Consider the following 230686-nt stretch of genomic DNA (forward strand, 5'->3'; position numbering starts at 1 on the left):
GCACTTGAGAACGAGCCAGCGATTCCGGCGCAGGCCAGACAGGAAGAGTTGCCGATGACGGGCTGAACAGAGCCCAGAAAAGGCGAAACCCCCCTTCGCTCGCCAGCTCCGGGGGTTCCGCTCGTCGTACAAACCGCCACGCAATGGAGGAGGTCTGCCTTCTATGAGTATAGAACGCGCGATTCGTCGTGCGCACGCGACACGACGTGATATTGGTGTTCGTGACGTCTCATCTCAGCGTCGACGTGGGAATTCCGTGGACGCAGACACTTTGCCGCCGGCTCTTCCGGCGATCATGCACGCCGTGAGGGGGTGCCTCTTCCACTAGCGAAAACGTCGGTGGGTCCCACCCTGTCCGGATGAGACCCACCGCTCATATTTGGCCGTTCCAACACGACCGCTCCTGTGATTGGCAGTCCCGCGAGCAGTCGTGTCGATACCGTGCGCTCTTGCCAGGGTAAGCCATGTCCCGCTGCTGATGCCAGCGACTCACGGCAACAACCTGGTTAAGGGTGCGTGAAAGGCGCGTCATGCACCCCAATTCTGCGACCTCTGCGGTCGCAATTTCCGTCAACTCTGTTCGGATTGCCCCTGTCAGTGAGTCACCCTCGCCCATTGACATCGAATGGAACGCACTCGTCTCCGCCGCTGTCGAACGGGTTAATCAAGTCGAGCGGCTTAACGCGGAAAGCCAGCAGCGGGGCCGCTCCTGGTCACTGCCCGTTGACCCTGGCCGCCAGGCATCGACGCCGGCGTGGACCGGGCGTGCGGCCTGGCAGCACCAGGTCCGCGAGATGCTGAACTCCTCGACCGGGCGTGAGGTTTGCCGCCGATTCAGGGTCAGCACAGAGTTCGTGTTTGCCGTGGCTGTGACGATGGCCTCGTTCGCAGAGCGGTCGACGGGCCGTCGGGTATGCGCCTCGAGGGACAAGATCGCCCACCGCAGCGGAGTCAGCGTGTCGGTAGTGAAACGCGCCCGAAGGGCACTCCAAACATTCTCCGTCGCCCGCGAGATGGTGCGAGGAAGGTATTTGACGGCTGACGAATCGCACGCTGCTGAATCACACCATGGGCGAATTCAACGTCGCGCGGCCTCTGTTTGGGCACTGACGTCGCCGAAGTCGCTGGTCATCGCTGCTAGGCGCGCGGTGAAGTCGCTGTCCAAGACGGTCCGGCGGTCGAAGGAGGCTGCTCGCTCGCGTTATCCACAGCTGGGCGTTCGTGGCCCCCTATCCCCTTCCAGGGGATTTAAGTTCTTATCTCTTGTTAGAGAGTTATCACCAAAACGCGCGCAGACGCGCGCGGGCAAGCATTCAAGAAATCCGAAGACCCTGGCGCAGCAGCCGCGACCGATCGACTTGCAGCGCACCGCCGCTGAGCTGGTCTCTTATGCGCCAGCGTTCGAATCGGCTGGACACATCGGTGCGATTTGCGATGTTCTTGCGAGTGTTGGCGTCGATGTGAATCGGTGGCGTGGGCGGGACATCGCCGCCGAACTCACGCGTGACACCCAGCAACGAGGCTGGATCTGGCCCGAACGCATCGAGCGGCCCGTTGGCTACCTCCGTTGGCGATTGACTCAGATCGATTGGAACCGGCCCTCACCATCTGAGATGGCCCAAAAAGCCGCCCAGGAGGCCCGTCAGCGCATTGCTGACCGCGATGCACGCCTCAGCCGCGGCGACCGTCCGATTGCAGCCCCAGATCATCGTCAGCGGTGTCGGGAGGCGTTCGCGTCGGGGCTTCTCAAGCGACGGAAGGCCGATACGGGAATCTGAATGTGTTGCCGATATGCCTGCTGAAGTCTTATCCCCACCCATTACTCGCATGGTGATGGAGAGGGAGAGTGACGACGCGGCGCGAGTCCTCAGGGAGTGGCGAGCCGCGGCATCGCTGTCACCCGAACCCCCTCTTCAGATGATGCGTCGGGGTCGATTCCGGGCGCGGACAGGCGAGGCGTGAGAGCACATTGACCCGCGGCCTATGGCGCGCCTCTCAGTGTGGCGAGTGTTAGACCGGCCCTGGAAGTCTTGAGCGGGTGCCCGAGCGGGCGAACCGATCGCATTGCGCGTGGCGGGGCCCCGTCAGTTGGCAGGATCGAACTGGAAAGCGCGCACCTCCTGCGGGACCGGCAGGGGACGCAAATCTTCGCAGCCCGTTCCCGTGCGGCCTCGAAGGACGGCGACGCTGGTCCGTGTGGCCACCTTCGAGCGGTTTCCTCTGCGAGTAAGGGCCCTCTTTGGCACCGTCTCATCCTCATCAACCAGGACAGGGGGAACACTCTCGTCTATTCCACCGCCGAACACCCAGACGCCGGCGGCCTTCGCCTCCCACACCACCGCATCCGATGCATCCGAGACTGCGAGAGACTTTGTTCGGGAACGCGATTAAGAACTTCAACGGCGCCCCGACTCCTCCCCCGTTTGTGAGATCGGACCGTGCTCGCCGATACGGGCGCGGTCCAGACAAGGCTCGCTCGCCCAACGAGCGGAACTAGCCCTCTCAAGGCGTCCACCGCGTACACGGCACCGTGGCGGTCTGGCACGTGATCCACGCACCCTTGCTGTGTCTTGTCTGCCGTCCCTATTCGTTTCCCCGCTCTAGATTGTGCCCACTCCCCCAGCGGAACATTCAGTTGTTGCCTGTTGCGACGGACGCCTTCGTGTCGAGCCATGCGTGTGGACATGCGGCCTCTCGCGGAGGATTGCGCACTGAGAAGAGTGCCTGACAACGGAGAGCCACGGCGATTGAACGGTTCCAGCGGTTTAGTGGAACGCGCGTGCCCGACGCTCCCGCCGAGTCGTAGGTGCGACTTTCGAATCCCACCGTGGTCGTCCGAGGTGCTCGCACTGCCCCCTACCCGCCACCGAAATGTGGCTCCTGCGCCTGATCCGGCGGCATCATCGAATTAGAACGGGGCACTCTTGAGCGAGTCTTCCGACCGGTGGGTGAACGATGAGCTTGTCGGGAGCGGCGGATGACCTCAATGGAAGCGGATTCGTCACGCTCGACTCGACCGGAAACACTGATGGCGGCCGCCAATTCCCGGACGGTGTTGTATTTGTACCGCGTCGGACCGACCGCGATCTTGAGCCTTCGTCTCAGTCGGCGGGGCCGACGCACTCGGTGACGCACCGTGCATCACCCAGGATCCGGTCGGGCAGTGCCTCGACGAGGCGAGCAACCACGGCCAGATGCAGGGGCTCTACTTTGCCGATCGGTACGGACGTCGAATCCGACGCTCGTTTCGAGGCGAAAGGCTCCGCATGCCGCATGCAGGGTGGCCGTACCGGATCCCGTCGGCAGGAGGTGCGTCGCCTTCCGGCGACAGCCCAGGTGATACACGGTGCATCACCGGGAGGTGCACTCGAGTGGATCGCAGAAACCGGACCGCTCAGAGAAGCAGAGTTTCGGTCCGGCGGACACGACGACCTTCAGACCGGGTAGTGCTAGCCCATCGGTGATGCAGCGTGCATCACCGATGCGCTCACAGAGCGTGCAGGGATGCAATCCCTGACGCGTTCGCCGGGGTGCCGGGAATCGGATCGAACTCGCTTGCGTGTCGAGTATTCGAGCGAGACAGCCCGGGTGATGCACGGTGCATCACCAAAGCTGCCGTACGGCGGAGGACCTAGCCGGAAAGCGTCAGCAACGGTGCCTTTAGCCCATGTGGTGAAATCGGCAATCTCCTTGGCCTGTCCGCGAACAGACGGATCTGGTGCGTCAGTCCGTCCGACCCGGTGGACTGGGAAGTGTCTCGGAAGCCGATGCCGGGCGGGCAGCCGGTGAGTCGATCGCGGGAATCGGCCCACTCGGAGAAGCAGCATTTCGGCCCGGCGGCACGCGACCTTCAGGCCGGATGCCGCAATCTCATCGGTGATGCACGGTGCATCACCTCCGATCCCAATTCGGCCTTTTACTCTCGGCGTGACTACATTCCCGAGGAATCGCGTCCGGTGATGCATCGTGCATCACCGAAGTGCGACCGGGTGGTGGCATCGACGAGATGAACTCCAACGGCCAGATCGAGGAGCTCAACTTGCACCGATCGGGATGGATGTCGAATCTGAAGAGGACGGACATAGCGCCTACCGGCCCCGATCGCCGCGCCGCAAGACCACACATGCCGCATGCAGGGTGGCCGACCGGATCCCGCCGGCAGAAGGTGCCTCGCCTTCCGGGGACAGGCCGGGTGATGCACGCTGCATCACCCTGGGGCTGTCGGCTCGGACTTGCTAGACGTGGGTGGTGGACCATGTCGAGTGCATCGCGGAGACCGGGTCGCTCGGAGAGGCAGAGCTTCGGTCCGGCGGATACCATCGCCTTCAGACCGGGCGGTGCTAGTTCATCGGTGATGCAGCGTGCATCACCGATGCGCTCACGGAAGGTGCGAGTCCCGCTCGATAGGGCGCGTAGCTCGACTTGACCGCCCGCACCGCGGTGATGCACGGTGCATCACCGCAGCTTCCAGCGCGGACTTTTACGTTCGGTGTCACTACACGTGCGAGGAATCGCTTCTGGTGATGCACGGTGCATCACCCAGAGTGCGACACGCCGCCGGAGGTCTCAGGCGAAGGCGCCCCCGCCCATTACGCTCCTTCTAAATACATGCAAAGCATGCGTACAGAATGGAGGGCGATGAACGCCGGAGTGACATCCGAAATGGTGGCCACCACTCAGTCGACAGGTCCGGCCTCGACCAAGCCGAAGCCTACCGCGCGTAAACCGGCAGGCAGGAAGACCGCGAGTCGATTCCGCAAGTTCGCTGGTGGCGAAGATAGCGAGGAACTGGCGGCCGCAGCGTCCTCTGATGTAACTACGCCAGTGAATGGTGATGCAAATTCTGGCGGCATTACCGCCGCGCTCGCCGGATTGGCGGCGGCTGATGGTCAAACCGTGGTGCAAGTTCCGGTGCACCAGACCGTTCCTCATCCGTTCAATGACCCAGGCAGGTCCGAGCCTCAGGTCGGCGATCCGAAGTGGGACGAGCTGGTCAATGGGGCTAGGGCCAACGGCATTAAGGTCCCCGGACTCCTAGTGACTCGCAAGGGGTTCCTTGCGAAACGGCCTGACCTCGCTAACGCTATCGGTGACGACGCCGAGTATGTCGTCATCTACGGGCACCGTCGCCGTGCGGCCGCTATTGCGGCCGGCTTGGCAACGATTCCTGCGGTGATCGATGACGCCGTGATGGATGATCATGGCGACCTTGATGCCATGACGCTCGAGAATCTTGGACGCCAGGATCTTTCCGAGATCGCGGAAGCCCAGATGTTCGCTCGGTATTCCGAGTTGGGGTTGTCGCAGCGCGCCATCGCCGAGAAGCTCGGTGTCGACCAGGCAACGGTATCGCGGCGGCTTTCGCTGCTGCTGCTCGTCCCCGAGGTTCAAGCAGCGATTGCAGAGGACGTCATTCCTAGCGCCGAAGGTGCCGCTCTGGCGGGGGCGCTGCCCTACGGGCCGGTGCGGAGTTGGCAGAAGAAGGCCGATCCGGCTCAGGGCACGGATGCTCGTCGGGCCGAGCAACTTGCGGCGTTCGCGCTGATGTCTGATCGGGAAATGAGTCCGACTCGTGCCGCTGAACGTGTGTTGACCGAGAGGAAGTCTCGGGAGCAGGCATTGGCCGCGGGCCTCGAGATCGTGGATCCACGCGAGCGATTTGGCGACAGCTTTCATGAGCATCGATTGTTTGAAGTCTCCGATCTCGATCTCGCGAGCGCGAACGTTGTCGGCGCGATCGATTCCAGCCAGGGAACGCTGGTGTTCTATGCAGTTGACAAGCCGATTGGCGAGACTGAGGATGCTAGCGAATCGGCTGCGACGTTAGCGGCGGAAGCTCGGGCGGCAGCTCAGAAGGCGCGTCGAGAAGCGGGCAAGAAGCTCGTGGCTTCCGTTCCTTCGCGGGAGAAGCTGGTGACCCATTTCATCGACCAGTACGCCTACGGTGTCTCCGCTCTGGCTACGAGTGCGGAGGGGTGGCGACTGGCACAGGAGTATCTGAGACTCGAAGGTCTCGACGCGACCGAATTCAGAATGAGCGCCCGGAACGGTGACGAGAAGCGTCGCATTGAGATCGCTTGGGCCTGTGCGGTCGCGGGATATGAACTTGCGGCGTCCAACGGCTCGGAGGAGTGGGGACCGTCGGACCTGACGTACTTGGATCTGCTGGCCGAGCGCGCCGGCTACAGACCGACAGCGTGGGAGGAAGCTCGCATCGATGCTGCACGCCGGGCATTGCGTGTCGCCGATTGATCGGGGTGATGCACGGTGCATCACCGATTCGTATTGCCTCACCCGGGTGATGCACGGTGCATCACCCGGGAGTGGACTCAGCCAAATCACGATACTTAACTTCAAGGAGTTCCCGTGGCTACCTATGCAGTAGCAACACTGTCAGGCAGTGCTGGCAAAACGACCACGGTCACCTCGACCGCCACTCTGCTTGCTCAAGACGGATACCGCGTGCGAGTCATCGACATGGACAGTCAGGCAAACGCGAGTACGTGGCTCGGATATCCAGAGGCCTCCGGTAAGACCGCCGCCGACGTCCTGCGGCGCCAAGCCTCCATCAAGGAAGTTGAGCGCCCGGCACGGGTGCTGCGGGGGTACGACGAAAGCGACCGGCCCGTCTACGAGGAGATCCCGAACCTCACAATCGTGCCCGCCGCACGCGACACACTCGACAAGCTGATCGTGGAGTTGCCTGCCGTGACGGGTGGTGTGCTTCATCTGCGTGACGCTCTGGAGGAAGCGGATCCAGTCGACGTCACCTTGATTGACTCCCCCGGTTCTCTGAACGTTTTGGTGATTGCTGGGATTCTCGCCACGATGGTCGATGAGGAAAGTCCGTACGGTTCGTGGGGTCTGATCACGTGCACGAAGCCTTCCGGTAAGGAGAACGAGGGCATCCCGGCGTTGGAGCAGGAACTGCGGAAGATCAAGCGGACGTACCGAGTGGACGTGCCGCTGCTGTCTATCGTTCCCTGCGCAGTCCCGCCGATCGGCGATGTCTACCGTGAGCAGATGGAGGATCTGCTCAGCGAATATGGGGACAGGGTGACGCCCCCGATCCGTCGTGCGAGCATCGTGGACGAGGCCTACACGAATTATGTTCCTGTGCCGATCTACGGTTACCGGGCGAAGACGGTTACCGCCGACTATCGAGCCGCGCTGACTCATATGCAGAAGCTGGGGCTGTTCGGACAACGGGCGGCAGTCGCGTAGGGGCTGGGACCACCCGTGGTGAACGATGTTGGGCGGCATATGCGGCCTTCGCGTGGGACCAGCACAGTCAATGTGCCCCATGATCTGCACGCGCTCGTTCGGGCTGCTGTGCGGCTCGTGCGGCGTAAGACTGGGCGGTCGTACTCGTTGATGCAGTTCACGCAGGAGGCGTTCGCGGCGCAGCTGAGAGTGATTGCGGAGACCTACAACGATGGTCGCGCGATCGAGCCTGACGCCGAGCCTCTGGAGCCTGGCAAGGCTGTGTGAGGCAGCGTGGGCTGTGATGCGGTCCAGGAGTGGTGACGAACATTTGAAGACTGTGCGTCGTCGTACGGAGGTAGATCCGCTTCTGGCTGTGTTGCCTGCATAGGGATTTTCGCCGCGCTGAAGCAAGTCTCGATGTCTGTCCTGGGCATGCCGGTCGTTGGAGGTCAGTGGGAGCGCTACGCGACACACGGTGGGGTGAGGCGTTGAAAATTCGCCGAGTCTGTGCCGAGCACGCTGACCTGGCAGCACAGAGGGACTGGGCCCCATCGAGGCCCGGGTACTAGTCCGTCCCGGTATCGGCAGGGGTCGCCGTCGGTATCGACGATGGCGGGGACAGCAGCGACCGTTCTGGCCTTTCGAGGGCGCAGTTGGTGTTCTTAGTCCGCTCGGACGTCGAGATACAGCCGCAACGCTTGCTCGACCAGTGCGCTGCGGCTACCTGCAGACCATTCCTCGGCGAGCGCATCGAGCGTGGCGGTATCTGATGCGATGATTCCGGCGAGCGGTACGCGTGCCTGTATCTCGCTGTGCCGGCGCCGCCGAGGCTGGGTGCCGACGTCGCGCCTCTTGAAGAGGCCCCCGCCGGTCTGTACAGGCTCGGTAGTCCAATGACGTTGAAGTTCATGGGCGTGCTTTTCGACCGCGTCCAGAACGACCTGGCCGTAGGCGCGCGCGGTCGCCCGGTCGCGTTGGCGCTCGTTCAGGGTCAGTTCGCGCAGTGCCGTGTACACGGTCGGGGGTAGATACACCTCGGGTGGAGCGACCCGTGTCGGTGCGGTGTCGCTGCGGGGTTTGGCTTTTCGGCGGGGTGGAGCGACCAGTGTTGCCGCCTCCGGTTGAGGCAGGGCGGGTTCTGGCTCGACTCTTTCTGTGTCAGGCGACTCTTCGTCGGGGACTGGTGCCGGTTGCGGCGCCTCAGCGGTGGGTTCCGCATCGACCTGGATCGGGCCGTCTTCTCTGCTGTTTTGCGGGGTCGCTGGTTGCGGGTCTGGTGAGTCCGCTGGTGTTTCGGTGACGATGCTCAGCGAGGGAAGTAAGTCATCGAGATCGCCGAGAGCACCGGGATCGAATGCGGCCTTTCTGCGTCGTGCACTCATGCCACTCCCCCGGAGACTTCGTCCTTCTCCGCAGCAGAGAGCCGACTGAGGACCTCTCGGGTGAGAGATTGGTAGTCCTTGGCGAGTCCGGAAGGGTCGCGGGACCACAAACGTTCCGCGATGTTCTTCTTTTCGCGTAGCCGTTGAATCCGGTTCTTCAGTGGATCCTCTGCGACTGCAACCAGCTCCGAGGGCGTGATGTGCCGGATCCGGAGATCGACCGCGGCTGCGCGATCAGACCGAATGAATGTTTCGAACGGGGCGGCGCCGCTCCCTTCGAGTAGCTCCTCTACCTGTTCGAATACCTCGCGGTTGCGGGCGGTCGCGCGGGGATTCGCGTCAAACAGCACAACACCGAGAAGTTTGATGAGTGAACCGCTCTTGCGGGCCCGGAGGTAGCGGGCTGCGAGGAGTTCCACACCGGACAAGCTGGCGTCGTCATCTTTGGTCGGCACGAGCAGGTATCGAGCGGTCCCCAGCAGGGCATCGAGGAGGGGGGCGTCTCCTGGCCCGGAGTCGATGAGGATCAGGTCGTACTGCTCGGCTGCCTGCAAGTCGATGAGGGTGGAGACGAGATTGCCCCTCAGGTCCATCCCTGATTGAGCGGCTGTGGCGGCGATGGCACCGATGACTGCGAGCGCCGGCCCACCGGGAATGAGGTCGAGGTTCGGGCGGACGTCTCGCGTCGGTTCGAGCGGGTGCGCGTATTGAAGGGCCATGCTGAGCCCCTTCCCTCGATCCCCCTCGACACCGAGATCTGAGGACGTGACGTTCGCTTGCTGGTCGGCGTCGACGACGAGCACCCGCCGGCCGGCAGCAGACACCATGCCTGCGACGGCTGAGACGATGGAACTCTTACCGACACCGCCTTTTTGATTTGCGACAAGCACACTGCGCGGGGGCTGCGTTGGCGACATGCCTAGCAGGCTACGGCGATGCGGCCGGGTGGACGGCCACCGACACACCCCATTGGTAAGGCGTTCTCACAACCCATGATAAGGACCTGGATCATGGCCATGAAGCAGCAGCTATCAAAAGGTCTTCGTCTAGGTATTACACCCGGTCAGCATTCAGGTCAAATCCATGGCCTCTGAAAAGGCCGTGTACAAGATCGTGCGGCAGCTCGTCGACATGGTCGTAGATAGGACGATGTCAAAGGTCTTGAGGAAGGCCGAGTGTTTGGTCGCTGACATGGCCGTTGCGGCAGGTCATCAGTAAGGGGAGTAGTAGGACCGCGTACACGGTGCGAGTTACGGGCGTCGCGCAGGTGTTACACACGGACGCAGTTAAGGCCATACGTAAGGCCGCAAGGATAACTACATGTCAGAGCCATTTTCTGCAGTGCTGGAACAAGAGACTGGACCGCTTTTGCGGGAGATTATGACGCTGACTCCGCCTCGCGCGCTAGATGAATGCACGAGCAGCGCAGTCGAAAACGGGGTAGATCGTCATACGAGTCGGCACTCCCGGAACATGACGAAAAGGGCCAACACTCCCGGTGCCCCAGAGGCCTCAGTGGAGGAGGGGTGTCCAAGGAGTGCTGAATCCCCTACGCAGAGGCGGAAAACCACGAAATCCGGCATTCTCCACGGAATGGGGGAGGGGCCACATCGGCGCGTATGGGCAGATGGTGCGAGCACTTACGACGACGGGGGATCGGCGTGCGAGCGCGCGGCCTCTTTCGCTAGCCGAATTCTAGACGCATGGCCAGATGAACGGTGGCATGTAAGGCCATACCTAAGGCCATACATGAGGCCGTACGTGACCCTGAGTAGGCGTGGCGTTCATTTGCGCCGATACCCCTTCAAGGCGCGCCTAGCCCCCGGACCTCTCTGCGTCGCTGGACCTTAACATCGCCCACCGATCAGTGGTCGCAGCCAATCAAAGTACCCACAGGCGATTTCGTCACTTGACGAAATGTCGAAAAGCTTGTTCTTCTCGCCAGTGGTGCCAGATTGGGTGTCAGCGCGGCAGGCTCGAGCGCATTACCAATCGAACGCGCGATGCGTCGCCATTGCTGCGCGGTGATGCGGGTGATGCACGGTGCATCACGCGGGCACCCAGCTTGGACGTTGGCGTTCGGTGCGAATACTTTGCGGGAGGACGCCCTGCGGTGATGCACGCTGCATCACCGTGACCAAGCCGCTATTGCAATACCGCCGTAAAGCGCCGCCGCTTCGGCGGACACCCTTCAGGTCTGAGATGCACCCGCTGATGATGTCCGTTTGAGCGATCGCGATGCGCCGACGCTTCGGAACGGAGGCCTGTGGCGACAGCGCCACCTCTCGAGTGGGGGCGGTCGCGGTGTCGGCCGAAATTGATATACGAGCCAACGCGAGACTCGGGGAACTGAGGTTCCGCGAGCACCAGCCGGATCGCCGCGGGAATGAGTGAGAGGCGCAATGGCTGCGTGCCACAACGCTCAGGGCGGAATGTCCATCCACATACCGTCTTGGATTCCGAGTGCGAGGTTACGGGGGAGGGCCGAAGCAGGCAGTCGAGACGTCGTCCGGCCGGACTCTGGGCTGATGGATAGCCTCGATCGACTATTGACACTGTCTATCCGGAGTGCGACTGCCCGGCAATGCGGCACGCTCGGGTGAACGCGTGTCACGTACGCAGGGGGACAGGGGCCCCAGCGAACGGGGCGCATCCGCTTCGTGTTGGCGACCCCCGAGGTGAGTCGTCGGGACGCGACTACCTGGGTCAAGCCCGCGGAGAACGTCGTGTTCTCGCGCTGTTCAGGCTGTTCTGTGGCACCATTCGGGGATCGGAGCTGGTTACGCCTCCAGTTGCCAACGTGGCTCAGTGCCGAGACGGCCATCTGCGTGTTCGTGGCGGCGTGGTGTGAGTTCAGATTGGTGACGCCATGGTCAAGCATGTTCACGCATCGGGGGACCACTCGATTTGCGCGCCCGTATGCGGGCCCTGGCGTTGACTCGACGTCGTCTACCGTTGGCGAGTTCGGTCGTCCAGGTGTGTGGGCCCGGCCGCCGCCGCCAGTTCATTGCGGGGCGAATTCATCTGCCAGGTCTTCCTTCGCAGCAGTGCAGTTCTTGCGGAACCGGTACGCTCCCGGCGTACCGCGTCACTCGAAGGGACGGCAACGTCGGTCCTCCGGTTCTGCGCTATACGCCGCAGTATGGGGCGTGCCGGCGCTAGCATGGGCCTTGAAGTGTCTTCTCGTTTGATACGACTGGGTGCGTGTGTGAGGTCGTGGAATGACTTCGACGGAGTTCGAGTTCCAGATGCGGTCGGACGTCCCAGAGTGTTCCATGAGGGCGCCGCTGCTGCGCAATACGGTTGTATGTTTCGAATACTCGTGAGTGTCGCCTCCCCGGTGCCGATGGCGCTATCTCGTCTGACCCGGACTCTCGAAGTCCGCGTGTCTGGTCCTCGTGTGAAGGTTGCCCGGACACAGTGAGATAGTTCCGTTCGGAAGATGAGCCAACATTGAGTGGCTGGGATTATCGTCGTTGATGTCTCCACGTTCTCTGTGGATCGGCGGTCTCCTTGGTGAATCGGGTGGTGTTACGCCGCGGTCCTTGGTCCTTGGTCCACGGGGGCGCGGGCCGGGGGAGACTCCAAGTGCTGCGAGTGGGCCGCGCTCCTCGTCGGGCAGTTGGTCCGCTCGCCACTTCTTCACCGCCCGGTAGAGCCACTGACCTACCTGTTCCCCGTCGTCGTTCACATAGTTCGCGGGAACGAGTGCATCGCCGTGTTGCTCGCGGTAGGCGGCAATCTCCGCGAGCATGCGACGCCGCTTGCTGTCGGTACGAGTCACGGCGGGTAGAGGGGCGTCGTCTTCGCTCCACAGGAATCCGATCGCATCGAGCTCGCGGATCCGCTGGGCAGGCAGTGTCCCGAGCATCCGAGCGACGCGCTGACGGTACTGCCAACGACCGAGCCTGAATCCACACTCCGTGACGTAGTCTTCGGGTATCGCGGTTCCGGGGTGTTGTTGCCGGAAGGCCGAGTACAGCTCCACTGCTGAGGTTGCGGACCGCTGAGTTCGCATCGAGATCAGTCCTTCTGTGAAAACCCGACATGTCAAGTAGTTAGTCTCTGCTTCGATTATGTCAATCGCTTTGAGCGCGTGTCATGCATGACCCGGCAATCTGGTCGAGGGATTCGGCGTAGCGAGCGGCATTCGGCTCGTCGGCAGTTGCAAGATCGCCACAAATCGTAGTGAAAGATGCCTGTAGACATGGACGGCTTCAGCACTTACCGGATGCGGGGTTGCGGTGGGGGCATAGCTGGTTTCGGCCGGCTACCGGCAGTTGATAGATGACCTGGGGTGAGCGTCGGCAGAGGTTCTTTCGTTGGGCTGCTCGGTGGATTTGAGCCCGAAGGGGTGCTGACGTGGCCGCGTGTCTCGGTTGGATGCGCGCAAATACCGCAGCGAAAACGTACTCGCTGCAATGCCGACCCGATCGCCTTGTCGGATTCGCAGGTACGCCTTACTTCGCAGTAGTGTTCGCCGGGAATCGACGATGAAGGAGTGGAACTGTGGCGCGCAAAATTGTTGTCGAACGCCTCGACGACATCGACGGGACACCGATCAAGAATGGCAAGGGTGAAACCATTGCGTTTTCCGTTAACGGTGTCGACTACGAAACTGATCTGAAGACCAAGAACGCCAAGGAGTTCCACAGCACTCTCAACTACTACATCGAGCATGCAACTCGCGTTGGTGGGCGGAAGCGTCGGTCGACTGCGGCAGTGGCTCCATCGAATGGGCGAAAGCGGGCAAAGGACATTCGGGAATGGGCAACGGCCCAGGGGTATGAAGTGTCCTCGCGGGGACGCATCCCTGCCCAGCTCGAGGATGCGTACAACGCAGCGCACTGATACTTGTGCGTGTACTCGGCCACAGCCTCCAGCCAGGGTATTCGGATTTGGCTGGAGGCTGCGGTCCGATCAGGAAGCTGTGGAAGCTTCGATGAGTGCTTGGCGCTGGTTCGCTCCGAGTCCGCCGATCCGGCGGGTCTCGGCGATCGACAGTTCCTCGAGGAGTTTCGCGGCTTTCACTGATCCGACACCGGGAAGTGCCTTCAGCAATGCCGATACCTTCGTCTTCTTCACGATTTCGTCTGTTTCGGCCTTGGCGAGTACCGCGGCCACGGTGAGCTTTCCAGCCTTCACGGCTGAGAGGAGTTCGCTACGCGCTTTGCGGGCTTCGGTTGCCTTCGCCAGCGCGTCGGCGCGTTGTTCTGCAGTTAATACAGGTAATGCCATGTGGTGCTCCTTGCTGCATCGCTCAGCCAGTTCGTCTGGCTGCTGTTCGCCATAGTGCCAGGTGGCCCGGACATGCGTGGGTAGTGATCGGCTTGAGTCCTACAGTTTTGGTGGTCGATTCGGGGGTCGGAGGGTATTGCCGGATCGGGGGAGTCAATGGCCCTGAAGCAATTTCGCTTCCGAGTGGGAGTGAGATGCGCAGGAAGTCATCACGCACTGTGGTCGGGATCAAGTTGGTTGAAAAGCGTTGCGCCGTTGACTGTGTACTTGTTCGCGCGGACGTGAACCGGGCGGGCGTCGAACAGCTTGGTGTCGACTGATTGGGGCTTCGTGGCCGAGACAGTGTAAAACGGCGGGCACCTCCTATCTGGGTGCTATCGAGACGCTGACGCCAGGTATCTCTGCTCGTTGGTCAGCTGGCGAGTCGACGCTGCACTCACTCACCTCCTGCCGGAAGAGCTCGGAGGGACACTTCGTGGGTACGTTGGCGCGGCCGTGTGGTTTTCGTTGAGGCGATTCGTGGTGGCCGCGGTCGAGCGGCTTCCTGTGCGATGCGGCGGTCGGATGCGCCCGACGTGGATACCCGACGGTGCCGGGGTGGTGTGTACATGGTGGGTACGGCATGATTCGCGATGTCAGGTGTCGGTGCGGGTGATCAGGTGGCGTCGGTGGAGGTGAGTGATGGACCCATTCGAGTTCGTTGTTCACATTCCGTGCCCGCATTGTCGTGTGGGCGTTGGGGAGCGCTGTGTCACGAAAGACGGCTATGAACGGAAGATCCCGTGTCTGTATCGTGTGAAGCTCGCGAAATGGCCTGACGCAGAGCAACGACCGGATGCTCCGCCGGATTCGTAGTCAGACCGATTCACTTAATGTCGGCGACTGTGTGCTTGATTTGTGGGGTGTGCCGGCCGCTGTCGGCGGCGAAGCGCGCGTTGGACTGTCCGGCTGGGTTGAGCACTTTTCATGCGGGCGTTGGGTGGATGCGTCTCTTCGCTGCATCGCGTCCCCGGCGCCGACCAACCCATCCGGTCATATCGCTGCTGAGTGGTGGCGGAGCGACTGTGCGATCTGGTGCGGAGTGCTGGATTCATCTGTGCCGGTCCGGCTCCCGGGGTGTGATTGCCGTTGCGGGGCACCATTGCGTGACCTTCAAAGAGCCGAGTTTGTTGCCGGTAGGAATCGTAAATGTGCAGGCACCTAGCCAGGCTCCGCGGGATGTACGCGCCCAGGCGTGCAGCACGCCGGGAACCTGGACGTCAAGATTGAGCCCGTCGGCGCGGACTCGCAACGGGAGGTCGTGAGCGAGGCGTCCGCCGCCGTGCGCGATCGCGGTAGCCAGGTCGACAGTGACCGGCCGGGGTGGTTCTACGGTGCGCCATGGCTTTGGGTCGTGCACTGCCTGCCAGCTCTCGAACATATGTTCCATTATCCGCCACCGTGGCGCTTCTCCACCAGCCGGGAGCCGATTTCTGTGTCCGAGGTCAGAAGCATGTTGAAGAAGCGGGCGGACAGGCGATGCCGGTGTGAGTCGATTGGGAAGGCTGGCGTGGCGGGTGGCGAACTGCGTTGTTCGGTTGGCGCAAGGTGGGCGGATATCTGGTTCGGCGATTGTGGTCGGGAGCTTGCTGGCCAATTGGTCTCAGTGGTGACGTTTCGGGTGACGTGGGCATTCCGTCGGACAGGCGACAAGGGCTGTCGGTGGAGCACGTCATACTTGTGTGCCACTTCAGTCCCACAGGTAACAGGAGAACTGCCACATGCGTCGTCGTCCCCGGTCCGCTCTGCTCGCCCTCGGTGCGGTCACCGCGCTCGGCTTGACCGGGTGCTCGGCCCTTGCTGATGCGAACCCGGGAACCGGCTCCCTCGGGGACGCGCCGGCCGTCCCGTCGGTGGGGTTTGATGCGGCACCGGCGTTGGCGAAGCTCGACACCCTGGCGGTCAAGGGCCGCGCCCCGAAGACCGGGTACACCCGTGAGCAGTTCGGCCCCTCGTGGTCCGACGACAACGGCGTCGAGGGCGGCCACAACGGGTGCGACACCCGCAACGACATCCTGCGCCGCGACCTGGTCGACCTGACCTACAAAACCAGCACCCGGGACTGCGTGGTGGCGACCGGCACCCTGCACGACCCCTACACCGGCACCACCATCGCCTTTGTCCGCGGCCAGGACACCTCCACCGCGGTGCAGATCGATCACGTCGTCGCCCTGTCCGATGCGTGGCAGAAGGGCGCCCAGCAGCTCAGCCCGGAGCAGCGCCGCGACCTGGCCAACGACCCACGGAACCTGCAGGCGGTCGACGGCCCCACCAATTCGAAGAAGTCCGACTCCGACACCGCATCCTGGTTGCCGCCGAACAAGAGCTACCGATGCACCTACGTCTCGCGCCAGATCGACGTCAAGGCCCTGTACCGGTTGTGGGTGACGCAGGCAGAGAAGGACGCGATGAGCCAGGTCCTGCACTCCTGCTGAGAACGAAGGTCATCGCGCCGAGGGGGATGCATTTACGGCAACTCCGCTATGGTCACCCATTCGGGTCGACGCGGCGCGGAGGCTTTTCCGCGCCGGATGTCGACGAAGCCGCCACTGGAGGGTGGATTCGCGTTACTCGACGGTGCTCACACAGCGGATTCACGTCCTGCGCAATTTGCAACTAGCCTCACACCGGGTTGACCGCCCCTGATCGACAATCCGCGGTGCATCGGCAGATCGAAGGGGCCGAAGGCGACTGGAACGGTGCGCCTCGCTTGGTCCAGGCGCATCTTGTGGCATCTGCCCACGAACAGTCATGGCCGAATCCTCCTCACAGAAGACGTTTCCCACCCCTCGCGGCTATGGGGTTGCTCAGTGGAGGAGTTCGATGCGGAGTGCGCTGTGGCTTTCCGGGCCGTGCAGGTCGATTGGACCAATGTTGGCCACGTGAATGCTCACCGAATGCACGGCGCGCCTTACCTCACGGTATCGCGCCGGGTGTTAGATCGAATCTACTGTTGTGAGCGAGGTGGTTGTCTTGTTTCGTGCTGTTCGGGCACGTCGATACACGCGGGAGGACGCTCCGGTACGAAGGGGGACGCGGGCCGGTGCCCGTCAGACCGGGCAACACCGGGTACTTAATCGGCCAGGAGACCAGGCACGGCACTGGAGACGTCCCGTCAACCAGAACTGCCGGGACGGAAGTGCCTCGACGAAATCTGACCTGGCACACCCCAATGCCAGCCGGATCGGCGGGCGTGTCGAAGGAAAGAGGTGATCGACACTGATGTCCATCGCTGGTACTGATGGTTCCTGGTGCAGTGTCGCTGCCGATTACTTCTTGAGGAGGCGCAGTGTCCGATAGCGGTGTGCCGTTGTTGATGGTGGATCGGTCCGAGGCACTCGACCGCGATGATGCGTTCGCGGTAGCCGAACTCGCCGACGGTTCGGGGTGGAAGCTGGAGGTGCACATCGCCGGCGTCGCGGACGTCGTGCCCCTAGGCTCCGCGGCTGATGCGACGGCTTTCCTGCGCCGTGAATCGAAGTACCTTTCCCGCCGGACGGTACCGATGCTTGGCCGCGACACCGAGCAAGCGGCAACGTTGACCGAGATTGCGGAGAGATCCACACTGCGCGTCCAGGCTGCTCTGTCCGCGGACGGGATTGTGTCCGGGGTGAGTGTCGATCGCGGGCGGGTGCCGGCCGGCCGGTGCGTCGCGGTCGATCACGCGCAGATCACCGAAATACTGGGTTCAGTCGACGACCCGCTACACAAGTGCGTGAAAGCTGCGAATGACGCCGCGCAGGTGCTGCTTCAGGGGCGTCGCCGGTCCGGTGCCTTCGCGCTCTACGACCTCACGCATGGCTGGCGTTCCACCGAGGAAGGGGGAATCGCACCGATTCCATCCGACGTGCGCACGGTCGGGTATGTGATCGTGCAGGAGATGATGATCGCAGCCAACGAGGCGATCGCCATGTGGTGTGTGCGGGAGGATCTCCCGGTCCTGTTTCGCAATCACCGCAGCGCGGTGACCGCGGGCAGCACCGAGGACCTTGCAGCGGAGGTGGCGGTGGCGATGACTGATCCGGTGCTGTTCGAGAAGCTGCGTTCGCGTCTGCAGTCGTCGTTTCGTGCTGCCACGTATGCCCCGACGGTGCACGGCCATCACGGGCTTCGGTTGGCGGCCTACACGCACGCGACGTCGCCGCTGCGCAGAGTGTCGGACCTGATCACTCAGCGGGTAATTTTCGCCCACCTCGATTCCGCGCCTGCCCCGTACACAACCGAACAACTCGGCAACCTCGCCGTCGACATCAACCGGCGCATCGCCGCGGACCGGGAAGAAAAGGCAGCACACTTCAAGGCACTCGATCGGAAGGTGACCGCGCAGGTCGTCGCCGCCGGTGAACTCGAGGGTCTCGATTCGAAGCGGTGGGCGAAGGTGCTGGCGGCCGCGACCGCACGCGACCCGATCGGTGAAGTGGTCACCGAGCTCCGCCGCCGAATCAAGGCCGACGAGGTAACTGTCACCACCATCGTGACGTTGCTCGACGCCTCGGAGGGTTGGACACCGATCCGATCCGAGGTCTTCGACTGGGCATCGCAGTCGCATCCGGAATTTGGGCCGAGTGTGGTGTCGATGTGGCTACAAGCCCATCCCGATCTGCCTAGACCCGAAATCGATAGCGATCACCGTGGGCCCTCCCACACCCCGGTATTCGCTGCCCGCCTCCGTGTAGGTGACGTCTGCGGACCGTGGGCAACGGCGGGAAGTAAGAAGCGAGCCGAGCAGGACGCGGCATGGGGCCTCACCCAGGCGGTCGCAGCCGGGAAGAGCCACCCGGAGACGGACTCCCCGCTGCGGGATGAGCCGCACGCAGTGCCCCCGAGCGCCACGCACGCAGGGATACGGGCGCGGCCAGCACCAGCGAGCAACGGAAACCCGACTTCGGATTGTGGGCAGGCGTCGAAACGGCGGGAACGAGCGCACAAGAACCCGATCGCGTGGGTACTCAGCCATGCCCAACACCACGGGCATCCCTCCCCACAGTGGTCAGTAAAGATGGAGGGCTCTGCCCACGCCCCGGTGTTCACATGCGAAGTCCAATACCGGGACCACGCGGCGATTGGCCGCGGAACAACAAAAACACACGCGAAAACCGCTGCGGCAGAGTATCTTATCGATTCGCTTCTCGACGAGGCGTCGCCTGCTCAATCACACCCGTAGATCGATCTTATCCGCGGATTCGTTCGAACATACGCAGTGCCGTCCGTAGCAAGGTCTCGTCCAGGGGCTCCGGGCAGCGATACAGCTGATTCCCGAGTTCGCCGGCGCCCGGTGCTGGATCGGTGGCCAGCCAAGGGATTGACGCGGCGAAGGCGCGGCACATTTGGAAGATGATCGAGGTCGGAACCCTGGAGAGTGAGGCCGCAATTCCTGGTATCGGCCGCGGCGCGCTGAGGAGACACCTTGCTTCGCAAGGTAAACAGGTGGCCAGATGAGCACTGTTCTTCTCGGCTGATGCGTCAAACCCGACCGAACGTCGGGATTGCGGTACACGCTGAATACCGCAATGCTGCGGGCATGACCAGTCCTGATGGGCACGACCTGGCAACCAGACGCCGCGATGCCCGGTGGGTGGTGAGACACCTAAAATTCCTGGCCGACAACTACGTTGACCAGGCGCTCGTCATGGAAGCTCTTTTTCGAGGACTTTCCCAATCAGAGGTGGCGAAACTGCTTGGCATGAGTAAGAAGACGGTCAACACTCACGCCCGTATGCCGTTCATGCGAAATGCGGCCTTGAAAGATTCCCGCGTCGATGACCTCATGCGCAACGATCGGGAGTTCTTTGCCTACGTGTGGGGCTCGGACAAAGCGGCGAATTCCGCTGTAGCGCGGTGCAAGCAGTATGACCGCGAGCGCCTACTGGTGGAATCGAATAGGGGAGTGTGAGCGGTTGACGGTGCTGGAAACTCGCCTCCGCCAAAAAGGGTCGAAGGGCACGCGACGCGATGACCCCCTGGACTTCGGCGAGGGTGTCAGTATTGCGGGTGATCTAGGGAAGATCCGATTGCGAGCAATCAAGGGCTCCGTCAGTCGGTGCCGAACGTAGCCGATCTGTTCAAGTTCGGTCGCGGTAACCCATTTGATAACCACCAAGCGTCCCACGTGCCCTCGGCACGCGATGGTGGCTGCCGCTTTGGTTTCGACATACTGTCGGTTGATGGTTCCTGGCGGCAATTGAAACAACTTTAAGTTGTTAAGGTTTTAGGTGTAGCCAGCCCATCGCGGTGGGAGCGGAAGTGGGCCGCAGGATTACTCGTCGGATGACGAGGCCTGCGGCTCGCGCCGTTTCCAGGTTTGGATCGGTTGGAGACCGAAGGCTCCGGCCAAGTTGCCTGGGTGCCGGAGGTGGTTTCCCACTGGAGATTGAAGGACGGCTTCTCACCCGGTGTCGGCGACCAGACTGTCGGGGAGGCTGGCCGGTCGACATCATGAGCGGACCCGCAGCGCCCGCGACCGCTGCATGGTGCCGGCGATCCGCGCCGCCACCTCCTCGGGCACCACGGGCCCGCGGGTGCTGTTACCGGCCCGCGCGGGGCCTCGTTCACCGGTTCGATCGTCACCGACGCAGGGGGTACCGGGGCGCTACGACACGCTGCAGAGCAAAAACGTGCTGACGTGCGGTTTCGGGCCCGACGGTGCGATAATTGAAATTATCGTGACCAAGTGCGCACAAACCATGAGTGACACGGGGCGGTGCCATGGAGACCCGCGAGTCGTCGATGTTGTAGGTTGTCGCGATCGGTGTCAGTTTCTCAATTTCGTGTCAGTTGCCTGTCAGCGAAGTGCTGGTTTTCTCAATTTCGTGTCAGCAGGGCAGCCGACCCTTCATCATCTCCCCAGCTCAGGGCACCTCTCAAGGACTCTCTCTGTCCAGAAGGTTCCCCAGGGTCATGACAAGATAGTGAGAATCCCGCACTGACACGGGGCTGAGAAATCACAGCTCAACTCCGCCCACTACTGACAAGTCGGGCGCGCACCTACAGTTGTTGTAGCTCCGCAAATCGGTGTTCTCTAGAATCCGTATATCTCACGAGACATCCAGATTCTGGCACCGAGGCTGGTCAGCGAGGGATCTGCCGGGTGGTCGGACCGGTGCTCGACAGGCCAATGAGACGTCGCCTTCCGGCTGGATGGACTTGCCATCAGGCGTGGCCGCGGTGAGCGCCGGGGGCGACGAGTTGACCGCGGTGGTCGAGGCCTCGGCCCCGCAGTGTGCCGCCCTGGTGGCAGGGCCGCGATCGCAGCGGCGTCGAGTCGATGGGACAGGTGGCATTCGCGAGTCTTGGCGGCGAGGAGGTTGGTCAGTTCGTCGCTTCCGTCGCAGGCCGCGACGCGGGTGTCCCATCGGGCCTCTTCTGTTGGTGGCGCAGCTGAAGTGGCCGACGAGACAGATTACAACCATGAAGAGAAGCAGTGTCACTTTCCAAATTTCATGTCACTTGGGACAACACTGGTGCGTGCCCAGGACCAGCGAGGTCGAGGTCAGGTATGTGCAGGACGACGGCGGTCCTGTCGCGACAACGGTCGCTGCCGTGGATCCGCATCAAGTCGTTCATGGTTTGCCGGTTCGACGAGTCCGAAGTCATCATCGGCGCCGGCACTATGCGGGGATGTTCTGGTCGGCCACCAATCGTGGCCATGTTCTGTACGAGAGTCGGTGGAGCTGGATCGGCTGTGGTTGGCCGACTTCGCTCCGGGGGTCATCCGGATGGCGGCGCAGCCGATGTGGCTGTGCGGCTTGGATGGAGGCGGACAAGTGGATTCGCCGCATCGTCGAGAAGCGCGACGCATTCGGCCGGAACCCGGACGTGCTGACCCGCACAACCTGTCGACGCGTACGTCCGCCAGCCGGGTCGGGCGTCGTCCCATTGCGCTTCTCGGCGAGGAGGTCGAATGGTCAGCTGGTGTGGGGGATGTGGTCCCAGCCCTCGACGGACTCGGGGGTGCGGGGTGCGGGGCCGGTGTAGATGGCGGCGGGGCGGACGAGCTTGCCCAGACGTTTCTGTTCGAGGATGTGGGCGCACCAGCCGGCGGTGCGGCCGCAGGTGAACATCGCGGGCATCATGTGCGCGGGAACCTCGGCGAAGTCGAGGATGACCGCGGCCCAGAACTCGACGTTGGTTTCGATGGCCCGGTCGGGGCGGCGCTCGCGCAGTTCGGCGAGGGCGGCCTGCTCGAGGGCGGCGGCCGCTTCGTAGCGGGGGGCGTTCAGCCGTTTCGCGGTGGCGCGCAGCACGCGGGCGCGGGGGTCTTCGGCGCGGTAGACGCGGTGACCGAAGCCCATCAGCTTGTCCTTGCGGTCGAGGATGCCCTTGACCAGGGCGCGGGCGTCACCGGACTTCTCGGTGTCCTCGATCATCGGCAGGACGCGGGCGGGGGCGCCGCCGTGCAGCGGGCCGGACATCGCGCCGATCGCCCCGGAGAGGGAGGCGGCGACGTCGGCGCCGGTGGAGGCGATGACGCGGGCGGTGAAGGTGGAGGCGTTCATGCCGTGTTCGGCGGCGGAGACCCAGTAGGCGTCGATCGCTTCGACGTGGGCGGGGTCGGGTTCGCCCTTCCAGCGGACCATGAATCGTTCGGTGACGGTCTTGGCCTCGTCGATCCGTTTCTGCGGGACGGCGGGCTGGTAGATCCCCCGGGCGGACTGGGCGACGTAGGACAGGGCCATCACGGAGGCGCGGGCGAGTTGCTCGCGGGCGGTGTCGTCGTCGATGTCGAGGAGGGGCTGGTATCCCCAGATCGGGGCGAGCATCGCGAGGCCGGCCTGGACGTCGACGCGGACGTCGCCGGTGTGCACGGGCAGGGGGAAGGGTTCGGCCGGGGGCAGGCCGGGGCCGAAGCGGCCGTCGACGAGCAGCGCCCAGACGTTGCCGAAGGTGACGTGCTTGGACACGAGGTCTTCGATGTCGACGCCGCGGTAGCGCAGGGCGCCGCCGTCCTTGTCGGGTTCAGCGATGTCGCTGGTGAAGGCGACCACGCCCTCCAGACCGCTGACGAAATCCTCCGGAACGCCCGTGTGGTTGGTGATCTCTGCAGTAGTCATCGCGTGTTCCTCGAATGTTTTGGTGTCGGGGGCTATTCAGCTGGACTGCGGTGTTCTTGGCCATCACCGGCGAGAAGTCGACCTTGGAGTGCAGGCAGGGCGGAGATGCCCAGCGCATGCCGTAGGCGGAATCACCATGCACCATTGATGTGGCCTGCTGTGCCTGCCTTCCGGTCGGTGACGCCGTGAGGCGACGATCCAGTTCTCGGACGGTTCGCTCTTAGGTGACTGTCGATGACCCTCGACGCTCTAATCGCAGTCCTGCCGGCAACCACCCTTCCCAGGCGTCAGAAGGGGAGGTCGATACGCTTGATGACACCGTCGGCGGTCACGCTCGTGGGAACGAGGTGGTGTCATCACCCCGGAAAGCGACAAAGAGATGTTCGAGTAGAACTTGATCGATCAGTGCACCGAACTGTTACAGCAAGATTGAGCTCGGCTGGCCTGCAACTGGGGCCGTGAATCAGAGTGCGTAGCCGCCGTCGGTGTTGATCGTCTGTCCGGTGACGTAGCGAGCGGCGCTGCCCGATGCTAGATACAGGACCGCCTCAGCGACGTCCTCGGCTCGACCGGCGTACGGAAGGGCGCGATTGCGTTGCAGGATCTCCAGCGCCGCCGCGTTGTAGTGTCCGGACTCCCTGAGCCGCCAATGCATCCCGGCCTCGACGCCGCCGATGCCCACTCCGTTGGCACGCACGCCGTATCGGCCTTCCTCGCGAGCGACCCCACGAATGATGGCCTCGACGGCCGCCTTCGGCGCCACCGAGAGGATGTCCTTGGCCGGGTACCGCCGGAGCCCTGCCGTATGCAGGGCGACGATCGAACCTTGCGAAGCACGCAGATGCGGAATCGCCGCGTGGACTAGATTGAAGAAGCCCGCGGCATCCTGCAACAAGTAGTCACGGAACTGGTGCGGCGGAGTCCGGCTGATGTGCATCATCGGCAGGTCTGGACCCGACGCATATACGAGTGTGTGCAGGCCACCGAACTCATTGGCGACCTGATCTACACACTTCTTCGTCTCCGCCTCGTCCTCGGTGTTCAACGCCTCCACTGCCGTCCGGCGCTTCAGGGAACGGATCTGCGCTGCGACCTCTTCGGCCGTCGCCTCATTACGCCGATAGGTCAGCACGACATCGCTGCCTGCCTCGGCCAGACGCCGGCAGATCACTCGGCCGATACCCCCGCTACCCCCAATGACCAAGGCTGTGCCAGTGGAGAAGTCGGGTGAGGGGCTGCTGGACATGATGCTCCTTAAGTCAGTGGTCGAGAACGAGAGCCTGGGCTTAATTGCGAGCCAAGGAAAAGTTGAATCATTCGCGATATCGTATACCGGTCTTGATAGTCGAACAAGGGCAGTGTGGGGAGGTCTGCGCCGGTTGTGTGAGGTTCGGGAATCGACACGCACTCTTCGGTTTCGCCGACTAGGAGTCGGCGCTCGCGGGTTACGAGAAATCTGGCACGTGTGGTAGGGCGGGGCTCCCGAAAGATCTCGGTGTGCGTCGATCCGCAATTTTCCGCCCAAACCTAGGATCTCGGCCACTTGTCGCACCATGGACCCTCCTCCACAGGGTGAACTCGTAGGCGTAAACGAACCCTTGACGTGCCGACCGTCACACCGCTACCGTACGCAATGTCGAATGTGCAAACGAATATGAGAACGGGGTCGGTATGACTGCACCCGACAGTATTGGCGTACGGCGAGGAGGGTCCACCTGATAGCGGGCCCTGATCGGGACCAGATGCGTGTCGTACGCTCACCTCGGCGTTCGTCGGCTCGCGGGTAGAGCGGTACGACTTCCATCTATTAGCTACGCCTCGTAGCCGTCCTTAGCGTGCTGCATCTTCCCCAGCTCAGGGCGACGGCGAGCATCCTTCGACCAGGTCCGAAGGGACGGCGGGGACTGTCGGGCAGCATGCCTCATGGCATTTTTGGGTGAACTTTTCTCGACCGGCACACGGTATACGGACGCCTCGCGGGGCTACCGGGTAGCCGGGCCAGTCGGGAGGAAGGCTGACCAATGTTCTACGTACCCCGCCCCACGGTGTATCGCTCGTCGGACCAACCGATCGCCGTCAGTCGGCAACTCGTCGCGAACTCGTAATGACCAGCAACCCAGCGAAACCAGTTCGATCCGAGACAAACGACAGTAGATTTTCACATAGGAGCAGATGTGACCCCAACGACAACCGACTCGGTCACACCGTCGTCTACAAGTGAGCAGCAGCGAAAGGCGAAGAGAGCAACCGCAGTAGCGGCTTTCGGAACGCTCATCGAATATTACGACTTCAGTGTGTACGGCTACGTGGCGGCCACGCTGGCGGTGGTCTTCTTCCCGAGTGACGACCCGATGATCGGACTGCTGAACACGCTGCTGGTGTTCGGCTCCGCGTTTGCTGTTCGCCCACTTGGTGCACTCTGCTTCGGGTGGTTAGGTGATCGGGTGGGTCGCCGCGCGAGCCTGATGGCGAGCATCGGTCTGATGAGCGTGGCCGCCGCCCTGACCGGGATGCTTCCAGGGTATGCGCAGATAGGTGTGGCGGCGCCCATCCTTCTCGTGGTGTTCCGCATGCTGCAGGGCTTTTCCTCCGGGGGGGAAATCGGCGGGGCGGTCAGCTATATCCGCGAATGGGCGGAACCGCACCGGCGACCCTTGTATATCTCGTTGGTCCCTAGCCTCGGCGTGCTCGGAAAGGGTGCGGCGGCCGGGATAGCTGCGTTGTCCGCTTCTTTCCTCCCGTCAGAGGCGATGGAGGCGTGGGGATGGCGGATTCCTTTCCTGCTCGCAGTTCCGCTCGGGATTCTCTGCCTATATCTGCGGCTGTCCATCGAGGACAGCCCTGAGTACACCGCATCGAAGGCTGACAACACGGCCACAACACGGCCCCTTAAATTGCTGCTGGCGCACCACCGGGCACCGTTGGCCAAGGTTGTGGCGATCGCCGTCGTTCAGAACACCGGCGTCTACCTCGGTACCGTTTTCGTGGCGGTCTATTTCAGCAATATCCTCGGATTCTCCAAGGGGCAGGCCGCGACCATCGTGCTGCTCGCCGTCGTGGCGGCGGCGATGTTCATCCCAGTCGCCGGACTGCTTGGATGTCGCGTCGGAGCGAAAAAACTTCTGACTATCTCCTACATCGTGTACGCGGCCGTCACCATTCCCTCGTTCCTGCTCATGGGGCAGCATTCAGTGACCCTCGCAGTTATCGGTCTCGTCATCGGCATGGTTCCTTACGCACTGTGCTCAGCAGGCACGCTAACGCTATTGCCGGAAATGTTTCCGGTGCAGGTTCGCCACACCGGTGTCGCCTTTGGTCACAGCGTCGGTGCGGTGCTGGGGGGTGGCCTCAGTCCGTTCGTTGCCACCTGGCTGATCGACGTCACCGGAAACAACCTCGCGCCCGCCTACATCCTCACTGGAAGTGGGATCCTCGGTATTGCAATCGTTCTGGGCGCCGTGCGGAACGCAACCACCGGCGCCCACCTCTACCGCTGACCGTTCGACGATTGGGGCGGGCGGGCACTCAGCAAGCGCAACGCTTGGAAAAACAAGACAAAACAAGAGCGCGCACAGTTTTCTGGATGTTTCGGACGGAAGCCGGATCAATGGGCGACGACCCAGAAAGGGCTGTTCGCCATACTGAGTATCCATTCCGTATTACGAATACGATCAGCGTGGTGATGATGCTGATCGTCTTGGTCCCACAACTAGGAGGCATCGTGAGCAATGACAAGCAAGCCATCCACGAGGTAGTTCTCGGGTATTGCCGCGGCGTCGATCGCCTCGACCTCGACCTAGTCCGATCGACCTACCATTCGGATGCTCTCGATCACCACAGTTCCTTTACCGGCAGGATCAATGAATTCCTTGTCTGGGTGGAGACTGAGCTGGCCAAGTACCGCAGCACGATGCACTTCGTCGGCAACCACCTAGCGCAGGTCGATGGAGATCGTGCCGTTTCGGAGACTTACGCCATGGTCGTCCACGTCGGCCAGTCTCCCCAGGATGAGGCCAACTACACCTCTGGCGTGCGTTACATCGACTACATGGAACGGCGCGACGGCCGCTGGGCGATCTCGGAGCGTTGGGCCATCCGTGACTGGATCCGGTCAGAGGTCAACAATCTTTCCCTCCCACCCAGGCACGTCGCACAGGGTGCTCAGGGACAGGGTGACCGGATTTTTGAGGCGCTTAAACTTCTCGAGGGCGGCGATTCGAGTTCGGCTCTTCCCCTGAATGCAGGGCTGGCGGGCCAGGGCGCGTAGCCCCTCGGTTGTTGCTGGCCCGTTCAAGCCGCGAGTGTCAAGCGCCTGGGTGAGTGTCGGGGTTTAGGTGATGTGTTCGTCGTAGTAGGTGCGGGCGCACGGCGTTGTAGTGTTACAACGTCACGCGATTCCACTCGCTGCTTCTTCGTTTGCGTGAGTGAATGCCGGTATCAGATGGCATTGCATGTCTTCACGGACACGGACACTTCGTCAGCGAACTCAATGTCTCTTCCGAGGTCCTCGCGACCAGTCTCGCCGCCGCGCGCTTTGCGGAGTCAGTGTCGTGAGGGGTGTGATCACTTCGTCGTTTATCCGCACGCTGCTCTTGCCCTCGCTTGGTGATCACCACTGTCCCATGTGGCCGCCGAGCCTGCGAAAACTCCGGAACGGAGGACACCGGACCACTTACCTCCGAGGTGAACCCAGTTCGATCGTCGAGGACTACGCCGATCCACCGACCCGAGAATGGGGTGCCGGCAAATCGGCGGGTGGTCGCGCATTGCAAACTACTGCGTTGGATTTGAGCGGGTGTGTCCGTCCTCAACGTCCGTCTGCTCCACGACCCAGGCTGCGACCTGAGTCCGGGAGGTGAAACCCAGTTTGGCCAGGATGTGCTCCACGTGCCCTTGTGCTGTCCGTGGCGAGATCACGAGGCGCTGTGCGATGGCCTGATTGGTCAGGCCCTCAGCGATCAGGTCGGCGACTTGGCGTTCCCTCTTGGTCAGTCTCGGTGACGCATCGACGTCGGGCGTGGAGGTGCTGGGCGGTTCCTCGTGGAGGGCGTAGGCGATTGCCGCGTCGAAACCGAGCTGTTCACCCTTGCGGTGGGCCACTCCGAATGATCTGTCCCCGAGTCGTTTCCGAGTCTTCTCCTCGCATTCCTGGTGATAGGCAGTCAGATCGGAATAGATCACCACGGTGCTTCCCACCGACCGCGCCAGCCCTTCTGCAGACCCCAGCAGAACTGCTGCCCGCAGTGCGTCGTGTTGTTCGAAGCTGATCCAGGCCAGCGCCTCGATGCAGGCTGTGGCGATGCGCGGGCTGTGCACTTTCCTGGTCAGCTCTAGTGCTTGTCCGAGAAGTGCCACCGCACGATCTGGACCACCCTGCTGCCAGACGGCAATTCCCAACGCCCACAGCGAGAGCGATCGGTACATCTTCTCGCCATACTTTTCCGTGATTGCCAGGACCCGCTCGAGGCATTCGATAGCCTGGTCAGTCGAGCCGCGTAGCCCATACGCTAACCCCAACGGGTACAAGGCGGCCACTTCGAGCGTTCGGTCACCGTGGGTGCTGAACTCGGCCACGGCGGTTTCGAGGTGCGAGGACGCGTGCTTATGATCACCGCTGTAGAGGGCCAGCATGCCGTCGGCAAACGAGACGAGGGCGCGGATCATGGGATCGCTGGTCTGCGCGGTAAGCTCATGCCCCTTCGCGACGAGTGCGGCTCCGGCCAGGCGGTCACCCTGCACATTGGCCATCATGCCGGCGCGTTGGAGTGCCTTGACCCAGTCGAGGGTGGGTGGGCCGCTCTGGTGGGCGAGGAGTTGGTCGAGCCACCGCCGGCCCTCGTTGTAGAGGCCCTGGGAGCCCCAGAACAGGAACAGTGCGGCCGCGGTGCGTAGTCCTGCGGCGGGGTCGTCGTCGAGGCTAAATTCGAGGGCTTCCCGCAGGTTCGGTTGTTCCCGTTTCAGACGGGTGATCCAGTCGAGTTGGCGGGCGCTGATCCACTCGGTGTCCGCGGCCAGCGCCAACGCTTCGTACCACTCTCGGTGGCGGCGACGCAAAGACACAGACTCACCGGTCTGCTTGAGTTTCTCGTAGCCGTATTCGCGGAGGGTCTCGAGCATCCGGAACCGCACCACCGACCCATGTTCCTCCCGGATCAGGATCGACTTCTCCACCAAGGATGTCACCGTGTCCAGTAACTCGTCCGGGTCCAAGCCCGCGCCGCACACCTGCTCCGCCGCATCGAGTTCGAAACTTCCCGCGAACACCGCCAGCCGACCCCACACCAGTTGTTCACCGACGGTGCACAACTCGAAGCTCCAGTCAATACTTAACCGCAGCGTCTGTTGCCGCGTCGGCGCGCCCCGGTTGCCGCGGGTCAGCAGGGAGTAGCGGTCGGTGAGCCGCCCCAGGATCTGGTCGGGCGACATCGCCCGCAACCGTGCCGCCGCCAACTCGATCGGCAACGGTAACCCGTCGAGCCGGTTGCAGATCCCCGCCACCGTCCCCGCATTGCTTTCGGTGAGCACGAAGCCGGGAACGGCGGCGGCGCCGCGTTCGGCGAACAACGACACCGCATCGTATTTGGGCAACCCTCGCAGCGACGGCTTCCGCTCGGGATCGGGGACAGCCAGCGGGGGAACCCGCAGCACCGCCTCCCCACCGATACCGAGGGGTTCACGGCTGGTGGCCAGAATCCGCAATCGCGGACACGCCCGCAGCAGGAGGCCGGCGAGTTCGGCGACAGCGTCCACCACGTGCTCGCAGTTGTCGAGGACCAGAAGCAGTTCCCGCCGTGCGAGGAACTCGATCAGGATCTCCCGCAGCGGCCTCGCCGAATGATCCCGCAACCCCACGGCAGCAGCCACCGCATCGACCAGCAACGACCCGCCGCGCAGTTCACCCAACTCGACGAGCCGCACACCGCCGTCGTACTCGCGCTGCACAGCAGCCGCGACCCGCATCCCCAGCCGGGTCTTCCCGACACCCCCGATCCCGGTCAATGTCACGAGCCGGGAGCCGGTCAGCAGGTTCTTCGCCTCGGTGAGTTCGTGTCGGCGGCCGACGAAACTGGTCATCTCCAACGGGAGACTGCCCGTCGTGCCGAGCGTCGAGGGCGCCGGTGACCGTCGTCCGCCGTGCGAGGTCGGTGGCAGGTCGCTGCCCTGCGCACCCGGTTCGGCGTGCAGGGCCATCTCGTCGACCGGGAAGCCGTGCGCGTGTTGCAGGCCGCGCAGTTCGTCGCCGAAGTCGGCGGCGGTGGCCGGGCGCTGACCGGGTGTCCGGGACATCGCGCGGGCGATCGTATCGGCCACGTCATCGGGGATCCCCTGCTCGGTCAGGTCGGGGACCGGTTGCGTGGTGATCCGCAGAAATTGTGCGACGACCTGCTCGCCGCTGTGGCGTTCGAACGCGGCATGCCCGGTCAGGGCACTGAACAGGGTGGCGCCGAGACCGTAGACGTCAGCGGCCGGGCTCGGTGGGTCCCCCGCGAGCACCTCCGGCGCGGTGTAGGCCGGCGACCCGGTGACGGCGCCGGTCGCGGTCTCGAAGCCGCCGGTGATGTGTGCGATACCGAAATCGGTCAGCTCCGGCTCACCGTACTCGGTGAGTAGGATGTTCGCGGGTTTGACGTCGCGGTGCAGGATCCCGACGCGGTGCGCCGACTCCACCGCGCCGGCCATCTTCACCCCGAGGCGCAACGCCTGATCCAACGGCAACGGCCCCTCACCGCGGATCCGCGCGTCCAGGGAATCCTGCGGGTGATACGGCATCACGATGTAGGGACGGCCGCTATCGGTGGTGCCGACCTGCAGAATGTTGACGATGTTCGGGTGCCCGGTCAGCCGGCCCATCGCCCGCTGCTCCCGGAAGAAGCGGGCCCGGTTCTCCTCGTCGAGATCGACGGTGAGGACCTTCACCGCGACCGTGCGATCCAAGTCCGGCTGGGTGCACCGGTAGACCACGCCGTAACCGCCGCGGCCGATCTCCTGGGCATCGGCGAAGCCGGTGCCTGCCAGATCCGCAGCCGAGGAGGGCGGATACCGCTGCGTGTCGAGCGGATCACCTTCACCCATCACGTTGGTCTACTCACTGCCGTCGGATCATCGTCCCGCGTGCTGGCCCCAACGGCACGACCAGCGCAAACAACCCTGCACCCGCTCTCAATGCCCGATCTAAGGGTATCGCTGACGGGTGCCATGAATCCGAGATACAAGCCGACCGACATGACTGAACGGGAAGGTGCGATTGGTCCGGCTGATCCGACGACCCCGGCGACCAGCGCCCGCCGCAGTCGTGAGCTCGACGCCGTGAGCCACCGCTCGGGATCGGCGACCGGATTAGTTCTTTACAAACCGGATCCAAGCGGCGATGAGTGTCACTCCGCCGGCGCAGCGGCGCGCACCTGGCCGAACACGAGGAACGACCGAGGCCGAAGCTGATCGCGACCGGGCCAGGGCGGGCAGGTCCGTGTCCATCACTGGACTGAAACCATCCTTCAGCGGTCGGCTTCGCGGCGACTACCAGGCCCTTTATGACCGCCTGCGGCGTCCTCTAGGAAGTTCCGAAAGAACGTTGACACCTCCTGTCGTTCGCAATACTGTATGTACATGCATGATATCGAACACACGCAGTCTTCCGTGTGAGCTTCGGCATAGAGGAACTCCGTGGGGGCGTTCCGCGCTTTGACGTTCCGGTTGAACGAGACGCAGTCACCGGGCATCGAGTGAAAAAACCGGATCACATGCAACAGAAATCGAATGGAGTGTTCTTATGACGTCCCACGACGCGGTCGGTTCCGAATCGTCTGGTCCTCCCAATTCGGGTACGTACTCGAAAAAAATGGAGATACGCGCCGTCACCAGCGGTGCACTGGGTTCTGCCCTCGAGTACTTCGACTTCGCTTTGTATGGCGTACTTTCCGCCACGCTCTTCCCGCAGCTTTTCTTCAGCGACCTCGGACCGACCGGAAGCGTGCTCGCGTCGTTCGCGACGTTCGGTGTCGGTTTCGCCGCCCGGCCCCTGGGCGCACTGATCTTCGGCTATTTCGGAGACCGGTTCGGGCGCAAGCCGATCCTGCTCACCACGCTGGTGATGATGGGACTCGCGTCCGTGGCGATCGGCTTACTGCCTTCCGGGCAGGGCATCGGCATCGCAGCGATTCTCGTCGGCTTGCGCTTCATCCAAGGTGTCTCCCTCGGCGGCGAGTTGGTGGGCAACCAGCTGATGACCATGGAACACGGTGACCAGAGCCGACGTGGCCTGCTCGGATCGGTCATTACCGTTGGCTCGCCCATGAGTCAGGTGCTGGCCAACCTGGCGCTCGTCGCCCTGAGCGCCTCGCTCACTACGGAACAGTTCGAGTCGTGGGGTTGGCGTATTCCGTTTCTGTCGAGCATTTTGATCGTGTTCGTCGCCATCTTCATTCGGCTCAAGCTCGAGGAAACCCCGGCTTTCGTCGCTGAAGAAGAGAATCGCGCTGCGGCGCCCAGCGCAAGCGGCAAGGGACTGGCCGTGTTGTGGTCGCATCCGCGTACAGTCACCACGCTCATCCTGTGCTGGGGTGGTCCCGCACTGTCCTTCTACCTCGTCGCGGTCTACGGACTCAGTCATCTGACGAGCAACACCGGCCTGTCCCGCGACACCGGTTTCCTGCTGCTGATGATCGCCAACGCGGTGTCGATCGTGGGCTGCCTCGGTGGCGGAATACTGTCCGACCGAATCGGACGCAAACCGGTGATGGTCGCCGGCATGCTCGGGTGCATCACGGGCATCGCGGTGTTCTTCCCGTTCTCGGGACCTGAGCACATCTTCGTTACCGGTGCAAGCATGGCGTTGGTGCTCACGTCCATCCAGGCCATGGCCGGTGTACAGCCCGCTCTGTTCGCCGAACAGTTCCCCACTGAGGTGCGCTTCTCGGGGGCGGCTCTGTCGCACTCCATCTCGAACCTGATCTTCGCCTCGCCCTCGGCGTTCGTCGCCGCGGGGCTGGGAGCGCTCGGCGGCCCCGGGCTCGTCGCCGGGTTCACGCTGGCCATCTTGGTGGTGTCGATGATCGCGGTGACACGGACCCGCGACGGGCGCCATCTGGACCTTGCTGCCTACACCGAAATCAAGAAGCCCGGAGACGAGGGTTCCGATTCGGAGTCATCCCCGGCGCGGCAAACCGTCTGAAGTAGTCCCGCGCCCCGGGTCGAATCGGCCCGGGGCGACGCAGCAGTCTCACACGGCGACACCCATTCTGTCGCAGGCGGGGGCGGAAGCCGAGGTGCAGCAACCCGGCTTCCGTCCCCGCGTCGACGTATCCGAAACCTTCACACCAACGTATGCTGATTCGAGATTCCGTACATTGAGGGTAGGGGAGACCCCTGCCGGACGGTCCGAACTTTGCGTGAGCGTCGTGCGGGTTGGCTGGCGAAACCCTGCAAAGATTGTGCAGACGAACCGACGAAGAGGTGGAAGTGGCAATGTCCAGCACGGACAGCACTCCGGCCCGCGGGGCCGAACACAGAACGGTCAGCCGAGTGATGGCGATTCTGGAGGTCATCATCGCCAGCGAACCGGAAGGGCTCCGTCTTGGCGAACTATCAGATGCCATTGGGGCACCCAAATCGTCAATTCACGGATACGCCAGGGGCCTGGTCACCACCGGCTACCTCCGCGAGCACGAGGGTCGATACCTGCAGGGACCCGCGGTCTCGACGTTGCTCGCCATCGGCGGACAGCAGGTCCCAGTCGGGTACCACCATGCACTGGAGCAACTTTCGAAGGCGTGCGACGAAACCGCCATCCTCTCGATTCTCGTGGGTAACTCCGCCATCATCGTCGATCTCGTCGAGCCGACACAGACGATCCGTGCATCACCGCCGATGCACCAGCGCAATCCACTGTGGCCGGTGAGCTACGGCAAATGCTTCCTCGCCTTCATGGAGCCACGACGCCGAGACGCCTACCTCCGACGGATCACCGACGACCCAGCCGAACGGGACCGGATCGCCGAGGAACTGGTGACCGTGCACGACACCCGCATCGGCTACAACCGTGGCGAACGCAATCCGGACCTCTTCGGTGTGGCGAGCCCGATCCTGCTGCAGGGCAAGGAAGTCACCATGGCCATCGGCCTGGCGGGACCGGCCGCGAGGATGGATGCACAACTCGACAGAATATCCAAGAGCGTCCTCGACGCCGCGGAGCGTCTCTCGACCGCAGGTGTCCGGGAGTAGGGCTCGACTCGATCACGTGGAAAGGTTCGCGCCGCCCGAACATGTTCGGGCGGCGCGAACCTTTCCACGTGGTGGTCTTATGTGGCGCCGTGCAGGTCGGTCCTGCTGCGTTCGAGCGCCTCCCGGTGCTCCGGCGCGGCGATCCGGACCAGCTTCCGCGCGCGATCGGCATCGGTGCACCCGGTGAGCACGGCGACACCGTGCTCGGTGACAACCGCATCCACATCGACCCGCCCCGTAGTGACGAGCCCGGACAAAGTGGGGACAATCGTCGAGCTCGTACCACCGGCGGGTGAGGGCACTGTGGAACGCAACACGATGATCGACCGGCTACCCGTCAGCGCGGCGGCACGGCTGAAATCCACCTGGCCGCCCACAGCTCCGATGTACCGCCCGCGTGCGAGCTCGGAACCCACCTGACCGGACAGATCTATTTCGATCGCCGAGTTGACGGACACGAACGAGCGCAGCTGCGACAACACCACCGGTGAATGAGTGTAGGACGTAGCGCGAAACTCGATGGGCAGATCCGCAATTCGACAGACTCCGTCATTGGTTCCGAAGGCCGACCCGGTGACGACGATGCCCGGGTCGACTTCCTTACGGGCTCCCGTGAGGACGCCCTTGTCGATCAAGTCAAGCACTCCGTCGGTGATGATGCCGCTGTGGAATCCGAGATCGCGATGGCCCGCCAGCGCATCGAGTACCGCGTGGGGCAACGACCCCACCCCCATCTGGAGGGTGTCCCCGTCGTCGATGAGCGATGCCACCTGGCCGGCGATGGACAGGTCCACCTCGTCGGGAGCCCTGACGGGAGCCTCGAGAAAGGGGCGATCCGTTTCCACCACGGCAGCGAACACCGACAACGGCAAGCGAGGGCCGCCTGTGGTGGCCGGCATCCGATAGTTGATCTCCCCGATGAGGGTCCGTGTGTGGGGTATGGCGTCGGCCATGTAATCGACCCCGACCCCCAACGTGACCAGTCCCTCCTCGTCCGGTGGTGAAACCTGGACGATGCCGACGTCGCAAGGAAGTCGGCCGGCGGCGAACATGCGAGGCAGCGCGGAGTAGTGACAGGGCAGCACCTCGAGCCGGCCGCTGCGGGAAAGGTGGCGCAGCTCGCCGAGGGCGCCGTACGAGGTTATCGCCAGCGCATCGGGCAGCTCCCGCCTCAGTCGGGGATTCCAGGATGCGCCCGAGAAGGCCGTGAGGGGACCTATCCGATCGACGGCGTCGATCAACGCGTCGACGAGGGGAGTCGGCTCGGCGCCGCCCTGACCCCACCAGATGCCGTCCCCCGAGCGGACCAGCCCCATCATGTCCAACATGGCTGCACTCACACTCTCTGGACGAGGGTGGCCGTACCGAGTCCTCCGCCGCAACACATCGTCACGAGACCGATCTCCACGTTTCGACGCTCCATTTCGGCCAGCAGGGTCGCGAACAGGCGGGACCCGGTGGTGCCGACCGGATGTCCGAGGGCGATGGCGCCGCCGTTGACGTTGACCCGTTCCATATCGGGCTTGAGTTCCTGTTCCCAGGCGAGCACGACCGACGAGAAGGCCTCGTTGACCTCGACGAGGTCGATGTCGGCCATCGTCATACCGTTGCGCTCGAGCAGCTTTCGTGTCGCGGGAATAGGCCCGGTCAACATGATGGACGGATCGACGCCGACAGTCGTCTGGTCGACGATGCGGGCGCGCTTCGCCAACCCGAAGCGGTCGACGGCTTCGTCCGAGGCGAGGACCAGACCGGCGGCACCGTCGGTCATCGGTGAGGACGTTCCGGCGGTGACGCGCCCGGTGCCGGGCCGGAACACCGGCGCCAGCGCCGCGAGTGTTTCCGCGCTGATTCCGGGTCGGATGCCCTGATCCGACGTGCGCAGTGCGCCGTCGAGATGCAGCGGCACCATTTCGCGTTCGAACCGTCCCTCGGTCACCGCGTCGGCGGCGAGCCGGTGCGAGCGCACGGCGAATTCGTCCATCGCCTCGCGGCTGATGCCCCACTGCTCGGCGATCCGTTCGGCGGCCTCGCCCATGGAGGGGAAGTCCCAGGCGTCGAGCAGCGCGGCCGGCCACGCCGGGCCGTAGAGCTTTTCGATCTCGCCGGCCGCGCTCATCGGGATGCGGCCCATGTGCTCGATGCCACCGGCGATCACGACGTCGTGCGTGCCCGAGGCGACGAACGCGGCGGCCATCGCGACCGCGGTCTGCGCGGACCCGCAGCGACGGTCCACCTGGACAGCTGGCACGGTGGGTGAGTAGCCCGCCGAGAGCCAGGCGTTGCGGCCGACGTTGCGGGACTGTTCCCCGAAGGGGGAGGTGGTGCCGACGACGATGTCCTCGATGTCGGTGTCGGCCAGGCCGGTGCTCGCGAGCAGCGCCTTGTAGACCTCGGCCAGCATAGTGGTGGGGTGCACCTCGCGGTACCACCCCTTTTGCTGGTGACCGCGTCCCATGGGTGTGCGGAGGGCTTCGACGATCCAGGCGTCGCGCCTGGTGCCGGCGAACGCCATCAGATCACCATCCCGCCGTCGACGGGCAGCACCTGTCCGGTGATGTAAGCCGCCGCATCGCTTGCGAAGAAGACGAACGTGCCGGCGATCTCGTCCGGAGATGCCCACCGGCCGAGCGGAATCCGGGCGAGCGTCGTCTCGGCGAGCTTTTCGTCGGTGCGTATGGTGCTGGTCATGTTCGTCGCTGCGAGGGGCGCGACCGCGTTGGCGGTGATCTTCCGCCTGGCGAGCTCCTTGGCGAACGATTTCGTCAGGCCGATGATCCCGGCCTTTGCCGCACTGTAGTTGACCTGGCCGATGGTGCCGACGAGTCCGGCCGCGGAGGTCACGTTGATCACGCGACCAGTGCCGTCGTCGGGCAGCTGGGGCAGTGCAGCCTGGGTGACGGTGAAAGTACCGCCGACGTGGACGTCGAGCACGAACCGGAACTTTTCGGGAGTCATCTTGGGGAACATCGCCGGGGCTATGACGCCCGCGTTGTTGACCACGATGTTGAGGGTGCCGCCCCCGAGATCCGCCGCCTGCTCTACGGCGGTGGTGGCCTGGTCGGCGTTCGTCACGTCGAGGGCAGCCGCCTGGGCGCGTCCGCCGGCGGCCACGATCCGGTCGACGACCGCAGCGGCCGCGTCCTTGTCCCTATCGGTGACGAGCACAACCGCACCGGCAGCGGCGTAGGCCGTCGCGACGGCGGCGCCGATGCCGCCACCGGCACCGGTGACCAGGGCCGAACGGCCCGCGAGAGTGAACGAATCGGACATCAGTAGCTCCTGGGAAGTCGGAGAACGTGCTCTGCGAGGAAATTGAGGATCATTTCTTGGCTGATGGGGGCGATCCGGGTCAGTCGGGCTTCACGGAAGTACCGGGCGACGTGGTATTCCTCCGAATAGCCCATGCCGCCGTGGGTTTGTACCGCACGGTCGGCGGCGTCGAAACCGGCGTCGGCGCACAGATACTTCGCGGTGTTGGCTTCGCGGCCACAGGGCAAGCCCTTGTCGTAGAGCCAGGTTGCCTTGCGGAGCATCAGCTCGGCGGCGTCGAGTCGTGCCAGCGAGTCGGCGAGCGGGAATGCGACGCCCTGGTTCTTGCCGATCGGCCTGCCGAAGACTTCGCGCTCGTTGCCGTACCGGACCGCGGCGCGCAGGGCGGCGCGTCCGATGCCGAGGGCTTCGGAGGCGATGAGGCACCGCTCGGGATTGAGGCCGTCGAGGATGTACTTGAAACCCTGGCCTTCTTCTCCAACGCGGTGTTCTTCGGGGATACGTAGGTCGTCGATGTACAACTCGTTGGAGGTGACCGCGTTGCGCCCCATCTTCCGGATCGGGCGGATGTCGACGTGGGCGCGGTCGAGGTCGGTGAAGAACAGCGTCAGGCCGTCGGTCTTGCGGGCCGAGTCCTCGTATTTCGCTGTGCGGGTGAGCAGCAGGATCTTCTCCGACTCGACCGCCTTGGAGATCCATACCTTGCGGCCGTTGACGACGTAATCGCTGCCGTCACGGCGGGCGAAGGTGGTGATGCGGGTGGTGTCGAGACCAGCGCCCGGTTCGGTGACGCCGAAACACACGTGCAGGTCGCCGTTGGCGATCCGGGGAAGGTTCTCCTTCTTCATCTCGTCGGAGCCGTGCACGATCACCGGGTGCATGCCGAAGATCGACATGTGGATCGAGCTGGCACCGTTCATGCCGGCTCCCGATGCGGCCACTTCCTCGAGCAGGATCGAAGCCTCGGTGATTCCGAATCCGCTGCCGCCGTACTCCTCGGGTGTGGTGATACCGAGCCAACCACCCTGCGCGAACGCGTCGTAGAACTCGGTGGGGAATTCGTGTGCCTGGTCCTTGTCGAGCCAGTACGTGTCGTCGAATTTTGCGGCCAGTTCGGCCACTGCTTTTCGGATGGTCTGCTGGTCGTCGGTGAGCTCGAAGTCCACGTTCCGGCCTCCTCAGCATTCGGGAGTATGAATATCCGTACGATATAGTGAATACAAGGTATGGTCAACGGAGCGGCCGACGAGAGTTCCGATCCCAGATAGCTGACTGGCGTCGCAGATGACCGAGATTGATAGAGCGGAGGCTCCATGCGCACAGAAGATGTAGGAAGTCCGGGCCGTCCCCGGTCGGCTGTGACCGAGGAGGTGCTGACCGCAGATGCGGCACTTGACACGACCGGACGAGGATCGCGGCGAATCGTCCAGCGCGGCTTGTGGTTCGATGAGATGGAGCTCGGCACCGTCTACGAGCACCGGCCGGGCCGGACGGTCACCGAGACCGACAACGTCCTTTTCACGACGCTGACGATGAATACCCAGCCGCTCCACCTCGACCAGGCGGAAAGCGAACAGCTCGCCCCCTTCCATGACCGCCTGGTGAACTCGATGTTTACGTTGTCGACGCTCGTGGGACTGTCGGTGGCGCAGTTGACCCAGGGCACGATCCTGGCCAACCTGGGGTTCTCCGAGGCGAAGTTCCCCCATCCGGTGCGCCACGGCGACACCATCTACGCCGAGACCGTCGTCGCGAACAAGCGGGAATCGCGCAGTCACCCGAACGCCGGCATCGTTACCTTCGCTCACACGGCACGCAACCAACGGGGCGAGATCGTCGCCGAAGCAACCCGCACCACGCTGGTGAGGAAACAGTCATGAGGCAGTGGACGCCGCCGCCCGGATGGTTGTTCTGCCCCGCCGATCGACCGGAGCGATACCGTAAAGCAGTGCAGCGCGCGGACATAGTGGTCCTGGACCTGGAGGACGCCGTCGCGCCCGAACACAAGGACGACGCCCGCCGAGCCGTGGCCGAGCTCGTGGACGACGGAGTCTACGACTTCGAGCGAACCGTGCTCCGCATCCACGGTGCCGGCAGCTCCGAGCACACAGCAGACCTGCAACTGCTCCGCGAGACCTCCATCGGGCGCATCATGTTGGCCAAGGCCGAGCGGGCCGACGACCTCGCGCAACTCGGCCACCTCGACGTGATCGCCCTGATCGAAACGCCGCTCGGTGTGGATCAGTGCTCCTCGATCGCGGACGCCACGTGCGTCACCGCTTTGATGTGGGGCGCCGACGACCTCGTCGCCGGCCTCGGTGGACTGTCGTCCCGATGCCCCGACGGTCGGTACCGCGACGTGGCCCGCTACGCCCGGTCGCGGGTTCTCGTTGCCGCCAAGGCTCGCTCCCTGGTCGCCATCGACGCCGTCTACATGGACATCCCCGATGTGGATGGTCTTCGCGCCGAGTGTCTCGACGCGGTGGCGGTGGGTTTCGATGCCACCGTCGCGATCCACCCCACGCAGGTCGACGTCATCCGCGATGCGTACGCACCGCCCGCCGATCAAGTGCGATGGGCCCGGGACCTGCTGGCCGCGACGAACGACGGCCGCGGGGTGACCACCTTCGAAGGTCGGATGGTCGACGGTCCGGTCTATGCGCAGGCACGCCGCATCCTCGCTCGGTCGCGCCACACCAACGAGCCTGCCGAACGCGCGACCGATCCGGGCGACTGCCTGACACCCCGTCGAGAGAAGACGTCCAGCGCGGGACGCGCTGCAAAAACCGGAAAGTGAAGGACTCGGACAATGGCAGTAATGGTGACCGGAACGGGCTTCGTCGGAAGCTACGTCGTCAGAGATCTGTTGAAAGCAGGCAAGAAGGTCGTCCTCTACGGTTACTTCGGCGGCAGGGGAGAACCGGCGGATATCGAGCTGCCCGATCTGAAATTCCTCGACTACCTGCTCGGGGGAGATCTATTCGACAAGGTCACCGTCGTCGTGGGTGACATTTCGGATCAGGCAGCCGTCAGAGCGGCCGTCGAATCCAACGACGCCGACTCGGTAGTGCATCTCGCCTCGATGGTCGGCGCCGCGTCGGAGGCGAACGCGCCGGCCGCCGTCCGGGTCAATGCCGGGGGAACGGCGAATGTCTTCGAGGCCGCCGCCCAGCTCGGAGTGAACAAGGTGGTCTGGGCGAGCTCGGTCACGGTCTTCGGGCCCCGGTCGGAAGGACCGCAGGGCTTCATTACCGATGACAGCAACTACGACCCAAGCGGTGTCTACGGGGCAACCAAGGTGTTCTCCGAGTACTTGGCCACCCGGTACTACGAGAACTTCGGGCTCGACACCGTCGGGCTGCGTTTGAGCCGGGTTTACGGTTTCGGTGAGCACGTCAAGGCGGGGCGCGGATCCGGTACGACCTGGTTGCTCGATGCGTTGCATGCCGCGGCTGCCGAGTCCGGCCCGGCGAGGTTCCTCTTTGGGGATCACAGCCTCGACTTCCATTACGTCGAGGATGTATCCGACGCATTCGTCCGGGCCCTGGAAGGCCCGGATGTCGGCGGCAGATGCTTTCTGACACATGGCGATTACCGTCCCATCGAGGAGGGTTACGAGTTCCTCCGTGCACTGCTGCCGGGGGCGGACCTCTCGTTGGAGAAGGGTGGCGGCGACGGCCTGCCCGCGGGCTCCACCATGGCGTGGGCCCGCCGCTACGACGCGAGCAAGGCCGAGGCCGAACTCGGCATTCGCAGCCGTTACTCGATGGAAGAAGGTCTCTACCGGACGGTGAGCCAGTATCGCCGGTATGCGGGTCTACCCGAGGTTTCCCGCCCCGCGGCGAGGTGACCACTGCCGGTCCGACTGCCCGCCTCGCGACCGGCGAGGCACCTCGGCCGGAGCGTCGACCGACCGCTGCGTATGCCCTCTCGTATGCACAAATGCAACGCGACCGACCCTAAACTTCGACCAACCGCTGGTTCTCACTCCCGAGCTCATGATGCCTCTCCCGAACCGTGAAAGACCCGGCGGTGCGGACCGTCCAGGACTGCACCTCCTGATGGAGATTCGGGGCAAGTGGGAAGGATGTCGAAGTCGAAGTCAAGTGGACGAGCCCCGGGCCAACGAAGTGACCGGGCGTATGCGGCAGCAGGTCGGGCGATCGTCGAAGCGGTCGGTCCAACGTGAACATGACACATTCAGGCCCTGCGCCACCCGGAATTGAGGAAGACAGATGACCGACACCACCACCGCACCGCCCGTTCGCCCCGCGAGCTTCGACGAGCTCACGGCGTTGATCGGCAAGGAGTTGGGCCCCACCGACTGGCACATGGTCACCCAGGAACGCGTCAACGCCTTCGCCGACGCGACCGGCGACCACCAGTGGATCCACATCGATCCCGAGCGCGCCGCCGCCAGCCCGCTCGGCGGCACCATCGCGCACGGGTTGTATAGCCTGTCTCTCGGCCCGGCACTGTCAGCGACCCTGCTGCGGTTCGACGGATTCGCCCACAGCCTGAACTACGGCTACAACAAGGTGCGTTTCCCCGCGCCGGTGCCGGTGGGTTCACGCATCCGGATGCGCGTCACCGTCCAGTCCGCGGAACAGGTCGGGGGCGGCATCCAGGTGACGATGAGTCAGGTCGTCGAGCGCGAAGGCTCCGACAAGCCGGTGGTCGTGTCCGAGTCCGTCGCCCGCGTCGTCGAGGCCGGATAACCCTGATACCGGATGGCGGCGGTGTCGCCGCGGTTCCGCTCGGCGCCGTGAACCGGCTCGATGCTCGTGCCGCGACGTCGGCCACAAGTGTCCAGAATGATCTCCAACGCTGACACGGCGGTGCCGCTCGCGGACCCGGGTTCGTGCCCACGACGGACGCGGCGCCGCCGAGGACGTACTCGGTCTCGGGCCGTGTGGGCGTCGTGTTCACGGCGACCACGACCCACTGCGCCGCCCAATTCCCATATACGCCACTACGAACTCGGGAACGGACGGTCCGGCCGCCGGAAGGATTCTGTCGGGGGACGGGCCGGTACCGTGAGCGCTCCCATATACGGGCTCGGATGTCGGCCAGATGCTTTCTGACACATGGCGATTACCGTCCCATCGAGGAGGGTTACGAGTTCCTCCGTGCACTGCTGCCGGGGGCGGACCTCTCGTTGGAGAAGGGTGGCGGCGACGGCCTGCCCGCGGGCTCCACCATGGCGTGGGCCCGCCGCTACGACGCGAGCAAGGCCGAGGCCGAACTCGGCATTCGCAGCCGTTACTCGATGGAAGAAGGTCTCTACCGGACGGTGAGCCAGTATCGCCGGTATGCGGGTCTACCCGAGGTTTCCCGCCCCGCGGCGAGGTGACCACTGCCGGTCCGACTGCCCGCCTCGCGACCGGCGAGGCACCTCGGCCGGAGCGTTGACCGCCTGCGATATACGCTATATCGTATGCGCATACGTAATAGCGACAGAACCGCTCCCGGCCCCTGACGCCGCTCCTTGCTGGTGAAGACACCGGCGGCGCTGGACAGCGCCGCGAGCTCAGCGATCCCACGTGCCGGGGGTCCGACCACAACGCGACTAAGAGGCCTCGGACCTCGCAGACCGAGCAGAGTCACCCAGCCACTCACTACCGGGCACGTGTCACCTCAGCGCCTGAGGAATGAAAGGAACAACCGATGAAGTCCAAGGCTGCACTCCTGATGGAGATTCCGGGAAAGTGGGAGGTCGTAGAAGTCGACATTGACGAGCCCCGGGCCAACGAAGTGTTGCTCCGCAACATCGCGGCCGGGCTGTGCCACTCCGATGAGCACCACGCCACCGGAGACAGCGACCGGCAGCACCTGCCGTACTGCGGCGGGCATGAGGGATCGGCGATCGTCGAAGCGGTCGGCCCGGGGGTGAGCACGGTCCAGCCCGGCGACCACGTGGTCACGGCTTTTCTTCCGAGCTGCGGCCGCTGCCGTTGGTGTGCGCGCGGCATGCAGAATCTGTGCGATGTCGGTGCCCTCATCCCCACCGGCGCCATGCTTGACGGGACGCACCGCATGCATCATGAGGGACGTGACGTCGCCCAGGCGTGCTTTCTGGGCACGTTCTCACAGTGGAGCGTCGTCCCCGAACGCAGCTGTATCCCGATCGACAAGGACATTCCTCTCGTTGCTGCCGCGCTACTGGGATGCGGCGTACCCACCGGCTGGGGATCCGCAGTCATCGCCGGTGGGGTGGTGCCGGGTGACGTCGTCATCGTGATGGGGACCGGCGGCCTCGGAATCAACGCGGTCCAGGGTGCGAAGCACGCCGGTGCCGCGCGGATCATCGCTGCGGACCCGATCGAATTCCGGCGCACCAGTGCACTGTCGTTCGGTGCGACCGACGCCGTGTCGTCGATCGAGGAAGCCACCGACCTCGCACGCTCCCTCACCAACGGTCAGGGCGCGGACGTTGCGATCATCACGACCAGCATCCTCGACGGCGTCCAGGTCGCCCGAGGGCTCGAGGCCGTCCGGAAAGCCGGGACGCTGGTTGTGACCGCCGTACCCGGCCGCAACCCCGGCGAGCTTCCCATCGATCTCGCGCAGTTCCCCCTCTTCCAGAAGCGCATCCAGGGCTGCTTGTACGGCGCCATGTCGCCGACACTCGCGGTGCCCAGGCTCCTCGATCTCTACCGTGCCGGGAGCCTGAAGCTGGACGAACTCGTCAATCGCACCTTCACTCTCGACGAGATCAACGACGGATGGGCTGCGATGTACGACGGGTCCACACTGCGCGGCATGGTCCTTCACGACACACCGTAGGACGCGGAGCCGGCGCCCTCCCCAGAGGAGGTGGAGCCGCGCAGTGACGAACATGCCCTGTCCGGGCCTGGCCGGACAGGGCATGTTTGTGCGTGATCATGTTTCGCGGTGCGGGATCCCCGACTTCGGTGCGGTGTCGGGCCCCGGCGCCCCAATGATCCCCATCCCCGGCCCCTGCCCGGTTGCGGCGCTGACCACCGGCCGGTGCCCAATCGACAAACGCCGACGGCACCCTTATGCGGGGTTCCGCCGGCGTTCGGTTGTCGGTCAGCGATCGAGCGCCTCGAGGATCGACTTCGTCTCGAGATAGGCGTCGAGTCCCTCGGCGCTGCCGTCCCGGCCCCAGCCGGACTGCCGATATCCGCCCTGCGGGATGTGAATTCCACCCGCACGGTGGACGTTCACCCCGACCCGGCCGGCACGCAACTGCCGTGCCACCGCGTGCGCCGACCCGATGTCCCTGGTCCACACGCTCGCGGCCAAGCCGTATTCGGTGTCGTTCGCCAGCGCGATGGCTTCGTTCACCGAGCTGAACCGCATCGCACCGATCACGGGGCCGAAAATCTCCTCCCGCATCACCTTCATCTCGTGGTTCACATCGGCCAACACGGTCGGTTCGAAGAAGAATCCCGTGCCGTCGACAGGCGATCCGCCGCTGATGGCACGGGCACCGTCCTCGACGCCGCTGCGGACGTACTCGGCCACCCGGCTCACCTGCTTCGCCGAAATCAGCGGTCCGAGTTCGACGCCCGGTTCGCTGCCGTGGCCCATCTTCAATGCGCGTGCCGCTTCGCCGACACCGTCGACGACGGCGTCGTACACCGAATCGTGGACATACAGTCGCGTACCGGCCGTGCAGATCTGACCCGCGTTGTAGAAGACGGCTGCGGCCACCGCAGGGATCACCTTGTCGATGTCCGCGTCCGGCAACACCACCACCGGGGATTTACCGCCCAGCTCGAGTGTCAGCTTCTTCAGATTTCCGGCTGCCGCGCCGAGGATCAGTTTGCCGACTTCGGTGGAACCGGTGAAGGACACTTTGTCCACACCGGGGTGTGCGGCAATCGCAGCCCCGACCGTCGTCCCCGACCCAGTGACGACGTTCACGACACCCGCGGGTACCCCGGCGTCTTCGAGAAGCGCGGCGACCCGCAGCGTCGTCAGAGGCGCTTCCATCGCCGGTTTGAGGACGCAGGAGCAGCCCGCGGCGAGGGCGGGGGCAAGCTTCTGCGCGGCCATCACCAAGGGGGCATTCCACGCGGTGATCAGACCCGCGACCCCGATCGGCTCACGCAGTGTGTACGCGTGCACACGCTGCTCCGCCGGGCCGAGTTCGAGTGTTCCGCCGTGAATTTTATCCGCGAACCCCGCGTAGTAGCGGAACGCGCTGATCGCTTCGCCCGCCATCGCATAGGCGTGCGCGAGCGGCAGGCCCACGTTCGCACTCTCGAGCCGCGCCAATTCGTCGCGGTGGGATTCGAGGATGTCCGCCACGCGCCAGAGCACCACGCCGCGGTCGGCCGGCGACAGGCGTCGCCACCGACCGTCGTCGAACGATCTCCGTGCTACGGCAACGGCCCTGTCCACGTCTTCGGTGTTCCCCCGCGCCACCCGCGCGAGGACGTCACCGGTGCCGGGGTCGAACACGTCGAAGGTTTCGCCCGTCAGCGATGCGGTTTCGGTCCCGTCGATGATCATTCCGAGTGGGGTGGCCGGATCGCTGCGTCTGTCCTGTGGGGTTACGACGATGTCTGTCATCAGAGGTGCTTTCGCTTTCGTCAAGCGTGGGGTGCGCCGGTCGGGGCGTTCTCAGCGTGCTACTGAGCTCGGAACTGTGGTGTACGGCGCTCACGTGCCGCGGCGATGCCCTCTCGGAAGTCTGCCGTCAGCTTGAGGGAGGTCTGGTCCGTCCAGTCTCGTTCGAGAGCATCGCGCACAGCATCGGCGAGGTCGCCGTGGAGTCGTCGCCGGATCGCCGCGACCGCCAGTGGCGCCGAGGCTGCGATCTCGGCGGCATACGATCGGGCCTCGCGAAGCAACAACGCTTCGTCGTCGGTGAGCCGATCGCACAGCCCGATCTGCAGGGCTTCGTCTCCGTAGATCGTGCGACCGGTGTAGAGCAGATCGCTCGCCCGCTGTAACCCGATCAGGCGGGGAAGGGTGAGTGAGAGCGCGAATCCTTGGCTGAAACCCAGTCGCGCGAAGTTCGCGGAAAAGCGGCTTTTCGCGGTGGCGATACGGAAATCCGCGGCGAGAGCCAACCCGAGACCCCCACCGACGGACGCACCGCGCAGCGCCGCGACCACCGGAACGGAGCGTTCGAACAGTCTCGGAACCACCTCGTAGATCGGCGAGGTGGCGGCGCCCGGAGCCGCGGTGTCGTTGCCGGCGAAATCGGCTCCCGCGCAGAAGTGCCGGCCGTCACCGTAGAGCACGATTGCGCGGGCGCCGCGGGCGCTCAGATCGTCGAAGGCATCTGCGAGCGCGATCAGCAGACCCGCGCTGAGATAGTTGTAGGGGCCTCGCTCGAAGGTGACGGTACCGACGTGCGAACTGTCGAGCTCGGTGTCGAGGACGAGTTCGGGTGTCATCGCACGCCCACCTCGACAGCGTTCTCGACCAGGTGGTAGTCGCCGAGGTCGGCGTTGTTGAGCAAACTCCAGAACTCGACGAGCTCCCAGGGATTGTTCCCAACCACGCGTCCCTTGTCGTTGCGGACGTAGGTGGTCATTCCCTGGTGGGTCCAGATCATCTGCTGGTGACGTTCCTGAACGGCGTCGTTGTAGGTCTCGAAGACGTCCCGCCGGCATTCGACTTGACCGATGCCTGCTTCGAACATCGCACGCAGGGTCTTGAGCACATAGTCGATCTGGCATTCCATCACGAAGATGAAGGCGCCGCCGTGTCCGAGCTGCGTGTTGGGTCCGTACAGGACGAACAGGTTGGGGAATTCGGGAACGACCGTACCCAGGTACGCGCGCGGGTCGGTGTCGTCCCAGGCTTCGCGGATGCTCAGGCCGTTGCGGCCCTTGATCGGCAGGGGAGAGAGCATGCGGGCGACGTTGTAACCGGTCGCCAGGATGATGACGTCGACCTCGTAGCTGTTCCCGTTGCGGGTGTGGATCGTGTTCCCCGAGATGTGATCGATCCCGTCGTCGGCGTTGTCGACGAGCGTCACCTCAGGACGGGTCAGCATCCGGAACCAGCCGTTGTCGAGCAGCATGCGCTTGCCGTACGGCGGGTAGTTCGGAATGACGCGCGGTGCGAGATCTTGCCGGTCGCCGAGTTCTTCACGGATGTACCGTTCGAAGAACCGCCGGTGCCCGGCGTTGATCGCATTGATCGAATGCTGCGGGTCTTCCCAGTTCGGATCCTTCTGCAGCGACGGATACGTCTTGCTGTCGAAGATCCAGCTGAGCCTGATGCGGTACCAGTGCTGGTACAGCGGGACTTCACGCATCAGGAACCGGATCGGGTCCGGGACCGGCTTGTGGAACTTCGGGAAGGGCGCCGCCCACTGCCGGCTCCGTTGGAAGATGGTGAGCGACTGAACGTCGTCGACGATGGCGGGGGCGAGCTGCATGGCGCTGGCCCCGGTGCCGACGACCGCAACCCGCTTACCGGTCAGATCGAGTTCCGAATCCCAGCGCGCAGTGTGGACGACGGGCCCGTCGAACTCGCCGAGCCCGGCGATATCGGGGACGATCGGCTCCGCGAAGAGCCCGACAGCGCTGATCAGAACATTGGTGCGGATGATCTCTTCCGTACCGTCGGGATTACGCAGACGGCTCACCCAGATGTGCTCGCACTCGTCGTATTCGGACGCGAGAACTTCCGTCCCGAACCGGATTTGGTCGTAGATCCCATTGCGTCGAGCAGCACCACGGAAGTACTCGTCGATCTCCGCCTGCGGCGGGAAGTACCGGCTCCAGTCACCACCGTCGAAGGTGTACGAGTACAAGTGACTTGGCGTGTCGACACTGCATCCGGGGTAGCGGTGCGAGTGCCAGACACCACCGGTGTTGCTCTGCTTCTCGACGATGATGTACGGGACGCCGGCCTGCTGGAACTTGATGGCTGCGCAGATTCCGGACATCCCCGCTCCGACGATCAATGCAGTGAAACCCGCTGGGACGAGTCCATCCAGTGAGGGGGTGTCGGGGTCGGAGAAGGACTTCAGACGGGCGGTCATGATCCCGGCGTATTTCTCGGGGACGGGTGCACCTTCGGAGGCCGTCATCATCTCGACCAGCAGGTCGGGCGACGGTTCCGGGACGGCGATTGCGCCGTCGCGGTGCCACGCGCGGATCGCGTCGAATGCACCGTTGCGGATCCGGTCCTGAATTTCGGTGGAAAGACCGCCGGTGTCGTTGTCGTCGACACCGCGACTACGCACCGGCCGGTACGGCTCGTCGAGCCAACGCTTGTCGCCGGTCAGCTGCACCAGCACGAGGAGCAGCGTGGGTATGTTCGCGATACCGATTGCATCGCGCAGCTGCTGGTCGAAGTCGGTAGCTTCCGGCTGGTCCCGGTCTGCGGATTCCGTGGTCGTGTTGGACAAAGCCACACCTTCCCCTCGTCATGAGCGGGCGCTGATGTTCGCGCTCCGCGACCGCCGATCAGCGGCGTTCGATATTATGAATAGACATACGGTATATCGGAGATCGTACGGCCGGGTTTACTTCCGGTCAATACGCGGACCGATGCGCTTTCGGCCAAGATCGGGGTGCATGCTGCGGCTACCGCAGGGGTGCAGTGCGGCACGCGGCATCCCGCGCCGGAAGCGCGCGAACATCGACCTCCCCGACGAATGTCGACTGCATCGCACCCGGCCGAGCCGAGGCGTCGGTGCGGTCACTGCCTCGCGATCAAATCGTGGAGACCCTCATGCAGTGCGTCATCCGTCGGCAGTGAGACCTGCCGGTAGAACAGTTTTTTGGTGGCCGCGACGAGGGAGGCGTCGAATCGTGCATACACGGCGGCAAGCGTGAGCGCCTCCGCGTCGGCACTGTGCTCAGCAATGCGATTGACCACGCCGTACGCCAACGCTTCCCCGGCGCCGAGTCGGCGGCCGGTGGTGACGAGTTCGAATGCCAGGTTGCGGTTCATGTGCGCGAGTGCACTGGGTATTACCAGCGGGGGGTAGGCGCCGTTGGGCAGTTCGGGGTAGCCGAGGGAGAACGCCTCACCCGCTACGACCAGGTCGGCACCGAGCGCCAATGCGGCACCGGCGCCGAGCGCCGGGCCGTGGACCGCCGCCACCACGGGGATGGCGAGAGTGCTCGGATACGCCAGGACGTCCGTCATGATCCTGGCGCGGTCGATCATGGCTTCGGTTTGCCCGGGGCGGAATTCGGAGATGTCACCACCAGCGCAGAAAACCGGTCCGCACGCCCTCAATACGATTGCCCGCACGTCTGCGTCTGCGTCGGCGGCGGTATATGCCTCGCGTAATTCGGTGAGAAGCTGCGTGTCGAGCGCGTTGCGTTTGGCGGGCCGGTTGAGCGAAATGAGGCGCACCAGACCGCTGTCGAACTCCCTGTCCTCGACCAGCACGGTGTCGTGTCCCTCGGATGTCGACCGGGTCATCTCACTCCTCGAAGGGTTCCGTCTTTCGTTGCTGCAGGGGAATCTCCGTTTTGTCCCCGATGGGCGTGAACGCGGGACGGAGCAGGTCTGCGCCTGCGGATCCGCGCGCTGGCGGTCGCATTCTCGACAATATGTGTTTGTAATCTCGTATGCAAATACGATAACTTGAATACTAGGTGCCGCGGTGCCATGCATCGACCGCGAGTTCGGTAGCCCGAATTTTCTCCGGGCCACGAGTGTGGGCCGACCGGAGACCGGTAGCGGCGACTGTTTCCGCTCGCACAAGTGTGAGGGCCTATGAGAGGACGCAGCAATATGAAACGTGACGCGACAATGCGGTGGCTCGGCGGCGTGCATGTGGTCCAGGTAGGGCGGTCGGCCGCTCTCCAGGTTGCCGGTGCCGCACTGGGACAATTGGGCGCCGCCGTCAAACAGGTGGCCACCCTGCGAGACGTCGACACCAACGCTGACGTCGTATTGGTCGACCGGATCGAACGACCGGCAGTCCTTCCGGACGGACACGTCCCGACCGCGGACGAATACCTCGAATTCGTCGCCGCCAACAACAACGCCGTCTGGGTCACCGCCAGCGCCTTCGGGCTGACCAATGTCCGCTCCAATATGTTCGCGTCCGATCTCACGCTGCTCGCCGCCGGCGGCATACTCGGGCACTCACGCATCGGGGACGAATTCGCACCTACCGTGCCCCCGGGCACGGTGGCGCTCAAGCTCGTCGGTCACCTCACCGTCGCCGCCGCCCTCCACGGTATCCACGCCCGCCGCGCCGGAAAAGGACCGGTGCACGCGGACCTCTCAGCGCAAGCCGCGATCATCGCGACGGGACTGTCACTCGAGATGGCGCACGCCCTGTCGCGTTGCCCGGACGAAGGCGGCAGCGCCCGGTACGGCGCCCCCTCGGGCTTCGTCGACTGCCGCGACGGTGCGGTCTACGTCCTGGTGATGGAAGAACACCAATGGCGGGCCTTCCGCTCGGTCATGGGATCCTCGCTCGAATCGGTAACCACGCTCGAAGACGCCCGCAAACAGCCCGACCACGTCAACTCCCAGCTGGCGACCTGGGCATCGACCCGCACAGCACAGGAGTGCGAGGAAGTACTCCAGGGGGCGGGTGTCCCCTGTACCGCCGTCAACGCCGTCGACACCTTCGCCGAGCGATCCCGCGCGCTCGGCCGGAACTTCGACCTGTCCGGACCCGACTGCACCGTGCTGCCCGCCCAGATCGCCGAGGTGCCGAAGGAAAACGGCGCCAACTCCGGGGGAAGGCGCCTGTCGGATCTTCGGGTACTCGACGCCGGACATGTTCTCGCAGTGCCACTTGCCGGAGCCTGGCTGGGTGCGATGGGCGCGCAAGTTGCCAAACTGGAAGACCTCGACAGGCTCGACGTCTACCGCCGCCGAGGTCCGTTCGTCGACGGAACACCCGGCCCGAACCGCAGCGCGTATTTCAATCAGCTGAATTTCTGCAAACGTCCGCTGCAGTTTTCGGGTGGCGACTCGCCTCGGGCCGTGGACCTTGCCTCGTTCGACGTCGTGATGGAAAACCTCAGCCCGCATCGGGCGCGGGCCATCGGGGTCGACGACACTTCGGTGCTGGCGCAACCCTCACCGAAACTTCTGCTCTCGTCCAGTGGCTTCGGACGCACGGGCGCCTGGGCCGGTTACCGCGCCTACGGCCACAACATCCATGCCTTCGCCGGACTCGTCAATGCCACCAAGGACGCACGTGGCGGGATGGGGGATATCGGCACGCCGTGGGCTGACCCTCTGACCAGCGTCATCCTCGTCACGTGGACACTGGCCTGGTGCCTGGCGGATTCCCACACCTCCAGCTTGGCGCTGGATATCTCCATGGCGGAACTCGTCGCCGTCCAGATCGCCGAACTCGCCGGCCCCGATGCGGTCGACCCCTACGCCGTACGAGAATCCGAAACCGAATTCTTCATGCGCGAACATGCCGGGGGACGGCTGCTCGCAATCACCCTCCGCAGCGACCAGGAACGCGCCCGCTTCGAAACGACTACGGGTGTTCGGGTGCCTTTGATCGACCGCCGCGTTCCCCTTATCGACCAGGAGTCGACCGATCCGGACGGCCGTGACCTCGAGCAGGCACTCCTCGAGCAAGGACTTGCGGTGTCCGTTGTCCACACCTCGGCAGGACTGGTTCGAGACGAATTCGTCAGAGACGCCGAATTGTTCCGTTCCGTGGAGAGCCCGAGCGTGGGCCGCTACAAGGTGACAGGTTTGCCGTGGACGTTTGTCGGTGACGAGGTGCCGCCACTTCGACCCGCACCCGAACTTCCGATGCGCGGCTAAGGCAGCTTGGTGGGCGGTGCATTGCGGAGGCGCATTGGCGGAAGTGAAGGACGACGAGGCAGAAGACCGTCTGCTCGCCGCGGGGTTGCGAGCGTTCCTCGTGTACACCGCGGCACAGTTGGCACACGAGGAACCGGTCCGCTTACCGCTGCACCGGAAGGCAGTGCGGCGGCAGATCGCATGTGACAAAGAAGTCCGCCACCGACTCCGCGTGAGCGAAATCGAGCAACTGATTAGCTTCATTTATGTGTCGCTGTGTCCGAACCGGAGGTGTCCGAGTCGATCTCGGTCCTCGACGACGCGCCAGGACCGAGATGCCGCCGTACAGCTAAGGAGATTCATGTGAAAGGTATCGTCTTCCCCGGGAACGACCGGGCCGAACTTCGAGAGTTCCAGGACCCCGAACCGAGATACGGAGAGGTGGTCGTCGGCGTCCGGGCGTCGGGCATGTGTGGCAGTGATCTGCACGCGTATCACGCGCCGGCTGCCGATGGGCAGGAACGCGTGATCCAGGGCCATGAGCCGTGTGGTGTCGTCGAGAAGATCGGCGAAGGGGTCCCGAGTCATGTTGCGCAGGTGGGCGATCGCGTGATGATCCATCACTACTGGGGATGCGGCACCTGTAGCGAGTGCCGTTCGGGTTGGTCTCAACTGTGCACTTCGATGGAGCCCCGTATCAGCTCGGTCAACGAGCACGGCGGGCATGCTTCAATGATCAAGGTCCCTGCCGCACAGATCCTGCCCCTACCCGATGAACTGAGCTTCAAGGCGGGGGCCGCCATCGCGTGTGGAACGGGCACGGCTTGGGGAGCGCTGCTACGCCTGGGTGACGTGGGAGGAAAGACGCTTGTCGTGGTCGGGCAAGGCCCGGTCGGGGCCTCCGCCACCATGCTGGGCGTCGCTCTAGGAGCCCGGGTGATCGCGGTCGACCTATCGGATGCGCGGCTGCACAAGGCGCTTAGGTTCGGTGCGGATGCGGTGATCAATCCGGCAAACGAAGACGTTGCCGACGCGGTTCGCAGGCTCACAGGAGGCACCGGCGCCGAGCTCATGATGGAGACCTCTGGCAACAGTCGGGGCGCCCAGTCGGGCATCGACAGTCTCGCGATCTGGGGGCGTGGGTGCTTCGTGGGTGTGGGAGCGGATGTCCATTTCAACACACGTGACACCCTGCGCAGGCAGCTGACCCTCCTGACCTCGTGGACGATGTCCACGGTTGAACAGATGCGGTGCGCGCGATTCGTCATGGAACGGAATCTTCCCGTCGACGACCTGTTCACGCACACGTGGTCTCTGGGCGACGCAGAGGATGCGTACCGGTGGTTCAGTGAGCAGACCGATGGCAAGGGTGTGTTCGTGCCCTGACCGTGGTTGCCAAAGTCCCCGGTCGGGTTGTGCTCGGAAGGCTGGCGCGGATCGCGAGACGTGTGGTGGCTCGGGTCATCTCGGGTATGTCGACGCGAACCGTGCCAGCTTTGTCATGTGGCGAGAGTGACCCGCCGTCGCGTGCGTAGCGTGCCGGTCCGCGGCGTTCAGATATCGGCACTTCGCTTGGTGCGCGGCAGCGCTGTCATCCCGGATCGAAGAACGTGCCGGGGCTGGGGTTTATGGTCGTTCCCCTGCCGAGCGCCGGCCGATTTTCGGCATTGACAGAGGAGAAGCATACGCGATAACGTACTAGAATTCGTGATATCGAACACATATGGGTGTTCTCGTTCGCTCCCTCGCCGTACGTACGGCGGGAGCATTCCCGCGTATGTGCCCTTCCTCAGGAGTCTTCATGACCGAGCCAGATATCTACGCCCCCGACCGTACGTCGCCACCGAGTGAAGAGGCTAGATCGTTGTACCGGACGGTCTTCGCCTGCGGGACGGGTACCGCGCTGGAGTACTACGACTTCTTCATCTACGGCACCGCCGCAACCCTGGTCTTCAACAAGCTGTTCTTTCCGCAGGTCAGCCCCTTGGCCGGCACCTTGCTGTCGTTGGCGACTTTTGCCGTCGCCTTCATCGTGCGGCCGCTGGGCGGGGCTCTGTTCGGCCAACTCGGGGACCGCATCGGCAGGAAGCGCATGCTCTTCCTGACGATGCTTCTCATGGGTGGCGCCACCCTCGTGATCGGCCTTTTGCCGACCTTTGACCAGATAGGGCTGATGGCGCCGATTCTGCTGGTGATCGTGCGACTCTTGCAGGGACTCGCGCTCGGCGGTGAACAGGCTGGCGCTACGGTCATGGCGGTCGAGAGTGCCCCGGTCGGACGTCGTGGATTCGTTGGTGCCCTCGTCATGTCGGGCGGTGCCTGGGGGATGCTCATCTCCAACGCGGTGTTTTTCCTGCTGGCCTTCCTCCCGGATTATCAGTTCATGTCGTGGGGGTGGCGCATCCCGTTCCTTCTGAGTTCCGTGCTCGTCGGTATCAGCCTGTTCGTCCGCTACCGCCTGGAGGAGGCGGAGGACTTCGAGGTCGTCGCCGAACTCGACGCCGTGCGGAAGACGCCGTTGAAGGACGCGGTCACTCAGTACTGGGGCCGGATGTTGCTGGTCGTGCTCGGGATGATCGGTATCGGTGTCAACTTTTACATCCTGTCGGTCTACTCCATCTCGTACGGGACGACCATCCTCGACCTCCCCAAGAGCACGATCCTCTCGGCCATCATCATTACGACGATCTTCGCAGTGTTCCTGGTCCCTGCCTTCGGGGCGTTGACCGACAAGGTGGGGCGGAAGCCGGTGTTCCTCGCCTCCAACGGGATCTTCATCATCGTCCCGTTTTTGTGGTTCGCGCTGCTCCACACGGGTGAGTATTCGCTCATTCTCCTCGGATTCTTCCTGATGATCGTGGGCTACTCGTCGGGGCTGTCGGCCTACTCGACCTTCTTCGCCCTCTCGTTCCCGACGAGCGTGCGCCTGAGCGCGACTGCAGTCGCGATTTCGGTCGGAGCGGTTGCCGGCGGATCGGTGGCGCCGTTCGTGGCGACGTGGCTGGAGGCAGCGACAGGGGGATGGCACGCCGTGGCCGCGTACATGTCGACGGCGGCCGCGGTGTCGCTGATCGCCGGTCTGTTCATTCGTGAACTCCCAAAGGGAGTGGCCGTTGGAATGCCCGAGGCAACCGACGCCGGTGTCATCTCCGGAATGGAAGATATTACTGATCGGGTGATTTCGTGATCCGGGAAGTCGGATTTGTCGGTCTCGGGTCACTGGGTGCGGCGATCGCACACCGCCTCGTGACACAGGGAATCGAGGTCCACGGCTACGACCTCTCGGCCCCTGCGAGGGATCGGGCAGCTGCGCTAGGAGTTGCGGTGGTCGACTCTCCGATGGATGTTGCTCGACGGTGCGAGACCGTATTCGTCTGCGCACCCTCGTCGGCGCAGGTCCTCGAGATCCTCTTCGATCCGAGGTCTGGTCTTGCGGCTTACGGGTCTGCTGAAGCGCTGTCGGGCGGGATTCGATCGGTGATAGACCTCACCAGCGGGGACCCGGCGAAGACATCCGAGATCGTGGAGCGACTCGGGGACGCCGGTATCGGGTACCTGGACTCTCCTGTCAGCGGGACCGGTGGTGCGGGTGCCGCAGCGGACGGATGCTTGACGCTGCTGGTCGGTGCTTCGGCCGACGACCTTGCGGTGCACCGCCCGGTGCTCGACCTCATCGGTTCCAGCGTGCATCACCTCGGTCCGGCGGGAAGCGGCCACGTCGCGAAATCTCTCAACAATCTCCTGGTCGCCGCCGAGATGATCGTGACATCCGAGGTGGTCGTCTCGGCCATGAAGGCAGGTCTGGACCCTGCAGCTCTGGTCGATGCCATCCAAGCGAGCTCCGGCCGAAACTTCTGCACCGAGTACCGGTTCCCGGAGTTCGTTCTGCGGGGGAACTTTTCGCTCGAGTCCGGCGGAGCCTCCCGGCTCCTCGAGAAGGACTGCGCGCAGGCGGTGACCCTCGCCCGGACACTCGGATCTCCGATGCCGGCCGGAAACGTCATCGCTGAATTGGTCCGCATCGCCGTTGCCGACTACGGAGGGGAGTTGGCTTCGACCAATATCGCCCGTCTGTACGCACAGTGGGCCGGAGTGCGGTTCGGTGACGGCGATGAGTAGCGCGGTCGGGGGCTGTACCCGATCGGGATCGAAACAATGGTGCGGAGAGAGATCGGAGTTCGGATGAAGCTGGTGATGGTCGGTGTGGACGAGAAGGGTCGGTCGTTTGTGCGAAGCGAGTCGTCGCTGTCCGTCGACGAACCGCACACCCTCTGGTTCGGGGGAGTGCCAAGTATCAGGTCGGCCCTGGCGCGACTGGACCCCGGTGCGGCGCTGTCCGGCATCGAACCGGAGGCCGGGGATATCCGCTGGCGCCTGGCGGTCGTCGAAGCGGGTGCTGTCGCATCGCTCCCCGAAATGGAGGACGCATTCGATGATGACGGAATGCACTACACGCGCACGGCGGATTTCGACTTCGTCGTAGCGGGCGAGGTCGTGTGCAGACTGGACACCGCCGACATCGAACTGGCGGCCGGAGACGCCATCGTGCTCCCTGCTGCGCGGCACGCGTGGATCGCAGGTGAGGTCGGGGCCCGCATTCTATGCTTCATGGTCCGGCCACACGACTGATCGTGAACCGGGTGTGCACGGTCGACGACCGCGTCGAGTTCACCTGGCCTGCAGAGTGATCAACAATGGAAGGTAATTTAGTGGTGTGGCAAGGCAATTACCATGACCTGTACATCGACGGACAGTGGCGTGCGCCCGCATCTTCCGATGTGATCGCTGTCGTTTCTCCGTTCACGGAGCAGGTGATCGCGGAGGTGCCGGACGGATCGCGTGAGGACATGGACCACGCGGTAGCTTCCGCACGGCGGGCCTTCGACGCCGGTCCGTGGCCGCGACTGCGGCTGGAAGAGCGAATGGGTGCCGTTCGGCGGCTCAGTGAGTACATGCTCGAGAACGAGGAGCTCATCGCGTCGCTGGTCACCTCCGAGATGGGGTGCCCGATATCGCTGTCGCGGGTGATGCAGTCCCGCTCTCCGCGAATGTTGGTGGACAGCTTTCTCGATCTGGCCGAGGACTATCCCTGGTCTTCAGTTCGGACATCATCTGCAGCACAGGCATTGGTGACCAGGGAACCGGTGGGAGTGGTGGCCATCGTGATCCCGTGGAACGCTCCGCTGCTGTCGTTGCTGATAAAACTTGCTCCCGCGCTCCTGTCGGGCTGTACCGTCGTGGTCAAGCCTGCTCCGGAAGCTCCTCTGAACACGTATCTGCTCGGCGAGCTGCTCGACAAGGCCGAAATTCCTGCCGGAGTGGTGAACATCGTTCCCGCGGGACGTGAGGCGGGCGAGCATCTGGTGACGCACCCGGATGTGGACAAAGTAGCCTTCACAGGCTCGACGGCGGCCGGTCGCAGGATCGCATCATTGTGTGGCCGCGATCTGCGTCGGGTCACTCTGGAGCTCGGGGGTAAGTCTGCCGCAGTGGTGCTGGAGGACGCGGATCTGGACCTCGTGATCGACAACGTGCGCGCCCTGTCGTTGCGGAACAGTGGCCAGACTTGCAGTAACAAGACCCGGATCGTTGTACCGCGCCGGCTCGAGCGGGAGATCGGAGACCGGTTAGTGGGCATGATGGAGGGATTGAAGGTCGGTGATCCGATGGATCCGGCCACGGACATCGGGCCCCTTGTCGCACAGCGGCAGCAGGAGCTGGTCAAGAGCTACATCACGACGGGCCGGGAGGAAGGGGCACATCTCCTCGTCGGGGGAGGCACGCCAGCCGACCTGCCTCGAGGCTGGTTTGTGGAGCCAACAGTGTTCACCGGAGTTACACCGTCGATGCGCATCGCACAGGAGGAGATCTTCGGGCCGGTATTGACCGTGATCGCGTACGACAGCGAGGACGAGGCGGTGGTCATCGCCAATGACTCAATGTATGGGCTCAGCGGGTCTGTGTTCTCTCGGGACGACGCTCGGGCCCTCGCCGTCGCGCGTGGCATCCGAACCGGAGTCGTGGAGATTAACGGCGGCCCAGTGGGGTGGCAGGCTCCGATTGGCGGGTTCAAGGCCAGTGGAATCGGTCGAGAGTCCGGACCGGAGGGGTTCGACGCCTATAACGAGCTCAAGTCGTACGGCCTCACGAACACTCTGGCGTCAAGTGTCGGAGCCTGACGGACGTCGAGTACTTCGCGCCGACCGCCGTCCTCGCGCGGCGGCGGCCGGGTTGGGGTCGTTTCCGCAGGTACGTGTGCTGGGGTTCATGCCGCCTTCACAGTAAAGGTCGCGGTCGACTTCGCCTACGGATTCGATATCCACGAAGACGAGGTCATCGCCTGGATTGCCGACATGGAATGGATGCTGGGACCGCTGCTGATCATGATCGAATGAAGCTACTCGAGGGGCCCTCTTGCTGTGCCGCAATCTGTCTGCCCTCCTTTGGAGCTGTCCAGCGGTCGACGGTTCCCGGAGGTTCGAACACCCCTGAGTGACGTGAAACTTCGTAGTTTCTGCGGGGAGGAGTCTGGCGTCGGGAATGGGTGTTGCGACTTTGAAGCGAACCCGAAAACGTTCAGACCAGGATACGGGTATGGGTGTCGGTACTTCGGCTGATGTGCATGTGCTGAAATCGGTTCACTGTGTGTGGTGCACCGTCAGCGGCGGTGCCGTGGAAACCCCTGCACGTGGGGAGAAGAGTTGCGATGGCACGGACTACCGAAAACCTCGGCGCCAATCTGCTGCATGGGTTGCGTGTCAGTGTGGTGGGCACCGTTCTGTACGCCGGGTTGGTCATGGGGGTGGGTGTGGTGGCGGTGTGGAAGTTTGCGATGCCCGGCGTGTGAGGTGTGGCCGGGTCGCCGGCGGCCGGTGGTGGATCCGCGTACAGACTGTGGTTTCGGTAGTGATTCACGTGTTCATCGATGTTGTTGCGTGGTGGGCGTACCAGTCGAGAAGTTCGAAATGCTCGATGGTGGCGGGGTCGGCGACGTCGGTCGGTTTGTGGCCGAGCAGGATCCGTTTGATCGGTACCTCGAGTTTCTTGCCTGTGCGGGTGTGTGGGATGCCGGGAGCAGTGATGATGTCGTCTGGAACGTGTCGACTTGAGGCTTCGTTTCGTAACCGGTGACGGATGCGGTTCTTTGTGTCGTCGTCGATCACCTGTCCCGAGGCCGGAACGACGAACATTGGCATCCAATAGCTTCCGTCAGGTCGTTCTACACCGATGACCAAGGCTTCGGTGATTTCGGGGAGTTCCTCGACGATGTCGTATATGTCGGCGCTGCCGATGCGGATGCCGTTGCGGTTGAGGGTGGCATCGGAGCGGCCGTGCACGGCGATGCCTTGATCGGTGGTGATGGTCACCCAATCGCCGTGACGCCACACACCGGGGTACGTGTGGAAGTAGACGTCCCGGTATTTCTGGTGGTCCGTGTCGTTCCACAGGAACACGGGCATCGACGGCATGGGTGAGGTGACGACGAGTTCGCCGACCGCTTCACGCACCGGAACCCCGGTGTCGTCGAAGGCGTCAACGGCGACACCGAGCCACGGACACGATATCTGTCCCGGCCACGTCGGAACGGTGGGGGCACCGCCCAGGAAGGCCGTGACCACGTCGGTGCCACCGGTGATGGACACAGCGGGGGTGCCGGCGCCGACGTGCGTAGCGACCCAGTGGGCAGATGCCGCCGGGAAGGGAGCTCCGGTGACACCGACGGTGCGCAGCATCGTCAGGTCGTGGTCGTCGCTGGGCGCGCAGGCAGCCTTTTCGCAGGCGAGGAGGTAGCCGGGGCTGGTGCCGAGCACAGTGGTGTTCGTCTGTGCTGCGATGCGCCAGATGGTGTCGATGTGTCGATGGGTTGGGCTGCCGTCGTAGCAGACGATGCCGGCGCCGAGAAGCAGTGCGGACAGTTGGAAGTTCCACATCATCCACGACGGTGTCGTGTACCAGAACAGGCGGTCGGTGTGGGCGAGGTCGAAGTGGAACGCCAGTGCTTTCAGGTGCTCGAGGAGCACGCCGCCGTGCCCGTGGACGAGGCCTTTGGGTTGACCAGTGGTTCCGGAGGAAAAGACCACCCACAGCGGATGGTCGAACGGCACAGGTTCGGTCAAGAGAGGCTTGGTGGTGTCGGCGGTGGCGTCGCTCCAGGACAGGTAATGGGGGTCGTCGGGAAGACCGGTATTGCGGTCGACCAGGATGGTGCGTTGAACCGACGGTAGGAGCCCGCGGAGTTCCTCGACGGCCTGTCGTTTGTCGTGGTGCCGGCCGCCGTAGTCGTATCCCGTTGCGGCAACAAGAACGTGGGGATCGAGTTGCGCGAATCGGTGCGCTGCTCCGGCCGGTGCGTAGTCCTGCCCACAACCGGCCCACACGGCCCCTAGGCTGGCGGTGGCGAGGAAGGCGGTGACCGCTTCGGCGGTGTTCGTCAGGTATCCGACGACTCGGTCGCCGCGGCCGACACCGAGGTTGCGCAGTGTCTGCGCCAACGCCGCGACCTGGGTGCGCAGATCGGCGAAGGTCAGTGTGATGGGCGTTTCGGTGCCTTCGTGGATCTCGACGACGGCGGTCCGGTCCGGTTCGGCGTGCCGGAACAGGTATTCGACATAGTTCAGTTCGGTAGCGGGGAACCAGTGCACATCGGGCATCCGATCACCTGTGAGCGCCGGTCCGGTAGCGCGTTCACCGAGGTCGAAGTAGTCCCAGATCGCAGTCCAGAATTGTTCGACGTGCTCGATGCTCCACCGCCAAAGCGCCGCGTAATCGGTGGTGTCGGAAATTTCTGCCCGCTGGTGCCGACAGAGCCAGTCGGCGAAGTTGGTGATTCGGGCGTTGGCGATCTGTTTCGCGGTGGGGGTCCACACGGGGGCGGCCATGGTGTTTGTCCTTCGTGCGGTGAGCTCAGGGGTGGGTAGCTGCGGTCGGCCGTGACGTGTCGGGCGCATCGGTGTGGGCGATGTCGGAGTCGATGAGTGCGTCGATCTGTTCGGGGCTGTACCCGAGACCGGTGAGTATGCGCCGGGTGTCGGCGCCGCGGTCGCGGGGGGCGACCCGCACGCTGCCCGGAGTGCGGCTGAGTTTGATCGGCACCCCGGTGGTGCGGTATCCGTCCGTGTCCACGACCATCTGCCGGTGCAGCACGTGCGGGTCGCGCAGGGCTTCGGCGACGTCGTGCAGCGCGGATGCCGGCACCCCACGGGCGAGAAGCTCTTCCGCCAACCGGTGTCGTTGCAACGGGAGGATCTTCCCGGCGAGCAGCGGGCGCAGCTCGGTGACGTTGCTGACGCGGTCGGCGTTGGTGGCGAACCGCGGGTCGTCGGCGATGTCGGGGAGGCCGAGCAGGGCGGCCAGGTGACGGAACTGGCGGTCGTTGCCGGCGCCGATAAAGATCTTTCCGTCGGCTGCGTCGAAGGTGTCGTATGGGGCGATGGTGGGGTGTGCCGACCCGGTGCGTTGGGGGATGCGACCGTCGGCCAGATGAGCCGGGGAGTGCGGGTGCAGCAGGGAGATTGCGGTGTCGATCAGTGTGCAGTCCACCAGCTGTCCTATGCCGGTGCGGTGACGTTCGTTGAGGGCGAGCAGGATTCCGGAGAAGGCGTAGATACCGGTGACCATGTCGACGATCGGCACTCCGACGCGCAGCGCCGGTCCGTCGGCTTCGCCGTTGATGCTCATCAGGCCGCTGTAGGCCTGCACGACGGCGTCGTATCCGGGCATGGCTCCCATGGGTCCGTCGGTGCCGAAGCCGGTGATGCGGCATTGGATCAGGTGGGGGTACCGCTCGCGCAGCAGCTCGTCGGGATAGCCCCACTTGGTCAGGGTGCCGGCCTTGAAGTTCTCCACGAGGACGTCGGCGTCGGTGAGCAGGTCCGCGAGCACTCGTTGGCCTTCGTCGGTGCGCAGGTCCAGGCAGATGTTGGATTTGTTCCGGTTGACGCCGCTGAAGTATGCGCTCATGGCGTCGCTGACGAAAGGCGGTCCCCAGGTGCGGGTTTCGTCTCCGTTGGGTGGTTCGACCTTGATGACCTCGGCGCCGTGATCGGCGAGCATCTGGGTGCACAGGGGGCCGGCGAGAACTCGGGACAGGTCGAGCACGCGAAGGCCGGTGAGGCTTCCGGCGGCCGGTGGTGTGGTGAGCACAGTGGTAACCGTCCGATCGTGGTCGGTAGGACTGATGGTCAGTAGGATTTGGGCAGGCCCAGGACATGGTTGGAGACATAGTTCATGACCATCTCCTGGCTGACCGGGGCCAGACGCAGAATCCGCGATTCCCGGAAGTAGCGTTCGACGTGGTACTCGCGGGCGTATCCCATGCCGCCGTGTGTCTGGATGGCCTGGTCGGCTGTCTTGAAACCGGCGTCGGCGCACAGCCACTTGGCCATGTTCGCCTCCCTGCCGCACGGCAGGCCCTGGTCGTAGCGCCAGGCCGCATTGCGGGCCATCAGTTCGGCGGCGTCGAGGCGGGTCACGGCTTCGGCGAGGGGGAAGGAGATGCCCTGGTTCTGTCCGATGGGCCGGTCGAACACGACACGGTCCTTGGCGTATTGCACTGCCCGGTCGAGGGCGGCCCGGCCGATACCGAGTGCCTCGTGCGCGAGCAGGATGCGTTCGGGGTTGAGGCCGTCGAGCAGGTACTTGAAACCTTTGCCTTCTTCGCCGATGCGGGCGCTGTCGGGGACGAAGTAGTCGTCGATGAATACCTCGTAGGAGGAGACGGCGTTGCGGCCCATCTTCGGGATCGCGTTGAGGTGCACGTGCTCGGGATCGATGTCGATCAGGAAGAGCGACATGCCGTCCGTGGAGCGCTGCACCTGCTCGCGTTTGGTGGTGCGGGCGATGAGCACCATCTTCTGTGAGTCGCCGGCCTTGGTGATCCACACCTTGCGGCCGTTGAGGATATAGCCGCCGTCGACGCGTTTGGCGAAGGTGGAGATGCGGGTGGTGTCGGTGCCGGCGTTCGGTTCGGTGACACCGAAGCACACGTGCAGGGATCCGTCCGCTGCGGCGGGCAGGATCTCCTGGCGGAGCTCTTCGCTGCCGTGCTTGACGATGGTGTTGAGTCCGAAGATGGTCAGGTGCATGGTGCTGCAGCCGTTCATGCCGGCGCCGGAGGCGGCGATCTCCTCGAGTAGCAGCGATGCCTCGAAAATCCCCAGTCCACCGCCGCCGTACTGCTCGGGGATGGCGATACCGAGCCACCCGCTCTTGGCGAACGTCTCGTAGAACTCCCAGGGGAATTCGCACTTTTCGTCGCGTTCGGCCCAGTAGTCGTCCGAGAAGCTGCGGGCGAGTTCGCGGGCACCGGCGCGCAGTTCCCGCTGTTCGGAGGTCAGTTCGAAGTGCATGGGATGGTCCTTTCGATGATGGTGTGGGCGTGGGCGATCAGGGGACCGTCGATCATCTGATCGCCGAGCCGGAACACCCCGCCGGTGGAGGCGTCGGGATGGGCGAGGACGGACTGGGCCCAGGTGATCTGGTCGTCGGTGGCGCGGAAGGCCTCTCGGATCGGGGGAACGTGTCCGGGGTGGATGCAGGCCTTGGCGCGGAACCCCATAGCGGCGGCCTCGATCGATTCGCGCCGGAGTCCATCGAGGTCGGAGATGTCGATGTGGACGGCATCGATAGCAGCTTTGCCTTCGGCGGCGGCCGCGAACAGGACAGTTGCCCGCGCTTGTTCGATCATCGGGCGGTACCGGCCGTCGGGTCCGCGGCTGGAGCGTCCGCCGATGTCCGCGACGAGGTCTTCCCCGCCCCACATCAGGGCCACGCAGTTCGGTTCCGCCGCCAGCCGGGAGGCCGCCAGTACCCCGGCGGCGGTCTCACACAGGGCGATCACGTCGAATCCGTGCAGGGCACGCAGGTGTTCGGAACGGGACGCCTTGGGAAGCATGAGGGTACGTACACCCGCGGCGCGCATGGCGGCGACATCGTCGTCGAACCATGGGGTGTCGACGGCGTTGATCCTCACGACGGCGCGCTCGGGCTCGGCCGCGGCGGCCGCGGCGACCTGGGCACGCGCAGCGTCCTTCCGGTCCGCCCCGATGGCGTCCTCGAGGTCGAGGATGACCACGTCGGCGCGGCCCAAGGCCTTGCCGAACCGGTCCGCACGATCGCCCGGACAAAACAGCAGGGACGGCCCCGCCCCGAGGAGGGTCATGGCTGGTCCTCGGCCGGCAACCGGCGCATCATCGCGGTGCGGCGGGCTTCTGCGACCACTTCGTCGCGCTGGTTTCGCGCGACGTGCAGGAATTCGACGATCCCGACTTCCGGGCGCGACTTCGACTCCCGCTTACTCAGCACGGTCGTCTCGGCGTAGAGGGTGTCGCCGGCCAGGACCGGCGACGGGAAAGCGATTTGCCCGAAGCCCAGGTTGGCCACGGTCGTCTCCTGAGTCAGTTGCGCCACGCTGAGCCCGATCAGCGTCGACAGCGTGAACATGCTGTTGACCAGCCGTTCTCCGAACTCGGTCCGCGCCGAGGCCGCCGCGTCCAGATGCAGGCTCTGCGGGTTCATCGTCAGCGTCGAGAACAACGTGTTGTCGGCGGCCTCGACGGTCCGGCCGGGACTGTGGCGGTAGATCACCTCGGGATCGAGTTCCTCGAAGTACAGACCGCGTTGGTGGATACACAGCTTCATTTGTTCCTAAATATGGACTCGATGGCCTTATATATGGATCAACTTGAGTGTTGCGTGAGGCCCGCCACATGTCAAGCCGGCGGGGGGAGGTGCGGACTCGCGGTCGGCGGGGCACCGGCGGGACGGCTTGACGTGACGTGGCCCACTCCCTAGCATTCGTCCTAGTTCATGAATGAGGACACAAAGTACATAAATATGAACACTTTCGACGCGCGGGCTGCATGCTGTCTGGTCCAAGCGCGATCTCCGGCCCGATTTCCTGCACGACGCGTTCATCCGCGACCATGGACCATAGAAAAGGATCCAGCCACGTGACCGAGCAAATGACCCCACTCAGTACCGCCACCCCACCACCGGCGGCCCACAAGTCCGTCGGTCCCGCCGTGGTGATCGGATCGGCACTCGAATGGTTCGACTTCTACCTCTACGCCTCGATGGCCGCCCTGGTGTTCGGACCGATCTTCTTTCCCTCGGAGAACTCCGCCACCGGCACACTCGCCGCGGTCGCCACCTTCGCGGTCGGATTCCTCGCCCGTCCCTTCGGCGGCATGATCTTCGGCGTCCTCGGCGACAAGATCGGCCGCAAGGCGGTGCTCTCGATCACCTTCCTGCTCATGGGAATCTCATCCGGTCTCATCGGCCTGATCCCCTCGTACGCGTCGATCGGCATCGCCGCCCCGATCCTGCTGGTGCTCTTACGCATCGCGCAGGGCCTCGGCGCAGGCGCGGAGTTCGGCAGTGCGATCGCGGTGTCCTACGAGCACGCCGACAAGAAATCTCGGGGGCGGCTGGGGTCGTGGCCGGCGCTGGGTGTGAACATCGGATTGCTCGTGTCCTCCCTGACAGTGGCCATCCTGACCAGCCTCAGTGACGAGTTCCTCTACGGCTGGGGCTGGCGCATCCCGTTCATCGCCAGCTTCGCCCTCGTCGGCCTCGGCTTCTGGGTGCGACGGCAAATGCCCGAAACCCCGGATTTCGAACGCCTCGCCGCCCAGAAGAAGAAACTCGAAAAGTCCCGGCCGATGCGCGATCTGTTCAAGTCCGACTGGCGGGGGCTGATGGTCGTGATGGCCATCACGATCGGGTACAACGGCGTCAGCTACGTCTTCAAGACCTTCTCGCTGTCCTATCTGACCGAATTCCGGGATGTCGCCGCCAACATCGGGGCCTTCGGCATCACCCTCGCAAGCGCTGTTGCCATCGTCACCGTGCCGATCGCCGGCCGCGTCTGCGACATGGTCGACTCCCGTCGAGTCATCTTGTTCGGGGCCGCGGGCGTCGCCGCCATCGCCTTCCCCTTCTTCTGGCTCCTCAACACCGGACGCCCCGTCTACATCTGGGCGGCACTGATCCTGGCCACCGGCATCGCCATCCCCGCCATGCTCGCCGCCTCCGGATCCTTCCTCGCCCGCCAGTTCCCCACCGAGGTCCGCGCTTCCGGACTGGGTACCGGCCGTGAGGTCGGGGGCGCCTTCGCCGGTGGTCTCGCACCCCTGGCCGCCCTGACCATGGTCACCATGTCCTCGACCAACGCCACCTGGGGAGTGTCCCTGCTCTTCATCGTCGGCGCGCTCCTCATCGCCGGCGGATCCCTGTTCGATCAACAACGCACCATCGACCGGCGCAGCGGCACCGTCGCGAACACCTGAGTCGATGCGTCCGGCCGTTCCCCACCATGGAGGGCGACGGCTGGACGCCTCGGTTCGTGGCAGCACGTCCAGATCAGCGATGAAGGCACTCGCCAGTACGCCGAACCTGGCAGAAATTGACTCACCCCCGCCACGCCGCCGGGCGCAGTCGAGGAAACCGGAGGGCCAACACGCCATGCACGCAGGAAAAGCACCCAAGCTCCTCCGCTCGATGGTCGCCGCCGCCACCTTGTCCACCCTCGGTGCCATCCCGGTCTACCTGCTAAGCGCCCAGTCCGTCCTCATTCGCCGCGATCTCGACTTCGACGAGGCACAGTTCGGGTTCACCGTCAGCGGCTTCTTTGCTGCCGCCGCACTCACCGCGACGTTCGCAGGACGCTTCCTGGACCGACTCGGCCGACGTCGCAGCACGATCGTGGCCGGTGGCACGGCATGCGCAGGCGGTGCCGGAGTAGCCCTGATCGCACACTCCTACCCGATCATGACCCTGACACTCGTCGTCCTCGGCGTCGCCAATGCCGTGCTGCAGATCACCGCCAACCTCTCCCTGGCCGATACCATCCCAGTTCATCGCCAGGGCCTGGGCTTCGCGGTGAAGCAATCGGCCGTTCCCCTGGCCATCCTGATCGGGGGACTGTCGGTTCCAGTGATCGGAACACTGATCGGTTGGCGGTGGTCCTTCGCGTTCACCGCAATCACAGCAGCGCTGCTCATGCTGAGGGGACTGCGAATCCGCCCCAGCAACACCCGCGTCACGGCTACCGCACACCACCCGCAACGGCCGCCGCGAGCGGCGCTGATGCTGGCATCCTGCGGCATGGCGATGGCCAGCATGGCAGTCACCTCACTCGGGGCCTTCGTCGCCTCATGGGGTTTCCAACTCGGCATCAGCCCGGCCCAAGCCGGCTACCTCATGGCGGGCGGAAGCTGCCTGTCCATCTGCGCCCGACTCATCAGCGGTCAACGCGCGGATCGCCGCAACGGCGGCAACCTCACCGTCGTCACCCGGCAGATCGTCTTCGGAGCCTGCGGCTTCCTGATCTTAGCCATCGACACCGTGCCCACCTTCTGGGCTGCAGCGATCCTCACCTTCTCGATCGGCTGGGCCTGGCCGGGACTACTACTCTTCGCCATCGTGCGGATCGGGCGCGACGCGCCCGGCGCCGCCTCTGGGGCACTCCAAGCAGGGGCCTTCGCCGGCGGCGCGGCAGGCCCGGCGATATTCGGGCTGATCGTGTCGCACGCCGACTACCCCACCGCATGGCTGACCTGCGCCGCCGCCATGCTGGTCGCCGCCGCCCTGCTGACCGCGGCACGCCGGGGCTTCCTCCACGATCTGCGGACGCGACCGCTGTCCCACCCCGCCGATACCGTCCACTGACACGGAGAGAACGGATTGCCATGACCACGTCCACCCCAGCAGTTCGCAACGCAACAACGACGCACCCTTCGCCCGCGGCACTCTCATCGCCGGACGGTATCGTGAACCGACCGACGAGCCGAAAGTTGGAGACAGCAGTGTCAATGCCGGGTGACGCGAAAGAACACCGCACTGTCTCTCGGGTCACCAATATCCTCGAGCTCGTTGCTCGCAGCGAAAACGGGACCCGCTTCGCCGATCTCGCCGCGGCAATCGACGCTCCCCGATCCTCTGTCCACGTCCTGATCAAAGGCCTGGTCGCTAACGGCTACCTCCACGACGAGGGCGGCAGGTACACCATCGGTTCGGCGGTCCGCGCACTACTTGCAGCACCAACAGTGCCCATCGACAGCGCCGCCCGGCCCAGCATGGAAGCGCTGCACAACAAGTTCAACGAAACCGTGATGCTGTCCTTCCTCGTCGGAGACGCCGTCGTCTACACCGATGTCATCGAATCGACCCAGATGATCCGCTACTCCGCCCCGCTGCGCACCCGCCGACCGCTCTACCCCACCAGCTCCGGCAAATGCTTCCTCGCGTACGCCGGCGACGCCTTCCGCGAAAACTATCTCGCAGCGCACCTTCCGGACGAGGCTGTGCGAGAGCAGGTCCGAGCCGAACTCCGCACGATCGCAGACGAAGGCATCGCCATCAACCGAGGACAAACCCTTCCCGACGTCAGTGGTGTGTCCGTGCCGATATTCGGCAATGGACAGCTACTCGCGGTCCTAGCCATCGCCGGGCCGACAACGCGCATCGCCGACCGTCTCGACGAGTTCGCGGCAGCCGCCAAAGAGGAAGCACGCCAGATAACGACGCGTCTAGCCCGCTAACTGGCCCCCCGCGCGGATGTAGATGCCAGGTACTTCAGATATTCGGTGGATCCGAATCTGGCACCTCGGTCTAGTTTTCGCTCGGTAGTGCGGCCTTCGAGCCTGATCGCCAACGCTTTTAACGGCGCAAATGCTGCGGCCACCACAAGGTCAGGGCAAGCCCTGCGGACTAGCCGCCGAAAGGATCCGTGTCCGGTCGAGCCACCCCGGCTATCCGTGGCCCAACGGTTTCACTCCCGTCGGCAGTCTCAGACCTTGAACCGTGCCACTACGGCGGGATCGTCCGGCCAGGACCGCCAAAACCGCTCGGGAACACGTACGGGAGGACATCCCCTGGAGGCCGGGCTGAGCCGGGCGGCGGTGCTTGATGTTAACGGCGGAGTCCGGTCGGTCACAGCGATCACCCTCCCTGAAGGTTCGAGCATTAGCGGCGGATGCTTCGACAGAGGGTGGGGGATAGGGTACGGTGCTGTCGGTGTCGCGGCTGACACATCGATGTGGTGTACTTGGAAACCATTGATTAATAACGCAATTCCCATCTAGTTGACATAATATCTGTTACCGGCAATCGAAAGTAGTTGTATGCCAACGAGTGTGGCGCACAACTCTACCGAGGTGATCGTTGCGGGGTGGGGTGAGCCGCAGTCGGGGTCAGCCCTTCGCGGAGGTCGGTCTCCGATTCGATCGTTTCTGCGCACGGATACGCCAGCCAAAGTCGCGGAGATTCACGATGGATGGGTTGTCGGGAACCGCCAACAGGCCCGCGCCAGACCGTCGGCCGGTGTCGGGGGATCAGCGCGCGGAGCCGGGCGGCATCGTTCCGCAGTGTCTTCTGCAGGTGGGGGCGGACGTCCTCGGCGACGTCTGGTGGTAGTGAGCAGCCTTGGTGTACGAGGTCGGCGGTGTGCTCGATGAGCCGCGCCGCTCGCGTGAGGAGCGGCTCCGGCACCAGACGTTGGGGATGTCTCCCTCGTGGTCTCGGGTCAGGACGCCGAGGGTGGAGATCAGTGCCATCGCTGTTGCGGGCTCGCCGGGGTCCTTGTCGGCGACGGCGTGGGCGGCCGCCTCGACGAGGGCGGTGATCGTGGCACCGAGGGTGGGCAGGGGCATGGCGATGGTGCGGGGCAGTGTGAGCAGGTCGGCGCCGGGTGCCTCTTTCTTGATGCTCAGGGCCATTTCATGGGCGAGGGTGCGCAGTGTGTCGTGGTCGAAATACCTGTGGGCGGTGCGTTCGGTGATGCGCATCTGCTGCGCTACGGCAGCGACTCGGTCGGTGAGCAGGTCCTCGAGTTGGTCGGTGGGGACGGTCAGACCTAGTCGTGCCAGTTCTCCATCGAGGGTGGACGCGGTCGTGCTCAGCCATGATGATGGTCGCGGCATCGAGGCCTCCTGATGTGGGCGTTCCACCACATCTGGTCTGTTTATCAGTTCGCCCACTGTGGCGGCGGTAGGTGAACGAAACGTCAGGCCGGACCCGGACGGACATGTCCGGCGGACTACTCGAGCCCGAGTTACGGGTGCGCCTTGGAGGTCAGCTGATTCGGTTGGAGGGCCGGGCCGCCATCTGCACATTTTCCGGTATAGCCAAGGCCCAAACGGATGCTGGTGACCGCAGGGAGGCGCTCAGCCGGTTTCCTCACTCGACCAGGGTTTTCGACATAGTTTGCTGACACGGGTATCGACGCCCTTGTGTGCTGTTCAGGGGAGGATAAGGATCGATTCTCGGCAAATGTCCCGTCACGAAAGCGAGGCACGGCTCACGAAATGGGGTGTCCGGCTTGCAGTCTCGGGCAGGTTGAGGCACCGGGGCATGGTGGTGACTTCCAGTGCTGCTGGCGCGTTTCGCCGACGCTCGTAGCGTGGCGGTGATCGGGCGAGGTGGCGGTACCACGGGCGGTCCTGCACGCCGAGCCCCCCGGCGCCCGGGTTCGTGTATCTGCTGTGCACGGGGGTCGCTGTCGATGGTTGACTGGGGATCGTGCCGACCTCAGACGATGTACGACGGCTCGCCGAGCAGCTGATGGCCGAGTTGTCCCCGGAGCAGCAACGGACGTTCTTGGGCGCGATCGGGGCGGATCGTTCGATGGCGTTGGTCGAGAATGTGCTGCGAGTCCCGGAGCCTGTGGTCGGTGATGCGCCGACCCGCACGCGCGGGGTTCGGGTCCGGCTCGACCTGGTCGGTGCCAAGCCGCCGGTGTGGCGGCGGCTCGAGCTGCCCGGCGATCTCACCCTCGACCGGCTGCATGTGGTGATCCAGGCCGTCATGGGGTGGCTCGATGGCCATCTGCACCGGTTCCGGACGGGCAGCGATCCCCGGTCGCCGTACTTCGTCACACCGTTCGACGTCGAGGAGGGCGAGGACGGCGTGCTCGAAGACGGTGTCCGGCTCGATCAGGTGCTGACCGGCACCGGTGACCGGCTCTGGTACCAGTACGACTTCGGGGACGGTTGGGACCACGTGCTCGCGGTGGAGGCGGTCCTCGACGAGCCGCCCGCCGAGGTGCGCTGCACCGGTGGTCGGATGGCCTGCCCGCCTGAGGATTGCGGTGGGATCTGGGGGTACACCGAGCTGGCGGTGTGGGTGCGGGGCGGGTGCGACCCGGCGTCCGTTCCGGCCCCGTTCGAGGACGCCGGTCAGGCCCGCGACTGGTTGCCGCTCGACTGGCACCCCGACCGGTTCGACGTCGACGAGGCCGACGCCGCCCTCGCGGCTGCGGTGGCCGCGCCGGTCCGGGTGGCCGGGGAGCTGGCCGCGCTGTGCGAGCGACTCGAGCGAGGCGGCAACGGGGCGCTCACGCAGGTCCTGGCGCGGGCGGCGTCGCACGCCGGGGTCGAGGTGAGGGAGGCGGACGCCGCACGCCTGATCGAGCCGTACGGCGCATTCCTCGACCTGATCGGCGAGGGGGTGCGGCTGACGAGCGCCGGCTACCTTCCGCCGGTGTTGGTCGAGCAGCTTGCCGAGCGGACCGGCGTGGCGGGGTGGTGGATCGGCAAGGCGAACCGCGAGGACCTTACGTGGCCGGTCGCGCAGCTCCGCGACAGCGCGCGTGCGCTGGGCCTGGTGAGTGTGCGGAAGGGTCGGCTGGCGCCGACTGCGCTCGCCCGCCGGTGCCGTGACGAACCATTGCCGTTGTGGCGGCACATTGTGTCCCGATTGCCGGTGGGCAGAACCGAGTTCGACCGTCAGGCGGGCTGGCTGGCACTCGCCGTCGTCGCGGGTGGTAGCCCGGCCGAGGAATGGGCCAGCGAGATTCGAAACCTGCTGCTCGGCCTCGGTTGGCGCGTGGAGGGCAGTCCGGTCCTCGGCGTCGCCGCGGTGGTCAGCCCCACACTCGACGTCCTCGAGCTTCTCTCGGGGAAGACGCACCGCGGCCGGCTCACCGGGATGGACTCCGCCGTTGCCGCCACCGCCCGGGCCGTGATCGGCACCGACCACGACGACGCGACCTGACCCGATTTATCCCTCGCCGCAGCTGTGCGTCCGCGTCCCCTCGTGGTGGAGACCGGGCGGGCGTTGTCCGGGCCGCTATGTCACCAGTCGTTTGAGTGGTTGGCCGGTTATCGCCGCGATCAGGTCGAAGTCTGTGTTCAGATGCAGAACGACTCGGTTGCTGGTCTCCGCGGTCGTCGCGATGGGCAAATCCGGGGTCGGCGGCCCCGCGGGCTGGCGATTGAACCCGCGGGTCCGGGATCAGTCCCGGAACCGGTATCGGGCCCAACCTTGTCCCGGGAATGCCCGCAAGAACGTGAGCGGCAGGTATCACTGGGATCGACCGCCCCAGGGGGCCGGGTTGCGGACCGTGGCCCAAAATCTATTTTCGTATTACGATAATGGGTATGGCTGAGGAGACGGTTGACGGAGCGCCCGTCACGGACGGGATGATCCAGAAGTGGGCAGACGAGGCCGAGGCCGGTTACGACGTCGACAAATTGCGCAAACGTGGCCGACCGACCGTGGGGGACGGCCCCGGCGCAGTGGTGCCGGTACGGATGGACGAGGCATTGTTACAGGCATTGAACGCCCGTGCCGAGCAGGAGCATGTTTCCCGCTCCGAGGCGATTCGAGAAGCGGTGCGTGCCTGGACCCAGGTCGCGTGAAGGCGCATAAATCCGCGCTCAAACACGGGATCAGCGAAAATGATGGCATCTACGCGGCACAGCATCGCGTATATACCGCTGGTCTGGACGACGACAACCCCGCGCGCGAGTTCCGGCTGGGTTTCGACCCGAACGGTCGGCTACAACACTCACCTCAGGGTGTGGTGTGCGATCCGGTAAGCGGAATCCCCCATGGGAGACGAACGTCCGACATCACATACCGGATCCACCGGGTGACGAGTGGTTCCGATGGGGTTGCGTCGACTGCGGGGTGTGGTCGTCGAGCTCGAGGGCGACCGCGCGGGTGAGGGCGTCCTCGGCGGGGAGCGCGGCCTGTTCGGCGGGCGAGAGATCGTAGCGGGAGACGGCGATCGGCTGGGTGGTGCCGGCCAGTGCGTACCGGACGACGGACTCGTTCTTGTCCGCCGCGGCGTCCCCGTCGATGGCGAGGAACTCGAGCGTGAAGGGATCCTTGGTGATCTGCTGAGCGAGCTCGGAATCGGTGCGCTCGAGAGCGTGCGGGAAGTTGGAGGGGGCGGCACCCTCTCACTGGTGCAGTTGGGTCTTGATCTGGTGCGCCAGCACGGGGCGACTCCAGCCATGTGCGATGTCCTTGGCGCTGTACCAGTCGCGTAACTCGGCGTCATCGAGCTTTCGAGCAACTCGATGACATGACCCCACGGCAATTGGCCAACGGGTCGTTGACCGATTGCATCGGGGTCGGGCCACGCCTCGGCGAACCTGCGCATGTACTTGAGGTTGGCCGGTGAGAACCCCTTCGCTCCGGGGAACTCTGTGCGCAGATCCGCGGAGAGTCGGGAGAGGACCTTGCTGCCCCACGGGGCTGTCTTCTGTCGCTCGATGATCGTCGCCCCGGTCTGCCAATAGAGCCTGAGCAGTTCGGTGTTCACTCGGCGCTGGGCGATGTAGCGCGCCTCATGCACGAGCCGCTTGATGCTCTCGAGCGTGGCGGCGTAGTCGGTAGGGACGGGGGAGGACATTGCTCGAGGCTAATGGAATCGGCTGACCCCGCTGGTATCGCGGGATGCGACCCAGCTGAAGCAGGGGCGGGAGCGGCAGAGGAGTCTGGGCCACCAGCCGGGTCCGTTTGAGGATCGGTTATCGGCCCGGCGGGCGGAGATGGGAGTGCACCTGCAGGTTCACGTGCACCAGTGCATGTGATGCAGCGTGTGAACGTGCGTGTATCAACTGAGGCTGGGCTCAGCGGCGGCCGGGAACACGCACGGCGGACATGCTGAGCGGGCGAAGGAGTGCGGCACGGCGGAGGTCGGAACGTGGAGGCATCTCTGCGCGGCCGAAGAAGCGAGGTCGAATCGCGCGATTACGCAACGATGCCCCCACGGTGGGCGGCGGACCCGGCACGGAGCCATCTACTGCAGGTTTGACGCCGAAACCCTTCCCCCGCAAGGGGGGAGGCGGAGCGAGCGCCAGCAGCAACTAGTGACCACGGCCGCAGCCCGGCCGGGACGCTCGACGGCGAGGATTGCCCGGGCCTTCTGGGCGCCCGTCGTGTGGCTCATGGGTATTAACCCATCCTGGCAGTCACGTCTCGTGGGGGGAGTGGGTAGTGGTGGAACCGGTCGACGGCATCGACAGAGACTGCGTTCGGCGGTGAGAGAAAGCAACAGTTACACGCCAGGCATTGTCGGGTACGAGAGTTCCTGGACGAGAACGTTGTCGAGTTCCGTGCAGACAAAGCTCGGCGCATTTCGAAGGGGACGGGGCGGCTCGGTGGTGGGGCGTAGCTCATTTCGTGTGCGTGTCCGCTCAGAGGCCCCATAGTGCGAGCAGCGCGGTCCGGAGGCTGGGGGAGCGGACGTAGTGATCGGTCCGTAGCCGTGAGCCGGGGTGTCCGAGGTCGGTGAGGCTCTTCTCGGCGTCGGTGAGGGCTACGGGGGGCAGGTCGGTGCGGGTGCGTAGGAAGAACAACACCGCTCCGCCCGACCGTGGGATCCGCATCGGATCGGAGGTCGCCACGGCGGGCGGATAAATCCACTCGTCGCCGGTGGAGACGAAGACAATCACGTCACCGCGCCGGATGGTGCCGCGTGTGTCGAGGCGGAGCGCACCTGCCGTGCCCGGTGACTCGGTGGTCGCCCGGCGTTCCCACAACGACACCGGTTCTGGCCGCAAGCCCGGGCGTTTTCGGAGCCGACGTCCTACGATGCGGGCATGCTCACCCGCCGTATCTTCCTCGGGACCCTCGCGTTCAGCGTGGCGGTAGTCGCCGGCTGCAGCACCGACACCAATCCGGGAGGGAGCGCGAACCTGCCGGATGCGGCCGGGCTGCTCGCCGAGTCGGCGTCCGCCCTCCGCGATATCAAGAGCGCACACTTCACGATGACCGTCAACGGCTCGATTCCGGGCATCAGCGTGCAGACCGCCGAGGGCGATTTGACCAGGGAGGGCGGTCCGGCCGGTGGCGCGAAGGGCACGGTGAAGCTGACCCTGGCCGGCCAGCTGATCGAAGGTGAATTCGTGCTGGTCGACGACTCGTTGTACCTGAGGGGCCCGACCGGCACCTTTCAGCGGTATCCGTCCTCGCTCACCTCCGAGTACTACGACCCGACCGCCATTCTCGACCCGGACCGGGGCTTCGCGAAGGTGCTGACCAGCATCACGGATGCGAAGACCGAGACGAGGGAAAAGGTTGACGGGACACCGGCGTACAAGATCACCGGACGGGCGGACAAGGATGCGGTGGGCAACATCGTTCCCGGGGTCGAGTCCGAGGTGGACATCACGGTCTGGCTTGACGAGGACGGCATGCACCTCCCGATGAGAGCGTTGGTCACGTTCCCGAAGCCGGCCGGCGCAGACGCCCCGACCGTCGACGTGGTGGTGTCCGATCTGGACAAGCCCGTGACGGTGACACCCCCGCCGTGAGTGTCGAGCTGATCCCGGGGCGGAGCAGGACCGTCGCGATCGGCGCCGCGGCGCTCGCCGTGCTGCTCGGCGCGCTGGACACCTACGTCGTGGTGAGCATGATCCGGCAGATCATGGACGACCTGCTGATCCCGGTGAACCGACTGGAGCGGGTGACCCCGATCGTCACCGGGTACCTGCTCGGCTACATCGCCGCGATGCCGCTGCTCGGCCAGGCATCGGACCGGTTCGGCCGCAAGCTAGTGCTGCAGAGCTGCCTCGCCGGGTTCCTGGTCGGCTCGGTGGTCACCGCCCTCGCCGACGACCTGCCCATGCTCGTTGCCGGGCGGGTCGTCCAGGGTGTCGCAAGTGGAGCGTTGCTGCCAGTGACCATGGCGCTTGCCGCCGACCTGTGGGCAACCCACAAGCGGTCGAACGTGCTCGGCGCGGTGGGTGCCGTGCAGGAGCTGGGCAGCGTGCTGGGCCCGCTATACGGAGTGGCGATCGCAGGCCTTGCCGTGTGGTCAAGCGCGTTCGGCATCGCCGGCTGGCGCGGCGTGTTCTGGATGAACGTACCGCTCGGCGTGCTCGCCATGATCGCGGTGCAGGTTTCGGTGTCGCGCCGCGATCCGGCGCACGAACCCGTCCGGGTGGACGTGGCCGGGGCGCTGCTGCTCGCGGTCGCCCTTGGGCTGGCCGTCGTCGGCCTGTACAACCCGGACCCGCGCACCGCCGTGCTGCCACCGTGGGGCGGGCCGATGCTGGTCGGGGTCGGTGTCGCGACCGTCGCCTTCGTCGGCTGGGAGCTGCGCGCCAAGACCCGGCTGATCGACCCGGTCGACGTGCAGATGGGCGCGTTCCTTGCCGCGCTCGGCGTATCCGGTGCGGCAGGCGTCGCGCTGATGGTGACCCTGGTGGACGTCGACCTGTTCGCCCAGTCGCTACTCGATCGGGACGACCGGGGAGCGGTCATACTGCTGCTGCGGTTCCTGGCCGCGCTACCGGTCGGCGCGCTGCTCGGCGGGCTGCTGGCGGCACGGCTGGGCGACCGCGTGGTCGCGGCGGCCGGCATGCTGCTGGCCGCGGCGGGTTACTTCCGGATGGCCCGGTGGCCGATGGACGTGCTGTCCGTGCCGTACCAGGTCGGGCCGATTGCGGTGCCCCGGCTGGACACCGACCTTGCCATCGCGGGGCTAGGTCTCGGCCTGGTGATCGCGCCGCTCTCCGTTGCGGTGCTCCGCGCCGTGCCGCCCATCCAGCACGGGATCGCCTCGGCCGGTGTGGTGGTCGCGCGGATGACCGGGATGCTCGTCGGGGTTGCCGCGTTATCCGCGTGGGGGCTGCACCGCTTCCACAGCCTGACTGCGAACCTGCAGGTGCCGTTTCCCGTCGGCAAACCTCCCGAGCAGGCGGCGAGGGAGCTGGCCGAGTACACCGGGGCAGTCGACCGTGCTCTGCTTACCGAGTACACCGAGATATTTCTGATCACGTCGGTGGTGTGCGCGGCGGGAGCGCTGCTGGCATTGTTCCTCGGCCGCCACCCAGCCAAGGCTTCGGACTCCGCCGAGAACAGCATCACCAAGCGGACATGACTCCGTCGAATGGCGACCTGACCGAGTACAAGCACACTCCGTCCTTGGTCCTCACCACAGCCTGGCCTCACGGTCGCCGCGTCCGCGTCTGCGTCCGGACCGAGTCCGGGACCGGAAGACCGACGATGCGGGCGAGTTCCGCATTCGTCGGATTGCGCAGCACTTTCTCGCCGTGCCGGATCACCGGGGGAGTGTCCTCGGGGGCGACGTCCAGGCTGCGCAGCAGCTGCTCCGCCCATTTGTCCCGCTGCGGGTCCTCACTTTCGGATTTTCGATCCGGATGGGCGTCGGCCAGGGATCGCTGCGCAGCCCCGCTCCGGTTGGTGGACGCGCTCGGTCCCGGGTCCGGAGGAGTCGCTCGCCGGAGCGGCGTGGGGTCGGCGGGCGGTGAGGGGATGCGGACCACGGGGTGAATTTCGTTCTCGAGCTCGCCCCACGGTGGGTCGTCCCCTTGGATTGGGGAAGCATGTCGGGTAACGTACAATTTCTTGTACGCAATAACGGAGGTGTGCTCATGCGAACCATGACCTACTCGGAGTCTCGCGCGCGGTACGCCGAGGTCCTCAACGCCGTCGTCGATGACCGGGAAGAAATCGTCATCACGCGTGCGGGTCACGAGCCGGTGGTGATGGTTTCGCTCGACGACTATGAGTCGTTGAAGGAAACGGCATACTTGCTCAGGAGTCCGGAGAACGCCCGCCGGCTGTTGGCGTCGATCGATCGGTTGGAGTCCGGCGGGGGAACTGTCCGGGATCTGGCTGAATGAAACTTGTCTGGGACGAGTCCGCGTGGGAGGACTACGTCTGGTGGCAGGCGCAGGATCGGAAGATCGTCAAGCGGATCAACACACTACTCAAGGATGTCGAACGCAACGGGAACGACGGAATCGGCAAGCCCGAGCCCCTCAAGCACGGTTTTCAAGGCTACTGGTCCCGGCGTATCACCGATGAGCACCGGCTGGTCTATAAAATCGTCGATGATCAGATCCGCATTGCTGCCTGCCGTTACCACTACGGACACTGATCGCGCTCACCACGGCGGCTGGGCTTGTCGACAACGACTGCGGAATGGTTCTAGTCCGCTGGGCAGGACGCTCCGACTGTCCGCGTTTCGGGAGGGCTCGCAGTAGGGCAGGATTGGTGGTTGAGGTGTGGCCGACCCGCCGAGTTGGGGACGTCTTGGAGGCTGGGCTGGACGCCCTGACCGACCGCGGCCTGCTGACCCGTAGAACCGATCGGCAGCGTCTGCTGACGATCGGCTTCGACGACCTTCGGGGAATCCTGCACCGCGCATCGCTGCACAGGCCATCACCTCAGCCGGCGAACGGCCTCCCCGCACCGACGCTGTCGCTGCAGCCAGCTGATGCGCATGGACGGCGTGTTTCGGCCGGCGAGTGGCAGGGTGCCCTTGACGGTCGTTTCCACGGTTCTGCCGATCACGATCACCGCGATGACTCGGAGGAGCAATGTGTCACGGCCGAGGAGGAACCGGCGACGAGCCGCGCCCTCGATCCCGGCGGCGCTCCACTCGCGGGTCCACTTCGCCCAATCCGATGCCGAGTGCGCGCCGGCCAGGATGAGCCCAGGACCACCCGCCGGCCGCGCACGCGTTCACCATCGTCGTCTCTCCGCCCCCCTCGAACCGATCAAGATTGACGGCGGCGAACTCTCTGCCGATCCTCGGTCTGGTTGCGCTCCCGCTCATCGGGTAGCGACCCATCCTTGTGTCGTTACTCGGCGGCCCACACCAAGGTGGACACCCAACTGTGAGCCCACTTGCGGGGGTTATGTACATCCGCTCGCTCTCGATTGTAGGAGTCCCTGGTCCAGGCATCATTCCTACTCGAAGATGCTTTCGGGAAGCCAGTCTGCGTCGAACAGTCGGGCGAGCTTTCCGAACGCCCCGAGATCGCCATCGACACTGGCTGATGTCACCATGAGCCGATTGATCATGATCCGAGCCGCCTGCTCCTCCACCGTTCCGGCGGCGAACAGGAGTGACCATGAGCAAACCTGCCCGTCGCGATGCGCACGACCCATCGTTTGGCGTGCGGCAATTCCGGAGTAGCGAGGCTGGTGGAAGAACCCGACGCGACGTGCCGATGAGGCGCGGGAACCGTCGACCATCAACTCGGAGGCCTGCAGATTGATCGCAGATGCGGTGTTGAACACCACGACCGGGTTGTGGCCGCGCTGAAATCGAATGCGCTCCGTCTCGAGATCGCCGCCGCCGAAGATGCGCGAGACGCCAATGCCCTGCTCCTCCAGGAGGTTGGCTACCGGGTCGGCGGCCGTGGTGACCAATTCGACCGCGACGAGTACCTGGTAGCCGCGTTCGACGTGTGCGGCTACCAACTCGGCGGTCTGCGGGGCTCGCAGCATGCCTGCCTTCTGCCGGAACCGCATCAGAGCGGCACGGCCGCGGGCGGTGTCGTTCCCCTGCCGGGCGATTCTCATCGCGCTCCGGAACTCACTCCAGTCCTGTTGGTACGCAGCCCATTGTGTGGCGGTGAAGTCGAGTGGCAGGCCGTCGATAGGTGGCGCCCCCCAGGGCGCGTCGCGATGCACCATGACGGGCGGGTCGCAGTCGGTCATCCATTTTCGGACGCGGGTGACGGCCTGATGCTGCAGCCGCTGAGAGCCTTTGGCTTGGTCGTTCCAGTCCCATTTGCCCTTGTCCCACCCGGGAGCCAGGGGTAGGCCACGCTCGACCAGTTTCTTACCGAGATCGGCCCACTCGCCCGGCGGGTCATCGTGCAGTTGCGCGAAAAGCGAAGACAAGTAGGTGTATTCGCCTGGGTGATGACCCGGCGTCGCCGTCACGGTGATGACGAACGGCGCCTTCTCCGGCGTCGCGGAGAGACGGTTGATGCGCCGCTGGTATTGGGTGCGCTGGGCCGTGAGGTGCCTGAATTGCTGTGCCTCGTCATTGATGATGAGGGAGAAGGAGTACTTCGGTTGGCCGTTGCGTCCGAGTAGCTTCTTGAGCTGGTCCGGGGAGATGATCAGCCACCGATACCCACCGTCGCCGAACGCAGCGAGGGCGTCGCGCCACGCGGCGATGGTGATCTGGGCCGGCCGGTCCACGGTGATGAGTACGGTGTCGCCGCCCCCTAATTTCAGCGCAGCCTTCGCGCCGATGATTGCGCTGCCGGTTTTGCCTACACCGGGCTCGTCGGCCAACAGGAATCCGCGCTTGCCGTGGTGAAAGGCCGTCGCGATCGCCTTCGCGGCGTCCACCTGTTCGGGCCGCGGTATCTTGTGGAAACCAGTAGCGCCCGGTTGCCGCACGCCGTTGAGGTCCTCTTCGACCCAGCGGCTGTACGAGTACGGTTTCGACGCGTAGAGGGTGAGTTCGTCGGGCAATTGAGCGCCGATGTAGGCATACGCTTTGAGCGCTTTGTAGTACTTGGCACCGGGCGCGGATGCCCGATAAGGGACATCGAGGATCCAGATCTGCTCCCTGTGCCCCGGGGTGGGTATCAGCGGCGCGGCGCTGGCTCGTCTGGGCTTGGAGCGTCGCTGGGTGGTCTTCCGTGCGGCCATGAGTGCAGGCTATTCCAAAGACGAATCGTCGAGGTCAACGACCATCCTCGGCCGGGCCCGTCCGTCCATCGCCCGCCGCGACAGCACGCGATTTCTCGGCGTCAGCCACCGGGGAGGGAGGGATGGAGTGGAGGGAGGGAATGGAATGGAGGGAGGGAATGGAATGGAGGGAGCCGATGACCGGAATCGAACCCGCGTGTTCAGCTTGGGAAGCTGATGTTCTGCCATTGAACTACATCGGCGCGCACGACATTGGGTGCGCGTAGGCTTCCCAACACCCTGCGACGGAAGCATATGTCGCCCACTGACGCGCAGGGATCGCGAAGAGGATCCAGCGGATCAACGCCCGCACCGGGGGACGCCCGACTCGCCCGCAGCGGTGTTAACGGGTGGCCTGATCCTGCTGTCACGCCGCCGCTGCGCCGCCGCGAGGAGAGCGCGGGAAGCGGGAGAGCCGAGGCGCAACCGTTACAGGGAGGATCAGTGGCTCCATGGCGCAGGCAACCACATCCAGCTCATCGGCATTATCGACGGCCGCCCTAGTCAACCAGGCCATTCCGGGTGCGTAGCGGACGCAACACCATTGCAACGTCGTCGAGTGCAACGTTGTCGAGCATCCGCATTGCAGCTGGGCGGGCGCCGCGTTGCATGCCATGCGGATGACTTATTCAGTTCACTCGAGAACGGTGGAGGGGCACATCCCGTCACTCGATCCGAAAGTGGGCAAGTAGATCCGGTGGCGAGATACACGCCGGTCAGGGTTGGGATAATGGCACAAGGCGTCGCCAGAGGCAGTGTGGAGGGTTCGCGTAGTAGCCTGCGCGAATGCATGACTCTTTCACGTCATCCCCAGCTCAGTCGCGCCGCGACCTCGTCATGTCACTGGGGCTGGGTCTCGTCGTTTTCGGCGCGGAGGCCCGGAGCCTCACGCGGACGGAAACCTCACGGGCGACCAACTTCGCCGACTCCTACCTGCTGGACTAGTTGGAGCAATCGGTGGTGAACTCGTTGCGAGTGTCACGTAACTCGCAGCGGGGCGTTGGGCGTACGCCAGTGCTGCCCTTGTTCGCCAGCTGGTCGAGATTGAGTACCTCGCTTGGGCGGTGACCAATGATCCAGACGATGCGTGGAGTGGTTCAAGTCGGACAAAGAACCCGCCTACAGCGATGGCAGCCGGGCAAGATCCGCCAGCGTTCGGAGGGACGATTTCCGAATAAGGACTATCACGATCACTGTGAAATTGGCGGCCACCCCGTTCCGGAACCTGCGATGAGTGTCCTAGACCATCGGGACAAGTGGGTTGAGGTCACCCTCTACGAAACCGCGCTGCACGGGGCAGCTACTTGACACTATTTGCTGCGTGCACTTGAGGGCATCGATCCGATCTCAGAAGTGGAGCGCCACCACCAACTCATCGACCGAGCGTACGAGGTATGGCAAAGAACGGAAACCATGGACAAGGGACTCCGAAGCGAAAACGACGAGTAGTGATCTAGTACGGAGAGCGGTTATCGAGCACCTCTTACATGGATTCCGCCGGCCGCCCGGTGACCGATCCGCAAGTGGACGCAGCAACGATGCCAGGCCGGGGCGCCGGCAGCGTGTTCGACGGCGTCGGAGCGGCCGATGTCTGGGGCGAAGCTGTTTGTTGCGGACCAACTTGTGTGCGAGCTTGTGACACAGCTTCAGCTGGGCGCAGTGATGCTCTCGAGTTTGGGGGTCCGTGCAGCCGATCGTGCGGCTTGGGCGCGCATCTGTGTGGGGGTGGTGCCGAACCATTGGCGGACTTTCCTGCTCATGGCGGACTGTTCGGAAAATCCGAGCGCATAGCTGACTTGGCTGAACGGCAGGTTCGACTCGGTGAGCAGTCGCAGGGTCGCTGTGCGGTGGACCTCGTCGCGGATCTGTTCGAAGGTGGTGCCTTCGTCGTGAAGTCGCCGCTGCAGGGTTCTGGGGTGAATGCTGAGCAGATCGGCGATTTCCGACTTGGTGCCTCGGGTGGCGCCGATCGTGCTGCCGAGAGTGTTTCGGACGCGGGTGGCGGCGCTCGTGTCCTGGTGTGGAAGTCGGGCTGCGATGTATGCGAGTGCGGCCCGTCTGATGGCCGGGCGCGCGTGATGCAGCTTGACAGCGAAGACGTTCGGGTCGAGGTGGAGGGCGCCTTTTGGCTGTCCGAACGCGACGGGGGCACCGAAGGCGGACCGGTATGCCCGTGGCGAGGCCGCCGGGGTGTGCGGCAACGACACGCTGAGCGGTGTGATCGGAAGGCCGGTCACACCGCGCGCCAGGGTGAGCAGCGAGGCGAGGCATCCATCGATTATCTGCCGGTAGGGCACACCGGGATCGACCTCTACGTCGAACCGCAGCGTGACCCAGTTGTGCGGGTTCGGCGCGGTGGAGGGTTCGAGGACGAGCTGGTAGCTGGGGCTGTGCACGAACAGGTACCGCGACGAGTCCAGCAGTGCGGCACCAGCTGTACCGGAACTCTGTATGACGACGGCGAGAAGTCCCAGCATCTGTAGGTCTTGCGTTGCCCCGAGGCGGAGCCCGAAGTCCGGCCTGTCGCAGACGCGGGCGGCATCGTCTAGCAGGTGGGCTACGGCGTTGAGCGAGACCATGGATTCGGGGTCCTCGATCTCCTTGCCGGCGAGTCCGTGCTGGCGGCGAAGCCGGGCGGGGTCGGCTCCCCAGCGGCGAACGAGGTCGTCGAAGCCTTGAAGGGCTCCGGCTCGGACGATGGGGGTCACCCGTTCAGGCTCGGGATGGTGTCTCGATATGTCAAGTGTTTGGTCGGGTCGGTCGCACTCTGGAGCGCGACACATGCCAACTTGCGCAGGAGGATCCATGGCACAGCAGGACGTTCTTCTCATTCACGGCACTTGGGGGCATGGCGCGGAGTGGGACGACTTCGCTACCGAGCTCGAGACACGTGGGTACCGGGTACATGCCCCGAGCTGGCTCGGGCACGGTCATCCCAAGGAAATCGATATCTGGGGCACGGCCGAGGAGGTGACCAAGCTCGGTTTGCTCGACTATGTGAACGCCCTGTGTGAACTGGCGGGGACCATGGACACGCCCCCGGTGATCTTTGGGCACTCCGTCGGCGGACTGCTGGCGCAGCTGGTTGCGGCTCGGGTACCACATCGGGGCATCGTCCTCCTGGCGCCCGCCCCGGCAGCCGGCATCTTTGCCCTGTATCCCTCCCAGGTTCTGCTGTGGGCACGATTCCTTCCCCGTTGGGTCCTGGGGCGGCCGATGTATCCGGTCAAGAAGGCGACCTGGGACAAATACGTGGCCAACACCCTGCCGCAGCAGTTGTCCGACGAGTTCTACGGCAACCTGTGCGCCGAGTCCGGCCGAGCCTACCGGGAGATGGTGTTCTGGATGTTCGACCGAAAGCGGGCCTCCAGGGTCGACTTCGACAAGATCACCGGCGACGTGCTCGTGGTCGCGGGCAGCGAAGACAAGTGTTGCGTCCCGACCATGGTAAAGGCCACCGCGAAGCGATACCGCGGGCGCGCGGACTACGTTGAACTGCCCGGCTCGGATCACCTGATGATTGGTGGTCCCTTCATGCCGGCAGTCCTGGCGGAGTTCGAGAGGTGGGCCGACATGAAGGACATCAGCAGCCAGTCGGTTGGTGCCTGAGCCGATGAGCGAGACTGTGGACGCTGCAGGGGTGGGTCCGGACTCTCGGGAACATGTCCGGTGCACTTATCTACAGTCATACGGACTTGGACGCCGCAACTCCGACGCCGAACCATCTACCGACTTTTTGGCTGAGACCGCACCGCCTCCTATCGCGTGAGATTGCCGCCACATATCTCCGCGAATCGTAGGTCGGCAGAACAGAATTTTCGGTTCGGGTGTCGCGTTTGACGATCGTCATCCGGTGCCGATAGGCGTTCGGCTTTCGGGTTCTGCTCGCTGGCCACCAGCGGTCTTGGACATACTGAGGTCATGACGAGCCGAGGAGTGGTCCGCAGTTGGGACGTGCGGGGTATGCAGGGCGTGATCGACTCCGCAGACACCCCCGGCGGTAGCTGGACTCCATGGATATCCGTAGCGGTTCCTGGATTCCCCGGTTTGGCTGAAGGTCAGGAAGTCGAGTTCGAGTGGCATCAACTCGACGAGTCCGCAGACGGTTACGACTTTCATACGGTGCGCGCATGGACAGTCGGCACCGAGCCCTACACGCGGCCGGGGCCGTTCAGCTCGAGGGCTTGGCATATCGATCCCGACGGCAGTGCCCACGAGATTACCGACCTCGACGACACGATCCCGCCCCGGATCGGCACCCCAGCGAGCGGCGTCGTCACCACGTGGAATGACGACGAAGGCTGGGGAGTCATCGACTCTGCGGACACACCGGGCGGTTGTTGGACCTTCTACAGCGCCCTACACCCCGACGAAGTCATCAATGCCCAGCCGGGCGACAGTTTCAGCATCGGCGGAGGAATCCGTGGTCTCGACGTCGGCGAGCAGGTCGACTTCGAATGGGAGTCGGTCATCGATCAGGACGGATACAAATTCCGTGCGATCAAGGTCAGGCCGCGGCGGGAGATCCCAGCTTGGCGCGTCGAACGAATCGGTAGGTAGCGCTCGGAGTTGCCAAGGATCGGTGTTCGGTCGGCGATGCTCGACCGGTCATCGCTTCGCCGACCCTTCGGACGCGGAGGCACAGGCGGATTAGATCGGCACAATCGCTTCGTCGAGAGCATGAGCCGGTGGGATCTCCAAGACGACGCGTGTGCGGTCGAGGCCGATTGCTGGCCAGCGGTACTCGATCTCGAGGAAGGTGCCTGTCGGGCGCCCGTTGATGACATAGGAGAACTCGCGGACGTAGTGCCCTTCCATCGTGTGGGGATTCTGGCTCGATCGCTCTGTATGGATGTTCAGCTCGGGCGAGACCACCCATGTACTGAACCCGTCCTCGGGTTTTGCAGCCGAAAGCCGGCCGGTCCCGTAAGTGGCTCGGAACTGGCGGGCGAGTTCGGCAGACTTCGATCCCGTAGCGGAGACGGCCAGCGTCATATCCATGACGTTTCGATACGCGATGAGGTATCGGATTCCCACGCGGTAGCCGTTCGAGTCGGATAGCAGGAGGGGCCCGTGCGCGATTGCACCCAGTTCCGGGGAGACGGGGTCGTCGATCCAGCTGAACTGCGACATCGTTCGAGTATGAACGGGCAGAACTTCACAGCGGGTAACTGCGTGCGACGGACAGCGCGGGTTCGGTAGCGTTCATTGATGGACCTGGTCACTCTCGTTCTCGCGTCACCACGCGGGCGATTTTTCTGCGCGAACGTCGCGTACATGTGCGGTGCGGACGAGCGAGCCGCCCGTCCACGAACGCTTGCGGACGTCCTCGAGGTGATCGAGGCAGTCGATGTTCGAGCCGTGTCGGGGCTGTCCGAACTGGACCTACTCAACGCTCTCGCGTTCGCGACGGACTGGGCACGGTACTGGCAACCGCCGGACGAGGACGATCTCATGTTCGCCACGCCGGAAATCGTGGCGGCTTTACGTCCGGTCGCTGCCACCGTTCTGGAAGCCCCGCTCACCCGGTGGTGGGCGGAGCCAGTCGACCTCGACAACCAGCGGATGATCGGCCAACTGCCTTCGGACGAGGAGTGGCCGGAATCGACGCTGCCGTACCGCAGTACTGCTGTTGGTCTCGATCAATGGCGTGACCACGTTCTCTCGATGGAAGCACGGTTTCGCACTTGGCGCGCGGAACGTCCGGACAACCCCATCAGTGGTGAATGGTGGTCGACACCGTTGCCCAGTGCCGCGTTGGAAACCAGCCGGGCACGGGATGATGTGGGCGCACTGGAATTGCTCCTGGAGGAGGACTCGTTCGGCGGGGACGAAGCGAGGGTCTGGCCGGTCTCTGTCCGCGGCACACCCCGGGTATACGAGATCACGAATCCGACGGACTGGGCGCGTTTGGTCGACGCGTATCGCTTGGACGTCCGCGAGTCCAAGCGCTCCGATTGGTTCCACACCACCGGTGAGCATCACGACTGGTTCATTCCTGACTGGGCTGCGGTGGCCGACGACTACGACGCCGTGCATCTCACTTTGCACGGCTACCTGACCACACCCGGTCTCGCAATCCCATTGGCAGGCAACAAGGGTGCAACTGTGCTGGCCGGTTGGAACCCGGACGCGACGTGGTGGCTGAACAACGACGTCGCGCACGTCGACGACGAGCCAGCCTTGTGGCGATGGTGCGACGACGACGAACACTGGGTACGAGTCTGAGCCCCGGAGAAGGATCCTTGACCGGGTGACTACTGACCGAACGTGAAGCGCAGGTTCGCGTTGATGAGTTCGTTCATTCGCTTTCGCATGCGGACGATCGTTTCCCCGTCCGGCACCGGTTCGTCGACGATCAACGTCCAGGACAGAGTAGTGGCGCCGTGTGGTGGGCCAACGATGTCGAATCGGATCCGTGCATCCGGTCGCCACGGCCAGATCGATGTCCATACGACGAGGTTCGGATCGGTAGCTTCTGCGATCGTCGGACGTTGTTCATCGTTGTGCAGGATCAGCCACGGACGAATCGGGTCACGGTCAGGGTCGGTGAGGGCTTCGTAGACGATGCGAGGCGGCGGCGGTTGGGTCCGGCGCCGACTGCCGATTTCGGGCACACCGAACCATATCGTTGCCTCTCGCTTTCCGCTTGCCGATCCCTTTCCAACCAGCGGGCTGGTATCGCAGAGCTGGATGGTGCGCACGATACCCCGCTTCGTCACCGAGGTAACAGCGTCGAGACCGGCCTGGCGTGCAATCAGGCTAATGACACGGGCGGGCAGCTCGGACGCGCGAAGATGACGTTATGCCGACCCGGGACTTGTGGAATCAGGACAGTTTGGTGTGGCACTTCGGCTTGTTCGACGGAGGCCCGGCGATCGGAGCCGATCACGACGTCGAGGCGCCGCAGGTATGGGTGCGTGCACTCGAAGCCGTCGCCCGCGATCTGCGGTGCCTGCGGTACGGGCGCGACGTGCGGTTGGGCGGATTGGTGTGGGAGCTTGCCGTTAACGGCAACTACGCCGTCACCATCGGCTGGCAGGGCGTACATGGCATCAGTGGGTTCAGCCGCTGCGACGGCTTGTCGATGGATACTCCGTTCACTGAGGCCGCGGTCTGGGTGGCCGATACCGTTCAGTCAGACCTCGTTGGCTACGACTTCGTGCAGTGGCCCTCACAGGGACAACGCCTGCTGCAGCCGCGCAAGCGCGACGATGGTCCGGTGTGGATCGATACCCATACCGATGCCACGGTTGCCGCCATTGGCGAGCTATGTCAGTACATCGAGCGGTAGGGCAAGACCCTGGTCCGTGAGTCTCTGACGGATCCATAATCGGAGCTGCACTATGCTTCTGCCAAACCATGTGTGTTGCGACGACCGCTGGGATCCGCCCCCCGGATGCCGGGGCCGACTATTGCGCACCGGCGGACGAGAAAAGATCGAGGGATGACGGAGTCGAGGCCAGGGCGGATCCCGGTGGGTGATCCTATCGCGCTGCGCTTCGACCCAGAGACCAGACACCGACTCGACGAGATGGCCGAGGGTATCGGCCCTCGCCGGTTCGGGGCGCTGATCCGCGTCGCCTGCCGACGACTGGTCACCCAGCCCAAAGCCGTCCGCAACCGTCTTGAGGAAGCGCGGCGACTCTCGGCAGTGCGGCGGGCGATACCGCTGGTCATGCTCACGCTCAAACTGGAACCGGACACCGCGCAGAAGTTCACGGCGCTGGCCGCCGAGTACGACACCACGGTCAGCGCACTCATGCGGATTGCCCTGCACCGATTCCTGGGAACCCCCGGCCGCTACAAACATCCGATGCTCCGCGAGACCGGGCGGACCGGACTGACCGAGAAGGTCGAGGTCATGGTCAACCCGTCAGCGAAGCAACAGATCTGGCGCCTCGCTGGCCGGCACGGGGACAAGCTCAGCACCGCGCTTCTCCGGGTTGCTCTTCGGCGCCTACTCGACAAGCCGGGTGATCTCACCGCAGACCTGGAGGCCATCGCACCGTTGCGCGATCTTCGGCCCGAGATCTTTTCCGCCAGGGTGAATGTGCACTTCGACGCCCCGCTGCGGGACAAGCTCGACGCCTTGGCCGCACGAGTTGGGTCTGATCGCGCCGAGTTGGTGCGTCTGGCCGCGGAGCGTCTGCTCGAGGCCCCAGGCATGATCGAACAGGCGGTGAACCGCGAGATATTCCGCAGCGAGAAGAACAGAGCGCCTCTCATGGCCCGTCACGTCCGTCGCCAGGCGCGGCGCCGCCCGCAGCCGGACTGATCCGCCGGACGCCATTCCTCCATGCGAATTGATCGACCGCAGCCGCTGGTCAGTGTGCCGGGGCTGGGTTGTGTTTCGGTATATCCGGCCTCCGGCGGTCTCCAGGCCACCTGCGGTTCCCTCGAGTCGAGCTGTGCTCCGCCCTGGAAGAACAACGGCGCTGGTCTGCGCGACCTGCTCGGGGGCCACCAATTCGAGGTTCGGTCGCGGGCGGGTCTCCAATCTGGCGAGGATGACTGCCGGCACGAGATGGGGTGGAAGCTTTCGGTGCATAGTGCGACGAGGCGTCTGCGGCGGCAATCGAGCTCGGCGCGGTCCCGCTCACAGGCCGGGAGGTGCGGGAGCGGATGGCGACAGCGGCTACGAGATCTTCTCGCGCGGCCGGATGCACGCTCGACGTCCAGAACCTTTCGGCCCAGCGTACGGAGCCCCTTTCGGCACGGGGCGGCCCGGGCCGGACACGGTGTGCACCGGGCACGCCTGTCCACGCGTTACGCAGTCGATTGCGTTCAACGTGTCGCGTCGACGCGAGGGTTCGGTCCGGTTGCGGATCGGCGGAGCTGATGCAGGGGGCGGGCGGGGTCCCGACCTGACGGTTCGAGGGCTCCGAGGTGGAAGCTGCCGGCACCTGGTGGTGTCAGCGGCTTCGTTTCCTTCCCGGGCACGTAACGCAATGTAGGTCTGACCCAGTAGGGGTGACGGTGCCCGCCAGTGCGCCTATTGGCAAGTGGTCGCTCGACGCGACGATTCTGATGTGGCACCCGGGCATCGGGTCGAACATCGTCGCGCCTTTCAACGAAGCCGCGGTCGCCGATATTCCAACCGTTGGCCGATCGGGCGGTGATGTCGAGGAGTTCGGTGAAGGATTCGGCGCACCTCAGCGAGTGCAGCGTTCCTCTGCTCGGGGGTTGCTTGGCTGGCGTTGCGGTGTGCGATTGCGGTGTGGCGAGCAGTCTGTTCGCGGCGTCGTGTTGCGTCGGCGGTGGTGCGGAGTTGGCTGGGGGAGGGTCCGGTCCAGTTGATGTGGGTGAGTCGCCAGCGGAGGAGGGCGATCGGTGAATTGATGTGGTCTCTGGTGGGCCAGGTCCATCCGCGTTGGCGGGTGTCGCGGTCGAGGGTGTGTGCGATGTCGTGGCCGGTCCAGTGTGTGGTGTCGATGCCTGCGGCTTGGATGGCGTCGCAGATGTGTCCGATGTGCCGGTGCGTGGTGAGTGCGGGTGAGGAGGCGATGAGTGTGGCGGCTGCTCGTTGGAGGTGGAGTGGTCGGGGTTGTGGGGTGGGTTCGTTGTGCCGCGCGTGTGCGCGTTGGTGAGTACTTCGTGACGAAAGATTATGGGAAGGAACGTAAGTACTGGGGGATAGGGTGTCAGCGTCGGTGGCCTGGGGATGTGTTGTGGTGGCTGCGGGGGTGCGTTGTTGGGGTGGGGTGCGGTGGCGTGTGCGGCGTCGTTTGGTGCGTGTGCGCTTTGGGCGCGATATTTTTTGTGGGCGTGGGGGAGTGGATTCGACAACGTCTTTGGGGGAGCTGAGTGCCCAGACGGAGGCTGCTTGGTGTTGTTGGCCGCCGTGGTGGAGTTCGGCGGCCAGATACTCGTGGGTGCGGAGTGTTCGGCCGCGTTCGAGTTCGACGCCCATGTGAAGTTGCTTGAGGACGCGGCGGGCGCGGTTGACGACGGAGAGTGAGACTCCGGCGTGGTGTGCGATGAGTTGCCGGGAGGCGGTGACACCGCGGCCGGTGGCCGAATCGGCGAATCGGGCGTGGGCTGTGGCGACGGCGATCAGGCGTTCGATGCTGATGCTGTGTGTGGTGAGTGCGGTCTGGCCGGTGGTGGTGTGGGTGATGTGGTGGCGGAGTTGGCGGAGCCATTCGGTGCGGCTGGTCCATACGGGGATGGTGGCTTCGCGTCCTGGTGTGGTGGGGAGGGTGAAGGATTGGCCGCGTTGTCCGGTGTCGTGGTTGTACTGGTGGATTTGGTTGATGGCTTGGGTGGCGGCGTGGACGGAGGCTTCCCAGGTGTCGACTTCTACCGACTGCGGAATGCGCGTGTTGGCGTGTGTCGATGACGTGGTGTGGGTGGTGGCAACGTGTTGTGTTGATGCCGATTCAGCGCATGCGTTAGCATCAGACGTACCTGTCACAGGTAAGTCCCTTCGGGGAATGCAGAACGAGCGCCGAAAGGTCTGAACTTTCGCCACTCACCTCAGAGATGTGACGGCCCGGCAAGGCCTTCACCCTCTTGGTTGAGGAGGACCGGCAAGTCCTCCTCAACGAAATGCCGCGGAGCGGTTCGTGAATCCGAAACCACCCCCACCAAGGGGGTTTTCGTGTTTCTGAGGTCTGCGCAATTTTGTTTGTGTTTCGGGGTCGCGCGGTTGCTACTCGGTCAAGGGCATCGCCTTACTGTGGGCATGTGTGAGTGCCGATCCACGACGGCCGCCACCGCGAACGGCTGAGGTTTCGCGCGGGCCGCTGAAAGAGATCAGAGAAACGTGGTTGCGGCCGCAGCCCAACCAGTTACGCCGACCGAGGTACCGATTTCACCCCAAGCAACAGGCACGCCGCGGCGGCGACCTCACGTATCTGCTCGACGGTCGCTGTTTCAGGATCGGATGCGACAAGGTCGACAACGTCCACAAGCGCATCGCATGATCCCGCACTGAGACGAGACCCGGCAGGCGAGAGCCGGACTGGACCATGCGTGTCGATAAGATCCGCGGCGGACATCACGGTCGACGTGCCCGCGTCGGCGACGAGTAGCGCACAGATGACGCTGTCCATCGCGATGAGCTCCCACGTTCGCCCGTGGCGGTCGGTGGCAGTAACACTTGTCATGCGACCGCCCCTCTCGTCGCGGGGTAATGCAGGCGTGAGTTCCACGCCTCGATGGCCGCGGCGATGCACATCTCGGCGACAGCCCCTGGTTTCGAGGCCAGATGCGCCCAGAAGGCGGCGGCGACAGCTTCCGCACCACTGAACTGATGGCCGCCCAGGTAGTCGTGGGCGTCGACGACGGAATCGGCGACCGCAGACCAGGCGTACATGGCCGCTGACTTAACGCGGCCGGTGCCGATCGCAGCGAGTCGCTCCATCGCCTCCCATCGGACAGTGAGAGAGTCGACGGGTCCGGTCGGAGTGGCGCGGCACAACTCGGCGACGGTGTATCCCACGGGCGTGGAGAAGCCTGGAACGGTGGCAAGACCCCACACCGGGTGAGTGTAAAGATCGGCGAACCACCCCCAACGCAGGGAAGCGGGCCCTTCGGTTCCAGGGCACTCGACCTCGCCGGTCGCCATGAGAAGGACGCGGTCGGAAAGCCGGATCATGCCGCCGACTCCTGTTCGACTACTCGTTGCCCCTCGACGCGGTTGTAGTGCATCCGAAGCTCACGATCGGCGGCGATCAATGTTCCGACGTGGCGATCTCCAACACCAGCCCGGATCACGGAAGGCGTCGGATCCCCACCGGCCGCCTTCGTCGCGGTATCCGAGCAGCAGGTCTCGAATCTCGGGCGCTGCACGCACTCATACTGTGCATCGAACATCGCCCCATAGGGACCCTCATCTACCTCCCACGGCGCAATCATGACGCCCACCGCGCTGGCGCTGCCGCCCTCGGCTCTACACAGAGAGTAGGGACCGGGAAGGGCTGCTTCTGGTCTCGGAGACGGATGCCGTCCCGCGTTCGCACCCACGCCGACAGCGCTGAGATTTTGATTGGGTCGCCGTCGCGGTCATAAGCCACCGCGGCCCACACCATCGATCGTGCTGGGCCGACCTGCGCCTGCTCCTCGCAACTCGCAAAGAACGGGCAACTTTTGCAGGCGTCGATCGCGGTCAAGAGCTGACCTGTGCTCGCGACGTCGGTGTCCCATCCCCGCGGATTTCGCGTGCACGGAAGTCGGCCGTCGGTGACCTCATCCCCGTTGACGCGATCGGGAAGGTTTGAGCTGATCCGGCGAAAGAATGCCTCCTCGTGAGCTGCTCGGTACACCGCGCACCGCTTAGAACTTGCTGAGCATGCGCATAGGGAGTCGTGAGCTTTGATGAACCGTCGGATTTGATGGTTCGACCAAGCCAATACATCTCTTTCGTCGACTTCCCCGTCGGCGACGCCTATCGTTTCCATTGGCAGGTCTCCAATTCTGCTAGTTGAAAACACGCTGATCAGGGCTGCAACCCTGTTTGGTCAGGCCCCTGTCCGGCTGTAACCGGGCCGGGGTCTTCTTCTCTCAGTACATTGCGGACATCTTGAGTCGGTGCCAGTTCATGGGATGATGCCCTTCGGTAACTCTATCCATATCCGCCATTTAAATCCGCCGTATGTGCGGATGTCAACAGGATCGAGGCATCGTGACCGCTTATGAGAGGGAAGATCGTCGGCGGTCGAAGTTGACTCGGCGTGTGACGCGTGGCTTTGTGCCAACTGCGTTGACTGCTGCGCGTGAGGCTGCTGGTATGTCTATTCCCGACCTCGCCCGCAAGTCGGATGTGGGAGAGTCGACGCTCCGTCGATGGGAAAACGGCGGTGGAACCCCCCAGATCGACTCGCTGCGTACCGTGCTTCGGGTACTTGACGTCAAGGATCTGGAAACCGTGATCTCGGTGCCACGTGACGAACGCTTTCCAGGTGACTGGAGGACGTTGGCCAAGATGACTCAATTCGAGCTCGCTGATACCGCAGGAATCAATGTTGCGAAGCTTGGACGACTTGAACGCGGTGAGACGTGGCCGGAGGATCATGCCGTGGCTGCACGGATTGCTGCCGCACTGAACATCGCGGTCGAAGAGCTCCGCGAAGCATATGTTCGTGCTCGAAACCGTCCTCCTCAGACGCCCGCGTAGGACGGCGTTGGTCGGTTCATGCGACAACTCGCGTGTGTTTGCTTGTGACGAGGTTCGCCGAGAGGCAGCTGGGGGCCACCAACTGCCTCTCGGCGAGGCTGAGTTAATCAAGGATGACGTCGCGCGCTGCACCGCAATAATCAGTCGATCGGTCGGTGAAAGCATCGGCACCTCGCATCTCAAAAACGGCATGGACAAGGGAACGTCATGAGTGACGCTCAACTCTCGTCCGGTACCGTCAGCGACCTGTGCCGGGATAACGCATCAACGATGCGTGAGTTACACGGATGTTATATGGATCATGCGGTGGGCCGCAACACGAAACCGTGGCCTCATTCGAGCCCCGGGTGTCCGTCGTCGGTCGGTGGGACAGGGTCAGGTTCGATGGACGTGCCGGTGATATCGAATTGAACCAATGCCAGCAATGGGCCATCTCTTGCAGCAGGCAACACTCCTCCTGAAGCGTCGACAACCGTCCAGCCGCCACCGAACCGGCGTAGCCGAATGCCTTTCACCTCACCGCGCGGAGTATGGCCGCCGAAGACCTGCCCCGCCGTGTGAAAGATGCGTTGGACGTCGTCTGGATGCGGCGTGTCCCTGTTGTCGACGATGCCCTTCCACTGGATTTGCGGAATTGGGTCGGTGATCCAGTCGATCAGTCGCATCTTGCCAACGTCCAGGAGGACGATGTGACTTTGCGATACGTACCGCAGGGCGGCCAACGTACTTGACTCGAGACTTTGGGGCGGAAGGGCGGTGGTAGTAGAGACATCGTGTAGGACACCGCGCCACACTGCGTGGCCATCGGGGGACTCGTCCGACGCTACAACCAGTTGGGCGGCCCTCTGGCCTATCGGGGTGAATACGGTCGCCAACCCCTCCCATGATTTGCCTAGCTGACGAGTAAGGATCGTGCGCATAAGGGAAAGACCGTCCGCGACCTTAACGAATCTCAGCGCTTCAGGGGCGGTCAGGCCACGGCCGGCAGTGGCCCATTCCGGTCGTCCGAACGCGCCAGCAGCTGTTTCTGTTAGATCGACTAGTCGTCGGTCGGAATCCCAGGTGAATCCGATGGCGGCCGATGGCTTGTCCGTTGGCGCTGCATCTGCTCCCACCCCCACCCAAAGGTGGACGGCGTGGAGTGCATCGCCAGGACCGACGACTGGCTTCCCGATCACGCGCAGGACACGGCCATTGCCCAGCGTGACGGGCTTATCGAGGGGAACCAGGTCGTGTCGCATCTCCGTGATGTGCTCTTCGATCCACGCCGCCGCTTGCTTGGACGGCAGCTTCCCCCCGATGGCCGTTACATCTCTGAATATTCCCGTGAATGAGGTTCGGCCGCTGGGCTTTCCGCCCTTCTCGATGACGGTCAAACGTTCCTTCTGCAGGGTCTCGACAAGCACCCATCCCGACGTAGACAACAGGTGGCCCCCTGTACGCGTTCGATTCCTATGTCATTCGAGGAGACTACACAGACCCGTTGTTCCAGCGTGGAATGGCAAGTGGTTAACCGGCGTACATGCTGAATTCATCCAGCGAACAGGTGTGACCCCGAACACCGAAGAGCGATCACCGATCATTTCCGCGCCCTACGCAGTCACTGCGGGTGGGCGTGGCGCGGTGCTTGCACTGCCTCGTGCTTGCACTGCCTCTGTCTGGCGAGCGAGGCGCCGATGCAATAATGTCCGCCACAGCCCGCAAGATCAGGCCGTGTTCTCGGGGCTGAGTCAATGTCTGCAGATCGAAGCGAAAGGGGCGAAGCCGTACAACTTCGCAGCGGCAAGACACGGTGGCGGTAGACGCTCAAGACTCCGCACCTTGCAAAGGTCTGTGCGCGAGATCATCGGTGACATCCCCCCGCAAAAAGCTCATACAAGTGAGGAATTGATGGAGCGAAGAGTTTTGGGCGCTGGAACGAACGATGCAGAACGTTGCGCTGAAGTTCTTGCAGCCGCCTTCGCGGACGATCCGTTGATGGCGCAGATTTGGCCGGGGTCGGCTGAGCGGAAGCGCTCGCTACCACTCTACTTCCGTACATCTTTGCGTTCCCATCACTTGGCAGGTGGGGGAGTCGATATCGCGGTAGGCCGGGACGGCGACGCAACCTCCGTTGCGGTGTGGGACCCACCGAACCACTGGCGGCAGCCCGCCGTCAGCACACTGCGGGCCGCTCCCCATCTCCTGCAGGCGCTCGGTACGCGCGTGCTCGCCGCGCTTAAAATCCGTCGCGCACTCGATCACCACCACCCCAAGCCTGCGCACTGGTACCTGGTGAATATCGGGACGAGGCCTGCGCTTGGCGGTCTGGGCTTCGCAGGCGCGTTGCTAGACACGCGCCTTGCCGTGTGTGACGAGACGCAGATGCCGGCTTACCTCGTCTGCACCCGTGAAGAGAACATCTCGCTATATGAGAAGTACGGATTCCGTGTCACGGAGGCATTCACTCTGCCCGCGTCAGGCCCCACGATGTGGTCGATGTGGCGGGATCCGGAAACTCCCTGAGCCTGCAAGTAATACCAGGCCGGTCACATTCAGCTAGCTTCCCGGATGGACACACCTTGTTGATGTCCAGCGTTGTGTACTGCCGGTCGAACGAGATTCTCCTCGCACGCTTCTAGAGTTGGTCGAACGCTGCTCGTGCGTAGGGGAGTGCCTCGGCGTACTTGTGACGGACTGTGTCTTGGGTCCGGAAATCGGGCAGGTTCGCGTTGTAGGCTGTGCGATCTTCGAAGTACGTACGGCCGCCAAAGTGGTCGGACAGCTGGATCGCCACGGCGTAGTCGACCGGGTTGCCGTTCTTTGCGGCGTCCCCCTGGCTTTCCGCACCTGCATAAAAATTCTCAATTGCGTCCGTGACGGCTCCCTCGTCGAGGGCAGGTCGGTTGTCCCACTTCTGGCTCCATCCGAAGAGGTTCCGTCCTCCCGAGCCGGAGTGGTGGACCCGCCAGAATCCTTCAGCTCGTGAGGCGACGAGAGCCGCGATAATGGCGTTGTCAGGAGCCTTCCGCTCGTTGCCGAGAGCGATGATGCGGGTGACGGTTTCCCTCTGCTGTCCGTCGGCGGTGTCGTCGACGAAGGGATCGACGACCTGGGTGGTGGCGTGGATCGTGGGTGCCGGTTGTGATGCGGTGTCGTTGTTCGAGTTGCTGCCACACCCCGCGACGACCGCGGTGGCAAACATCATGGCCGTCAGAGCTTTAGTGACGCGGTACTTCAAGGTTCCCCCTCGCTCGTTAGGTTGTGTTCAGTAGGTGAGGTTATCGATCAACCATCGGCCGTCTGCTTCGGTAAGGGTGAGCCAAACTGTGATCTCGGGCTCGACGGTGTGGGGGGTGTCGCCGATGACCGCGGTTTGGGTGATTGTGGCCACCCGGTGAGCGGTGGCGTCGGTGTCGGGTGGGCAGCCGGAGCAACCGATGGCGACGTCGGCGATGACCCGGGCGTTGTCGCTAATCCATTGCTGCCATTGCAGGCTGGGTCCGCGCTCGTTCCGGACATCGGAGGCAAGGCGTGCAGCCAGGGCCGGTGTGAACCATTCTGTCGCGCGCCGGAATCCGCTGGTGGGGCTCTCGTCGGTGGCGGGAGCCCAAGTGAATGTGACGGTCATGGCCTGGCGGGCGACTTCCTCCGGCGAGGTCGGTTCCGGGCGCTGAAATGAGCTGGTGCCCGTTTCCGGTGCCGGTGCGGTCGTGGTTCTCTGCGGTGTCGCGGTTCCTGAGGGGTTGCCGTTGCCCCGGCAGGAGTAGAGCAGTACCGCGACTGCGGCGGTGATCACTATGAGCACGATCGAGGTTCTTCGCATGGTTCCTCTCCTCCTCGGTCACATACGGCGGGCGCGCATGTCTGCCATTACAGGTGCTCGTTTGACCACGTCACCGATGGTGGGTGCATGAACCATCTGCCCGTTCCCGGCGTAGATACCGACGTGGCCCGGACCGCCGGCCGCCCAGGATCCGAAAACGAGGTCCCCGGGCTTGGCCTGGGAGATCGGGATTTCAATGCCCACCTTCCATTGTTGCTCGGAGGTACGGGGAAGGATGGTCTTGCCCCCGGTGGCCCGGGCATAGGCGTACTGGGTCAGGCCAGAGCAGTCGAACCCGCCATCGGACGGACCACCCGCGCCGCCGCCGCCCCACACATACGGGGTGCCGAAGTACTGGCCGGCGGCCTCGACGACATTGCTGCCGCCGGCGGTGGGGGAGGGGACGAACTCGCCGCGGCCGCCAGGTTGCTCGAACTGGGGAATGTAGGAGAGGACTTTCTGCACGTATGGGCGGGTTTCGCTGGAATAGTCACCACCGGAGGGCATCCCACCGGCTCGCTTGATGGCACCCTCGCCGGCGTTGTAGCTGGCGATGTAGAGCGACAGCGGATCGCCCTTCACGGAGCCGTCGGCGATCCAGCTGTCGATCGATCGCGCGATCTCGCAGAAGTAGCGGCCCTGAGCCATCACCGCATCGCCGACGTCCGCTTGAGACACACGGCCGTTGCCGTCGTCGTCGCGGCCGTACACAGCCCAGGTGCCATCCATGAACTGGGTGTAGCCTTTCGCTCCTGCGGGGCTGGTGACGGCGCGGAACCCACTCTCGGCTTTGGTGTCCGCAGCGAGCAGTGCCGGGCTGATCTGGGGGCACAGCGATCCGCCCTTGCGGAACCATTCTTCGAATGCGGGTGGGACACTGCCGGGTTTGAGGTCGCCGCCGCCCGCGGTGCCGAAGCCTCTGCCGCAGTCGAGAGGAGTGGATGCGGCCATGAGAGCTATGGTCGATCCTGGTGAGCTCGAGTTCTGTCCGGATGGTGCAGGCGCGCCGCCAAGCTTGGTCATAGGGTCGATTGCGGTGCCGTCCTGCAGGCGGCCGCCTTCCCAGTATTCGAAGTGCAGGTGTGGCCCGGTCGATCCGCCGGCGTTACCGATGTCGGCGATGTGGTCTCCGGCCTTGACGCTCTGCCCGGGTTTGACGTGGATCCCGTTGGCGTACATGTGCCCGTAGACCGTGGAGACCGGCCGGCCGTCGACCACGGAGTCGATGATGACCCAGTTCTCGAAACCGAGACCGGTACCTTCACCGCTCGAACCGGCGGCGACGACGAGGCCGTCGAGGGCGGCGTAGATCGGGGTACCGACCGGGCCGGCGAAGTCGACACCGTTGTGCATCGCCCCCCATCGGGGTCCGAAACCGGAGGTGAACGTGGTGGTCCCCGGTGCGGTGGGGTGCTGGATCGGCCCGGACGGGATCAGCGCGGCCGCCGGCGGATCATCGGGTGTGCTGTCTGCGCGCGTGCCCCCGGAATCGGAGTGGGCGGGCCGGCAAGGTTTGGGCAGATCGATGATCGCCCCGCCGGTGCAGGCGCTGGCCATCCCGATGGTGAATGACGCGGCGAGCGCAACCGCGGTCAGACGCCGAGCGGTCATGCGATCGGGCCTGGCAGAGGTGTGTCGAGTTCGGGGATTGGGATGGGGCCGGGGACCGGCACGGGGGCGGGGATGGTGGCCCGCTGTGCGGGCGGAGCAGGCTCCGAGGGCAATAGGGGCTCGGGGGTGCGCTCCGGGCTCAGTGAGGTGGCGGGTGACGGCGTGGTGGTGGGGGTTGTGGTGCGCGGGGTGGTGGGAGCCGGGTCCACGTCCTCGAGGTCGAGCGTCGGGAGGGGCGTGTCGACTTGCCAGCCGCCATCGGTGTCGGTGACCGCGACGGTCAGGGTCCCGGCACTGGTGTCGATCTCCACGGTCGTTCCGGTAGTGCCGGTGCCTGACAGGGTGCGTGTCGGCCCGAGAATCGACACCTGAGCGGTGGGCCGGGCCGCGGCGAGGGTGTCATTGACGCGCTCGGGGCGGGTGACACGGCTGAGCGCGATCGCCCACTGAGTTGGTGATGTGGTGGTGTCGACGAACTCGTGTGCGTAATACATCGCCGCTGTTGCGGGACTACGACCGATCGAGCTGGCCGGCATCGACGCGACTTCAGCCTCGGTGATCTCCTTGGTTGCGGCGGTCTTGATGGCCACCGACGTGGTGTGGGTGTTCGCCGCGTTCGCGAGTGGCTCGGCCGTGTCGCCGGCTGTCCCGGTGACTGCGGTGACCATCAGGCGGGCTAGGTAGAGGATCGCGACCATAATCGCGATCCCGCTGGCGAGCCGGCCGGGACTGCGCAGGACCCAGCTACGAATCGCGGTGGTGATCGGGTTCGCGGTTCTCACTAGTTCACTCCTAGTTCCCGATTCGGCCGGTCAAGCACTCCCGTCGACTGCTCCGCCGCGGTGTCCTCACGCAATCGAGCGCGGGGCAGATCGCTGCTCGCGGGCCCCGCCACCGCCGTGGCCGAGGCCGGTGCGGTCCGGGTGATCGACACCCACGGACGCCTATCCTTCTCAGTCGCTTCCGTTTCCTCGCTCGGCCGGTAGATGGTGGTCGGTGCGATGATCGCGTCGGGTCCGCCGTCCCACCGGGTCGTGTCCTGATGGGTAACGAAGATCTCGCTGTCATCGGTGTGGAGGGCCTCGAAACCGTCGGTGAAACCCGTTGCGGGGGTGTGTCTGCGCAGGTCTGCGAGCTTGGTGTTTCCGTTGCCGCCGGCTGGGTCGGCGGTGAGGTTGATACCGGGGAGCCGGGTGCCGGGGTCGGGCCTGTCTGGGGACGATTTGCGCAGATCTACCATCGCTCGACGGTCGCCGCTGCGTAGGGCGGCCAGCTGTGCTTGGCGGGCGCGGTCGCGGTAGTCGTCGGTGCGTGCGGCCGACAGTGCGCGTCCTTCTTGCCGGACGATCGGGGGCTTGTTGCCGCCGATCATGTCGGACCACTGCCGACCGGTCCCGTCGGCGGCGCGTCCGGTGCCGGCGCGGGCGAGTTCGAGGTTCTTCTCGGCCAGTCCCATGGCGGGGTTGGTGACCATCGAGCTGGCGGTGAGCAGTTTCTGCTTCCAGGAGCCGTGCCTGTGTCGGTCCATCGCACCGCCGATCATGCCGCGATGCGACTGGGTAATGGTCTGTGAGAGCCGCTTGAACGGGCGCAACAACATCCAGAAGACGATGGTGAGGATGACCAAAAACCACAGCCGCCAGGTTCCGTCGACCGCATCATTGCGGTACAGCTTGATCAAGATCAGCAGGTAGACCGACATCAGCACCGCAGCGGCTATCGCCCACAGGTAGATCCCGCCGAGGATGCGTCCGACACGGATCAGGATCGATCCGGAGACGATGGCGAGCGGAACCCAGACGGGGGCGGTGATGATCGCCAGCCGGATCGCTAGCAGCGCCGAGAGTTTTAGCACCGAGGAACCGATCCACAAGAAGGAGGGCATCGAGGTCTTGACCATTGACAGGAACCCGGTCGAGACACGGCTGCTGTCTTTGCCTTGAAAGGTGTAGAACGAGAGCCCCTTGCTCTCCAACGGCTCGACGACCTCCCGCCGGAACTTCTCGGCTTTGGCCTCGTCGATCTCCTTCTGTGCCGCGTTGTTGGCCTTAATCCTTTCCTGCTCGTCGTAGGTGTAGGCGATCGACTCCCGCAGCCTCGGCCACAGATTGTCGAGCGTCGTGTCGTTTGCGTTGGTGCCGAAGTATCCTCGCTGCACGTCCGGGATGATGATTCGGTCGGTGATCACCAACCGGGGGTCATCGGTCATGCCCGCAGAGTTAAAAATCTCGCCCTGAGTTTTCGTGATCAGCGCGCTGAAGGTCTCGTCGGAGATCTGGATCGCCTTCGCTGGTGCACCGACCATCAACCCGCCGATCGCCAGCGCGCCGGCACCGATCGCAAGCTGCCGAAACACCGCTGGGGCATCTGATCGCAGACCGCGGTAGAGGATGATCAGCCCGGCCGCGGCCACCCCCAGCCCGAGCCACGGCCCGTAGACGGTCGGCCGCAATGAGTCGGAGACCGCGAGCACGATCTCGTCGAACTGTGCGATCGCTCCCTGTCGCCCGGTCTCGCGGCCCTCTGTGGGGGTGTTGGCCTGCTCGTCGAGCCAGAACGCCGCGGCAGCGAGCGATTGCCCGATCGTGAGGAAGGTATTTCCGATGTCGGTCTTGTTGCGCACCAGCGATACCCCGGTGATGTCTTCACCGCAACCGAGGTCGTAGATGTGCCACGTCAGACCTGCCCAGCCGTGGCCGCCGTACCCGGTGCCCGACAGCTGTGATTCTGTGGGCTTGTTAACCGATCCGGAGTCGAAGAACGCCGGCGCCGCCGAGTTCGGGGACTGCGGTGCCGGCACGTCCTTGCAGTTGAAGCCCGCGGCGTGGGCGTTGGCCTGCCCGCACAGGGCGCTGAGCCCGACCAGCATCATGACCGCGCACAGTTGGATGATCCGTTGCAGCAGGTGTGCGGGTGATCTGGTGGTGCGGGCGGTGACGGGCATCGAGACGGTCCTTCCCAAGGAGGGGGTCAGGCGGCGGTGGCCCGGGAGTTCAGTGCTTGCGCGACGTGGGCGATGTGGGTGAAGTTCGTCCAGTTCGCGCGCACCAACTCGATGTCGCCGCCGAGGCGGACGACGTAGGTGCGGGCCTCGTCGGCGCCGGTCTTCGCGGCGCGCTGTTTACGAGCCTTGTTCGCGCGCGGGTCGTAGGTGTCGTTGCGGCCCCCGCCGAGCTGGTTCGCCAGGATCGTCTCGTACCCCTCGCCTTCGTCGAGGCCGAGGAGTTTGAGTGCGTCGGAGATCGCCCGTTCGGACGAGCCGAGTCGGCCGATGATGATCTCGTCGGTCAGCTGTGACTGGTCCTGGTCGTCGGCGCCGTCCGCCAATCCGAGAAAATCGCCGGCAAGCTGGCTGCATACCAGTGCGCGGGTGCGGAACTTGCGGGTATCGCGACCGAGCCGGACGTAGAGAGTGCGCCCGGCCCCGGACTGCTTGAGGTACTTGTTCTCGTCCAGGAACAGCAGTTTCGGTAGTGAGCGCGGCTTGTCGTAGACCAGCCGGGTCGCCAACCACGCCGCGAGGTGGATCAGCGGCCCGGCCAGGCGTTGGCTGTCGGTGGCCGCACTTCCCTCGGCCTTGTCGTCGATCTGCAGGCCCGGCATGGTCAGGATCGTCAGGCGCTCGTCGAGGACCGAGTCGAACAGTTCGGCGGCGGCGTCGTCACCGGCGGTGGCCGACGGGAACAGCACCCGGGCATCGCGCAGCTGCGACATCGTGCGCAGCATCGGCCCGATCCGGCCCGCGGCGGTGCGCAGTCCTTCACCGATGACGGGGGTGTTTTTCGAGCCAGCGGTCTGGCCGCTAATCGTGCCGTGTGCGAACCCGTGGCCGTTGGTGTAGACCACACCGGCAGCGATGTGATCGATTGCGTCGAGGACCTTGCCCAGATGGTTGGTCGGCTGACCCCCGACCATCGCTGCTGCCATCCGGACCACACTCTTGGCATCCCGGTCGCTGCGGTCGTCGGCGTCGAGCATCGAGATCAGCACCCAGGACGCGAGCTGGACTCGCTCGGCATGGGCGGCACCGCGATCGTCCTCGTAGGCCGCTGCCGCGGCGGCTGCCGGGTCGGATTCGTGTGCGTACTCGGGATGGCCGGGGCGGTAGATCTCGTCGGCCGCGTCCGGTTCGGACACGACCCGGTAGACGTTGAGGACGCCGGGCTTGGCGCCGCGGCCGGTCAGCTCGTAGACGCGGGTGAACGGCTTGAGTTCGGGCAGTTCGGCGAGGGCGCGCAGCGGACCGGACGGGTCGAGGATCACTCCGTGCGCGCCCAGGCGCAGCGCCTGGTAAGTGATCATCCCAGCCAGATGGGTTTTGCCGGCTCCCTGGACGCCGACCAGGGGGGTCAGGCCGCCCTTGTCGAAGAAGTCGTGGGCGGCGAAGAGATTCCAGGCAACGGGGCGCACCGAGATCGACGCGGTTTCGCCGAGGATGATGCCCTCCTCGTCACCTATCCGGTCGGCCGCCGCGCCCATCCCCGCCGACATGGCCAGAACGCTCATCCTGCGCTTGTGGGCGGTGTTGGCGAGCTTCTCACCGGGCATGAACTCTTGGAGCAAGTGGTACTGGCCGTTCTCGACTTCGAGTTCGACATCCGGTGCGTACTGCTGCTGCAGCTTCGAGACACGGTCCCGCACCTGCTGAGGGGAGGAACCGGACACCGCGATCCGCCACCACCCCGATCCTCGGGTGGCCAGTGCCCCACCGTTCGACATCTCCGTCCGCAGGCGCCGGGACAACCCGTGCTGTGCCGCCAACTCATCGGGTGGGGTTTCGTCGTGCTCGACGGTGTAGTGCCGGTACTGCGCCTCGATCGCGTTGCGCTGCTTCTGTATCTCGCCGAGTGTCTCTTCTGGGGTGTGCAGGGTGATCCGCTCGGACCACTCCAAGGGCAACCCGAGCTGGTCGCCGAGCAGCTGCCACGGCATCTTCTGTTCCGGGATGGCCAGTGGTGCCATCCTCCCCACCGTCAGCACGGTCACGTACGACCTATAGGTGCGGCCGGCGATCGTGCCTTCGACGACAGTGTGTCCGGCGCCGGGCGTGTAGTGCATGTCCGTCAGGTTGCTCAGCGACAACAGATCGGGCAGACCCCAACCCGACGGTGCGCGTGCTGCGGCCGGTTCGGTCAACGGCATTCCTACAGCGGCGGAGCGGCGAAGCAGATAGTCGATCTGTCCGCTGTCGGCCGGCAGGGCTTCGACACCGGGGGAGAGCATTACGCGTTCGATCTCGGCAATGTGTTCGGCCGCGGCGTCCTGTTCGGCGCGCAGGACCTGCTCCGACCACTTCGACAGCCGCGGTCCCAATCCCTTCACCGCGGTGCACATGTCGGCCACCGCGACGATTGCCTGGGCGGTCATCGATCGGCGGGGCAATTCGATGCCCCAGTATCGGCGCTTGCGGGTAGGGGCGGAATCAAGCAGCGCCACTTGCTGACCGATGAGGTACTCGTCCCACGCGAGAGCGCCTGGGACGTCGGGGAGTCGGTTCTCGGCGAGTCGCGCGTGGGCGCGTCCCCATTCCTTGACCGGCCAGGCCTCGCGCACGGTGCGCCGGTGGATACCGGCCACCCCTTTGCTGCGCAGTTCCGCCAGCACCAACGCTTCGTCCCGGATGAACCGCGACTGATCGGCAATCGCCCGCATACTCCACGTGCCGGGCGATTGCACGAACCACAACGTGGCGGTGTCGTCGGTGATCGTGACGTTGCCCAGCACCGCCCGCAGCCGCCACTTGGACTGCTTCCGCAGCCGCGCCTTGCTCCCGCGATCCGCGGCGGCACTGGTCGAGTGCCCCTGCGGACCCGGTCGGGACTTCTTCCCGCGCCGTTTGCTGCCCCTGCGGCGGGCAGGTTGTGCGGCCACGTCCTCGTCGGAGCTGGCGACCGGGGAAAGGTCGGTGGGCAGTGCATCACCCAAGCTCGCTTGGGGTGCAGCGGTGGTGTGCGGGTCGGCGGTCTGCAGTCCGGCTTGGCGCGCCGCGCGTAACCATGACTCGGGCAGCACCGGCGGCAGTGCACCGGGCGGTGGGACGAGGTCGGCCGGGTCGAACCGGTTACCGGGATAGCTCATGACCTACCTGCTCGTAGTCGTAGGAAGTCGTGTGATCAGCGGCAGCGGGGACGAGGCGAACCCGCACGATCTGGTCGGGGATCGACACCCTCAGCGGCGCGGTCCGAAATTTCTTGTCGAGCTTGACCGCAGGGCGTGGGGAGGTGAGGTCGTTGATCGCGGACCGGGCCAGTGACCGGATCGTGCGTTCGTGGCCGAGCCCGTCGACGATCCGTTTCGTCCCGAGATAGGTCAACCCCAGCACCGCGGTGACGCTCCAGCCGCTCCACGGCACCGTCAGCACCCCCATGACGAGGATGTACGACAGCAGCAGTAACAGCACACCGATACCCATCGCCTGCCATCTGATCGGCCTCGGGAACGCCCGCCCCGGAGGACCTAGCCAGTGCTGATCCACCCGGTACAGGTCGTCATCGGTTTCTATCACCGCTGTCCCCTCACCGGCGCTCGTTGATGGCGCGACCGATTGCGAACACGATGGCGGCGGCGATGATCACGCCGAAGATGATCGTCATGACGGACATGGGTTTGGGTTCCTCTCGAAAGTGTTGAGTCCGTGCGGTTGTTCCGCTACCGGTCACGCACCGGGGACGATCAGGCGGATGATCCCGGTGCCCACGTTCATCGCCGCGTCGGGGTTCGCCGATAACCCGAACCACCCCAACGCGATCAGCGAAAGGCCGACGATCGTGATGACGGCAGACCAGGACGAGCGAATGGCCTTCGCGAGAAGCACAATCGCTCCCACGCCGAGGATCGGCGGGACCACCTGCTCGCGGAGGAATCCTCCCACCCCGGTGGTGTCGATCCCGTCCTGCGCCAGGTACGTCAGCTGTGACGCAGCCTCGAAAGTCTCGTGAAGCATGTTCTCTCCCAGAAGATTCACGACAACACCGAATGGTGACGGAACGAACAATGGCACAGGGTGGCTTCGGTGCACGAAGACCCCCGCACGCACTCGGGCGTGTCGCTGCGGGTCCGCTGAGGGTGGGAACGGTCGCTGCGAGGACCAGGGCTCCACCATCGGGGCACCTTCTCGGGGACAACTTGGTGAGGAACGTGATTCACCCCATGTGGGGTAAGCGTCGACCGATTGCGGCATCGGGTATGCCTGCGCCCCACTCCCTTCGGGAGACGCCTCCCCCCTACGGGGGGAGGCGAAGTTGAAAATAGCGCCACAGTTCGGTTTCGGCGAGAGTGGGCCAAACACCACTTGGCAGAGGTCTTTTGAACTCCTCGTCCGGGTAGGTGTCACCGCGGTCGAGGACGCATTCACGGGAGATGCGAGCGGGGCGACACGCCCGAGTGCGTGCGGGGGTCCTTGGTGAAACCTTTTGCAAGCGGATTCACTTGTGCGCATCAGCACGACGCCGATGTCCGACCGAGAAGGGTTTCTGCGATGCCGTCGAATGACCCTGTGGGCGAGTTCTTCCGGGATGTGTTCGGCTCGTCCGCTACCTCGTCAGCCTCCGGCGGACGAAGGCGTTCCGAGCAGTCGGGGGAGGAGGGTGCGCGTTTCACCCCGTGGGTGGCCGTCGTCCTGGTCGTCGCTGTCCTCGTGTGGTGGATGCCGACCTTGCTGGTCTCTGCTCAGGTAGCCGAGCTGTCGCCGCGCGCGCCGCTCTGGTCTCAGTGGCTCATCGACTTTCGGCCCCGACTCGCCGTCGCGGTCGCTCTCGTCGGTGCCGGGGACCTGATTCGGTTCCTGCGACACCGGCAGCGGCGAATCCTGTCACCGGTGGTACGGCAGACCACCGGTCACAACCCCGTACGGATCAGACTCAGCGTGCGCACCGGGTGGCACAGCACCGCCTGGGCGGCGATCCGTCTGCCGCAGGGATCGGTCGTCGATGCGACCCGGCAGGAGCGTCTCAATTCGGCGGTCAATGCGTTGATCGTCGGGTCACCGCTGTGGCACCGCGTGCGCGCTGCGCTGCCGGCCCTCGCACCCACTCGTCCCCTGCGACTCCTGCTTCGCAAGACACCGGCGCAGATCGACCGTGTCCCGGCGGGAGAACCTGCACCCGACAGTAATTCCCCCTCGACGTCGAAGGCGGATCGATGAACCGATTCCTCGGACCCACAGTCACCGACTGGAAGTACGTCACCGACTTCCGGGCCGACAAGAGCACCATCACGATCACCCGCCGACCGGTGCTCCCGGACACCCGCAGCCCACGGCACCGCATGCTCGCCGAACTGTTCTCCGACGGCAAGGCCCTGCGGGACGTGACGGTCTCAGTCGGCGCCTACGCCAACGACGGAACCGAAGCCTCGTACCGCATCCTCTACAAGCACACGCTGGCCACCGGCATGGAAGCCAACCGCGACAAGCTTTCCGAGGCTCTGCTCGCCGCCCTCGGTACGCACGAGTCAGGGCAGCTGTGGCGAGTCGATTGGAACCCGGAGCAGCCCATCATCACCCTCTCGCTCCGCAAACCACTCGAGAAGATGATCCTGCACTCGTTACCGACACCGGCCATCGAGCTACCCGTGCCGAGGCTCGACAAGCACGGCATCGGACGTCAACAGATCGACTGGCCGAGTCGGGTTCCGAACAAGCCAGGACAGCGCCTGCACGTCCCGTACGCCTCGTGCGAGATCGGCTCTGACGTAGTCGACGCGTTCTGGAACGTCTCACACCGCTCGTCGGCACCACACATGCTGGTCGTCGGACCGACCGGCGGCGGCAAAACAGTCCTGCTGACCACGGTCATCACCGAACTGGTTCTCCGCGGTATCCCGGTCATCGGTGTCGACCCCAAACGCATCGAGCTGCACCAGTTCCTCGGCTACCCCGGTGTACCGGCAATCGTGTTCGAACCGCTGCGCGCGGCCAAACTGATCTACGCACTGTGGTGCGAGATGCATGCACGCACCAAATATATGCAGATCCAACGCATTGCGCCCGCGAATATGCCACTGCTGGTGGCCGTGCTCGACGAGTTCTTCATCCTGTCCGCCTCGTGGACTCAGATGGCCAAAAGCGGAACCGACGTGGAGAAGGACGTTCTGAAGTTCTGCAATCCACTGGGGCGGATCGGTGAACTGGTTGCGCTGGCCCGCTCGACAGGTATCCGCCTCGCCGTGGGTGTTCAGCGTCCCGATGCGCACCTCTTCGGCCGCGATTCCGGTGGTGTGCGCGACAACTTCAAGACCCGCGCCTCGTTGGCCCGCCTCAGCAGCGACGGCGCCTACATGATGTGGGGAGACACCACCGTCGGACGCGACATCGATGCCGCCATCGCCGGCCGCGCCACCGTCACCGATCCCTCCGGTGACCCGGCACTCGCCCAAGTGTGGTTCACCCCCAGCGTGGACGCTCACCCCGCAGTACGCGCCGATATGTCCAACGAAGAACGCTGTGCCGTCGACAGTCTCCGCCCAGAGGTGGACACCCCGGTGTTCTGCTTCTCCGCCGAGTTGCCCGAGTTCGTCGCCGAAGAACAAGCTCTGATCGCCGCAATGGCCAACGACGTGCGCGACCCCATCGCGATCTCGAGCAGCATCAGCGCACCGAGTGCGGCCGACACCATCGCGGATGCGATCCCGGCCCGCTCCATCGAAGAGGGCATGCACATCGTCGTCGGACTCGACGACGACCCGGACCTGACCGGACTGGTCGCCTCGGTCGAAATCGCCCGCGAAGTCGACCGCACCAACGACGGCACCGTCACCGACGAAGGCAAGGTCATCGTCGGCATTGCCGTCGAGAGCGCCGGCCGCCGCCCTGAGGTGCTGTTCGTCGAGTACAGCGGCCTCGACACGGTCGTGCTCGTCGCACCGGAACTCCCCACCGCCACCTGACTTTCGCACACACACCACCGCTACCAGCGCAACAAGAAAGGTCCCACGATGGCAGTCCGGCAGATCGAACGAGCAGTCATCCTCGAGCCCGAGGACATCGAGGCCATGCACCGCCCGTTTATCAACAAAGGCAACTCCGACCCCATCGTTCGAGCGTTCCGCGAAGCGTTGCGAGCCTCCACACCCGGGTGGCTCTCGGCCCTGGACTCGGAAAGCAAGACCGTCTCCCGCAGCCGACTCGACGAGCTCCTCACCGCGATCGGTCATCGACGGGACCTGGTGGGCGCACTTCCCAACGGCGAGGTCAAGACCGAGGCACTCGAGCAGCTCACCAGTCTCGATGAGCTGATCACCGAGATGCTCGCCCAGCTCGACGGCACCACCTCCGGCACCGGGAGTCTGTGATGTCGGCCCCGCAGATGACCGTCGCCATCGACGACGGAGGACGCCACGCCACGGCGCATGTGCCGTCGCAAGCCGCGACGCTCGACCTGCGAGGCGACACCGAGCAAGACCTGATGACCGCCGTGCTCGCGCAGGCCCACGCCGAAGCACGAAGCAGCGGCCGAACGATCACCGTCGCGGTCAGCGGCGGCATCGACACTGCGCCGATGCGCCTCGAGGTCGACCCCGACCAGACCATCCGCCCGGCCCCAGCACAGACCGCGGGCCAGGGGCCCGTGACACCCAACCGGGGACGGCCCCAGGGCCGCCCGGGCGGCGGCACTCCCGTGGTACGGATCCAGGCGGAGGGCATTGAGCCTTCCGTTCCCGTGCGGTCGCCAGCGAGCGATCCGACACCCGAATCGGCAGCCGTGGCAGCTGAGGAGGAGGACGGACACGCTCGCACACCCGCGCGGTCGCCGCACCAGATGCCGGGGCTCACGGCCCCCGAAATAGCCCCCGGAGCGGGCGAACCCGCGCGTCTGGGAGTGCGGGGCCGGCTCAACGCCATGCTCGGGTTACGCCTCGCGCCCCAACCGCAGTCACCGGAGATGCGGCTGCGGGCCGCCGAGTCGGTGATCACCCGGACGCTGCCGGATTTCTCCGTGATGACCGTCGTCAACCCGAAAGGAGGGGTCGGCAAGACGCCGATCGCCGTGGCTCTCACTCAGACCTTGGCCAACCTCCGCGGCGCCGGCACCGTGGTGTGCGCAGATCTCGGCGAGGTCGGAGGCAGTCTCGCAAAGCGGGTCGCCGTCCGTCCGCCGCACGACAACGACATCCCCGCATTGCTGGCCGCCCATCCCGACCCGCGCGCCCCCATCCGGCCCTCGGTACTTTCGCAGCACCTGACCCGTCAACCGTCGGGTGAAGACATCATCGCGGGACGCCGCGGCGGTGCCACGTCGGTTCTGGGCCGCAATGACGCGGCGCATCTGGCCGCGATTGTGGCCCAGCACCGCGACATCCTCGTCGCCGATACCGGCAACAACCCCCTCGCCGGGAGCTGGCAGTGGGCAGTCACGGCAGCCGACGCCGTCGTGATGCCGGTTCCGTTGCGCTGGGACGCCGCAGATGCCGCGGAAGAAATGATCACGGAGCTGGCGTCGACGGGCAACGGTGTCCTGCAACGCACGATCGTCGTCATCACTACCGGCCCCGGAGACGCCCCGATGGTCGAACACGACACTGTCGAGGCCCTCCGCGAACTGGGAGTGCCACTTGTGGCGCGCATGCCATTCGAGCCGCTGTTCGCTTCCGGGGAACGCCTGGCACTGTCCCGGCTCCAACCCCACACCCGGGCCGCGCTGACCCGACTGGCCGAAGAGGTCGTCAAGACGATCACCGGCCCCTGATTTCAGCTATCACCCACTCACCCTCGATTCGCATCTGGCCACTTCACGAAAGGCACACAATGAGCAACGTCACCGGCGGCAACCTCGCCGCCCACCACGCCCGAGGCCGACACCGCCATCACAGCGCCACCCAGTCCGCCACGGCGTTGGCTGTCATAACCGCTGCCCTGGCGTCCGGAATCGCCCTGTCCCCGTCCGCAATCGCCGAACCGATCCAAGGCGGCGTCACTGGCGACAGCAACCAGGAAGGCGTCACCGGCGGCGACACCCCCAGCGCCACTGCCCCCACACCAGCACCCGAGCCCACCTACGTGCCCGAGACTCCGACGGAACCGGTGTACTGGGTCGAGCCGCCCGCCGAGTACCAGAACATCGAATACCAGCCGCTCCCGAACTACGACTACGAGACCAATGCGTACGTCGAGCCAACGGACTACTACGTCGCACCAGTGGAATTCGACCAGCTGCACCTGCCGACCCCGGTGGCGCCGACGAAGCCGTTCATCGCGCCCCGGGACACCCTTCGACTGGGTGAGCTGCACATCAAGCAACCCAACTGGGTGTCCGACATGGACCGGGACCGCACGAACAACACGATGGCCGTTGTGCAGGCAGGGGTCTCGACGGGTTGGCGGTCGATCGGTGTGGAAACCTCGCGGGCCGACCGGATCGCCGCCGCCCAGGTCGGTGCCGGAGCAGCCGGAGCAGCGCTCGGCGCAGTCACCGCAGGCGGCGCGGCGGCCACCGCAGGCGCACTGGTCGGTGGCACGATCGGCGGCATCGCCGGAATGACCGCGGGCACCGTCTTCCTCCCCGGACTCGGGTGGGTGCCCGCCGGGATCGTCGGCACCGCCGCCGGGGCGGGAATCGGTGCCGCCGCAGCGGGCATCCCCGCCGCCGCAGCCGGCGCCCTGGTCGGCGGCGGAATCGCAGTGGCCGCGGTCACCCCGATCGCTGCCGGCGACAAGAGCGAACCGAAGGAGATCGACGTCCCGGACATCGACTCCGAAGCCGTGACCGCACAGACCGAGACGGTCCTCACCGACTGGGAGAACTCCGGACCGATCGGACAGGCCGCCGCCTCGGCAGTGCAGGACACCGTCGAGTCCGCGCCCGCGATCGACCACCAGGCCCGCGACTTCGTCGCTGCACAGCCCGGCGGGCAGCAGATCATCGAGCAGATCGATACCACCATGAACTCGTTCTTCAACGACGCCACGCCCGGCCTGGCCGCAAACCTGCTGTCGGAAGCCATCGGTGGCGGCATTCCGGCCGCCAACTGACTCGGAAGGTGGGTGCACAACCATGACGAAGCCGAACATCGGCCGAAACCCTGCACGGCATCCAGCCGTACTCGACCTCCTCGGCAACACACCCACCGCCCACCAGCCGCCGGGTGCCCGCACCAAGGCGCAAGGCGGCCCGGCCACACCGCCGCCCACACGGCCGCGTCTTCCGTCCACGAGCGCCCGCCGCCCGGGAAAGAAGGCGGTGGCCGGCATTGCAGTGGCCGCCGTCGCCGTGGCCGGTGCGATGGCAATCAGCCACCTGCGCAGCGAAGACAATGAAACCGCGGCCACCTCCAGTGCCACCGTTGCAGTTGATGAGAACGGGCTGCCCATTCTGAACCTGCCCAAACCCGAACAGGCCGAGAAGGCTTCCGCGTCGGAGGGGGACTGCCGGGCCGACCGCGGTGACCAGAAGAGCGGCGCCGGCGCGATCGCAGCATTCAATTTCGCCTACTACAGCCAACGCAGCGGCGAAGCCGCCCGAGCCTTCGCAACACCGAACACGTCGGTGCTACCAGGCCCCGAGTTGCAGCGCGTCATCGACACGGTCCCGCTCGGTACCAGCTACTGCATCCGCACCATCGAACTGTCCCACGGGGTCTACCTGGTCGATCTCTCCCTGATGCGGCCGGACCAGCCTCTCTCCCGCGGCACCCAGACCGTCACCACCCAAGAGATCGACGGGCGCTGGTATGTCGATGTCTTCACCTGAGTGTCCAGCTGGGAGGTGCGGTTCGGACTGCGCCGCCGACCCGGAAACGAAGACTTATTGCGTGCAGAGTGCTCGAACTATCGGGATGACCGCAACACCAGCGCCGCAACACTGGCGTTGCCCGCACGATGGTTCGAGCGGCAGAGCGACCGCGCAATAGTGCGCCAGTACGTCATCGTTTCGCCGCACCTGACCGCGGAACAGGGCCGTTGCGGAGAGAGCGGGCTTGCTAGCCAGGCCATGGGATCGCAAGCGTTGCGGCGCGGGAAGTGGTGCCCCGGTCGCTGCTGCAACACCGCGCAACACCCTTATGAAGTGCCGCAACGAACATCCGCAACGAACATCCGCAACACCACAGGAAATACCAGCGGCGGCAACATGGTCCATCGCCTAGCCGGGACCCCGTGAAAGGAGACCCCCGAGCATGAACGACCTCAGTATCCGAGCCGCGCAAGTCCAGCTCCGCGCCCTCATGGCGGCCCTCATCGTTGCGATCGCTATTGCAGTCGGCATCACCACAGGTGCCTTCGTGCTCTCCTTCGCCGTGCAACGTGACCTGGCGTTGCAGGCGGGTATCCCGCACCACCTCACCTGGATCTTCCCGGCCATCGTCGACGGCGCAATACTCGGCTCGACGATCGCGGTCGTTGCGTTGAGCAAAATTGGCGGTAGCGCAATCGGAAAAAGGTTCTTCCTCGGGCTCGCTGTGGTGGTGGTCTTCATCAGTGTCTTCGGCAACGCAAACCATGCCTACCGTGCGGGGGAGGCCGCCGCGCGCAACGTTGCCGCCGGAATCGAACTGGGTTACACCCCGCTGTCACCGACCGGCGCATCGCTTATTGCAGTCATTCCACCGTTGCTCGTGCTGGCCTTCACCCACGGCATCGGCGTTCTCATCAAGGCCATCGGCACCGCCCACATGGAGTACAGCGCGGTCGTGCGAGACCCCCGACATCGTGAACAGCAATGGGCGGGCGAGGACGCTGGGACCGACTCTCGGAATTCTGCACCGGAGCCGAGGTCGGTCGACCGCAACGCCGGACGCAATGCGCAACTCGTTGCCTCGACCCGCCGGGACATAAATTCTACCGTTGCACCGGGCGTCGACGTTGCGTCGGCAGCCGAGTCGTCGGAACCCGACCGCGCCAGGTCGGCCGCTACGAGGCCAGACATGGACCGTGACGTTGCGGCTGCCCTGCAACGGAAGGAAACGGACCCTGCTGACCTCACCGGTGTTGCGGGACAGAGTGAGGAACACCAGAAGCGCAGTATCCGCAATGCACTGCACAGTCCCGCCGCCGCCGCACAAGAGATCAGCAATGCCCCGGAGGACCCACCTCAGTCGTTCGTGCTGCCGGACGAGACCCAGACCATCGACAACCTCCTCGCCTTCATCGACGCCTGCGCCGACTTCGAACCGATAGTGAAGGAGACGGCCCGATTGCGGATCAGTGAGCAACGCAGCTACGCGGAAATCGCCACGCTCACGAACGCCAAGGCCGCTTCCACCGCAATGCGTCGCTTCGACAAGGTGGCGCAACGTGCGGTCGAGGCAGGATTCCGGACCCCGCCGCTGCCTGAAATCGACGACGCGACCGAGGGCCGCAAGGCCGCAACGCTCGACCAGCAGTACGCCTTTGCCGGGGCATTGCAATGACTCGAATTGGCGAGAGTGTCCACACGTGATTCCGTGCAGTCTGCAAGGCGTGGGAATGACCGACAAGGCGGACCTCAGACAAGAACGGTCATCGGTGGAAACAACACGCTCGGTCGCTCGAGCGCAATATCGGCAATGTCATGCACCACTCAGGCGAGCCGCGCAATGCAACGCTCGGCAACGACAAAGCCGGCGGGGCAACACCGGCCAGCTCCGATGCCACAGCGAGTTGCTGCAGGCTTGGCACCAGCTGCTCCAACAGTCGGGGCTATCCGCTGTTCGCGGACACGACCGGTGGAGGCGCCCCGTGTCCGGTGCAGTGGGTGAAGAGCACCCGGCATGACTCGGATCGGTCGACGAGAGCGTCGGGTCGGACAGGTAGCATCCTGCGCGCAGTCAATGGGTCCATTGCCCCGGAAAATGATCGGAATCGTTCGTCCATCAGGTTGTCGAGATCCCCTCGACTACACGGGACGGCTATGGTCCGGGTTCGCCAGGGACCGATACCGCAAGAGACAAGGGAGGGGACCGTCGATGGCAGGGGTCAGAACCTGTACGAGGACTGCAAACGCCTGGCAGAGCGCCGGATTAGTCGCCGCGCTATGGATAGGCGGGACGTTCGCCACCGCGGCATCAGCCCAAGCCGAACCTGCCGACCTACTCGCGCCGGGGGCTGTGCTCTCCGAGCTACCCCTCACCACCGTGGTGCTTCCTGCCGGCGCCGCCGACACCAGCACCCGAATCCGCTACTCCACGCTGCGCACCGCCACCGACCCGGGCGAGTCCACCGGATCGGTCTTCCTGCCACAGGGCACTCCACCGGCTGGGGGGTGGCCGGTCGTGTCCTACGCCCACGGCAACGTTGGCATCGACGATGCCTGCGCCCCCTCGGTCACCGGGTCCACCGAGGTCGAACGCGCGTCAATCGAACAATGGCTGGCTGCCGGCTACGCGGTCGCGGCCACCGACTACGCCGGGATCGGCACCGACGGAGTCAATGCGTACACCGACGGCCCGGCAGCCGGCGCCAACGCCGTCGACATCGTCCGCGCGGCCCACCACATCTACGGCGACCAACTCGGCGACCGATGGATCGTGGCCGGCCTGTCCCAGGGCGGGCACGCCGCCTACTTCGCCGCCCACCAGGCCACCACTCGAAGCCCCGAACTCGACTTCCGTGGTGCAATCGCCGTCGGCGCCCCCACGCACCTCGACCAGCTCTTACCGCTAGCCGGACCCAACTTTCCACCGGTGCCGAACGCTGGGATCGCCCAGTACGTCCTCTACACCCTCGCCGGCCTCGACGACCAGCGACCGCAACTCGACATCCGCCGCCGTCTGACCCCAACCGGCGTCGAGCTCATAGAGAAGGCGAAGGTGACCTGCAACAGCGAGTATGACGAGTATCTGCGCACAAACCCGGTCACCATCGCGGAGCTTTTCACCACCCCACTGGACAGCCCCGACCTGCGCGCAGTGCTCCAACACATGCAGCAGGCACCTACCAGCGGATTCGACCGCCCGATCAGAGTCGTGCACAGCCTTACCGACACCAAGGTGCCGATCCCACTGACCTGGGCGCAACTGAGTGAAATGCGTTCGAACGGCGTCGATACCGAGTACCAGCAGCTCTCCGATGTGGACCATTCCGCCAGCTTGACCGCCGCCATGCCGGAATCACTGGCCTTCGCTGCGCGGGTGCTGAGGTGAAGACACCCGGAACACCTTGTCCAGTGCTGCGGGGGTTGAACCGCCGGCTTCTCTCGTTGCGCCCCGGTTAGCCTGATGTCAACGGTCGCTCGCGACACTTTGTGTCCCCATTCCGGCGATGACAAGAAGACACGCACATCTTTTGCACTCCTGGCTCGAGCACAGTCCTACCGTGCACGCCGGGGCCATACGACTGCAGTCCTGATCACGCCACTGCCGACACGCCCGACCGCGTGCGGGGGTCGTCGCTGGTAGAAGGACCACTACCTGACACTGACAGCCGGAAAACCCTCGGTTGCAGCGCGATAGGAGTCCGGAAAATGGCACGGTTCGCCAGAGGTGGGATCGCGGTGATCACCACCACCGCAGTCTTATCCGGGACCGCGCTCATCTCAGGTTCCGTGATCGCGCATGCCGACCCGGCCAGTTGCTCGTCGACGTTCAACCTGTTCATCCCCGGCACATGGGAGACCAATGAGCACGCCGACCCGAACCGGCCGGTGGGCATGCTGGCCCCCGTCGCGGAGGCGATCAAGGCGAAGAACGGTGCCCGAGCGCAGGTATACACGCTGCCGTACATGGCGCGCGCGTTCGATAACGGCCACACCTACGCTGACAGCAAAGCCGACGCGGTCAGCAAGGCCACCGCCGTGCTGAAGAACTACACCAACGAATGCCCGGACGCGAAGATCACCATCACCGGCTACTCCCAAGGTTCGGACGCTGCAGGTGATCTCGCGTCGGCCATCGGAAACGATAGAGGACCGGTCGACGCGGACCGGGTCCTCGGTGTGGCCTTGCTCGCCGATCCCGGCGCTGGCACGAAGGGCGCCGCGACGGTCGGACCGAAGACCTCCGGGCAGGGGATCGCCGGTCCCCGGGAACAGGGTATGGGCAAGCTGTCCGGGCGGGTGGCCTCGATCTGTGACCCGAAAGACCTGTACTGCTCGATCCAAAAGGGCGCCAACCCGTTCCTCGGATCGCTCGGATCGATCCTGTCGAAGACCACAGGCGCCACCGATGCCGGAGATGGTAACGCGGCAGTCGCCACCGCACTGACTTCGGATTTCGCCGATGCTGACCTGCCCGGTCTCGGCTCGAATCTGGACGTTCTCGGAAAGCAACTCCGCGGCATAGATTCCGGCGGCTTGGTCGATGTGAACCAGATCGCCGATACTGCGACCTCGCTGTCGAAGACCCTCAGTCCCCTGGCCGAGCTGCTCCAGTCCGGGGCCGCAAACAGTGCCGCCACCAGCAACCTCGCAACAGCCCCGGCCGGCACACCGGAAAACGCGGCCGCGCAGGTCCTCACCACAGCCAGCCACGCGGACCTGACCGGTGCGCTCGACTCGGTAGCCACAATCGCGAACACCGCGGCCAAGCTCTCGAATAGTGGCACCACCATGCTGCCCGCCACCGCCCCGCAGATCTCGCAGCTCTCCACCACCGCCGCGTCACTCGGTAGCCAGATCGCCCCTATGGCAACCACACCCGCAGATGCCCTGTCGACCGCGTCGAGCGTGTTGTCGGTCCTCAAACCGAAAGTCGTCGTCGAGCAGGCCCTTAACGTCGTCACCGGCATCACCGCACTCGACATCCCGAAGATCCTGCACAACCTGATCGTGCTCCCGCAAAAAATCGCCGCTGGCGATGTCCGCGGCGCCCGGGACGCCGCCCGGGAGCTGAACGTGCAGTTCGCGCCGTTAGTGAAGATGGCCGCTGCTGCCGATTTGAAGTGGGTCTCCCAAATACTCTCGATCATCCCGGACCCGACCGGGTACACCCGGATCGCAGCGCTGGTCACCAGCATTCTCGGCAACGTCGACGTGATCAAGCTGGCCAACATCGCCGGCCAGGCCCAGGAAATCGCCTGGGCGGCCGCGGACAAACTCTTCCCACCGCCCGGAGTGCTACCCGACCCCCTTGGTGCCGCGGCGCAGACCGCGGCGTTGATCCCCCTCGGCCTCGAACTCGCCTCGGTGGCCGCGAACATGCTCACCGGCAAAGCCAGCAAGACTGACCCCGCGCTACTCGGCAAGCAAGCCAACCCGGTCGGGAACGCGATCACCACGCAGACCCAAACCCTCGACCTCGCAGGACTCGCCGGATCGGTGTCCACGATGGCGCGCTCGCAGGGGGCCGAGGACCTCGCCACGGTCGTCGGCGACGGCCTGAACGCAGCCAGCTTCTTCGCCTCCGGTGCCCACCAGAGCTACCAAACCCTGGTCGTCGACAACGCCGGCCGCAATGCCATCCAGTGGGTCTCGGACTGGCTGAACCTGCAAATCAACCGCGCCGTCTGACCATCCCGACAGCGTCCCCACTCGACAAGGAGTCCGAATTGGCCCCGCGAGCACACCGCCCCACCGCCCGCTGGGCGACCTGCCCATACTGCAACAAACGCACCTACTTCAGCCGAAAGGATGCACGCGCCGCCCGCACACAACACGACAAGCGGCGCGGACTCTCGATCTACACCTGCCCCCACCAGGAAGGTGGCGACAGCTTCCATGTCGGGCAACGACCTAAGGGCCTTACTCGCGGTTGCATCGGCCGCGACACACTTGTCGAGAGCCAACGAGTCTCGCACCATCAACGACATCTCGACACCGGGGATGCATGGTGACGTGGATGAATGCGACCGGTACACCGACGACACCCATCACTTTCGAACCCGGTGACCGGATCCGCTTCGGCCTCGAACCACGCCGCCCCTACACCGTCCGGGCGACCTCCGAACACTTCGTCGTCTGCACCCGCCAACGCGACTTCGCCCCCAAGGGTGACGTCGTCTACACAGTCATCGACTGGAGGAACGGGATCCGCGGACCCATCAACGTCATCGGACAGTCCTGGGACGTGCGAACCGACGAACAATGCCAGCTCGTCGTCGCCGACCTCGACGCCGGCCGGTCGAAGATTAGTCACCGCAACCGTGTTCAACTCGACATCCTCGATCGCGGTCAGTCATGACATGCCATAACCCCCTTCCGCGCTGACGGTGGACCGATGACCTTCAAAGACCCGCAACAGAATCGGATCCCACACGAACGCATTCGAAGCTCACCGGTCACACAGCCCGGTGTTCACAACACCCCGAAAGGTGAATACATGCCCCTCTTTATGTGGATCTTCTACTGGCTCGGCCTCGGCGGCGTCCCCGGCACCGGCCCGTTCTAGCAGGACGCACTCTTCAGCCGAAAGGCTCTCACTCGGGGTTGCACACCGTCCGCGTCTCAACACGTCCTCAGTAGCCCTATCCACCGTGGCTGGATCGGTCCACGGCCCGCGCCCAAGCCGTGTGCGGAGCAACTCGACACCGACGTGCTCGATCACCTCCTTGCGCCGAGTGGCAACGCCTCGGGGTCACCCCGCCGGTGTGCTGTTTCGCAACGACCATGCCTCACCGTGGGCAGTTGTCGGCGATAGGTGGCCGCGCGGGCTGCGCTCGTCTTTTCTCGGGCGCAGCTCCCCCCAAACATTACAATGTGGCAGTGTAATGTGGCTAGTTGGCAGGGCTGACTGTGTGATCCATCAACGGATTCTTTTGTGGCGGGAACTGCGGCAGGGGAAGGGAGGTGTGTCCGCGTGAACAGCAGTGCCCGCAACGGATTCGGCCCGTGGTGTCAGTTGGGAGACAGGCTATTTCGCCAGTACGATGCGCCCATGTGCCGTTCAAGAGCTCATGGAAGTGGCCGACGTTGCCCTGGCTGCGGCAGTTACAAGGCTGCTGCGAAGGCGAACGCAAACCGAAGGCTGGGCCGCGAAGCCCGCAAGAAGGTCGTCACCCACCTCAAGGAACAGGGGCTGCTCGGCGCCGCAGCGGCAGTGCAGTCGGCCCCGCCGAGCATCCTCAAGGAATTCATGGGCGGGCTCGGGATCGACGCGAAGACCCTCGGTGACACACCGATGCCCAGCGATCATGCCAACCCGCCGAGTGCGAAACTGCTCATCGCCCAGGCCGTCAGCGAGCGCGAGAAGCTGACCGCCCCGAAAGTCACTGCGGCGCAGGCGGTAGTTGAGCACGCGAAACAGCAGGTTATCGCCGCCGACGCGGAAGCGGAGGAAGCCCGTAAGGCGGTCAACCGGATTCGGACGCGGCTGAGGAAGGCGAAGAAGGCCGCCGAAGACGGTACCGGTTCATCAGACGACATCGCAGCGAAACAGGGGGAGCTCGACGACGCGAAACAGGCTCACCTGGATGCGAAGCGCCGGCAGGTCGAGGTTCGAGAGGACCTGGCCGCCGCGAAGTTCGGTCTGCGCGAGGACATGGCCACCGACGCCGAGCGCGACGCCTACTACGCTTCCCTGTCCAAGGACGAGGTCGACGCGATCGCCCGCTCGCTCAACCGCCGCGCAGCACCAGAAGCGGCGAAGGCGCTCACCGAAGGTGGACAGCCGACCCTGTCGTCGACACCGCGGGACACCAGTGTCTACACCGCCGGGACCATCGCGATGGAAACCGGGTCCGGTGTCACCGATGTCGAGGGCCGCATCCTCGACGGCGGCACCGCGATCTACCGGCGCGGCTCCTCGGATTTCTTGATCCTGCAGCGCAAGGGCGACGCCTACCATCCGGTGGGCCAGGCGACCGGTAAGAATGATGCGCTCGCGAAGGCCAATCGCATCCCGAAGCTGATAGATCCTGATCCGCTGCCCGCGAACGCCACCGAGCTGCAGAAACAGGCGCACGCGATGAAAGCAGACGTGGGGCTGGAAGTGGCTCGTCGAGCTGCCTCGGGTCTCGCGTCCACTCCGGCCGCGCAGCAGGGCGTCATCGACGAGGAGATGGCCGAGGCGAAGGACAAGTTGACCGACTCCGCCGGGGGCGGCCCGGTCCGCGCGGACATCCACGACGGCATCAAACGGCACCGGCAGACGCTACGGCAACAGTCGGCAATCAAGGCCGGTGAGCAGGCGCGCGCGAAGGCCCTCTTCGACGGCGCCAGCAAGGCCGAAGCCGACGCCGCCTACGCCAAGGCCCACCGCCGGGCCTTGGGTACACCGACAATTGGTGGCGGCACGATTCCGCACTTCGAGCACGACATCCCACCGCAGAGTCTCGGCGCGGACAAGCACGCCAGCCTCTGGCGCAGCGGAATCCGCGCCTATGGCAAGGAGACTGCCGACGACTATGCCGTGATCGCTCAGCGGGCCGGCGACTTGAAGTCGTGGGGCTTCCAGCTCGGGCCGGGTGGCCAGGTGCACACGTCGAACATCGGGGCGCTGACCACCTCCAATACGGCGTTCGTGCAGAAGGTATTGAGCTACCAGGAACGCAGTGCCCTGACGACCTACACCGGCGGCAGCTACCGATCCATCAACGCCGCCATCACCGGACGCGACGCCAACCCCTCCGGGCACGTCAAGTCCGTCGTATCCCAACTAGACTCCGCGTTCGACAAGTTCCGTGCGCACAACCCGAACAAGACGCCGATGACCCTGGTCCGCGGCACCCAGATCCCCAGCGGATGGAAAGGCACCACCGAGGAGTACATCGACTCGACCTTCACCGTCGGTTCCCGGATGGAGATCGGCAAGGTCACCAGCTTCAGCACCAACCACAGCACCGCCCACAACTTCGCCGGCCACCCGCCGTACATGATGGTCGTCCGCACCCGTGACGGCCTGCCCGTCAAGTCCATCTCGAACTTCTCGTCCGAGGACGAGGTCGTCCTGCCGATGGGGACCCACCTGCGGTGCGTGAAGGTCGACCACCACGGCATCAGCGGCCGGCCAACGGTCTACATGGTCGCCGAGGACTTGGTCGCCGAGGCCGAAGACGGTGACGGTTCCGCCACCAAGGCTGCATAATTGGCCGTTTACGAGCAAAAATGACACGTCCCCTCCGGGGAGGGGCTGACGGAAGGACCCCACGATGGCACTCAACGACGAGCAGCTCGACGAGATTCGTCGGCACCTCGATGAGGGCATGACTCCCGACGCGATCGCGGACTACCTCGGCCGCGTCGCCGATCTCGACCTCATGGACATCGAAACTGTCCGGACCGCCGCCAACGACATCGCACGAGGACAGACCCCATGACCGTGACACCCTCGATCAACCCCGACGCGGCACCCACCGACGACGTCGCGATCCGGTACGCCAATGCACTGACCGGCCTCGCCGCCGGCGACGCCTGGGGATATCAGGTCGAATTCACCAGCTACGCACAGATGCCGGCCTACCCGGTCGCCCCGCCATCCGGGCATTGGGTCATCTCCGATGACACTCAGATGACCCTCGCCCTGCATCACGCGCTGGTCGAGGTCACCGACTTCGCCGACATCGAAGCGGTCACCGACGCCATCACCCGGCACTTCCTGCTGTGGCAGGTCGACCCCGACAACACCCGCGCCCCCGGCCGCACCTGCATGACCTCGTTGAGAAACCTGCGCGCCGGCGCCCGCTGGTACGACACGGACGGGGCCGTCGAATCCGCCGGCTGCGGGGCAGTAATGCGTTTGGTCCCAGCTGCATTCGCCCCCGAGCCGTATTGGTTGGGCCTGACCGCCCTGCAGGCCGTGATCACCCACAAGCACCCACGCGCTGTCGTCCCGGCGCTGCTCCTCGCCGACGCAACCCGCCACGCCCCCGAACGCCGCGGCCGGTTCCTCGAACACGCCCTGACAGTGGCTGCACAGATCTACGGCGGCACCAGCACCTTGTTTGAGGACTTCTACCTGCGCGATGTCCTCGCCCCGATCACTGGGGATGTGTCGTCTTACCTGGTAGACGGACTGGACGACGGGACCGTGGACATCCTCACGGCCGCCGCGGGCCGCCTCGAACAACTCCGCACCCTTCCGCCGGCCGACTTCGGCGACCCCTGTGCGGGAATCGGCCAAGGCTGGGAGTCGGCCAGCGCAGTCGCTCTCGCCCTGCTGGTCGCGGACCTGGGAACCGCAGAGGATGAGGCCGCCCTGACGGGACCCGAGGCGCTCGCCTGGGCATCGACCAGCAACGGCGACTCCGACTCCATTGCGTGCATCGCCGGCGGGCTCATCGGCGCAGCCCACACCACCGAGGATTACTGGCACACCGCCGGCATGAACCCGCTCTTCGAGCCGCGCTACTCCGCCGAACTCGCCGCCGCGGCGATCCGGCCTCCGGAAAACTGAACACTCGGTGACCACAGACCCTGGGCCGAACAGGGTAAGGGGGTCATTGACCAGGGGATATGACACGTCCCTGAGTAGCCGCAGGCGCCGCCAGCCCTCATAGAGCGGATAAGTACCTACCCATAGGGGCACACCTGTGGCGTTGGTCGACGAGGCAAACGGCGGCGGATCGGGGAAGATACCCGCGCAACGATTCGGTCAGTCGACGATCGGGACGGTGGTTTCGGGCTGGCCGTCGACGGACGACAGAGGATAGTGCGGACAGGTGACCACCTGACTGGGCACCGGGATGGCACGCCGGGCGGGGTCGAGGTAGAGGCGATACGCGAACTGTCCGCTTCGGTGGGTTCCGGTATCCGGGTCGAGAGCGCCGAGAAAGTAACCGCCCGTGGAGTCGACGGTCGAGAAGATTGCCCGAGCCCACTCATTGGGCTCCACTGGCGGCAGATGCCGCGGTTGTCCCGTCGACGCGTCAACGGTGCGTACGACGACCGTGACCACGGTCCCGGCCGACGCCGGAAACCACGCCTCGGCCGCGACGTCGAACGGTGCGGTAGACGTGTGAATGCGCAACTCGACATTCGTTCCGGTCCGAGCCGTCACCGTGAGACTGTGTGGATTCGCCGTGCCGTTCTCAGCTACGAGGTCCGGCAGCGACTCGTGAGAGTCAGCGTGGATTCTGCCGAGGTCAGCGGACATACCGGCAAGCGTACGTGCAGCACACGGGGGGCGGCGGGGGCGGCGTAGTTCCATATCGATACTGCTCGCGGAGCCTAGATCAGCATGATGGGCGATCGGTGACCCCTGTCCGTGAGTGACCGCCGATGGCAGGTCGGTGCGCCTGATCTGGGCTTACTCCTTCCGCCGGAGTGCCTTGATCACGGCGATGAGGCGCTGGTGCGGCACCGGGTATCGACCAAAAGCATGTACGCGAGGGCGACGACGGCGATTGCGGCCGCAATGCCGAACAGCGTGACCGTCACTTCCCCGCAGATGACGATGGTGACGACCGCAAAGGCGCTGAGGGTCTTCATGGTGGTTGTCCTTTCTCAACGACCCCACGCGTGTGCAGGGGCTCACCCCTTGTGTTGGGAAGTGGCTCGAATGCCAGGTCCGATGTGGAGGCTCACCGTGAATCTGGGACTTCCGGATGGCGCCGGGATTGCACATAACAATTTGACGTTGTAAGGTGAACTCCGAAGGGGTTCCTACTGAGGGGGATACGTGATGTACGACTTGCAGATGGCCAATCTGACGGCGGCGCTAGCACAGATCGACAAGGCCAATGCCCGTCTGGCGCGCAACAACATCGCCGAACGGTTCACCTACGCCCTCGACCCCTACACCCACGAGGAGACCAACGCCCTCGGCATCACGATCGCACAGGAGCGGGTGCGCCTGACCTTGGTTGCGCCGCGGATCGGGTTCGGTGGATGGGTGTTCATTGCCCGTCTGGTCGAGGAGGAGGCGGGTTACGTCACCTTCTGCGCTCCCGGCCAGAACCTGGACGGGTGGAGTCGCCCGGAGACCCCGCACTGCGACTACTGCGGCAAGTTCCGCCGCCGCGCCAAGTTGTATGTGCTGCGCCACACCGAAACCGGTGAGATCAACCAGGTCGGCGCCAGCTGCATCACATTGTTTCTCGGGGTGAAGGTCGCCGGACTGTGGACCCTCGAATACGACCTCGATGAGCACCTGCCCGCCATAGGCGGGCAGCAGTGGGGTGAACCGGCAGCCGGTGGGGACCGGTCGCTGCACAAGCTCGACACCATCGCCCTGGCACTGGCCTTCTCCGAAGGCGGCCGCGGCTACATCTCCCGTGCCAGGGCGCGTGACCGCGAGATTCCCGCAACCGCGGACACCCTCGCGACCGCCGTGTGGGGGCTGGCGTCCATCCGCAACCAGGCAGTGCGCCGTGAACTCGAGAACGGCGTAGCGAAGGCCCACCGAATCAGGGCTGAGCAGCCCGAGCTGATCGACGCCGTCCTGGCCTCCGTCGCGACCGTCGACCCGACCACCGATTACGGGATGAACCTGCGCACCCTGCTCGCCGGGGAATACGTTTCGGCGAAGTCGGTGGGTATCGCCGCATCGCTGGTCGCTGTCTACGCCCGGCAGCAGCAGTACGACGCTGAACGCGCGACCCTCGTCCCCGGATTCGTCGCGCCGAAGGGTGCCAAAATCGCCGACCTCGACGCCACCGTGACCGTCTCCCGCATCATCGACGGCCATTACGGATCCAAGACCCTGCTCGTTCTCCGCACCGACGGCAACCAGCTGATCAAGTGGTTCGCCTCCGGTGTGCGCGACTACGAGCCCGGCCAGCGGATGCGGATCCTGCGCGCCACCGTCAAAGACCACGAGACGTTCCGCGACCAGGACCAGACCGTCGTTACCCGCGCCAAGCTCGACACCCTCGAACCCGCCGCCTGACACACGGCACCAACCCCACAGCGCGTGCCCGGCCTCGACGAGATGACCCCGACGGCCGCCGATGACGCGCGCCCACCTCCCGCCACCGACAAGGACCCGCCATGCCTGCGCTGATTCGCCCGACCTACCGCTACACCGACCCGTCTCTGACTCCGCCCGCGCCGGGCGCTGCCCTGGTCATGGAGGTGGGCCTGGTGTTCTCCCGCCCCGGAATCGGCCCGAAGGGCGGTGGCCAGCACGGCGGTGTCCCGCTCTCCGTCGGCCCGACCACCACGCTGTTGCGCCGGCACGACGGCATCGAGATGCGGTTGCCGAATACCGATCTGCTGCTCTGGAATTCCCCGTTCCTGATCGCCGGTCACCGACACGGCGTCTTCGACCTGCGGCACCGTCCGGGCTGGGAATGGCTGGGTTGGACGCTCGCCGACCACGTCATGCACGACCACCACGCGAGCGTCGCCACAGGACTGGCGCACGGCGTCGTCCCTGTCACGGCGGGTGAGCCGGCGCCGTTGGTGGTGATTCCCTGTGGGGCACGAAAGGCTGCTGTACCGATGCCGGCCGGTGCCCTCTACCTCGGCTCCTACCACCGACTGTGCCAGAAGGCGGCACTTCGGCTCACCCCGCGCCAGAACATTCGCATCCTCTCCGGGCTCCACGGGTTGCTCGACCTCGACACCGTGACCGCCCCGTACGAGATGCGGCTGGGAGAGCTCGGTTCGATTACCGCCGACACCGTTCACGAGCAGGCCGCTGCACATGGATTGCTCGATACCGACGACGTGATCGTCCTCGCCGGCCGCGACTACAGCCGGATCGCCACCGCGGTCTTCCCACACGCCCGCACTCCACTCTCGGGTTGCCGCGGAATCGGAGAACAGCAGCAACGCCTCGCGCACATCGCTGCCATAGGCGCGGCCGCTATCGATGCGGCAGAACTGCATCCGAAGTCGGCATGACCCAGAAACGTCGGTGCCGCGCGATAGATTCGAACGAGGACGACGCACGTCCGGACTTGTGGGGGCAAAAATGCTGACGGTTTCGTATCTCGTGCCAGGCGCGCCCCTACTAGGGTGCCGCCGGATCCTCGAACTGAAAGGGCGACGGTGAATAAGCATGACCGCCACGACAAGAAGTAACGACCCCGCAGAAGTGCACTGGGACACGGTTGTTCTCAACCAGGCCGAGCGCAGACGCTCGCGCATGGTCGACAGTGCCGGTGCCACCCTCGTCCCTCTCATAGCCGTCGGAACGATCTCAGCGGGGATTACTGCATTGAGTCTCCTGCTCGGAGGAGCTGGAACGGCATTGCTGCACGTGAACTGGGAGGTCGCGGACCCGGCCCGCGCGGAGGAGGTAGTCGATGACTTCCTCAACGTTGTACCGGAGGCCGGCACGGCACTGCTGGGGACGCTACTGGTCACCGGTGCCGCGATCGCTGGACTGCACCTCCTCGCCCGGATCGACCGGAGACGGCAGCCAGCACGGATCGTCGGCGCCGAGTTCGAGCACACACCGGAGGAGTTGCGGCAGCTGATGAGTGACGCAGTCCTGGCAGTCGAGCAGATCAAACATTCCCGCGCATTCCACGAAGGGATGTTCACTGACCTGGACTTGCGCACGGCCATGTGGGACCTCGGGGCCCGAGTCCTCGCTGCCGCCGAGCTGCACGAGGCGATCACCGCGGCCGCCAGTGCCCGCCCGGAAATGCTCACCCCTGACGACCACCAGGCTTACCTGCAGGCACGCATCCAGATCGAGCACGCCGTGCAGGCACTGCGCGACGCTGCGGATACCGTGGCCGAGCTTTCTTCTGAACTCACCGCCGCCGATGCCGCCTCCCGCGCCGCCGTCGAGTCAAGCCGACAGATCGAGGCATCGTCCGGTCACCTCGATCGTCTGGCGCACGCCCACACCGCCGTCGCGGCCACCACCGCGACACCCGCGATCACGGTCACCGACCTCAGCGAGACGATCAGTACCCGAGTCCTCGCATACCGAGATCTGCCGCGGCCCTGACCGGCGACAGATCCGGTGTGCGCGGGAGGCTGCACCTGGCAGTCCGCCGGGCCGCCTGACGCGTACGCCGCCGGCGCCGGCACGAAGATCCACAACCTCGGCGGAGTGCACCACGACGTGCACCATGCGTCACTGTCGTTGTCGGTGTACGACCCTGCATGCGGAGACGGGGGCGGCGATCCTGGGCCGTCACCTCGCCTGACCTGCACTGACCGCGAACGCCCGACCACCTTCCCCGTGTGGTCGGGCGCTGTGTGTCCGGGGGTCACCAGACATGCCCGCCGCGAGCGAAGGCGCCGAACACGCCACGGGGATGGTGCTTGACTTGCAAGAATGGTGTGTGGGTCGGGCCCGCACCACCGGAGGACCCCATGTCTCGGTTTCTGCGCCCGGCCCTTATCGCGTCCACGGCGGCCGCCGCCCTGTCCCTGACCGCGGCGCCCGCACACGCAGCACCACCGCCTGTTCCGAGTGGATGTGCACTGCAGTACTTCGCGATCGGTGCGATGTCGACGTGTGATCCTGGGACGGTGAACACCCATCAGGTGGAGCTACATTGTCAGCTACTCGGTGCGTTCCCCTATATGCATTTTCCTGTGTGGGGACCGGAGGTACCCACATCCCTGCCCTCCATTGCGCTGTGCCCGCCCCTCCACTTCGTGCTCGGCCCCACCGTGCACACCCGATAGCCATGCTTTGACCTGCGGAAATGACACGTCCCAGGACCTGGTCCCCCGGTGACGGCGCGACCGCCAGTAGGGTTCGGTCCTGCTGTGAAAAGAAAACATGAGATCGGGGAACTGTGGCGCGCAAGGTAATAGTCGAACTCGTCGACGACATCGACGGCACCATCTTCGGTGACGGAGAAGGGGAGAACATCACCTTTTCCGTCAACGGGGTGGACTACGAAATCGACCTGAAAGACAAGCACGCCAACAAGTTCCACAAGCAGATCGGGTACTTCATCGACCACGCGACGCGGACAGGTGGCCGCAAACGCCGCTCCGACCGACCCGTCGTTCCCGTCGTTGTAGATGTTCCGGTGCGGCGGCGCGGGGAAGTCAAAGAGATCCGGGCGTGGGCGGCCGAGCAGGGCTACGACATCTCGTCCCGCGGCCGGATCCCCGCCGAGGTCGAGCAGGCGTTCCGCGACGCCCACTAGAAAGCCGGGGAAGATGAGGCGGTCACTGCGCAATCCCTGGTACCGGGCGTCGATCAGAACGGCCGCGAGTGCCCACTGGCTGACCACCGGTAGCCGGGGCCTGCGCGGGATGACCGGGGAACCAGTCGAACTCGACGACACCGAGGCCGCGACCGTGCTGGCCGCCCTGGTGGAAACCACGGGGCGGGCGCTGGCCCGACCGTCCGTCACGCATTACCCGGCTCCTGGCCCGCCTGGACGTCGCCGGCCACCATCCCCACATGGCCGAGGTCATCCACACACTGGCCACTGACCCGGCATGGCCGCCACGCGCCCGCGAGATCGCGGCGACCTCGGCCGACTGGTAGCGCCGAGGAGCTGTTGGTTCCTGCGAGCGGGTCGGGCTCGGTGCGGGTGCTGGGATGCCGCAGAACGGTGCTGACCTGAAGGGTAATCCCGTCTATCTGACATCGTCGGAAGCGGGGAAGGAGTGTGGCGTCGGGGTTGCGGTGTTGAAAGAGCTCATCCGGGCACGCACGCTCGTCGACGGGGTTGTTCGCACGTAACAGTCTCCGAGGGCACGGGCGATACTCCGTGTGCACGATCCTTCCGACCAAGGAGAGCGCCATGTTAGACCTGGGATTCTTCTCTGCCTTCCCTCAGTTCACCGACGCCCTCGTGGCAATAAGCATGTGGTGGGAGTCGCTTCCATTCAACTGAGAATCCAGCTGTAACGATCCGTAAGACGAATAGGTCGTGCGAGGCGCTGGCGCTCGCCGACCTCGGGCACACCGTAACCCGCGGCTGCGGACCGACCACCGCATCATCTCCCCCACCCTGCGCGCCGCCCTCCTCGGACTCCGGAACCTCTGACCGCTCCCCAAAGAGAAGGGGACGTGTCATTTCTCCAGGTAAATGGCGTTTTCAAGAAGGTGTCCTCGATCTACCTGCCGGGCAGGCGGACTCGATCTTGGGTGAAATCCCTCGTAAGACAGAGAACGTCGGCCGTCGTGATTGGCTGGGTCGCTGGAGGTGGGGCGCAGCGGAACGTGGTCGGATCGCTCGTCCTGGGCGCCTATGACGACGAGGGAGTCTTGAGGCACATCGGTCACGTCGGGACCGGATTCACAGCCTCGATGCGCCGGCAACTGCGCGACCAACTCGCGAAGCTTGAGCGCTCGACCAGTCCCCTTCCCGCCTCGTCAACACATGCTGACGCCCCTCATGGTGTGTCTTGGGTCGAGCCACACGTGGTCGTCGACGTCGAGTTCCGCGAGGGTGGCGGCCTGAGACACTGGTCGTTCAAGGGCGGCGATCAGATATCCCGCCAGAGGACGCCACCCTGCCCGATCAACGCTGATGGGAAGGCCCCCTCGATCGTGTCGGCAGCGACGGCGGGTGGGTCCGGATCGATCTTGTTGCCGCGCCCGCAGCGGCATAGGGCGATGTACGTACCCGAACGCTGTTGCAGCGCTTGACCGTCGTATGAACGTTCCCGGCCTGTGAGCTCACTCCGGCCACGTCTTCTCAGGGTTCGAGTTCCGGGTCTTCCCCGATGTTGCTTACGGCATGCGGGTGATTGACTGGGAAAAGCGGCTCGGACACCTTGCTGAATTCCGCTTATGCGTACTCGAATTCGACCGGAAGGTTGGTCATGAACCTGATCGTGCGCCCTTCGGGCCCTGATGATGTATCCGTGCTTCGGGGCGGGATCTGCATCGCAACCGTGGTGGCATGCCTGCCGTATCTTCTGCTCAAAGTCGCATGGATCATGGGTTGGACGATCGGCGTCGAGGATGCCGGTTTCGCCGATACCACCCGGGTCGCCAATCTCGCTACCTCCGGTATGGAACTGGTCGCGATCGTGATCGCGATCGGACTGGTCGCCTCGTGGGGAAGAAAGATCCCTGCCTTCGCAATCGCTTTCCCCGTCTGGGTTGCGACCGGTCTGCTCGTCCCCGTTGCAGTCGGTTCGGTGCTGGGCGGTGTGATCCAAGCGGTGACCGGTGGCGGAAACGCATACAGCGGCAACGACGAAATGGCCGGATGGGTATTCGGTTTGGTGTACGGAGGCTTCGCGCTGCAGTCCGTCCTACTGTTGGCCGGTTTCGTTCTCTACGCGCGCGACCGCTGGGCGGTCGTAGCCGACGGTGGCCGCATGCACGACGGCGCCGGAAAGACCCGTCCCCTGCAGAATCTCCTGGGGGCTGTCTTCGTCGTCGCCGCGACGATCTTCGCCCTTCAACAGCTGAGTTGGGCGGTATGGGGTGGTGGGATGTTCTCCGATCTGACGACCGCTCAAAGGGTGTTCCTCGTAGCGGGGCCCTGTCCGCTGTCGTAGGTGCCGCAGCCGTGGTCGGTCTACTCAGGGGGAAGCGGCTCACGATCTCCGGGCTGACGCTCATCTGGTTGGGCACCTCCGTGACGTTCACCAGTGCGCTCAAAGACACGTTGACGACCCTCGCTGTGGACGCCGAGGCGTGGGGCGCGTCCCGCCAAGATCCGGGCAATGCGGCGCTGACCCTGCTTGTCCTACTCGGCGCATTCGCTGGCGCCATCGGAGGTGCGCTGCGTCTTGTCGAGGAAGTGTCTCCGGCGAGCGAGGTCTCGAAGGTCGCGGCGTGAGTATGTCAGACCACGAATCGTCGGCGTTGCCGCGCTTCGCGCAGAGAAAGTTGTCCAACTCCAGACCCGCTCGGGATTCGTCTTGTACACCGATTGGTGCGTATCCCGACGCTGCACTACGAACTTTCCGGTGTCGCGGACCTACCCCAATAAATAAACAGAGCGTTCAGCCCCCCAGGGTTCTTCGGCATGGGCCCAGTCAGTCAGCTCAGAGGTAATGGTCAACGGTCAAACCCTATCCATAACCCAGGCACCTACCCGTTCAGCGTCCAAGTGAAGTACCTCGTCCCGGCCGCTTCCTAGCGCAGCCAGCACACTCGCTGGGCCCCACATCAGGCCTGTCTGTCGCGCGCCTGGGCCATCCGATCAGCCAAGCGGTACACCGCCCGCTCGTCAGGGATACCGACCATCCTGGCGCGCTCGTGGGCCGCAAGGAACGCCGTGACCTCTGCATTCCCCCGTTGGCGGTCTCGGTGCTGGAACGCTCGGCGTGCCTCGGCCAGGTCCTCGAGGACCAACCACTGGAAGCGATCTAGCGTGGCGGCGATCTCGGCCATCCGCGCCCGCTGTGATCGGGCCTCGCGCCACCGGTCGGCCAGGGACGCCCCGGACAGCAGCGTATCGACGACGACACCGCGGAACTCGCTGATCACGGAGCGACCGTTTCCTCATCACCGGCGACGCTGGACAGGGTCCGTCCACTTCTTACCTGGTTTTCCCGCAAGGTCGCGCGGGCGAGCATCTGCTCCATCTGGGGCCACCCGAACCGGAGATCGGCTGCGATCATCCCCGCGCGGGTATCCAGGTCCGGCTCGAACGCAGTGAAGACCACCCTCGCCGCCGGTGCGAGAACATCGTGTTCAACGGCGTGCACGGTCTCGCTCGGCCAGCGTTCCTCGCCGCCTGTGGTGTCGGGCTCTCCGAACAGCTCGGTCAGTCGGTGCCGAACGTAGCCGAGCTGTTCGAGTTCGGTCGCGGTGTAAAACTCGGTCAAGGCTCCCCCTGGTGCGTTTGCTGTTGCCTGCTCTGACTGTTTGACCACCGTCTTGGTCTTACAGCTGGTCTTCCTCGATCAGGGTGAGTCCAGCGCCGAGTGCTGGGCTGTTGATGACGTTTGTGCGTACGAACTCGATCTGGGCGGTCAGGTTCGCTCTCAGCGCGGTGAGTTCGTCGGTCATCCTGTGGGTGTCGGTCGCGGCGAGCTCGTTGCGAGTGATCTGCGTGTACGCCTGGTGAAGGCTCGCCTGCTGTTCTTCGAGTTGGTCGAGGGTCTTCATCTGCTTGATGAGTCGATCCAGCGGTGCGAGTTCGTCGCGGTACGCCAGCAGGGCGGCAACTCGGTTGATGAGGCTGGCCCGCATCTCGTTGATCAGTCCGGTGCTGCGGTCGACTGCCTGGCGGAGGCGCTCGACGTCTGGTCCTTCGTCTTCGAGAACGTCCGGGTCGATGGCGGCCGAGAGTTGTTGCTTGTCCAGTAGTGCCGCGCTGCTCGCGATCTCGAACCGTTCCCGCCCGAGGTCCAGTCTGATTCGGTGTTCGTCGAGCAGTGGCGACTTCCACGCTGCGCTTTTGCGGATGTCGGTGATGATTCGGTCTGCGACGTAGGCGATCTTTTCAGCGTCGCGGGGTTGTTTCCGCGCTTCTGCCGGGAAACCCGTGCCCTGGTAGGCCTCCTCGATCGCGAGGTGTTCGTCCGAGCGCACGTGCAAGGGGTGATGGGCGGCGTGTCGACCGCGAGCGGCGGCTGCGATGCCGAGACCTGCGGGAAGAAGGAATGGAATGGTCGTCGTCAGGGGACTCGGTTCCCCTTGCGCCGCGACGATCGCGATGGCGCACAGCAGGGACACGAGAGACAGAACGGCCAGGGCGACTGTCGTTCCCCACCCGGACTTCGGCACCCGCGACCAGTAGTTGTTGAGACCAACCCTTCTGCGATCGTCGAGCTTGCGGGTCAGTTCCGGTGTGAGCGAGCTTCGGTCGAGCCGTTTCAGGTCGCGGAGCTTGGAGCTGGTCGCATAGTCATATTCGGTAATGCCGGATATGAGCTTCTCGACTTCCGTCGAGGACACCAGTGAAGCCAGTCGAGTGTGATCGCGACTGATCTCCCCGGATGCCTGCTCATCGCAGTTCTCTTTGCCGTTCATTCTCTCCCCCTTAGTGCCGCCCGTACACGGGCGCGGATTAACTTCTACCGCCAGCTCCGCCGGCGTGCGCAGCGCCCAAGCCTCCCCCTGGTCTGATGTTTGCCTTGTTCAGGCGATCGGGTTAGCCCCCACTGCGCAAGGTTTCGGATTCTTCGTCTGACAGTCCCAGCAGTTCAGCGACTTTGTGCTCTTCGTTTTCCCGATCCGCGGCGATCACTGGTGCATACTTCCGCTGCGCTGCCTGCTTCGTGATTCCGCCTAGCGCCTGGCCGATCTCGGCCCAGCTGATCCCGCGGCGTCGGGCGACGGCCACGATCTGCTCCAGTGTCCATTTGGCGAGATTCGTGGCCTCGTGCTGGGCCCGGAGCGCTTCGACGACCTGTTCGTTCGTCACGGATCCGCTGAAACGCATGACGTCACCGGTGTTGCTGCGCTCTTCCATCCCGTCCATGCGTCATCATATTGCTGACATATCTAGCATTTGTCAACATAATGATGACGCAGTGGGCCACCGGCGGTCTCAGCGTGAAGTGACGGGAGTCGGGTGACAGTCACCGGGACGTGTCATCCGTGCAGTTCGGGGCGACTTTCGGGCCGGTGGCCGTTGCCGCGGGACAGTGGCGCGAGGTGCGGGGATCGCCGCAGCCCGCGCTCGACACCGCCTCGGTGGCACGGCCGTTGCGCGAGAACACCGGTCGGCCGCCGCCGTGGCCGGCGTCACCGACACGCACGCGCCGATTCGACCTAATCGCAGCCTCGGGTTCTTCGGCTACGGTGGCCGGTGCCGCTCTGCTGGGCCGCCTGGTCGAGCACAAGGTATGGGGCCTCGCCGCGGCCGCGGCGGTCCTGATCACCCTCACCGTCGGCGCCGCCCTGGCCAACAACTCCCGACGCGCCTCCAGCTCCCCGAGTCAGGCCGCTTACCAGGAGAAATGACACGTCCCCTCCTTTCGTGGCAACGAGTGCGCTGCGGGCAGCTCGGGTCTCGGCCGGTGGCAGACCTCGAAACCTGCGGACGTTGTCGTCCGAGGACCACCGGTGACGGTTCGCTCACGTGGCGAAGCAATCTGGCGGACGAAGTATCGTTCCTCGGCATGGATTCTTGGGTGGCGTACGACGCGATGGGGCAGGATTTCGCAGATCATGCAGCTGGTGGGGCGGCCAACGCGCACTATGACCGGCCCGCGATGCTCGCCGCTCTCGGGAACGTCGCGGACCAGGACGTTTTGGATGCGGCGTGCGGCCCAGGTTTCTACCTCGAGGAGTTGATCGAGGGTGGGGCTCGGGTGCGGGGATTCGACGGCAGCGAGGAAATGATCCGGCTCGCCCGGCAACGCGTGGGCGAGGGTGTGGAGATCCGGCAGGCCGGCCTCGACCAGCCGTTGCCGTATGGCGACGGATCGTTCGACAGTGTCCTGTGTGCCTTGGCGATTCACTACGCTGCTGATCGTCGCGCCACATTTCGTGAGTTCTTTCGGGTGCTGCGGCCGGGTGGTCGGTGTGTGATCTCGACGCAGCACGCGACGACGGATTGGCTCCGTAAGGGCGGTTCGTATTTCGATGTGGTGCTCGAAACAGACATCTGGCGCGTCGGTGGGCGCGAGCAGGAAGTTCGGTACTGGCGTGAGCCGCTCAGCGAATTATGCTCGGCAGCCACGGATGCCGGCTTCGTGATCCGCCAGGTTATCGAGCCGCGTCCCGCGGAGAGTATGCGTCAGGCGTGGCCGGAGGATTACGCCCAGCTGATGCAGCGGCCCGGATTCTTGATGCTCGACCTTCTCCGGTTGTCTGAGGTGGGCAGACCTGACTGAGTCGGTGCGGTCCGTGCTCGTCCCGAAAAGGGGATCGTCTGCCGGTCGCCATCGCAGGCGTCACTCGTGGCGACCTCCGCACGGGGCGAGATCGGAGTCCAGCGAATGGCCTCCGGCAGACGATCCTCCGCGGAATGGGATCTTGGTGCGGGACCGAAGCGATATGCCGCTTTCGTGACCCTTGTCGAAATGGACCGCGCCGATGGGGGTTAACTGGCGGGGACGTTACTGCTTCGGATGATGCACCCGCACGCGCCAGAACTAGGAATCCAACGATGACAACTGCGCCCGTGCCTGAATCACTCTCCTCTCGGTTCCCCGAGGTTGCCGCGGAGTGGGATTTCGAGGCGAACGACGGTCTGACGCCGGATCAGGTCACTCCGGGTAGTCACAAGAAGGTCCATTGGAGGTGTCGGAAGGCCGGGCACCAATGGGTGGCCTCGATATCTAACCGCACCAAGGGGCGTGGATGTCCCGTGTGCTCCAACACGAAGGTGCTGGCGGGCTTCAACGATCTCGGGTCGCAGTTCCCCGAGGTTGCCGCGGAGTGGGATTTCGAGGCGAACGGCGGTCTGACGCCGGATCAGGTCACTCCGGGCAGTAACAAGAAGATCCACTGGAAGTGCCATGATTTCGGGCACCAGTGGCAGGCCCAGATAGTCAAGCGCACCCAGAAAAATGGTCACGGCTGCCCGATCTGCTCGAATCAACAGGTCCTGGCGGGCTTCAACGACGTCGGGTCGCAGTTCCCCGACGTTGCCGTCGAGTGGGATTTCGAGGAGAACGGCGGTCTGACGCCTGATCAGGTCACTCCGGGCAGTAACAAGAAGGTCCACTGGAAGTGCAACAAGTTTGGGCACCAGTGGGAGGCAAAAATCTCTGAGCGCACCCGCGGGGGCACCGGCTGCCCTGTGTGTTCCAACAACAGGGTGCTGGCGGGCTTCAACGACCTGGCGTCGCAGTTCCCCGACGTCGCCGCCGAGTGGGACTACGAGAAGAACATCGGCCTGACACCAGACCAAGTGACCGCCGGGAGCAACAAGAAGGCGCACTGGAAGTGCCGTATTGCTGGGCACCAGTGGCAGACCCAAATCACTAAACGTACCCAGAATGAGAGCGGCTGCCCTGTCTGCGTCAGCAGGAAGGTGCTGGCGGGCTTCAACGACCTGGAATCGGCGTTTCCCGAAATCGCAGCGGAATGGGACTACGCCATGAATAGCCCGCTCCGGCCCGACCAGGTAATGACGAGTAGCAACAGGAAAGTGCATTGGAAGGGGACCTGCGGTCACAACTGGGCGGCCATCATCGCAAGCCGCACCAACGGCGGTAACGGCTGTCCCATCTGCGTGAATCGGCAGGTCTTGGTTGGCTTCAACGACCTGGGGTCGCAGTTCCCCGAGGTCGCGGCGGAGTGGGACTACGAGCGGAATAACGGTCTGACGCCGGGTGAGGTGGCCCCGCGGAGTAGCAAGAAGGTCCACTGGAAGTGCCGGTTCGGCCATCGGTGGGACGCCATAGTCGTGAGTCGCACCAGCGGCGGAACCGGCTGCCCTTTTTGCTCGGGACGTCGCGCGCTTGCAGGGATCAATGACCTCGCGTCGCAGTTCCCGGACATCGCTGCGGAGTGGGATTTCGCGAAGAATGCCCCGCTGAGACCGGCTGAAGTCGCTGCCGGATCGGATACCGAAGCGCACTGGCTGTGCCCCAACGGGCATCAGTACACGATGAAGGTCGAGTGGCGGACCCGCCGGGGCCGTCCGCTGGGCTGCCACTGCCAGGTACGCATGTGGAATGCCCGAAAGCTGGAGGGCTTCGTGGCGGATCTGGCCGAATACACGGATTCGATGACACCGGCGATGATGTACGCGGTCTGCCAGCAGGCTGGGGTGCTGTCGTCGTCGAAGTCGGACGTGATCGGGAAGGCGCTGGCCGATCCGGCGAGCCTGAAGGACTTGGTCGACAGCAGCAATGCCGGGGATCGCGAACCGTCGGGGTCGCTCGGTGAGGGCACTGAACCGGCGGCGGATCCGGCAGAAGACGATCTCTGTGTGCTCGATCCAGAGGGCCATCTTCCGACGGCGGCGGAGGTAGCGGAAGCGGCCTCCGACCCTGAAGCCCCGACAGTCGATCCCGGGTCGGGTGAGGACTCATTCGCTCTTCCCGCCCTCAACGTCGACGACATACTCGGCATGGGCGAGAAGTTCTTCGCGAGCGTGGACGAAGACACGGTGGACTTCTTAACGGCCGCTGCGGCCGGACAGATTTGGAAGTTGGCCTACCGGCTGGACTCCGGTGCCATCGCGGAGACGGAGCGAGTACAACTGCAGGCCGAGTTGGACAAGACCCTCGAACCGCGTGCGGACCAGTACTCGGAAGGTATCCGCCTTCGCTTCCGGTCCGAGTACGAGCAGGCGCTCGCTATCGTTCCGCCGGCGAACTGGTCGTTCAAGCCGGGAAGCGCCACGGCGATCGTGTCGCCCAACCTGATGCAGCGGCATGTAGCGGCTCAGGTCATCACGCGCCGGCGGGTCGGGAACTGGTCCGGGACGGGTGCGGGAAAGACAGTGTCGGCGATCCTCGCGGCCGGTCTCCTCGAGGCTGGTCAGGGGGACGGCATCCTGCTTGTGGTCTGCCCGAACAATGTGGTCGCGGGCTGGGTCGGCTCGATCAACAACTGCTATCCCAACGCCCGCGTCGCGCAGAAGACGCTCACGCCGGTGTGGAAGAGGGGGTCGGGTCCGCGTTGGTTGGTCATCAACTACGACCGGCTGCCCGGCAACGAGGGCACGCTCAAACAGCTTATCGGCGAGAACCGCATCGACATGCTCGTCATCGATGAGGTCCATTACGTCAAGGAGCGGGAGAACGTCGCCCCGTCGCAGCGCCGGAGGGTGCTCTCTGGGGTCGCTGTGGAGGCGGCGAAGTCTAACCCGAACGTCGCCGTGCTCGGCATGTCCGCCACCCCGGTCGTCAACGATCTGCACGAGGCGCGGAGCCTGCTCGAGCTGATCGAGGGCGTCCAGCTCGACGACATCGACACCGCGAAGAACGTGCCGAACGCGATGCGCATCCATCAGTACCTCACCCGGGTGGGTTCTCGGTGGATGCCCGACTACAGCGCCAACCTTGCCCCGGTCACGGTGCCGCTGGACGTGTCGCACCGCCTCGACGACGTACTCGCGCTCGGACCGCAGCCCAGCCCGTCCGCGCTGGACCAGATTCTGTTGGCGGACAAGCTCGACACGATCGTCGCGAACTGCCGCTCCGGGGGTAAGACCCTGATCTACACACAGTTCGTCACCGGCATCGTGGAGCCGCTCACGGAGGCCCTACAAGCTGCCGGGCTTCGGGTCGGGCTGTTCACCGGCGACGACAAAGACGGGTATGCCCGCTTCGTCGGCAGGTGGACGAACGGCGATGCGGTCCCGGACGAAGGACGGGTGGACGTACTGATCGGCTCCGAGGCCATTTCCACTGGCGTCGACGGTCTCCAGCACGTCTGCGACACCCTCATCTTCGCCACGCTGCCGTGGACGCACGCGAACTATCAGCAGATCGTGGGACGCATCCATCGGCAGGGACAGACCGCACGGACAGTCAAGGTTGTCATCCCCGCGACGTTCGCCGACATCACGACGCCGGACGGGGCGGAGCAGCAGTGGTCGTGGTGCGGCCAGCGCTGGGCCCGTGTCGAGATGAAGGAATCCCTGTCCGACTGTGCTGTCGACGGTGTGGTCCCGAAGGGTGTCCTGGTCAGTCCGACAGAGGCCGCACGCGCCTCGCTCGAATGGCTGCGCAGGCTCAAGGACGACGAGGTGCAGACTTCCATCCGGAAGCCTCTCGACCAGCTTCTCGGCGAGGACGTCGAACGGATGGCGCCCGCCGCCAAGATTCGCCGCTACAGCGACCTGTCCGCGGTGCACGGTGCGTGGGCGTCAACGAATTCCACAGTCACACACAGCAGGCTCGCCGAGAACCCGGCCGAGTGGCGGCGGTACCACGACCTCTACACGGAAGCCCGGCGTAAGTGGGACACGGTGCCGGCGTACGAATTCGCGAAATGGCTCAACGACGGACGGCGCCCGTGCGTCGTCGCGGACCTCGGATGCGGCGAGATGCTGCTCGCCGACCGGGTGACGAGCGGTCACACGATTCTGCCGTTCGACCATGTAGCGTTCGACGACCGCGTGACTGTCTGTGACATCGCTGCCGTCCCGCTCGATGACGCATCCGTTGACATCGCGATCCTGTCGTTGGCCCTGATGGGCAAGAACCACGCCGACTACGTCCGCGAAGCGCACAGGATTCTCCCGGTCGATGGGCATCTGTGGCTTTGTGAGCCCACCTCCAGCATTGGTTCGGACGAAACGCACCTCAGGGAGGTGCTCGCAGGATTTGGCTTCGACCTCTATCGCGTACAGGTCGAGGGTCAGTTCACATTTGTACGAGCCATCAAGTCGGACAATGCTCCCCAAGACGTCACCGCGCCAATCAAGATGGGACCCAATAATTGGTAATACCGTAAGGGTCGCCAAGCAGGACCCTGACAGACCGCCTGCGCCGTCAGACGCAACCTACTTGGTTTCTCCGGATAGGGATCGCTAAACGACACCACCAGCAGGTCGAACGACACCTCCCGTGAACCGGTCCCGGTACTGGATGAGTCTCCGCGGAGCAGGGGCCTGCGGCCAGATCTGGAGTTAGAGGTGTACCAGTGGCTGCTCAGACTTAGGTGGGTACGAGTCCCAGTATTCGGTGCGGCCACGGGCGAGCACACGGATCCGGCCTCGGACAGGTCCGCTGCAGACCAATTGCAAGGTAATCGAATCCGGAACGGTACCCGCTCCTGCGGGGTCGCCGAACCGCGGACAGAGGCCTCCTCGATGGGCTACTTCGCGGACAACCACAGCTTGAATGCTTCAGCCGTCGCTGCCTGCAAAGTCGTACCCCGGGTGGCTACTTCGATCTTCACCTGCCGCAGTAAGTCGGGGTCCAGGCGGGCGGAGAACTGCGGGAGCTTGGTAGCGCCCCCGGACGATGCAGCGAACTGCGGCACGAGTGAATCCGAGTCGCCATCGGGGGCCGCATCCGACACCGGAGTGTCGAATACACCCGAGGGTTGGTCCTTGGACATCTTCATCTCCTTGGCGAACCGATGAGGTAGCTGTCGATGAGATCGGCGAGACCCTTCCGACGTTCCGTACCCATTTACCCATCCCAGCAATCGCAAGGACCGGCATGCAGACACCGCCTTAAGGGAGCCTTAAGGGTTACGCCGAGTAACAAACAATGCTTGGTGGAACACACATTCACGACCGAGCCGGGACCAAAATTTGAAGCTGACGCGTAGGAAAATAGCACACTTGCAGGCAATGTACCTTGTTACCACAAAAGAATGGCGTGAAACCTGACCGTCGACTGGTAAGTGGCTCATTTACCGACCGAGTAAAAGGTGTGATCGGCAAGAAAAAGACTAGAAGTCTGAAATAGCAGTGCAATGTAGCTTGGTAGCAAGCATGCAATCCATTGTACTGGACGTCCAACCAAAAATGTAAAAGCCGTCCACCAGGCACGATGCGTGCATTTGCCTCTTTGTCGGACGCACGAGCTACATCCTTATGGAAAGCAATCACATGCATTCTCCAGGCGTCAGTGACTCCATTCATTCTCCGATCCGCTCTCCGTTTTGAGAATTACCGCGACGAACACGCTCGCTAACCGGGATGAGAATTGTCCGGTCGAGCGACACGCCGACCGGGTCGTTGACTTGGACCGGCTGGTTTGCGAATCATTCCCGCTATCAACCGCTCCACGGTGAGGGGAAATTTCGTGACATCTGTGCACAATTCGACGCAGGTGCGCTCTCCGCGCCGCTGGTTCGTTGCTGTGATCGCGGCGGCGACCGCCGCGGCCCTGATGATCTTCGGTGGGGTGGCGTCCGCGGCGCATCCCCCGGTCGGGCTGGGGACCGCCGCCTCCTTCGCGGTATTGGCGGGCCAAGCGGTCACCAACACCGGCCCCACCGTCGTCTCCGGAGACCTGGGGGTGAGCCCGGGCACCGCGGTCACCGGTTTTCCACCGGGAACGGTGATCAACGGCACCCAACACGTCGCCGATGCCGTTGCACTACAAGCCCAATCCGATCTGACCACGGCATACAACGACGCGGCCGGCCGACCGGCCACCGCGGCGGCGCCCCCCGATCTCGGTGGCCTGACCCTGGTCGACGGCACCTACAACACGGCCGGCCCGATGGGCCTGACCGGCACCGTCACTCTCGATGCGCAGGGTGATCCCAACGCGGTCTTCATCTTCCAGGCCGGATCCACGTTGATCACCGCGTCGGGCAGCACGGTCGCCCTCATCAACGGGGCCTCTCCGTGCAACGTGTTCTGGCAGGTGGGTAGCTCGGCGACTCTGGGCACCAACACCACCTTCGTCGGCACCATCATGGCGTTGACCTCGATCTCGGTCCAGACCGGCACCACCGTGAACGGACGCGTACTGGCACGCAACGGCCAGGTCAGCCTGGACAACAACACCATCACCCGACCCGACTGCGATACACCGCCGCCGACGTCCACGACGACACCGCCGCCGACCACGACAACCACCACGACGGCACCGCCGACCACCACCACGACAACGACAACCACAACGACAACCACGGCGCCGACGACGACGACCACGACACCGCCGGTGACCACCACCACGACCACGGCACCGACGCTGACCACCGTCACTAACGGTCCCGTCATTCCGATTCCGATCCCGATCCCCATTCCCATCCCGATTCCCCCCGGAATTCCCGGCGTGCCCGGCGTTCCTGGTGTCCCCGGCGTTCCCGGTGTGCCCGGTGTGCCCGGCGTTCCCGGTGTCCCCGGCATTCCCGGTGTGCCCGGCCCCGATCAGGGCCCTGGTCCCGGCCTTGGTCCCGGTCCCGGCCCTGGTCCCGGTCCCGGCCCTGGCCCTGGTCCCGGCCCTGGTCCCGGTCCCGGCCCTGGTCCCGGTCCCGGCCCTGGTCCCGGTCCCGGTCCCGGTCCCGGTCCCGGTCCCGGTCCCGGTGAGCAGGGTGGACCCGGTGAGCAAGGTGGCCCCGGTCAGGGTCCCGGTGAGCAGGGCGGTCCCGGTGAGCAGGGCGGTCCCGGTGAGCAGGGTGGACCCGGTGAGCAGGGGGGACCCGGTCAGCAGGGCGGTCCCGGTGAGCAGGGTGGACCCGGCGGAGGCGGCGAGGGCGGCCCTGGCGGTAACGGGTACATCATCCCCAAGGGGCACCCCGAAACAGGGGCAGGCGGCACCACTGCCCACTCTGATGACGGCGTGCTACTCCTCTTCCTCGCAGGCCTGACCCTGGCCGGGTCGGGTGTCGCGGCAAGCCAGGGTCTTCGCCCGCGCAGGCGGCAGCGATGAGCGAACCGAACCCCGAATGGCCAGAGCCAGTCCCGGGCCCTGAGTGGCCAGGGACCGAGGGGACGATGGGCAGGGCGAAACGCTGGTGGGTGCTGGCCGCAGTCCTGCTGCTCATCGCGACGGCAGTCCTCGCCCTGCGCAGCTATCAGAATTCGGGTGATCCGCAGCTGACACCGCCAACGGTGACCGACACCGTGCCGGCACCCTCTGAGGGGGTGTCCGGCCCGGCGCCGGTCGCCCTGCGGATCCCCGAGCTGGGGGTGGACGAATCCCTCATCACGCTCGGCCTCAACCCCGACGAAACAGTGGAGGTGCCCACCGATTTCGACAAGCCGGGATGGTACAAATTCGGGCCCGCTCCGGGGCAGCTGGGATCGGCCGTGATCCTCGGGCATGTCGACTCACACGAGGGCCCGGCGGTGTTCTACCAGTTGAGGAATCTGCAGGCGGGCGACTCGGTCGAGGTGAGTCTCGCCGACGGCAGCACCGCCCACTTCTCCGTCACCAAGGTGGAGACATATCCGAAGACCGAGTTCCCCGCCGAGCAGGTCTACGGCTCCCACGGCGACCACACTCTCCAACTCGTCACCTGTGGAGGGGAATTCGACCCCCACGCCCGCAGCTACCTCTCCAACGTCGTGGCCTACACCTCCTTGGTCGACATCACTCCGGCCGCCGCCAACCAGAAATGACCAGCAGGCTCTCCAAATCTTCGAGGGCCGTCGACACCGCGAGAGGTGGGTCATCAGGACAGGAACGCGCCGCTGATGGATCGATGACCGGTCTACGATCACTCCTGCGACCAGACATAGGTTCTCGACCGTATCGTTGCAGAGTATGACCGCAAGCACTCCATCGTGGGTCGAGTTGATGGGCCGTCATGCGGCCAGCGACATGCTCTATACCTCGGCGGCCTTGAGCTACCGATACGTCACTCGCACGGGCGACGTCGACGAGGGCACATGGGAATTCTGGCACGGACCCGGCAACAAATGGCGTATCGAAAGATCGGGTCAGCCGATCTTGATCCGGAACGGCGAACTCGCGTTCAGTTGGCGTGACGATGAGATGCACCGAAACACAGGTCATATCCAACTTCACATCCTGAAACCAATCAGTCCTCTCTTGTTTGTAGGACCCGAGTCATTCCTCTCGCCCTCCACCCTCAGTAAGAACACAACACCCGCCAGGTCCCCCATCGAAACCGTTGTGAATGGCCGGCGCGCGTGGTCAATGATCATGAACTCGACGTCGCACGAGGAGAGCATCGAGTTCGTCATCGACGACGAGACAGGACTCATCCTCCGCACGGGATCTTCCAACGACAAGCTCTACGCCGAGTTGACCGAGGTCACAACCTACGAAGACCTTCCCGATGAGGTATTCGATTGGGAAGGAGCTATCGCACCGCCGACAGTGAAGGAAAGAAGCCGGGACCCCGAGCACCTCCGACAAGTCCACGAAATGGCTGAAGGTGCAACCCCACGGTACTGGCCGACCGGAGTGTCCTTCACTCCGATCAGCGGAGACCCTGACACCGGTGAACTCGTGATGAGCCTCCACGTGAACGGACACGCGTCACTGGCTCGGTGGCCCCTCGGCGCGCAACCCACACTGCTCGATCGTCAACTCACGCAGCGATACCCACACTCAACCGAGTGGTCGGACGATCGATGGACGTGGCGATTGTTGACAGTTTCAGCGTTGGGCGAAGACGATGTACGACGCGTCCAAGAATCCATTTAGACCTTGGACTTAGCAGTCCCGTTAGCTGAACCCTCACCGGTGCATTCCGCTAGAGGCTCCTTGACCGGAAGCTCCTGACCTGTTGTTGTCCCGTATGGGTGGTCCCCTGACTATTTCCGCAACGGGGCGGTAAGCGGGGCACCTGGGTCATGCCGGCGCGCGGCGTCACGGCGGTCATTGGCGATCGGTTGATCCGATCTTATGGGCAAAGCGCTGCACAGGGTGGATCGGAGCGGCGCAGTACCTGCGGGTGTCGGGGTGTTGTGTCACACTCGGGGTATGGAGGGGGCCAACAAGTTTGCGCGTGAGGTGATTGCTTTATTGCGCCCAGTACTACCGGCGCAGACACTCGACCATGTGAGTTTCGCGCTCGAGACCGGTCAGGTCCACAAGGCGCTGATCGAAGCACTGGGCGGCGCGGTCAAGCACGAGGTGACCGTTCCGGCCCGTGTGGTCGAGACGGTGCGCGAGCTGCTGGCGGAGGGGTCGTTGCGGCGCCGCGATGCCCGCGCGGTGCACCGGATGCTGCAGCGGCTGCGCGTGGACACCGCGACCTGAACTCACCGCCGCCGTCCCCATGGTCACACGGTATGGGGGGGCGGCGGCCGGTCACTGCGTGCGTCGCCGCCGCTTCGGTATGTCGGTGCGCGCGCCCTGGCCGGGCCGGTTGTGCGCCCACTCGACGATGTCCGACCGCTTCCACAGTGGGGTGCGGCCGATCTTTTCCACCGGTGCCGGTGCTTGCCCCCGCGAGACGTACCCACGGAAAGTCGAGAGCGAGATCTCGGTGCCGGTTTCCTCTTTGATCAGGTCGATGACCTGGTCGGTGGTGAGGCGGTGCGGGCTGACCATGTTCTCAGACCTCCCCGTCTCGGTCGGCAGCGGTGATCGGCGCAGCCCGGCCATGCCGTGACGGGGCTGCCGGTGGGTGGAGGTGGCGGCGTTCCGGTGCCGCGCTGGGTGAGGTGTCCATGGCCTAGACCCTACAACGCCGTGCTGTAATGATTCGGTTCGTGTCGGGGTTGCTGTGGTATGGCTCCATGACGGCAACTATACAATGCCGAATTGTGAGGTGCGGGCTGAGGAATGGGCTGAATCGCGATGAAGCAGTGACGCTCACGCCTTGCGACATCACAACTCCACGCTGTAAGGTCTGTGTCAGGGCGTCACAGTGCAGCAGGGAAGAGGAGCTCGATGGTTCAGGTAGCGAAGGCGGTCCCGGCGGAACTCGCGATCGGGGCACGCGAGTGGTCCGAGATGAACATCCACATCAACCCCGAAATCGGGGTCGAGTTCATCCGCCTCGCCGATGGCAACGAAGCCGATCTGACCGGCGACCCGGACGCTACCTGCAACTATCTGTACTTCCAGGCCCGTGCCATCGGGTACGACGGTGGGTCTCCGGGCATGTACGGGACCTTCCATATCGGCGATGACGGCTACGCCGTGGCACTGCACCACCACGGCACACCGTGGGAGAACACCACGCCGTTGCGAACCGAGCATCGGGTCACGGAATGCGCGGACTGCTTGTTCAAGGCCGTCCAGGTTCTGGTTGAACAGGCCGTCTGAGAACACACTACGAGGAGGTCTCATGCAGTGGGAATCGTCTAGTTCATGCCCGACTCCCGCGCACTGTCGGGGGTTGGCTGTCGGTGACGGGAGCGGCCGGAAGATCATGATCGCCTTCGTCGATGGATGGTTCGACGCGAAGCTCGCCCATGAGGCCGGTCCTGCCGATACCAGCGGGTGATGCTCTCGGCACGGGTGTGCGGGGGAGTGTGAGTTCCTAACCGAGGTCAAGCCACCTGGCGGCTCGTAGGCTTGGTATTGGCGGGCTGGGCTGTTGGAGCGCATCGCGACTCCTGGGACTCCTGGTCCGCCGCCTGCTTGCGGCGCTCACGCATCCGCCGGTATCGGACGTTTTCGCGCCGCCGCGGGTCGATCTTGTAGCGCGCCTTGACGATCGCCCGTCCTCGGCCTCGGTGATCGGCGTGCCGTCGACGTCCCGCAAGGCGTACGGCTGGCCGGCACGCATGCAGGCGGCGATCCGGGTGACCAGATGGGTGGCCAGATGACAGATCGCAGACTCGTGGTGCCGGTCGCCGACCATCAACCGCTGGTACTTCGCCGCGAACTGGGGATCGACCCTGCGGGCCTGGTCGGCGGCGGTGCACAACATCTCACGCAACAGCGGATCCCCGGCCTTGGTGATCGAGGACTCGACCTTGCTCACCCCGGACTGGTTGACCTTGGGAACCAGACCGGTGTACGCGCGGATCGCGGCCAGGGACGTGAACCGGTGCGGATCGCCGATCCGTCCAGCGATAACCGCGCTGATCACCGCCCCCACACCGGGAGCGGAGGCAACGATGCCGGCCGGGTCGGCGTCGGCGTAGAGGTTCGCGACGCGCTCGTCGATCTGCCTGATCTGACGGGTCAGGAACAGTGCCTGCTCGGCTTCGTGGGCGATGTCCTCGGCGAGCTCGGCGAAGTCCATCCCGTCAGACCCGTCGCCGGTGCCCCAGAGGGCGAGGGTCTCTCGGGCCGCGGTGATGAGCCCGGCGGCGTGATCGTCGCGCCACGCACCGCGGGACCGGGCGATCAGGAACCTGGTCAGCCGCGCTCGGCCCAACCGGATCACCGCATGCGGATCGGCATAGCGGGCCAGGAACTCGAGCGCCGCGATGCCGTAGTTGGATCCGAGTACCGCGTACCACGCCGGCCCGAGCAACTCGACCAACGCATCGAGCCGGGCAAAGACCGCGACCCGGCGCTTGACCATCGTGGAGCGCTGCTTGACCAGCCGTCGCAGCGAGTCGGCGGGCCCCTGCCCGGAGTACTCCCGCAGGCCTTCGGGGTGCAGCAAGGGCAACCGGGCGAGCAATTCGGAGTCGATCCGGTCGTTCTTGGTGTGCTTGGAGTAGTACTTACGCAGATCGGCCGACTGGGTGGTCGGGACCATCACCACGCGTGCACCGTGGCAACGGAACCACTCCGCCAACACGATCCACGCGTTCCGGGTCGGCTCGACCACCACGGTCAGCTCAGCCGGATCGGGCAGGTCCAAGTCCGCCCACAACCGTTCCAGATCGGCCGGCCGTGTCCAGAACTTCCGGCCACGCCATACCGTGGCGCCATCACGGGCGAGCGTTGCCTGATGCTCCGCCCGGACGGCCACGTCGATCCCCAACGTCAATGCCATCGTCATTGCTCCTGTCGGTCCACATCCCTGTTCACCAGGTGACTGACCATCGCGGCCACGGCCCAGACATTCTCTAAGCAGGAGTCCACGCCTACCGGGCTGGCTCCAAGTTCCCGAACAAGGACACCGCTCGACCAGACACCGAGCCCGCAGACGACCACTCAAAAAGCCAGGGATCACCAGGTGTCCCGGTCGGACGTTTCGGCCCGCCTGCGGACTCCCTCCGAGGCTAAATGTCGGAGGGTGCGGTCACGATGGCCACCATGACCGCGCCCGAGTCACCAGCGCCGAGCCCGCGAGTGGGGCAGGTGCCGCATGCGCTCAGTCCCCGCCAGTGGGCGCAGCAGATGCTGCGGCCCGGCCGGGCGGTGGTCTGCGATGTCGAATCCACCGACTTCGACGGCGCGATCCTCGAAATCGCCGTGATCGACGCCGCCACCGGGGTCGTGCTCCTCGACACCCTCGTCGATCCGGGCGCCGTACCGATCCACCCGGCCGCCGCCGCGGTGCACGGGATCGACGCCGACCAACTGGTCGGCGCCCCCGACTGGGCGGCGGTCCATCCCGAGTTGGTGGCGGTGACGGCGGGAAAGGTGACGCTGGCGTACAACGCCGAGTTCGATATGGGCCGGATCCTGCACGACTGCCACCGGTACGGGCTCGACCCGGAGCACCTCGCCGACCCGCAGGTGTGGGGGTGCATCATGCTGGCCCGCTCCCAGGCCGAAGGGGTCGAGAAGAGCATCCGGCTCGGCGCCGCCCACCGGGCGCGCGGCGACGCCGAAGCCGCCCGTCGTGTTTTGCAGGGCATCGCGGACGGAATCAGCCACCGCCCAGTCGAACCCCAGCCCACGCCCTCCGACCGTCCTGAGGGTGCTGTCGAGCTGGCGCAGCGGGTGGCCCGGTGAGGACGTGGGCAGCACCCGGTGTGCGCGCCGATCCCGCAGAACGCGAGCGCCGACGCCGGAGCATCCTCGCCCGCCGGAATCAGGACGCGCTTACCGCGTGGCTGTCCGCCGAGGAGGGCTTGCGGATGTGGCAGGCCGGCCGACTCGTCCCGGACCGCATCACCGCCGCCCTCGACATGAGCGGGCTCGAAGGGCCGCAGGTCGACATCGACTGCGGAACAACAGAACCCGACGTCGATCGCTGGGAGCTGGGCATCAAGTACCCGACGTGGGAGCAGTTCCTGGCGCTGTGCCGGCTCACCGCAACCCCGATCTCCTTCTTCTTCCGCGAGCCCTCGGACCTCCGCGCGAGCGAGACGACCCTCGTCTATCACCTGGCCGCGAAGGTGCTACGTGAACTCGACCGCACGCCGGTCACCGCGTTCACCCGGGAAGCGATCGCCGCGACCCTGGCCGGCCGCGACTACACCCCCGTCCCGGCCCAAGACACCCTCTGGTGACTCTGCTGGCGGCCGCACCAGTGGGGTCGCCCGCGTTCCGAATCCCGGAGATGCACAAAAAACGTTTTCTAGCTGTGTAGGTGACACGTCCCCCTTTTCGTGAAAGAGGCTGACATGCCCGCACCCGTAGACCATGACCTCACCGAACGCGCTGTCCGCGTCATCGACCGCAGCGGCTGGGGCACCAGCGCCGCCTACCCCCCCAGATCCGCACGGTCACTCTCACCTGGGTCTGCCCGGTCTGCCATGGACCGCGCGGCATCCCGAAGCACCAATTCCACGAGGACGGCCACTGGCTGACCTGCGATCGCTGGGACAACCCGTGCGGGCACCTCGACCTCTACACCGCGGTCCTCGCGCAAGCGCTTGAGCGGCACCCTGCCGGGCCGCGGCCGTGAACGCCACCCTGTTCGACGAGTTCGGGGAGCCCGAGCTCGACGCGTATCCGCCGCTGCCGGCAACGGATCCACGGCTCGCGAAGTTCTTCCGCACGCACAACGTCGTCCCACCCGTGATGCTCGGCCGCTGCATCGGCCGGAGCGTGTGGTCGAAGACCGGGGCCGATCCGCAGACCTGCACCGGCGCCTACCGCACCCTCATCGGTGTGCGGGCGCAGCCGTGCACCGAGTCACCGCGCGGCGGCACGGTGTGGATTCTGCGTCTGCGCGATGACGACGGCACCGAACACGACAGCCCGCGCTACACCAGCAGCAACCACGTCGCGGTGCTGCGGTAACCGCACAGCCACTCCCGCACGGGCACTCCCGCACCCACATCTTCACGTGTCTGTGGGCGCCGACGTGCATGCCCGGTGAATCCGGTTACTAGGCTCCTGCTCGCGGGTCGTACCGACCGCCTCGCGGCACTTGACGAAAGGACTCGGCCCCACCCCTTGGGGCCGGAACACACCATGACCTCTCTGACACGCGGGGCGAACAGCCCGATCGACACGGCAACCACGACGGTGGAGGTGACCGGCGCCCGGCAGGGAACGGTCGATCTGTTCGTCTTCCAGCTCGGTGCCGATCTGAAGGTCCGGGCCGACGCCGATCTGGTGTTCTTCAACAACCCCAGCACCCCGGAGGGGGCGGTCACCCTCACCGGTGGGCAGGTGACCTTGCACCTCGCGGCCGTGCCCGCGGCGGTCGAGACGTTGGCGGTGGCCGTCGCACTGGATGAGAACGTGCCCGGCAGCCTCGCCGATGTCCCGGGCCTGTCAGTGGCGCTCACCCAGGCGGGCGGCGATGCTGTCGAGATTCCGGCGGAAGGCCTCACGACCGAGCGGTCCGCGGTACTGCTCGAGGTGTACCGGCGGAACGGGTCCTGGAAAGTCCGCAACCGGTCGGCCGGCTGGAGCGGCGGACTCGACGCCCTGGTCACCGAGCACGGTGTCAACGTCGACGAAACCCCTGCACAGGCACCCGAACCCGCCCAGTCCGCTGTCGCGGCGGCGACTTCGGCGACCGTCGACGGCGACGGGGTGCGGACGGTGCCCGGCGAAGCGAAGCTATCCCTGGTCAAGCGGGAGAAGCTGAACCTGCAGAAACGGGAGGTCGCGAAAGTCCTGCTGAGCAAGGGCGCCGCCAACCCGGTCGGCCGCGTCGTCCTGGTCATGGACAACACCGGGTCGATGTCCAAGCGGTACCGGTCCGGTGAGGTCAAACGCATCATCGAGCGGATGGTGCCGGTCGCAACGCAGCTCGATTCCGACGGCAACCTCGAGGCCTACGCCTACGCCCAGCGGTTCGTGAAGCTGCCGGACGTCACCGTCGCCGACGCCGACACCTGGGTGAACACCTATGTCCACCTCCGCGGCCGCCACGGCGGCATCGATTTCGATGCGATCGGCGGCACCAACAACGAGATCCCGATCATGGAAGAAATCATCGGTACCCTCGACAAAGCCACTGCGGTCCCGACATTGGTGCTGTTCTTCACCGACGGCGGATTCAACGCGAAGGCGCAGATCACCGCCCTGATGCGAACCGCCAGTGCGTATCCGGCGTTCTGGCAGTTCATCGGAATCGGCAAATCCAGCTTCGGGGTTCTCGAAAAACTCGACACCCTGACCGGCCGGCTCGTCGACAACGCCGGGTTCTTCGCGGTCGAGAACATCGACAAGCTCACCGACACAGCCCTGTACGAGCTGCTCCTGAGTGAGTACCCGGACTGGTTACGCGCGGCCCGGGAGGCCCGTGTTCTCACCTGATCCGGGGCTGGCCGCACACGTTCGCGCGTACCGTATGGACCTCGCGTGGATGGAACTGCGTGGCATAGCAGAGAAGTGAAAGTGGGTCTCTACCAGTGCAGATGACACGTCCCTTCGGTAGTCTCCTGCGGGCCGGTCTTCGCGGCTCTCCGGTATGCTTGCCGGGCGGGGATGCGCCGCCGGCTGGTTACCGGCACCGGTGTTTCCCGCCCGGCGTGGCAGACGCCAACTGGAACGTTTCCGTCTGCCACGCCCCTTTACTTTTCGCGGTCGGCCCGCCCGCCCGCCTGCACAGATCCGGGGGGCGCCAGCGTGGGGTACAGCGCCAGCCCGGACGGACCACCGGCCCACCTCGATCCCGAGCTCGGGCAGTCGAACTCGCCGGCGGTCAAACCGGTCGGCTACCGCACCGAGGCCAGTCACCAGGACCGGGCGGCGGAACGTTCCTCGGCCCGCGAGCTCGACGACATGGTCGAAGACAGCGCGTTCACCCGGGCCCGCAAGGACCTCGAGCGCGCCTTCCCCAGAGCCGCTGTCGCCGACGTCTCGGCGCGTAAACGCCGGCAGCTACCGATCCCCGACTCGATCCGGATCCCACCCTCGGCGCGGCAACGTAAGGCACGGTCGGTCGCGAAAAATATCGCCCAGACCCAGCTTCCGGCCGTCGGATACAAGGCGGTGGACACCCTGATCAGCGATACCGATCATTGGTCGCAGCTCGGCACGGCGCTGAGCGCGGCCCGCGGGGACGCCCAGCACCTCGACGAGAAGACCCGAACCCAGGTCCAACGCGTCGACCGGGCGATCCAGACCGCCGAACGGACCAACGACCGCGGCCACGTTCTCTACTGCGCGGCCCGGCTTCCGCACCCGGTGCCCACATCGGGGACGAATCTGCCGGCCGCGCTGCAGCAGGGTGCGATGCTCGACTTCGACCGCTTCACCATGACCTCGCACGCGATCCACGAGCTGGACGCGACGATGACCGAGGACGACGTCGTGTTCGAGATCGAGACGGACCGGGGCATGTACCTGGGGCGTTCGGACAAGGTCGACGACACCGCGCACCTGCTGCCCCGGGGGATGCGGTTCGAGGTCGTCTCCGCAGGGCAGGGGCGCTACCGTCGACCGGACGGCACGATCGGTTCACGCATGATCGTTCAGCTACGCGATATCACCGGAGTAGGAAAGGCCAGCTGATGGGACTGTTCACCGATGGAAAAGGCCGACCTGAGCTTGTCGTCAACCCTGACATCAAGTTGGGCCGCGCCGTTTACCGGCCCGTCGATGACAGCCCGGCCGCCGAACCGGCGGAGACGCCGAAGCAACGCGCCCGCCGGGAGCTGAAGAAACGCATGACCGAAGAACGTGAGCGCAAAAAGAAGACCGGAGACGCACCCACCGATTAAGGGGTGGCGCCTCCGGCTCATCCAGTGCATCTGCAGTGCCGACCATCGTAGCGGCGCGCCACCATTTCGACGCCGGGATACGGCGAAACAGGAGACACCCTCACCCATGCCCGAACTGACCGAGGTGCTGACGGCCGTGCGCAGCACGTATGCCCGCGACCTGGCCCGTTTGCATCGCAAAGCGCTGGGTCCGGACGGCGCGAGTGAGGACTTCCACCGGCGCGGCGGCCCGCCGAGCTTCGTCGGGCGTTCGGTTCTCGATCGGTCGGCCGAGGTCAAGCTCATCGCCTCCCACATCGCTTTCGAGAGCCCGCGAGAACTTTCCGGCGCCTACCCGGAGCGGTCCGTTCTGGTGGTCACCTCGGTCAGCGGCCGGCACGCCCGCACCGGCGCCCAGGCGGCGCTCGATCTGGTGGAAGCCGATGCCTGGGGCATGGCCCTCGCCCCGGTAGGTTTCGAGGAGTTCTGCCTCAGCCTTGGCACGGTCGCCCGTTCGGTGAGCGGGTCACGCCACTACCGGCACATCCTCGGCCCCGACGGCGCGGTCTGCGCGATCTACCCCGACGACCGCGACACCCTCCGCGCACTGTTCACCAAAAGCTGACGCTCGAAGCGAGGTCGTAAGGGGCATGTCGTTTTCCCCAGTTCGTCCGGGGGTGCGCTACTCACCCGAGTGATTCTGTCGGAGCCTGCCGGTACGATGACGTACATCGCACTTGAGCTGCGGCGACCGCTAAGAATCCTGCTGTCGGCCGTCATACAGGGGAGACAGCACATGGGGTATACGTCCATCGTTCTGGATGACGTCCGAAGTCAGTTGGCGCCCGCTGATGTTGTGTTGAAGGAGGCCCGACAGCGCCGTGACACGGTCAGGCGAGCTGCGGAGTCATTCGAGGGAGTCTTGAAGTCGTACAGCTCTGGTTCCCTCGCCCACGGCACAGCGAATTGTCCAATCCACCAGCGAGACAAGGGCTTGGACGCAGATTGCGGTGTGGTCTTGGATCGCCGCGTCCACCAGTCGCTGGGGCCCGACTCGCAGGACAACGTTGGCCCGGAGCACATCGTCGCGGCCATGCTCGAGCACCTCAAGCCGAGAGTTCTCCCGCACTACCCGGCGGCGACCTTCGAGGTCACCAAGCGAGCGATCTTCATCGAATTCCACGAACCAATGGGCAGTGGCGAAGATCCCACCGTGGATCTGGTGGTGGGTCTCCGCCGCCGCGAGGAAGGCCTGTGGATTCCCAATACCGAGCAGCACCGATGGGATCCGTCCCATCCAGAGAAGCACACAGACCTGTTAACCGCGGAACCGAAGTCGCTTCGTGTCACGCGAGCGCGGGCGATTCGACTGGCGAAGGCCGAGAACAAGCGTCCAGGACGGCATTCGGACCCGCCCTTGTGCTCGTTCAACCTCGAAGCTCTGGCACTGATGTTCGTAGAGCCGGGGCAGGGCGTGCCGACCGCTCTACTGCAACTGTGGGAGCGCGGCGCCAAGGATCTGGCTCGCCGTAACACTCCGGACCCGGCCGGCGTGTCCGCACCCATCAAGGTGGCCGATCGCGAGTACGCCGTCGAACGACTCACTCAGGCTGCGGACATGCTGCGCGCAGCGCTCGAGCGCGACGACGACGAGTACCAAGTGCGTGCGTATCTGAGTCGGCTGTGGCCGGAGTTTATTGCACCTACGCCTTTCGGCGAGACGAAAGCCCGCGTCGCGGCGCGGCTGCAGGCTGGGAAGCCGTTGGCCGTGACCAGTGCCGGGGCCCTGGCAACAACTGGTACGGCTCTCAAGCAGCCGCGGGCGTACGGTGTTCCGCCTGGGGGGAGCGACGATTGACGCGCGGCACTCCAAGGCGTCCTCGTTTGTGGCTGGAGGACGGGCCACGCCGTGGTCGAATCGAGGCGGCGGCACGCCGCGCGTATCCGAACCTCACCTATACGCGGCGTCGGCGGGCGGATCATTACGTCAGCGTCTACCGAACCTTGGTGGATGTGCCGGGATATGAAGAACGCGAGGTGACAGTCGAGTTCGACCACAGGTATTCGACCACCCCAAAGATCTTCGCTGATGGCCCTTCTGATCCCTCTGCGTCGCCGCACCGGTATCCGGATCGGGGGCGTACCCACCTGTGCATCTGGTACCCGCACGATCCGTCGTCCCGCACCTGGGTACTGGAGGATGGTCTCCTCGCGCTCTTTGGCATGGCCGCCGAACACTTGTTCAAAGAGGCGTGGTGGCGCGAACACGATCATCAGTGGCTAGGCGAAGAATATCCCCACGGTGAGCTGTCCCACGAGAAGGAAACGGGCTGATGACAGCACCGATCCCCACGCCGGTACCGGGCGAGTCATCAGTCCCGACACCGAGCCCGGTGACAACTGCGCCGACCACGTCTCCCGCGATAGTGACACCGACCCCGGACAACGGAGGGAACGCCGACGTGTTCGTGTCGGGCGCCGTCATCGCTGCAATCGTGGGTGCCGTAATCAATGTTGCCCTTGCGCAGTACAAGGACAGGTCGGAAGAACGAGCGCGTCTCCGCAAGACGTTCGCCGAGGCTTTCGAGGTCGCGATGCAGTACAAGGAATTTCCCTACGCCATTCGCCGGCGCCGAGCCGACCAACCGGAGGCCGAACGCGTTCGACTTTCGGAAGAGATGCGCGCCGTGCAGGCCAAGTTGTCGTACTTCGTAGTGTGGACAGAGGGGGAGTCGAAAGCGGTTGGCGCGGCGTACTCGGCCCTCGTTGCACAGCTCCGACAAGTGGCGGGGACGGCGTGCAACGAGGCGTGGAAGGAGCCGGCAGTCCAGGATGATGCCGGTATGAACCTGTCCTCGACCGTCATTAATCTGTCTTCGCTCAAGCCGTTCGAAAAGGCATACGTCACCGCGGTTCGGGATCACTTCAAACCGTTCTATCGCCGCTGAACCCGCCATTTCCTGTGGCAGTCCACACCCTGGGACCGCACACTGACCAGGCTGACTGCTGCTCGGTGGAACCAACCGAGACTTCCGATCAGGTCAACTGTCGGATGCGTGGGAGGGTGTCGGCGAGTTGCTCGAAGAGGTCAGGCCAGCCCCGTCGGAGCCAGGTCAACCGGCCGCGGTCGAGATGGGCGCCGTCGATCAGGTGGGAGAGGCGGTGCTGTACGGGCGGGACACCTAGCCGGGTGAGGACGTCGTAGACCGGGTTGACCGGTAGCTGGTTCCGGGAGATGTGGGCCCAGACATCCTGGGTGGTCCAGTTCCAGATCGGCCCGTAGGCGATGGTCCCGTCGGTACGGGTGATGATTCCGTCGCGGCGGCCACCGCGGGTGTAAAGCATGCGGCGGGTGGCGGACTCGTCGGCTCGCACACCCCACAGCTCACCGGGGCCGAACATCTCATGCGCGCGCCGCGCCGGGCCCCCGATCAGAATGTCGTGCAAATCGATCCGGGCATCGGTATCGGGGGCGCAGTGATTCCACAGACCAGAAGCAACCAGGGCGTCGAGGAGCGGCGGCTCGGACGCGATCACCCGCAGGTCGAGGCGCCACGCCACAGCGAGTTCACGGATGTAGTCATAGGTTTCGGGGTATTCGAGGCCGGAGTCGAAGAACACCACCGGCACATCGGGATCGACGCGTCGGGCCAGGTCGAGGACGACAAGGGAGTCCTTGCCGCCGGAGAACGCCACGTAGCCGTCGTAATGGGCGAGATATTCGCGGATCCGGGTGCCGATCTGTTCGAGCGCGGACAGACCGGATTTGGTGGACGCCTGCCGCATCCCGCGCAGCGTTGCAAGGTCGAGTCCCGATTCCGGTATTTTCACCACTTGTGGAAGGTTACTGGTGCGCAGTTGTGCGCTGCCGACCCGCAGCGTCGCCGCAGTGTCCCGTGGATGCTGGCAGGGGTGCGCCGGTATTCGCGCTCGCTGAACCGGAATGGGCAGGTCGTCGCCTCGCAACTCAAGTCGCGACGTGTCGCTCGGGACCGATCGGCCTGAGCGTCATCTTGCGGCCATCAGGAACGGCTTGCCTTCGACATATGGGAAACGTCCAACTTCGGGCGAGGCATGGTGTGCTGCGGGGATGTCAGAGACGTTTCGCGTTACGGAGAACTTGGATCAGCGGAAATGATGAGGCCAGACCGACCCCCAGGTGCGGGTGGAAGCCGCCGATGTTGGCGAGGACCGCGTAGCGGGCGCCGCTGTCCCGCCATTGGGCGAGTTGCTCGACGATATCGGTGGGGGTGCCGACGAGGAACGTTTCGCGGACGAGGGAACGTGGGACGCGTTCGGCATAGGCGAGGGCGGTGTGCTCGTCGATGGTCTGGGGAAGTATGTCCTGCGCCCCGGTGAAGTCGCTGCCGAGGGGATGTTCGACACCGTGACGGGCCCAGACTTCGGCGGGAGCGACGAGTGCCCCGACCCGTGCGAGCACCGAATCGATCATCTCGTCGACCTGGGCGTTGGTGCGGGCGGCGAGGACGAAGAAAAAGGTGGCAGGGAGGATCTCATGCGGGTTGCGTCCGGTGTTGTCTGCCGCGGCCCGAACGGTGTCGAGCTTTTCTGCGTATTGCTTGGGGCTTTGCGCATAGCCAGGGAACCAGGCGTCGGCATAGCGGCCGGTGATTTGCAACATCCGGGATCCGTGTCCGGCGACCCAGATCGGAGGCCGCCGCCCTTTGAAGGGTGGGAGGTCGAAGACCGCACTGCGGAGCGGGAAGTACTTTGAGTCCCGGGTGACGGGTTCGCCGCCGGAGTTCCACAGGGCCCGGATAGTGGCGATGGCTTCCTCGAATCTGCCTACTGGCCGGGACCAGTCCACCCCGTACGGTTGGTTACCCTCGCGTTCGCCGGGTCCGAAACCGAGGATTGCGCGGCCGCGGCTGAGCAGGTGCAGGGTTGCGGCGGCTTGGGCGGTGACGGCGGGGTTGCGCCGTCCGGCGTCGGTGACACCGACCCCGAGTCGCAGGCGCGCGAGTTTGTTGTGGGCGGCGACATAGCCGAGGGCGGTCCAAGGTTCGTAATACGCGTTCGCCCGGGGTAGCAGTTTCGCGGCGCCGCTGTACGCGGGTTTCCAGACCGAGGCCGGGAACAGGCTGTTGAGGTGGTCCGGCAACCACATCGAATCGGCGCCGCCGGCGGTGGCGACCGCCCGGGTGGTGCGCAGCAGTAGGTCCGGTGCGAAACGGGGATGGATGGCGCAGTCCATCACCCCGGTTCTGAAGCCGTTCATGGTTGTTCCTCCGGTTCGGTTCCGGTGGTGCGGAGTGCGGCGGCGAGTTTGGCGTCGGCGAGTTCGAGGAGCGACGGGAGGGCGCGGGCGTCGATGTCGAGGTAGGTGCACATCTGGTCGTCGGTAACGCCGGCATCGCGGAGACGTAGGGCGAGGGAGTAGGGCTGGGGGAGTCGCCGCAGAGCTGCCTCGTGGGGTGTGGGTGGTGTGGTCATGGTTTCAGGGTGCGTTCGCCGCGCAGGGTGGGGTGGAGTAGTGGGCTACTCCAGTTGGTCAGGGCGGATCGTCGGTGAGGCCGCCGAGGTCGTCGCGGCCGGTGAGGCCGGTTTTGCGGGAGGCACGGTAGAGGTGACCTTCGACGGTGCGCACCGACACGATCAGCTTCTCGGCGATTTGTTTGTTCGACAGTCCTTGCGCGGCGAGGGTGATGATTTCGCGTTGCCGGGCGGTCAGCGGTGACGGCTGGAGAGCTTCGGTCAATGCGGGGGTGCGGGCACTGTCGCAGGCATCGGCCAGTCGCCGAGCGCGGGCGGCGGCGGTGAGGGCGGATCCGTTCCGGGCGTGCCGGCGGTGAGTGGTGGCGGCGTGCGCGGCAGCGTCCATGGCGGACAGGAGGTCGCCCATGTCCTCGAACTGACCGGAGGCGTCGAGGAGGCCGCCGGCGTCACCGGCGTCCAACGCGGTGGCGTGCAGGGCGGCGGCGGGAGCGCGGGGCCCCTCCACCTGCTCGACGAGTTCGCGAAGTCGAGGTGCCGTGGTGGAGTCGCCGAACCGGGTTGCAGTGTGGAGACATATCACCTCGTGGGCGTGCTGGTCTTGCTCGGCCGCGCATTGGGCGCCGCGGTGTGCGAGTGCGATGGCTTCGGTGGTGGCACCGGTGGCTGCGGCGACCCAGGCCTGAGTGAGGAGATACTCCGGCTTCAGATAGGGGACCGTGGTCTGGCACCAGGTATCGAGTGCGCGCAGAGTCTCCGCCGCGCTTGTGCCGTCTCCGGACATCGCTTGGCATTGGATGAGCGCGCAGTACCAGATTGTGGGGATGTAGCCGTTGGGTATTCCGGCAGAGGTGAAGCGTTGTTCCAGTCGTTTTCGTGCCGCGCCGAGGTGCCCTGCTGTCAGTTCGGCTTGTCCTTTGATGATCGAGGACAGCCCTTGTGCCCATCCGGCCTCGGAGGTTTCGTCGTAGATTCGTGTGGCCACGTCGGTGGCTTCGCGCACGTACCCGGCCAGTCGTAGGCCTCGGATGTGGAACTCGTGGAAGGGGAGGCGAACTATCGAAACCCGTGGAGAGGCGGTCATGAGGTCTCGTGCGCAGGCGGCAATGGTCGCGATCTCAGACGTCCTGCCCGTATCTCCCAGAGCGATCAGGAGGGCGCCCAGCGCCCACATCTGAGACAACTCGGGCGGATCCGGCGTTCGTGGTGCCGCGCATTGTGCGGCCTCGATCGCCTCGCGGGGGTTTCCGTTGAAGGCGTGAATGATCGCGCGACCACCGGCCAGTACACCGTGGGCATTCGGTGCCGGTACTTCGCTCGCTTCGAGGAGCACAGCTTCGGCTTCTTCTGGACGATTGAGTATCCAGAGCAGATTCGCCAGACGAAGGTACGCGACGTCGATGCGCTGCCCATCGGTGAGCGGACGGCCGAGGAGTTGTGTCAGGACCTGTTCGACTTCCTCACCGCGGCTGAGCATGGTCAGGGCTATCGTCAGAATGAGGTGGGCGTCGTAGCCGGCGCCGTCCGTAATCGCCGCCTTGCACAGGCGGACGGCGAGTTCGGGGTCGAACAATCCCAGTGCTGCGGTCGCGGCCTCCGTGAGGAGGACAGGGTCGGCGGTGAGACCGGATTCGAGGATCAACACCGCGCGGCGTACGAGGTCGCGGACATCGGAATTCTCCATGGCGCCAAGTGCTTCGGCGATGTCCGCCCGCAGCCGCCGCAGCCGCAGGGGTGTGGCCCGGGCGCGGCGGTCTTCACCGTAGAGCGGGTGCGCCAAACGCACCGGGTGGCGGCCGGCCTGGTCGACACTGATCAAACCGAGTGCGTGTGCATCCTCGACGGCGCCGACGTCGGTGAGGTCGGCCAAAATCTGTTCAGGAAGCGGTTCCCCGACCGCGAGAACGTCGAGCACGGCGCCGACGGCGGGGGGAAGGGTGTCGAGTTGCGCACCGATGAGATCCGCCAGTCCCGGTGAGGCGGTGGGGGGACCGTCCCACACCCAGACACCAGCACTGAGCCCCGGCGCTTCCGGGCTTGGGGTGAGTCGTCCGGACGCGACTTCCTGCTCGACCAGGTGCCGCAGGTACAGGGTATTGCCGCGGGTGACGTTCCATAACCGGCGAGCGGCGGCGGGATCGAGCGGTCCGCCGAGGACCGTGGTGACGAGTTCGGCGGTTTCCGCCTCCGAGAGGGGTTGAAGTTCGATGCGCTGCAGGTATCCGTCCTTCCACAATGCGCTGACCGCATCGGGAACGGGTTCTCCGGTACGAACGGTTACCACAACCGGGCTCAGGCGGCGCTGGACCAGCTGGAGCACCACGAATGCGGACAGGTCGTCGAGCAGGTGTGCGTCATCGACACCGACTATTGCCCTTGCACCAACCGGGTGGTCGGACAGGTGATCGATGACGCCGCGGACAACGGACATCGCGTCCGCAGTACCGACGTCGGTCCATTCGGCAAAGGCTCCGAGTGGAAGCGTACGGGCCGAGGTGGTCGCTCGCGCCCATCGCGATTCCCAACGCCCGGGGTGCACGTTGGCGAGCGCTCTGCGGGCGAGGCGGCTCTTACCCACCCCGGCGGCGCCGGCGATCACCACTCCGCGGTAACCGTCGGCTCCGGTCACGGCGGCGTTGATCAGGCCTAGTTCCTCCGCACGCCCAACCAACGGCCAGACTCTGGCCACCTCTCGATCGTATGCATGTCCTGTGCTAAAAATCGACCACCTGGTTCGATTCGTGTCTGTGATCGACAAGCGGTACCGGTATTTCTATGACGGTTTGTACGCGGGTTCCGGCGGTAGCGACGGCCATCACCGGGCCAGCATTCTGTTTCACCGCGGTTACCCACCTATCGCCCTCCGGGAAGACTTGGGGCGACAGGTGGGTGGAGAGCGGGTTCGCGGTTACTGCGGGGTTCCCGGGATCGATGTGAACCCTTGACTGCCGAGGCAGAAACCAGTGACTGGTGCCACCGTATTCCAGTCCCCGATCATCGGGTTGACTGGAACCTTGTCCAATTCGGTTCCGCTCCCTGAACCGAAGCCGAGGTTGAGCCCCTGGACGACGGCGCAGGTCCAGGACTCAGGGTTAGTCATAGCGAGTGCGTCGCTGCTGAGCTGGATATCTACGGGACCACCCAGGTCGCCGATGAGTGTTGGTGCGGCGGTGGCTGTGCCGGAACCGATTCCGAGGACGATCACTGGGGTGATGGCGGCGGCGAGGGATGCGCGGAGAACGTTCTTGTTCACTGTTGTTGCCTTTCTGAGGCCGGCACGGTGCCGGGGTGTGGATGCAGTTGGTGCGGTGAAGTGTTGCGATGGAACGGCTTTAGGTAAGTAGGACCTCCTTCGCGGATTCGTGGGATGAGGGTCGATATCAGAAGTGGAAGACCCTGGCGATCACTCGGTCCCGGGTGCGAGCGGTGCGGGATCGAACTGAAGTCGTGCTGTTGCAGCGTGGTGAACGCTCCAGAGCACCCGGATGCGGCGGCGGGCTGTCAGGATCAAGGCGCTGTGCGGGGATGACACGGTGGCATATGCGGAAGGCATCCGCGGCGATGGACCGGCTTTCGGCATCGAGACCATCGGTGAGCCAACGACGTTCCCATGTGAATTCGACCAGTGAGGTGGTGCGGAGGAGTTCGTAAATCCAGGCGTCCCATTCGGCGCTGGTGATAGTTGCGGCCACAATCGGCGCGGCTTCATCTTCCTCACGGTCGAGCTGCGGTAGGAGGACCACGCACAGTCGCTCCAGCGCACCACGGAGGTACTCGCGCGCCGTTACGGTGCCGGAGTCGCGGTAGTCGCAGACCGCGAGTTCGACCACGCTCGCCGCGTGGTGGACGCGATGATGATCGTTGGTCAGCTCGTCCAGCAGTGGTTTCGCGGAGGGCGACCGCCGTCCGGCCGGAGGCCAGAGGTTCGTATCTTCGCTGGCGTGATGGCGGCGGAGAAACGCAAGAGTCCAGCGGAGGTGGTCGGCGAGAAGGGTGCGTCGGCGCGCATCGATCGGGATGGACAACGTGTCGAAGGTGCGCCCGAGATCGCGACGAATCGCGTCGTGGACGATATTTATCAGGCGGGTATCGATGGGTCTGTCGGCGGTTGTGGTCATGGTGTGCTCCGAGTGTGCGGTCCGTCCTGTGAGGGTTCGATCGGCTATACGAGAACCCTGCGCGCGGGGACGCGCCCTACCTGAAGTAGTGCGGTACTCCATGTGGTGGTGATTTGACCGTGCGTGTACTCCTCGGGCTGCCGTCTACGCGTCATCCAGTGGAAGGGCTGCTCCGCCGAGCCGACCCGTGTTCAGCCCGGGGCGAAGTGTGATCCCAGGCCAGGCCGAATGGTGGCGCCGAGTGGGCGTCCCGTCACGACGCTGATGTCGTGCTTCGAAAGGCGACAGTCGCTTGGGGGCCGCGGCCTCGACCCGCTCCCGGATCCGGACGCCACGTGCAAGTTCCGCAGTCGGAGGGATGCTACTGCCGCTGGCGAAGCGAGCCGCCACGAGATTGCCCTCGCCTCTTTCGTCAACAATCTCTCGCCGCAGTTTCTCCGGGTGCCGGCACCGACGAGCCGGTCAAACCGACCTCTGCAGCACCGCCGTGAGCGGGCTACGGTGCCGGCTATGACCATCACCGCAGTGATCGACGTGGCTTCGGCCGCATACACCGTGGCTGAGGGGCTCGCTGAAGTCACCACACCCGATGATCGGGTGACCGGGTGTGCTCGCTGCGGCCGCCACACCGTCGTAATGACTCCGGTCGGGCAGGTCGTATCACGCCGGTTCACCGGGTATGAGTCGTGGACGAACTTGGCCTGCCGCTATTTGTGTGCGGTGTGCGTGTGGGTCTACCGGCACCGGCCACTGCGCACCGACGCGCACATCGTCACCCGAGATCCGGTGACGCTGCGACCGGCGAACCCCGCCCTGCTCCACCAGGTGCTCTCCACCACCATCGACGCGGACACCGCGGTGATCGTGCCGCTGCGGCCCGGCCGCAAACATCTGTTCCCCGATGCCCGGTGGGGGCAGGTCACGGTCGATTTTACCGACCGCAGATATATCCGTACACGCCGTTCGTCCTGCGCGACTTTCGGGATGTCCCGTGGTTGTTTACCGACCAGGGTTCGGGATGTTCGTCATGTTCAGACAGAGACTCGAAGGGCGTGTGGCGATGCGAGTGGTGGTAGGGGACCTCCGGGTTCAGCGGATCGACCGGCGAAATGGGAGGCGGTCGTGGACGATCGTCTGGCCGGAGGGAACGGAGCATCGCGAGGCGGACCGGTTCCTGCGCGAGCACGACGGGTCGGGCACCCAACGGACCTATTCCTACTTGTTGGTGGATCACCTGCGCTGGCTCGAGCGCGAGTGCCTGGCGTTGGACAGAGTGGTGCTGCGGGATCTCGAGCGGTACATGGGCATCGTCGGCGCCGAGGTGGCGATGCCGTTGGGCGAGCCGTGGCGGGTCGGGAAACGCCCGTACGGGCATGCGGCGCTGTCGACCACGGCAGCCTGTCTGAAGGGCTTCTATCTGCATCAGGCGGCGCTCGGGGTGAACGCCGAGCTCGGTCGGAGACTGGATAGAAGTCGGCTGCCGACGCGGGCGGATCGACGCCGCACATTCTTGGGGCACACGACGACGTCGATACCGGCAAATCCGCTCGCGCCGACGGGACCTCGCCGCCGACATCCGAAGATGCTGCCCGACGGCGCACGGGAGAAACTGCTCGAGACGGTGAACTCGGCCCGCGACCGCATGGTGGTGACCTGGTTGGCCGACGGCGGGCTGCGGATCGGCGAGTTGTGCGGGCTGCACCTGGTCGACCTGCACCTGCGGGAGAACGCGGCCTGCGGCCAGTGCCGTTCCCCGCATCTGCACGTTTGTTACCGCCCCGGCAACCCGAATCGGGCCGAGGCCAAGACCAAGCATCCCTGGCGCCTCGAGAACGGCACGGTGACCGGCGGGCTGATCAAGCGGGTCAGCCCCGCCATGATCCACTCCTACTTCGACTACATCACCACCGAATATCCGCGTGGACGAACCGATCACGGAATGCTGCTGGTTCAGCTGCACGGCAGGGCCGTCGGGCAGCCGTGGGCTCCGGTCGCCGCCCGGCGGGTGCTGCGCCGGGCCGGAGACCGCGCCGGCCTGGGACCGGTGAAACCCCATGCGTTTCGGCATTCGTTCACCTCGGCCGTGCTCGACGCCTCCGGCGGCAACCTGTTGATCGCCCGTGACGCAGGCGGCTGGGCCTCGGCGACGATGGTCGACGAGGTTTACGGGCACGTCGATGTCCACGACCCGGCCTTTGACGCGGCGTTGCGGCGGGTGTGGGGAGAAGGGCGATGACGGCCGGGAGAACCCGTGCCGGATCGCCGCACTCGTGTCGGGATCGTCCGGACCGGGGCGGCCGCGACCGGCTCGAGATTCTCACGGCGCTGATCGGCGGCCCCGACTTCGACCCGATCTTCCGGTTGGACGTGATCCGGATTCCGCAGCAACACCCTGTCTACCGGTGGGAGTGCGTTGTCGAGCGGTGCGAGCGGACCCGCGCCAACTCCACGGACTTTTGCACGGAACATCTCTTGTTGCGAGCGAAGGACCGAGAACGTGGCGGCGGTAAGGCCGCGTTCCTCACCGCCGCAGAGGGATTGGAGCGATACGTGCGGATCGAGGAGCTGATTTGCCGGGTGTGCCCAGACCGGCCCGCCGCGCAGTCCGACCTGCTGCTGTGCCAGCGACACATGAGTCGGTGGCGCGAGCACCGGAAGTCCGCCGGTGAGTCCGACGACTTCGACGGATGGCTCTCCGGGCAGCGGCCGCTGCCGGGCTACGGATCCTGCCTGGTGGCGGTGTGTGTGAACCTCGCCGAGTCGCCGCTGGGGTTGTGTCTCTGGCACAGTCGGCGGTACCAGCGTGAGCACCGACCCGGCGCGGCGGTGTTGCCGCCGACGTGGTGGCACCGCTACGAGCGGTACGGCCGGCCGGTCCCGGTCGGATACGACGACGAGGAGGCGTTCGGTCGCTGGTGCGCCACCGTGCGCGCATCCCCGTGGCCGGGACAGATCAACCTGCTCGGGTTGCGGCCACTGGTGCGGGCCGAAATTCAATGGGGCCTGTTCATCCACACGCAGCGAGTCCGACCCAGCCGGTGGGAACTGGGCTGGCTTCGCTCACTAGTGGCGACGTGCCGAACCCTCGAAGTGGAGTCGTTGATCGGGTTCGAGATCGGCGCCGGTGGATCGGTGGAGTTTCCCGGCTCCATGGTCAAGGAGATCCTGCACGAGCTTCGGATGGTCTACTTCACCCCTGCCCAGGCGAAAGAGGCCGGATTCCTCGAGACCGAGCACTTCGGGGTGCGGTTCAAGCGGCGGGCCAGTCACATCGACCTCACCGGCATCGGCCCAACTTGGTTGCGGGATCTGGTCTGGGACTACCTCGCCGACCTGCTGCAATCGCCGCGCTGCCCACGTTCCGGCCACGTTCACGATGGGCTGCTCAGGGCAGCAATGGAACTGGGCACATTCCTGCAACACGATGCCCCCGACGGCGGGAACGATCCCACCCTGTTGCAGGGCGATCACATGCGTCGATTCGTCACCGACCAACGCCGCCGTGAACGCGACGGGTCGCCGTCGCTGGCCATCAAGCGACCTGACGGGACTGCCAGCGTCGTCACCACTACGACACGGTCGACGGTATTCAATGCGCTACGCAAGATGCTGCGCGCCGCGATGGACAGCGGTGCCGCCGACCGGATCGGTCTGGGGCGGGAGTTCATCGTCGCACTTCCTACGGCCGGGGCATCAACGGGCCGGACCGCGCGGCGACCATTTCCCGACGAGGTCGCTCGCGCGCTCGCCGATCCGGAGAATCTGCGGCGACTCGACGAGGTCCACGATCCGCTGGACCGCGGGCTGCGTGATATGTGGGAAACGACCGTCACCACCGGTCGTCGCATTGGAGAGGTGCTGCAGCTCCGTTGGGACTGTCTGGGCCGCTACGGCGGCCTACCGATGTTCTGGCACGACCAGACCAAGGTCGGCAACTATGACGTCGCGATCCGGATCCCCGAGCGTCTCCACGAGGTGCTGGCTGAACGCCAACGCAAGACCCTGGATCGATTCGTCGCCGAGCACGGGCGCCGACCCACCGACACCGAACGCGGTCGCCTGGCGCTGTTCCCGACGCCGCAGCGCAACCCCGAAGGCACCGTCGCGTTGACCCATTCCTTTTTTCACAGAAACTTCAGCGCGTGGGTCGATTCGCTCGAAATCGGCCGATGGGTGCCCCACCAGGCCCGCCATACGCTGGCCACGAATTTGCTGCGCGCCGGCGCAAGCTTGACTCACATCCGCACCTATCTGGGCCAGGTCAGCGATCGGATGGCCGAACACTATGTGCACCTGTCGCATTCGGATCTCGAGGACGTACTGCAACAGGTCTGGGTCGCCGGTCCCGGCGCCGCCCACCCCGGCGAACTCCTCGCCGGCGACACCGCACCGATGACCCGCACGCAGGCCCAGACGCTGGCGATCGACCTGTCCCGGCGCAGCACCCCTGCCGAAGGCGGCTTCTGCACCTTCCAACCCGTCGTCGACGGCGGTGCCTGTCCCTGGGCGCTGAACTGCCACGGCTGCGACAAGTTCGTCCTGTCCGGAGCGGACTTGCTGTATTGGCGACGCAAACGCGAGCAATGGCGACAACTCGCCGAGGGTGCACCCGACGACGCCACCGCCGACTACCTGCACCAGCACTTCGAGCCCACCGCCCGCGCCATCGACGGACTCGAGAAGGCCCTGGCCGGGCTTGGCCTGCTCGACCAGGCGCTCGCGCTGGACCTTCGCAAACCCCAGGACTACTTTCACCGGGTCTGGTCAACCGCCTTCCGTGCCACCGACCTCACCGATGCCATAACAGCAGCACCCGACGAGACCGACGAGACCGACGGAGAAGCCAGCGCATGAGCAGTAGCCAAAACCCACCCCAAACCCGCACCGCCGCCGCGCTGGTCTCCCGGCGCCGCGACGCTCAGGCCGCGGTCGACCGCGTTCATGAGGCCATTGCCCGACTGCACCGAGAACCGGCCCCGGTCACCGTCGCCGCCGTCGCCCGCCGCGCAGGTGTCTCTCGGACGTTTCTCTACACCAACCCTGCGGCCAGAACGGCAGTAGAAACCGCGAAAGCCGACACCGGCCAACAGTCCCGCCACCCGGCTGTCCACCAGCACGACCAGCACGAGGCGACCTGGCGAGAGCGCGCTCTCAACGCCGAAAACGGGCTCAAGACCGCGAACGCCGAAATCCTGGCCCAACGCAACCGCATCGGCGAACTCCTCGGCCGAATCCGCGACATGGAAGCCGAATGGAGCGAGGAAGCCATCCACCGCATCACTACCGAGAACACCACACTCAAACAGCGGGTCCGCCAACTCACCACCGACAACCGCAACCTCGATGAGCGGTTGACTGCTGCCCGTTCCAACCTGCGGTTCCAAGATCGGCGTATCGCCGACCTCGAGACCCGCCTGGCAGATCCGACCACCATCCAGCGATCACCGATCTAGCTCCAGCACAATCTGATTCAACTCCACGGGACGTTGTCGACCGAACGGCGCCCGGATACCTGGGGACGGTGGACGCACCGCTGGGCTGAGCTCGAACGAGAAAGTGGTCCGACACGCCAGCATCAACAACCCGTGACATCATCGCGCACATGTACGCTTCGAATACGCGCAGGCCAGAAGCAAAATGCGGTGTCCGCGGTCGGTAAAGTGGAGGACATCCTCCTGAGCTGGCAGGATCACGATGCCGGACGGTTGGTGGTGCTGCACCGGCTCCGTGGCCACGGCTTCACCGAGGCCATGCTCCGCGACGACACCCCGACCTATGCCGTGCTGCGCCGCATCCCGTCTGACCAGTGGCCGCAGGTCTTCGACGATTGGAACCGGTTGGCGTCGTGGCGGGGCGCGGAGCCGTGGTGGGAAGTCGGTATTCGCGCAACCCGCTAGGGATCGAAGAGATCTGGACTCGAGAAAACCCCGGTTCTTCTCTAGGATCAGTGTGATGAACACGGTGGGGGAGAACAGGTTTTCGGTCACGAACCGGTGGTTGGCCACGGCCTGGCAGCTTCCACCGTTGACCGACCCGGCCGCGCAGGTGGCGGAACGGGTGGTGTTGCTGCTGCACTACGGAATCGACTGGTCCGACAGCAACTGGGTGGCCGCCCGCCGCGGTGACTACTGGGACAACCTGCTGCCCACCAGGGTCCGGTTGGCCACCTACAACAGCATCAACCTGCACCAGTGGTGGACCGCCTCCGCCGCCAGGCTCGGCTCTGCCCCGCGCACCGACGAGCAACGCTCCGAACTGGCCACCCTGCTGACGAGCGAGGCGCGTCCGGTGCTGCAGGTGATGCGCGATCAAACGACCGCCCTGACGTTGCGGACCCGGATCGTCGCCGACGCGGTCCGCGCCGCCCGCACCGAGCACGGGTTGGCGTCGTGACCGTGACCCGAATATGGGAGATCGAGATGACCGCCCGCTCGCCGATCTCGCACCGCGGGGAGCTGATCGGCACCACCGCGATCGGCCGGCGCATGAAAATCATCCAGCCCGACGGGTCGGTCGAGCTGGTCCCGGTCATCTCCGGCAACTCCTTCCGCGGCGTACTGCGCCGAATCGGCGAGGAACTTCTACGCGACGTCCTCGACTACGAAGGCACGCTGCCGCTGGCGGTCGCACACACCCTCCGCAACGGCGGCGCGATCGTGAAAACGCAGGCGGAACCGATCACCGGCCGCCGCCTGCACCAGCTTCGCGAGTTGGTGCCGTTGCTGAGTGTGTTCGGCGGCGCCGTCGGTGCCGCTCCGATCGACGGCTGCCTGCGGGTTGGCCATGTGGTGCCGATCGTCACCGAAGCCACCCCGATCCTGCGCCGCGAGTATCAGGGGCCGATCCCGTCCCGGTTCGACATCGAGGCCCTCGAGTCGTACTCACACCTCGACGATGTGACCGCCGGCCACGCCGGCACCACTGTCGATCCCGAGGCCGAGACGGGTGGGTCGGGGTCGCCGATGATGCGGTACGACATCGAAACCCTCGCCCCAGGCTCCCGGTTCGAATCATGGGTACAACTGGTCCGCGGCTCCGACCTCGATCATGCGTTCGCCGCCGACGTCCTGGCCGAGTTCACCCGGTCGGGCTGGCTCGGCGGGCGCACCGGGATCGGGCACGGCCAGATCGCCACCACCATCACTGACCAGGCCGGGGGTGCCCCGGTGGTCGATTGGCGAGAGATCGTCGCCTCCCGGCGTTCTGAGGCCCTGGAAACCCTGCTCGCACTCCCGGCATGACCCTTCAGATGGCTGCGGGGATGGTGCCGCTGCTCGTCCGTGCCCGAATGGCGGCGGGTGTTGCGCACGGGGTGCCGTGGGGGATCAGCCTCGACGGCCTGCTCGCCTCGGAGATCCGCGAGAACACGAAGGCCGCCGCGCGGGCGGCGGGCACCGACTACGAGCCGTACAGCCTCGATACCGTGCCGGAGGACCTGGACCTGCCGTTGGCCCGCTGCCCCGGCGACGGTGCCGACGGGTGGCACTGGGCGGCGACATTCGCCTACCCGGAGGACGAGATCCCGGGTCCGCACGTGCAGTACTGGTCCGCCCGCCCGGATCAGCGGGCGCTCGGCCAGATGTCGGATCAGCTGCCTGCGTTGGTGTCCGAACGTCAGGGCCGCTACCGCTCGCGGGTGATGCCGCTGCCGCTGACCGTCTGCCGGCACCTGGTGTGGCGCGCGGTCGGCGACCCGACCGTCGTCGCCGAGCTGCTCGGACCCGTCGTGTCGATCGGAAAGAAGCGCAGCGCCGGCCACGGCCACGTCCTGTCCTGGGAGATCACCGAAGAACCGGACGCCGCCCGGTGGGAGTTCGCGCACCTGCACCCGGACGGCCGCCTCGGCCGCACCGCACCCTCGGCCTGCCTGAACGACGTGGGCGACGTGCGGACCGGTGGTGCCGGGCAGATGGGGCTGCGACCGCCGTATATGCACCCCGCCTGTCGTGCACAGGTGTTGTTGCCGGCGACCTGAGGCTGCCGGGCGAAACTGATCTGCTGGCGAAGGGTGCGATGGTGTGAGTTGTCCTGTCGAGCTGTGAAAGTCGACGGATCTTGCTCGTTTTCGAACGAGCCTTGTCGGCTTGATTTCCGATAGCGTGAGGCGAAGCGCGCGCACCGTACTCCCTCGACGGAAAGGCGATTGATGTTGTTTCCCTACTCGAATTCCGATGTCGCGGTCAGTCATTACTCGGACTGGTCGTTTAGCCACTGGTTGTTCGCCGGCGCAGTACTTTTGGCGTCAGTCTTGCTGACCGTGATCGCTGTCGGGTTATGGACGGCTGCGATCCCGGAGGACAACATCGTTCTGTATGCGGGTAGTGCGGGTGTCGGTACGTTGGCGGTGGTGCTGCAGGCGACTTCTCTCTGGCAGATCGCCCGGCACATCGAGCTGTACCGCGTCGTGGTCTTCCTTGCTCTTGCTGTGGTCGTAGCAGTAGTGGTATCCGTCCGCTCGACCGTGAGGAACGAACCCTCAGGTACGCGTGGGTATTACGGCCTGCGGGTGCCTAAATGGGTGATCAGAGTGCCGGTTCTGGCTTCTGCCGTGATCGCGGTTGGTGTCGTGATCGGGGACGGTGTTACCCGCGCTGCTGCGTCGATTCCGATGGCTGTGGGGCTCTTCGTTCTTCTGTTCCTGTCTGCTGTCGGCTACGTGGTAGTCAATGCGATGTCGCCATCGGCATCACGTCGCTAGGAGAGGGCAATATCAGGCCGTCGTCGGAATAGTGATCTGCTCTCTGCCGTCGATGGCAGAGAGCAAATAGTGCGGGCAGGAGACGACCTGTCGAGGCACGGGAATCGCCTGGCGGTCGGTATCGAGGTAGAGGCGGTATGCGAGCTGCCCGCGTCGATGGCTGCCGGTGCCTGGGTCGACGGCGCCGAGGAAGTATCCGTGCGCGGAGTCGACGGTTGAGAAGATCGCCCGCGCCCACTCGGCAGCCTCCGCGGGCGGCAGATCTCGCGCCACGCCCGTCTGCGCGTCGACGGTGTGGACGATGACCGTGACGGCGAACCCGGCCGCCGCGGGGAACCACTTCTCGGCCGCGACGTCGAACGGTGCGATGGACGTGTGAATCCGCAGCTCGAGGTCCGTTCCGGTGCGAGCCGCCGCTGTGATGATGTGGGGATCCGCCGAAGCATCCTGTACGGCCAGGTTCGGCAGCGCCTGGTGGCCGTCGGCTCGGATGCTGCCGGGATCAGCGGTCATGGGGCAAGGGTACGGGCCGCCGATACCCGGCCCGCGGGGTGACGGCGATTAGTCCGACCGGCGCCCGATCCTGCAGAACGGGGTTTGACCTGCAGTGATGACAGGTCCCCTAACGGAAGGACTGGGCCGGTGAATGTGGGTGACCGCGTCAAGGTGCATACCGGCGCCACCTCGGAGTTCGTCATCGTGAGCATCGACGGCGGGGACGCGGTGATCGAGTCGGTGCGCGATGACGTCCCCCGGCCGTTTCCCCTTTCCATGCCGCCTCGACCGGGCGGTAATCATCGCCGCCGACGCCGCGTTGGTTGCGGCTCGCCCGCTACCGGAGATGAGGTTTTCCGACGCGGAGTTGATCGCCCTGCTCGAGCGGTACTCGCACGTCCGGGCTCGGGTCCTGCGGTACTGACCAGACGGCGACGACCTACGCCAACTATTCGCTCGCCACGACAGACGCGACGGCCGACAGTGGCGGGCGCATCCAACCTCTACGTGTCGCGGCCGCCACCGCTCCTGTCGGCCGATGCTGCACAGATTCTGTGTGGCAGCAGGTTTCACGCGCCAGTTGCGGCGATGTTTAGCGTCACGTCATTGCTGTGACTCAGAACATATCTCGAACGGGGTACGGAGATAACCCTGAGGGGGACTGTCACACGCGTTCAGCAGTGGTTTGCTTCAAGTTCTCCGCAGTCCACCTGATTCTCGAAATGTGAGTGACCATGACTCAAGATGAAGTCGCCATGCTTACCTTTGCCCTGCGCTGGGCGCCCTACGGAGGCGGAGACGAGCACATCCTTCCCGAGTTCGGACTCCTCCCTGCAGTGTTCTACCGGCGTCTCCAGACCATACTGATGGCGCGCGCGCTCGACGGAGTCGAATTCGCAACAAGGCGTGGTCTGCTCGAACTGTGCGCGGTCAAGATTTCGGGGTCGAGTTCATCGGCATCGAGTGCTGGACGGCGAGAGGTAGCACAGAGCGCTTAGGCGGCTCTCCGGCACAATTCTCTGCGGTCGATCGGTTCGTCGTTTCCTGGCGTTGAGAACGACCTCAGCGGTCGGTGTTGATACACCCTGTCCACGACGCGAACCATTGATGCAGTGAGTATGTCGTTTCGAAGCCGCCGGGATGTGTCAGGGACACGTCGCGGGACTCGCTGACGATGTCGGCGGTCGGCTAACCGCCGAATCAGGCTCGGGACAGCGAGGTGCATGTGGGGCAGCACGGTCCGGCCGTCGGCCCCGCCGCGGCATGTCCCGTTGCCGGGCTCCGTTCTACGCCGTCGGGGCGGGCCGTGAGGCGCGTAGGGACACGAAACGACGGAGGTCGTCGCGAAAGGTGGGATCGAGTTGGTTGGCTGTCGGTCCTGCCAGGATGCTGTTCAGTCTCGCAATGTAGCAGGCTGGAGTCATGCCGAACTCGACCAGAAGGTCGCCGGTTGTGCCACCGCCGTAGGGAAGCCATCGGCGCGCGAACTCGATGATCCTCATGTCTTCGATGGCAGAGTCGTCGATCACGGTGCTACCTCCAACCGTCATACCTGGACAAACGTGGAGAGATTCTTCCCGACCGAGTTGTTTCGGGAGGGTGCCCGGAACCGGTCAGACTGTCGCCAGAAAGGGAGTGTTGTGTGAAATTCCTACCGAGTGCGCGAGACTATTCGATCTGTCTAGTGCACCAGCGCGCGGAATGGACTGCAACTCCTTGCAGGAAGGATCCCCCTGTTGGGGAGTGTTTTTCCCCCTCAGGGGGAGTCCGGTCGGGTGACGTGAGCCATATCTTGAGAGATGTCTTGGTACGGCGTTTGGGTCTATGTGCCTCGAATCCCGGCATGTTCATCCCTGGAAGTTTGGAGTTCCGATGTCAGCCGTCAGCTCGGTGGAACAGCCCGGGGAGGGGGTTGGCGTTGTGGGAGGGAACCACTCACGAAGGGTGGGGACCGAATCGGATTTCTTGACACGTTCGAGCTTCTTTCCTGGCAACAGCATTCAGTCAAAGCTCCTGACACACGCGTTGCGTGTGACCGTCAAGCCGGCGCTCGGTGTGTGGGCGCATATTCCGAGCGCACGTTGGGCCGCGCGGGTGGTTGACCAGGCCGCACGTGTGCTACCCGCGCTCGATGGGGTCGGGCATCGTCGTGTGCGTTTGACGGATTGTGACGCGGATTGGATCCAGGCGCACAACGCCGACCTGCACAGTGTGGTCCTCTACCTTCACGGCGGGGGGTTCCTGACCGGTGGCCTCAATACGCATCGTCGTCTCGCTTCTCGGATATCGCAGTCAGCCGATGCCAGCGTGCTCAGTGTCAATTACCGACTGATGCCCACGCATGCAATAGGGGACGCCGTCGCCGACGGGCTCGCCGGCTATCGCTGGTTGCTTGCACGTGGATTCTCCCCGAGCCAGATCGTCATCGCCGGCGATTCCGCTGGCGGATATCTCGCGTTCATGGTGGCACTGGCACTCTCCGACCTGGATCTGCCGAGGCCGGCCGGTCTGGTCGCATTATCACCGCTCACCGACTTGGACCCGACCGTCAAGTTGCAGCATCCCGCGTCTGCACGATGTCCGATCCTTCCCAGTTCTGCGCTGATGGCGCTGACCGCCCTCACCGAGCGCGTGGAGCGCCGTACTCGTGGCGTTTCGGGACTGCCGTTGTCTCCCGTCAATGCAGACTTGCGCGGGCTCCCGCCGGTACTACTTCAGGTCGGATCCAGAGACATGCTGTATCCCGATGCGCGGTTGATGTTCGAGTGCCTCACCGATGCCGGGGTTCCCGTCGCCCTTGAGATCTGGGACGGCCAGTTCCACGTCTTTCATGTGGCTGCGGATCTTCTGCCCGAGGCGCGCAGGGCAATTGAGCACGTAGCGGAGTTCATTCGCGCGGTGACCACCGTTCGAAGCGGCGATTCCGCACCTGACCCTCTCGATTCGGACCGCGAGATCGCTTGACACAAGTCGGTACGGGCGTGCTCTGGGATTGAATCCTGTACGGCAGATTGCTAGCGCGATGTGAACAGCAGGTCTGTGTGAGCAACATTTTCGGCACGAGTCGCACAGGGCGATTTGCGTGGAAGGGTCGCCAAATCCTCACGACGGATGGGAATCGATTTCAATGGCGTGGCTGTTGCTTGTTATAGCGATTGTTCTCGAGGTTGCGGCTACGAGTATGTTGCCGCTCACGCATGAGTTCACCCGATTTCGGGTATCTGCGGCGGTGCTGGTGCTCTATGGGGGAGCGTTCTTTCTGTTGGCGAATGCGGTCAGGCAGATTGACATCGGCGTTGTGTACGCGCTGTGGTCGGCGCTGGGGACGGCGGCGGTGGTTGCACTCGGCGTCCTTTTCCATGGAGAACGCCTCTCACGGGGCAAGGTTGCCGGTCTGGCTCTCACTATCGTCGGTATCGTCGCGATGAATTTTGGAGGGTAGTTGCCATGGGTTGGTTCTACCTCATGGGTGCGGTTGTCGTGGAAATCTTTGCCACAACCGGTCTTCACTTAACTGACGGGTTCACGCGGCCGCTTCCGACGGTCGGGGTTCTCGCTGGATACCTCCTTTCATTTTTCTTCTTGTCGAAGGCGCTCAGATCGCTCTCTCTCGGTGTCTCGTACGCGTTGTGGTCGGCAATTGGCACCGCCTCTATTGCGGTGGTGGGCGTGCTGCTGTTCGGTGATGCTGTGTCGGTCGCACGAGTGGCTGGATTGATATGCATCATGGCCGGTGTGGTCATTTTGAACATGGAGGCGGATCGTGGTTCCAGGCCTACCGTGTCTGCGGCCGCCCCGCAATCGGTGGAGTGCGACTGAATTCAATCTCGCACGGCGTGGGCCTTGTGATGGTGCGCGAGCGATCCCCGCGCGGAGGGAAGCCGATCGTGGGCGGTCTTCTCGCCGATTGTTCCGGTTGGACGATTACGTGTGTGCTGTCAGGTCGAGGCCAGTAGGTTGGCGATGCGTGCGTCCTCGTCCAACAGTATTTGGGTAAGTCCGAGCTCCGTGCATTTCGCCGCGACCGGAGCCAGCGCGGTGCGCGCTTCCGCGAACCGCTCGGCGACCGACAAGCACATCGCCAACAGCAGTTTCGCGCGGATGAGCGCTCGGGGTCTGGCCTGACTTTCGATGCTGAGTACGAGTTCCTTCGCCCGCCCGCAGGCATGCTCGATCTCCTCGGGGGAACCCTCGCGGAGTAGCAGTCTTATCGACGAATCTTCGTCGAGTTCGGATGTGATGGTGGCGATCCCGTCTGCTTGCGGGCGATACGCCTTCAACGCCATCAACCGCGTGCGGATCTCGTCGCCGACGGGAAGCCCTGTGCGGATCCGCTCGTTGACCATCCGTGCGGCCAGACGTGGCAGCCGCAGCGATTCGGCAATTCTGGCGCCCTCGTCGAGCCGATTTTCTGCCTCCGCATGATGTCGGAGTGAGGCTTTGACCCGTGATCCGGTGCCGTAGGTGGCGAGCATGAACTCCACCAGACCGCCGCCTTCGGAACCGAGTTTGTAGCTTTCGTCCAGCAGTTGTTCGGCCTCTGCGATCTTGCCCATCTCGTAGAGGAGCGCTCCGAGCAGGGCCCCGGCGAGTCGAGCCGCATGGGCGTGAACCCCAGATTTCCCGGTCATCGCTACGGCGGAGCGGAAGTAGTTTTCTGCCGCAGGAATGTCGAGTTGTTCGTATGCCGCTGCGCCGGCCAGACAGTATCCGTACATCACACTGAACGGCCCGCTGGTTTGCGCATGATATGCGGCGGCCCAGTCCTGCCAACGGCGCGCTGCATCGAAGTCGAATGTGTAGAGGGCCACGAAGGAAGCGATGCTGCCGGCGCCCGACGCGAGGAAGGGCCGCACCGTCTCAGGGTGGCGCAAGCAATCGGTGACGAGTTCCTGTACCCCTGCAATCTCATCGGCGAAGAGTTTGCCGGATGCTTGGACGACGGCAGCTTCGACGCGAAGGGCGTGGATTGCGGCATCGTCTACGTCGGTGTTCGTGAGTGCGGCATCGAAGAGATCGAGTGCAGCTCTCATCTGTCGTGGTCGCTGCATCAGTATGTTCGCCCAGGCGATGTTCAGTTGGAGTCGGGCACTTGTCACAGCGAGGTTCGGGGGAAGTTTGGCGACCAGGCCGAGGAGGGTTGTCATCCGCGAGTCCTCGATGAGTGTCATTCCGCCGTCCTCGACCAGTCGAAGCGCGTGGGCGGTGTCGCCGGCGGCAAGCGCGTTGTCGACAGCCTCGCTGAGCATGTTGTGGTCGGCAAACCAGTGCGCGGCGATCCGGTGGAGTTCTTCGCGACGGCCCGGATGGAGGCGTTCGAGGCGGCGATGAAGGAGATCGGCAAAGAGGTGGTGATACCTGAACCACTCCCTGTCGTCATCGATGCTTTGCAGAAACAGGTCTCGACGTTCGACTTCCTCGAGCATCTCTTGGCCGGATGGAACGTGTGTCAGCATGCCGGCGAGGTCACCGCACGTCTTCTCCGTGACGGCGGTGGACAGGAGGAACTCGAGGATCGTCGGTTCGAGCGTGCTCAGGACGTTCTCCACCAAATATTCGTGGATGGCATGGTGGCCTCCGGAAAGATGCGCGATGAAGTCCATGCGATCGCTGCGCCCGCGTAGTGACAGGGACGCCAGTTGCAGCGCCGCGACCCACCCGTCGGTCGAGCTTCGAAGGCTGCTCACTTCCTGGTCGTCGAGTGTGAGTCCGTTGACGTCGACGAGGAATGCCCTGGATTCGGCGGTGTCGAATCGCATTGCTGTCGGCCCGATCTCGACGAGTTCATCGCGTACTCGCATGAGGCTCAGCGGGAGCCCGGATTGGGATCGTGTTGCGACGATCACCTGGACGTGATGGCATCCGTTCTCGAGTAGGAAGTCCATTGCCGCCACAGTGTCGGAAGAGGTCACTCGGTGCCAGTCGTCGATCACAATGGAGATCGCGGTGCCGCCGTCGTGGATGTCGTTGATCAACGTGGGCAGCACATAGCGCGCGGCATCTTCGTAGTGATCTTCGAGGATGCGCTCCAGGTCGGGCGCGATCGTGGGCAGCGCGGTGTGGATCGCCTTCACCAGGTGCGACAGAAACCAGGCGACGTTGTTGTCATCGCGGTCGATGGTGAGCCAGGCGACGGGCATTCCTTCGGCTATGAGAGCGTGCCGCCATTGGGAGGCCAGGGTGCTCTTACCGAAACCTGCGGGCGCGTGGATCACTGTCAGGCGCCGCCCAGCGCCGGCGCGGAGGGTCTCGAGGAGTCGTCGGCGCTCGACCAACGGCCGAGCCGAGGTCGGGGGACGAAATTTTGTGGCGGCGGTGGGCGGGGTGTTCGGGATTGCTGCCGGGGTCGTCTCCGAGTGTGCCCCGCCGGTTCCGGGCGGGGGCGGGGTGGCTCGGAACGGATCGGCGGGCATCGCCATCGCATCCATCTTCAGCCCGTGCAAGAGTTGGACCGTTCGAAGCTCGTTTCCGAATGCGTCGGCCGATGCCGGTCGATCGGCGGGGTCGCCCGCCATGGCGTGTTCGATGGCGGTGCATACGTCGTCGGGAATACCGTGCTCACGCAGGTCGGGGACCGGTTGGTTGGTGACCCGCACGAACTGGGCAACCACCCCTTCCCGGGTGCGCCGCTCGAAGGCGGCGTGTCCAGTCATCAGGCAGAACAGCGTCGCACCGAGACCGTATACATCGGACGCGGGACTCGGAGGTTGGCCCTTGAGCACCTCAGGGGCGGTGAAGGCGGGGGTACCGACGATGCTGCCCGCGGATGTTTCGAAATCGCCCCCGATCCGGGCGATGCCGAAGTCGGTCAGTTGCGGCTCGCCGTATCCCGTGATCAGGATGTTGGCGGGTTTGATGTCGCGGTGGAGGATGCCCTCGCGGTGAGCGGCCGCCAGAGCCCCGGCCAGTTTCACTCCGATCCCGAGCACTGTGGGCAACGGGAAGGGGCCTTTCTGCCGAAGCAGGGTTTGGAGAGAACCGTGTTCGTGGTAGGGCATCACGAGAAAGAGGGAGCCGTTCGTGGTGACGCCGACGTGGAGAATTTGGACGATGTGGGGATGGCTGGAGAGTTTGCCCATGGCGCGTTGTTCTCGTACGAAGCGGGTGCGGTCGTCGGGTCCGACATCGGAGGTCAGCACTTTGACGGCGACCGTTCGATCGAGGGAACGCTCGGTGCAGCGATAGACCACCCCGAATCCTCCGCGTCCGACCTCCTCCGCATTCTCGAGTCCGGCCATCTCCAATTCGGTGGCGATATCGCGGCTCACATCGCGCTGAGTATTCGGCAGGTCGACTTCGTCGAACTCGTCCATCGGTGGCTCGATCCTCTATGTACTTCTACCCTATTGCAGCAGGTCAGAGGATGTTCCGCGACTGTGGGCCTCGGCATTCGGGGCGAAGTCCGCCAGCGAGCGGTTCATGCGCACCTCCAACCAGTGTGATTTAACTCACATGCTAACCCAGTGCGATTCGGTGCTGTTCCCAAATCCGAGTGGACAGCAGGGGGTGGCGGCAGATCCCATCTTGTCAGCCGCTACCGACGGCGCATTCCCTCGAAGGTCAGGCGTAGGACTGCCTCGGCGAGATCCTCGGCTGATCCTCCAGCTCGCGGCCGGTGCCACTCGATGAGCGAGTTGATCATGCCGAACACAAGGCGGCCGGTGAGCGCGGGATCCATGCCTGGCCGGAGGTCTCCCTCCTCCGCGGCCCCGACGACGAGGTCGCGTACAAAGAGATCGAATTCCCGTCGACGGGCGATGGCGCGGCGTTCCACGGGAGTGTTCCCACGAACGCGCAGCAGGAGGGTGACGTAGGGCAGTTCTGCGACCAGGATCTCGGCGGTGCGCCGGACGAGGTACTCGAGGCGGTCGATGTGTCGGCCGCTGGTGGCCTGCTGTTCGGTGGTGAGGGCGAAGAGCGCGTTGAGTGCTCGCGCCAACGCTCTCTCGAGCAGTTCGGTCTTGCCTGACACGTGATGGTAGATCGACGACTTCGTGATTCCCAGCCGCTCGGCCAAGGCCTCCATGCTGGTGCCCTCGTAACCCCTGTCGTTGAAGACCTTCACGGTGACGGCGAGGAGGGAATCGAGGTCGTAACCGGGTCGGCCGGGGCCCTGAGCGGGACGTACGGTCGTCATGAATCCGCTCCTTCCCGGTGCGACCGTGCGAGGCCGCAGGGATCGTCGAACTCGTCTGCCACACCCGCATTCCCCGAGTCGATGATCGCGCTGTCTCCGCGGTGCGGCAGATGCGTGCTCCGCGGTGTGGTCGAATCCGCGGCGGATGCAGATCCCGGGTGCGGCAATGTCGGTTTTGCTGTACCGGATGAAGTGGCGACTCCGAACAGCGCTGGTCGACGCAGACTCACACCACTCGCCGAGCCTTCATCTCGTCGAACACGGGCGCGATACGAACGACGTCGCCTGTGGTGGGAGCGTGCACCATTTTGCCGTTGCCGAGGTAGATTGCCACGTGCCCGGGGCCGGCCGGGCCCCAGTTGCCGAACAGCAGGTCGCCTGGTCTGGCGTCGGCAACGGGAATCTCGGTGCCGATGTTCCATTGGGTTTCGGAGGTGCGAGGTAGCGATACACCTTCTGAGGTTGCGGCGTGTACGGCGTAGGAGGTGAGTCCGGAACAGTCGAAACCGCCACCGGAGGGCCCGTTCACGTTGCCGCCGCCCCAGACGTAGGGGAGACCGATATAACGCAGTGCGGCCTCGACGATCCTGCCGCCGACCCCTCCCCAGTCTCCGGGCCCGGGAGCGAGGATCGACGCGAACCTGGATTCGGCTGCCCGGATCTTCGCCACGTAGGGCTTTGTCTGATTCTCGTAATCAGGAAGCCCCGAGGGCATTCCGCCCGATCGGCGGACCGCTCCCACGCCGGCGTTGTATCCGGCGAGCGTCAGGTCCAGCACGTCACCTGAGACGATGCCGGCCTGCTTCCAAGAATCGATCTCCTCGTACATGTCGCAGAGCAGATGCCCGGACGCCATGACCGAGTCGCCGACAGCAAGCACGTCCGCCTTTCCGTCGCCGTCGGCGTCCCGCCCGTACTTTGCCCAGGTGCCGGGCATGAACTGGCCGGGACCACGGGCGCCATCCGGAGACACGGGCGCCGAGGCGCCGTATCGGAAGTTGTTTTCCGCCGAGTACAAGGCCGCCAGGACAGGAGCCTTGATGCCGTCGCAGATACTTCCTGCCTTCTGAAACCAGGGGACGAATACTGCAATCGCCCCCAGCTGTGAGGCTGACCGGGTGGAGGCGTCGGACACGGTGGGGAGGTGGGAGATCTCCGAGACGGCAAGCGGCGTCGAGTCGAATCGTTCAACGGTGTCCCCGTATTCGGGGATTGTCCCATCGGGTTCGGGTTCGGTGACAGGAATCTCGCCGGTGGTGTTGCCGGTGGTCTCCGGTGGGGGAGAGGCGCTCTCGGGTGGTGGCGCGTAGGTTTCTATCGCTTCCTGGACTGCATCCGCGGTATCGGTGATTACTTGTTGTGCTGCGCCTTGCGCCTCGGGCGGTAGCTGCTCGACGGCGTCGTTGACCTGTTGCCCGATCGCGGGTGCGGCATCGGTGATCTGTTGTACTTGTTGGGTGCCATAGTCTTTCAAGGCGGGAGGGGCCTCCGATCCGTGTATCGCGCCGCCGAATGCTGTGGCGACTGCGACGATGATCGCCGAAGGATCGACCGACATCTACTTCCTCCCGTACTGTGACCCAACCGTGTGAAAACCTCTGATGTGATTCAAGTCTCGCCGACCGGGCGATCATGTTCCTCACACCATTTGGGGATAAGGGTCCACCTTTAGGGAGATTCCCACGGTGTCGTACCGGTACTTCGCCTGCAGCCGAGCCGCGCTTGTCGAATCGACCTCGACCGCTCAACGGCCAGGACGCCGAAGAAGTCGCGATGGCCTCACCGGCGCGATCACCACGGACGAGCTCCACCGTCGCGGATCAGGGAGTGGTATGCCGATTGTGCACTCCGGAGACCACAGCGCCCCGTGTCGCCGCGTCGAGGCCGTAGGGGGTGTACAGGGTGAATCGGTCGATGATGTCGCCGAAGCGGCGTGATATCTCGGCCGCGGCCGCCTCGGGCTCGCCGACGACCGCGAAGGTGCGCAGGACGGTGTCGTCGATCAGCCGTGTCATCGACTCCCAGTCGTCGAGCTTGGACAGCCGGTGGAGCTCGGTCTGCAGGTCACCCCAACCGTGGAGGTCGAGGACCGCCCGGTACGCCGGCGTGGACCCGTAGAACGCGATCTGTTTGCGCACCGCGGTTGCCGCTTCCTCGAACTGCCGTTCATCAGATCCGGTGACGACGAGTCCGGGATAGGACAATGTGAAATCCTCGAAGGTCTTTCCGGCCTTGGCGAGCGCCGATTCGATCTGCGGCACGGTCACTTCCCGCAAATATCGTTCCGTGGTGAAGCCGTGCACGAGCATCCCGTCCGCGGCCTCGGCGGCGACGGACGTCATCTGCGGGCCCACCGCGGCGACTATCACCTGGGGAGGGCCGAATTCGTTACGCGGAGGTCGGAACATCGGTGTCATCAGGGTGTGGCTGTAGAAATCGCCTCGGAAGTCGAGGGGTGTGTCGTTCTGCCAGCTGTCCCAGATGGCGCGGAGCGCATTGACGAATTCCCGCATCCGCGGCGCCGGCGCGGACCAGGGCATGCTGAACCGACGCTCGATGTGCGGCTTGATCTGTGAGCCCAGTCCGAGTGTGAATCTCCCCGAGCTGAAGGATTGCATGTCGTTGGCGACCGTGGCCAGCGTCATGGGGCTGCGTGCGAATGCTACTGCGATCGCGGTGCCCACGTGGAGTCGGGGCGCGTTCTCTGCGGCGAGGAGGAGCGGCAGGAAGGGGTCGCGGCTGACCTCCGTCGACCACACCCCGTCGAAGCCAGCCCGCTCGGCCAGTTCCACCTGCTCGCGTATGTCGTCGAGGTTCGCACCTCCCGTCCCGTCGATGGACCCGCCGATATTGCCGTCGATCAGCATTCGAACTCCTACGCTCCAATATCCAGTCAGGGTTGACCGGATGTTGGTTGGACGATACCGTGAGCGAACGGTCGGCGACAGTAGCCGATCGCAGGTTCTTCACTTCCGTCCTCTGTGGCTCCGCGCATCTCAAAAATCGCCTCCCCAGGGGATTCGTTCACGATTCGAGGAGAGTTGCCTTGTCTGAAGAGGCATATGTATACGAGGCGATTCGCACGCCTCGCGGTAAGGGCAAGAACGGGAGTCTGCACTCGGTGAAACCGATCGACCTCGTGGTGGGCCTGATCGACGAACTGCGCGCACGGTTTCCGGACCTGGATCCGGGGTACATCGACGACATTGTGCTCGGTGTGGTCTCCCCGGTCGGCGAGCAGGGCGGCGATATCGCCCGGGCCGCCGCCCTGGTAGCCGGCCTGCCTCTGACCGTGGCCGGCCTGCAGATCAACCGATTCTGCGCATCGGGCCTCGAGGCAACGAATATCGCTGCACAGAAGGTGCGGTCGGGCTTCGAAAATCTCGTCATCGCCGGCGGTGTCGAGTCCATGTCGCGGGTACCGCTGGGCAGTGACGGCGGTGCCCTCTTCAACGACCCGACGACCGCATACGATCTCCACTTCGCTCCGCAGGGCATCGGCGCGGACCTGATCGCCACGATCGAGGGATTCAGTCGCGAGGACGTCGACGCCTACGCGGCCCGCTCGCAGGCCCGCGCCGAGACCGCCTGGACCGGCGGCTACTTCGCCAAGTCGGTCGTTCCGGTCAAAGACTTCAACGGTGTCCCCCTGCTCGATCACGACGAACACCGCCGCCCCGGTACCACCGTCGAGTCGCTGGCGTCACTGAAGCCCTCCTTCGCCGCACTCGGCCAACAGGGCGGATTCGATGCTGTTGCGCTGCAGAAGTATACGTCGGTGGAGCGGATCAACCACGTGCATCACGGCGGCAACAGCTCCGGCATCGTGGATGGCGCCGCCCTGGTGCTGATCGGCAACGAGAAGGCCGGCAAACGGTTCGGCCTCACCCCCCGAGCCCGGATCGTCGCGACGGCTGTCACCGGGGCCGACCCCACGATCATGCTCACCGCCCCCACCCCGGCGGCGCTGAAGGCCCTCGATGTCGCCGGACTCACCGTCGACGACATCGACCTGTTCGAATTGAACGAGGCGTTTGCGTCGGTGGTCCTGAAATTCCAGAAGGATCTGGCGATTCCGGACGAGAAGCTCAACGTGAACGGCGGTGCGATCGCCATGGGACACCCGTTGGGGGCGACCGGCGCGATGCTCGTCGGAACGGTTGTCGACGAGTTGGAGCGTCGCGGCGCCCGGCGCGCGCTGATCAACCTGTGTGTCGGTGGCGGAATGGGTATCGCAGCCATCATCGAGCGAGTCTGAAAGGCAACGGCAACAACATGAGCGCAACATCAACCATCACCTGGTCGCAGGATTCGGACGGAATCGTGCTGCTGACCCTCGATGACCCGAGCCAGTCCGCGAACACCATGAACTCCCAGTACGTCGAGTCCATGGGCACGATCCTCGACCGCCTCGAGGCGGAGCGGGAATCCGTCACCGGTGTCGTGATCACGTCGGCGAAGAAGACCTTCTTCGCCGGCGGCAACCTCAACGACCTGGTCCGGGCCACCGCACAGGACGCGGTCAAGTTCACGGACTTCGCCAACGGGATCAAGGCCCAGTTCCGCCGACTCGAGACCCTGGGCCGTCCGGTGGTGGCAGCAGCCAACGGCGCAGCCCTCGGCGGCGGCCTCGAGATCACCCTGGCCACGCACCACCGCATCGCAGTCGATTCGAAATCGGTGATCTTCGGACTGCCCGAAGTCACGCTCGGGTTGCTACCCGGGGTCGGTGGCATCACCCGGACCGTTCGCATGTTGGGCCTCGAGAAGGCCCTGACGAGCCTGCTGCTGACCGGCAAATCGTTGAATCCTGCGGCCGCGAAGACGCTCGGCCTCGTCGACGAGCTGGTGGCCAGCGCCGACGAACTCGTTCCCGCAGCCAAGAAGTGGATCCAGGACAACCCGGATGGCGGTGTACAGCCGTGGGACCGGAAGGGGTTCCGGATCCCCGGCGGTACCGCACTCAACCCGGCGGTGACGGCGAATCTGCGCCGTACCGTGGCCGGAGCACCCCTCGAGGCGCCACGGGCGATCGTCGCCGCCGCCGCCGAGGGCGCACTGGTCGACCTCGACACGGCGGCACAGATCGAGACACGCTACTTCGTCGGCCTCGTCACCGGTCAGGTGTCGACGAACATGATCAAGGCCCAGTTCTTCGACCTGCAGAGCATCAAAGCCGGCGGAAGCCGACCGGAGGGGCATCCCAAGTTCGCGGCGCAGAAGGTCGGCGTGATCGGCGCCGGGATGATGGGTGCCGCGGTGGCCTACGTCTCGGCCAAGGCAGGAATCGACGTCGTGCTCCAGGACGTCTCGATCGAGTCGGCTCGAAAAGGAAAGGCCTACGCCGAAAAACTGGAGGCCAAGGCCCTCGCTCGTGGAACAACGACCGAGCAGAAGTCCACCGCGCTGCTCGCCCGCATCACCCCGACCGACAATCCGGCCGACTTCGCGAATGTCGATTTCGTCGTCGAAGCGGTCTTCGAGAGCGTGGAAGTCAAACAGGCGGTCTTCAAGTCGATCCAGGACGTCGTCGCCCCCGACGCGGTGCTGGGCTCGAATACGTCGACGCTGCCGATCACCACGTTGGCCGAAGGCGTCGACCGTAAGGAAGACTTCATCGGTGTGCACTTCTTCTCCCCGGTCGAACGGATGCCGTTGGTCGAGATCATCGTTGGCGCACACACCGCGCCGGCAACGTTGGCGAAGGCTTTCGATTTCGCGCAGCAGATCAAGAAGACCCCGATCGTGGTCAACGACAGCCGCGGCTTCTTCACCAGCCGCGTGATCACCAAGTTCCTCGACGAGGCGGCCGCCGCGGTCGGGGAGGGAATCGAACCGGTGATCATCGAGCAAGCGGGGGCACAGGCCGGCTATCCCGCACCCCCGCTGCAACTGCTCGACGAGCTGACATTGACCCTGCCACGCAAGATTCGGCAGGAAGCCCGTGCGGCGGTCGAGGCGGACGGCGGCGTCTGGGTCGAGCACGGATCGGAGGCCGTACTCGACCGGCTGGTCGAGGAACTCGATCGTCGCGGTCGGTCGACCGGTGGCGGCTTCTACGAGTACGACGAGTCGGGCAGCCGCGTCGGCCTCTGGCTGGGGCTGCGCGACGCATTCCAGTCGGGGAGCACCGAGATCCCGTTCGACGATCTCAAGGAACGGATGCTTTTCGTCGAGTCCCTCGAATCGGTTCGCTGCCTCGACGAAGGGGTACTGACCTCGGTTGCCGACGCCAACGTCGGATCCCTGCTCGGTATCGGGTTCCCGGCGTGGACCGGAGGCGTCCTCCAGTACATCAACGGCTACCCGGGTGGGATCGCGGCGTTCGTCGAGCGAGCACGCGTACTCGCGTCCCGGTACGGCACTCGTTTCGAGCCGCCCGCCTCACTGGTGGCCAAGGCCGAACGTGGAGAGACCTACGAGTAACGGCGTCATTTACGATCGGGGTTGGCACCACTGTGGGCAGTGGTGCCAACCCCGTTGAGGGCCCTTTTCTCCGAACGGATGGAGCTGATGTCGGTGTCGATCAGTGACGCCTCGGTCAAGCGCACCCAGCAAGAACGGACGGCGATCACGCGCAGGCAGATACTCGACGCCGCCGTGGCGGTGTTGTTCCGGGACGGCTACTCCGCCGCCACCACGTTGCGGATCCAACAGGAGGCCGGAGTCTCCCGTGGCCGACTCCTACACCAATTTCCCTCACGCGAAGCACTGCTCGTCGCCGCCGTCCAACATCTCGCGACGGCGCGGATGGAGGACATGCGGCACCGCGAGGATTGGCCGCAAGATCCCGCGGAGCGCATCGACTGGGCGGTCGAGATCATGTGGCCCACCTTCCACCAGCCGTACTTCTGGGCAGCGACCGAGTTGTGGCTCGCCTCCCGAGCCAACGACAAGTTACGCGAAGCGCTGCTACCGGAGGAGCGCCGACTGGGCAAACTCGTGAGAGCAACGACCGACGCGTTCTTCGGAAGCGAGTTGTGCGCACGACCGCGCTACGAGTTGGTACGCGAACAACTCAACACGTCGATGCGGGGTGCCGCACTGACCTATGCGCTCGATCCGCGCGATCCCGCCACCGACCCGCACCTGCACGAGTGGAAACTGATGGCGCGAGAACTGCTTACGTGAGGGCCTGTACGGCGGAGTTATCCCGCGCCACCGCTCTGGCGCGGGATAACTCGTATTCCCGGGCGGTCCTCTCGATGAGCGTGGCGACCGAGAGGACCGCGTCCACCCCGGACACGCTGTGCCCACCACTCCACGCCGTGCGGTTGCTGAGCAATCGGTCCTGGCGGAAACCCTCGGATGCGGGATGTTCGGCGGCGTTTCCGGCCTGCCGATCGACCCAGCACTTGAGCAGGCTCGCCGGAATGCCACCAACCTGGGTCGAGAGGACGACGTCGTCGAGGCTCGCCTCGACCAGCGCGCGCCGATAGTCGTTGTCGGCCTGACTTTCGTCGGTGGCGATGAACTTCGTTCCCATGTACCCGAGGTCGGCGCCGAGTACCTGGGCGGCATGCAACGCCACGCCGTCACTGATCCCGCCGGCCAGAACGATGGTGCCGTCGAATCGCTCGCGGACGGCGCGGACGAAGGAGAACGGGTTTGCCCAGCCCGTCTGGCCTCCGGCACCCGCGGTCAGGAGCACCAACCCGTCCACGCCCAAGGCGATGGCCCGGTCCGCATGCTGCAACGTCGCGACGTCGGCGTAGACCTGGCATCCGATCGCGCGCAAGGGGGCGAGAACGGGCTCGGGGGACCCGACACTGGTGATGACGAGTTCTACGCCGTGATCCACCAGGCACGCGAGGTCTTCGCGCAGTCGCCGGTTCGATCGGTGCACCACGAGGTTCGGCGCAAAAGGCGCAGACCTCGGGACCTCGCTCACGGCCGTCTCGATGCGGGTGAGCCAGTGGTCGAGTTCGCCGGTGGTGGCCGCATTGTGGGTGGGCACCGATCCCACGACGCCTTCGCGGCACGCCGCGATCACCAGGTCGGGGCCGGATACCTCCGTCATCGGGGCGGCGATCAACGGAACGGTCAATCGATTCGCCAACGCTTCGGAAATGGACACGTCAGACTCCTTGCGAGAAACACGAGAGGCAGGTGTGCACCTAAGTAAATGCCGAGAAAGCGGCGATGGCGCATGCTAGGTTGAAAATCAAGCTACAACCCCGGTAAGTAAATCTCAAGCCACATCGAATGCGTCGAAGGGAGCGGGCAGCATCGACGAACTAGTGCGCCCGAGGCGGGCTCGGCTCACGAGCACTCCGCGTCCCCGTAACCGCAGGGCTCAGATCCTGGCCGCCGCGAGCGTCCTGTTCTCCGAACGCGGCTACCACAATGTGGGCACCGAGGACATCGCCTCATCCGTCGGGATCACCGCCGGGGCCCTGTACCGGCACTTTCGGAGTAAACAGGATTTGCTCGCCTGCACGGTGGTCGAGAGCTTCGATCAGGCAGGTGAGCTGCTGATCTCGCACGGAATCGATGACCTCACGGCACTGCTGCAGGGGCTGGCGGAAACAGCCGGCACTCGACGTGACCTCGGAGTTCTGTGGTATCGCGAGATTCGACACCTGCCACCGGAGCAACAGGCGGGCCTGCGTGGCCGATTGCATGATGTGGTGTCGCGTCTCTCCGCAGTGCTCGGCCATTCCGTGCCGGGGGTGAGCGGCGCTGATGCGGAACTGCTGGCGTGGTGCATTCTTGCGGTTCTGACCAGCCCGGGCTATCACCGCACCGAGATCCTGCCGGGCCGTTTGATCGAACTGCTCGCCACCATGGCCATTGCCGTAGGCGCCGCTCCATTGGACAGTGCAGCTGAACCGGCCGCCGATCTTCCCGGACGGGCCGGCATGGCGCCGGCATCCCGCCGCGAGGCACTCCTGGGCGCGGCCACCAGACTGTTCAGCGCGAAGGGATACCAGGCGGTCACGATGGACGAGATCGCAGCCGCTGTGCAGGTCCACAGCGCCAGCGTCTACCGACACTTCGATACGAAGGCCGATCTCCTGGCCGCGGTGATCGACCGGGGCGCGGAACCGCTCCAGTTGGGGCTGTCGCAGGCACTGTTCTCCGCGGACACCTCCCAGGAGGCTCTGGACGCCGCGGTCGATGCGTACATTGCGTTCGCGATGATCCACTACGACCTGCTGGCCGTGCTGACCTCCGAAGTACTCAGCCTTCCACCCGCCCGAAGACACGCTGTGCGCAGCGCGCAGCACGACTACGTCGTGCAGTGGTTCCAACTGCTGGAAGAATCCCGGCCCGAGCTCGACGACACCGAGGTGCGATTTCGCGTTCACGCTGCTCTGACAATCGTCAACGACGTATCCAGGACGGTACGGTTGCGCTGCATGCCCAACGTGCAGGAACGTGTGCGCCTGGCCGTCCGCCGCGCATTGTATGGCTGGCCCTCCCCGGCTCCATAGTTAAGGGCAATTCACTACCGACCGCGAGTCAATCCCGCGCGATTCCGGTACTTACCCCCTGACAAGGGGGTATTCAAACTCGCCGCGTTGACAATAGTGATGCGGGTCACCACAATGGCAGACGTAAGTAAATCGCGAGCCACGACATGGTGAATTGAAGGCAGGTGCAGTGCCGCAGCATCCCGAGGATGGACGTCGCCGATATGGCGGCAATGGATGCCTCGCACCTCGATATGGAGGAACAGTGAATACTTCCGCCGCCCAGCCTTCCCCCGCTCGCCGGCTGAGCGAGATGGCGGTCGCGATGCGAGAAATGGCGGGGGTGGAAACCCAGACCGGGAACGTGGGTGACACGATCGATGAGGCCAGCGCACTGGCTTCCATTCTCGAAGAGCTACATCAAGCGCAGGACGTTCTCTACGAGCAGGCCTGCCTGACTCCCCAGCACGGTCTGGAACGAGTGCTCGGTTCGCTGGCCCGCCTACGCTCGGCGGCCGCCGGGCCCGGCCAGTTCTTTAGCAGCTCGGCCGAAGAACTCTGTATCGCAGGAGGATTCGACCGGGTTCTGGTCTCTCGTATCCAGGGTTCGATGTGGATTCCGCACACCCTGCACCTGGTCTCCGAGGCCATCTCGGCCGCGCTGCGCAACTATCTGAGCGACCTCGAGATCCCCTTGAGTGCGTCGCAGCTCGAAGCTGATGTTGTACGGCGCCGGATCCCGATGCTGGTAAGCGATGCCGGTTCAGAAACCCGGACGTATCGTCCGCTCATCAGGTTGTCGAGAACCACAAGCTATGTCGTTGCGCCAGTTGTGGTCGACGGAACAGTCGTCGCCCTGCTTCATGCCGACACGAATATCTCAGGGCGAGTGCTGACGTCCGCCGACCGTGACATCGTTCGGCTCTTCGCCGACGGACTGGGACCGATCTACGAACGGATGGTGCTCACGGCGCGACTGCGTGAACAGCGTGATCGTCTCGGTATGGTTTTCAGCGCCACGGAAGCGATGATCGACGACGTTCACGGTGGCCCGCTGACCCTCGAGGCCCCCATCGGGATGTTGCCTCCGGCGGCTGTCGATCCTTCTCGGCCAGAGCGCGGAGCGTCGGAGGTGCCGTTCGCAGGGCGGCCCGAACGGCAACTGACCGCACGGGAAGTTGATGTGGTGGAACTGTTGTCGAAAGGCGCGTCGAACGCGGAGATCGCTGCCCAGCTCACCGTGTCCGAGAGCACGGTGAAATCCCACGTGAAACACATCTTCCGCAAGCTGGGAGCCACCAACAGGGCCAGCGCCATCGCGCGCTACGGGAAGATGAAACGCTCGATGGGACGGACGCTATGACACAGGCATTGATCGCAACGACGCAGCACCAGGCGGCGCGGGGATCCTTGCAGGGATGGCGGCGCAAAGACTTCGAGCTGATCACTCGGCTGGAGGCCATCCGGGACGAGATCTTCGCTGATGTCGGTTCGACCACTCTTCCCTGGATCCGGCACGAGCGTCCCGCCCATTCCGCAGAGGCGATTTCAGTCCTGACGCACCACTGTATCGACGAGCTGCGACGAGCGGCGGGAGCCGACACGGCCAAGGTGGAGCGACTGACCACGACAGTGCTCGACCTGCAGCAGTTGGCGATGGATCTGTACCTGAACGAAATGGGCCGCAGGACCGAGCGTCTGGCCGAGTGTTCGGCGGGACTCCACCGCTTGCGGACCGTCCCGAGCACCTCGGACCTTCTCGACCGCCTCTGTGAGGACGTGGCCGTTCGTTGCGGATTCCGGCGGGTGGTGTTGTCACGCGTCGAGGCGGGAACGTGGAAGCCGTGGAAGGCGTACCTGGGCGAGGGTGATGAATCGGACTCATGGTTCACCGACTGGATCGATCGCGGGATACCGTTCGATGAGCGGGCTCCTGAGGCGCGGCTGCTGACCGATCATCGGCCGGCGATCGTCTACGACACAGAAAACGCGCCCGTATACCGGCCGATCATCGTCGAGTCGGGTCGCTCACGGTCGTACGTCGTGTCGGCCCTGGTCCTCGACAACAACGTTGTCGGTTTGCTGCATGCCGACCACTTCCCGGTTCCCAGTCGGATCGACGAGATCGACCGCGACGTTTTGTGGGCCTTCACCGAGGGGGTCGGCTACATCTACGAGCGGACGTCGCTGATGGAGCGGTTGCGGAGCCAACGCGACCAGATCAGGGAAATCCTTTCGTCGACGGTGGCCACGATGGACGAGCTGTGCGAATCGGGGATGGCCTCGGCCGGCCGGGCCGACTCCGATCCTGCTGGAGTGGACTCGTCGGCGGAATTCCCCTCACGTCCCAGCTTGGTCCCTCTCGCCGAATTCACCTCCCGGGAACAAGAGGTGTTCACATTGATGGCGGCGGGGGCGACCAACAACGACATCGCCGAGTCCCTGGTCATCACCGAGGGGACGGTGAAATCGCATGTCAAGCACATCCTGCGGAAGCTCGGTGCGACCAACCGTTCTCAGGCCATTGCCTGGTCGATCGGCAACCGCATCGCGTAATCGATTCGTCACCCTCTGATCAGCATCCCGCCGCCCGGCCCTGTGCCGGGCGGCGGTCGTATTCCGGTGCCAAACTTAGTTCCCCGGGTACGCCGGTTCGGAACTGACGACCGCTCGCCGCCGCGTCGGCATTCCGGACCGGACCTGCCGGCTCGGTGATCGACGCCCCAATCGCCCGGCGCCGCGTCTTCCGAGTATCCCCCTGTTGAGGGGTGGGTTTCCTCCCCAAGTAAGTCGCCGCCGGTGTGACCTACGCAATACCTTGAAGGTGTTCCTGAAGTGAGCGGAGCACATCGATATTCGAGTATCCGCGGGGACCATGACAACCACCGAGGAGAGCGATATTCATGAGTCATTCCTTTGCTGTCAAGTGGCTGAAGGCCTTCCGTGAGAGCCCCGAAGCGGTCGTCGCGTTGTACGCCGACGACTTCCTCTTCGAGGATCCCATCCTCGGCCAGAAGATCACCGACAGGGACGAGCTCCTCCGTGTCTTCGGGCCGTACGCCAACAAGGACACCGAAAACGGCATCGGCATCAACAACTTTCGGATCGATGAGGTTGTCGGCGACGAGAAGTCGGCGATCTACCGGTGGACCTGGAAGGCGCCCACGGCGACCGCTTTCGTCGGCGTCCCGGCCAACGGGAAGGTGCCCGGAGCGCGGGGACTGACGTTCCACATCTACAACGAAGCCGGCCTCATCACCCGGGAAGCGAGCCTGTGGGACATCGCGACGGCAGCGGCGGACCTGGGACAGCCCATCGACCCGTCCAGCGTGACCAAGTCCGCTGTTCTCGTCTGACACCGAACCCTGCGAAAGGAAACTACGAGCACCATGAGTAAGCACGAAGAGCACGCCCGGCGCTGGATCACCGCGTTGACCACCGACACCGCGGCGACGGTCGCCCTGTACGCCGATGACCTGGTCTACGACGACCACGCCGATTCCGACCACGTCACCGACACCGCCATCACCAAAGATGAGCTGGCGCCGAAGCTCGCCCCGTACGCGAACACCGACACGGCCAACGGTGTCGGCCTGCACTCCTTCGAGATCACCGACTCGTTCCCGGTGGCCGGCGTGGCCGGAAACCCGGCCGTGGTGATCCTGTGGAACTGGACGGGCACCGGTCTCGAGACCTACAAGGGAGTTCCGACCCAGGGCAAGACGCTGTCCACCCGCGGAATCACCTGGCACCAGCTCGACAGCGACGGACAGATCGTCCGCGAAACCACGTACTGGAACGACACCCCGGTGCTGCAGGAACTCGGAATCCCGATCGTGACGCCGGAGTACTGGGTCGAAGGATTCGACCCGTCCGTTCTCGTTGGATCCTGACCATGTGGGGGCCGTTGCCGGACGTGCTCGATCGGGCATGTACCTACTACAAGGACAACGTCGCGATCGTCGATGGTGATCGTCGGGTGACCTATCGCGAGCTTCTCGACTGGCGCAACCAGGTAGCGAACGGACTCGTCTCTCTGGGGCTGCAGAAGGGCGAGCGCGTCGGCCTGCTGATGCCGAACTGCTTGGAATTCATCCCCACGCAGCACGGAATCTGGGCTGCCGGCGGAGTGCTGGTGCAGATGCCTACGCGTAACGCTGCCAACGCATTCCGGTCGAGTCTCTCCCAGACCGATGCCACCACGCTGATCTATCACGCCCAGTTCGACGCAGTCGTCGCCGAGATCAGAGGTGACCTGCCGAAGCTGCAGACGGTGATCCGGATCGGGAGCAGTCCGGCTTCGGCGCCCCCTGAGATCGGCGAAGTGTTCGGCTACGACGGACTCTTCCGCTCGCAGCCGACGGTTCGCCCCGAGGTGGAGATCGACGTCCACGACGAGGCGTACGTCCTGTTCACCTCCGGGAGCACCGGGGACCCCAAGGGTGTGGTCAACTCGCACTTCACCTGGGGCCACTACAGCATCACCGCGGGTCTCGAGATCGGCGACATCGCCTGGGGTGAGGTCTTCGCGCACGGTGCGCCACTGACGCACTACACGCAGATCTTCGTCATGCCGACGTTCCTGCGGGGCGGCACCAACGTGATGCTGCCCGGGTTGGACGTGGACAAACTGCTCAGCACCATCGAGCAGGAGAAGGTGACCGCGACCGCCGTCGTTCCCACCATCATCTACCTGCTGCTCGACCATCCGCGCCGCGAAGCGCATGACCTGTCTTCGCTGCGGACGATGGTCTACGCGGGATCTCCCATCGCACCCGACCGGCTGCGTCAGGCGTTGGACGTGTTCGGCCCGATCTTCATCCAGGCCTACGCCGGGACCGAACCCGGGTACGTCTCCTGTCTGCGCAAGAACGAGCACCGGGTGGACAGCGAGGTGTGGATCAAGCGGCTCGCTTCGGCCGGTCGGCCCCTGTTCCACGTCGACGTGACGATCCAGGACGAAACAGATCGGGTGTTGCCGCTGGGCGAACCCGGTGAGATCGTGTCCCGGCAGCTCGGGCAGATGCTCAGCTACGTCGACGTCTCCCGCAACGCCGAGGCGCTGCGGGAGGGCTGGGTGCACACCGGCGATATCGGTCGCCTCGACGAGGACGGGTTCCTCTACATCGTCGACCGCAAGAAGGACCTGGTGGTCACCGGCGGATTCAACGTGTTTCCGCGACAGGTTGAGGATGCCCTGGCCGGCCATGCCGCAGTTGCGCAGGCAGCAGTGATCGGAGTCCCCCACGAGAAGTGGGGCGAAGCGGTACATGCTGTCATCGCTCTCAAGAGCGGTGTCACGGCAACCGAGCAGGAACTGATCGATCACGTCAAAAGGGAGATGGGCAGCGTCCATGCTCCCAAAACGGTGGCATTCGTCGACACCCTTCCGGTCAATCCGGCCGGAAAGATCGACAAGAAATCGATCCGTGCCCCGTTCTGGGAAGGGCGGGACCGCCAGATCAGCTGACCATCGAACCTTCGACACAGCACTGCTGTCGCTAGTCACATCAGAGAAAGAGGAGCACGCCGATGAGCGTCCCGCACTACTCGCTCTATATCAACGGCGAATGGGTTGATACCGGCGAGAACTACGAAATCCGTAGCCCTGCAACCGAAGAGCTTGTCGCTACCGTCGCCAAGGGTGGCGTGGCGCAGGTCGACCAGGCCGTCGCCGCGGCCAAGGCGGCGCATGAAGAGGGCACCTGGCGGCGTACCCCGCCCGCGCAACGCGCAGCCCTGCTCAACGATGTCGCCACGCGCCTCGGCGGCCGTATCGACGAGCTCGCCGCGCTCCAGACACGGGAGAACGGCGCCACCATCCGGATCACCGGGGCCCTGCATATCGGGTTGTCGATCGCTCAGATGCAGTATCTGGCTGACCAGGCCGCCACCTACGAGTTCGAGACGGCGGGTCCCGAGATCGGGCCGGTGCCGGCCGAAGGTCTCGTCCGGCGCGAGCCGCTGGGTGTGGTTGCGGCGATCGTGCCGTGGAACATTCCGCTGCTGGTCATCGTGTGGAAGATTGCCCCGGCTCTCGCAGCGGGTAACACGGTCGTCCTCAAGCCTGACGAGCACGCCCCCCTGGTCGCGCTCGAGCTGGCGAAGGAGTTCGAGGCGGCGGGACTGCCGCCCGGCGTGCTCAACGTGGTGACCGGCGACGGCGAACCCACCGGCGCGCACCTCAGCGGTCACCCCGATGTCCGCAAGGTGGCCTTCACCGGTTCCACCGCGGTCGGCAAGAGCATCCTGCGTCAGTCCGCCGACACCGTGAAGCGAGTGACCCTCGAACTCGGTGGCAAGGGACCGAACATCATTCTCGACAGCGCCGACCTCGACACCGCGATAGACGGTGCGCTGTTCGCGGCCCTGGCCAACAACGGCCAGGCCTGTGAAGCCGGTACCCGACTGCTGATTCCGTCGAGCAACCGCGACGAGATCATCTCGCGTCTGGTCGAGCGTGCCCGCACGCTGAAGGTCGGTGATCCGCTCGACCCCGCGACCGGAGTCGGGCCGATCATCTCCAAGGTCCAGCACCAGCGGATCCTCGACTACTTCGCTATCGCCGAAACCGAGGGCGCCAAGGCCGTGATCGGCGGCGGTGTTCCCACCGGTCCCGGGTTCGACAAGGGCTACTGGATCGAACCGACAATCTTCGTCGGTGTGACCAACGACGCCAGGATCGCACGCGAAGAGGTGTTCGGACCGGTCCTGGTCGTGCTCACCTACGACTCGGTCGAGGAGGCGATCAAGATCGCCAACGACACCGATTACGGACTGTCCGCCGGGGTATGGGGCGACGAGGACCAGGCGATCGAGATCGCCCGCGAACTCGATGCAGGCATGGTGTGGATCAATGACTGGCACGTCATTCATCCCGCCTACCCGTTCGGTGGATTCAAGCAGAGTGGTCTGGGCCGTGAAGGCGGTCCCCACGCTCTCGACGAGTACACCGAGGCGAAGTTCATCTCGTTGAATCGCTCTCCGGGTCCGGAGGCGCGTGCCTTCGCGATCGTCATCGACCCGGCCTGATAAATGTCGTGATCGACCCGATCTGATAGATACGGCCCCTGCACGATTCATCCATCGGAATCGTGCAGGGGCCGATATCTGTTCCGCCTCATTACTGCTGCCGCAGCGGATGCGGCATTGCTGCTGTGCCGGATAGTGAACTGCGGAAGCGCTACGCACGTGTTCCGGGCCTCCGCCAACCCGCCCTCGATCGGAGTTCTCGAGGCAGCCCAGGTAGTGGTGTCCGCGGTCGGCGCCACCGTGCTCTGCGTCAGCGCATGTCACCCGGCCGGACTGCCCGGCAACTTCGTCCTCTTCCCGTCCACGTTCTTCGGAGTGAACGTCGGGGCCGGCGGGCCGGTGATTGGTGCGCTACAAGACGAACCCGTCGACCTGGCTCGTGGCGACGGGTTCGATTGCCGCTATCGTGGTCTTTTGCGTCCCCGCGGTGCGGCGCGCTTCGTTCCGAAGCGCAGGCGGTAGACGATGTCGAGTCGGAGGCAGCGGCGGCGGTCTGATCGCAAGGAATCCTGCATGGTCATCCCCATGCCCGCCGCAGGGCTCGCTGCGGTGTTAGGTCGTCGTCGAATTCACTCCGAGGACGGCGAGTGCCGAATCGGCAAGGATCTGCCGGAGGCGGTCGATCGGTAGCCCGACACTGTGGAACAAGCTCGATTGAATTGCCCCGATCGCGGCGTGCACGACCGCTCGGGCTTCTCCGTCGTCGAGGTCCGAGCGTAGCTCGTCGACCAGGTGTACCCACTCCTCGATGTAGAGCCGCTGCTTTCGGCGCAGGCGTCGGCGGTCGTCTTCGGGGAGGTTGTGGATTTCGTTGTGGTAGACCTGCGCGACCTCGCGTTTTCCGACGACGAATTCGATTTGTCCTTCGACCAGCTCACGCAGTGCCTGCTCGAGTTCGATGCCGCTGTCCAGGGTGCGCTCCGCGTCTTCGAGGAGGCGGTCTATCGCGCTGTCGAAGAGTTCGACGAGGACGGCGGACTTGCTGTCGAAGTGCCGGTAGATCGCGGAGCCGGTGATCCCGGACGCGGCACCGATGTCGGCCATCGACACGGAATTGAAGCCATTGCGCGCCACCAGGTCAGCCGCGGCGGCCAAGATCCGGTAGCGGCGCGCCGGGTCCCGTGTTCGTACCGGCTCGATTCTGTCGTCGATCATCCCACTACTCTCCACCATCGTCGTCTCACCTTCTTTCATAGTGCTCGGCAAACGTGTCCCGAACCACGTTCTTCTGGATCTTGCCAGTCGTGGTTCGGGGGAGCGCATCGACCACGATGATCGACTTGGGGGTCTTGTACGGATCGATCAACTGTTTGATCTTGCTGATCAGTGTCGCGGGATCGACTGTTTCCCCCGAGGCCGGCACCACGACCGCGGTGATCGCCTCGCTCCATCGGTGGTGGGGGAGCCCGACGACAGCGGCCTCCGCGATGAGCGGATCGGCCTGATAGATCGCTCGCTCCACTTCGAGGGAGGAGACGTTCTCGCCGCCGGTCTTGATGACGTCCTTGAACCGGTCGGTGAACCAGAGGATGCCGTCGTCGTCGAATCGTCCGATGTCGCCGGAATGGAACCATCCGTGGGCGAAGGCCTCGGCGGTGGCCTCGGGGTTGTCCAGGTATTCGGTCATGGTGTGCGGGCTTCGGTAGACGATCTCGCCCTCGCCCCCCGCCGGCAGGAGTCCGCCGTCCTGTCCCATGATGGCCGCCTGCACCCCGATCACCGGCGTTCCGACAGCGCCGGTGTGGGTCAGCTGGTGTTCGGGACGGAACAGCGTGGTCGTCGGACTCATCTCCGTCTGGCCGAACAATAGGTAGAAGTCGCAGGCAAAGACGTCGATGCAGCGTTCGATCAGGTGCCGCGGCATGGGGGCCATGGCGTACAGAGCGCGGCGAAGCGAGGAGAGATCGCGGGCATCGATGTCCGCATGCTCGAGCATTTCGCTGTACATCATCGGGAGGGCGAAGATCTGGGTGATTCGTTCGGATTCGATCAGGGCCAACAGGCGGCCAGCGTCGAAGCGGCGTTCGATGAAGATCGTGGCCCCGACCATGATCGCCGCGGTGCAGTGGGTGTTGAGTTGCGCGGTGTGAAACATCGGCATCATTGCGACGAACCGGTCGTCCTCACGGAACTGGGCCTCGAGCGCCATGGTCATCGACTCGAGGTAGATCGCGGCGTGGTTTCCCACCACCCCTTTCGGGAAGGAGGTGGTGCCACTGGTGTACAGGTACGACAGCGGGGCGCGGTCGGCGATGACATGCTCAGGTTCGGAATCCGGCGAACCGCTGGACAGGTCCGCGAAGGCGGTCACGGTGGGATCCCCTGTGGTGCCGTCGCCGTCGATCAGAAAGATGTCAACGAGGCCGAATGGAGCGGCGAGAGCGTCTTGGACTCGCGACAGGGATTCGGTCTCGACGACGACCGCTGTGGCCGCCGAATGGTCGAGGACATAAGAGATTTCGCTTGTGCCCCAACCGAGATTGATCGGCACGCACACGAGCCCCAGTTTCGCGCAGGCGTAGTAGGTGACGAGGAACTCCGCGCAATTGCCGGACGCGAGCGCGAGCGCGTCGCCGCTGCGGAGGCCGTGGCGGTGCAGGCCGTGGGAGACGCGGTTGACCCAGCTGTTGAACTCGCGGTAGGTGAATCGACGGTCCCCGTCGATCAGGGCCAGTGCCTCGGGTCTGCGCCAGGCCGCCCGGGTGAGGCTGTCACCGACGTTGATCCGGTGGATCAGGTTGCGACCGATTTCGGTGGTGGACATCGTGTTCCTCAGTTCGGGGGAGGCGCTTTCAGTAGGACCGGGGCAGTTGCAGGCTGTGTTGGGCTACGTAGTTGAGGATCATCTCGCGGCTCACCGGGGCGATCCGCAGAAGCCGGGCAAGCCCCCACTGCGGGAGGAGTCCGTAGTCGTTGCTCAGTCCGTTGCCGCCGTGCGTCTGGATGGCGGCATCTGCCGCCGCGACCGCGGCCTCGGCGGCGGCGTACTTCGCCACGTTCGATGCCTCGGCCGCGGGTTTACCGTGCTCGTACAACCAGGCGGCCTTCGCAGTGGCCAGGGCGGCCAGCTGCACCTCGATTTGCGCCTTTGCCAGCGGGTGGGACAGTCCCTGATGCATGCCGATCGGCTGGCCCCAGACCGTGCGTGTTCGCGCGTACTCGGCCGCGCGGGCCAGGGTGAACCGGCCGACTCCGACACAGATCGCGGCGCCGGTGATTCGCTCGGGGTTGAGTCCGTCGAAGACCTGGGAGAAGCCCTGGTGCTCGACTCCCAGCAGGCTGTCGGCCGGAACCCGTACGTTGTCGAAGTGCAGGGTGAACTGCTTTTCGGGGAGGGCGACCCCGACCGGGAGCGCGTGTTTGACCAACCCCGGGGCATCGGTGGGGATCAGGAACAATGACAGTTGTGCCCGGCCGGTCAACTCGTCGTGTCCGGTACGGGCGACGACCACGAGCGCCTCCGCCTCATCGACACCCGAGATGTAGTATTTCGTGCCATTCAGAAGGTAGTCGTCGCCGTCGCGAACGGCGTGCGTGGACAGTTGGTGCGTGTTCGAACCCGCGTCGGGCTCGGTGATCGCGAAGACCACCTTGGTCTCGCCCGACGCCATGCCCGGGAGCCACCGTTGACGCTGGTCGTCGCTGCCGTACTTGGCAATCAATTCCCCGGAGATGGCACTGGAGACGAGCAGGAGCAGCAGTGGACAGCCGTGCGCGGCGGTTTCCTCGCAGACCAGGGCGAGCTCCGTCATCCCGGCGCCGCCCCCGCCGTACTCCTCCGGGAGGTTGATCCCGATGAAACCGCTGTGACCCAGCGCCTTCCATAGTTCCGTGGTCGGTTCATGTGCCAACGCGTTGCGGGTGTAATAGTCGGGACCGAACTTGGTGGTGATGGCGGCGACCGCCTCGCGGATCGCGACGTGCTCGTCGGATTCGGTGAAGTCCATGGTGGTTCCTCCGGTGGGGGCGGGCGTCGCCGCCGGTGGCGTCAGTTGGTCTCGGGGAGCAATGTCGTCGGGATGTCGGTGTGCCGGGCGCGAAGGTACTCACCGAGACCCTTGGCTTGCGCGTCCGTGCGGGTCGAGGACGCCACTCCGTCGCCCAGGAATCCGACGATGACGAAGTTCAGTGCCCGGAGGTTCGGGAGCTCGTAGCGGTGCACGGGCAGGGACGCCGCCTCGGGAACCAGCTCGATGAACTTGTCGACGGTCAGGTGCCGGCGCAGCCAGTCCCACCGCTCCGGGGTGTCGGTCCACACACCGACGTTCGCCTTACCGCCCTTGTCGCCGGAGCGGGCGGCCACAACGGACCCCAACGCCAGACGCGCGGTCGGTACCGTGTCGGCTGCTTCGTCGTGCGGTGCCGGCGTCAGTGCCGGTACCGGTGTCTGGGTTCGCGGGCAGTGGTCGATGAGTTCCGTGGTGCCGTCGGCGTGGAAGACCACATGTTCGATTTCGCGTGCCGGGATGAGCGTGGGCCAGTAGACACCGAATTCCGATGCCGAAGACGGCGGGGTGGTGGTGTGGAAACCGGCATAGCCGGCGACGGCGATCTCGGTGACCGCGTTGGAGAAGGCGCGGTCGACCTTGGCGCGATCGGCGTCCTTGACGGTCACCCGCAGGTGCGCTGTCGATTGGGCGGCGGTGGGCGGGTCGGGAATGTCGTAGCGGAGCAGTTGGACGTCGACGTCGTCGAACTTTTCTTTCCCACCGAGTATCTCGAACAGCTCGTCGACCGCCCAGGCGGCCTTTTCTTCGATGTCGAGTCCGGTGAGAACCAGGGTCATCGTGTTGCGGAAGCCGCCGATGTAGTTCATCGCGACCTTCAGGTCGGGCGGCGGGGGGCTGCCCGTGGTTCCGGCCACTCGGACCCGGTCGGGACCGTCTTGGGTGATCTCGATCGTCTCGAAGTGCGCGGCCACGTCCGGGTTCAGGTAGAGGGGGCCGTCGATCTCGTACAACAACTGGGCCGTGACGGTTCCCACGGACACCAGACCTCCGGTTCCGGGGTCCTTGGTGATGACAAAGCTGCCGTCGTGCGCGATTTCGGCGATCGGGGAGCCGGGGTAGCGGCGATCGTGCACTTCCCGGATCTGGGAATAGTTGCCGCCGGTCGCTTGCGGGCCGCACTCGATGATGTGTCCGGCGGCCACCGCCCCGGCAAGGGCGTCGAAGTCGGTGCGCGCCCAGCCGTGCCACCAGGCGCTGGTGCCGACGACGAGCGCTGCGTCGGTGACGCGTGGGCAGATCACCACGTCGGCACCCTTCCTCAGTGCCGCGGCGATACCCCAGCCACCGAGGTAGGCGTTCGCCGACACGGGGCTCACAACGGCCTCCGCCAACGTGCTGCCCTTGTCGAGGTGGCGGAACTCGTGCCCTTCGGCTTGGAGTGATTCGAGCCGGGGCCGGATGTCATCGCCCTCGAGATGCGCGACGGTCAGGTCGAGCCCCTGGTCGGCGATGAGTTTGCGGACCTCGTCGGCGAGACCGGCAGGATTGAGACCTCCGGCGTTCACGACGATCTTGATTCCCTTGGCGGCACAGTCGGCGAGTGATTGACGGGCCTGGGTGAGGAAGGTTTTCGCGTAGCCGGTGGTGGGGTCCTTCTTGCGGGCCTTCCAGAGGATGAGCATGGTCAATTCGGCCAGGTAGTCGCCGGTGATCACGTCGACCGGGCTGCCGTCGACCATGTCGCGGAAGGCGGAGAGCCGGTCGCCGTAGAACCCCGATGCGTTGCCGATACGGATCGGCCGGCGCGGGGTGTCGGACTCGCTCATCGGGTTCCTCCAGTGGTTGACGGGGCGGCGAGGCTGGGCCGGCCGCTGCCGGGGGCACCGGCGAAGGCCTGGGCTATGCCCATCCAGGTTCGGGCGACGGGGCCGGTGACGACGAGGCGGGTGTCGGCTACGTTGCGCCGTTGAGTGACGACGAGGACGAAGTCCTCGGCCGGACCTACGACGGAGTTCTCCGCGTCAGCGGATCCCCACGTCCACTCGTTCGCGTCGGGGAGCGGGGACTGCAAGACCACTCGGACAGGGTGGTCGGGCACGGGCAACCCATTGAGCTGATGGGCGAAGGCGAAGGTACTCACACCCAGGTGAGCGATGCTGCGCAGACCAGGACTGGGCGCGTGTCGTACGCCGAGGGCATCGTAGATATCCCGGCCGTGCGCCCACGTTTCCATCAACCGTGCGGTGGCCGACGAGGCGACACTCATGTCGGGTCCGTACCAGGGCATCCGTGCCTTGGGGTCGGTCCGTCGCAGCGTCTTGAGCAACTCAGTTCGAGAATGGACGAACCACTCTTCCAGGTCTCGGTGGGACATCGTCCGTAGGTCACGAGCGATCCGGTCCGGAAAATCCATGCCACCGGCGATCAGCGCAGCGGATTCTTCCCGGAACCGGTCCGGATCCTCGATCGCGGTTCTCGCGGCGTCGTCGAAGAAGGCCAGATGTGAGACCTGATCGCGCACACCCCAGCCGTCGGCTGGGGTGTCGTTCTCCCATTGATCCGGGGTGAGATCGCGAAGAACGAGGATCAGGCGCACGGTTTCGACGTCGACGTCGTCGAGGAGCCCCGCATAGTCCAGTGCCATCAGTGCCCCTTCCAGTGGGGGCGCCGCTTCTCGCTGAAGGCGAGCATTCCCTCTTGGGCATCGTCGCTGAGGTACACGGGTTCCCAGATCTTTTCGGCCATCTCGAACGCCCCGGACAGGGGATGCTCGGCGGTCAGTCTGGCGGTCTTCTTGCCGGCACTCACCGACAGCGGGGCATTGGCAGCGATCAACTCGGCGAACCTTTGTGTGGCTTCGGTCAATTCGTCGGGCTCGACGACCTGGTTGACGAAGCCGATCTCGTAGGCACGCTGGGCGGTCAGGGCCGCGCCGGTGAGCACGATTTCCATCGCGATCCGCGGCGGGACCATCAATGGCAGCGGAGCCGCCCAGGGTGAGCCGCGGCCGATCTTCACCTCGGAAATGGCGAAGGTCGCCGTACTCGAGGCGATGCAGAGGTCGCAGGTTTGTGCCAGCAGGAAGCCACCGGCGAAGGCGGCACCGTTGACGGCCGCGATGGTCGGCTTGTCGACTTCGATGTTGCGGCCGAACTGGGGAACGAAGTCCACGGGGGGGACGGTGAGTTGTTCCTGACTCATTTCCTTGAGATCACCGCCTGCGCAGAACGCCTTGTCGCCACTGCCGGTGAGAACGAGCACCTTCGCGGACTCGTCGTCGTTGAAGCGCCGGACGCCGGCGAACAGGCCCTCCCGCACCGCGCGGTTGAGGCTGTTGCGGGCATCGGGCCGGTTGATCGTGAGCCATGCGACGGAATTGCGCACCTCGTAGGTGACCGCCGCGGTGGAGGTGTCGTGTGTCATCTATGCGTCCTCCTGCCCGTCGTGCACCACGGCGAGCACAGTTCCGGAGTCGACCTGCTGGCCGACGGTGACGGGAATCTTCGTCACCACTCCATCGATGGGGGCCTTGACCGTGTGCTCCATCTTCATGGCCTCGAGCACGACGACGGCGGCGCCGGCTGTGATTTCGTCTCCCTCGGAGACCTCGATCCGCACGACCGAGCCGGGCATCGGCGCGAGCAGGGAACCGGATTCCTGCACATCGCTCGGGTCGGGGAATCGTTCCACCTCGTGCAATTCGGTGGCACCCAGGGCGCTGTTGACGAAATGCGCGGCACCGTCACGGACGATCGAATAGCGGCGGCGCACACCCTCGATGACCGCATCGACCAGGGTAGGGGAGGTCTCGATGAGCTCGATGCCGTCGATGTCGCGGCCGTCGACGGCCGCGTTGACCCGGTCGCGGAGAAACTCGTATGTGGCCTCGATCTCGTTGTCGCCGTGGCGGAACAGCACTGCCTGGGGTGCACTGCGGACAGTGCGGAAGCCGGAGGGAAGTCCCGGCAGCGTCGCCGTCGTTGCTCGGCGCTCGGACTGAACGGCGACCGCGGCGACGAGCGCGTGAGTCGCGGTGGTGGCGTCGTCGTTGACGCGGCCGGCGGTCAGATCGGCGACCGAGTGCCGGTCGAGGTAGCCGGTGTCGGTCTGCCCGTTGCGGAACTCGGGTTCTCGGAGAATTCCGATCAGCAGATCGCGGTTGGTGGTCACGCCGTGGATGAGTGATTCGTCCAGGGCGCGCGCCACCCGGTCACAGGCCTCTTCCCGGGTACGGCCGAATCCGATCACCTTCGCCAGCATCGGATCGTAGAAGGTACTGACGGTGGACCCCGATGCAAATCCCGCGTCGACGCGGATGCCGGGGAGGTCGGCGATCTCGAAGGTGGTCAGCTTCCCGGATACCGGCACGAATCCGGCCGGCACGTCCTCGGCGTAGAGACGAACCTCGACAGCGTGTCCGTTGAACTCCGGTGATTCGATCTCGGGGGGCAGCTTCTGGCCGGCGGCAACGAGGAGCTGTCCTCGCACCAGGTCTGTTCCGGTGACGAGCTCGGTGACCGGGTGCTCCACCTGAAGTCGGGTGTTGACCTCGAGGAAATAGAAGGCGCCGTCGGGTGCCATCACGAATTCGACGGTGCCGGCACCCTCGTAATTGAGCGCCTTACCCGCCGAGACCGCGGCGGCGCCGAGTTCTTCGCGCAACTCCCGGTCGACTGCCGTCGAAGGGGATTCCTCGACAATCTTCTGGTAGCGACGCTGGATGGAGCACTCTCGTTCGCCCAGATGAACGACGTTGCCGAAGCTGTCACCGAAGATCTGCACCTCGATGTGCCGTGGCGACTGGACGAACTTCTCCAGGAAGACGGTGCCGTTGCCGAACGCCGACTGTGCCTCGCGGCGGGCGCTGCGGACTGCTTCGACGATCTCGTCGCGGTCGTTGACGATCCGCATTCCGCGGCCGCCGCCGCCGAACGCGGCCTTGACCAGGACCGGCAACCCGATGTCGTCTGCTGCCGACCTCAGCCGCTCCGGGTCTTCGTCGGATTCGTTTTCGATCACCATCCCCGGCAGCACCGGGACCCCCGCATCCGCCATGATGCGCTTGGCCTCGATCTTCGATCCCATCGCCGCGATCGCCTCGGGCGAGGGACCGACAAAGATGATGCCCTCGTCCTTGCATCGTCGTGCGAAGTCCTCGTTCTCCGAGAGGAACCCGTAGCCGGGGTGGATGGCGTCCGCGCCGGTACGGTGTGCGGCCGCGACAACCAGATCGACCCGAAGGTAGGTGTCGGTGGGGGTGGTGCCGGGAAGGTGGATGGACTCGTCGGCCTCGAGCACGTACGGAGAGTCGCGATCGGCGTCGGAATAGAGCGCCACCGTCGAGATGTCCATTTCGCGCGCCGTCCTGATGATGCGCGACGCGATTTCGCCTCGGTTGGCGATCAGCAGTTTGGTGATCGTTGACACTGCGGTACTCACATTCTGAAGACGCCGTAGCCACGCTGGCCGGCAATGTGGTTGGAATGGGCGGCGGACAACGCGATCGCGAGGATCGCGCGGGTGTCACGTGGATCGATGACGCCGTCGTCGTAGAGGCGTCCCGAGATGAAGAAGGGATGTGACTCGGACTCGATCTGTTGCTCGATCGCGGCGGTGCGCGCGGCATCGGCCTCCGCGTCGAATTCACGACCGGCGGCCTCTGCGGCGGTCTTGCCGACAATCGACATCACACCGGCGAGTTGCTGCGCACCCATCACCGCGAGCTTGGCATTTGCCCACGTGAACATGAAGCGGGGATCGTATGCGCGACCGGACATTCCGTAGTTTCCGGCACCGAAGGAACCGCCGACGTTGATCGTGATGTGCGGAACCTTGCTGTTGGTGACCGCATTGATCATCTTGGATCCGTCCTTGATGATGCCACCCTGCTCGTATTCGGTGCCGACCATGTAGCCGGTGGTGTTGTGCAGGAAAATCAGCGGGGTGTCGGTCTGGTTCGCCAACAGAATGAACTCGGTGGCCTTCTTGGCCTCTTCGCTGAAGAGGACCCCGCGGTGGTTGGCGAGGATTCCGACCGGGAATCCGTGGATCGATGCCCAACCGGTCACCAGACTCGACCCGTAGCGTGGTTTGTACTCGGAGAACCTCGAGCCGTCGGCGACACGCGCGATGACATCCCGGGGATCGAACGGGACCCGAGGGTCCCCGGAGGCGATGCCGAGAAGTTCCTCGGCGTCGTACAGCGGGTCGTCGGCGGCCGCCGACGGGGCCGGCCCGAACTTGCGCCAATTGAGGTGGCTGACGATGTCGCGGCCGATTCTGATGCAGTCGTTCTCGTCGACGGCGAACTGGTCGGCCACACCGGAAACACGCGAGTGCATGTCCGCACCCCCGAGGTCCTCGTCATTGGCGTCCTCTCCGGTGGCCATCTTCACCAGCGGGGGGCCGCCCAGGAACACCTTGGCCTGTTTGTCGACCAACACCGCGTAGTCACACATGCCAGGGACGTATGCGCCACCGGCGGTGGCGTTGCCGAAGACCAGCGCGATGGTCGGAATCCCCATCGACGACAGTTCGCTCAGATCGTGGAAGATCTTGCCGGCGAACACGAAGAGTTCCGACTGCGTCGGCAGGTCGGCGCCGCCGGACTCCACCAGGTAGACCACCGGCAGCCGGTTCACGCGAGCGATCTCCAACGCACGCAGATTCTTCTTCAACGTGAAGGGGTTCATCGTTCCGCCCCGCACCGTGGGGTCGTGGGCGATGATCATGGTTTCGACGCCGGAAACCACGCCGACGCCAGTGACGATGGCCGCCCCGACGTTGAACTGAGTTCCCCACGCCGCCAAGGGTGACAACTCCATGAACGGAGCATCGCGGTCGATGAGGAGTTCGATCCGTTCGCGGACCAGTAGGCGTCCGCGATCGTGGTGGCGTTGGGTGTACCGCTGGCCACCACCCGCGATGACGAGGTCGAGTTGCTCATTGAGCGCGGCGACCGCGGCGAGCTGAACTCTGCGGTTCTCCTGATAGGTATCCGATGACGTGTCGATCACCGAGTCGAGTACGGGCATCCGTACGCCTTTCTTTCAGATCTGGGGACTCTCACCGACGAGGGCGAGCATCGAAGCTGTGACCAGAGTAACCCAAAAGTGAATCGCGGTACACTTACATCTTGAGATCGCTCCGACTCGGCGCTATCGTAGGAGGTAACGCAGCGGCAATCTCAGCTCATGTACATCAGGCTTCACTAAATGCCGAGGAAGATCGCCGTCGGCTGCAGAGAACCTTTCCGCTTGAATGGAGAATCCGTTGTCCCAGTCCCTCGACAACTCCGCCCAACGGGCGGGAGCGTCCACCGCTATCGATGCCGATCTCTACCGGACGGCACTTCGTCGTCATCCCGCCGGCGTCACGATCATCACCCTCGACTCCGCGAACGGACCGGTCGGGTTCACCGCGACCTCGTTCTCGTCTCTGTCACTGGACCCGCCACTGGTGTCGTTCAATATCGCACACACCTCGTCGAGCATCAGTGCCCTACACCAGGCGCAATCGTTGATCGTCCATCTGGTCGGAGATCACCAACTCCCACTCGCGCAACGCTTTTCCGCGAGTGCCGATCAGCGTTTCGCTGACGAATCGGCCTGGGTGACATTGTCCACCGGAGAGCCCCTCCTGCGCGACACGCACTGCTGGTTGCGGACCGGCGTGCATCAGCTGATCGAGGCCGGTGATCACACCTTGGTCATCGGGGCGGTCGAGGAGATCCACATCGATGATGCCGACCAAACCTCGGACGCGGCCCCTCTGCTGTATCACGAGGGCCGCTACCACCGGGCCGTACCGTTCGGGTCGTAGACCGCCACGGCCACTGCCTCCCCGCACCCCAACTGGAGAAATGTGCCATGACAAGCCTGAACGCAACGTCCCGACCCGCCCTGAGGGTCGCCGCGGAACTCAACGGCTACGGCCACCACCCCGCGCTCAGCATCGGCCCTCGGTCCGGGCGTCCAGAGTCTCGCTGGGTGGACCTGCGCGGAGCCGACGACGACGGCGGTCTCCCGCACGATCACGCGACGATCGTGCGGATACAGGCCGCGGACATGGCCCAAGCTCATCGAGAGCGCGCGACGCTGCGATCGGAGATTCAGGCCAAGGGAGGTCATCCCGACGATATCGCGGTGCTCGTCGACATTGCGGTGCTCATCGCGCCGGAGGCCAGGTCCGCGCGCAAGGAGCTGATGACGCTCGACAGCATGCTGCCGGGCCCACGACCGAGCGAGTCCTTGGAATACATCGGCACACCCATCGGACTCGCCAGCCTGATCGCGGATCTGTACGTCGTCGGTGTCGTCGACGGTGTCACCCTTCTGCCAATGTCGGAACCTGCAGTGCTCGACCACGTTGTGAACGAGTCGCTGCCGTGGTTAACGCTCCGGGGCGTCTACCCGCCCCCCGAAGGGGCGGTCCTGGCACGCCCTCTCCGGTAGATCGTGCTGTACCTCGCTCACGAAGGCCGCGTCGATGACGACGCGGCCTTCCGTGTTTCCACCAGGCGGGCGCTGCCATCCGCCCGACCCGAAGAACGGAAGCGGGGGAGGTGCGCGCCCCCAACCCCTCACTTCCCCCCCGCCTGCCGCCCCTCAAAAACGCATTCGGCGCACCGTTCGATCCCGCCCTGCTCATTCGACGCCGCCGACGATCTCTGCCGTTCCGCTCGAAACTGTTGCGAAATAACCTCTCTCGAGAACTTTCTACCGACGGCGAGCTCGTGGCCGGCGCGCACACGCACCTCCGGGACCCGTGCGGGCATCTGGAATTGCGCCGCCGACTTATCTCCCCAACGTGGGGGTGAAATCCCTCTTCAGAGGGGTGTGGACACGGAGTGACCGCTGCCACACTTGGTTCATCCAGCACCGGAACCGAAGGGTCGACATGAGTACATTCGCCAACGCCGACGAGGTCTACACCTATATCGGTGGAATTTTCGACAGAGCCACGAAGGAAAAGACTTTCATCGACGCAACCGCGGGGACCGGTCTGGTGATCAAGCTGATCCAGACAGATCCGGACGCGGTGATGATCATCGATTTCCCGGGGCAGAAGGTCACCACGGGCGATGCGACCGAGGGAATGGCATCCACGGTGCAGTTGCGGATGTCGTCGGACAACAGCAACAAGTTCTGGCAGGGCAAGCTCAACTTCACCCTGGCGATGGCACAGCGGAAGGTCAAACTCGACGGCAAACGCTCGGTGGCGCTCAAGCTTCTCCCACTCACCGGCGGCCTGTTCGACGTCTACAAGCAGCTTCTGAAGGAAAACGGCCGCGAAGACCTCTTGATTGGCTGACACCACGCTTGAACAACTCATAAACGACACAGCAATTGGAGTGCACATGCTAGAGCAGGACATGACCGACGAAGAGTTCCAGCCCTACTTCGAGAAGGCGGAAGAGCTTTCCAAGTTCTTCCGCGAGATCGGCCCCAAGTACGACGCGGAAAACACGTTCGCATACCCGTCCATCAAGGCGTTCAAGGAATCCGGACTCGGATCCCTTCCGGTGCCGAAGGCGTTCGGCGGACCCGGCGGCAACCTGCTGCAGGCATCGAAGGTCATCAGCGAGTTGTCCAAAGGCGACTCCGCAATCACGTTGGCCTACAACATGCACTACATCATGGTCGGCATCGCCGGCAACCTGATGAGTGAAGAGCAGAACAAGTACTGGCTCGGACGCGTCGCCGACGGCGAGATCATGTTCGGTCCGTTCTCCGAGCAGCGAGCCGGATTCAGCGGCCTCGCCGACATGAAGGCCATTCCCCAGCCCAACGGCGGATGGAAGCTCTACGGCAAGAAGACCTGGGGAACACTGTGTGAGGCCGCGGATATCATCACCACCAACGCGACGATCACTGACGCCGAGGGAAATCTCCCGGAGGACTTCCAGGAGCGCGTCAACGCGGAGAGCTTCTTCATCGGCGACTTCAACGTCGACGAGAACGGCCAGGGTGACGGCATCCGCATCGAAAAGACCTGGAACGCTCTCGGTATGCATGCCACCGGTACGCAGACCATCCACTTCGAGGGCTACTACGTTCCGGAAGACGGGTTCATCTGTGAGTGGCGCTCCGGCGCATTCGGTGTCCTCGAGTGGGCATCACTGATGTTCGCGAGCATCTACCTGGGTATGCAGTACCGCGTTCTCGAGGAATCTCGCGCCACCCTGTCGAAGAAGACCCTCGGCGCCACCTTCGGTGCCATCGTCGCAGAGGACACCAAGGTCTCCGGCGTCGGCCACATCATCGACGGTATCGGCGACATGGCCTCGCGCGTGGAGATCTCGCGCCGGGTCCTCTACCAGACCTGCCAAGAACTCCTCGACGGCAAGGACGACGAATGGCCCTTGGAGCTCCGCTTCCCGTACATCGGCCTGGCCAAGACCTTCGTCGCCGAGAACGTCATGCACATGACCAGGCACGCCATGAGCATGGCCGGCGGGTCGTCGTTCCGTAAGGGCGCGATCTTCGAGCGTCTGTACCGCGATTCGGCGGCCTCGATGTTCCAGCCGCTCAACTCCGACCAGTCTCGCACGTACATCGGCGAGTATCTTCTGCAGCCCGAGCAGCTCAACGACTGACCGGCTTCCACGAAAGCCCTCCGGTTCCCGCCCCGAACGGGACGCCGGAGGGCTTTCGCGTAGGCGCCGCGAACCTCCTCCGCGCGCGGCGACAGCGGGGGCGACAGGGGCCTGTAGAGGCGTTGCCGGCGGTTGCCTCCTTGCCGTGTGGGCGGGTCGGCCGTTCCATACGCCGCTACGGGAGGTCCCCAATGGGGGGGCAAAAGTACATTGCGGATCACTTTCTCCTCCCCTCATCCCCCCTCGGGGGGAACTCCGACGCGATTTCCTGCCACTTCGGGGTGAGATTGCTCCCCCAAACGGAGGAAGTGAATCGCAATTTACTTGTGTTGTGATCTAGCGTAGCCCTACCATTCAAATGTGATGCGGCGCACAACATATCTGGTTGTGGATGGGCCCGAGTAGCCCGATCAGTCGCTCGACACACTTCATTTTCCATTTGACGAGGAGGAAACCGGTGACCGGTTCCCCACCGCTCGCTGTAGATCCGCGTGCACCGGGCCGCGACGCGCCTGTCCGCAAGCCCGGGAAGGCTCGGAGCTGGGCCGAATCGGCGCTGCGGCCCCTGGGCGCATTCTTCGAGATGTGCGCGGCGACATTCCGGGCGCTGTTCCGGCCCCCGTTCCAATGGCGAGAGTTCGTTCTGCAGTCCTGGTTCATCGTTCGCGTCGCGTTGCTGCCTACCCTGCTTGTCGCGGTGCCGTTCACCGTTCTGGTGGTCTTCACACTCAACATCCTCCTGGTCGAGTTCGGCGCTGCCGACCTGTCCGGTGCCGGGGCGGCACTCGGCGCGGTCACCCAGATCGGCCCGCTCGTCACCGTTCTGGTCGTGGCCGGCGCCGGAGCCACCGCGATCTGCGCCGACCTCGGAGCCCGGACGATCCGCGAGGAAATCGACGCCATGAAAGTACTGGGCATCGACCCGATCCAGCGTCTGGTGGTCCCGCGCGTGCTCGGCTCCACCCTGGTGGCGCTGCTGCTCAACGGGCTGGTGATCACGATCGGCATCGTCGGAGGCTTCTTCTTCTCCGTCGTGTTCCAGAACGTCACCCCGGGCGCATACGTGTCGTCGCTGACCTTCGTCACCGGTTTGCCGGAGGTCATCATCTCCGAGGTCAAGGCATGCTTGTTCGGGCTCATCGCGGGTCTGGTGGCGTGCCACCGTGGGCTCACGGTGAAGGGCGGCCCCAAGAGCGTCGGTGACGCCGTCAACGAGACGGTCGTATACGCCTTCATGGCCTTGTTCGCAGTGAATGTGATTGTCACCGCCATCGGCGTGAAATACGGAACGGGGCGATGACCGTGACCAACAGCCTGACCGGAAAACGACGAGCATCGAAGGTCGCAGCGGCACCGCTGCGGTTCCTCGAATCCCTCGGTGAACAGGCAGTCTTCTTCTGGCGAACCATCCGGTTCACTCCGCACGCCCTGAAGACATACTCGCGCGAAACCCTCCGGCTGATCGCCGAAATCGGCATGGGATCCGGGGCCTTGGCGGTGATCGGCGGCACCGTGGCGATCGTGGGATTCATGACCTTCGCCGGCGGAACCCTCGCCGCTATCCAAGGGTTCAACTCGCTGGGCAACATCGGCGTGGAGGCACTGACCGGGTTCTTCGCAGCGTTCTGCAACGTCCGGATCATGGCACCCGTGGTCGCCGGTATCGCGCTGGCAGCGACCATCGGTGCGGGTGCCACCGCCCAGCTGGGGGCGATGCGGATCAGCGAGGAAATCGACGCACTCGAAGTGACCGGCATCCGGTCGATGTCCTACCTGGTGTCGACCAGGGCCATCGCCGGCATCGTCGCCATCATCCCGCTGTATTCCATGGCCGTCATCATGTCGTTCCTCGCGGCCCAGGTGACGACCACCGGGATCTACGGCCAGTCTGCCGGCGTCTACAACCACTACTTCTTCACCTTCTTGCGGACGAGCGACCTGTTCTGGTCCTTCCTGGAGGCCCTACTGATGGCCACCGTGGTCATGCTGATCCACTGCTACTACGGCTACAACGCCGCCGGTGGCCCCGCCGGTGTAGGCGAGGCGGTCGGACGGGCCGTACGCACGTCACTGATCGCGGTGGTGATGGTGGTTCTGTTTGCCTCACTTGCCATTTACGGAACATCCGGCAATTTCAACCTGGCCGGTTAGACGGGGGAACGCGCTGATGGGAACACGCAATAAATCACACTACAAACAGCCACCGCTCCGGGTCGCCGGCGCCGCGATGCTGGTCGGCGTCGTCACGGCCCTGGTGCTGTGCATGCAGACATTCCGCGGGGCCTTCGAGGAAACCGTTCCGTTGACCGTCGTCGCCGAAAGGTCCGGCCTGGTGATGGAACCCGGGGCCAAGGTCCAACTCAATGGTGTCGAGATCGGCAGGGTCAAGGAAGTCCAGCAGGTGGCCGGTACCTCGCGGCTGAGCCTCGATATCGATTCGGCACGCTTCGACCTGCTCTCGGCCGACACCACCGCCGAGATCAAAGCGACGACGGCGTTCGGCGCCAAGTATGTCGCGCTGACCAGCGCCTCAGGGCAGGGTCAGCTCGCCGCGGGAAGTGAAGTCCGGTCGGGCAACGTCACGACGGAGATCAACACCGTATTCGAGAACTTGACGTCGGTGATGCACCACGTCGACCCGGCGAAGCTGAACTCGGCACTCGGCGCGGTCGCCGAGGGTCTGCGCGGCCGGGGGGAGCAGCTGGGCGACACCATGGTCAAGGCCGATTCCGTCCTCGTCCGACTCAACCCGGTCCTGCCGCAACTGCAGAGCGATCTCCGTGACACGTCCACCGTCGTCAACACCTACGCCGATGTCGCGCCCACCCTGATGGACTTACTGAAATTCGCTTCCACGACGTCGGATTCGGTCGTCGAGCGCGAGGAACAGCTCGATTCGACGCTGACCGCAGCGGTGAACTTCGGCAACGACGGCGCGGCGCTGACCAATGACCTCGAGCGCGGGCTGGTCGATTCCATGCGGCTACTGCTGCCGACATCAGGCCTTCTGTCCAAGTACAGCCCCGAAATCACCTGTCTACTCCAGCAATCGGTCGACACCCGCGACGTCTTGTCGAACTCGTTCGGTGACAATACCGGCTACTCTCTCGACCTCGATGTCGGGTTCCTTCCCGGCGACGACCCGTATCGCTACCCAGAGAACCTGCCGAAGGTCGAGGCATCCGGCGGTCCGGGCGGGCAACCGGGGTGCTATCCGATGATCACCAAAGACATGTACCCGTCGCCCGTGCTGGTCACCGACACCGGCGCATCGATCGCCGATGCGACCAGCCCCCGTCTGGGTTCTCCATTCTTCGTCGACTATCTGTTCGGGAATATCGTGGGAGGGCCTGCACGCTAATGAAAATCACTGGAACCATTGCACGTTTGGCCCTCTTCGCGGTGATCATGGTGCTCTTCACCGCCGCGGTCGTCGTGGTCTTCTCCCAGGTGCGGTTCGGCAGCGAACGCACCTACAAGGCCGCCTTCGCTGACGCATCCGGTTTGAAGTCGGACGAGTTCGTGCGGGTCGCCGGCGTCGAAGTCGGGAAGGTGAAGTCCGTCGAGATCGTCGACGAGGCCACCGCCCTGGTCGAGTTCTCGCTCACCAAGGCCGTGCCGTTCACCGAATCCACCAAGCTCGCCGTGCGGTACGAGAACCTCATCGGAGCCCACTACCTCGAACTGCTCGACAGCCCCGGGTCCAACACCACACAGCCCGAGGACTCGACCATCCCGGCAGATCGCACGATGGCCGCGCTGGATCTCGATGCCCTGATCAACGGCTTCCGGCCACTGTTCAAAGCACTGGACCCCGATCAGGTCAACAAGCTCTCGACCTCACTGGTGAATGTTCTGCAAGGACAGGGCGGAACGGTATCGGACTTCCTGAAACAATCCGGCGAACTGACCTCCGCACTGGCCGACCGTGATCAGCTGATCGGCTCGGTGATCGACAACCTCAACCGGGTCCTCGGCACGGTCGACGAACACAACAAACAGTTCGACGACGGTATCGACAAACTGCAGCAAGTCATCAGTGGACTCTCCGAGCAGTCCGACCCGATCGGCGACGCCCTCGTCCGCGTCAACGACGCGTCCGCCTCCGTCGCCGACCTCCTGGTGAACGCCCGCCCGGCGATCAGGAACGACGTCACCGAGATCGGACGAGTCGCCGGCAACATCAATGCAGACAAGGACTACGTCAACTGGGCGCTCAGTACGCTCCCCGATGCGTACGGTCGCCTCGCCCGACTCGGACTCTACGGCGACTTCTTCACGTTCTACCTCTGCGATGTCACATTGAAAGTCAATGGCCCTGACGGTAATCCCGCCCTCATCCCGATCATCGGACAGCGGGCAGGAAGGTGTACAGCACAGTGAGCCGAACACAGAAAACGAACACGGTACGCACCGGTCTGATCGGCGTCCTGGTGGTCGCGGCCCTGGTGCTGATCTCGGTCAACTTCGACCGCATCGCCTCCACGCTGAGCTCGTCGGTGACCTACACCGCATACGTCGGTGACACCGGCGGGCTCGAGACCGGCGACAAGGTGTTCCTCTCCGGCGTCCACGTCGGCGATGTCGAGGACATCGACCTCGACGGCGACAAGGTTCGGATCGCATTCAGTGTGGACGGCCCACGTCTGGGCGTGGACTCCGAGGTATCGATCAAGACACTGACCGTGCTGGGACGAAAGTTCCTGCAGGTCACGCCGAAGGGGGACAAGGCGCTCTCACCCGATCAGCCGATCCCGCTCGAGCACACCTCCACCCCCTATCTCCTGACCGATGCGCTCGGCGACCTGTCCACCACCGTGAGCAACTTGGACACCGACCAGGTCACCAACGCACTGGACACCCTCAGCCAAACCCTTGATCAGACCGCACCGAACCTCAGTGCCGCGCTCGACGGGGTCTCCCGGCTCTCGGACACCGTGGGCACCCGCGATCAGATGGTCAAGGACCTGTTCCACAACGCGGAATCACTGACCAAGGTCCTCGGCGGCCGCAGCGAACAGATCAACAAGCTGCTCCTCGACAGCAACACACTCTTCACCGCGCTCGATCAGCGCCGACAGGCGATCGACACGCTCCTGGTGAACCTGTCCGCCGTCACGGCTCAGGTGGCGTCGCTGGTCGATGACAACGAAGCCCAACTCCGGCCGGTACTCGATCAACTCAACAGTGTGACAGCACTTTTGAACGAACGTAAGGACGATGTGAAGAAGGCGATCCTGCCGGCAAGCCAATACATCACCTCGCTCGGTGAATCGGTGGCCTCCGGCCCGTTCTTCAAGGCGTACATCATGAATCTGCTTCCCGGCCAGTTCCTGCAGCCCTTCATCGACGCCGCATTCCGGGAGCAAGGCGTCAACCCCGGCACGCTCAACGGGCAAAACCAGTTCCCGGTGACATGTGGACACAACGCGGCCCCGGGGCTGACCCCGCCCGGCCACACCACGCCGCTTCCCGATCCGAGCACCTGCCCCGTCCAACCCGGCGACCCCGCCGCTCCCGCTCCCGCAGCCGCTCCGGCCCAGCCCGGACCACCCGCACTGCCCGGCCTGCCTCAGCTGCCGCCACTACCGCAGCTACCTGGACTTCCGCCGCTACCCGGATTGGGAGGATGACCATGTTCGCGTCTTTGATGACACGCGGATCGACCCGACGGCGAACCATAATCCTGACCGTCGTCGTCCTACTCGTGGCCGGAACACTCGGCCTCGCATGGCGCGCGTACGACCGAGTCACCACGAGGTCCGCGGTCGCGTACTTCGAGAACACCAACGGCCTGTACGTCGGGGACAAGGTCAAGATCCTCGGCGTCGACGTCGGGGTGATCGATTCCATCGATCCCGACGGCGAGCGGATGCGGGTGGGGTTCCACTACGACGCCGACTACAAGGTCCCTCAGCAGGCCAAAGCGGCGGTACTGTCACAGAGTCTGATCTCCTCACGTGCGATCCAACTGACACCCGCGTACACCGGCGGCCCCGAACTGAGTGACGGCGGACAGATCCCGATCGAACGCACCGCTGTGCCAGTGGAATGGGACGACCTTCGGGAACAGCTGCAGCATCTCGCCGAATCGATCGGCCCGACCGAGGCCAACCAGGCCGGCTCTCTCGGCGACTTCGTCGACACGGCAGCCGAGTCGTTGGCCGGCAAGGGTGACGACATCAATTCGACCTTGACCAAGCTCTCCGATGCCATGTCGACGATGTCGGACGGCCGCGACGATCTCTTCGCCACCGTGCGCAACCTGCAGGCATTCATGACCGCACTCGCCGCCAGCGACGATCAAATCGTCGAGCTGAATCAGAACGTCGCCGCGGTGTCGTCGGTGCTCGACAACTCCGATCAGGAACTGGCGACCGCATTGCAGAACATCGATGCGATGACCAGCCGGCTGGGGCAGTTTGTGAAAGACAACCGCGACGGGCTCAGCAAATCGGTGAGCGACCTCGCCACCGTGACAACGTCGTTGAACGAGATTCGGCCCGACATCGAGCAACTTCTGCACGTCGGTCCGACGGCAATCCAGAACTTCTACAACATCTACGAACCCGCACACGGGTCCTTCACCGGCGCGCTGGCTGTCACCCAGCTTCAGAACCCGGTGCAGTTCATCTGCGGCGCAATCCAGGCGGCAAGCCAGCTGGGTGCGGCCGAGGCGGCGAAACTGTGTGTCCAACAGCTCGCACCGGTATTGCAGCTCGTGCAGATGAACTACCCACCGGTCGGAATCAACCCGGTGGCCGGCAAACAGGTCAGACCCGAGCAGATCGACTACAGCGAAGAATGGCTGCGCGGTACGGTGCCTGCTCCCGCAGCTGTCGAGCCCGTCGGCGCACCCGCCGGACTGGCAGGGCTGCTCGGAATCCCGGCACCCGCGAACGCTGGAGGTGGGCGATAATGGCCAACAACAAATTCACCCGAGGTGCCATCGTGGCACTCGTCGGCGGATTCACCCTCACGGTGTCGGGTTGTGACTGGCAAGGCGCCAATTCCCTGCCACTGCCAGGAACCGCCGGTTCCGAAGACGGCTCGTACACCGTCAAGATCGAGATGCCGAACGTGACGTCGATCCAGCGCAACAGTCGGGTACGCGTCGGCGATGTCACGGTAGGCAACGTCGACGACGTGCAGCTCGCCGGATGGCACGCCGTCGTTACGGTCTCACTCGAGTCCGACGTCCACCTCCCCGGCAACGCGACAGCGAAGGTGGGGCAGACCAGTTTGCTCGGTTCGCTGCACATCGAACTGGCACCACCATTGACGGAACCACCCGCGGGCGAACTCCGCGACGGCGACACGATCCCGATCGACAACGCCAGCACCTATCCGACCACGGAACAGACACTCGCGTCGGTGTCGACCGTGCTGAACGGCGGAGGCCTCGCACAGATCCAGGAAATCAGTGGTGAACTCAACGCTGGGCTGTCCGGGCACGAGGGAGAAGTCCGTGACCTTCTCAATCAAGCCGATACGTTCAGCGGCAGTCTCAACGAACAGCGCGATGACATCATCACCGCCGCCGAAGGCCTCGATCGCCTTGCCTCGACCGTCGACCAGCAGAACGCCGTACTGGCCGGCGCGCTCGAACGCATCCCGCCCGCGCTGGCCATCCTTGACGAACAGCAGAGGAAGCTCACCGACACGGTGACCTCCGTCGGAAACTTCGCCGACTCGGCGAACCGGGTTGTCACGGCGAGCTCGGAAGACGTACAGGGCAACGTCCGTGAGCTCGAGCCGGTATTGCGCGAACTCGGCAACTCCGGTTCCGACCTCACCCAGGCACTGGGTCTGCTTCCCACGTATCCGTGGCCGCTGGAAAACATTCCGAAGTTCTTCAAGGGCGACGCCGGTAACCTCTCCGCCACCGTCGATCTCACCATGGGTCGCCTCGACCGAGGACTACTGCAGGGGACACCCCTCGAGGGGTCGCTCACCAATGCCGAAACCGCCCTTGGTCGTACGGAGGGTCGAATTCCGGCGGTCTCGACGAAGAACCCGCTGACGGCGGGACTCGACAACGTTGCGATGAGGGGTACCCGATGATTCTGTCGAAATTCGTCAAGATTCAGCTGATCATCTTCGCCGTCCTCACCGTGATTGCCCTGACCACGATGAGTGTCGTGTACATGCGGTTGCCCGCGCTGGTGGGCATCGGGCGCTACTCGGTCGCCGTCGAGCTTCCGACGAGTGGTGGGCTGTACAGCAGCGCGAACGTCACCTATCGCGGGTCGACCATCGGTACCGTCACCGATGTCACCCCCACCGCCGGCGGGGCACGTGCAACGCTGAATCTCGATAGCTCGGTCCGCATCCCGGTCTCAGCCGAAGCCCAGGTGCACAGCAGGTCCGCGATCGGCGAACAGTACCTCGACTTCGTTCCCAACTCGCTCGAGGGACCGTTCCTCGAGGATGGGTCGGTCGTACCAGCGAGCCAAGCGAGTGTGCCGCAAGACATCGGACCGATGATCGACACCCTCAACGCCAGCCTCACCTCGATCCCGCAGCAACAGCTGAGCGCACTGATCGACGAGACACACACCGCCTTCGAGGGATCCGGCCCCTCACTGCAACGGATCCTCAACGGATCCGACCGGGTACTGGACCAGGCCTACACCGACGCCGACGCCACCACCACGTTGATCAACGACGCGGCACCATTTCTGGACTCCCAAAAAGTCAGCAGCCCCGCCATCCGCGAGTGGGCGGCGAACCTGGCGGGCACCGTCCAACAGGCCGACGCGAACGACCAACACGTCCGACACATCCTGGAAACCAGCCCCGCAGCGGCCAGTGAAGCCAGTGCACTCTTCCAGCAACTGCACCCCACCGCCCCACTGCTGGCGGCCAACCTGACCAGTCTCGGTCAGGTCGCGGTCACCTACAATCAATCGCTGGAACAGCTGCTGGTCCTGCTGCCCGCCAGCGTCAGCGCCCTCAAGACGATCAACGTCCCCGACCAGGGAACGTCCAACGGCGCATTCCTCGACTTCAACCTGAATCTGAACGCACCCCCGCCCTGCACAACCGGGTTCCTTCCCGCCTCCGAACGGCGCGACGGCTCTGCCGTCGACGCACCGACGCGCACATCCGACCCGATCTTCTGCGCGGTGCCGCAGGACTCGTCGGTCGCCGTGCGCGGCGCACGGAACCTGCCGTGCATGGACAACCCCGGCAAACGCGCCCCCACCGTCGAGATCTGCAAGAGCGACGAGCCGTACACCTCGTCGGGAACCAACCCCTGGGTAGGGGACCCGACACCGACCACCGGCAACTCCGCCGCCCCCGCGTCCCACACACAAGAACCGGCCGCCCCCCAGATCGGGACGGCAAGCTACAACCCACGGTCCGGCCAGTATCAGGGCCGCGACGGCAGAACATACACGCAAACAGAGCTCAACCACACGGGATCTCTCCACGGTGAAACATCTCCCGTACAGGCGATTCTGACAGGAGGCCACTGATGCTCCGACGTAAATCCGAAACCGTATCGGATGTCGCCGCCGTCCGCGCCGCACTCGACGCACGGCAGGCTGCCGAGGCGGCCGTTGAGGCAGCCGAGGCAGCAGAAGCCGCGGCCGCCGCACAGGAAGCAGGCGATACCGGCGACGTACCAGCCGTCCGCCACGATCCGCGGCGCCGCAGACCAGGTGCCCGCCGATGGAACACCCTCGCGACGGCGCTGTTCGCGGTCGTTCTGGTGGGCTTGTTGGTGGCCGCGGGGGCCCTCGCACACGCGCACCAGGACAGCCAGGACGCCCGCGATCAGGATCTGGCCATGCTCGGCGCTGCCCGGCAGTCAGTCCTCAACCTGATCTCCCCGAGCTCGCAGGATCCCGCGGCCGGCGCGGACCGCATCATCAACGACGCGACCGGATCGTGGCTCACCGAGTTCGAAGGCACAAAAGATCAGTTCGTCTCCGCCATCGCCGAGTCGAAGACCGAGTCGAGCGGCGAAATTCTCGGTGCCGGCATCGAGGGCCGAAACGACGACGGCAGCACGACCGTCCTGGTATCGGCGGTGTCGAAGGTAAGCAACGCCGCCGGCGCCAAGGACGAGCCACGAACCTGGCGTCTACGAGTCGGCATCGTCGATGTCGACGGGTCCTACAAACTGTCAAAGGTGGAGGTCGTGCCATGACCTGTGAACTCGAGAACAAACATGCCGCAGCGGAACCGACACAGGAACCGCGCGCCGCGGCCGCACCGAAGCCGGCCACCGCCAGGCAAGCCGTATTCCTCAGATGCGGACTCACCGCGGTCGCACTCGGCGCCGTCGTGGCCACCGGCGCAGTTCTCGAGTTCCCCCTCTGGTTCATCGTTGCGGGCACACTCGTTGTCCTCGTCACCGGCGCTCTGACCTACCGCAGTGAGGCCGCGTTCGCCCACTCCCTGACCATCCGAGGGCGGCGCACGCGCACACTGGTTGCGGTGGCGCTCCTGGCCTCTTCGACGGCAACCTTCGCCGCCGTGGCACACCTGCACCTCACCGTCTCCGGCGAACACACCGAACGGACACGGGCCGCTGTTGCCGAGAAGGCCGGTGAACTGACCGCAGGGGTGCTGACCTACAAGGCGCCCACCGTCGAGGACGACGTCGCCCAGGCCAAAAGTCATCTGACCGGCGAATTCTTGGAGTCGTACACAAAGCTGACCACCGAGACCATAATCCCGCAGGCGAAGCAAGGTCAGGTCGAGACGCATTGGGAAGCGAGCGGAACGTCGGTGGTTTCAGCAGACTCCGACTCCGCGGTGGTACTCGTCTTCCTCCGCGGCACCACGGCCAGCGCCGCGAAACCGGATCCGACGTACCTCTTCAGCAGTGTACGAGTCCGGCTGGAGGCATCCGGCGATCAGTGGCTCATCTCCCGACTCGAGCCCCTGTGAGATGCCCGTGCTGAAACGTCCAAGGAGGCTGGGATGACGAAAACATCCACCAACACGTCACGATCGCGGATCGACGACGACACCACGACCCTGCGCGCTCGCGCAATCGAAGCCCGCGCGGCCGCGGAGGCCGCACTCGCTGCCGCCGAGCGCGCCGCGAAAGCGGCAGAACCACGTCCGCCGGACGATTCCCCAGACCCGGCTGCCGACGAGCAGCCGCAGCGTCCGGCAAGACGGCGTGGTGCGTCGCAAGGGCGCCGGGGTACAACGATCTACCGCGCCGCGGTCGCGTTCCTCATTGTGACCTCCCTCGCCGGATCCGCCTCCGGTATCAAGGCATGGTGGGATCACCGCGAGGTCGAACAACGCGATTCGGCGGACCAGGCCCTGATGCATTTCGCTGAAGACGCAGTTGTGCAGCTTATCTCGACGAGCAAAGACGATCCCGACGCCTACGTGCAACGCATCCTCGACAACGCAGCCGGCCAGTGGCACGACGACTTCGACGCCCGCAAACAGACCGTTCTCGACACCATGAAAGCAGCGGGCAACGTCACCGTCGGCCATGCCGTCGAATCCGGCATCGAGCGACGAAATGACGACGGCAGCACCACTGTTCTGGTGGCTGCGTCGGCGGACGGCAACGTACCGCTCGCCGGGCCCGGTTCCGCTGACCCCGCCACTGGAGCGGCGGGAGATCAGGCCCAGCCGTCGGGCGGTGATCCCGGTATGACGGCGACGATCGAGCCACAGGAGTACCAGCTGCGCGTGGACGTTGTCGACGTCGACGGGCAACTCAAATTGTCGAAGGTGGGATTCGTCCAATGACGACACTGAACATCGATACCCAGGTGAAAGAAGAGAACGCAGAACCCGAGCGCGACAGCGCGGGGGAGCAGGGAGCATCTCTTGTGCGCCGCGCCCGGGCACTGGCAGTCGACATGTGCCCGCCACTCGCCGCGGCGGCATCTGCAGGGGTGCTGTCCCAAATTCTGGCGGGGCAGGTATGGGCCGTCCTGTGTTGGGGTATCGTGGCCGTGTCCGGGCTCTTCATCGTCGCCAACAGCATCATCTGCCAGGGGCGCACCGGGCGAACCGCCGGCAAGTACCTCGAGGGCCTCCGCACTGTATCCACCACCGCGGGAGCTCCGATCGGCATCGTCCGTGCAACGATCCGGGTAGGGTGCCTGCCCGTCGACGGGATCTTGTTCCTCATCGGGCGGTTCTGGCCCCTCCATCGGGGACAGCGGCGCACATACGCCGACAACATCGCCGGATCAGTGGTCAGGACCTCCGATACGGAGGGGCCGACCCATGGTCGGCGCCGACTCGGCATGACCGCCGCAGCGATGATCCCGCTCGGTGCAATCCTCGTCCTCGTCCTCGTCCAATTCTTCGTCCAACGCGCCGGCGACCAGGACGTCGTGGCAGCGCACGGGTCCGTGACGCAGGTCGCTTCCGACGGCGCCGTAGCGCTGTTGTCGTACAAGCCCGACACCGTCGATCAGGATCTGGATGCCGCACGCGGCGTGCTGACCGGCGATTTCCTCGAAACATACACAAAGCTGGCGAAAGATGTGGTCGCGCCGACGGCAAAAGACAAGCAGGTAACGATGCAGGCGTCCGCAGCAGGCTCTGCGGTCGAATCGGTGTCCGCAGACCAAGCATCGGTTCTCGTCTACATCAATCAGAGCACCACGACGGCAAGCAGTCCCGAAACGACGCAGTCACAGAATGCAATTCGGGTCGGACTTACCCGCGTCGACGAGACCTGGTTGATCAGCCGATTCGAGCCGTTGTTCTGACCAATACTGCAGCGGATAGTGGCCACCGCTGCGTAGCACCAACTCCCTAGGCCGTGAGAGTGAGGAAAACAATGGGTGTCGAGGTAGCGGTCACCAATCTGACGAAGTCTTTCGGATCGCAGAAGATTTGGCAGGACGTGTCGCTGACGCTTCCGCCCGGCGAGGTCAGCGCGCTGCTGGGCCCGTCGGGTACCGGTAAGTCGGTGTTCCTGAAGTCGCTGATCGGTCTGCTCCGCCCGGAGCAAGGATCGATCGTGATCGACGGTACCGACATCCTGGAGTGTTCGACCAAGGAGCTCTACGAGATCCGCAAGCTGTTCGGCGTGCTGTTCCAGGACGGTGCCCTGTTCGGGTCGATGAATCTCTACGACAACGTGGCGTTCCCGCTGCGCGAGCACACCAAGAAGAGCGAGTCCGAGATCCGCAAGATCGTCATGGAAAAGCTCGAACTGACCGGACTGATCGGCGCCGAAACGAAACTGCCCGGCGAAATCTCCGGAGGCATGCGCAAGCGCGCCGGCCTGGCACGGGCCCTCGTACTGGACCCGCAGATCATCCTGGTCGACGAGCCGGACTCCGGCCTGGACCCGGTCCGCACCACCTACATCTCGCAGACCTTGATCGACATCAACGCCGAGATCGATGCGACGATCCTGATCGTCTCGCACAACATCAACCTCGCCCGCACGGTGCCGGACAACATCGGTATGCTCTTCCGCCGCCAACTGGTGATGTTCGGGCCCCGTGAGGTGCTGCTCACCAGCGAGGAGCCGGTGGTCAAGCAGTTCCTCAACGGCACCATGATCGGCCCGATCGGCATGTCCGAGGAGAAGGACGACGCGCAGATGGCCGCAGAGCAGGCCATGGTCGACGCCGGTCACCACGCCGGTGGTGTCGACGATGTCGAGGGCATCGTCCCGCAGATGAAGGCCACCCCCGGCATGCCATTCCGCCAAGCCGTCGCCCGCAGGCAAGAAAGGGTGCGCGAGATCATGGACACCTTGCCCTTCAGTGCCCAGCTCGCGATCCAGGAGAGCTTCGAATCAACGGCACTGACAGAAGAATTTCCGGCCGTCATCACGGACGAGATGTACGCGGTCGACTAGCGCGGCCGACCCCGACCAACCCACGAAAGAAGAGAGATCAGATGATCATCGACCTGGTTGACCCGATCCAGAACCTCGTCACCGCGATTGCATGGTTACTCGTTCGAGGTCACTTCCCTCCATTGTAGGAACTGCGACAGCCCAGATCGACGGACGAGCGACACAGGCAGGACCGATGGCTTCACGGCGACGAGTACCGTCAGCAATAGTCGACGAGGCAACAGCGGTACTCGACGAACCGGATTGGCGATGTGTGGCGCAACCAGCATTGTCACCCATTCTCCGCGGAGCCCTGGACGCCTTCCACGAAAACGGGTTTCGCGGAACGACGGTGCGAGAGATATCTCAACGCGCAGGCGTGACGATGCCCACGCTGTACTACTATCACGGGAACAAGGAAGGCATCTTCACGGCTCTGCTCGAGTGTGCGACCAAGGACGTCCTCTCCCGCGCGTACGCCGCGCGGGACGAGGGCGGGGACAAGCCGGAGGTCCGACTGCCCTATGTGGTCGAATCGATACTCCTCGGAACCCTCGTCGACCCCCGGATGGTGGCGTTGGAGCCGGATATTCGGTTCCTCAGCGCACCGAATCGCGACCGCTTCGAGCGTGTGCGAACGGGGATCGAACGTCTGCTCCTCGGGATCGTGCGAGAGGGGCGCAGGCGCGGGCTATTCACCGTCGCGGATCCCGTGCTCACCACAAGGGCATTGCTCGACATGTGTGATGCCATTCCCGGCTGGTATGTCGAGTGTCCGCCCAAACCCCATGCCGTCGCGCAGAAATATGGTGCCATTGCATTGAACGCGGTGGGCTATCGGGCGGACACCTAGATCGGGGCTCCTCCAGAGCGCCGATCACGCGTCGACAGAACGTGATTCATGCCGGGTCGGTGAACGTGGGGGCGCGCCCTGAGACGCCCGCAGCGACAGCGGCGACCTGGTTTGGTGTACCCAACAGTCCCAATTGAAGCCTGGACTCCAGGGCCAGCGCATCCGCCGTGTCCCCGCCACTCCAGGTCTCATCGTAGAGCCGCTTTGCCGCCCGGATCGCGTCCGGCGACTTCCCGGCGATCTCATCAGCCAATTCGAGTGCTGCGCTGAGCGGGTCCTCCGCCGTGCGAGTGACCAACCCCAACGAACTCGCCTCCAAGCCCGAGACGATACGTCCGGTGAACGTGAGTTCCTTCGCCACGTCGATGCGCATGACACGTGGTAGGGACTGAGTGATAGCCATGTCCGGCACCAGTCCCCACTTGACCTCCATGAGGGACAACTGGGCGTCGGGCGCAGCGATTCGAATGTCGGCGCCGAGCGCGATCTGCATACCGCCACCGAAGCAGCTTCCCGTGATCGCGGCGATCACGGGCACAGGAACTCCCGACCAGTCATACGCCGCGCGCTGGGCGAAATTAGCAAGTCGCCCATCCTCCCGGACGAACAAGGCATCGATACCTCCCGCTGAATCAGCAAGAAAACTCGAAATATCCAAACCCGAACAAAAACTGCGCCCCTCGCCGTGAAGCACAACCGCTCTCACCGTGCGCTCTGTCGCGAGGCGATCCGCGGCCTCGAGCAACCCCTCGAACATAGCCTTGTCCAACGCATTGTGCTTGTCGGCACGGACCATCGTGACAATCGCTACACCGCTGTCGCTCACACTGAGACGAATTCGTGTATCACCCATGGTGGTTGACTCTAACTCCGGGACTGCCTACCCGAAAGCCGCTCGCAAGTGACGCATTCCTCGATCCTCAATTCTCGTCCCTCCCGCTCGAGCCCCCGGCATTGGTCCTTCCCCCGGCGACCGACGCCTACCCCCAAAGTGGGACTCCCGTACCCCCCTGGGGAGATGTGCGACATCGCGTTGCCGACCTAGCCTCAAAGGATCGTTGGCCCATACCGGCCAAGCAGTGACGGTTCGTACAAAGGTGTTGGACTAGGAGCAGCTATGGGGCGCATGCCACCCGAGGTCATGCAGCATGAACTCGACATGATCTGGCAGAGTATCTTCACCTGGCTGAGTTGGGCCATAGTCGCCATTATGCTGGCCATTGCCTTCCGAATGTGCGTCCGGCAGCGGACCCCCTTCTACCTGCTGGCCTGTCTGGCGGCCGGTATCGCGGCCTTCGCCGAACCGCTCTACGATGTAGCTTTTGACCTCTGGTTTTACGATGTCCACAACGGCGAGCCGGGAGCGATGTACTCCCACTTCACTGCATTCGGGGTCGTTCAGCCGAACTGGTCGCATAGCGGCTACATCATCCTGTACGCGAGCGCCTGCCTCTACGCGGGCCGCCACATGTACGAGGGGAGCCTGCGGCGCAAGCATCTGTTCCTGATCTGGATAGCCGAGATCGTCACCTCATGCGTATTCGAGGTCATCGGCACCGGTACGAATGTCTATACCTACTACGGGCCGTACGAATTGCGGATCTGGAACTATCCGTTGGTCATCGGCGTACTCGAGGGAACCCAGGTGGTGCTGTTTACTGTGCTGGCAGTGCAGCTCTGGCGGCGGGTGTCCACCGCGTGGGGCCTCATCGGCCTCTTAGCGGTCTTCCCCGTCACAATGTTCGGTGCGAACTTCGGCCTCGGTGCACCAATCATCATCGCGCTACATCTCGACGAGTCCGAATTCTCTAGCGGAATAGTCTGGGCAGCAACCTTACTTACTATGACGCTGTGCATTCTGGCAGTGAACGGCGCGAGCAAGTTTCTTCCTCGGCCGTTTGCTACGCCCGAGCCGGACGGCGCGCCGGCTCCGAAGGCAGACGCGGTCGCGGCCGCCTGAGTGTGGCTGGGGAGGGGAACCACATCGACCCAGAACGGCGTCTGCGAAAGCGGGATCGGCGAAGCCGTCCTCCTCGAACGTCGGCCGTAGCGTCGCCAGGGTCTTCAAGATGGTGCCGGACTGGGAGTGCTCGTCGACCTCGATCTTCTTCCGAGCGGTGCCCCCGCGCCTGATCTTCTCGGAGAACGCGGGCCTGCGGCGCTGGGACTCGTCCTGCTGCTGGCTCGCGCCGTATTTGCGGGATCGCGGCGCTCGGTCCGCACGCAGGGTTGGATTGGCCGGGTTCAACGGGCCCATCCTCTCCTGCGGCGCGATGGGTGCGGGTCCACTCGGTGGCGCGGAGGATTGTGCGCGACGCCGCCGCCCGCCTCGGTCACGTTACCTGCTTGGGTGCGCCGTTATCCGGCGCCGGACTGTGGCCGGCGACCGCTCCGATTGTCGCAAGTCCGGATCCCACCCGTGCCGACGTCACCAAACTGTGGGTGGTGTAGGTAGGCGGCGGTGCTGTTGCACACTCGGGAAGTTCGCGGCTCACCGGAGTAGCAGTTTGGCGATACGGTTAGCGGCGTACGTTGTGGCGGAGGCTATTTCGTTCAATCGGCTTTCGATGCGTCGGCTGGGCCCGCCGATGGCTAGGCATGCCGCGAGACTGTCACCTACTACGATGCGTGCGGCGACGGCGCTGAGGTCGGGGAAGGTGTCGCCGTGGTTGAAGGCCACGCCGGTGGCCCGGGCTTCGAGGACTTCGGCGCGCAGAACCTCTCGCTTCGCAGGGTGAATGTGCTCGTCGATGTAGCGGTCGATTTGCTCGTCGTCGAGCTCGGCGAGGTAGAGCTTCTCGGTGGACGACGGGTGGTCGCTGGGAGGGCGAACCCGTGGCGGTGAATATCTCACAACTTGATTGGACTCCACATTGTGCAGGTAGATGAGGGTCCCTCCGACCACGCGGCCCAACATGACCGTTTCGACGAACTGTCGCAGAAGGTCCTCCATGAAGGGCTGCGCGATCGGCACGATCGACGGCCTGTCGACAGCGGCGAGGGCGCCGATGGACGGGCCGGTGCGGTAGCGCGACCCGTCGTATGTGAGATAGCCGCGGAAGACCAGCGCTTTGAGCAGTGGGTGGAGCGATGACTTGGCGGCCCCGGCGCTGAGTGTGCCGCTCCCGGTCGATTCGTGGCAGCTGCTGTACAAGTCGCTCGATTCGCACCGAGATCCGGTGGCCGACGTCGCCACGGTTCTGGTCCCGAGGACGCCCTGGTCGGGCGACGGCCCTCGGCCGCTCGTCTCCTATCAGACCGCGGAGGACAGTCTCGGATCCCGGTGTGCCCCGTCGTATGCGCTCACGGCGGGCCTGGGGGCCGTGACGTCGAACGCGGCGTCCGAGTCGGTGATGATCGCCACCCTACTGTCCCGGGGGTGGGCGGTCGTCACCGCGGACTACGAGGGCCCGGAGTCCGAGTTCCTGGCCGGACCGCAGGCCGGCTTCGCGGTTCTCGACGGGGTCCGCGCCGCTCGGCATTTCGAGCCGGCCGGACTCGACGTGAACGCGCCTACGGGTGTGTGGGGATACTCCGGTGGCGCCTTCGCCACGGCGTGGGCCGCCGAACTCCAGCAGCCCCATGCTCCCGAGCTGGGCCTGAGCGGAATTGCACTGGGCGGGTTACCTGCCGACCTCGAGGCGACCATGCGGAACGTCGATGGCGGGTACGGCTTCGGACTCACCTTCGGCGGAGTGACCGGGATCGATCGCGCGTATCCCGAGAAGGGGCTGAGCGAGCTTTTCACGGCTGAGGGTCGAGCGGCCATGCACGCGAGCAGCGCCGCGTGCACCGTCGATCTGATCGCGACCTACGCGTTTCGGTCGTTGCGCGACTACACGATCGACCCTGGCCGTTCGACCTTCGCCCGCTGCGTGAGGTTCTCGCGAGAACAGCCCGACCGCAACAGGAACCAGCGCACCGGTCTACAGCTATCACGCGGAAGCAGACGAATTGGTGCCCGTCGCGGTCCACGACGAGTTCGTCCGTCAGTCCTGTGCCGCGGGCGATACGGTGCAGGTGGTGCGACCGCCCGGCGGAAGTCACAATACGACGTTGATCTCCGGCGCGCAGGGTGCGATCGACTTCCTCGCAGCACGATTCGCCGGTGTGCCTGCCGTCGACGACTGCCGATGAGGACAGTCAGTGGAGCTAGGACACAGACGGGCGGCGGAACTCGACGGGCTCACGGACTATCTTATTTGCTGATCGCGACGAGGTGGGGTTCACCAGGTTGTCAGCGTGGTGTCGAGGGCATCGACGAGTCGCGAGAAGCTGAGGTCAGTTGACCGGGGAATCTGGAATGCTTCGCCGAGCTCGAGGTGGACGAATCCATGCAGGCTGCTGCGTACGAAGCGGGCCGTGTCGACGCAGTCGTCACCGATGATGCCGTAGCGCCTCTGAGGACCGGCGGCGTCTCTCGTGCCGAGCGCTCAGCCCCGCCGCGGGCGCATGGCGCGGGCGAGCGGGCGTGGCCACATCACTCACCGAGTACGCCCGGTACCTGCACGGGTATGCAGACCGGCCGCGGCGGAATCTGCCGACGCCGGCGCGAGCGACATAGAGGACGACCGAGATTCAGATGCAGAACTCTGCCCGTGCGGAAACCCGGACGTTCCTGTGACCGATCCCGACCATGTTCACGTGGTGGTTACCAGGATCGTCCCTGTGGGCGGCTACCGTGGAGAGGCGTCCCTCATTCGGCATCGCCGCCGGTCCCGAGCACTACCCTGACCGAGAGCCCCAGCCTGCGGAGCAGCCATGGAACTACTGGCCCTCATCGTCACCTTGGCCACCGTCCTCCTCATCGTCCCGGGCAGCTACCTGCTGCTGTGTGCCGTGATTCTCATCGAACAACGCCACCACGAAACCGATAGACCCCATAACGACCGCACCCATTAAGAACTAAGGTCGGGGGTCGGTTTCCCCGTGCGGGCTGTCCTCCCCAGATCCTCGACCCGTGGGCAGGTCGGGTTGAGTGCAGTCCTGCCTTGCGTGGCGGTGATGTCGATGCGAACCGCCGGGTAACGAGTGCCACGTCCAGGTGGTCTCGATCCGCTGATCCCACCGCGTACCTCAGGAGCGAGATGACTCC

The 230686-nt window shown here is 64.7% G+C and carries 198 protein-coding genes, 1 tRNA gene and 6 pseudogenes (1 of these 205 running past the window's edge); 130 read left to right on the forward strand and 75 right to left on the reverse strand.

The window, feature by feature from the left end; translation table 11 throughout:
• Both GFS60_RS33475 and GFS60_RS33480 read left to right on the forward strand, forming a co-directional pair.
• Positions 1–66: the 3' end of a hypothetical protein gene (locus GFS60_RS33475; protein WP_005262432.1), read on the forward strand. It extends 162 nt beyond the left edge of the window; 66 of the gene's 228 nt are visible here — the last part of the coding sequence; its start codon lies off the left edge, out of view; the stop codon is at positions 64–66.
• Positions 67–1031: 965 nt separating this feature from the next.
• A complete protein-coding gene (locus tag GFS60_RS33480; protein ID WP_236603632.1) occupies positions 1032–1778 on the forward strand; it encodes a replication protein in 747 nt (248 codons plus the stop codon).
• A gap of 306 nt (positions 1779–2084) precedes the next feature.
• Here GFS60_RS33480 and GFS60_RS39535 read toward each other — a convergent pair.
• A pseudogene (locus tag GFS60_RS39535) lies at positions 2085–2363 on the reverse strand (transcription initiation protein); the annotation flags it as partial.
• A 2275-nt stretch (positions 2364–4638) separates the two neighbouring features.
• On the opposite strand from GFS60_RS39535, the gene GFS60_RS33485 reads away from it, so the two are divergent.
• Together GFS60_RS33485 and GFS60_RS33490 are read left to right on the forward strand one after the other, a co-directional pair.
• A complete protein-coding gene (locus GFS60_RS33485; RefSeq protein WP_236603633.1) occupies positions 4639–6252 on the forward strand; it encodes a ParB/RepB/Spo0J family partition protein in 1614 nt (537 codons plus the stop codon).
• Positions 6253–6366: 114 nt separating this feature from the next.
• Entirely contained in the window at positions 6367–7224 is an 858-nt protein-coding gene (locus tag GFS60_RS33490) for a ParA family protein (RefSeq protein ID WP_159928707.1), read from the forward strand.
• 644 nt (positions 7225–7868) lie between these two features.
• Here the strand turns inward: GFS60_RS33490 and GFS60_RS33500 are convergent.
• From GFS60_RS33500 to GFS60_RS33510, 3 genes and pseudogenes are all read right to left on the reverse strand, one after another.
• Positions 7869–8588, reverse strand: coding sequence for a hypothetical protein (locus GFS60_RS33500; RefSeq protein WP_159928709.1), 720 nt, complete (start codon positions 8586–8588; stop codon positions 7869–7871).
• Entirely contained in the window at positions 8585–9505 is a 921-nt protein-coding gene (locus GFS60_RS33505) for a ParA family protein (protein WP_109335692.1), read from the reverse strand. Before GFS60_RS33505 ends, GFS60_RS33500 begins: the two co-directional genes overlap by 4 nt.
• A 2630-nt stretch (positions 9506–12135) precedes the next feature.
• A pseudogene (locus GFS60_RS33510) lies at positions 12136–12606 on the reverse strand (helicase associated domain-containing protein); the annotation flags it as partial.
• A gap of 491 nt (positions 12607–13097) precedes the next feature.
• On the opposite strand from GFS60_RS33510, the gene GFS60_RS33515 reads away from it, so the two are divergent.
• On the forward strand, positions 13098–13439 hold the full coding sequence (locus GFS60_RS33515; protein WP_159928711.1) for a histone-like nucleoid-structuring protein Lsr2: 342 nt from the start codon (positions 13098–13100) through the stop codon (positions 13437–13439).
• Positions 13440–13508: 69 nt separating this feature from the next.
• On the opposite strand, the gene mihF is transcribed toward GFS60_RS33515, so the two are convergent.
• Complete coding sequence (gene mihF, locus GFS60_RS33520) at positions 13509–13826, reverse strand: integration host factor, actinobacterial type (protein WP_159928713.1); 318 nt, start codon at positions 13824–13826, stop codon at positions 13509–13511.
• A gap of 681 nt (positions 13827–14507) precedes the next feature.
• Between mihF and GFS60_RS40510 the strand changes: the two genes are divergently transcribed.
• The 4 genes from GFS60_RS40510 (at position 14508) to GFS60_RS33535 (ending at position 19758) form a co-directional block, all read left to right on the forward strand.
• Positions 14508–14681, forward strand: a complete 174-nt coding sequence (locus GFS60_RS40510; RefSeq protein WP_442972217.1) for a zinc finger domain-containing protein — start codon at positions 14508–14510, stop codon at positions 14679–14681.
• Positions 14682–15586: 905 nt separating this feature from the next.
• The gene (locus GFS60_RS33525) at positions 15587–16300 is read left to right on the forward strand and encodes an HNH endonuclease family protein (RefSeq protein WP_159928715.1); all 714 of its coding nucleotides are present in this window, start codon (positions 15587–15589) and stop codon (positions 16298–16300) included.
• A gap of 881 nt (positions 16301–17181) precedes the next feature.
• On the forward strand, positions 17182–19029 hold the full coding sequence (locus GFS60_RS33530) for an RNB domain-containing ribonuclease (RefSeq protein WP_201453705.1): 1848 nt from the start codon (positions 17182–17184) through the stop codon (positions 19027–19029).
• Between the two features lie 357 nt (positions 19030–19386).
• Positions 19387–19758 carry a hypothetical protein gene (locus GFS60_RS33535; RefSeq protein WP_159928717.1) on the forward strand — a complete coding sequence of 124 codons (372 nt, stop codon included), beginning with the start codon at positions 19387–19389 and terminating at the stop codon, positions 19756–19758.
• A gap of 2011 nt (positions 19759–21769) precedes the next feature.
• Here GFS60_RS33535 and GFS60_RS33545 read toward each other — a convergent pair.
• The gene (locus GFS60_RS33545; RefSeq protein ID WP_159928719.1) at positions 21770–22915 is read right to left on the reverse strand and encodes a citrate synthase 2; all 1146 of its coding nucleotides are present in this window, start codon (positions 22913–22915) and stop codon (positions 21770–21772) included.
• Between the two features lie 463 nt (positions 22916–23378).
• Positions 23379–24161, reverse strand: coding sequence for an SDR family NAD(P)-dependent oxidoreductase (locus tag GFS60_RS33550; RefSeq protein ID WP_159928721.1), 783 nt, complete (start codon positions 24159–24161; stop codon positions 23379–23381).
• Positions 24162–25089: 928 nt separating this feature from the next.
• Between GFS60_RS33550 and GFS60_RS33555 the strand changes: the two genes are divergently transcribed.
• Positions 25090–26412, forward strand: coding sequence for an MFS transporter (locus GFS60_RS33555; protein WP_159928723.1), 1323 nt, complete (start codon positions 25090–25092; stop codon positions 26410–26412).
• A 224-nt stretch (positions 26413–26636) separates the two neighbouring features.
• A complete protein-coding gene (locus GFS60_RS33560) occupies positions 26637–27182 on the forward strand; it encodes a nuclear transport factor 2 family protein (protein WP_236603634.1) in 546 nt (181 codons plus the stop codon).
• A 506-nt stretch (positions 27183–27688) separates the two neighbouring features.
• Here GFS60_RS33560 and GFS60_RS33565 read toward each other — a convergent pair.
• On the reverse strand, positions 27689–30988 hold the full coding sequence (locus tag GFS60_RS33565; RefSeq protein ID WP_159928725.1) for a protein kinase domain-containing protein: 3300 nt from the start codon (positions 30986–30988) through the stop codon (positions 27689–27691).
• Between the two features lie 766 nt (positions 30989–31754).
• Here GFS60_RS33565 and GFS60_RS33570 point away from each other — a divergent pair.
• Together GFS60_RS33570 and GFS60_RS33575 are read left to right on the forward strand one after the other, a co-directional pair.
• Positions 31755–33086, forward strand: a complete 1332-nt coding sequence (locus GFS60_RS33570) for an MFS transporter (protein WP_159928726.1) — start codon at positions 31755–31757, stop codon at positions 33084–33086.
• Positions 33087–33379: 293 nt separating this feature from the next.
• Complete coding sequence (locus GFS60_RS33575; RefSeq protein WP_159928727.1) at positions 33380–34135, forward strand: IclR family transcriptional regulator; 756 nt, start codon at positions 33380–33382, stop codon at positions 34133–34135.
• 77 nt (positions 34136–34212) lie between these two features.
• Here the strand turns inward: GFS60_RS33575 and GFS60_RS33580 are convergent, their stop codons facing one another.
• Genes GFS60_RS33580 through GFS60_RS33595 form a run of 4 tightly spaced genes read right to left on the reverse strand, consistent with a single transcriptional unit; the run spans position 34213 to position 38574 of the window.
• Positions 34213–35463, reverse strand: a complete 1251-nt coding sequence (locus GFS60_RS33580; protein WP_159929140.1) for an acetyl-CoA hydrolase/transferase family protein — start codon at positions 35461–35463, stop codon at positions 34213–34215.
• Between the two features lie 8 nt (positions 35464–35471).
• The gene (locus tag GFS60_RS33585) at positions 35472–36650 is read right to left on the reverse strand and encodes a thiolase family protein (protein ID WP_159928728.1); all 1179 of its coding nucleotides are present in this window, start codon (positions 36648–36650) and stop codon (positions 35472–35474) included.
• Positions 36650–37408, reverse strand: a complete 759-nt coding sequence (locus tag GFS60_RS33590; protein WP_159928729.1) for an SDR family oxidoreductase — start codon at positions 37406–37408, stop codon at positions 36650–36652. Before GFS60_RS33590 ends, GFS60_RS33585 begins: the two co-directional genes overlap by 1 nt.
• Positions 37408–38574 (reverse strand): acyl-CoA dehydrogenase family protein, encoded by a 1167-nt coding sequence (locus tag GFS60_RS33595; RefSeq protein WP_159928730.1) that lies wholly within the window; start codon positions 38572–38574, stop codon positions 37408–37410. Before GFS60_RS33595 ends, GFS60_RS33590 begins: the two co-directional genes overlap by 1 nt.
• 285 nt (positions 38575–38859) lie before the next feature.
• Here GFS60_RS33595 and GFS60_RS33600 point away from each other — a divergent pair, with 285 nt between their 5' ends.
• The 6 genes from GFS60_RS33600 (at position 38860) to GFS60_RS33625 (ending at position 44194) form a co-directional block, all read left to right on the forward strand.
• Positions 38860–39288, forward strand: a complete 429-nt coding sequence (locus GFS60_RS33600) for a MaoC family dehydratase (RefSeq protein ID WP_236603635.1) — start codon at positions 38860–38862, stop codon at positions 39286–39288.
• Positions 39285–40205 carry an HpcH/HpaI aldolase/citrate lyase family protein gene (locus tag GFS60_RS33605; RefSeq protein WP_159928732.1) on the forward strand — a complete coding sequence of 307 codons (921 nt, stop codon included), beginning with the start codon at positions 39285–39287 and terminating at the stop codon, positions 40203–40205. The genes GFS60_RS33600 and GFS60_RS33605 overlap by 4 nt, the downstream gene beginning before the upstream one ends.
• A gap of 12 nt (positions 40206–40217) precedes the next feature.
• Complete coding sequence (locus tag GFS60_RS33610) at positions 40218–41258, forward strand: NAD-dependent epimerase/dehydratase family protein (RefSeq protein ID WP_159928733.1); 1041 nt, start codon at positions 40218–40220, stop codon at positions 41256–41258.
• 385 nt (positions 41259–41643) lie between these two features.
• Positions 41644–42126, forward strand: coding sequence for a MaoC family dehydratase (locus GFS60_RS33615; protein WP_159928734.1), 483 nt, complete (start codon positions 41644–41646; stop codon positions 42124–42126).
• A 344-nt stretch (positions 42127–42470) separates the two neighbouring features.
• A complete protein-coding gene (locus GFS60_RS33620; RefSeq protein ID WP_159928736.1) occupies positions 42471–42761 on the forward strand; it encodes a hypothetical protein in 291 nt (96 codons plus the stop codon).
• 314 nt (positions 42762–43075) lie between these two features.
• Entirely contained in the window at positions 43076–44194 is a 1119-nt protein-coding gene (locus GFS60_RS33625; RefSeq protein ID WP_159928738.1) for an NDMA-dependent alcohol dehydrogenase, read from the forward strand.
• Between the two features lie 267 nt (positions 44195–44461).
• Here the strand turns inward: GFS60_RS33625 and GFS60_RS33630 are convergent, their stop codons facing one another.
• From GFS60_RS33630 to GFS60_RS33645, 4 genes are all read right to left on the reverse strand, one after another.
• Positions 44462–45952 (reverse strand): aldehyde dehydrogenase family protein, encoded by a 1491-nt coding sequence (locus tag GFS60_RS33630; protein ID WP_159928740.1) that lies wholly within the window; start codon positions 45950–45952, stop codon positions 44462–44464.
• Positions 45953–46011: 59 nt separating this feature from the next.
• The gene (locus GFS60_RS33635) at positions 46012–46785 is read right to left on the reverse strand and encodes an enoyl-CoA hydratase/isomerase family protein (RefSeq protein ID WP_159928742.1); all 774 of its coding nucleotides are present in this window, start codon (positions 46783–46785) and stop codon (positions 46012–46014) included.
• Entirely contained in the window at positions 46782–48761 is a 1980-nt protein-coding gene (locus tag GFS60_RS33640; protein ID WP_201453695.1) for a flavin-containing monooxygenase, read from the reverse strand. Before GFS60_RS33640 ends, GFS60_RS33635 begins: the two co-directional genes overlap by 4 nt.
• A gap of 287 nt (positions 48762–49048) precedes the next feature.
• Entirely contained in the window at positions 49049–49783 is a 735-nt protein-coding gene (locus GFS60_RS33645; protein WP_159928746.1) for an enoyl-CoA hydratase/isomerase family protein, read from the reverse strand.
• A 315-nt stretch (positions 49784–50098) separates the two neighbouring features.
• Here GFS60_RS33645 and GFS60_RS33650 point away from each other — a divergent pair, with 315 nt between their 5' ends.
• The 7 genes from GFS60_RS33650 to GFS60_RS38810 all read left to right on the forward strand — a co-directional run bounded on the left by GFS60_RS33650 (position 50099) and on the right by GFS60_RS38810 (position 58943).
• Positions 50099–52117 carry a CoA transferase gene (locus tag GFS60_RS33650; RefSeq protein WP_159928748.1) on the forward strand — a complete coding sequence of 673 codons (2019 nt, stop codon included), beginning with the start codon at positions 50099–50101 and terminating at the stop codon, positions 52115–52117.
• Positions 52118–52459: 342 nt separating this feature from the next.
• On the forward strand, positions 52460–53482 hold the full coding sequence (locus tag GFS60_RS33655) for a zinc-dependent alcohol dehydrogenase family protein (protein ID WP_159928750.1): 1023 nt from the start codon (positions 52460–52462) through the stop codon (positions 53480–53482).
• A 415-nt stretch (positions 53483–53897) separates the two neighbouring features.
• Positions 53898–55283, forward strand: a complete 1386-nt coding sequence (locus GFS60_RS33660; protein ID WP_159928752.1) for an MFS transporter — start codon at positions 53898–53900, stop codon at positions 55281–55283.
• A complete protein-coding gene (locus GFS60_RS33665; RefSeq protein ID WP_159928754.1) occupies positions 55280–56215 on the forward strand; it encodes an NAD(P)-dependent oxidoreductase in 936 nt (311 codons plus the stop codon). Before GFS60_RS33660 ends, GFS60_RS33665 begins: the two co-directional genes overlap by 4 nt.
• Before the next feature lie 63 nt (positions 56216–56278).
• Complete coding sequence (locus GFS60_RS33670) at positions 56279–56725, forward strand: hypothetical protein (protein WP_159928756.1); 447 nt, start codon at positions 56279–56281, stop codon at positions 56723–56725.
• Positions 56726–56790: 65 nt separating this feature from the next.
• On the forward strand, positions 56791–58275 hold the full coding sequence (locus tag GFS60_RS33675; RefSeq protein ID WP_159928758.1) for an aldehyde dehydrogenase: 1485 nt from the start codon (positions 56791–56793) through the stop codon (positions 58273–58275).
• A gap of 527 nt (positions 58276–58802) precedes the next feature.
• On the forward strand, positions 58803–58943 hold the full coding sequence (locus GFS60_RS38810; protein WP_201453696.1) for a hypothetical protein: 141 nt from the start codon (positions 58803–58805) through the stop codon (positions 58941–58943).
• 64 nt (positions 58944–59007) lie between these two features.
• Here GFS60_RS38810 and GFS60_RS33680 read toward each other — a convergent pair whose 3' ends face one another.
• The 5 genes from GFS60_RS33680 to GFS60_RS33700 all read right to left on the reverse strand — a co-directional run bounded on the left by GFS60_RS33680 (position 59008) and on the right by GFS60_RS33700 (position 64735).
• On the reverse strand, positions 59008–60975 hold the full coding sequence (locus GFS60_RS33680) for an acetoacetate--CoA ligase (RefSeq protein ID WP_159928760.1): 1968 nt from the start codon (positions 60973–60975) through the stop codon (positions 59008–59010).
• A gap of 25 nt (positions 60976–61000) precedes the next feature.
• Positions 61001–62194 (reverse strand): CaiB/BaiF CoA transferase family protein, encoded by a 1194-nt coding sequence (locus GFS60_RS33685; RefSeq protein WP_159929142.1) that lies wholly within the window; start codon positions 62192–62194, stop codon positions 61001–61003.
• 83 nt (positions 62195–62277) lie between these two features.
• On the reverse strand, positions 62278–63444 hold the full coding sequence (locus GFS60_RS33690) for an acyl-CoA dehydrogenase family protein (protein WP_159928762.1): 1167 nt from the start codon (positions 63442–63444) through the stop codon (positions 62278–62280).
• Positions 63429–64256 carry an HpcH/HpaI aldolase/citrate lyase family protein gene (locus GFS60_RS33695; protein WP_159928764.1) on the reverse strand — a complete coding sequence of 276 codons (828 nt, stop codon included), beginning with the start codon at positions 64254–64256 and terminating at the stop codon, positions 63429–63431. The genes GFS60_RS33690 and GFS60_RS33695 overlap by 16 nt, the downstream gene beginning before the upstream one ends.
• The gene (locus GFS60_RS33700; protein WP_159928766.1) at positions 64253–64735 is read right to left on the reverse strand and encodes a MaoC family dehydratase; all 483 of its coding nucleotides are present in this window, start codon (positions 64733–64735) and stop codon (positions 64253–64255) included. The genes GFS60_RS33695 and GFS60_RS33700 overlap by 4 nt, the downstream gene beginning before the upstream one ends.
• Before the next feature lie 323 nt (positions 64736–65058).
• Between GFS60_RS33700 and GFS60_RS33705 the strand changes: the two genes are divergently transcribed.
• The 3 genes from GFS60_RS33705 (at position 65059) to GFS60_RS33715 (ending at position 68637) form a co-directional block, all read left to right on the forward strand.
• Positions 65059–66384 carry an MFS transporter gene (locus tag GFS60_RS33705; protein ID WP_201453706.1) on the forward strand — a complete coding sequence of 442 codons (1326 nt, stop codon included), beginning with the start codon at positions 65059–65061 and terminating at the stop codon, positions 66382–66384.
• Between the two features lie 175 nt (positions 66385–66559).
• Positions 66560–67765 (forward strand): MFS transporter, encoded by a 1206-nt coding sequence (locus GFS60_RS33710; protein WP_159928768.1) that lies wholly within the window; start codon positions 66560–66562, stop codon positions 67763–67765.
• Positions 67766–67908: 143 nt separating this feature from the next.
• The gene (locus GFS60_RS33715) at positions 67909–68637 is read left to right on the forward strand and encodes an IclR family transcriptional regulator (protein WP_236603667.1); all 729 of its coding nucleotides are present in this window, start codon (positions 67909–67911) and stop codon (positions 68635–68637) included.
• A 792-nt stretch (positions 68638–69429) separates the two neighbouring features.
• Here the strand turns inward: GFS60_RS33715 and GFS60_RS33720 are convergent.
• Positions 69430–70017, reverse strand: a complete 588-nt coding sequence (locus GFS60_RS33720) for a hypothetical protein (protein ID WP_236603637.1) — start codon at positions 70015–70017, stop codon at positions 69430–69432.
• A gap of 598 nt (positions 70018–70615) precedes the next feature.
• Between GFS60_RS33720 and GFS60_RS33725 the strand changes: the two genes are divergently transcribed.
• From GFS60_RS33725 to GFS60_RS39545, 3 genes and pseudogenes are all read left to right on the forward strand, one after another.
• On the forward strand, positions 70616–72088 hold the full coding sequence (locus GFS60_RS33725; RefSeq protein ID WP_236603638.1) for a plasmid pRiA4b ORF-3 family protein: 1473 nt from the start codon (positions 70616–70618) through the stop codon (positions 72086–72088).
• Between the two features lie 386 nt (positions 72089–72474).
• A complete protein-coding gene (locus tag GFS60_RS33730; protein WP_159928772.1) occupies positions 72475–72735 on the forward strand; it encodes a ribbon-helix-helix domain-containing protein in 261 nt (86 codons plus the stop codon).
• Positions 72732–72878: pseudogene (locus GFS60_RS39545) on the forward strand (toxin); the annotation flags it as partial. The gene GFS60_RS33730 and the pseudogene GFS60_RS39545, both read left to right, overlap by 4 nt.
• Before the next feature lie 70 nt (positions 72879–72948).
• On the opposite strand, the pseudogene GFS60_RS33740 reads toward GFS60_RS39545, so the two are convergent.
• Together GFS60_RS33740 and GFS60_RS33745 are read right to left on the reverse strand one after the other, a co-directional pair.
• Positions 72949–73736: pseudogene (locus GFS60_RS33740) on the reverse strand (DUF1016 N-terminal domain-containing protein).
• 787 nt (positions 73737–74523) lie between these two features.
• Complete coding sequence (locus GFS60_RS33745) at positions 74524–74889, reverse strand: hypothetical protein (RefSeq protein WP_236603639.1); 366 nt, start codon at positions 74887–74889, stop codon at positions 74524–74526.
• Positions 74890–74928: 39 nt separating this feature from the next.
• On the opposite strand from GFS60_RS33745, the gene GFS60_RS33750 reads away from it, so the two are divergent.
• Both GFS60_RS33750 and GFS60_RS33755 read left to right on the forward strand, forming a co-directional pair.
• Positions 74929–75642 carry an LppX_LprAFG lipoprotein gene (locus GFS60_RS33750; protein WP_159928774.1) on the forward strand — a complete coding sequence of 238 codons (714 nt, stop codon included), beginning with the start codon at positions 74929–74931 and terminating at the stop codon, positions 75640–75642.
• Positions 75639–77213 (forward strand): MFS transporter, encoded by a 1575-nt coding sequence (locus tag GFS60_RS33755; RefSeq protein WP_159928776.1) that lies wholly within the window; start codon positions 75639–75641, stop codon positions 77211–77213. Before GFS60_RS33750 ends, GFS60_RS33755 begins: the two co-directional genes overlap by 4 nt.
• A 67-nt stretch (positions 77214–77280) precedes the next feature.
• Here GFS60_RS33755 and GFS60_RS33760 read toward each other — a convergent pair whose 3' ends face one another.
• Positions 77281–77619: a hypothetical protein gene (locus tag GFS60_RS33760; RefSeq protein ID WP_159928778.1), complete on the reverse strand. Its 339-nt coding sequence runs from the start codon at positions 77617–77619 to the stop codon at positions 77281–77283.
• A 108-nt stretch (positions 77620–77727) separates the two neighbouring features.
• Here GFS60_RS33760 and GFS60_RS33765 point away from each other — a divergent pair, with 108 nt between their 5' ends.
• On the forward strand, positions 77728–77979 hold the full coding sequence (locus GFS60_RS33765) for a type II toxin-antitoxin system Phd/YefM family antitoxin (RefSeq protein WP_005569061.1): 252 nt from the start codon (positions 77728–77730) through the stop codon (positions 77977–77979).
• Positions 77976–78236, forward strand: coding sequence for a Txe/YoeB family addiction module toxin (locus tag GFS60_RS33770; RefSeq protein ID WP_072948949.1), 261 nt, complete (start codon positions 77976–77978; stop codon positions 78234–78236). The genes GFS60_RS33765 and GFS60_RS33770 overlap by 4 nt, the downstream gene beginning before the upstream one ends.
• An 815-nt stretch (positions 78237–79051) precedes the next feature.
• On the opposite strand, the gene GFS60_RS33775 is transcribed toward GFS60_RS33770, so the two are convergent.
• Together GFS60_RS33775 and GFS60_RS33780 are read right to left on the reverse strand one after the other, a co-directional pair.
• Positions 79052–80758, reverse strand: a complete 1707-nt coding sequence (locus tag GFS60_RS33775) for a DEAD/DEAH box helicase (RefSeq protein WP_159928780.1) — start codon at positions 80756–80758, stop codon at positions 79052–79054.
• Positions 80759–80929: 171 nt separating this feature from the next.
• Positions 80930–81000: transfer RNA gene (locus tag GFS60_RS33780), tRNA-Gly, on the reverse strand.
• Between the two features lie 583 nt (positions 81001–81583).
• On the opposite strand from GFS60_RS33780, the gene GFS60_RS33785 reads away from it, so the two are divergent.
• Entirely contained in the window at positions 81584–81742 is a 159-nt protein-coding gene (locus GFS60_RS33785; RefSeq protein WP_159928782.1) for a hypothetical protein, read from the forward strand.
• A 701-nt stretch (positions 81743–82443) separates the two neighbouring features.
• Here the strand turns inward: GFS60_RS33785 and GFS60_RS33790 are convergent.
• Positions 82444–83505 carry an AraC family transcriptional regulator gene (locus GFS60_RS33790; RefSeq protein WP_159928784.1) on the reverse strand — a complete coding sequence of 354 codons (1062 nt, stop codon included), beginning with the start codon at positions 83503–83505 and terminating at the stop codon, positions 82444–82446.
• Positions 83506–83602: 97 nt separating this feature from the next.
• On the opposite strand from GFS60_RS33790, the gene GFS60_RS33795 reads away from it, so the two are divergent.
• A complete protein-coding gene (locus tag GFS60_RS33795) occupies positions 83603–84406 on the forward strand; it encodes an alpha/beta hydrolase (RefSeq protein ID WP_159928786.1) in 804 nt (267 codons plus the stop codon).
• Positions 84407–84718: 312 nt separating this feature from the next.
• The gene (locus GFS60_RS39550; protein WP_236603640.1) at positions 84719–85357 is read left to right on the forward strand and encodes a hypothetical protein; all 639 of its coding nucleotides are present in this window, start codon (positions 84719–84721) and stop codon (positions 85355–85357) included.
• A gap of 90 nt (positions 85358–85447) precedes the next feature.
• Here GFS60_RS39550 and GFS60_RS33805 read toward each other — a convergent pair whose 3' ends face one another.
• The gene (locus tag GFS60_RS33805) at positions 85448–85930 is read right to left on the reverse strand and encodes a hypothetical protein (protein WP_159928788.1); all 483 of its coding nucleotides are present in this window, start codon (positions 85928–85930) and stop codon (positions 85448–85450) included.
• Positions 85931–86008: 78 nt separating this feature from the next.
• On the opposite strand from GFS60_RS33805, the gene GFS60_RS33810 reads away from it, so the two are divergent.
• Positions 86009–87025, forward strand: a complete 1017-nt coding sequence (locus GFS60_RS33810) for a hypothetical protein (RefSeq protein WP_159928790.1) — start codon at positions 86009–86011, stop codon at positions 87023–87025.
• Between the two features lie 29 nt (positions 87026–87054).
• On the opposite strand, the gene GFS60_RS33815 is transcribed toward GFS60_RS33810, so the two are convergent.
• On the reverse strand, positions 87055–87414 hold the full coding sequence (locus GFS60_RS33815) for a hypothetical protein (protein ID WP_159928792.1): 360 nt from the start codon (positions 87412–87414) through the stop codon (positions 87055–87057).
• 224 nt (positions 87415–87638) lie between these two features.
• On the opposite strand from GFS60_RS33815, the gene GFS60_RS33820 reads away from it, so the two are divergent.
• Both GFS60_RS33820 and GFS60_RS33825 read left to right on the forward strand, forming a co-directional pair.
• Entirely contained in the window at positions 87639–88091 is a 453-nt protein-coding gene (locus GFS60_RS33820; protein ID WP_328799848.1) for a hypothetical protein, read from the forward strand.
• A 183-nt stretch (positions 88092–88274) separates the two neighbouring features.
• Entirely contained in the window at positions 88275–89075 is an 801-nt protein-coding gene (locus GFS60_RS33825) for a CopG family transcriptional regulator (RefSeq protein ID WP_236603641.1), read from the forward strand.
• Positions 89076–89867: 792 nt separating this feature from the next.
• On the opposite strand, the gene GFS60_RS33830 is transcribed toward GFS60_RS33825, so the two are convergent.
• From GFS60_RS33830 to GFS60_RS33840, 3 genes are all read right to left on the reverse strand, one after another.
• Positions 89868–91214, reverse strand: a complete 1347-nt coding sequence (locus GFS60_RS33830) for a Rep protein (protein WP_236603642.1) — start codon at positions 91212–91214, stop codon at positions 89868–89870.
• Positions 91215–91590: 376 nt separating this feature from the next.
• Positions 91591–91908, reverse strand: a complete 318-nt coding sequence (locus tag GFS60_RS33835) for a hypothetical protein (protein ID WP_159928798.1) — start codon at positions 91906–91908, stop codon at positions 91591–91593.
• Positions 91905–92399: a hypothetical protein gene (locus GFS60_RS33840; protein WP_159928800.1), complete on the reverse strand. Its 495-nt coding sequence runs from the start codon at positions 92397–92399 to the stop codon at positions 91905–91907. Before GFS60_RS33840 ends, GFS60_RS33835 begins: the two co-directional genes overlap by 4 nt.
• Positions 92400–93395: 996 nt before the next feature.
• Between GFS60_RS33840 and GFS60_RS33845 the strand changes: the two genes are divergently transcribed.
• Positions 93396–93917 (forward strand): helix-turn-helix domain-containing protein, encoded by a 522-nt coding sequence (locus GFS60_RS33845; RefSeq protein ID WP_442972218.1) that lies wholly within the window; start codon positions 93396–93398, stop codon positions 93915–93917.
• Positions 93918–94249: 332 nt separating this feature from the next.
• Here the strand turns inward: GFS60_RS33845 and GFS60_RS33850 are convergent, their stop codons facing one another.
• The gene (locus tag GFS60_RS33850; RefSeq protein WP_268962668.1) at positions 94250–95323 is read right to left on the reverse strand and encodes a GAF domain-containing protein; all 1074 of its coding nucleotides are present in this window, start codon (positions 95321–95323) and stop codon (positions 94250–94252) included.
• A 427-nt stretch (positions 95324–95750) separates the two neighbouring features.
• Here GFS60_RS33850 and GFS60_RS33855 point away from each other — a divergent pair, with 427 nt between their 5' ends.
• Positions 95751–96422 (forward strand): GNAT family N-acetyltransferase, encoded by a 672-nt coding sequence (locus GFS60_RS33855; protein WP_236603644.1) that lies wholly within the window; start codon positions 95751–95753, stop codon positions 96420–96422.
• A gap of 112 nt (positions 96423–96534) precedes the next feature.
• On the opposite strand, the gene GFS60_RS33860 is transcribed toward GFS60_RS33855, so the two are convergent.
• From GFS60_RS33860 to GFS60_RS33895, 8 genes are all read right to left on the reverse strand, one after another.
• Entirely contained in the window at positions 96535–97104 is a 570-nt protein-coding gene (locus GFS60_RS33860; RefSeq protein ID WP_159928804.1) for a hypothetical protein, read from the reverse strand.
• A gap of 60 nt (positions 97105–97164) precedes the next feature.
• On the reverse strand, positions 97165–97722 hold the full coding sequence (locus GFS60_RS33865) for a hypothetical protein (RefSeq protein WP_159928806.1): 558 nt from the start codon (positions 97720–97722) through the stop codon (positions 97165–97167).
• Between the two features lie 18 nt (positions 97723–97740).
• Positions 97741–99333, reverse strand: a complete 1593-nt coding sequence (locus GFS60_RS33870) for a peptidoglycan DD-metalloendopeptidase family protein (protein ID WP_159928808.1) — start codon at positions 99331–99333, stop codon at positions 97741–97743.
• Positions 99330–100115: a hypothetical protein gene (locus tag GFS60_RS33875; protein WP_159928810.1), complete on the reverse strand. Its 786-nt coding sequence runs from the start codon at positions 100113–100115 to the stop codon at positions 99330–99332. The genes GFS60_RS33870 and GFS60_RS33875 overlap by 4 nt, the downstream gene beginning before the upstream one ends.
• Complete coding sequence (locus GFS60_RS33880) at positions 100115–102277, reverse strand: hypothetical protein (protein ID WP_159928812.1); 2163 nt, start codon at positions 102275–102277, stop codon at positions 100115–100117. The genes GFS60_RS33875 and GFS60_RS33880 overlap by 1 nt, the downstream gene beginning before the upstream one ends.
• Positions 102278–102303: 26 nt before the next feature.
• Positions 102304–105411: an ATP-binding protein gene (locus tag GFS60_RS33885; RefSeq protein WP_159928814.1), complete on the reverse strand. Its 3108-nt coding sequence runs from the start codon at positions 105409–105411 to the stop codon at positions 102304–102306.
• The gene (locus GFS60_RS33890; RefSeq protein ID WP_159928816.1) at positions 105395–105838 is read right to left on the reverse strand and encodes a hypothetical protein; all 444 of its coding nucleotides are present in this window, start codon (positions 105836–105838) and stop codon (positions 105395–105397) included. The genes GFS60_RS33885 and GFS60_RS33890 overlap by 17 nt, the downstream gene beginning before the upstream one ends.
• 150 nt (positions 105839–105988) lie before the next feature.
• Complete coding sequence (locus GFS60_RS33895) at positions 105989–106276, reverse strand: hypothetical protein (protein WP_159928818.1); 288 nt, start codon at positions 106274–106276, stop codon at positions 105989–105991.
• A 534-nt stretch (positions 106277–106810) separates the two neighbouring features.
• On the opposite strand from GFS60_RS33895, the gene GFS60_RS33900 reads away from it, so the two are divergent.
• From GFS60_RS33900 to GFS60_RS33960, 14 genes are all read left to right on the forward strand, one after another.
• A complete protein-coding gene (locus GFS60_RS33900) occupies positions 106811–107476 on the forward strand; it encodes a hypothetical protein (protein WP_159928820.1) in 666 nt (221 codons plus the stop codon).
• Entirely contained in the window at positions 107473–109218 is a 1746-nt protein-coding gene (locus tag GFS60_RS33905; RefSeq protein ID WP_159928822.1) for an FtsK/SpoIIIE domain-containing protein, read from the forward strand. Before GFS60_RS33900 ends, GFS60_RS33905 begins: the two co-directional genes overlap by 4 nt.
• A 48-nt stretch (positions 109219–109266) precedes the next feature.
• Complete coding sequence (locus tag GFS60_RS33910) at positions 109267–109623, forward strand: hypothetical protein (protein ID WP_159928824.1); 357 nt, start codon at positions 109267–109269, stop codon at positions 109621–109623.
• Entirely contained in the window at positions 109623–111017 is a 1395-nt protein-coding gene (locus GFS60_RS33915) for a MinD/ParA family ATP-binding protein (protein ID WP_159928826.1), read from the forward strand. Before GFS60_RS33910 ends, GFS60_RS33915 begins: the two co-directional genes overlap by 1 nt.
• Positions 111018–111076: 59 nt before the next feature.
• Entirely contained in the window at positions 111077–112300 is a 1224-nt protein-coding gene (locus GFS60_RS33920; protein ID WP_159928828.1) for an insoluble domain protein, read from the forward strand.
• Between the two features lie 22 nt (positions 112301–112322).
• On the forward strand, positions 112323–113018 hold the full coding sequence (locus tag GFS60_RS33925; protein ID WP_159928830.1) for a hypothetical protein: 696 nt from the start codon (positions 112323–112325) through the stop codon (positions 113016–113018).
• A gap of 424 nt (positions 113019–113442) precedes the next feature.
• The gene (locus GFS60_RS33930) at positions 113443–114675 is read left to right on the forward strand and encodes a DUF2637 domain-containing protein (protein WP_159928832.1); all 1233 of its coding nucleotides are present in this window, start codon (positions 113443–113445) and stop codon (positions 114673–114675) included.
• A gap of 534 nt (positions 114676–115209) precedes the next feature.
• Entirely contained in the window at positions 115210–116385 is a 1176-nt protein-coding gene (locus GFS60_RS33935; RefSeq protein WP_159928834.1) for an alpha/beta hydrolase family protein, read from the forward strand.
• A 320-nt stretch (positions 116386–116705) separates the two neighbouring features.
• Positions 116706–118688, forward strand: a complete 1983-nt coding sequence (locus GFS60_RS33940) for a cutinase family protein (protein WP_159928836.1) — start codon at positions 116706–116708, stop codon at positions 118686–118688.
• Positions 118689–119016: 328 nt separating this feature from the next.
• Positions 119017–119358 (forward strand): hypothetical protein, encoded by a 342-nt coding sequence (locus GFS60_RS33945; protein ID WP_236603645.1) that lies wholly within the window; start codon positions 119017–119019, stop codon positions 119356–119358.
• A gap of 36 nt (positions 119359–119394) precedes the next feature.
• Positions 119395–119565 carry a hypothetical protein gene (locus tag GFS60_RS33950; protein WP_159928840.1) on the forward strand — a complete coding sequence of 57 codons (171 nt, stop codon included), beginning with the start codon at positions 119395–119397 and terminating at the stop codon, positions 119563–119565.
• Positions 119566–120051: 486 nt separating this feature from the next.
• Positions 120052–122199 carry an ADP-ribosyltransferase gene (locus tag GFS60_RS33955; protein WP_236603646.1) on the forward strand — a complete coding sequence of 716 codons (2148 nt, stop codon included), beginning with the start codon at positions 120052–120054 and terminating at the stop codon, positions 122197–122199.
• Between the two features lie 64 nt (positions 122200–122263).
• Positions 122264–122431 carry a hypothetical protein gene (locus GFS60_RS38815; protein ID WP_164709553.1) on the forward strand — a complete coding sequence of 56 codons (168 nt, stop codon included), beginning with the start codon at positions 122264–122266 and terminating at the stop codon, positions 122429–122431.
• Positions 122428–123507, forward strand: coding sequence for an ADP-ribosylglycohydrolase family protein (locus GFS60_RS33960; RefSeq protein WP_159928842.1), 1080 nt, complete (start codon positions 122428–122430; stop codon positions 123505–123507). The genes GFS60_RS38815 and GFS60_RS33960 overlap by 4 nt, the downstream gene beginning before the upstream one ends.
• A 198-nt stretch (positions 123508–123705) precedes the next feature.
• Here GFS60_RS33960 and GFS60_RS33965 read toward each other — a convergent pair whose 3' ends face one another.
• Complete coding sequence (locus GFS60_RS33965) at positions 123706–124206, reverse strand: N-formylglutamate amidohydrolase (RefSeq protein ID WP_159928844.1); 501 nt, start codon at positions 124204–124206, stop codon at positions 123706–123708.
• 179 nt (positions 124207–124385) lie between these two features.
• Positions 124386–124541, reverse strand: a complete 156-nt coding sequence (locus GFS60_RS33970; protein ID WP_159928846.1) for a hypothetical protein — start codon at positions 124539–124541, stop codon at positions 124386–124388.
• A 193-nt stretch (positions 124542–124734) separates the two neighbouring features.
• Here GFS60_RS33970 and GFS60_RS33975 point away from each other — a divergent pair, with 193 nt between their 5' ends.
• From GFS60_RS33975 to GFS60_RS34010, 8 genes are all read left to right on the forward strand, one after another.
• Complete coding sequence (locus GFS60_RS33975; RefSeq protein WP_159928848.1) at positions 124735–125940, forward strand: hypothetical protein; 1206 nt, start codon at positions 124735–124737, stop codon at positions 125938–125940.
• A 101-nt stretch (positions 125941–126041) separates the two neighbouring features.
• Positions 126042–126899: a DUF6884 domain-containing protein gene (locus GFS60_RS33980; RefSeq protein ID WP_236603647.1), complete on the forward strand. Its 858-nt coding sequence runs from the start codon at positions 126042–126044 to the stop codon at positions 126897–126899.
• A 157-nt stretch (positions 126900–127056) separates the two neighbouring features.
• On the forward strand, positions 127057–127959 hold the full coding sequence (locus tag GFS60_RS33985) for a hypothetical protein (RefSeq protein ID WP_159928850.1): 903 nt from the start codon (positions 127057–127059) through the stop codon (positions 127957–127959).
• Between the two features lie 371 nt (positions 127960–128330).
• Positions 128331–128648, forward strand: coding sequence for a hypothetical protein (locus tag GFS60_RS33990; RefSeq protein WP_159928852.1), 318 nt, complete (start codon positions 128331–128333; stop codon positions 128646–128648).
• A gap of 113 nt (positions 128649–128761) precedes the next feature.
• A complete protein-coding gene (locus GFS60_RS33995) occupies positions 128762–129121 on the forward strand; it encodes a histone-like nucleoid-structuring protein Lsr2 (protein ID WP_159928854.1) in 360 nt (119 codons plus the stop codon).
• Between the two features lie 1028 nt (positions 129122–130149).
• A complete protein-coding gene (locus GFS60_RS40185) occupies positions 130150–130578 on the forward strand; it encodes an ATP dependent DNA ligase (RefSeq protein WP_328799854.1) in 429 nt (142 codons plus the stop codon).
• A gap of 176 nt (positions 130579–130754) precedes the next feature.
• Positions 130755–131441: a hypothetical protein gene (locus GFS60_RS34005; protein WP_159928856.1), complete on the forward strand. Its 687-nt coding sequence runs from the start codon at positions 130755–130757 to the stop codon at positions 131439–131441.
• 11 nt (positions 131442–131452) lie between these two features.
• Positions 131453–131725 carry a hypothetical protein gene (locus GFS60_RS34010; RefSeq protein WP_159928858.1) on the forward strand — a complete coding sequence of 91 codons (273 nt, stop codon included), beginning with the start codon at positions 131453–131455 and terminating at the stop codon, positions 131723–131725.
• Between the two features lie 332 nt (positions 131726–132057).
• Here GFS60_RS34010 and GFS60_RS34015 read toward each other — a convergent pair whose 3' ends face one another.
• From GFS60_RS34015 to GFS60_RS34030, 4 genes are all read right to left on the reverse strand, one after another.
• Complete coding sequence (locus GFS60_RS34015; RefSeq protein WP_159928860.1) at positions 132058–132378, reverse strand: hypothetical protein; 321 nt, start codon at positions 132376–132378, stop codon at positions 132058–132060.
• Positions 132375–132719, reverse strand: a complete 345-nt coding sequence (locus tag GFS60_RS34020; RefSeq protein WP_159928862.1) for a hypothetical protein — start codon at positions 132717–132719, stop codon at positions 132375–132377. The genes GFS60_RS34015 and GFS60_RS34020 overlap by 4 nt, the downstream gene beginning before the upstream one ends.
• A 58-nt stretch (positions 132720–132777) precedes the next feature.
• A complete protein-coding gene (locus tag GFS60_RS34025) occupies positions 132778–133869 on the reverse strand; it encodes a hypothetical protein (protein WP_159928864.1) in 1092 nt (363 codons plus the stop codon).
• A 121-nt stretch (positions 133870–133990) separates the two neighbouring features.
• Positions 133991–134320: a hypothetical protein gene (locus GFS60_RS34030; protein WP_201453697.1), complete on the reverse strand. Its 330-nt coding sequence runs from the start codon at positions 134318–134320 to the stop codon at positions 133991–133993.
• A 110-nt stretch (positions 134321–134430) separates the two neighbouring features.
• Between GFS60_RS34030 and GFS60_RS34035 the strand changes: the two genes are divergently transcribed.
• The 4 genes and pseudogenes from GFS60_RS34035 to GFS60_RS34045 all read left to right on the forward strand — a co-directional run bounded on the left by GFS60_RS34035 (position 134431) and on the right by GFS60_RS34045 (position 140197).
• Entirely contained in the window at positions 134431–134805 is a 375-nt protein-coding gene (locus tag GFS60_RS34035; RefSeq protein ID WP_159928866.1) for a hypothetical protein, read from the forward strand.
• A 158-nt stretch (positions 134806–134963) separates the two neighbouring features.
• Positions 134964–135680 carry a class I SAM-dependent methyltransferase gene (locus GFS60_RS34040; RefSeq protein ID WP_159928868.1) on the forward strand — a complete coding sequence of 239 codons (717 nt, stop codon included), beginning with the start codon at positions 134964–134966 and terminating at the stop codon, positions 135678–135680.
• A 275-nt stretch (positions 135681–135955) separates the two neighbouring features.
• A pseudogene (locus tag GFS60_RS40515) lies at positions 135956–136156 on the forward strand (zinc-ribbon domain-containing protein); the annotation flags it as partial.
• Positions 136157–140197, forward strand: a complete 4041-nt coding sequence (locus GFS60_RS34045) for a zinc-ribbon domain-containing protein (protein ID WP_236603648.1) — start codon at positions 136157–136159, stop codon at positions 140195–140197.
• Positions 140198–140568: 371 nt separating this feature from the next.
• Here GFS60_RS34045 and GFS60_RS34050 read toward each other — a convergent pair whose 3' ends face one another.
• Positions 140569–140814, reverse strand: coding sequence for a hypothetical protein (locus GFS60_RS34050; protein WP_201453698.1), 246 nt, complete (start codon positions 140812–140814; stop codon positions 140569–140571).
• A gap of 695 nt (positions 140815–141509) precedes the next feature.
• Here GFS60_RS34050 and GFS60_RS40020 point away from each other — a divergent pair.
• From GFS60_RS40020 to GFS60_RS34070, 4 genes are all read left to right on the forward strand, one after another.
• The gene (locus tag GFS60_RS40020; RefSeq protein WP_159928874.1) at positions 141510–143090 is read left to right on the forward strand and encodes an ice-binding family protein; all 1581 of its coding nucleotides are present in this window, start codon (positions 141510–141512) and stop codon (positions 143088–143090) included.
• Between the two features lie 65 nt (positions 143091–143155).
• The gene (locus GFS60_RS34060) at positions 143156–143782 is read left to right on the forward strand and encodes a class F sortase (RefSeq protein ID WP_236603649.1); all 627 of its coding nucleotides are present in this window, start codon (positions 143156–143158) and stop codon (positions 143780–143782) included.
• A gap of 547 nt (positions 143783–144329) precedes the next feature.
• Positions 144330–144836 (forward strand): hypothetical protein, encoded by a 507-nt coding sequence (locus GFS60_RS34065; protein ID WP_159928878.1) that lies wholly within the window; start codon positions 144330–144332, stop codon positions 144834–144836.
• A 279-nt stretch (positions 144837–145115) separates the two neighbouring features.
• Positions 145116–145394 carry a hypothetical protein gene (locus GFS60_RS34070; RefSeq protein ID WP_159928880.1) on the forward strand — a complete coding sequence of 93 codons (279 nt, stop codon included), beginning with the start codon at positions 145116–145118 and terminating at the stop codon, positions 145392–145394.
• A 51-nt stretch (positions 145395–145445) separates the two neighbouring features.
• Here GFS60_RS34070 and GFS60_RS34075 read toward each other — a convergent pair whose 3' ends face one another.
• Positions 145446–145688, reverse strand: a complete 243-nt coding sequence (locus GFS60_RS34075) for a helix-turn-helix transcriptional regulator (protein WP_159928882.1) — start codon at positions 145686–145688, stop codon at positions 145446–145448.
• 342 nt (positions 145689–146030) lie between these two features.
• Between GFS60_RS34075 and GFS60_RS34080 the strand changes: the two genes are divergently transcribed.
• Complete coding sequence (locus GFS60_RS34080) at positions 146031–146408, forward strand: hypothetical protein (protein ID WP_159928884.1); 378 nt, start codon at positions 146031–146033, stop codon at positions 146406–146408.
• A 227-nt stretch (positions 146409–146635) separates the two neighbouring features.
• Here the strand turns inward: GFS60_RS34080 and GFS60_RS34085 are convergent.
• A pseudogene (locus GFS60_RS34085) lies at positions 146636–148047 on the reverse strand (IS110 family transposase).
• A 257-nt stretch (positions 148048–148304) separates the two neighbouring features.
• Between GFS60_RS34085 and GFS60_RS34090 the strand changes: the two are divergent.
• The 10 genes from GFS60_RS34090 (at position 148305) to GFS60_RS34135 (ending at position 155994) form a co-directional block, all read left to right on the forward strand.
• Positions 148305–148949, forward strand: coding sequence for a 3'-5' exonuclease (locus GFS60_RS34090; RefSeq protein WP_159928886.1), 645 nt, complete (start codon positions 148305–148307; stop codon positions 148947–148949).
• Positions 148946–149449, forward strand: a complete 504-nt coding sequence (locus GFS60_RS34095; protein ID WP_159928888.1) for a hypothetical protein — start codon at positions 148946–148948, stop codon at positions 149447–149449. The genes GFS60_RS34090 and GFS60_RS34095 overlap by 4 nt, the downstream gene beginning before the upstream one ends.
• 394 nt (positions 149450–149843) lie before the next feature.
• On the forward strand, positions 149844–150185 hold the full coding sequence (locus GFS60_RS34100; protein WP_159928890.1) for a hypothetical protein: 342 nt from the start codon (positions 149844–149846) through the stop codon (positions 150183–150185).
• A 174-nt stretch (positions 150186–150359) separates the two neighbouring features.
• Positions 150360–151658 carry a VWA domain-containing protein gene (locus GFS60_RS34105; protein ID WP_159928892.1) on the forward strand — a complete coding sequence of 433 codons (1299 nt, stop codon included), beginning with the start codon at positions 150360–150362 and terminating at the stop codon, positions 151656–151658.
• A gap of 312 nt (positions 151659–151970) precedes the next feature.
• Positions 151971–152858: a hypothetical protein gene (locus GFS60_RS34110; RefSeq protein WP_159928894.1), complete on the forward strand. Its 888-nt coding sequence runs from the start codon at positions 151971–151973 to the stop codon at positions 152856–152858.
• The gene (locus GFS60_RS34115; protein WP_159928896.1) at positions 152858–153067 is read left to right on the forward strand and encodes a hypothetical protein; all 210 of its coding nucleotides are present in this window, start codon (positions 152858–152860) and stop codon (positions 153065–153067) included. The genes GFS60_RS34110 and GFS60_RS34115 overlap by 1 nt, the downstream gene beginning before the upstream one ends.
• Before the next feature lie 106 nt (positions 153068–153173).
• Entirely contained in the window at positions 153174–153671 is a 498-nt protein-coding gene (locus tag GFS60_RS34120; protein ID WP_159928898.1) for a hypothetical protein, read from the forward strand.
• 393 nt (positions 153672–154064) lie between these two features.
• Positions 154065–154904: a hypothetical protein gene (locus GFS60_RS34125; protein WP_159928900.1), complete on the forward strand. Its 840-nt coding sequence runs from the start codon at positions 154065–154067 to the stop codon at positions 154902–154904.
• A gap of 26 nt (positions 154905–154930) precedes the next feature.
• Positions 154931–155380, forward strand: a complete 450-nt coding sequence (locus GFS60_RS34130; RefSeq protein WP_159928902.1) for a hypothetical protein — start codon at positions 154931–154933, stop codon at positions 155378–155380.
• The gene (locus tag GFS60_RS34135) at positions 155380–155994 is read left to right on the forward strand and encodes a hypothetical protein (RefSeq protein ID WP_159928904.1); all 615 of its coding nucleotides are present in this window, start codon (positions 155380–155382) and stop codon (positions 155992–155994) included. Before GFS60_RS34130 ends, GFS60_RS34135 begins: the two co-directional genes overlap by 1 nt.
• A gap of 88 nt (positions 155995–156082) precedes the next feature.
• On the opposite strand, the gene GFS60_RS34140 is transcribed toward GFS60_RS34135, so the two are convergent.
• The 6 genes from GFS60_RS34140 to GFS60_RS34165 all read right to left on the reverse strand — a co-directional run bounded on the left by GFS60_RS34140 (position 156083) and on the right by GFS60_RS34165 (position 162618).
• Positions 156083–156832, reverse strand: coding sequence for a phosphoadenosine phosphosulfate reductase family protein (locus GFS60_RS34140; protein ID WP_159929160.1), 750 nt, complete (start codon positions 156830–156832; stop codon positions 156083–156085).
• A 307-nt stretch (positions 156833–157139) separates the two neighbouring features.
• Positions 157140–158285, reverse strand: coding sequence for an LLM class flavin-dependent oxidoreductase (locus GFS60_RS34145; RefSeq protein ID WP_159928906.1), 1146 nt, complete (start codon positions 158283–158285; stop codon positions 157140–157142).
• Complete coding sequence (locus GFS60_RS34150; RefSeq protein WP_159928908.1) at positions 158282–158500, reverse strand: hypothetical protein; 219 nt, start codon at positions 158498–158500, stop codon at positions 158282–158284. The genes GFS60_RS34145 and GFS60_RS34150 overlap by 4 nt, the downstream gene beginning before the upstream one ends.
• Before the next feature lie 58 nt (positions 158501–158558).
• On the reverse strand, positions 158559–161189 hold the full coding sequence (locus GFS60_RS40190) for a LuxR C-terminal-related transcriptional regulator (protein ID WP_159928910.1): 2631 nt from the start codon (positions 161187–161189) through the stop codon (positions 158559–158561).
• Positions 161190–161408: 219 nt separating this feature from the next.
• Positions 161409–161753 (reverse strand): hypothetical protein, encoded by a 345-nt coding sequence (locus GFS60_RS34160; RefSeq protein WP_159928912.1) that lies wholly within the window; start codon positions 161751–161753, stop codon positions 161409–161411.
• A 127-nt stretch (positions 161754–161880) separates the two neighbouring features.
• Positions 161881–162618 (reverse strand): hemerythrin domain-containing protein, encoded by a 738-nt coding sequence (locus GFS60_RS34165; RefSeq protein ID WP_159928914.1) that lies wholly within the window; start codon positions 162616–162618, stop codon positions 161881–161883.
• Positions 162619–163645: 1027 nt separating this feature from the next.
• Here GFS60_RS34165 and GFS60_RS34170 point away from each other — a divergent pair.
• From GFS60_RS34170 to GFS60_RS34205, 8 genes are all read left to right on the forward strand, one after another.
• On the forward strand, positions 163646–164854 hold the full coding sequence (locus tag GFS60_RS34170; protein ID WP_179220382.1) for a tyrosine-type recombinase/integrase: 1209 nt from the start codon (positions 163646–163648) through the stop codon (positions 164852–164854).
• On the forward strand, positions 164851–167472 hold the full coding sequence (locus GFS60_RS34175) for a tyrosine-type recombinase/integrase (protein ID WP_236603571.1): 2622 nt from the start codon (positions 164851–164853) through the stop codon (positions 167470–167472). The genes GFS60_RS34170 and GFS60_RS34175 overlap by 4 nt, the downstream gene beginning before the upstream one ends.
• Positions 167469–168071, forward strand: a complete 603-nt coding sequence (locus GFS60_RS34180) for a DUF6262 family protein (RefSeq protein ID WP_159927971.1) — start codon at positions 167469–167471, stop codon at positions 168069–168071. The genes GFS60_RS34175 and GFS60_RS34180 overlap by 4 nt, the downstream gene beginning before the upstream one ends.
• Before the next feature lie 189 nt (positions 168072–168260).
• Positions 168261–168515, forward strand: coding sequence for a hypothetical protein (locus GFS60_RS34185; protein ID WP_236603652.1), 255 nt, complete (start codon positions 168261–168263; stop codon positions 168513–168515).
• A gap of 55 nt (positions 168516–168570) precedes the next feature.
• Positions 168571–169011 carry a hypothetical protein gene (locus GFS60_RS34190; RefSeq protein ID WP_159928916.1) on the forward strand — a complete coding sequence of 147 codons (441 nt, stop codon included), beginning with the start codon at positions 168571–168573 and terminating at the stop codon, positions 169009–169011.
• Positions 169008–169859, forward strand: coding sequence for an RAMP superfamily CRISPR-associated protein (locus GFS60_RS34195; RefSeq protein WP_159928918.1), 852 nt, complete (start codon positions 169008–169010; stop codon positions 169857–169859). The genes GFS60_RS34190 and GFS60_RS34195 overlap by 4 nt, the downstream gene beginning before the upstream one ends.
• A complete protein-coding gene (locus GFS60_RS34200) occupies positions 169856–170593 on the forward strand; it encodes a hypothetical protein (RefSeq protein ID WP_159928920.1) in 738 nt (245 codons plus the stop codon). Before GFS60_RS34195 ends, GFS60_RS34200 begins: the two co-directional genes overlap by 4 nt.
• A gap of 171 nt (positions 170594–170764) precedes the next feature.
• Positions 170765–171316, forward strand: coding sequence for a hypothetical protein (locus GFS60_RS34205; protein WP_159928922.1), 552 nt, complete (start codon positions 170765–170767; stop codon positions 171314–171316).
• A gap of 12 nt (positions 171317–171328) precedes the next feature.
• Here the strand turns inward: GFS60_RS34205 and GFS60_RS34210 are convergent, their stop codons facing one another.
• On the reverse strand, positions 171329–171829 hold the full coding sequence (locus GFS60_RS34210; RefSeq protein ID WP_159928924.1) for an N-formylglutamate amidohydrolase: 501 nt from the start codon (positions 171827–171829) through the stop codon (positions 171329–171331).
• A 229-nt stretch (positions 171830–172058) separates the two neighbouring features.
• On the opposite strand from GFS60_RS34210, the gene GFS60_RS38825 reads away from it, so the two are divergent.
• Together GFS60_RS38825 and GFS60_RS34215 are read left to right on the forward strand one after the other, a co-directional pair.
• The gene (locus GFS60_RS38825) at positions 172059–172235 is read left to right on the forward strand and encodes a hypothetical protein (RefSeq protein WP_169693034.1); all 177 of its coding nucleotides are present in this window, start codon (positions 172059–172061) and stop codon (positions 172233–172235) included.
• A 310-nt stretch (positions 172236–172545) separates the two neighbouring features.
• The gene (locus GFS60_RS34215; protein ID WP_201453700.1) at positions 172546–172809 is read left to right on the forward strand and encodes a hypothetical protein; all 264 of its coding nucleotides are present in this window, start codon (positions 172546–172548) and stop codon (positions 172807–172809) included.
• A 288-nt stretch (positions 172810–173097) separates the two neighbouring features.
• Here GFS60_RS34215 and GFS60_RS34220 read toward each other — a convergent pair whose 3' ends face one another.
• Positions 173098–173340 (reverse strand): DUF3263 domain-containing protein, encoded by a 243-nt coding sequence (locus GFS60_RS34220; RefSeq protein ID WP_159928928.1) that lies wholly within the window; start codon positions 173338–173340, stop codon positions 173098–173100.
• Between the two features lie 502 nt (positions 173341–173842).
• Here GFS60_RS34220 and GFS60_RS34225 point away from each other — a divergent pair.
• From GFS60_RS34225 to GFS60_RS34235, 3 genes are all read left to right on the forward strand, one after another.
• Positions 173843–174775, forward strand: a complete 933-nt coding sequence (locus GFS60_RS34225; RefSeq protein WP_236603653.1) for an alpha/beta hydrolase — start codon at positions 173843–173845, stop codon at positions 174773–174775.
• Between the two features lie 163 nt (positions 174776–174938).
• On the forward strand, positions 174939–175253 hold the full coding sequence (locus GFS60_RS34230; protein WP_159928930.1) for a DMT family transporter: 315 nt from the start codon (positions 174939–174941) through the stop codon (positions 175251–175253).
• 5 nt (positions 175254–175258) lie between these two features.
• Positions 175259–175630 carry a DMT family transporter gene (locus GFS60_RS34235; RefSeq protein WP_159928932.1) on the forward strand — a complete coding sequence of 124 codons (372 nt, stop codon included), beginning with the start codon at positions 175259–175261 and terminating at the stop codon, positions 175628–175630.
• 119 nt (positions 175631–175749) lie between these two features.
• Here the strand turns inward: GFS60_RS34235 and GFS60_RS34240 are convergent, their stop codons facing one another.
• The 4 genes from GFS60_RS34240 to GFS60_RS34255 all read right to left on the reverse strand — a co-directional run bounded on the left by GFS60_RS34240 (position 175750) and on the right by GFS60_RS34255 (position 182815).
• A complete protein-coding gene (locus tag GFS60_RS34240; protein ID WP_159928934.1) occupies positions 175750–179124 on the reverse strand; it encodes a serine/threonine-protein kinase in 3375 nt (1124 codons plus the stop codon).
• A 221-nt stretch (positions 179125–179345) separates the two neighbouring features.
• Positions 179346–179948, reverse strand: coding sequence for a TetR/AcrR family transcriptional regulator (locus GFS60_RS34245; protein ID WP_159928936.1), 603 nt, complete (start codon positions 179946–179948; stop codon positions 179346–179348).
• A 226-nt stretch (positions 179949–180174) separates the two neighbouring features.
• The gene (locus GFS60_RS34250; RefSeq protein ID WP_159928938.1) at positions 180175–181506 is read right to left on the reverse strand and encodes a C40 family peptidase; all 1332 of its coding nucleotides are present in this window, start codon (positions 181504–181506) and stop codon (positions 180175–180177) included.
• A gap of 262 nt (positions 181507–181768) precedes the next feature.
• A complete protein-coding gene (locus tag GFS60_RS34255) occupies positions 181769–182815 on the reverse strand; it encodes an LLM class F420-dependent oxidoreductase (RefSeq protein WP_159928940.1) in 1047 nt (348 codons plus the stop codon).
• Between the two features lie 179 nt (positions 182816–182994).
• Between GFS60_RS34255 and GFS60_RS34260 the strand changes: the two genes are divergently transcribed.
• From GFS60_RS34260 to GFS60_RS34270, 3 genes are all read left to right on the forward strand, one after another.
• Positions 182995–184206, forward strand: coding sequence for an acetyl-CoA C-acetyltransferase (locus GFS60_RS34260; RefSeq protein WP_159928942.1), 1212 nt, complete (start codon positions 182995–182997; stop codon positions 184204–184206).
• 17 nt (positions 184207–184223) lie between these two features.
• Positions 184224–186374 (forward strand): 3-hydroxyacyl-CoA dehydrogenase NAD-binding domain-containing protein, encoded by a 2151-nt coding sequence (locus tag GFS60_RS34265; RefSeq protein ID WP_159928944.1) that lies wholly within the window; start codon positions 184224–184226, stop codon positions 186372–186374.
• Positions 186375–186452: 78 nt separating this feature from the next.
• Positions 186453–187079, forward strand: coding sequence for a TetR/AcrR family transcriptional regulator (locus GFS60_RS34270; protein ID WP_159929164.1), 627 nt, complete (start codon positions 186453–186455; stop codon positions 187077–187079).
• On the opposite strand, the gene GFS60_RS34275 is transcribed toward GFS60_RS34270, so the two are convergent.
• The gene (locus GFS60_RS34275) at positions 187072–188025 is read right to left on the reverse strand and encodes an NAD(P)H-dependent flavin oxidoreductase (protein ID WP_159928946.1); all 954 of its coding nucleotides are present in this window, start codon (positions 188023–188025) and stop codon (positions 187072–187074) included. The genes GFS60_RS34270 and GFS60_RS34275 overlap by 8 nt on opposite strands.
• Before the next feature lie 163 nt (positions 188026–188188).
• Here GFS60_RS34275 and GFS60_RS34280 point away from each other — a divergent pair, with 163 nt between their 5' ends.
• From GFS60_RS34280 to GFS60_RS34315, 8 genes are all read left to right on the forward strand, one after another.
• Complete coding sequence (locus GFS60_RS34280; protein WP_159928947.1) at positions 188189–189385, forward strand: TetR/AcrR family transcriptional regulator; 1197 nt, start codon at positions 188189–188191, stop codon at positions 189383–189385.
• A 244-nt stretch (positions 189386–189629) separates the two neighbouring features.
• Entirely contained in the window at positions 189630–190727 is a 1098-nt protein-coding gene (locus tag GFS60_RS34285) for a LuxR C-terminal-related transcriptional regulator (protein ID WP_159928949.1), read from the forward strand.
• Positions 190724–191920 (forward strand): helix-turn-helix transcriptional regulator, encoded by a 1197-nt coding sequence (locus GFS60_RS34290; protein WP_159928951.1) that lies wholly within the window; start codon positions 190724–190726, stop codon positions 191918–191920. Before GFS60_RS34285 ends, GFS60_RS34290 begins: the two co-directional genes overlap by 4 nt.
• Before the next feature lie 347 nt (positions 191921–192267).
• The gene (locus GFS60_RS34295) at positions 192268–192720 is read left to right on the forward strand and encodes a ketosteroid isomerase-related protein (RefSeq protein ID WP_005563703.1); all 453 of its coding nucleotides are present in this window, start codon (positions 192268–192270) and stop codon (positions 192718–192720) included.
• A 33-nt stretch (positions 192721–192753) separates the two neighbouring features.
• Positions 192754–193257 carry a ketosteroid isomerase-related protein gene (locus tag GFS60_RS34300; RefSeq protein WP_159928953.1) on the forward strand — a complete coding sequence of 168 codons (504 nt, stop codon included), beginning with the start codon at positions 192754–192756 and terminating at the stop codon, positions 193255–193257.
• Between the two features lie 2 nt (positions 193258–193259).
• On the forward strand, positions 193260–194834 hold the full coding sequence (locus tag GFS60_RS34305) for an AMP-binding protein (RefSeq protein ID WP_159928955.1): 1575 nt from the start codon (positions 193260–193262) through the stop codon (positions 194832–194834).
• 62 nt (positions 194835–194896) lie between these two features.
• Positions 194897–196396 carry an aldehyde dehydrogenase family protein gene (locus GFS60_RS34310; RefSeq protein WP_159928957.1) on the forward strand — a complete coding sequence of 500 codons (1500 nt, stop codon included), beginning with the start codon at positions 194897–194899 and terminating at the stop codon, positions 196394–196396.
• A gap of 159 nt (positions 196397–196555) precedes the next feature.
• Positions 196556–196858: a hypothetical protein gene (locus GFS60_RS34315; protein WP_159928959.1), complete on the forward strand. Its 303-nt coding sequence runs from the start codon at positions 196556–196558 to the stop codon at positions 196856–196858.
• A 90-nt stretch (positions 196859–196948) separates the two neighbouring features.
• On the opposite strand, the gene GFS60_RS34320 is transcribed toward GFS60_RS34315, so the two are convergent.
• Genes GFS60_RS34320 through GFS60_RS34355 form a run of 8 tightly spaced genes read right to left on the reverse strand, consistent with a single transcriptional unit; the run spans position 196949 to position 207380 of the window.
• A complete protein-coding gene (locus GFS60_RS34320; RefSeq protein ID WP_159929166.1) occupies positions 196949–197551 on the reverse strand; it encodes a TetR/AcrR family transcriptional regulator in 603 nt (200 codons plus the stop codon).
• Positions 197552–197576: 25 nt separating this feature from the next.
• A complete protein-coding gene (locus tag GFS60_RS34325; RefSeq protein ID WP_159928961.1) occupies positions 197577–199160 on the reverse strand; it encodes an AMP-binding protein in 1584 nt (527 codons plus the stop codon).
• Positions 199161–199188: 28 nt separating this feature from the next.
• Positions 199189–200343: an acyl-CoA dehydrogenase family protein gene (locus tag GFS60_RS34330; RefSeq protein ID WP_005563695.1), complete on the reverse strand. Its 1155-nt coding sequence runs from the start codon at positions 200341–200343 to the stop codon at positions 199189–199191.
• Positions 200344–200384: 41 nt separating this feature from the next.
• Entirely contained in the window at positions 200385–202172 is a 1788-nt protein-coding gene (locus GFS60_RS34335; protein WP_159928963.1) for an acyclic terpene utilization AtuA family protein, read from the reverse strand.
• Positions 202169–202990 (reverse strand): TIGR03084 family metal-binding protein, encoded by an 822-nt coding sequence (locus GFS60_RS34340; RefSeq protein ID WP_159928965.1) that lies wholly within the window; start codon positions 202988–202990, stop codon positions 202169–202171. Before GFS60_RS34340 ends, GFS60_RS34335 begins: the two co-directional genes overlap by 4 nt.
• Positions 202990–203769 (reverse strand): enoyl-CoA hydratase/isomerase family protein, encoded by a 780-nt coding sequence (locus tag GFS60_RS34345; protein WP_159928967.1) that lies wholly within the window; start codon positions 203767–203769, stop codon positions 202990–202992. The genes GFS60_RS34340 and GFS60_RS34345 overlap by 1 nt, the downstream gene beginning before the upstream one ends.
• Positions 203770–205773: an acetyl/propionyl/methylcrotonyl-CoA carboxylase subunit alpha gene (locus GFS60_RS34350; RefSeq protein ID WP_159928969.1), complete on the reverse strand. Its 2004-nt coding sequence runs from the start codon at positions 205771–205773 to the stop codon at positions 203770–203772.
• Positions 205774–205781: 8 nt separating this feature from the next.
• Positions 205782–207380: an acyl-CoA carboxylase subunit beta gene (locus tag GFS60_RS34355; RefSeq protein ID WP_159928971.1), complete on the reverse strand. Its 1599-nt coding sequence runs from the start codon at positions 207378–207380 to the stop codon at positions 205782–205784.
• A 226-nt stretch (positions 207381–207606) separates the two neighbouring features.
• Here GFS60_RS34355 and GFS60_RS34360 point away from each other — a divergent pair, with 226 nt between their 5' ends.
• From GFS60_RS34360 to GFS60_RS34445, 18 genes are all read left to right on the forward strand, one after another.
• Positions 207607–208167, forward strand: coding sequence for a flavin reductase family protein (locus tag GFS60_RS34360; RefSeq protein WP_005563686.1), 561 nt, complete (start codon positions 207607–207609; stop codon positions 208165–208167).
• Positions 208168–208214: 47 nt separating this feature from the next.
• Positions 208215–208799 carry a hypothetical protein gene (locus GFS60_RS34365; RefSeq protein ID WP_159928973.1) on the forward strand — a complete coding sequence of 195 codons (585 nt, stop codon included), beginning with the start codon at positions 208215–208217 and terminating at the stop codon, positions 208797–208799.
• Positions 208800–209244: 445 nt separating this feature from the next.
• Positions 209245–209658 carry an SCP2 sterol-binding domain-containing protein gene (locus tag GFS60_RS34370; RefSeq protein ID WP_159928975.1) on the forward strand — a complete coding sequence of 138 codons (414 nt, stop codon included), beginning with the start codon at positions 209245–209247 and terminating at the stop codon, positions 209656–209658.
• Positions 209659–209704: 46 nt separating this feature from the next.
• Positions 209705–210943 carry an acyl-CoA dehydrogenase family protein gene (locus tag GFS60_RS34375; RefSeq protein WP_043788312.1) on the forward strand — a complete coding sequence of 413 codons (1239 nt, stop codon included), beginning with the start codon at positions 209705–209707 and terminating at the stop codon, positions 210941–210943.
• A gap of 583 nt (positions 210944–211526) precedes the next feature.
• Positions 211527–212243, forward strand: a complete 717-nt coding sequence (locus GFS60_RS34380) for an MlaE family ABC transporter permease (RefSeq protein ID WP_230990442.1) — start codon at positions 211527–211529, stop codon at positions 212241–212243.
• On the forward strand, positions 212240–213094 hold the full coding sequence (locus GFS60_RS34385; protein WP_005566170.1) for an MlaE family ABC transporter permease: 855 nt from the start codon (positions 212240–212242) through the stop codon (positions 213092–213094). Before GFS60_RS34380 ends, GFS60_RS34385 begins: the two co-directional genes overlap by 4 nt.
• A 16-nt stretch (positions 213095–213110) precedes the next feature.
• On the forward strand, positions 213111–214304 hold the full coding sequence (locus GFS60_RS34390) for an MCE family protein (RefSeq protein WP_159928979.1): 1194 nt from the start codon (positions 213111–213113) through the stop codon (positions 214302–214304).
• The gene (locus GFS60_RS34395) at positions 214304–215326 is read left to right on the forward strand and encodes an MCE family protein (RefSeq protein ID WP_005563260.1); all 1023 of its coding nucleotides are present in this window, start codon (positions 214304–214306) and stop codon (positions 215324–215326) included. The genes GFS60_RS34390 and GFS60_RS34395 overlap by 1 nt, the downstream gene beginning before the upstream one ends.
• The gene (locus tag GFS60_RS34400; protein ID WP_159928981.1) at positions 215323–216576 is read left to right on the forward strand and encodes an MCE family protein; all 1254 of its coding nucleotides are present in this window, start codon (positions 215323–215325) and stop codon (positions 216574–216576) included. Before GFS60_RS34395 ends, GFS60_RS34400 begins: the two co-directional genes overlap by 4 nt.
• Entirely contained in the window at positions 216573–217862 is a 1290-nt protein-coding gene (locus tag GFS60_RS34405; RefSeq protein WP_159928983.1) for an MCE family protein, read from the forward strand. The genes GFS60_RS34400 and GFS60_RS34405 overlap by 4 nt, the downstream gene beginning before the upstream one ends.
• Complete coding sequence (locus GFS60_RS34410; RefSeq protein WP_159928985.1) at positions 217862–219007, forward strand: MCE family protein; 1146 nt, start codon at positions 217862–217864, stop codon at positions 219005–219007. The genes GFS60_RS34405 and GFS60_RS34410 overlap by 1 nt, the downstream gene beginning before the upstream one ends.
• Entirely contained in the window at positions 219004–220425 is a 1422-nt protein-coding gene (locus GFS60_RS34415; RefSeq protein WP_159928986.1) for an MCE family protein, read from the forward strand. Before GFS60_RS34410 ends, GFS60_RS34415 begins: the two co-directional genes overlap by 4 nt.
• Positions 220425–221102 carry a hypothetical protein gene (locus tag GFS60_RS34420; RefSeq protein ID WP_159928987.1) on the forward strand — a complete coding sequence of 226 codons (678 nt, stop codon included), beginning with the start codon at positions 220425–220427 and terminating at the stop codon, positions 221100–221102. The genes GFS60_RS34415 and GFS60_RS34420 overlap by 1 nt, the downstream gene beginning before the upstream one ends.
• Positions 221099–221848, forward strand: a complete 750-nt coding sequence (locus GFS60_RS34425) for a hypothetical protein (protein WP_159928988.1) — start codon at positions 221099–221101, stop codon at positions 221846–221848. The genes GFS60_RS34420 and GFS60_RS34425 overlap by 4 nt, the downstream gene beginning before the upstream one ends.
• A gap of 33 nt (positions 221849–221881) precedes the next feature.
• Positions 221882–222676, forward strand: a complete 795-nt coding sequence (locus GFS60_RS34430; protein ID WP_159928989.1) for a hypothetical protein — start codon at positions 221882–221884, stop codon at positions 222674–222676.
• A complete protein-coding gene (locus GFS60_RS34435) occupies positions 222673–223653 on the forward strand; it encodes an RDD family protein (RefSeq protein ID WP_159928990.1) in 981 nt (326 codons plus the stop codon). Before GFS60_RS34430 ends, GFS60_RS34435 begins: the two co-directional genes overlap by 4 nt.
• Before the next feature lie 71 nt (positions 223654–223724).
• Positions 223725–224759, forward strand: coding sequence for an ABC transporter ATP-binding protein (locus GFS60_RS34440; protein ID WP_005573104.1), 1035 nt, complete (start codon positions 223725–223727; stop codon positions 224757–224759).
• 253 nt (positions 224760–225012) lie between these two features.
• Positions 225013–225591, forward strand: coding sequence for a TetR/AcrR family transcriptional regulator (locus GFS60_RS34445; RefSeq protein ID WP_159929168.1), 579 nt, complete (start codon positions 225013–225015; stop codon positions 225589–225591).
• A 46-nt stretch (positions 225592–225637) separates the two neighbouring features.
• Here the strand turns inward: GFS60_RS34445 and GFS60_RS34450 are convergent, their stop codons facing one another.
• The gene (locus GFS60_RS34450; RefSeq protein WP_159928991.1) at positions 225638–226444 is read right to left on the reverse strand and encodes a crotonase/enoyl-CoA hydratase family protein; all 807 of its coding nucleotides are present in this window, start codon (positions 226442–226444) and stop codon (positions 225638–225640) included.
• Positions 226445–226708: 264 nt separating this feature from the next.
• Between GFS60_RS34450 and GFS60_RS34455 the strand changes: the two genes are divergently transcribed.
• Complete coding sequence (locus GFS60_RS34455) at positions 226709–227551, forward strand: hypothetical protein (RefSeq protein WP_159928992.1); 843 nt, start codon at positions 226709–226711, stop codon at positions 227549–227551.
• A gap of 531 nt (positions 227552–228082) precedes the next feature.
• On the opposite strand, the gene GFS60_RS34460 is transcribed toward GFS60_RS34455, so the two are convergent.
• Positions 228083–228787, reverse strand: coding sequence for an IclR family transcriptional regulator (locus GFS60_RS34460; RefSeq protein ID WP_236603654.1), 705 nt, complete (start codon positions 228785–228787; stop codon positions 228083–228085).
• On the opposite strand from GFS60_RS34460, the gene GFS60_RS40520 reads away from it, so the two are divergent.
• A complete protein-coding gene (locus tag GFS60_RS40520) occupies positions 228771–229880 on the forward strand; it encodes a lipase family protein (protein ID WP_442972219.1) in 1110 nt (369 codons plus the stop codon). The genes GFS60_RS34460 and GFS60_RS40520 overlap by 17 nt on opposite strands.
• On the opposite strand, the gene GFS60_RS34470 is transcribed toward GFS60_RS40520, so the two are convergent.
• Entirely contained in the window at positions 229818–229979 is a 162-nt protein-coding gene (locus GFS60_RS34470) for a TetR-like C-terminal domain-containing protein (protein WP_328799855.1), read from the reverse strand. The two genes, GFS60_RS40520 and GFS60_RS34470, sit on opposite strands and share 63 nt — an antisense overlap.
• A gap of 373 nt (positions 229980–230352) precedes the next feature.
• Between GFS60_RS34470 and GFS60_RS34475 the strand changes: the two genes are divergently transcribed.
• Positions 230353–230493 carry a hypothetical protein gene (locus tag GFS60_RS34475; protein WP_159928993.1) on the forward strand — a complete coding sequence of 47 codons (141 nt, stop codon included), beginning with the start codon at positions 230353–230355 and terminating at the stop codon, positions 230491–230493.
• The last annotated feature ends 193 nt before the right edge of the window (positions 230494–230686 follow it).

This window comes from Rhodococcus sp. WAY2, from assembly GCF_009859915.1.
Taxonomy (GTDB): domain Bacteria; phylum Actinomycetota; class Actinomycetes; order Mycobacteriales; family Mycobacteriaceae; genus Rhodococcus_F; species Rhodococcus_F oxybenzonivorans.

Excerpts from the sequence above, each read along its gene's own strand:
- GFS60_RS33775 (WP_159928780.1), bottom strand. The coding sequence starts at position 80,758 with ATGGCCGCACGGAAGACCACCCAGCGACGCTCCAAGCCCAGACGAGCC.
- GFS60_RS33500 (WP_159928709.1), bottom strand. The coding sequence starts at position 8,588 with ATGAGTGCACGACGCAGAAAGGCCGCATTCGATCCCGGTGCTCTCGGC.
- GFS60_RS33485 (WP_236603633.1), top strand. The coding sequence starts at position 4,639 with ATGAACGCCGGAGTGACATCCGAAATGGTGGCCACCACTCAGTCGACA.
- GFS60_RS33935 (WP_159928834.1), top strand. The coding sequence starts at position 115,210 with ATGGCAGGGGTCAGAACCTGTACGAGGACTGCAAACGCCTGGCAGAGC.
- GFS60_RS34075 (WP_159928882.1), bottom strand. The coding sequence starts at position 145,688 with ATGGTCAGCCCGCACCGCCTCACCACCGACCAGGTCATCGACCTGATC.
- GFS60_RS33565 (WP_159928725.1), bottom strand. The coding sequence starts at position 30,988 with ATGGGTGAAGGTGATCCGCTCGACACGCAGCGGTATCCGCCCTCCTCG.
- GFS60_RS33905 (WP_159928822.1), top strand. The coding sequence starts at position 107,473 with ATGAACCGATTCCTCGGACCCACAGTCACCGACTGGAAGTACGTCACC.
- GFS60_RS34310 (WP_159928957.1), top strand. The coding sequence starts at position 194,897 with ATGAGCGTCCCGCACTACTCGCTCTATATCAACGGCGAATGGGTTGAT.
- GFS60_RS34325 (WP_159928961.1), bottom strand. The coding sequence starts at position 199,160 with ATGTCCACCACCGAAATCGGTCGCAACCTGATCCACCGGATCAACGTC.
- GFS60_RS34305 (WP_159928955.1), top strand. The coding sequence starts at position 193,260 with ATGTGGGGGCCGTTGCCGGACGTGCTCGATCGGGCATGTACCTACTAC.
- GFS60_RS33900 (WP_159928820.1), top strand. The coding sequence starts at position 106,811 with ATGCCGTCGAATGACCCTGTGGGCGAGTTCTTCCGGGATGTGTTCGGC.
- GFS60_RS34080 (WP_159928884.1), top strand. The coding sequence starts at position 146,031 with ATGGTTCAGGTAGCGAAGGCGGTCCCGGCGGAACTCGCGATCGGGGCA.
- GFS60_RS34370 (WP_159928975.1), top strand. The coding sequence starts at position 209,245 with ATGAGTACATTCGCCAACGCCGACGAGGTCTACACCTATATCGGTGGA.
- GFS60_RS33675 (WP_159928758.1), top strand. The coding sequence starts at position 56,791 with ATGGAAGGTAATTTAGTGGTGTGGCAAGGCAATTACCATGACCTGTAC.
- GFS60_RS33980 (WP_236603647.1), top strand. The coding sequence starts at position 126,042 with ATGCCTGCGCTGATTCGCCCGACCTACCGCTACACCGACCCGTCTCTG.
- GFS60_RS34475 (WP_159928993.1), top strand. The coding sequence starts at position 230,353 with ATGGAACTACTGGCCCTCATCGTCACCTTGGCCACCGTCCTCCTCATC.
- GFS60_RS34025 (WP_159928864.1), bottom strand. The coding sequence starts at position 133,869 with ATGAACGGCAAAGAGAACTGCGATGAGCAGGCATCCGGGGAGATCAGT.
- GFS60_RS33660 (WP_159928752.1), top strand. The coding sequence starts at position 53,898 with ATGACCGAGCCAGATATCTACGCCCCCGACCGTACGTCGCCACCGAGT.
- GFS60_RS34435 (WP_159928990.1), top strand. The coding sequence starts at position 222,673 with ATGACGACACTGAACATCGATACCCAGGTGAAAGAAGAGAACGCAGAA.
- GFS60_RS33620 (WP_159928736.1), top strand. The coding sequence starts at position 42,471 with ATGTCGGCCAGATGCTTTCTGACACATGGCGATTACCGTCCCATCGAG.
- GFS60_RS34255 (WP_159928940.1), bottom strand. The coding sequence starts at position 182,815 with ATGCTGATCGACGGCAATATCGGCGGGTCCATCGACGGGACGGGAGGT.
- GFS60_RS34060 (WP_236603649.1), top strand. The coding sequence starts at position 143,156 with ATGGGCAGGGCGAAACGCTGGTGGGTGCTGGCCGCAGTCCTGCTGCTC.
- GFS60_RS33630 (WP_159928740.1), bottom strand. The coding sequence starts at position 45,952 with ATGACAGACATCGTCGTAACCCCACAGGACAGACGCAGCGATCCGGCC.
- GFS60_RS33610 (WP_159928733.1), top strand. The coding sequence starts at position 40,218 with ATGGCAGTAATGGTGACCGGAACGGGCTTCGTCGGAAGCTACGTCGTC.
- GFS60_RS33710 (WP_159928768.1), top strand. The coding sequence starts at position 66,560 with ATGCACGCAGGAAAAGCACCCAAGCTCCTCCGCTCGATGGTCGCCGCC.
- GFS60_RS38825 (WP_169693034.1), top strand. The coding sequence starts at position 172,059 with ATGACGTCCCCCGGCCGTTTCCCCTTTCCATGCCGCCTCGACCGGGCG.
- GFS60_RS34420 (WP_159928987.1), top strand. The coding sequence starts at position 220,425 with ATGCTCCGACGTAAATCCGAAACCGTATCGGATGTCGCCGCCGTCCGC.
- GFS60_RS34070 (WP_159928880.1), top strand. The coding sequence starts at position 145,116 with ATGGAGGGGGCCAACAAGTTTGCGCGTGAGGTGATTGCTTTATTGCGC.
- GFS60_RS33700 (WP_159928766.1), bottom strand. The coding sequence starts at position 64,735 with ATGAAGCTGTGTATCCACCAACGCGGTCTGTACTTCGAGGAACTCGAT.
- GFS60_RS33975 (WP_159928848.1), top strand. The coding sequence starts at position 124,735 with ATGTACGACTTGCAGATGGCCAATCTGACGGCGGCGCTAGCACAGATC.
- GFS60_RS33940 (WP_159928836.1), top strand. The coding sequence starts at position 116,706 with ATGGCACGGTTCGCCAGAGGTGGGATCGCGGTGATCACCACCACCGCA.
- GFS60_RS33915 (WP_159928826.1), top strand. The coding sequence starts at position 109,623 with ATGTCGGCCCCGCAGATGACCGTCGCCATCGACGACGGAGGACGCCAC.
- GFS60_RS34290 (WP_159928951.1), top strand. The coding sequence starts at position 190,724 with ATGACACAGGCATTGATCGCAACGACGCAGCACCAGGCGGCGCGGGGA.
- GFS60_RS34050 (WP_201453698.1), bottom strand. The coding sequence starts at position 140,814 with ATGTCCAAGGACCAACCCTCGGGTGTATTCGACACTCCGGTGTCGGAT.
- GFS60_RS34200 (WP_159928920.1), top strand. The coding sequence starts at position 169,856 with ATGACCCTTCAGATGGCTGCGGGGATGGTGCCGCTGCTCGTCCGTGCC.
- GFS60_RS34375 (WP_043788312.1), top strand. The coding sequence starts at position 209,705 with ATGCTAGAGCAGGACATGACCGACGAAGAGTTCCAGCCCTACTTCGAG.
- GFS60_RS34355 (WP_159928971.1), bottom strand. The coding sequence starts at position 207,380 with ATGCCCGTACTCGACTCGGTGATCGACACGTCATCGGATACCTATCAG.
- mihF (WP_159928713.1), bottom strand. The coding sequence starts at position 13,826 with ATGGCATTACCTGTATTAACTGCAGAACAACGCGCCGACGCGCTGGCG.
- GFS60_RS33795 (WP_159928786.1), top strand. The coding sequence starts at position 83,603 with ATGGCACAGCAGGACGTTCTTCTCATTCACGGCACTTGGGGGCATGGC.
- GFS60_RS34030 (WP_201453697.1), bottom strand. The coding sequence starts at position 134,320 with ATGGACGGGATGGAAGAGCGCAGCAACACCGGTGACGTCATGCGTTTC.
- GFS60_RS33925 (WP_159928830.1), top strand. The coding sequence starts at position 112,323 with ATGACGAAGCCGAACATCGGCCGAAACCCTGCACGGCATCCAGCCGTA.
- GFS60_RS34360 (WP_005563686.1), top strand. The coding sequence starts at position 207,607 with ATGGAGAATCCGTTGTCCCAGTCCCTCGACAACTCCGCCCAACGGGCG.
- GFS60_RS33955 (WP_236603646.1), top strand. The coding sequence starts at position 120,052 with ATGTGCCGTTCAAGAGCTCATGGAAGTGGCCGACGTTGCCCTGGCTGC.
- GFS60_RS33805 (WP_159928788.1), bottom strand. The coding sequence starts at position 85,930 with ATGTCGCAGTTCAGCTGGATCGACGACCCCGTCTCCCCGGAACTGGGT.
- GFS60_RS34430 (WP_159928989.1), top strand. The coding sequence starts at position 221,882 with ATGACGAAAACATCCACCAACACGTCACGATCGCGGATCGACGACGAC.
- GFS60_RS34265 (WP_159928944.1), top strand. The coding sequence starts at position 184,224 with ATGAGCGCAACATCAACCATCACCTGGTCGCAGGATTCGGACGGAATC.
- GFS60_RS33670 (WP_159928756.1), top strand. The coding sequence starts at position 56,279 with ATGAAGCTGGTGATGGTCGGTGTGGACGAGAAGGGTCGGTCGTTTGTG.
- GFS60_RS34295 (WP_005563703.1), top strand. The coding sequence starts at position 192,268 with ATGAGTCATTCCTTTGCTGTCAAGTGGCTGAAGGCCTTCCGTGAGAGC.
- GFS60_RS34105 (WP_159928892.1), top strand. The coding sequence starts at position 150,360 with ATGACCTCTCTGACACGCGGGGCGAACAGCCCGATCGACACGGCAACC.
- GFS60_RS34215 (WP_201453700.1), top strand. The coding sequence starts at position 172,546 with ATGACTCAAGATGAAGTCGCCATGCTTACCTTTGCCCTGCGCTGGGCG.
- GFS60_RS33680 (WP_159928760.1), bottom strand. The coding sequence starts at position 60,975 with ATGGCCGCCCCCGTGTGGACCCCCACCGCGAAACAGATCGCCAACGCC.
- GFS60_RS33785 (WP_159928782.1), top strand. The coding sequence starts at position 81,584 with ATGCATGACTCTTTCACGTCATCCCCAGCTCAGTCGCGCCGCGACCTC.
- GFS60_RS33535 (WP_159928717.1), top strand. The coding sequence starts at position 19,387 with ATGACCAGTCCTGATGGGCACGACCTGGCAACCAGACGCCGCGATGCC.
- GFS60_RS33585 (WP_159928728.1), bottom strand. The coding sequence starts at position 36,650 with ATGGCGTTCGCCGGCACCAGGCGCGACGCCTGGATCGTCGAAGCCCTC.
- GFS60_RS40510 (WP_442972217.1), top strand. The coding sequence starts at position 14,508 with ATGGACCCATTCGAGTTCGTTGTTCACATTCCGTGCCCGCATTGTCGT.
- GFS60_RS33870 (WP_159928808.1), bottom strand. The coding sequence starts at position 99,333 with ATGACCGCTCGGCGTCTGACCGCGGTTGCGCTCGCCGCGTCATTCACC.
- GFS60_RS33570 (WP_159928726.1), top strand. The coding sequence starts at position 31,755 with ATGGAGATACGCGCCGTCACCAGCGGTGCACTGGGTTCTGCCCTCGAG.
- GFS60_RS34040 (WP_159928868.1), top strand. The coding sequence starts at position 134,964 with ATGGATTCTTGGGTGGCGTACGACGCGATGGGGCAGGATTTCGCAGAT.
- GFS60_RS34170 (WP_179220382.1), top strand. The coding sequence starts at position 163,646 with ATGTTCAGACAGAGACTCGAAGGGCGTGTGGCGATGCGAGTGGTGGTA.
- GFS60_RS33580 (WP_159929140.1), bottom strand. The coding sequence starts at position 35,463 with ATGTTGGACATGATGGGGCTGGTCCGCTCGGGGGACGGCATCTGGTGG.
- GFS60_RS33885 (WP_159928814.1), bottom strand. The coding sequence starts at position 105,411 with ATGAGCTATCCCGGTAACCGGTTCGACCCGGCCGACCTCGTCCCACCG.
- GFS60_RS34150 (WP_159928908.1), bottom strand. The coding sequence starts at position 158,500 with ATGACCACACCACCCACACCCCACGAGGCAGCTCTGCGGCGACTCCCC.
- GFS60_RS34320 (WP_159929166.1), bottom strand. The coding sequence starts at position 197,551 with ATGATCGACGACAGAATCGAGCCGGTACGAACACGGGACCCGGCGCGC.
- GFS60_RS33705 (WP_201453706.1), top strand. The coding sequence starts at position 65,059 with ATGACCCCACTCAGTACCGCCACCCCACCACCGGCGGCCCACAAGTCC.
- GFS60_RS33765 (WP_005569061.1), top strand. The coding sequence starts at position 77,728 with ATGCGAACCATGACCTACTCGGAGTCTCGCGCGCGGTACGCCGAGGTC.
- GFS60_RS33860 (WP_159928804.1), bottom strand. The coding sequence starts at position 97,104 with ATGATGTTTGCCACCGCGGTCGTCGCGGGGTGTGGCAGCAACTCGAAC.
- GFS60_RS33840 (WP_159928800.1), bottom strand. The coding sequence starts at position 92,399 with ATGATCCGGCTTTCCGACCGCGTCCTTCTCATGGCGACCGGCGAGGTC.
- GFS60_RS34340 (WP_159928965.1), bottom strand. The coding sequence starts at position 202,990 with ATGGCACTGGACTATGCGGGGCTCCTCGACGACGTCGACGTCGAAACC.
- GFS60_RS34140 (WP_159929160.1), bottom strand. The coding sequence starts at position 156,832 with ATGCGGCAGGCGTCCACCAAATCCGGTCTGTCCGCGCTCGAACAGATC.
- GFS60_RS38815 (WP_164709553.1), top strand. The coding sequence starts at position 122,264 with ATGGCACTCAACGACGAGCAGCTCGACGAGATTCGTCGGCACCTCGAT.
- GFS60_RS33545 (WP_159928719.1), bottom strand. The coding sequence starts at position 22,915 with ATGACTACTGCAGAGATCACCAACCACACGGGCGTTCCGGAGGATTTC.
- GFS60_RS34425 (WP_159928988.1), top strand. The coding sequence starts at position 221,099 with ATGACCTGTGAACTCGAGAACAAACATGCCGCAGCGGAACCGACACAG.
- GFS60_RS34440 (WP_005573104.1), top strand. The coding sequence starts at position 223,725 with ATGGGTGTCGAGGTAGCGGTCACCAATCTGACGAAGTCTTTCGGATCG.
- GFS60_RS33550 (WP_159928721.1), bottom strand. The coding sequence starts at position 24,161 with ATGTCCAGCAGCCCCTCACCCGACTTCTCCACTGGCACAGCCTTGGTC.
- GFS60_RS34365 (WP_159928973.1), top strand. The coding sequence starts at position 208,215 with ATGACAAGCCTGAACGCAACGTCCCGACCCGCCCTGAGGGTCGCCGCG.
- GFS60_RS33895 (WP_159928818.1), bottom strand. The coding sequence starts at position 106,276 with ATGCTTCACGAGACTTTCGAGGCTGCGTCACAGCTGACGTACCTGGCG.
- GFS60_RS34450 (WP_159928991.1), bottom strand. The coding sequence starts at position 226,444 with ATGGGTGATACACGAATTCGTCTCAGTGTGAGCGACAGCGGTGTAGCG.
- GFS60_RS38810 (WP_201453696.1), top strand. The coding sequence starts at position 58,803 with ATGGCACGGACTACCGAAAACCTCGGCGCCAATCTGCTGCATGGGTTG.
- GFS60_RS33960 (WP_159928842.1), top strand. The coding sequence starts at position 122,428 with ATGACCGTGACACCCTCGATCAACCCCGACGCGGCACCCACCGACGAC.
- GFS60_RS33910 (WP_159928824.1), top strand. The coding sequence starts at position 109,267 with ATGGCAGTCCGGCAGATCGAACGAGCAGTCATCCTCGAGCCCGAGGAC.
- GFS60_RS34415 (WP_159928986.1), top strand. The coding sequence starts at position 219,004 with ATGATTCTGTCGAAATTCGTCAAGATTCAGCTGATCATCTTCGCCGTC.
- GFS60_RS33605 (WP_159928732.1), top strand. The coding sequence starts at position 39,285 with ATGAGGCAGTGGACGCCGCCGCCCGGATGGTTGTTCTGCCCCGCCGAT.
- GFS60_RS34115 (WP_159928896.1), top strand. The coding sequence starts at position 152,858 with ATGGGACTGTTCACCGATGGAAAAGGCCGACCTGAGCTTGTCGTCAAC.
- GFS60_RS34250 (WP_159928938.1), bottom strand. The coding sequence starts at position 181,506 with ATGTCGGTCGATCCTTCGGCGATCATCGTCGCAGTCGCCACAGCATTC.
- GFS60_RS33720 (WP_236603637.1), bottom strand. The coding sequence starts at position 70,017 with ATGCCGCGACCATCATCATGGCTGAGCACGACCGCGTCCACCCTCGAT.
- GFS60_RS34410 (WP_159928985.1), top strand. The coding sequence starts at position 217,862 with ATGGCCAACAACAAATTCACCCGAGGTGCCATCGTGGCACTCGTCGGC.
- GFS60_RS34385 (WP_005566170.1), top strand. The coding sequence starts at position 212,240 with ATGACCGTGACCAACAGCCTGACCGGAAAACGACGAGCATCGAAGGTC.
- GFS60_RS34380 (WP_230990442.1), top strand. The coding sequence starts at position 211,527 with ATGTGCGCGGCGACATTCCGGGCGCTGTTCCGGCCCCCGTTCCAATGG.
- GFS60_RS33930 (WP_159928832.1), top strand. The coding sequence starts at position 113,443 with ATGAACGACCTCAGTATCCGAGCCGCGCAAGTCCAGCTCCGCGCCCTC.
- GFS60_RS34145 (WP_159928906.1), bottom strand. The coding sequence starts at position 158,285 with ATGAACGGCTTCAGAACCGGGGTGATGGACTGCGCCATCCATCCCCGT.
- GFS60_RS34345 (WP_159928967.1), bottom strand. The coding sequence starts at position 203,769 with ATGACACACGACACCTCCACCGCGGCGGTCACCTACGAGGTGCGCAAT.
- GFS60_RS34455 (WP_159928992.1), top strand. The coding sequence starts at position 226,709 with ATGGGGCGCATGCCACCCGAGGTCATGCAGCATGAACTCGACATGATC.
- GFS60_RS33650 (WP_159928748.1), top strand. The coding sequence starts at position 50,099 with ATGAAACGTGACGCGACAATGCGGTGGCTCGGCGGCGTGCATGTGGTC.
- GFS60_RS33750 (WP_159928774.1), top strand. The coding sequence starts at position 74,929 with ATGCTCACCCGCCGTATCTTCCTCGGGACCCTCGCGTTCAGCGTGGCG.
- GFS60_RS34390 (WP_159928979.1), top strand. The coding sequence starts at position 213,111 with ATGGGAACACGCAATAAATCACACTACAAACAGCCACCGCTCCGGGTC.
- GFS60_RS33950 (WP_159928840.1), top strand. The coding sequence starts at position 119,395 with ATGACCTTCAAAGACCCGCAACAGAATCGGATCCCACACGAACGCATT.
- GFS60_RS34180 (WP_159927971.1), top strand. The coding sequence starts at position 167,469 with ATGAGCAGTAGCCAAAACCCACCCCAAACCCGCACCGCCGCCGCGCTG.
- GFS60_RS39550 (WP_236603640.1), top strand. The coding sequence starts at position 84,719 with ATGACGAGCCGAGGAGTGGTCCGCAGTTGGGACGTGCGGGGTATGCAG.
- GFS60_RS33690 (WP_159928762.1), bottom strand. The coding sequence starts at position 63,444 with ATGCACTTCGAACTGACCTCCGAACAGCGGGAACTGCGCGCCGGTGCC.
- GFS60_RS34230 (WP_159928930.1), top strand. The coding sequence starts at position 174,939 with ATGGCGTGGCTGTTGCTTGTTATAGCGATTGTTCTCGAGGTTGCGGCT.
- GFS60_RS34235 (WP_159928932.1), top strand. The coding sequence starts at position 175,259 with ATGGGTTGGTTCTACCTCATGGGTGCGGTTGTCGTGGAAATCTTTGCC.
- GFS60_RS34245 (WP_159928936.1), bottom strand. The coding sequence starts at position 179,948 with ATGACGACCGTACGTCCCGCTCAGGGCCCCGGCCGACCCGGTTACGAC.
- GFS60_RS33985 (WP_159928850.1), top strand. The coding sequence starts at position 127,057 with ATGACCGCCACGACAAGAAGTAACGACCCCGCAGAAGTGCACTGGGAC.
- GFS60_RS34190 (WP_159928916.1), top strand. The coding sequence starts at position 168,571 with ATGAACACGGTGGGGGAGAACAGGTTTTCGGTCACGAACCGGTGGTTG.
- GFS60_RS33880 (WP_159928812.1), bottom strand. The coding sequence starts at position 102,277 with ATGCCCGTCACCGCCCGCACCACCAGATCACCCGCACACCTGCTGCAA.
- GFS60_RS33865 (WP_159928806.1), bottom strand. The coding sequence starts at position 97,722 with ATGCGAAGAACCTCGATCGTGCTCATAGTGATCACCGCCGCAGTCGCG.
- GFS60_RS34330 (WP_005563695.1), bottom strand. The coding sequence starts at position 200,343 with ATGGACTTCACCGAATCCGACGAGCACGTCGCGATCCGCGAGGCGGTC.
- GFS60_RS33970 (WP_159928846.1), bottom strand. The coding sequence starts at position 124,541 with ATGAAGACCCTCAGCGCCTTTGCGGTCGTCACCATCGTCATCTGCGGG.
- GFS60_RS34120 (WP_159928898.1), top strand. The coding sequence starts at position 153,174 with ATGCCCGAACTGACCGAGGTGCTGACGGCCGTGCGCAGCACGTATGCC.
- GFS60_RS33990 (WP_159928852.1), top strand. The coding sequence starts at position 128,331 with ATGTCTCGGTTTCTGCGCCCGGCCCTTATCGCGTCCACGGCGGCCGCC.
- GFS60_RS34090 (WP_159928886.1), top strand. The coding sequence starts at position 148,305 with ATGACCGCGCCCGAGTCACCAGCGCCGAGCCCGCGAGTGGGGCAGGTG.
- GFS60_RS33845 (WP_442972218.1), top strand. The coding sequence starts at position 93,396 with ATGTGCGGATGTCAACAGGATCGAGGCATCGTGACCGCTTATGAGAGG.
- GFS60_RS33730 (WP_159928772.1), top strand. The coding sequence starts at position 72,475 with ATGGCTGAGGAGACGGTTGACGGAGCGCCCGTCACGGACGGGATGATC.
- GFS60_RS33525 (WP_159928715.1), top strand. The coding sequence starts at position 15,587 with ATGCGTCGTCGTCCCCGGTCCGCTCTGCTCGCCCTCGGTGCGGTCACC.
- GFS60_RS33965 (WP_159928844.1), bottom strand. The coding sequence starts at position 124,206 with ATGTCCGCTGACCTCGGCAGAATCCACGCTGACTCTCACGAGTCGCTG.
- GFS60_RS34175 (WP_236603571.1), top strand. The coding sequence starts at position 164,851 with ATGACGGCCGGGAGAACCCGTGCCGGATCGCCGCACTCGTGTCGGGAT.
- GFS60_RS33530 (WP_201453705.1), top strand. The coding sequence starts at position 17,182 with ATGGTGGATCGGTCCGAGGCACTCGACCGCGATGATGCGTTCGCGGTA.
- GFS60_RS33575 (WP_159928727.1), top strand. The coding sequence starts at position 33,380 with ATGTCCAGCACGGACAGCACTCCGGCCCGCGGGGCCGAACACAGAACG.
- GFS60_RS34165 (WP_159928914.1), bottom strand. The coding sequence starts at position 162,618 with ATGACCACAACCGCCGACAGACCCATCGATACCCGCCTGATAAATATC.
- GFS60_RS33810 (WP_159928790.1), top strand. The coding sequence starts at position 86,009 with ATGGACCTGGTCACTCTCGTTCTCGCGTCACCACGCGGGCGATTTTTC.
- GFS60_RS33945 (WP_236603645.1), top strand. The coding sequence starts at position 119,017 with ATGAATGCGACCGGTACACCGACGACACCCATCACTTTCGAACCCGGT.
- GFS60_RS34205 (WP_159928922.1), top strand. The coding sequence starts at position 170,765 with ATGTTGTTTCCCTACTCGAATTCCGATGTCGCGGTCAGTCATTACTCG.
- GFS60_RS33645 (WP_159928746.1), bottom strand. The coding sequence starts at position 49,783 with ATGACCCGGTCGACATCCGAGGGACACGACACCGTGCTGGTCGAGGAC.
- GFS60_RS34300 (WP_159928953.1), top strand. The coding sequence starts at position 192,754 with ATGAGTAAGCACGAAGAGCACGCCCGGCGCTGGATCACCGCGTTGACC.
- GFS60_RS33615 (WP_159928734.1), top strand. The coding sequence starts at position 41,644 with ATGACCGACACCACCACCGCACCGCCCGTTCGCCCCGCGAGCTTCGAC.
- GFS60_RS33590 (WP_159928729.1), bottom strand. The coding sequence starts at position 37,408 with ATGTCCGATTCGTTCACTCTCGCGGGCCGTTCGGCCCTGGTCACCGGT.
- GFS60_RS34005 (WP_159928856.1), top strand. The coding sequence starts at position 130,755 with ATGAACCTGATCGTGCGCCCTTCGGGCCCTGATGATGTATCCGTGCTT.
- GFS60_RS33835 (WP_159928798.1), bottom strand. The coding sequence starts at position 91,908 with ATGACAAGTGTTACTGCCACCGACCGCCACGGGCGAACGTGGGAGCTC.
- GFS60_RS33600 (WP_236603635.1), top strand. The coding sequence starts at position 38,860 with ATGGAGCTCGGCACCGTCTACGAGCACCGGCCGGGCCGGACGGTCACC.
- GFS60_RS34135 (WP_159928904.1), top strand. The coding sequence starts at position 155,380 with ATGACAGCACCGATCCCCACGCCGGTACCGGGCGAGTCATCAGTCCCG.
- GFS60_RS33695 (WP_159928764.1), bottom strand. The coding sequence starts at position 64,256 with ATGACCCTCCTCGGGGCGGGGCCGTCCCTGCTGTTTTGTCCGGGCGAT.
- GFS60_RS33770 (WP_072948949.1), top strand. The coding sequence starts at position 77,976 with ATGAAACTTGTCTGGGACGAGTCCGCGTGGGAGGACTACGTCTGGTGG.
- GFS60_RS34395 (WP_005563260.1), top strand. The coding sequence starts at position 214,304 with ATGAAAATCACTGGAACCATTGCACGTTTGGCCCTCTTCGCGGTGATC.
- GFS60_RS33505 (WP_109335692.1), bottom strand. The coding sequence starts at position 9,505 with ATGTCGCCAACGCAGCCCCCGCGCAGTGTGCTTGTCGCAAATCAAAAA.
- GFS60_RS34335 (WP_159928963.1), bottom strand. The coding sequence starts at position 202,172 with ATGAGCGAGTCCGACACCCCGCGCCGGCCGATCCGTATCGGCAACGCA.
- GFS60_RS33920 (WP_159928828.1), top strand. The coding sequence starts at position 111,077 with ATGAGCAACGTCACCGGCGGCAACCTCGCCGCCCACCACGCCCGAGGC.
- GFS60_RS34270 (WP_159929164.1), top strand. The coding sequence starts at position 186,453 with ATGGAGCTGATGTCGGTGTCGATCAGTGACGCCTCGGTCAAGCGCACC.
- GFS60_RS34210 (WP_159928924.1), bottom strand. The coding sequence starts at position 171,829 with ATGACCGCTGATCCCGGCAGCATCCGAGCCGACGGCCACCAGGCGCTG.
- GFS60_RS34240 (WP_159928934.1), bottom strand. The coding sequence starts at position 179,124 with ATGGACGAGTTCGACGAAGTCGACCTGCCGAATACTCAGCGCGATGTG.
- GFS60_RS34065 (WP_159928878.1), top strand. The coding sequence starts at position 144,330 with ATGAACTCGACGTCGCACGAGGAGAGCATCGAGTTCGTCATCGACGAC.
- GFS60_RS33625 (WP_159928738.1), top strand. The coding sequence starts at position 43,076 with ATGAAGTCCAAGGCTGCACTCCTGATGGAGATTCCGGGAAAGTGGGAG.
- GFS60_RS34405 (WP_159928983.1), top strand. The coding sequence starts at position 216,573 with ATGACCATGTTCGCGTCTTTGATGACACGCGGATCGACCCGACGGCGA.
- GFS60_RS33635 (WP_159928742.1), bottom strand. The coding sequence starts at position 46,785 with ATGACACCCGAACTCGTCCTCGACACCGAGCTCGACAGTTCGCACGTC.
- GFS60_RS33715 (WP_236603667.1), top strand. The coding sequence starts at position 67,909 with ATGCCGGGTGACGCGAAAGAACACCGCACTGTCTCTCGGGTCACCAAT.